The 220,366-nt window shown below is 64.8% G+C and carries 225 protein-coding genes, 2 tRNA genes and 3 pseudogenes (2 of these 230 cut by a window edge); 103 read left to right on the top strand and 127 right to left on the bottom strand.

The window, feature by feature from the left end; genetic code table 11:
- Together WDX12_RS07505 and WDX12_RS07510 are read left to right on the top strand one after the other, a co-directional pair.
- Positions 1 to 262: the end of a peroxidase-related enzyme gene (locus tag WDX12_RS07505; protein WP_434724435.1), read on the top strand. The gene continues 302 nt to the left of window position 1, outside the view; the window shows 262 of its 564 coding nt (coding positions 303-564); its start codon lies off the left edge, out of view; its stop codon occupies positions 260 to 262.
- A gap of 269 nt (positions 263 to 531) precedes the next feature.
- Positions 532 to 855, top strand: a complete 324-nt coding sequence (locus tag WDX12_RS07510; protein WP_434724436.1) for a hypothetical protein — start codon at positions 532 to 534, stop codon at positions 853 to 855.
- Between the two features lie 61 nt (positions 856 to 916).
- On the opposite strand, the gene WDX12_RS07515 is transcribed toward WDX12_RS07510, so the two are convergent.
- Entirely contained in the window at positions 917 to 1,528 is a 612-nt protein-coding gene (locus WDX12_RS07515) for a LysE family translocator (protein WP_434724437.1), read from the bottom strand.
- A 630-nt stretch (positions 1,529 to 2,158) separates the two neighbouring features.
- Here WDX12_RS07515 and WDX12_RS07520 point away from each other — a divergent pair.
- A complete protein-coding gene (locus WDX12_RS07520) occupies positions 2,159 to 2,782 on the top strand; it encodes a DUF1062 domain-containing protein (RefSeq protein WP_434724438.1) in 624 nt (207 codons plus the stop codon).
- 148 nt (positions 2,783 to 2,930) lie between these two features.
- Here the strand turns inward: WDX12_RS07520 and WDX12_RS07525 are convergent, their stop codons facing one another.
- Together WDX12_RS07525 and typA are read right to left on the bottom strand one after the other, a co-directional pair.
- On the bottom strand, positions 2,931 to 4,301 hold the full coding sequence (locus WDX12_RS07525) for an IS1182 family transposase (RefSeq protein WP_434721828.1): 1,371 nt from the start codon (positions 4,299 to 4,301) through the stop codon (positions 2,931 to 2,933).
- A 98-nt stretch (positions 4,302 to 4,399) separates the two neighbouring features.
- Positions 4,400 to 6,229 (bottom strand): translational GTPase TypA, encoded by a 1,830-nt coding sequence (typA, locus tag WDX12_RS07530; protein WP_434724439.1) that lies wholly within the window; start codon positions 6,227 to 6,229, stop codon positions 4,400 to 4,402.
- 215 nt (positions 6,230 to 6,444) lie between these two features.
- Here typA and WDX12_RS07535 point away from each other — a divergent pair, with 215 nt between their 5' ends.
- Positions 6,445 to 6,714 carry a hypothetical protein gene (locus tag WDX12_RS07535; protein ID WP_434724440.1) on the top strand — a complete coding sequence of 90 codons (270 nt, stop codon included), beginning with the start codon at positions 6,445 to 6,447 and terminating at the stop codon, positions 6,712 to 6,714.
- A 233-nt stretch (positions 6,715 to 6,947) separates the two neighbouring features.
- Here the strand turns inward: WDX12_RS07535 and WDX12_RS07540 are convergent, their stop codons facing one another.
- Together WDX12_RS07540 and WDX12_RS07545 are read right to left on the bottom strand one after the other, a co-directional pair.
- On the bottom strand, positions 6,948 to 8,522 hold the full coding sequence (locus tag WDX12_RS07540) for an alkaline phosphatase D family protein (RefSeq protein ID WP_320297544.1): 1,575 nt from the start codon (positions 8,520 to 8,522) through the stop codon (positions 6,948 to 6,950).
- Positions 8,523 to 8,831: 309 nt separating this feature from the next.
- Positions 8,832 to 10,115 (bottom strand): MFS transporter, encoded by a 1,284-nt coding sequence (locus WDX12_RS07545; RefSeq protein ID WP_434724441.1) that lies wholly within the window; start codon positions 10,113 to 10,115, stop codon positions 8,832 to 8,834.
- Between the two features lie 78 nt (positions 10,116 to 10,193).
- Here WDX12_RS07545 and WDX12_RS07550 point away from each other — a divergent pair, with 78 nt between their 5' ends.
- The 7 genes from WDX12_RS07550 to WDX12_RS07580 all read left to right on the top strand — a co-directional run bounded on the left by WDX12_RS07550 (position 10,194) and on the right by WDX12_RS07580 (position 18,713).
- On the top strand, positions 10,194 to 10,802 hold the full coding sequence (locus WDX12_RS07550) for a TetR/AcrR family transcriptional regulator (protein WP_434724442.1): 609 nt from the start codon (positions 10,194 to 10,196) through the stop codon (positions 10,800 to 10,802).
- 45 nt (positions 10,803 to 10,847) lie between these two features.
- The gene (locus WDX12_RS07555) at positions 10,848 to 11,438 is read left to right on the top strand and encodes a hypothetical protein (RefSeq protein WP_434724443.1); all 591 of its coding nucleotides are present in this window, start codon (positions 10,848 to 10,850) and stop codon (positions 11,436 to 11,438) included.
- Between the two features lie 103 nt (positions 11,439 to 11,541).
- Positions 11,542 to 13,602, top strand: a complete 2,061-nt coding sequence (locus WDX12_RS07560; protein WP_434724444.1) for a 3-hydroxyacyl-CoA dehydrogenase NAD-binding domain-containing protein — start codon at positions 11,542 to 11,544, stop codon at positions 13,600 to 13,602.
- 335 nt (positions 13,603 to 13,937) lie between these two features.
- Entirely contained in the window at positions 13,938 to 14,963 is a 1,026-nt protein-coding gene (locus WDX12_RS07565) for a BMP family protein (protein WP_320297539.1), read from the top strand.
- A gap of 233 nt (positions 14,964 to 15,196) precedes the next feature.
- On the top strand, positions 15,197 to 16,717 hold the full coding sequence (locus WDX12_RS07570; protein ID WP_434724445.1) for an ABC transporter ATP-binding protein: 1,521 nt from the start codon (positions 15,197 to 15,199) through the stop codon (positions 16,715 to 16,717).
- Positions 16,717 to 17,772 carry an ABC transporter permease gene (locus WDX12_RS07575; RefSeq protein ID WP_320297537.1) on the top strand — a complete coding sequence of 352 codons (1,056 nt, stop codon included), beginning with the start codon at positions 16,717 to 16,719 and terminating at the stop codon, positions 17,770 to 17,772. Before WDX12_RS07570 ends, WDX12_RS07575 begins: the two co-directional genes overlap by 1 nt.
- The gene (locus tag WDX12_RS07580; protein WP_434724446.1) at positions 17,769 to 18,713 is read left to right on the top strand and encodes an ABC transporter permease; all 945 of its coding nucleotides are present in this window, start codon (positions 17,769 to 17,771) and stop codon (positions 18,711 to 18,713) included. The genes WDX12_RS07575 and WDX12_RS07580 overlap by 4 nt, the downstream gene beginning before the upstream one ends.
- A 183-nt stretch (positions 18,714 to 18,896) precedes the next feature.
- On the opposite strand, the pseudogene WDX12_RS07585 reads toward WDX12_RS07580, so the two are convergent.
- A pseudogene (locus tag WDX12_RS07585) lies at positions 18,897 to 19,181 on the bottom strand (SDR family oxidoreductase); the annotation flags it as partial.
- 189 nt (positions 19,182 to 19,370) lie between these two features.
- Between WDX12_RS07585 and WDX12_RS07590 the strand changes: the two are divergent.
- Positions 19,371 to 19,526, top strand: coding sequence for a hypothetical protein (locus WDX12_RS07590; RefSeq protein ID WP_320297535.1), 156 nt, complete (start codon positions 19,371 to 19,373; stop codon positions 19,524 to 19,526).
- 169 nt (positions 19,527 to 19,695) lie between these two features.
- Positions 19,696 to 20,634, top strand: coding sequence for an LLM class flavin-dependent oxidoreductase (locus WDX12_RS07595; protein WP_434724447.1), 939 nt, complete (start codon positions 19,696 to 19,698; stop codon positions 20,632 to 20,634).
- An 80-nt stretch (positions 20,635 to 20,714) separates the two neighbouring features.
- Here the strand turns inward: WDX12_RS07595 and WDX12_RS07600 are convergent, their stop codons facing one another.
- The 3 genes from WDX12_RS07600 to WDX12_RS07610 form a co-directional block, all read right to left on the bottom strand.
- Positions 20,715 to 21,629 carry a sigma-70 family RNA polymerase sigma factor gene (locus WDX12_RS07600; protein ID WP_320297533.1) on the bottom strand — a complete coding sequence of 305 codons (915 nt, stop codon included), beginning with the start codon at positions 21,627 to 21,629 and terminating at the stop codon, positions 20,715 to 20,717.
- Entirely contained in the window at positions 21,626 to 21,952 is a 327-nt protein-coding gene (locus WDX12_RS07605) for an antibiotic biosynthesis monooxygenase family protein (protein ID WP_434724448.1), read from the bottom strand. The genes WDX12_RS07600 and WDX12_RS07605 overlap by 4 nt, the downstream gene beginning before the upstream one ends.
- A 129-nt stretch (positions 21,953 to 22,081) precedes the next feature.
- Positions 22,082 to 22,756, bottom strand: coding sequence for a cysteine hydrolase family protein (locus WDX12_RS07610; RefSeq protein ID WP_434724449.1), 675 nt, complete (start codon positions 22,754 to 22,756; stop codon positions 22,082 to 22,084).
- A gap of 258 nt (positions 22,757 to 23,014) precedes the next feature.
- Here WDX12_RS07610 and exbB point away from each other — a divergent pair, with 258 nt between their 5' ends.
- From exbB to WDX12_RS07645, 7 genes are all read left to right on the top strand, one after another.
- Positions 23,015 to 23,953, top strand: a complete 939-nt coding sequence (gene exbB, locus WDX12_RS07615; RefSeq protein ID WP_434724450.1) for a tonB-system energizer ExbB — start codon at positions 23,015 to 23,017, stop codon at positions 23,951 to 23,953.
- A gap of 5 nt (positions 23,954 to 23,958) precedes the next feature.
- Positions 23,959 to 24,462: a TonB system transport protein ExbD gene (exbD, locus tag WDX12_RS07620; protein ID WP_434724451.1), complete on the top strand. Its 504-nt coding sequence runs from the start codon at positions 23,959 to 23,961 to the stop codon at positions 24,460 to 24,462.
- Positions 24,459 to 25,445, top strand: a complete 987-nt coding sequence (locus WDX12_RS07625; protein ID WP_434724452.1) for a TonB family protein — start codon at positions 24,459 to 24,461, stop codon at positions 25,443 to 25,445. The genes exbD and WDX12_RS07625 overlap by 4 nt, the downstream gene beginning before the upstream one ends.
- Positions 25,446 to 25,522: 77 nt before the next feature.
- Complete coding sequence (locus WDX12_RS07630) at positions 25,523 to 26,917, top strand: multicopper oxidase family protein (protein ID WP_434724453.1); 1,395 nt, start codon at positions 25,523 to 25,525, stop codon at positions 26,915 to 26,917.
- Between the two features lie 109 nt (positions 26,918 to 27,026).
- On the top strand, positions 27,027 to 27,521 hold the full coding sequence (locus tag WDX12_RS07635) for a hypothetical protein (RefSeq protein WP_434724454.1): 495 nt from the start codon (positions 27,027 to 27,029) through the stop codon (positions 27,519 to 27,521).
- Positions 27,522 to 27,542: 21 nt separating this feature from the next.
- On the top strand, positions 27,543 to 30,713 hold the full coding sequence (locus WDX12_RS07640; RefSeq protein WP_434724455.1) for an AsmA family protein: 3,171 nt from the start codon (positions 27,543 to 27,545) through the stop codon (positions 30,711 to 30,713).
- Positions 30,714 to 31,199: 486 nt separating this feature from the next.
- Entirely contained in the window at positions 31,200 to 31,535 is a 336-nt protein-coding gene (locus tag WDX12_RS07645; protein ID WP_320297525.1) for a hypothetical protein, read from the top strand.
- Positions 31,536 to 31,658: 123 nt separating this feature from the next.
- On the opposite strand, the gene WDX12_RS07650 is transcribed toward WDX12_RS07645, so the two are convergent.
- Both WDX12_RS07650 and WDX12_RS07655 read right to left on the bottom strand, forming a co-directional pair.
- Entirely contained in the window at positions 31,659 to 32,102 is a 444-nt protein-coding gene (locus WDX12_RS07650; protein ID WP_320297524.1) for a hypothetical protein, read from the bottom strand.
- Positions 32,103 to 32,280: 178 nt separating this feature from the next.
- A tRNA-Ala gene (locus WDX12_RS07655) sits at positions 32,281 to 32,356 on the bottom strand.
- Between the two features lie 160 nt (positions 32,357 to 32,516).
- Here WDX12_RS07655 and WDX12_RS07660 point away from each other — a divergent pair.
- Positions 32,517 to 32,816, top strand: coding sequence for a YggT family protein (locus WDX12_RS07660; RefSeq protein ID WP_320297640.1), 300 nt, complete (start codon positions 32,517 to 32,519; stop codon positions 32,814 to 32,816).
- Positions 32,816 to 33,127, top strand: coding sequence for a DUF167 family protein (locus tag WDX12_RS07665; RefSeq protein WP_434724456.1), 312 nt, complete (start codon positions 32,816 to 32,818; stop codon positions 33,125 to 33,127). Before WDX12_RS07660 ends, WDX12_RS07665 begins: the two co-directional genes overlap by 1 nt.
- Before the next feature lie 99 nt (positions 33,128 to 33,226).
- On the opposite strand, the gene WDX12_RS07670 is transcribed toward WDX12_RS07665, so the two are convergent.
- From WDX12_RS07670 to WDX12_RS07680, 3 genes are read right to left on the bottom strand one after another with little or no spacing between them, the layout of a single operon-like run.
- Positions 33,227 to 34,108 (bottom strand): MurR/RpiR family transcriptional regulator, encoded by an 882-nt coding sequence (locus tag WDX12_RS07670; RefSeq protein ID WP_434724457.1) that lies wholly within the window; start codon positions 34,106 to 34,108, stop codon positions 33,227 to 33,229.
- Positions 34,109 to 34,117: 9 nt separating this feature from the next.
- The gene (locus tag WDX12_RS07675) at positions 34,118 to 35,185 is read right to left on the bottom strand and encodes an ABC transporter ATP-binding protein (protein ID WP_434724458.1); all 1,068 of its coding nucleotides are present in this window, start codon (positions 35,183 to 35,185) and stop codon (positions 34,118 to 34,120) included.
- A 2-nt stretch (positions 35,186 to 35,187) separates the two neighbouring features.
- Positions 35,188 to 35,958, bottom strand: coding sequence for an SDR family oxidoreductase (locus WDX12_RS07680; protein ID WP_434724459.1), 771 nt, complete (start codon positions 35,956 to 35,958; stop codon positions 35,188 to 35,190).
- Between the two features lie 172 nt (positions 35,959 to 36,130).
- Between WDX12_RS07680 and WDX12_RS07685 the strand changes: the two genes are divergently transcribed.
- The 4 genes from WDX12_RS07685 (at position 36,131) to WDX12_RS07700 (ending at position 40,803) form a co-directional block, all read left to right on the top strand.
- Positions 36,131 to 37,360, top strand: coding sequence for an ABC transporter substrate-binding protein (locus WDX12_RS07685; RefSeq protein ID WP_320297519.1), 1,230 nt, complete (start codon positions 36,131 to 36,133; stop codon positions 37,358 to 37,360).
- Positions 37,361 to 37,550: 190 nt separating this feature from the next.
- Positions 37,551 to 38,420, top strand: coding sequence for a carbohydrate ABC transporter permease (locus WDX12_RS07690; RefSeq protein WP_434725585.1), 870 nt, complete (start codon positions 37,551 to 37,553; stop codon positions 38,418 to 38,420).
- Between the two features lie 11 nt (positions 38,421 to 38,431).
- Positions 38,432 to 39,256 carry a carbohydrate ABC transporter permease gene (locus WDX12_RS07695; RefSeq protein WP_434725586.1) on the top strand — a complete coding sequence of 275 codons (825 nt, stop codon included), beginning with the start codon at positions 38,432 to 38,434 and terminating at the stop codon, positions 39,254 to 39,256.
- Positions 39,257 to 39,276: 20 nt separating this feature from the next.
- Entirely contained in the window at positions 39,277 to 40,803 is a 1,527-nt protein-coding gene (locus WDX12_RS07700) for a M81 family metallopeptidase (RefSeq protein WP_434724460.1), read from the top strand.
- Between the two features lie 109 nt (positions 40,804 to 40,912).
- Here the strand turns inward: WDX12_RS07700 and WDX12_RS07705 are convergent, their stop codons facing one another.
- The 6 genes from WDX12_RS07705 to WDX12_RS07730 form a co-directional block, all read right to left on the bottom strand.
- Positions 40,913 to 42,967 carry a M3 family metallopeptidase gene (locus WDX12_RS07705; protein WP_434725587.1) on the bottom strand — a complete coding sequence of 685 codons (2,055 nt, stop codon included), beginning with the start codon at positions 42,965 to 42,967 and terminating at the stop codon, positions 40,913 to 40,915.
- Positions 42,968 to 43,063: 96 nt separating this feature from the next.
- Positions 43,064 to 43,480, bottom strand: a complete 417-nt coding sequence (locus WDX12_RS07710) for a nuclear transport factor 2 family protein (protein ID WP_434724461.1) — start codon at positions 43,478 to 43,480, stop codon at positions 43,064 to 43,066.
- Positions 43,481 to 43,490: 10 nt separating this feature from the next.
- Entirely contained in the window at positions 43,491 to 44,132 is a 642-nt protein-coding gene (locus tag WDX12_RS07715) for a carbonic anhydrase (protein WP_320297514.1), read from the bottom strand.
- 248 nt (positions 44,133 to 44,380) lie between these two features.
- Complete coding sequence (locus WDX12_RS07720) at positions 44,381 to 45,157, bottom strand: DUF429 domain-containing protein (protein WP_434724462.1); 777 nt, start codon at positions 45,155 to 45,157, stop codon at positions 44,381 to 44,383.
- Positions 45,158 to 45,226: 69 nt separating this feature from the next.
- Entirely contained in the window at positions 45,227 to 46,111 is an 885-nt protein-coding gene (gene pdxY / locus WDX12_RS07725; protein ID WP_320297512.1) for a pyridoxal kinase PdxY, read from the bottom strand.
- Between the two features lie 12 nt (positions 46,112 to 46,123).
- Positions 46,124 to 46,375 carry a hypothetical protein gene (locus WDX12_RS07730; RefSeq protein ID WP_434724463.1) on the bottom strand — a complete coding sequence of 84 codons (252 nt, stop codon included), beginning with the start codon at positions 46,373 to 46,375 and terminating at the stop codon, positions 46,124 to 46,126.
- Between the two features lie 152 nt (positions 46,376 to 46,527).
- Between WDX12_RS07730 and WDX12_RS07735 the strand changes: the two genes are divergently transcribed.
- The 5 genes from WDX12_RS07735 (at position 46,528) to ppa (ending at position 50,424) form a co-directional block, all read left to right on the top strand.
- Positions 46,528 to 47,175 carry a LemA family protein gene (locus WDX12_RS07735; RefSeq protein ID WP_434724464.1) on the top strand — a complete coding sequence of 216 codons (648 nt, stop codon included), beginning with the start codon at positions 46,528 to 46,530 and terminating at the stop codon, positions 47,173 to 47,175.
- Positions 47,176 to 47,339: 164 nt separating this feature from the next.
- Positions 47,340 to 48,185, top strand: a complete 846-nt coding sequence (locus tag WDX12_RS07740; protein WP_434725588.1) for a TPM domain-containing protein — start codon at positions 47,340 to 47,342, stop codon at positions 48,183 to 48,185.
- Between the two features lie 6 nt (positions 48,186 to 48,191).
- Entirely contained in the window at positions 48,192 to 48,830 is a 639-nt protein-coding gene (locus WDX12_RS07745) for a TPM domain-containing protein (protein ID WP_434724465.1), read from the top strand.
- Between the two features lie 427 nt (positions 48,831 to 49,257).
- Positions 49,258 to 49,767, top strand: a complete 510-nt coding sequence (locus WDX12_RS07750) for a GNAT family N-acetyltransferase (RefSeq protein WP_040991512.1) — start codon at positions 49,258 to 49,260, stop codon at positions 49,765 to 49,767.
- A 123-nt stretch (positions 49,768 to 49,890) separates the two neighbouring features.
- Positions 49,891 to 50,424 (top strand): inorganic diphosphatase, encoded by a 534-nt coding sequence (ppa, locus tag WDX12_RS07755; RefSeq protein WP_320297507.1) that lies wholly within the window; start codon positions 49,891 to 49,893, stop codon positions 50,422 to 50,424.
- Between the two features lie 2 nt (positions 50,425 to 50,426).
- Here ppa and WDX12_RS07760 read toward each other — a convergent pair whose 3' ends face one another.
- From WDX12_RS07760 to WDX12_RS07775, 4 genes are read right to left on the bottom strand one after another with little or no spacing between them, the layout of a single operon-like run.
- The gene (locus tag WDX12_RS07760) at positions 50,427 to 51,374 is read right to left on the bottom strand and encodes an ABC transporter permease (protein ID WP_434724466.1); all 948 of its coding nucleotides are present in this window, start codon (positions 51,372 to 51,374) and stop codon (positions 50,427 to 50,429) included.
- Positions 51,375 to 51,377: 3 nt separating this feature from the next.
- The gene (locus WDX12_RS07765; protein WP_434724467.1) at positions 51,378 to 52,355 is read right to left on the bottom strand and encodes an ABC transporter permease; all 978 of its coding nucleotides are present in this window, start codon (positions 52,353 to 52,355) and stop codon (positions 51,378 to 51,380) included.
- A 1-nt stretch (position 52,356) separates the two neighbouring features.
- On the bottom strand, positions 52,357 to 53,820 hold the full coding sequence (locus tag WDX12_RS07770; protein ID WP_434724468.1) for a sugar ABC transporter ATP-binding protein: 1,464 nt from the start codon (positions 53,818 to 53,820) through the stop codon (positions 52,357 to 52,359).
- A gap of 45 nt (positions 53,821 to 53,865) precedes the next feature.
- The gene (locus WDX12_RS07775; RefSeq protein WP_320297503.1) at positions 53,866 to 54,882 is read right to left on the bottom strand and encodes an ABC transporter substrate-binding protein; all 1,017 of its coding nucleotides are present in this window, start codon (positions 54,880 to 54,882) and stop codon (positions 53,866 to 53,868) included.
- A 197-nt stretch (positions 54,883 to 55,079) separates the two neighbouring features.
- Between WDX12_RS07775 and WDX12_RS07780 the strand changes: the two genes are divergently transcribed.
- From WDX12_RS07780 to WDX12_RS07815, 8 genes are all read left to right on the top strand, one after another.
- Complete coding sequence (locus tag WDX12_RS07780) at positions 55,080 to 57,491, top strand: glucan 1,4-alpha-glucosidase (RefSeq protein WP_434724469.1); 2,412 nt, start codon at positions 55,080 to 55,082, stop codon at positions 57,489 to 57,491.
- A gap of 50 nt (positions 57,492 to 57,541) precedes the next feature.
- On the top strand, positions 57,542 to 58,552 hold the full coding sequence (gene gnd, locus WDX12_RS07785) for a phosphogluconate dehydrogenase (NAD(+)-dependent, decarboxylating) (RefSeq protein WP_434724470.1): 1,011 nt from the start codon (positions 57,542 to 57,544) through the stop codon (positions 58,550 to 58,552).
- A 13-nt stretch (positions 58,553 to 58,565) separates the two neighbouring features.
- The gene (gene zwf / locus WDX12_RS07790; protein ID WP_434724471.1) at positions 58,566 to 59,942 is read left to right on the top strand and encodes a glucose-6-phosphate dehydrogenase; all 1,377 of its coding nucleotides are present in this window, start codon (positions 58,566 to 58,568) and stop codon (positions 59,940 to 59,942) included.
- 15 nt (positions 59,943 to 59,957) lie between these two features.
- Entirely contained in the window at positions 59,958 to 60,662 is a 705-nt protein-coding gene (locus WDX12_RS07795; RefSeq protein ID WP_434724472.1) for an ROK family protein, read from the top strand.
- A gap of 207 nt (positions 60,663 to 60,869) precedes the next feature.
- Positions 60,870 to 61,331: a MucR family transcriptional regulator gene (locus tag WDX12_RS07800; RefSeq protein ID WP_434724473.1), complete on the top strand. Its 462-nt coding sequence runs from the start codon at positions 60,870 to 60,872 to the stop codon at positions 61,329 to 61,331.
- Positions 61,332 to 61,439: 108 nt separating this feature from the next.
- Positions 61,440 to 62,540, top strand: coding sequence for an aminotransferase class I/II-fold pyridoxal phosphate-dependent enzyme (locus WDX12_RS07805; RefSeq protein WP_434724474.1), 1,101 nt, complete (start codon positions 61,440 to 61,442; stop codon positions 62,538 to 62,540).
- Between the two features lie 155 nt (positions 62,541 to 62,695).
- Positions 62,696 to 63,934, top strand: a complete 1,239-nt coding sequence (locus tag WDX12_RS07810; RefSeq protein WP_434724475.1) for an MFS transporter — start codon at positions 62,696 to 62,698, stop codon at positions 63,932 to 63,934.
- Between the two features lie 187 nt (positions 63,935 to 64,121).
- The gene (locus WDX12_RS07815) at positions 64,122 to 66,464 is read left to right on the top strand and encodes an endonuclease/exonuclease/phosphatase family protein (protein ID WP_434724476.1); all 2,343 of its coding nucleotides are present in this window, start codon (positions 64,122 to 64,124) and stop codon (positions 66,462 to 66,464) included.
- Between the two features lie 23 nt (positions 66,465 to 66,487).
- Here WDX12_RS07815 and WDX12_RS07820 read toward each other — a convergent pair whose 3' ends face one another.
- Positions 66,488 to 66,751 carry a hypothetical protein gene (locus tag WDX12_RS07820; RefSeq protein ID WP_320297493.1) on the bottom strand — a complete coding sequence of 88 codons (264 nt, stop codon included), beginning with the start codon at positions 66,749 to 66,751 and terminating at the stop codon, positions 66,488 to 66,490.
- A 93-nt stretch (positions 66,752 to 66,844) separates the two neighbouring features.
- Between WDX12_RS07820 and WDX12_RS07825 the strand changes: the two genes are divergently transcribed.
- On the top strand, positions 66,845 to 67,111 hold the full coding sequence (locus WDX12_RS07825; RefSeq protein ID WP_434724477.1) for a hypothetical protein: 267 nt from the start codon (positions 66,845 to 66,847) through the stop codon (positions 67,109 to 67,111).
- Positions 67,112 to 67,161: 50 nt separating this feature from the next.
- On the opposite strand, the gene WDX12_RS07830 is transcribed toward WDX12_RS07825, so the two are convergent.
- From WDX12_RS07830 to WDX12_RS07850, 5 genes are read right to left on the bottom strand one after another with little or no spacing between them, the layout of a single operon-like run.
- Positions 67,162 to 68,268 (bottom strand): SAM-dependent methyltransferase, encoded by a 1,107-nt coding sequence (locus WDX12_RS07830; protein ID WP_434724478.1) that lies wholly within the window; start codon positions 68,266 to 68,268, stop codon positions 67,162 to 67,164.
- 18 nt (positions 68,269 to 68,286) lie between these two features.
- Positions 68,287 to 68,862: a DUF3726 domain-containing protein gene (locus WDX12_RS07835; protein ID WP_434724479.1), complete on the bottom strand. Its 576-nt coding sequence runs from the start codon at positions 68,860 to 68,862 to the stop codon at positions 68,287 to 68,289.
- Entirely contained in the window at positions 68,859 to 70,514 is a 1,656-nt protein-coding gene (locus WDX12_RS07840; protein WP_434724480.1) for a hypothetical protein, read from the bottom strand. Before WDX12_RS07840 ends, WDX12_RS07835 begins: the two co-directional genes overlap by 4 nt.
- Positions 70,511 to 71,515 (bottom strand): Ldh family oxidoreductase, encoded by a 1,005-nt coding sequence (locus WDX12_RS07845; protein ID WP_434724481.1) that lies wholly within the window; start codon positions 71,513 to 71,515, stop codon positions 70,511 to 70,513. Before WDX12_RS07845 ends, WDX12_RS07840 begins: the two co-directional genes overlap by 4 nt.
- 15 nt (positions 71,516 to 71,530) lie before the next feature.
- Positions 71,531 to 72,439: a LysR family transcriptional regulator gene (locus WDX12_RS07850; RefSeq protein WP_434724482.1), complete on the bottom strand. Its 909-nt coding sequence runs from the start codon at positions 72,437 to 72,439 to the stop codon at positions 71,531 to 71,533.
- Between the two features lie 101 nt (positions 72,440 to 72,540).
- Between WDX12_RS07850 and WDX12_RS07855 the strand changes: the two genes are divergently transcribed.
- Positions 72,541 to 73,989, top strand: a complete 1,449-nt coding sequence (locus WDX12_RS07855) for an aldehyde dehydrogenase family protein (RefSeq protein ID WP_434724483.1) — start codon at positions 72,541 to 72,543, stop codon at positions 73,987 to 73,989.
- Positions 73,986 to 74,984 (top strand): membrane dipeptidase, encoded by a 999-nt coding sequence (locus tag WDX12_RS07860; RefSeq protein WP_434724484.1) that lies wholly within the window; start codon positions 73,986 to 73,988, stop codon positions 74,982 to 74,984. Before WDX12_RS07855 ends, WDX12_RS07860 begins: the two co-directional genes overlap by 4 nt.
- A 62-nt stretch (positions 74,985 to 75,046) precedes the next feature.
- On the opposite strand, the gene WDX12_RS07865 is transcribed toward WDX12_RS07860, so the two are convergent.
- The 6 genes from WDX12_RS07865 to hemC form a co-directional block, all read right to left on the bottom strand.
- Positions 75,047 to 75,763 (bottom strand): glutamine amidotransferase, encoded by a 717-nt coding sequence (locus WDX12_RS07865; RefSeq protein WP_434724485.1) that lies wholly within the window; start codon positions 75,761 to 75,763, stop codon positions 75,047 to 75,049.
- Between the two features lie 18 nt (positions 75,764 to 75,781).
- Entirely contained in the window at positions 75,782 to 76,261 is a 480-nt protein-coding gene (locus WDX12_RS07870; protein ID WP_320297481.1) for a TerB family tellurite resistance protein, read from the bottom strand.
- Positions 76,262 to 76,307: 46 nt separating this feature from the next.
- A complete protein-coding gene (locus WDX12_RS07875) occupies positions 76,308 to 77,876 on the bottom strand; it encodes a heme biosynthesis protein HemY (protein WP_434724486.1) in 1,569 nt (522 codons plus the stop codon).
- Positions 77,877 to 77,886: 10 nt separating this feature from the next.
- Positions 77,887 to 79,350, bottom strand: coding sequence for a COG4223 family protein (locus tag WDX12_RS07880; RefSeq protein WP_434724487.1), 1,464 nt, complete (start codon positions 79,348 to 79,350; stop codon positions 77,887 to 77,889).
- Positions 79,351 to 79,449: 99 nt separating this feature from the next.
- Entirely contained in the window at positions 79,450 to 80,163 is a 714-nt protein-coding gene (locus WDX12_RS07885; RefSeq protein WP_434724488.1) for a uroporphyrinogen-III synthase, read from the bottom strand.
- Between the two features lies 1 nt (position 80,164).
- On the bottom strand, positions 80,165 to 81,088 hold the full coding sequence (gene hemC, locus WDX12_RS07890) for a hydroxymethylbilane synthase (protein WP_434724489.1): 924 nt from the start codon (positions 81,086 to 81,088) through the stop codon (positions 80,165 to 80,167).
- A gap of 211 nt (positions 81,089 to 81,299) precedes the next feature.
- Here hemC and tsaD point away from each other — a divergent pair, with 211 nt between their 5' ends.
- The 6 genes from tsaD to WDX12_RS07920 all read left to right on the top strand — a co-directional run bounded on the left by tsaD (position 81,300) and on the right by WDX12_RS07920 (position 85,342).
- Entirely contained in the window at positions 81,300 to 82,385 is a 1,086-nt protein-coding gene (tsaD, locus tag WDX12_RS07895) for a tRNA (adenosine(37)-N6)-threonylcarbamoyltransferase complex transferase subunit TsaD (RefSeq protein WP_434725589.1), read from the top strand.
- Positions 82,382 to 83,386: an NAD(P)H-dependent glycerol-3-phosphate dehydrogenase gene (locus tag WDX12_RS07900; RefSeq protein WP_434724490.1), complete on the top strand. Its 1,005-nt coding sequence runs from the start codon at positions 82,382 to 82,384 to the stop codon at positions 83,384 to 83,386. Before tsaD ends, WDX12_RS07900 begins: the two co-directional genes overlap by 4 nt.
- A 17-nt stretch (positions 83,387 to 83,403) precedes the next feature.
- Entirely contained in the window at positions 83,404 to 83,700 is a 297-nt protein-coding gene (locus WDX12_RS07905) for a YciI-like protein (RefSeq protein WP_434724491.1), read from the top strand.
- Positions 83,701 to 83,787: 87 nt separating this feature from the next.
- Positions 83,788 to 84,213, top strand: coding sequence for an EVE domain-containing protein (locus WDX12_RS07910; protein ID WP_040991460.1), 426 nt, complete (start codon positions 83,788 to 83,790; stop codon positions 84,211 to 84,213).
- Positions 84,210 to 84,866: a class I SAM-dependent methyltransferase gene (locus WDX12_RS07915; RefSeq protein ID WP_434724492.1), complete on the top strand. Its 657-nt coding sequence runs from the start codon at positions 84,210 to 84,212 to the stop codon at positions 84,864 to 84,866. Before WDX12_RS07910 ends, WDX12_RS07915 begins: the two co-directional genes overlap by 4 nt.
- A gap of 50 nt (positions 84,867 to 84,916) precedes the next feature.
- Positions 84,917 to 85,342 (top strand): DUF1761 domain-containing protein, encoded by a 426-nt coding sequence (locus WDX12_RS07920; RefSeq protein WP_434724493.1) that lies wholly within the window; start codon positions 84,917 to 84,919, stop codon positions 85,340 to 85,342.
- Between the two features lie 141 nt (positions 85,343 to 85,483).
- Here the strand turns inward: WDX12_RS07920 and gcvA are convergent, their stop codons facing one another.
- Positions 85,484 to 86,404, bottom strand: coding sequence for a transcriptional regulator GcvA (gcvA, locus tag WDX12_RS07925; RefSeq protein WP_434724494.1), 921 nt, complete (start codon positions 86,402 to 86,404; stop codon positions 85,484 to 85,486).
- Positions 86,405 to 86,535: 131 nt separating this feature from the next.
- Here gcvA and WDX12_RS07930 point away from each other — a divergent pair, with 131 nt between their 5' ends.
- Positions 86,536 to 86,784, top strand: a complete 249-nt coding sequence (locus WDX12_RS07930; protein WP_434724495.1) for a hypothetical protein — start codon at positions 86,536 to 86,538, stop codon at positions 86,782 to 86,784.
- A 121-nt stretch (positions 86,785 to 86,905) separates the two neighbouring features.
- On the opposite strand, the gene WDX12_RS07935 is transcribed toward WDX12_RS07930, so the two are convergent.
- Positions 86,906 to 87,502: a L,D-transpeptidase family protein gene (locus tag WDX12_RS07935; RefSeq protein ID WP_434725590.1), complete on the bottom strand. Its 597-nt coding sequence runs from the start codon at positions 87,500 to 87,502 to the stop codon at positions 86,906 to 86,908.
- Positions 87,503 to 87,586: 84 nt separating this feature from the next.
- Between WDX12_RS07935 and WDX12_RS07940 the strand changes: the two genes are divergently transcribed.
- Positions 87,587 to 88,270 carry a response regulator transcription factor gene (locus WDX12_RS07940; protein ID WP_320297469.1) on the top strand — a complete coding sequence of 228 codons (684 nt, stop codon included), beginning with the start codon at positions 87,587 to 87,589 and terminating at the stop codon, positions 88,268 to 88,270.
- Positions 88,271 to 88,526: 256 nt separating this feature from the next.
- Positions 88,527 to 88,982, top strand: coding sequence for a cyclic nucleotide-binding domain-containing protein (locus WDX12_RS07945; protein WP_320297468.1), 456 nt, complete (start codon positions 88,527 to 88,529; stop codon positions 88,980 to 88,982).
- A 222-nt stretch (positions 88,983 to 89,204) separates the two neighbouring features.
- Here WDX12_RS07945 and xth read toward each other — a convergent pair whose 3' ends face one another.
- The 7 genes from xth to tesB form a co-directional block, all read right to left on the bottom strand.
- Positions 89,205 to 90,011, bottom strand: a complete 807-nt coding sequence (gene xth, locus WDX12_RS07950; protein WP_434724496.1) for an exodeoxyribonuclease III — start codon at positions 90,009 to 90,011, stop codon at positions 89,205 to 89,207.
- Between the two features lie 353 nt (positions 90,012 to 90,364).
- On the bottom strand, positions 90,365 to 91,033 hold the full coding sequence (locus WDX12_RS07955) for an outer membrane lipoprotein carrier protein LolA (protein ID WP_320298873.1): 669 nt from the start codon (positions 91,031 to 91,033) through the stop codon (positions 90,365 to 90,367).
- Between the two features lie 249 nt (positions 91,034 to 91,282).
- Complete coding sequence (locus WDX12_RS07960) at positions 91,283 to 93,946, bottom strand: DNA translocase FtsK (RefSeq protein WP_434724497.1); 2,664 nt, start codon at positions 93,944 to 93,946, stop codon at positions 91,283 to 91,285.
- A gap of 208 nt (positions 93,947 to 94,154) precedes the next feature.
- Positions 94,155 to 94,430: a hypothetical protein gene (locus WDX12_RS07965; RefSeq protein WP_320298875.1), complete on the bottom strand. Its 276-nt coding sequence runs from the start codon at positions 94,428 to 94,430 to the stop codon at positions 94,155 to 94,157.
- A 266-nt stretch (positions 94,431 to 94,696) separates the two neighbouring features.
- Positions 94,697 to 96,031 carry an ammonium transporter gene (locus tag WDX12_RS07970; RefSeq protein WP_320298891.1) on the bottom strand — a complete coding sequence of 445 codons (1,335 nt, stop codon included), beginning with the start codon at positions 96,029 to 96,031 and terminating at the stop codon, positions 94,697 to 94,699.
- Between the two features lie 49 nt (positions 96,032 to 96,080).
- Entirely contained in the window at positions 96,081 to 96,419 is a 339-nt protein-coding gene (locus WDX12_RS07975) for a P-II family nitrogen regulator (protein ID WP_006327120.1), read from the bottom strand.
- A gap of 248 nt (positions 96,420 to 96,667) precedes the next feature.
- On the bottom strand, positions 96,668 to 97,531 hold the full coding sequence (gene tesB, locus WDX12_RS07980; RefSeq protein WP_320298876.1) for an acyl-CoA thioesterase II: 864 nt from the start codon (positions 97,529 to 97,531) through the stop codon (positions 96,668 to 96,670).
- Positions 97,532 to 97,634: 103 nt separating this feature from the next.
- Between tesB and WDX12_RS07985 the strand changes: the two genes are divergently transcribed.
- Positions 97,635 to 98,912 carry a ubiquinone biosynthesis hydroxylase gene (locus WDX12_RS07985; RefSeq protein WP_434724498.1) on the top strand — a complete coding sequence of 426 codons (1,278 nt, stop codon included), beginning with the start codon at positions 97,635 to 97,637 and terminating at the stop codon, positions 98,910 to 98,912.
- 243 nt (positions 98,913 to 99,155) lie between these two features.
- On the opposite strand, the gene WDX12_RS07990 is transcribed toward WDX12_RS07985, so the two are convergent.
- From WDX12_RS07990 to WDX12_RS08000, 3 genes are all read right to left on the bottom strand, one after another.
- Positions 99,156 to 99,686, bottom strand: coding sequence for a hypothetical protein (locus WDX12_RS07990; RefSeq protein ID WP_434724499.1), 531 nt, complete (start codon positions 99,684 to 99,686; stop codon positions 99,156 to 99,158).
- 219 nt (positions 99,687 to 99,905) lie between these two features.
- The gene (locus tag WDX12_RS07995; RefSeq protein WP_434724500.1) at positions 99,906 to 100,262 is read right to left on the bottom strand and encodes a YciI family protein; all 357 of its coding nucleotides are present in this window, start codon (positions 100,260 to 100,262) and stop codon (positions 99,906 to 99,908) included.
- Between the two features lie 13 nt (positions 100,263 to 100,275).
- Positions 100,276 to 100,482, bottom strand: a complete 207-nt coding sequence (locus WDX12_RS08000; RefSeq protein WP_434724501.1) for a hypothetical protein — start codon at positions 100,480 to 100,482, stop codon at positions 100,276 to 100,278.
- Positions 100,483 to 100,688: 206 nt separating this feature from the next.
- Between WDX12_RS08000 and WDX12_RS08005 the strand changes: the two genes are divergently transcribed.
- On the top strand, positions 100,689 to 101,114 hold the full coding sequence (locus WDX12_RS08005) for an OsmC family protein (RefSeq protein WP_434724502.1): 426 nt from the start codon (positions 100,689 to 100,691) through the stop codon (positions 101,112 to 101,114).
- 214 nt (positions 101,115 to 101,328) lie between these two features.
- Here the strand turns inward: WDX12_RS08005 and WDX12_RS08010 are convergent, their stop codons facing one another.
- The 7 genes from WDX12_RS08010 to WDX12_RS08040 all read right to left on the bottom strand — a co-directional run bounded on the left by WDX12_RS08010 (position 101,329) and on the right by WDX12_RS08040 (position 106,889).
- The gene (locus tag WDX12_RS08010; protein WP_434724503.1) at positions 101,329 to 101,961 is read right to left on the bottom strand and encodes a YceH family protein; all 633 of its coding nucleotides are present in this window, start codon (positions 101,959 to 101,961) and stop codon (positions 101,329 to 101,331) included.
- 240 nt (positions 101,962 to 102,201) lie between these two features.
- Entirely contained in the window at positions 102,202 to 102,981 is a 780-nt protein-coding gene (locus WDX12_RS08015) for a succinate dehydrogenase iron-sulfur subunit (RefSeq protein WP_320298883.1), read from the bottom strand.
- Positions 102,981 to 103,415, bottom strand: a complete 435-nt coding sequence (locus WDX12_RS08020) for a DUF3052 domain-containing protein (RefSeq protein WP_434724504.1) — start codon at positions 103,413 to 103,415, stop codon at positions 102,981 to 102,983. The genes WDX12_RS08015 and WDX12_RS08020 overlap by 1 nt, the downstream gene beginning before the upstream one ends.
- Before the next feature lie 2 nt (positions 103,416 to 103,417).
- A complete protein-coding gene (gene sdhA, locus WDX12_RS08025; RefSeq protein ID WP_320298885.1) occupies positions 103,418 to 105,250 on the bottom strand; it encodes a succinate dehydrogenase flavoprotein subunit in 1,833 nt (610 codons plus the stop codon).
- 5 nt (positions 105,251 to 105,255) lie between these two features.
- Positions 105,256 to 105,651, bottom strand: coding sequence for a succinate dehydrogenase, hydrophobic membrane anchor protein (sdhD, locus tag WDX12_RS08030; RefSeq protein WP_434724505.1), 396 nt, complete (start codon positions 105,649 to 105,651; stop codon positions 105,256 to 105,258).
- The gene (sdhC, locus tag WDX12_RS08035) at positions 105,651 to 106,073 is read right to left on the bottom strand and encodes a succinate dehydrogenase, cytochrome b556 subunit (RefSeq protein ID WP_320298887.1); all 423 of its coding nucleotides are present in this window, start codon (positions 106,071 to 106,073) and stop codon (positions 105,651 to 105,653) included. The genes sdhD and sdhC overlap by 1 nt, the downstream gene beginning before the upstream one ends.
- 285 nt (positions 106,074 to 106,358) lie before the next feature.
- Positions 106,359 to 106,889: a hypothetical protein gene (locus WDX12_RS08040; protein WP_434724506.1), complete on the bottom strand. Its 531-nt coding sequence runs from the start codon at positions 106,887 to 106,889 to the stop codon at positions 106,359 to 106,361.
- Between the two features lie 359 nt (positions 106,890 to 107,248).
- Here WDX12_RS08040 and WDX12_RS08045 point away from each other — a divergent pair, with 359 nt between their 5' ends.
- Positions 107,249 to 107,605 carry a hypothetical protein gene (locus WDX12_RS08045; protein ID WP_434724507.1) on the top strand — a complete coding sequence of 119 codons (357 nt, stop codon included), beginning with the start codon at positions 107,249 to 107,251 and terminating at the stop codon, positions 107,603 to 107,605.
- Here the strand turns inward: WDX12_RS08045 and WDX12_RS08050 are convergent.
- The gene (locus tag WDX12_RS08050; RefSeq protein WP_320298890.1) at positions 107,589 to 108,791 is read right to left on the bottom strand and encodes a GGDEF domain-containing protein; all 1,203 of its coding nucleotides are present in this window, start codon (positions 108,789 to 108,791) and stop codon (positions 107,589 to 107,591) included. The two genes, WDX12_RS08045 and WDX12_RS08050, sit on opposite strands and share 17 nt — an antisense overlap.
- 406 nt (positions 108,792 to 109,197) lie before the next feature.
- Positions 109,198 to 110,394, bottom strand: a complete 1,197-nt coding sequence (locus tag WDX12_RS08055; RefSeq protein ID WP_434724508.1) for a GGDEF domain-containing protein — start codon at positions 110,392 to 110,394, stop codon at positions 109,198 to 109,200.
- 162 nt (positions 110,395 to 110,556) lie between these two features.
- Between WDX12_RS08055 and WDX12_RS08060 the strand changes: the two genes are divergently transcribed.
- Positions 110,557 to 110,862: a hypothetical protein gene (locus WDX12_RS08060; protein ID WP_320298084.1), complete on the top strand. Its 306-nt coding sequence runs from the start codon at positions 110,557 to 110,559 to the stop codon at positions 110,860 to 110,862.
- 49 nt (positions 110,863 to 110,911) lie between these two features.
- Here the strand turns inward: WDX12_RS08060 and leuC are convergent, their stop codons facing one another.
- The 8 genes from leuC to rplS form a co-directional block, all read right to left on the bottom strand.
- Positions 110,912 to 112,321 (bottom strand): 3-isopropylmalate dehydratase large subunit, encoded by a 1,410-nt coding sequence (gene leuC, locus WDX12_RS08065; protein ID WP_434724509.1) that lies wholly within the window; start codon positions 112,319 to 112,321, stop codon positions 110,912 to 110,914.
- 65 nt (positions 112,322 to 112,386) lie between these two features.
- Positions 112,387 to 112,548: a hypothetical protein gene (locus WDX12_RS08070; RefSeq protein WP_434725781.1), complete on the bottom strand. Its 162-nt coding sequence runs from the start codon at positions 112,546 to 112,548 to the stop codon at positions 112,387 to 112,389.
- Between the two features lie 169 nt (positions 112,549 to 112,717).
- Complete coding sequence (locus WDX12_RS08075) at positions 112,718 to 113,368, bottom strand: class I SAM-dependent DNA methyltransferase (protein ID WP_434724510.1); 651 nt, start codon at positions 113,366 to 113,368, stop codon at positions 112,718 to 112,720.
- Positions 113,369 to 113,653: 285 nt separating this feature from the next.
- Positions 113,654 to 114,466, bottom strand: a complete 813-nt coding sequence (locus WDX12_RS08080) for an amino acid ABC transporter permease (RefSeq protein WP_434724511.1) — start codon at positions 114,464 to 114,466, stop codon at positions 113,654 to 113,656.
- A gap of 257 nt (positions 114,467 to 114,723) precedes the next feature.
- Positions 114,724 to 115,521: a basic amino acid ABC transporter substrate-binding protein gene (locus WDX12_RS08085; RefSeq protein WP_320298088.1), complete on the bottom strand. Its 798-nt coding sequence runs from the start codon at positions 115,519 to 115,521 to the stop codon at positions 114,724 to 114,726.
- A gap of 170 nt (positions 115,522 to 115,691) precedes the next feature.
- Positions 115,692 to 116,192, bottom strand: a complete 501-nt coding sequence (locus tag WDX12_RS08090; protein WP_320298089.1) for a MarR family winged helix-turn-helix transcriptional regulator — start codon at positions 116,190 to 116,192, stop codon at positions 115,692 to 115,694.
- The gene (locus tag WDX12_RS08095) at positions 116,189 to 116,623 is read right to left on the bottom strand and encodes an organic hydroperoxide resistance protein (protein ID WP_434724512.1); all 435 of its coding nucleotides are present in this window, start codon (positions 116,621 to 116,623) and stop codon (positions 116,189 to 116,191) included. The genes WDX12_RS08090 and WDX12_RS08095 overlap by 4 nt, the downstream gene beginning before the upstream one ends.
- 174 nt (positions 116,624 to 116,797) lie before the next feature.
- Positions 116,798 to 117,319: a 50S ribosomal protein L19 gene (gene rplS, locus WDX12_RS08100; RefSeq protein WP_140810401.1), complete on the bottom strand. Its 522-nt coding sequence runs from the start codon at positions 117,317 to 117,319 to the stop codon at positions 116,798 to 116,800.
- 344 nt (positions 117,320 to 117,663) lie between these two features.
- Here rplS and WDX12_RS08105 point away from each other — a divergent pair, with 344 nt between their 5' ends.
- The gene (locus tag WDX12_RS08105; protein WP_320298091.1) at positions 117,664 to 118,416 is read left to right on the top strand and encodes a sulfite exporter TauE/SafE family protein; all 753 of its coding nucleotides are present in this window, start codon (positions 117,664 to 117,666) and stop codon (positions 118,414 to 118,416) included.
- On the opposite strand, the gene trmD is transcribed toward WDX12_RS08105, so the two are convergent.
- A complete protein-coding gene (gene trmD / locus WDX12_RS08110; protein WP_434724513.1) occupies positions 118,398 to 119,099 on the bottom strand; it encodes a tRNA (guanosine(37)-N1)-methyltransferase TrmD in 702 nt (233 codons plus the stop codon). The two genes, WDX12_RS08105 and trmD, sit on opposite strands and share 19 nt — an antisense overlap.
- Positions 119,096 to 119,695: a ribosome maturation factor RimM gene (gene rimM, locus WDX12_RS08115; protein WP_434724514.1), complete on the bottom strand. Its 600-nt coding sequence runs from the start codon at positions 119,693 to 119,695 to the stop codon at positions 119,096 to 119,098. The genes trmD and rimM overlap by 4 nt, the downstream gene beginning before the upstream one ends.
- 98 nt (positions 119,696 to 119,793) lie before the next feature.
- Here rimM and WDX12_RS08120 point away from each other — a divergent pair, with 98 nt between their 5' ends.
- Both WDX12_RS08120 and WDX12_RS08125 read left to right on the top strand, forming a co-directional pair.
- Positions 119,794 to 120,732, top strand: a complete 939-nt coding sequence (locus tag WDX12_RS08120) for a tyrosine recombinase XerC (RefSeq protein ID WP_434724515.1) — start codon at positions 119,794 to 119,796, stop codon at positions 120,730 to 120,732.
- A 326-nt stretch (positions 120,733 to 121,058) separates the two neighbouring features.
- On the top strand, positions 121,059 to 122,123 hold the full coding sequence (locus WDX12_RS08125) for a TraB/GumN family protein (RefSeq protein WP_434724516.1): 1,065 nt from the start codon (positions 121,059 to 121,061) through the stop codon (positions 122,121 to 122,123).
- 844 nt (positions 122,124 to 122,967) lie between these two features.
- Here WDX12_RS08125 and lpdA read toward each other — a convergent pair.
- From lpdA to WDX12_RS08195, 14 genes are all read right to left on the bottom strand, one after another.
- Positions 122,968 to 124,374 (bottom strand): dihydrolipoyl dehydrogenase, encoded by a 1,407-nt coding sequence (lpdA, locus tag WDX12_RS08130; protein ID WP_434724517.1) that lies wholly within the window; start codon positions 124,372 to 124,374, stop codon positions 122,968 to 122,970.
- Between the two features lie 24 nt (positions 124,375 to 124,398).
- On the bottom strand, positions 124,399 to 125,154 hold the full coding sequence (locus WDX12_RS08135; protein ID WP_434724518.1) for an SDR family oxidoreductase: 756 nt from the start codon (positions 125,152 to 125,154) through the stop codon (positions 124,399 to 124,401).
- Positions 125,151 to 125,663 carry a hypothetical protein gene (locus WDX12_RS08140; protein WP_434724519.1) on the bottom strand — a complete coding sequence of 171 codons (513 nt, stop codon included), beginning with the start codon at positions 125,661 to 125,663 and terminating at the stop codon, positions 125,151 to 125,153. The genes WDX12_RS08135 and WDX12_RS08140 overlap by 4 nt, the downstream gene beginning before the upstream one ends.
- On the bottom strand, positions 125,663 to 126,397 hold the full coding sequence (locus WDX12_RS08145; protein WP_434725591.1) for a DUF4241 domain-containing protein: 735 nt from the start codon (positions 126,395 to 126,397) through the stop codon (positions 125,663 to 125,665). The genes WDX12_RS08140 and WDX12_RS08145 overlap by 1 nt, the downstream gene beginning before the upstream one ends.
- Positions 126,398 to 126,467: 70 nt before the next feature.
- Positions 126,468 to 127,742, bottom strand: coding sequence for a 2-oxoglutarate dehydrogenase complex dihydrolipoyllysine-residue succinyltransferase (gene odhB, locus WDX12_RS08150; protein WP_434724520.1), 1,275 nt, complete (start codon positions 127,740 to 127,742; stop codon positions 126,468 to 126,470).
- 45 nt (positions 127,743 to 127,787) lie between these two features.
- Complete coding sequence (locus WDX12_RS08155; protein ID WP_434724521.1) at positions 127,788 to 130,775, bottom strand: 2-oxoglutarate dehydrogenase E1 component; 2,988 nt, start codon at positions 130,773 to 130,775, stop codon at positions 127,788 to 127,790.
- A gap of 137 nt (positions 130,776 to 130,912) precedes the next feature.
- The gene (sucD, locus tag WDX12_RS08160; protein WP_320298102.1) at positions 130,913 to 131,815 is read right to left on the bottom strand and encodes a succinate--CoA ligase subunit alpha; all 903 of its coding nucleotides are present in this window, start codon (positions 131,813 to 131,815) and stop codon (positions 130,913 to 130,915) included.
- Between the two features lie 12 nt (positions 131,816 to 131,827).
- The gene (locus WDX12_RS08165) at positions 131,828 to 132,325 is read right to left on the bottom strand and encodes a DUF1579 family protein (protein WP_434724522.1); all 498 of its coding nucleotides are present in this window, start codon (positions 132,323 to 132,325) and stop codon (positions 131,828 to 131,830) included.
- 3 nt (positions 132,326 to 132,328) lie between these two features.
- Positions 132,329 to 132,748 carry a PIN domain-containing protein gene (locus WDX12_RS08170; protein ID WP_434724523.1) on the bottom strand — a complete coding sequence of 140 codons (420 nt, stop codon included), beginning with the start codon at positions 132,746 to 132,748 and terminating at the stop codon, positions 132,329 to 132,331.
- The gene (locus tag WDX12_RS08175; RefSeq protein WP_320298104.1) at positions 132,738 to 132,968 is read right to left on the bottom strand and encodes a hypothetical protein; all 231 of its coding nucleotides are present in this window, start codon (positions 132,966 to 132,968) and stop codon (positions 132,738 to 132,740) included. Before WDX12_RS08175 ends, WDX12_RS08170 begins: the two co-directional genes overlap by 11 nt.
- A 56-nt stretch (positions 132,969 to 133,024) precedes the next feature.
- Positions 133,025 to 133,396 (bottom strand): cupin domain-containing protein, encoded by a 372-nt coding sequence (locus WDX12_RS08180; protein WP_320298105.1) that lies wholly within the window; start codon positions 133,394 to 133,396, stop codon positions 133,025 to 133,027.
- Positions 133,397 to 133,400: 4 nt separating this feature from the next.
- The gene (gene sucC / locus WDX12_RS08185; RefSeq protein ID WP_434724524.1) at positions 133,401 to 134,594 is read right to left on the bottom strand and encodes an ADP-forming succinate--CoA ligase subunit beta; all 1,194 of its coding nucleotides are present in this window, start codon (positions 134,592 to 134,594) and stop codon (positions 133,401 to 133,403) included.
- Between the two features lie 40 nt (positions 134,595 to 134,634).
- On the bottom strand, positions 134,635 to 135,603 hold the full coding sequence (gene mdh / locus WDX12_RS08190) for a malate dehydrogenase (protein ID WP_112100953.1): 969 nt from the start codon (positions 135,601 to 135,603) through the stop codon (positions 134,635 to 134,637).
- Between the two features lie 434 nt (positions 135,604 to 136,037).
- The gene (locus WDX12_RS08195) at positions 136,038 to 136,325 is read right to left on the bottom strand and encodes a GIY-YIG nuclease family protein (protein ID WP_434724525.1); all 288 of its coding nucleotides are present in this window, start codon (positions 136,323 to 136,325) and stop codon (positions 136,038 to 136,040) included.
- A gap of 202 nt (positions 136,326 to 136,527) precedes the next feature.
- Between WDX12_RS08195 and WDX12_RS08200 the strand changes: the two genes are divergently transcribed.
- Positions 136,528 to 137,550 carry an IS110 family transposase gene (locus tag WDX12_RS08200; protein ID WP_434724526.1) on the top strand — a complete coding sequence of 341 codons (1,023 nt, stop codon included), beginning with the start codon at positions 136,528 to 136,530 and terminating at the stop codon, positions 137,548 to 137,550.
- Between the two features lie 358 nt (positions 137,551 to 137,908).
- On the opposite strand, the gene zapE is transcribed toward WDX12_RS08200, so the two are convergent.
- The 3 genes from zapE to WDX12_RS08215 form a co-directional block, all read right to left on the bottom strand.
- Positions 137,909 to 139,111, bottom strand: coding sequence for a cell division protein ZapE (zapE, locus tag WDX12_RS08205; RefSeq protein ID WP_434724527.1), 1,203 nt, complete (start codon positions 139,109 to 139,111; stop codon positions 137,909 to 137,911).
- 254 nt (positions 139,112 to 139,365) lie between these two features.
- On the bottom strand, positions 139,366 to 139,905 hold the full coding sequence (locus tag WDX12_RS08210; RefSeq protein WP_434724528.1) for an AprI/Inh family metalloprotease inhibitor: 540 nt from the start codon (positions 139,903 to 139,905) through the stop codon (positions 139,366 to 139,368).
- Positions 139,906 to 140,104: 199 nt separating this feature from the next.
- Entirely contained in the window at positions 140,105 to 140,542 is a 438-nt protein-coding gene (locus WDX12_RS08215; protein WP_434724529.1) for a VOC family protein, read from the bottom strand.
- 125 nt (positions 140,543 to 140,667) lie between these two features.
- On the opposite strand from WDX12_RS08215, the gene WDX12_RS08220 reads away from it, so the two are divergent.
- The 9 genes from WDX12_RS08220 (at position 140,668) to WDX12_RS08260 (ending at position 148,643) form a co-directional block, all read left to right on the top strand.
- On the top strand, positions 140,668 to 141,681 hold the full coding sequence (locus WDX12_RS08220; RefSeq protein ID WP_434724530.1) for an MBL fold metallo-hydrolase: 1,014 nt from the start codon (positions 140,668 to 140,670) through the stop codon (positions 141,679 to 141,681).
- A 68-nt stretch (positions 141,682 to 141,749) separates the two neighbouring features.
- Positions 141,750 to 142,319, top strand: coding sequence for a hypothetical protein (locus WDX12_RS08225; RefSeq protein ID WP_434724531.1), 570 nt, complete (start codon positions 141,750 to 141,752; stop codon positions 142,317 to 142,319).
- Between the two features lie 94 nt (positions 142,320 to 142,413).
- Entirely contained in the window at positions 142,414 to 142,575 is a 162-nt protein-coding gene (locus WDX12_RS08230; RefSeq protein ID WP_320298112.1) for a DUF1328 domain-containing protein, read from the top strand.
- Between the two features lie 187 nt (positions 142,576 to 142,762).
- The gene (gene dapF / locus WDX12_RS08235; RefSeq protein ID WP_434724532.1) at positions 142,763 to 143,647 is read left to right on the top strand and encodes a diaminopimelate epimerase; all 885 of its coding nucleotides are present in this window, start codon (positions 142,763 to 142,765) and stop codon (positions 143,645 to 143,647) included.
- Positions 143,647 to 144,972 carry a tRNA (N(6)-L-threonylcarbamoyladenosine(37)-C(2))-methylthiotransferase MtaB gene (gene mtaB, locus WDX12_RS08240; RefSeq protein ID WP_434724533.1) on the top strand — a complete coding sequence of 442 codons (1,326 nt, stop codon included), beginning with the start codon at positions 143,647 to 143,649 and terminating at the stop codon, positions 144,970 to 144,972. The genes dapF and mtaB overlap by 1 nt, the downstream gene beginning before the upstream one ends.
- 13 nt (positions 144,973 to 144,985) lie before the next feature.
- The gene (gene ftsY / locus WDX12_RS08245; RefSeq protein WP_434724534.1) at positions 144,986 to 146,695 is read left to right on the top strand and encodes a signal recognition particle-docking protein FtsY; all 1,710 of its coding nucleotides are present in this window, start codon (positions 144,986 to 144,988) and stop codon (positions 146,693 to 146,695) included.
- Between the two features lie 64 nt (positions 146,696 to 146,759).
- The gene (locus WDX12_RS08250) at positions 146,760 to 147,416 is read left to right on the top strand and encodes a septation protein A (protein WP_320298116.1); all 657 of its coding nucleotides are present in this window, start codon (positions 146,760 to 146,762) and stop codon (positions 147,414 to 147,416) included.
- Between the two features lie 34 nt (positions 147,417 to 147,450).
- Positions 147,451 to 148,071 (top strand): pyridoxamine 5'-phosphate oxidase family protein, encoded by a 621-nt coding sequence (locus tag WDX12_RS08255; protein WP_434724535.1) that lies wholly within the window; start codon positions 147,451 to 147,453, stop codon positions 148,069 to 148,071.
- Positions 148,072 to 148,109: 38 nt separating this feature from the next.
- Positions 148,110 to 148,643 carry an NADPH-dependent FMN reductase gene (locus WDX12_RS08260; RefSeq protein WP_434724536.1) on the top strand — a complete coding sequence of 178 codons (534 nt, stop codon included), beginning with the start codon at positions 148,110 to 148,112 and terminating at the stop codon, positions 148,641 to 148,643.
- A gap of 251 nt (positions 148,644 to 148,894) precedes the next feature.
- On the opposite strand, the gene WDX12_RS08265 is transcribed toward WDX12_RS08260, so the two are convergent.
- Together WDX12_RS08265 and WDX12_RS08270 are read right to left on the bottom strand one after the other, a co-directional pair.
- Positions 148,895 to 149,101 carry a tautomerase family protein gene (locus WDX12_RS08265; RefSeq protein WP_320298119.1) on the bottom strand — a complete coding sequence of 69 codons (207 nt, stop codon included), beginning with the start codon at positions 149,099 to 149,101 and terminating at the stop codon, positions 148,895 to 148,897.
- A gap of 159 nt (positions 149,102 to 149,260) precedes the next feature.
- Positions 149,261 to 150,181: an SMP-30/gluconolactonase/LRE family protein gene (locus WDX12_RS08270; RefSeq protein ID WP_320298120.1), complete on the bottom strand. Its 921-nt coding sequence runs from the start codon at positions 150,179 to 150,181 to the stop codon at positions 149,261 to 149,263.
- A 295-nt stretch (positions 150,182 to 150,476) separates the two neighbouring features.
- Here WDX12_RS08270 and WDX12_RS08275 point away from each other — a divergent pair, with 295 nt between their 5' ends.
- On the top strand, positions 150,477 to 150,641 hold the full coding sequence (locus WDX12_RS08275; protein WP_320298121.1) for a hypothetical protein: 165 nt from the start codon (positions 150,477 to 150,479) through the stop codon (positions 150,639 to 150,641).
- A gap of 220 nt (positions 150,642 to 150,861) precedes the next feature.
- Here WDX12_RS08275 and WDX12_RS08280 read toward each other — a convergent pair whose 3' ends face one another.
- From WDX12_RS08280 to ccmA, 4 genes are all read right to left on the bottom strand, one after another.
- Entirely contained in the window at positions 150,862 to 151,440 is a 579-nt protein-coding gene (locus WDX12_RS08280) for a DsbE family thiol:disulfide interchange protein (RefSeq protein ID WP_320298122.1), read from the bottom strand.
- Positions 151,437 to 151,610 carry a heme exporter protein CcmD gene (gene ccmD, locus WDX12_RS08285; RefSeq protein WP_320298123.1) on the bottom strand — a complete coding sequence of 58 codons (174 nt, stop codon included), beginning with the start codon at positions 151,608 to 151,610 and terminating at the stop codon, positions 151,437 to 151,439. Before ccmD ends, WDX12_RS08280 begins: the two co-directional genes overlap by 4 nt.
- Positions 151,611 to 151,830: 220 nt before the next feature.
- Positions 151,831 to 152,496 (bottom strand): heme exporter protein CcmB, encoded by a 666-nt coding sequence (ccmB, locus tag WDX12_RS08290; RefSeq protein WP_320298124.1) that lies wholly within the window; start codon positions 152,494 to 152,496, stop codon positions 151,831 to 151,833.
- 277 nt (positions 152,497 to 152,773) lie between these two features.
- Positions 152,774 to 153,382 carry a heme ABC exporter ATP-binding protein CcmA gene (ccmA, locus tag WDX12_RS08295; protein ID WP_434724537.1) on the bottom strand — a complete coding sequence of 203 codons (609 nt, stop codon included), beginning with the start codon at positions 153,380 to 153,382 and terminating at the stop codon, positions 152,774 to 152,776.
- Between the two features lie 285 nt (positions 153,383 to 153,667).
- Between ccmA and acnA the strand changes: the two genes are divergently transcribed.
- Positions 153,668 to 156,358 (top strand): aconitate hydratase AcnA, encoded by a 2,691-nt coding sequence (gene acnA / locus WDX12_RS08300; RefSeq protein WP_434724538.1) that lies wholly within the window; start codon positions 153,668 to 153,670, stop codon positions 156,356 to 156,358.
- Positions 156,359 to 156,463: 105 nt separating this feature from the next.
- On the opposite strand, the gene WDX12_RS08305 is transcribed toward acnA, so the two are convergent.
- A complete protein-coding gene (locus WDX12_RS08305) occupies positions 156,464 to 157,138 on the bottom strand; it encodes a ceramidase domain-containing protein (RefSeq protein ID WP_434724539.1) in 675 nt (224 codons plus the stop codon).
- Positions 157,139 to 157,323: 185 nt separating this feature from the next.
- Between WDX12_RS08305 and WDX12_RS08310 the strand changes: the two genes are divergently transcribed.
- Positions 157,324 to 158,112 (top strand): DUF1223 domain-containing protein, encoded by a 789-nt coding sequence (locus tag WDX12_RS08310; RefSeq protein WP_434724540.1) that lies wholly within the window; start codon positions 157,324 to 157,326, stop codon positions 158,110 to 158,112.
- 560 nt (positions 158,113 to 158,672) lie between these two features.
- Positions 158,673 to 159,059, top strand: a complete 387-nt coding sequence (locus WDX12_RS08315) for a DUF2794 domain-containing protein (protein ID WP_320298129.1) — start codon at positions 158,673 to 158,675, stop codon at positions 159,057 to 159,059.
- Between the two features lie 103 nt (positions 159,060 to 159,162).
- Here the strand turns inward: WDX12_RS08315 and WDX12_RS08320 are convergent, their stop codons facing one another.
- From WDX12_RS08320 to WDX12_RS08335, 4 genes are all read right to left on the bottom strand, one after another.
- Positions 159,163 to 159,735, bottom strand: a complete 573-nt coding sequence (locus WDX12_RS08320; RefSeq protein ID WP_434724541.1) for a GNAT family N-acetyltransferase — start codon at positions 159,733 to 159,735, stop codon at positions 159,163 to 159,165.
- 117 nt (positions 159,736 to 159,852) lie between these two features.
- Positions 159,853 to 160,593, bottom strand: a complete 741-nt coding sequence (locus tag WDX12_RS08325) for a Bax inhibitor-1/YccA family protein (RefSeq protein WP_320298131.1) — start codon at positions 160,591 to 160,593, stop codon at positions 159,853 to 159,855.
- 239 nt (positions 160,594 to 160,832) lie between these two features.
- The gene (locus WDX12_RS08330; RefSeq protein ID WP_434724542.1) at positions 160,833 to 163,373 is read right to left on the bottom strand and encodes an ABC transporter permease; all 2,541 of its coding nucleotides are present in this window, start codon (positions 163,371 to 163,373) and stop codon (positions 160,833 to 160,835) included.
- Positions 163,373 to 164,071, bottom strand: a complete 699-nt coding sequence (locus WDX12_RS08335; RefSeq protein ID WP_434724543.1) for an ABC transporter ATP-binding protein — start codon at positions 164,069 to 164,071, stop codon at positions 163,373 to 163,375. The genes WDX12_RS08330 and WDX12_RS08335 overlap by 1 nt, the downstream gene beginning before the upstream one ends.
- 82 nt (positions 164,072 to 164,153) lie before the next feature.
- On the opposite strand from WDX12_RS08335, the gene WDX12_RS08340 reads away from it, so the two are divergent.
- Together WDX12_RS08340 and thpR are read left to right on the top strand one after the other, a co-directional pair.
- Entirely contained in the window at positions 164,154 to 164,798 is a 645-nt protein-coding gene (locus WDX12_RS08340; protein ID WP_434724544.1) for an arylesterase, read from the top strand.
- A gap of 134 nt (positions 164,799 to 164,932) precedes the next feature.
- A complete protein-coding gene (gene thpR, locus WDX12_RS08345) occupies positions 164,933 to 165,526 on the top strand; it encodes an RNA 2',3'-cyclic phosphodiesterase (RefSeq protein WP_320298135.1) in 594 nt (197 codons plus the stop codon).
- Here thpR and WDX12_RS08350 read toward each other — a convergent pair.
- Positions 165,433 to 165,948, bottom strand: coding sequence for a low molecular weight protein-tyrosine-phosphatase (locus WDX12_RS08350; RefSeq protein WP_434725592.1), 516 nt, complete (start codon positions 165,946 to 165,948; stop codon positions 165,433 to 165,435). The genes thpR and WDX12_RS08350 overlap by 94 nt on opposite strands.
- A gap of 110 nt (positions 165,949 to 166,058) precedes the next feature.
- On the opposite strand from WDX12_RS08350, the gene WDX12_RS08355 reads away from it, so the two are divergent.
- The 3 genes from WDX12_RS08355 to WDX12_RS08365 all read left to right on the top strand — a co-directional run bounded on the left by WDX12_RS08355 (position 166,059) and on the right by WDX12_RS08365 (position 168,107).
- Complete coding sequence (locus tag WDX12_RS08355) at positions 166,059 to 166,352, top strand: 4a-hydroxytetrahydrobiopterin dehydratase (protein ID WP_320298137.1); 294 nt, start codon at positions 166,059 to 166,061, stop codon at positions 166,350 to 166,352.
- Positions 166,353 to 166,880: 528 nt separating this feature from the next.
- On the top strand, positions 166,881 to 167,243 hold the full coding sequence (locus tag WDX12_RS08360; protein ID WP_434724545.1) for a YkvA family protein: 363 nt from the start codon (positions 166,881 to 166,883) through the stop codon (positions 167,241 to 167,243).
- A gap of 357 nt (positions 167,244 to 167,600) precedes the next feature.
- Positions 167,601 to 168,107: an invasion associated locus B family protein gene (locus tag WDX12_RS08365; RefSeq protein WP_127229107.1), complete on the top strand. Its 507-nt coding sequence runs from the start codon at positions 167,601 to 167,603 to the stop codon at positions 168,105 to 168,107.
- A 69-nt stretch (positions 168,108 to 168,176) separates the two neighbouring features.
- Here WDX12_RS08365 and WDX12_RS08370 read toward each other — a convergent pair whose 3' ends face one another.
- Together WDX12_RS08370 and WDX12_RS08375 are read right to left on the bottom strand one after the other, a co-directional pair.
- The gene (locus WDX12_RS08370) at positions 168,177 to 169,526 is read right to left on the bottom strand and encodes a chloride channel protein (protein WP_434724546.1); all 1,350 of its coding nucleotides are present in this window, start codon (positions 169,524 to 169,526) and stop codon (positions 168,177 to 168,179) included.
- A 179-nt stretch (positions 169,527 to 169,705) separates the two neighbouring features.
- Complete coding sequence (locus tag WDX12_RS08375) at positions 169,706 to 170,005, bottom strand: hypothetical protein (protein ID WP_320298140.1); 300 nt, start codon at positions 170,003 to 170,005, stop codon at positions 169,706 to 169,708.
- A gap of 551 nt (positions 170,006 to 170,556) precedes the next feature.
- Here WDX12_RS08375 and rlmN point away from each other — a divergent pair.
- Complete coding sequence (gene rlmN / locus WDX12_RS08380) at positions 170,557 to 171,786, top strand: 23S rRNA (adenine(2503)-C(2))-methyltransferase RlmN (protein ID WP_434724547.1); 1,230 nt, start codon at positions 170,557 to 170,559, stop codon at positions 171,784 to 171,786.
- Positions 171,783 to 172,250: a hypothetical protein gene (locus tag WDX12_RS08385; protein WP_434724548.1), complete on the top strand. Its 468-nt coding sequence runs from the start codon at positions 171,783 to 171,785 to the stop codon at positions 172,248 to 172,250. Before rlmN ends, WDX12_RS08385 begins: the two co-directional genes overlap by 4 nt.
- A 3-nt stretch (positions 172,251 to 172,253) precedes the next feature.
- On the opposite strand, the gene WDX12_RS08390 is transcribed toward WDX12_RS08385, so the two are convergent.
- Entirely contained in the window at positions 172,254 to 172,895 is a 642-nt protein-coding gene (locus WDX12_RS08390) for a LysE family translocator (protein WP_320298143.1), read from the bottom strand.
- A 182-nt stretch (positions 172,896 to 173,077) separates the two neighbouring features.
- On the opposite strand from WDX12_RS08390, the gene WDX12_RS08395 reads away from it, so the two are divergent.
- A complete protein-coding gene (locus WDX12_RS08395) occupies positions 173,078 to 174,298 on the top strand; it encodes an argininosuccinate synthase (RefSeq protein ID WP_320298144.1) in 1,221 nt (406 codons plus the stop codon).
- A gap of 257 nt (positions 174,299 to 174,555) precedes the next feature.
- Here the strand turns inward: WDX12_RS08395 and WDX12_RS08400 are convergent, their stop codons facing one another.
- The gene (locus WDX12_RS08400) at positions 174,556 to 175,359 is read right to left on the bottom strand and encodes a lytic murein transglycosylase (protein ID WP_320298145.1); all 804 of its coding nucleotides are present in this window, start codon (positions 175,357 to 175,359) and stop codon (positions 174,556 to 174,558) included.
- Between the two features lie 258 nt (positions 175,360 to 175,617).
- Here WDX12_RS08400 and WDX12_RS08405 point away from each other — a divergent pair, with 258 nt between their 5' ends.
- Together WDX12_RS08405 and WDX12_RS08410 are read left to right on the top strand one after the other, a co-directional pair.
- A complete protein-coding gene (locus WDX12_RS08405; protein WP_434724549.1) occupies positions 175,618 to 175,920 on the top strand; it encodes a hypothetical protein in 303 nt (100 codons plus the stop codon).
- On the top strand, positions 175,917 to 176,522 hold the full coding sequence (locus WDX12_RS08410; RefSeq protein ID WP_434724550.1) for a DUF1236 domain-containing protein: 606 nt from the start codon (positions 175,917 to 175,919) through the stop codon (positions 176,520 to 176,522). The genes WDX12_RS08405 and WDX12_RS08410 overlap by 4 nt, the downstream gene beginning before the upstream one ends.
- A 70-nt stretch (positions 176,523 to 176,592) precedes the next feature.
- On the opposite strand, the gene WDX12_RS08415 is transcribed toward WDX12_RS08410, so the two are convergent.
- Both WDX12_RS08415 and WDX12_RS08420 read right to left on the bottom strand, forming a co-directional pair.
- Complete coding sequence (locus WDX12_RS08415) at positions 176,593 to 176,892, bottom strand: HigA family addiction module antitoxin (protein ID WP_434724551.1); 300 nt, start codon at positions 176,890 to 176,892, stop codon at positions 176,593 to 176,595.
- 32 nt (positions 176,893 to 176,924) lie between these two features.
- On the bottom strand, positions 176,925 to 177,206 hold the full coding sequence (locus WDX12_RS08420) for a type II toxin-antitoxin system RelE/ParE family toxin (RefSeq protein ID WP_434724552.1): 282 nt from the start codon (positions 177,204 to 177,206) through the stop codon (positions 176,925 to 176,927).
- Positions 177,207 to 177,381: 175 nt separating this feature from the next.
- Between WDX12_RS08420 and WDX12_RS08425 the strand changes: the two genes are divergently transcribed.
- The 4 genes from WDX12_RS08425 to rpsP all read left to right on the top strand — a co-directional run bounded on the left by WDX12_RS08425 (position 177,382) and on the right by rpsP (position 181,042).
- A complete protein-coding gene (locus WDX12_RS08425) occupies positions 177,382 to 178,332 on the top strand; it encodes a CPBP family glutamic-type intramembrane protease (RefSeq protein WP_434724553.1) in 951 nt (316 codons plus the stop codon).
- Positions 178,333 to 178,677: 345 nt separating this feature from the next.
- Positions 178,678 to 180,258 (top strand): signal recognition particle protein, encoded by a 1,581-nt coding sequence (ffh, locus tag WDX12_RS08430; RefSeq protein WP_320298149.1) that lies wholly within the window; start codon positions 178,678 to 178,680, stop codon positions 180,256 to 180,258.
- A gap of 7 nt (positions 180,259 to 180,265) precedes the next feature.
- Positions 180,266 to 180,592 (top strand): chorismate mutase, encoded by a 327-nt coding sequence (locus WDX12_RS08435; RefSeq protein WP_320298150.1) that lies wholly within the window; start codon positions 180,266 to 180,268, stop codon positions 180,590 to 180,592.
- 54 nt (positions 180,593 to 180,646) lie between these two features.
- Positions 180,647 to 181,042, top strand: coding sequence for a 30S ribosomal protein S16 (rpsP, locus tag WDX12_RS08440; RefSeq protein WP_434724554.1), 396 nt, complete (start codon positions 180,647 to 180,649; stop codon positions 181,040 to 181,042).
- Between the two features lie 169 nt (positions 181,043 to 181,211).
- On the opposite strand, the gene WDX12_RS08445 is transcribed toward rpsP, so the two are convergent.
- The 4 genes from WDX12_RS08445 to WDX12_RS08460 all read right to left on the bottom strand — a co-directional run bounded on the left by WDX12_RS08445 (position 181,212) and on the right by WDX12_RS08460 (position 183,619).
- A complete protein-coding gene (locus WDX12_RS08445; protein WP_320298152.1) occupies positions 181,212 to 181,475 on the bottom strand; it encodes a YMGG-like glycine zipper-containing protein in 264 nt (87 codons plus the stop codon).
- Between the two features lie 147 nt (positions 181,476 to 181,622).
- Positions 181,623 to 182,150, bottom strand: a complete 528-nt coding sequence (locus WDX12_RS08450) for an SRPBCC family protein (protein ID WP_434724555.1) — start codon at positions 182,148 to 182,150, stop codon at positions 181,623 to 181,625.
- A gap of 13 nt (positions 182,151 to 182,163) precedes the next feature.
- Entirely contained in the window at positions 182,164 to 182,574 is a 411-nt protein-coding gene (locus tag WDX12_RS08455) for a DoxX family protein (protein ID WP_320298154.1), read from the bottom strand.
- Positions 182,575 to 182,713: 139 nt separating this feature from the next.
- Positions 182,714 to 183,619: a bestrophin family protein gene (locus WDX12_RS08460; RefSeq protein WP_434724556.1), complete on the bottom strand. Its 906-nt coding sequence runs from the start codon at positions 183,617 to 183,619 to the stop codon at positions 182,714 to 182,716.
- 194 nt (positions 183,620 to 183,813) lie between these two features.
- On the opposite strand from WDX12_RS08460, the pseudogene WDX12_RS08465 reads away from it, so the two are divergent.
- Positions 183,814 to 184,212, top strand: a pseudogene (locus WDX12_RS08465) (ACT domain-containing protein); the annotation flags it as partial.
- Positions 184,213 to 184,714: 502 nt separating this feature from the next.
- On the opposite strand, the gene WDX12_RS08470 reads toward WDX12_RS08465, so the two are convergent.
- The 3 genes from WDX12_RS08470 to WDX12_RS08480 form a co-directional block, all read right to left on the bottom strand.
- On the bottom strand, positions 184,715 to 185,173 hold the full coding sequence (locus WDX12_RS08470; protein ID WP_434724557.1) for a GNAT family N-acetyltransferase: 459 nt from the start codon (positions 185,171 to 185,173) through the stop codon (positions 184,715 to 184,717).
- Between the two features lie 523 nt (positions 185,174 to 185,696).
- Positions 185,697 to 186,731, bottom strand: a complete 1,035-nt coding sequence (locus tag WDX12_RS08475) for an aspartate-semialdehyde dehydrogenase (protein WP_095770019.1) — start codon at positions 186,729 to 186,731, stop codon at positions 185,697 to 185,699.
- A gap of 111 nt (positions 186,732 to 186,842) precedes the next feature.
- Positions 186,843 to 186,992, bottom strand: a complete 150-nt coding sequence (locus tag WDX12_RS08480) for a hypothetical protein (protein WP_434724558.1) — start codon at positions 186,990 to 186,992, stop codon at positions 186,843 to 186,845.
- Between the two features lie 344 nt (positions 186,993 to 187,336).
- On the opposite strand from WDX12_RS08480, the gene WDX12_RS08485 reads away from it, so the two are divergent.
- The gene (locus WDX12_RS08485; protein ID WP_434724559.1) at positions 187,337 to 189,223 is read left to right on the top strand and encodes a DEAD/DEAH box helicase; all 1,887 of its coding nucleotides are present in this window, start codon (positions 187,337 to 187,339) and stop codon (positions 189,221 to 189,223) included.
- Between the two features lie 255 nt (positions 189,224 to 189,478).
- Here the strand turns inward: WDX12_RS08485 and leuB are convergent, their stop codons facing one another.
- The 5 genes and pseudogenes from leuB to leuD all read right to left on the bottom strand — a co-directional run bounded on the left by leuB (position 189,479) and on the right by leuD (position 193,546).
- Complete coding sequence (gene leuB / locus WDX12_RS08490; RefSeq protein ID WP_320298161.1) at positions 189,479 to 190,582, bottom strand: 3-isopropylmalate dehydrogenase; 1,104 nt, start codon at positions 190,580 to 190,582, stop codon at positions 189,479 to 189,481.
- 283 nt (positions 190,583 to 190,865) lie between these two features.
- Positions 190,866 to 191,216 carry a VOC family protein gene (locus WDX12_RS08495; protein ID WP_434724560.1) on the bottom strand — a complete coding sequence of 117 codons (351 nt, stop codon included), beginning with the start codon at positions 191,214 to 191,216 and terminating at the stop codon, positions 190,866 to 190,868.
- A gap of 13 nt (positions 191,217 to 191,229) precedes the next feature.
- Positions 191,230 to 191,594 (bottom strand): annotated as a pseudogene (locus WDX12_RS08500) (RidA family protein).
- Positions 191,595 to 191,934: 340 nt separating this feature from the next.
- Positions 191,935 to 192,870, bottom strand: a complete 936-nt coding sequence (locus WDX12_RS08505) for a hypothetical protein (RefSeq protein ID WP_434724561.1) — start codon at positions 192,868 to 192,870, stop codon at positions 191,935 to 191,937.
- A 70-nt stretch (positions 192,871 to 192,940) separates the two neighbouring features.
- Positions 192,941 to 193,546, bottom strand: a complete 606-nt coding sequence (leuD, locus tag WDX12_RS08510; RefSeq protein ID WP_434724562.1) for a 3-isopropylmalate dehydratase small subunit — start codon at positions 193,544 to 193,546, stop codon at positions 192,941 to 192,943.
- 186 nt (positions 193,547 to 193,732) lie between these two features.
- On the opposite strand from leuD, the gene WDX12_RS08515 reads away from it, so the two are divergent.
- The 4 genes from WDX12_RS08515 (at position 193,733) to WDX12_RS08530 (ending at position 195,858) form a co-directional block, all read left to right on the top strand.
- Positions 193,733 to 194,158 (top strand): GNAT family N-acetyltransferase, encoded by a 426-nt coding sequence (locus WDX12_RS08515; protein WP_434724563.1) that lies wholly within the window; start codon positions 193,733 to 193,735, stop codon positions 194,156 to 194,158.
- A 342-nt stretch (positions 194,159 to 194,500) separates the two neighbouring features.
- Positions 194,501 to 194,815, top strand: a complete 315-nt coding sequence (locus WDX12_RS08520; RefSeq protein WP_434725593.1) for an ArsR/SmtB family transcription factor — start codon at positions 194,501 to 194,503, stop codon at positions 194,813 to 194,815.
- Positions 194,812 to 195,261, top strand: coding sequence for an SRPBCC family protein (locus WDX12_RS08525; RefSeq protein WP_434724564.1), 450 nt, complete (start codon positions 194,812 to 194,814; stop codon positions 195,259 to 195,261). Before WDX12_RS08520 ends, WDX12_RS08525 begins: the two co-directional genes overlap by 4 nt.
- A 177-nt stretch (positions 195,262 to 195,438) precedes the next feature.
- A complete protein-coding gene (locus WDX12_RS08530; RefSeq protein ID WP_434724565.1) occupies positions 195,439 to 195,858 on the top strand; it encodes an SRPBCC family protein in 420 nt (139 codons plus the stop codon).
- A 226-nt stretch (positions 195,859 to 196,084) separates the two neighbouring features.
- Here the strand turns inward: WDX12_RS08530 and WDX12_RS08535 are convergent, their stop codons facing one another.
- Positions 196,085 to 197,053 carry a hypothetical protein gene (locus WDX12_RS08535; RefSeq protein WP_434724566.1) on the bottom strand — a complete coding sequence of 323 codons (969 nt, stop codon included), beginning with the start codon at positions 197,051 to 197,053 and terminating at the stop codon, positions 196,085 to 196,087.
- A gap of 108 nt (positions 197,054 to 197,161) precedes the next feature.
- Here WDX12_RS08535 and WDX12_RS08540 point away from each other — a divergent pair, with 108 nt between their 5' ends.
- Positions 197,162 to 197,920: a DUF72 domain-containing protein gene (locus tag WDX12_RS08540; RefSeq protein WP_434724567.1), complete on the top strand. Its 759-nt coding sequence runs from the start codon at positions 197,162 to 197,164 to the stop codon at positions 197,918 to 197,920.
- Here WDX12_RS08540 and WDX12_RS08545 read toward each other — a convergent pair.
- The 3 genes from WDX12_RS08545 to WDX12_RS08555 are packed head-to-tail and all read right to left on the bottom strand — an operon-like array spanning position 197,869 to position 201,321.
- Positions 197,869 to 199,035 carry an NAD(P)/FAD-dependent oxidoreductase gene (locus tag WDX12_RS08545; RefSeq protein WP_434724568.1) on the bottom strand — a complete coding sequence of 389 codons (1,167 nt, stop codon included), beginning with the start codon at positions 199,033 to 199,035 and terminating at the stop codon, positions 197,869 to 197,871. The two genes, WDX12_RS08540 and WDX12_RS08545, sit on opposite strands and share 52 nt — an antisense overlap.
- Before the next feature lie 28 nt (positions 199,036 to 199,063).
- Entirely contained in the window at positions 199,064 to 200,563 is a 1,500-nt protein-coding gene (locus tag WDX12_RS08550) for a HAMP domain-containing sensor histidine kinase (protein WP_434725594.1), read from the bottom strand.
- Between the two features lie 59 nt (positions 200,564 to 200,622).
- Complete coding sequence (locus WDX12_RS08555; protein WP_434724569.1) at positions 200,623 to 201,321, bottom strand: response regulator; 699 nt, start codon at positions 201,319 to 201,321, stop codon at positions 200,623 to 200,625.
- Positions 201,322 to 202,016: 695 nt separating this feature from the next.
- Between WDX12_RS08555 and WDX12_RS08560 the strand changes: the two genes are divergently transcribed.
- Both WDX12_RS08560 and WDX12_RS08565 read left to right on the top strand, forming a co-directional pair.
- On the top strand, positions 202,017 to 202,895 hold the full coding sequence (locus WDX12_RS08560; protein WP_434724570.1) for an HpcH/HpaI aldolase/citrate lyase family protein: 879 nt from the start codon (positions 202,017 to 202,019) through the stop codon (positions 202,893 to 202,895).
- Between the two features lie 76 nt (positions 202,896 to 202,971).
- Positions 202,972 to 203,178, top strand: coding sequence for a DUF1737 domain-containing protein (locus WDX12_RS08565; RefSeq protein ID WP_434724571.1), 207 nt, complete (start codon positions 202,972 to 202,974; stop codon positions 203,176 to 203,178).
- A gap of 253 nt (positions 203,179 to 203,431) precedes the next feature.
- Here the strand turns inward: WDX12_RS08565 and WDX12_RS08570 are convergent, their stop codons facing one another.
- Positions 203,432 to 203,869: a metallopeptidase family protein gene (locus WDX12_RS08570; protein WP_320298177.1), complete on the bottom strand. Its 438-nt coding sequence runs from the start codon at positions 203,867 to 203,869 to the stop codon at positions 203,432 to 203,434.
- A gap of 183 nt (positions 203,870 to 204,052) precedes the next feature.
- Here WDX12_RS08570 and WDX12_RS08575 point away from each other — a divergent pair, with 183 nt between their 5' ends.
- Genes WDX12_RS08575 through WDX12_RS08585 form a run of 3 tightly spaced genes read left to right on the top strand, consistent with a single transcriptional unit; the run spans position 204,053 to position 209,821 of the window.
- Positions 204,053 to 205,057: an ImuA family protein gene (locus tag WDX12_RS08575; protein ID WP_434724572.1), complete on the top strand. Its 1,005-nt coding sequence runs from the start codon at positions 204,053 to 204,055 to the stop codon at positions 205,055 to 205,057.
- Positions 204,999 to 206,486 (top strand): DUF6504 family protein, encoded by a 1,488-nt coding sequence (locus WDX12_RS08580; RefSeq protein ID WP_434724573.1) that lies wholly within the window; start codon positions 204,999 to 205,001, stop codon positions 206,484 to 206,486. Before WDX12_RS08575 ends, WDX12_RS08580 begins: the two co-directional genes overlap by 59 nt.
- Positions 206,483 to 209,821 carry an error-prone DNA polymerase gene (locus WDX12_RS08585; protein WP_434724574.1) on the top strand — a complete coding sequence of 1,113 codons (3,339 nt, stop codon included), beginning with the start codon at positions 206,483 to 206,485 and terminating at the stop codon, positions 209,819 to 209,821. The genes WDX12_RS08580 and WDX12_RS08585 overlap by 4 nt, the downstream gene beginning before the upstream one ends.
- A 284-nt stretch (positions 209,822 to 210,105) precedes the next feature.
- On the opposite strand, the gene WDX12_RS08590 is transcribed toward WDX12_RS08585, so the two are convergent.
- The 4 genes from WDX12_RS08590 to WDX12_RS08605 all read right to left on the bottom strand — a co-directional run bounded on the left by WDX12_RS08590 (position 210,106) and on the right by WDX12_RS08605 (position 213,105).
- On the bottom strand, positions 210,106 to 210,351 hold the full coding sequence (locus WDX12_RS08590; protein ID WP_320298181.1) for a Trm112 family protein: 246 nt from the start codon (positions 210,349 to 210,351) through the stop codon (positions 210,106 to 210,108).
- A 238-nt stretch (positions 210,352 to 210,589) separates the two neighbouring features.
- Positions 210,590 to 211,261, bottom strand: coding sequence for an LON peptidase substrate-binding domain-containing protein (locus tag WDX12_RS08595; RefSeq protein ID WP_320298182.1), 672 nt, complete (start codon positions 211,259 to 211,261; stop codon positions 210,590 to 210,592).
- Between the two features lie 253 nt (positions 211,262 to 211,514).
- The gene (gene trxA, locus WDX12_RS08600) at positions 211,515 to 212,507 is read right to left on the bottom strand and encodes a thioredoxin (protein ID WP_434724575.1); all 993 of its coding nucleotides are present in this window, start codon (positions 212,505 to 212,507) and stop codon (positions 211,515 to 211,517) included.
- Positions 212,508 to 212,610: 103 nt separating this feature from the next.
- On the bottom strand, positions 212,611 to 213,105 hold the full coding sequence (locus tag WDX12_RS08605; RefSeq protein WP_434724576.1) for a prolyl-tRNA synthetase associated domain-containing protein: 495 nt from the start codon (positions 213,103 to 213,105) through the stop codon (positions 212,611 to 212,613).
- 262 nt (positions 213,106 to 213,367) lie between these two features.
- On the opposite strand from WDX12_RS08605, the gene WDX12_RS08610 reads away from it, so the two are divergent.
- From WDX12_RS08610 to WDX12_RS08620, 3 genes are all read left to right on the top strand, one after another.
- A tRNA-Gly gene (locus tag WDX12_RS08610) sits at positions 213,368 to 213,442 on the top strand.
- Positions 213,443 to 214,256: 814 nt separating this feature from the next.
- On the top strand, positions 214,257 to 214,454 hold the full coding sequence (locus WDX12_RS08615; RefSeq protein WP_434724577.1) for a hypothetical protein: 198 nt from the start codon (positions 214,257 to 214,259) through the stop codon (positions 214,452 to 214,454).
- A 212-nt stretch (positions 214,455 to 214,666) separates the two neighbouring features.
- Positions 214,667 to 215,050 (top strand): hypothetical protein, encoded by a 384-nt coding sequence (locus WDX12_RS08620; protein WP_434724578.1) that lies wholly within the window; start codon positions 214,667 to 214,669, stop codon positions 215,048 to 215,050.
- A 303-nt stretch (positions 215,051 to 215,353) separates the two neighbouring features.
- On the opposite strand, the gene WDX12_RS08625 is transcribed toward WDX12_RS08620, so the two are convergent.
- On the bottom strand, positions 215,354 to 215,650 hold the full coding sequence (locus WDX12_RS08625) for an adenylate cyclase (RefSeq protein ID WP_434724579.1): 297 nt from the start codon (positions 215,648 to 215,650) through the stop codon (positions 215,354 to 215,356).
- A 169-nt stretch (positions 215,651 to 215,819) separates the two neighbouring features.
- Positions 215,820 to 216,260 (bottom strand): Lrp/AsnC family transcriptional regulator, encoded by a 441-nt coding sequence (locus tag WDX12_RS08630; RefSeq protein ID WP_434724580.1) that lies wholly within the window; start codon positions 216,258 to 216,260, stop codon positions 215,820 to 215,822.
- A gap of 128 nt (positions 216,261 to 216,388) precedes the next feature.
- Between WDX12_RS08630 and rocF the strand changes: the two genes are divergently transcribed.
- Positions 216,389 to 217,321, top strand: a complete 933-nt coding sequence (gene rocF / locus WDX12_RS08635) for an arginase (protein ID WP_320298189.1) — start codon at positions 216,389 to 216,391, stop codon at positions 217,319 to 217,321.
- Between the two features lie 2 nt (positions 217,322 to 217,323).
- Positions 217,324 to 218,382, top strand: coding sequence for an ornithine cyclodeaminase (locus tag WDX12_RS08640; RefSeq protein WP_320298190.1), 1,059 nt, complete (start codon positions 217,324 to 217,326; stop codon positions 218,380 to 218,382).
- A gap of 235 nt (positions 218,383 to 218,617) precedes the next feature.
- Here the strand turns inward: WDX12_RS08640 and WDX12_RS08645 are convergent, their stop codons facing one another.
- Both WDX12_RS08645 and WDX12_RS08650 read right to left on the bottom strand, forming a co-directional pair.
- Positions 218,618 to 219,619, bottom strand: coding sequence for a LacI family DNA-binding transcriptional regulator (locus tag WDX12_RS08645; RefSeq protein WP_320298191.1), 1,002 nt, complete (start codon positions 219,617 to 219,619; stop codon positions 218,618 to 218,620).
- Between the two features lie 107 nt (positions 219,620 to 219,726).
- Positions 219,727 to 220,366: the 3' portion of an ABC transporter permease gene (locus WDX12_RS08650; protein WP_320298192.1), read on the bottom strand. 377 nt of this gene lie beyond the right edge of the window; only the last 640 of its 1,017 coding nucleotides appear in the window; its start codon lies off the right edge, out of view; it ends in the stop codon at positions 219,727 to 219,729.

Consider the following 220,366-nt stretch of genomic DNA (forward strand, 5'->3'; position numbering starts at 1 on the left):
GCTCGGCGAGATGATGGTGATGAATTTCCGCGCCGCCGATCTCTCGGACCGCCAGCGCGCGATGCTCGAATTCGCCGTCAAGCTGACCGAGGAGCCGGCCAGGATCATCGAGGCCGACCGCGCCGCCTTGCGCCAGGCCGGCTTTTCAGACCGCGACATCTGGGACATCGCCTCGACCGCCGCCTTCTTCAACATGTCGAACCGGGTGGCAGCCGCGGTCGATATGCGGCCCAACCCCGAATACCACGCCATGGCAAGGTAGCCTCCGCGGGCCTTATATTAGCAATATAGAATTTTTCATTGCCCATCCCGCCATTTGGTCCGATGATCAGGATTGCGGCTTGGCCGCATATCCAGGATTGCGGCGTAGCTGCATATCCATGATTGCGGCGTAGCCGCATATCAACGATCGCAGCGCAGCCGCATATCAACGATCGCAGCGTAGCTGCATATCGGATTGCAGCATGGCTGCACATCACGACTGCGGCGTAGCCGCATGCCGGTTCGACGCCGCCGACAAGGGAGGAGAACATGGCGAAATTTCTCTATGTCTATCACGGCTCCGGCAAGATGCCGACCGACGAAGCCGAACGGAAAGCGGCTATGGACGCCTGGACCGGCTGGTACGGCAAGCTCGGTTCGGCCGTCGTCGATGGCGGCAATCCGGTCGGCATGTCGAAGACGGTGCTGCCGAGCGGCAAGATCGAGAACAATGGCGGCAGCAACCCGACCGCCGGCTACACCATCGTCGAAGCCAGTGACATCGACGACGCCGTCGCCAAGGCCAAGGACTGCCCGATCCTGATGGACCCTGCCTTCAGCGTCGAGATCGCGCCGATCATCGAGATGATGTGAGGCAAGAGGTCTCGGGCCGGGGCGCCCGCAGGCAGCCTCGCCTGAACATCAGCGCGTCTTTCTACCGGGCGGCGATTGCCGAGGCCGCACCCGCCATCGTGGTGGCGCTGACGCGGTTGGCGATCTTCATGGCGCGCTTGCTCTTCAAGAGCCGGCGCGCCTGCGAAGCGGCCAGCACCCAGGCGAGGTCGATGACGACCAGCACGATGGCCATGGTCAGCGTCAGCTCGACCCAGCCGACCATGCTGACCGAGGCAAGATCGATGATGGTGGGCAGCAGCGCCAGATAGAACATCATGATCTTCGGGTTGCCGAGCGTCACTGCCATGCCGGCGAAGAACAGTTTTAGGGCCGAGTCCTCGCGCGGCATCTCGCCTTCCTTCGCCTCGACCGGCGCCGTCCACATCTTGAACGCCAGATAGGCGAGGTAGGCGACGCCAACCCATTTCACGGCGACGAAGGCGTAGTGGAAGGTCTGCGCCACGACGGCCAGTCCGAACACCGCCAGCGACAGCCAGATCGCCTCACCGATCCACATCGCCAGCAGGAACGGGAAGACGTCGCGGAACCCCTTCGAGATCACGCGCGCCACCAGAGCGGCGATCGACGGGCCAGGTGAGCCGGCCGCGACGAAGAGCGCGGCGGCGAAGATCAGCAGCGAGGCGAGATGCATGACGGACCTCTTGGATTGGGATTGGCTGTCATACTAGCCAGCGGGAGCAACGTTGGCAAAGATGGGACAATCGCTGACGCCGGCGCCGCCCCTCATCTGGCTGCCGCCATCTTCTCCCCGTAAACGGGGCGAAGGGCGCTCTCGCCGATGATTTCGCCAATCACCCGCGTTGCCGCAGAAGTTTCCTTCCCCGTTCACGGGGAGAAGGTGCCCGAAGGACGGATGAGGGGCAGCACAGCGCTCGTGAACTGGCGTCGGGGCACCCTTGTCCCTTCGTCACCCTGCCGCTAAAAGACCCGAACATTTACCCATTTTCGAGCATTACTTTGCCTCAGTAACCGCCGGTCTCGCCAACTCCCCCGAATGCACCGCAGGCGCAGCTTTAGCGGCCCCTGCATCTGTTCACGTGTTCTTCAGGCGGCGGTTCGAGACCGGTTTGGCATTGCTGAGCCGCCGGGCGTATCCCGCGCCGACGCTAACCTTAAACACGCAGTCTTCGCCACGCCGTGCCCGCACAAGCATGATCCCGAAAAGTGGTACCCGGTTTTCGGAAAAGATCATGCTCAACAAAAAAGGGCATCTCGGACATTGCCGGCCTGACGGACTTCCCGACGGGAAGGGCCTACCGGCATGTCTACCTTGCGTGTCCACTGGACGATCGCACCCGCAATCGCGCCTCGACCTCTCATCAACTGCAACCGCTGCGGCGGCGCCAGGCCGTATCGATGCGGCGGAAAATTCCGCGTCAACGCCAACGGCAAGCGCATCGACGTCTGGCTGATCTATCGCTGTACCGCCTGCGACAACTCCTGGAATTTCGCCATCCTGGAGCGGCGAAACCGCCGCGACATCGAACCCGCGTTGCTTACGGCGCTCGAAAGCAACGATCCGGCGCTTGTCCGCCGCTACGCCTTCGATGGCGCGATGCTGCGCGACCGGGCTGGCCGGATCGAGGAATCTCCCGATGTCACGGTCCAAAAGGAGCTTCTGGACGGCGAGCCGGGACACGCGGCCGCGCTCGCGCTCGAACTTCGGCTCGAGGGCACGACGCCTTTGCGGCTGGACCGCCTGCTTGCCGGCGAGCTCGGCCTTTCGCGGTCAAGGTTGCAGAGCTGGGATGACGGGCGGTGGCTCTGTATTGAACCGGATGGTGCCAAAGCGTTGCGCAAGCCGGCGCGCAACGGCATGGCGGTTCGCATAGACCTGTCCGACGAGCCTGACCGCGACGCCATCCTCGCGGCTGCGTGCGGCTGAAACAAAAAAGGGAGGGAGCATTGCTCCCTCCCTCCAGACCGCTGACAAACCCCGTCGATTTCGGCGGGGTTTTGTTTTTGCGTATTGATTGAGCTGAGTAAGTTGGTGTCCGGAGCAACTGTCAGGAAGGCACGGCGGCGGATTGGCCTCATGCGAGGCTTGGTTTTGGCTTTGGCCAGAGGCTGATTGCGATCTTTTTCATGTTCTGGGCGGCGGCTGCGATCAGGCACTGGCAGGCGACGCGTGTGCGCCCTCGGAAGCGGGCATAACGATGGCCGAAGAGCTGCTTGGCATCGGCGAAGGATCGCTCGACGGTTTCCTTGCGGCGGCGATAGATGGCCTTGCCCCATGCCGTGAGCCGGTTGGCGTCGACCCGCTCGCGCGCGTCTTGCCAGACGTGGCGCGTGATGGTGCGCTCGGCCTTGGCGTTTGAGGTGCATGAGGCCAGCAGCGGACAATCGCGGCAGATGGACGGGTCGCTCCTGTATTGGCGGTAGCCGTCCCGATTGGTGGTGGCGTAGGGGAGCAACTGGCCCTGCGGGCAACGATAGCCGTCCAGATCCGGTTCATAAACGAAGTCGCTCTTTCTCATCTTGCCGGGCTTGGGTGGGGTCGGGTTGCGATAGCCGATGACGCCCCTGACCTTCCTGTCTTCCAGGCCCTTGGCGATGCCCGGCGTGGCGTAGCCGGCATCCAGCCCCGCCGCCGCCACGGTGAAGCCGAAGCGCTCAACCTGGCGGTCCAGCCGGCCGAGATAGACGATCGAGTCGTGCACATTGGCCGGCGTGGCGAAAGTGTCGGTGATGATGCCGCAGCGCCCGTCCACCGTGCGGTGATCGAGGTAGAAGAAGCCCTTCGGCTTGCCCTCGCGCACCATGTAGCCGGCCTCCGGGTCGGCGCGCGAGACCTTGGTCTGCTTCTGCGGCGGCTTGCGCTCCTTGCCCTTCAGCGGTTTCTGGCCATGCAGCGCCCGCTCGGCCTCGATGGCCCGGTCGAGATCGGCCCAGTAGTCGGCGCGCGACTTGGCGACCATGGCAAGGTCGTACTTGCCCTTGTTGGCGTTGGCCTTCAGGTGCGTGCTGTCGGTATAGAGCACCGTCCCATCCACCAGACCCGCCCCGATCGCCTGCTCGACAATCTTGTCGAAGATCGCTTGTGCAATGCTCTCGTCCTGATAACGCCGCCGACGGTTCTGCGACAGTGTCGAGGCGTCGAACACCTTGTCCGTCAGCTTCAGCCGCAGGAACCAGCGATAGGCGACATTGACCTCGATCTCGCGCACCAACTGACGTTCCGAGCGCACCCCGAACAGGTAGCCAACAAACAGCGCCTTGAACATCAAGGTCGGGTCCAGCGGCGGGCGCCCATTGTCGGCGCAGTACAACGGCGCCGTCAGATCGTGGATGAAGGAAAAGTCGATCGCGCGATCGATCTTGCGAAGCAGATGATCAGCCGGAACCAGCTGATCCAACGTTACCATCTCAAGCGCGGTCTGTTCGGGGGCGGGTCGCTTCAACATGACCCAGTGAATCAAAAACCCCCGGCAAAAGCCAGGGGTTTGTCAGCAGTCTGAAGGGAGGGAGCATTGCTCCCTCCCTCGGATGTTTGGGGCTGGGTTTACGCCGCGCCCATCACCTTGGCCGCCTTCTCGAAACGCTTGCGCTCGTTCGGGTCGAGATAGAGCTTGCGGAGCCGGATGGTCTTCGGCGTCACCTCGACCAGCTCGTCATCCTGGATCCAGGCCAGCGCCCGCTCCAGCGTCATGCGGATCGGCGGGGTCAGCTTCACCGCCTCGTCCTTGCCGGCGGCGCGGATGTTGGTGAGCTTCTTGCCCTTGAGCACGTTCACTTCGAGGTCGTTGTCGCGCGAATGGATGCCGATGATCATGCCCTGATAGACCTTGACGCCCGGATCGATGATCATCGGGCCGCGGTCTTCGAGGTTCCACATCGCATAGGCGACGGACTCGCCCTGCTCGTTGGAGATCAGCACGCCATTGGTGCGGCCGGGCAATTCGCCCTTATAGGGCTCGTAGGCGAAGAACAGCCGGTTCATCACCGCTGTGCCGCGCGTGTCGGTCAACAGTTCCGACTGGTAGCCGATCAGGCCGCGCGTCGGCGCGTGGAAGACGAGGCGCTGGCGATTGCCGCCGGAGGGACGCAGCTCGACCATCTCGGCCTTGCGCTCCGACATTTTCTGCACGACGACGCCGGCGTGCTCCTCGTCGACGTCGATGACGACTTCCTCGACCGGTTCGAGCAGTTGGCCGTCCTCGCCCTTCTGCATGACGACGCGCGGACGCGACACGGCGAGCTCGAAGCCCTCGCGGCGCATCGTCTCGATCAGCACCGCTAGCTGCAATTCGCCACGGCCGGAGACGAAGAAGGAGTCCTTCTCTGACGATTCCTCGATCTTGAGCGCGACGTTGCCCTCGGCCTCGCGCAGCAGCCGGTCGCGGATGACGCGGCTGGTCACCTTGTCGCCCTCGGTGCCGGCAAGCGGGCTGTCATTGACGAGGAAGGACATGGTCACGGTCGGCGGATCGATCGGCTGCGCATGCAACGGCTCGCTCACCGCCAGATCGCAGAAGGTGTCGGCGACGGTGCCCTTCGACAGGCCGGCGATGGCCACGATGTCGCCCGCCTGCGCTTCGTCGATCGGCTGGCGCTCGAGGCCGCGGAAGGCGAGGATCTTGGAGACGCGGCCGGTCTCGATCTGGGTGCCGTCATGGTGCAGCACCTTGACCGCCTGATTGGCCTTCAGCGTGCCGGACTCGATGCGGCCGGTGATGATGCGGCCGAGGAACGGGTTGGCTTCGAGGATGGTGCCGATCATGCGGAACGGGCCGGGATGGACCGTCGGCGCCGGCACATGCTTGACGACGAGGTCGAACAATGGCGCCAGTTGCTGATCCTTCGGGCCCTCGGGGTTTTCCGACACCCAGCCGTCGCGGCCCGAACCGTAGAGGATCGGGAAGTCGAGCTGCTCGTCGGTGGCGTCGAGCGCGGCGAACAGGTCGAACACCTCGTTGACCACTTCGATATGGCGGGCATCCGGACGGTCGATCTTGTTGATGACGACGATGGGGCGCAGGCCGACCTTGAGCGCCTTGCCGACGACGAACTTGGTCTGCGGCATCGGCCCTTCGGCGGCGTCGACGAGCACGATCGCCGAATCCACCATCGACAGGATGCGTTCGACCTCGCCGCCGAAATCGGCGTGTCCGGGCGTGTCGACGATGTTGATGCGGGTGCCGTGCCAGTCGACCGAGGTCGCTTTGGCGAGGATGGTGATGCCGCGCTCTTTTTCGAGGTCGTTGGAATCCATGGCGCGTTCGGCGACGCGCTGGTTGTCGCGGAAGGCTCCGGACTGTTTCAGAAGCTGGTCGACCAGCGTGGTTTTGCCATGGTCGACGTGCGCGATGATCGCGATATTGCGGAGGTTCATTTTGTCTGGTCTCGGGAACGTTGCAGGCGGCAGGCTTAACAAGCGCCGCCTTTTTCGGTTGCGCGGCTCATACAAGGTTTTTCGCAATTGCGAAAGGGGAGGCCCGACCCCAAATAAAAGGTCACTGATTCTTAAACGTCTTGGTGTGAAATGATTCTGTTAACCAAGGCGGAACCTTTGAGGGGCCGGACAGTTCGATGTTCATGAGCGATCATATGTCCAGATTGCGTCCGGTTTTTGCGTGGGCAGCGCTTGGCATGCTCGTCGCGGCCGGTGCCGCGCAGTCGGCGGCCACGCTCAGGGAAGCCGACCCGATCACGCCGCCCGACGCCAGGACCGCGCAGCAGATGTTCGCCGACGCCCCCGACGGCGTCGACCCGATCGTCACCGGCCCGGTCAGCGCCTCCTTCAAGCAGCGCCAGAAGGACGCCAACTGCGACACCGCCGTCTGGCCGAAAATCCCCACAACCTGCTATCCGGATTGACCTGCCGCTGCGCACAACGCGGCAAACGTAGCGATCCTTCGCGCCCCCCTCTGCCCTGCCGGGCATCTCCCCCTCTTGGGGGGAGATTGGCTGTGACGCTCGCTTTCGCCAATCGCCGACATTGCAGAAGGAGCTAGGCGCCGAAACTGCTAATCTCCCCCCAAGAGGGGGAGATGGCCGGCAGGCCAGAGGGGGGCGCTGTCCCGCCGGCGTTCCTAATTTCCTCAACGACCTTACGCAGACCGCACCGGATCGAGCGTGACCTTGTAAAGCTCGTTGTCGTCGCGATCCATCAGCCGCACGGTGAGCTGCTCGGTGGCGCCGGAGATATCGACCAGTCCGAAGAACTGCAGCCCGGCCGACGGCGGCAGGTTCTGGCCCTGCTCGGCGGTCGGCGCCTTGATGAATTTCAGCTCGGGCCCAAACGTCATGTCGAGGTCGTTGGGGCCGAAGGTGCCGGCATGGATCGGGCCGGAGACGAATTCCCAGAACGGATTGAAATCCTGGAACTGCGCCTTGTCGGGATTGTAGTAATGCGCCGCGGTGTAGTGGACGTCGGCGGTGAGCCACACCGTGTTGGTGATGCCGGCATTCTTGATGAAGCGCAGCACATCCGCGAATTCGAGCTCGCGACCCTTCGGCGCGCCATTGTCGTTATTGCTGACGGCCTCGAAGCCGACCTTCTTCGCCGCGTCGTCCCAGACCACGAGGCTGAGCGGCATGTCGGCGGCGATGATCTTCCAGGTCGCCTTGGAGTTGGCCAGCTCGCGCTTCAGCCACTTGGACTGCTCCTCGCCGATCATGCGCGACTTCGGCGTCAGCGTTTCATCCAGATTGGGGCCGTTGGGGCCGCGATAGGAGCGCATGTCGAGGAAGAACACGTCGAGCAGCGGCCCGTGCGAGATCTTGCGGTAGACGCGGCCCGGCTCCGACGGCTCGTAGCGGATGGTGGTCATTTCGTGGAAGGCGCGTGCCGCCCGGGCGGCCAGCACATGGATCGACTTTTCCTTGTAGCGGTCGTCGGCGGCGAGATTCTTCGAATCCGACCAGTTGTTGAGCACCTCGTGGTCGTCCCACTGGTAGAAGGTCGGGCAGATGGCGGAGAGGCCAAGCACATGCTTGTCCATCATGTTGTATTTCCACTGGTCGCGGTACTCGTCCAGCGTCTCGGCGACCTTGCGCTTGCCGTCGAGCATGACGACGTTCTTCCACTTACCGCCGCCGGGCAGGTCGACCTCATCCTTCATGGCGCCGTCGGCATAGATCGTGTCGCCGGAATGCAGGAAAAAGTCCGGCGTGTGCTTGGCGATGGTCGAATAGGTCTTCATGCCGGTCTCGTCGATGCCCCAGCCCTGACCGGCCGTGTCGCCGGACCAGGCGAAGCGCACGTCGCGCTTTGACGACGGCGCGGTGCGGAAGCGGCCGACGATCGGCTCGGAGACGGCGTTGATGTCGGAAAGATCGGCAGCAGTCATGCGGTAGAAGATGTCCTGGTCCGAAGCGAGGTCGGTGAGCAGCCGCTTGACCGTATAGTCGCTGGCCGGCGAGGTATCGAGGGCAGCCAGCCTGGTCGCGTTGGCGAAGCTTTCGGTCGTCGACACTTCATACATCACGCGCGCCGGGCGGTCGGTGCGGGTCCACACCATGCCGGACGTGGCGTCGACGTCGCCGGACTGGACGCCATGCGTGAAGGCCGGCCGCTGGCTGGCGCGGGAATAATAGGGCAGCGCGAGCCCGGAGGCGCCGACAAGGCCAAAGGCACTGGCCGAGGTGACGAAAGCGCGGCGGGTCAACGAGAGCTTGTTCATGGCTGTCTCCGGATGGCGTTGAACGGGACCGCCAAGCTCACGCCTCAATGTTTCAGGCACATTTCGGAACCATGAAGTTTTGATAACAGTCGACAGCTCTTCCCTTCTCCCCTTGTGGGAGAAGGTGGATCGGCGCGTTAGCGCCGAGACGGATGAGGGGTGTTCCAGCGGAGTGAGGCGTTGACGTTCCTATGGGTGAGGCGTCGCCGGCGTTCCAGCTGAGTGAGACGCTGGCTTTCCCTGGAGCACCCCTCATCCGACCGCTTCGCGGCCACCTTCTCCCACAAGGGGAGAAGGAAAAGTCGCGCCTTAAGCCGCCTGCGGCTCCGGCTCGAACGCCGGCTTGCTGGTATTGATCAGCAGCGAGATGCACGCCGCCGCAATACCGGTCATTCCGGCGATCAGGAAGGCCAGCTCGTAATTGCCCTGCAGCTCGCGCATCGTGCCGCCGAAGGCTGCGGCCGCCGCTGCGCCCACCTGGTGGCCGGCGACGATCCAGCCGAACACGATCGGCCCGCTGCGGTCGCCGAACGCCTCGTTGGCGAGCCTGAGCGTCGGCGGCACCGTGGCGATCCAGTCGAGGCCGTAGAGCACGGCGAAGATGACCAGGCTGGTCGCCGAGAAACCGGAATAAGGCAGGTAGATCAGCGACAGCCCGCGCACCGCGTAGTAGACGCCGAGCAGCTTGCGCGGATCGAAGCGGTCGGTGAGCCAGCCGGACAGCGTGGTGCCGATCAGGTCGAAGATGCCCATCATCGACAGCAGCCCGGCCGCCTGCACCTCGCCGATGCCCATGTCGCCGCAGAAGGCGATGAGATGCGTGCCGACGAGGCCGTTGGTGGTGAAGCCGCAGACGAAGAAGGTGGCGAACAGATACCAGAACACCCGCGTTCCGGCGGCGCGGCGCAACGTGTTCAGCGTATGCGCCAGGAAATTGCCCTGCGATGCCGGCGAGATGGGGGGCACGTCGTCGGCATCCGCGCCGTAGCGCACCTGGCCGATGGAAGCGGGACGCTCCGGCACCAGCAGCAAGACGAACGGGATCAGCGCCGCCGTCGCGATCGCGACCGCTATCGCCACCGGCTTCCAGCCGCCGCTCTGCGCCAGCGAAGCGATGAGCGGCAGGAACACAAGCATGCCGGTGGCGCTGGAGGCCGACATCAGACCCATCATCAGGCCGCGATTGGTCTTGAACCAGCGGTTGACGATGGTGGCGCCCAGCACGCTCGCTACCGCGCCCGAACCGATGCCGGAAAACACGCCCCAGGTGATGAAGAGGTGCCAGGGCTCGGTCATCAACAGGCTGAGCGCGGTCGATCCCGACATCACCAGCAGCGCGCCGAGCAGCGTGCGGCGCAGCCCGATGCGTTCCATCAGCGCGGCGGCGAACGGTCCGGTCAAGCCGTAAAGCAGGATGCCGACGCTGGCGGCCCAGGAGGTGACGTCGCGCCGCCAGCCGAAGCTTTCTTCCAGCGGAACCATCATCACCGACGGCGCCGAACGAAGCCCCGCCGCGATCAGCAAACAGAAGAAAATGACGGCAACGACGACGAAAGCGTAACGCTGGCCAAACGGGCGGGACTGGACTATCATGTTACTGACCGGTACGTTGCAATGGGATAGCGCCATACATACGTACCGGTCAGTAACATTGTCAAGCGAGTTGTTTGCATGCCATCGGACAATAAAATTGAAGCGTCGATCAGTGAGGCCCCCGCCCCAAGGGCGGCGGACAAGATCCTGGACGTGGCGCGCGACCTCTTTTATCGCGAGGGCATCAGGGCGATCGGCGTCGACGAGATCGTCAAGCGCGCCGGCGTCACCAAGCCGAGCCTCTACCGCAGCTTTCCGTCCAAGGACGAGCTCGCCGCCTCTTATCTGCGCAAATATGACCTGGAATTCTGGGAGCGGTTCGACGAGGCCGTCGACGCGCATCCGGGCAATCCGCGCGCCCAGATCATCGCATTCCTGACCCGGGTCGGCAAACGCACCCAGAAACCGGACTATCGCGGCTGCGGCATGACCAACGCTGCGGTGGAATATCCCGAGCCCGGACACCCCGCGCGAGTGGTGAGCGAGAACAACAAGGTGGAATTGCGCCGGCGCCTGCGCGCCATGGCTGCAGCAATGGGCGCCGCCGATTCCGACACGCTGGGCGACGGCCTGCTGCTCCTCATCGAGGGCGCCTATATCAGCGGCCAGCTTTTCGGCCTTGGCGGACCGGCGGCCGCCGTCGCCCGCAACGCCGACCTCTTGATCGAAGCCAGCTTGAAGAAATAGCAAACGACGTTACGCTTTCGGCAACTCGAAACGGAGTTGCCTGCCATGCGCGCTCTTCTGATCCCGCTCGCCCTCGCCGGTTTGTGCCAGGCGGCCCAGGCCGGCGAAATCTCCAGCGCCTATACTGATCTCGACTCGAAGAAGGACTGCGTGACCTACGCCCAGGCCGGGCAAGGCGACGGCGACTGGGCAAACCTCGTCTGCTCCGGCTATCGCGGCTACCCGGTCTTGATCGGCTACGATGACGCGCGCGAATCCGTCTATTATGGCTTCCCGTCGGACGACATGACCGCGGTCTGGGAGAGCTTCACCGCCTTTAACGGCTCCGGCCCCAAGGTAGAGTGGCGCATCGAGACAAATGGCGACGTCGCCATCCCTTTCGCTGCCATTCATCGCCGCTCGGTCAGCAACCCTGAGGACGATAAGAAATCGACCGACGTGCTGGTCGTCGCCAAGGTCGCGCAACCGGAAGAGCATCAGGGCTGCACCGTCGGTCTGGTTTTGGCCACCGGCAACCCGCAAGCCAACGACCAGGCCCGCAAACTCGCTGACGAAAAGGCGAAGACCTTCACCTGCGGCAAGGACAAGCGCGAAGTGATCGGCGACGTGCCGCCCTTCGGCCGAGTTGATAACTAGCCGCTCCGCGTCAACGATTGGGCCAGCGCCGCATCGGGTTCCCATCCGGGTCGCTGCCTAGTAAACCCTTGTTCCGATTGCAGCCGGTCTCGGGAGGTTCCGCTTGTCCAGTTCTGTCAGCGTCGCAAACGAGAACGGCATCGCGGTGGTCACCATCGACAACCCGCCGGTCAATGCGCTGAGCTTTCACGTCCGCAAACCGCTTTACGAGGCGCTTGCCGCGCTGCGCGACGATCCCGCCGCGAGCGCGATCGTCATCGCTTGCGCCGGGCGCACCTTTGTCGCCGGCGCCGACATCACCGAATTCGGCAAGCCGCTCCAGCACCCGGAACTGCGCGCCATCATCGCCTTGCTGGAAACGCTTCCCAAGCCGACGGTCGCTGCCATCCACGGCACGGCGCTGGGCGGCGGGCTGGAGCTTGCGCTCGGCTGCCATTTCCGCGTCGCCGACAGGAGCGCCAAGCTTGGCCTGCCGGAAGTGAAGCTCGGCCTTTTGCCCGGCGGCGGCGGCACGGTGCGCCTGCCGCGCCTTGTGGGTGCGGCGAAAGCGCTCGGCATGATCGTTTCCGGAGCGCCGGTTTCAGCCGACGACGCGAAGGCCGCCGGCTTTGTGGATGCGGTGTTCGACGGCGATCTGCTTGCCCAGGCCATTCGTTTCGCCAACGAAATGGTCGCGCAAGGCGGACCGTTCGTGCCGGTACGCGACCGCAATGACCGCCTTGCCGCGACCGATCTCGCCGCCTTCGACGCCCTAGCGGCGGAACTGGCCAGGAAGGCGCGCGGACTGGAAGCGCCGCTTGCCTGCGCCGAGGCCGTGCGCAATGCGATCACCTTGCCGTTCGACGAAGCGCTGGCGGCGGAGCGCCAGCTTTTCCTGAAACTCGTCTCCGGAGACCAGTCGCGCGCGCAGCGGCATTTGTTCTTCGCCGAGCGCGAGGCGGCGAAGCTGCCGGGCAAGGACCTGCAGAGGCGCCGGATCGAGCGCATCGGCGTCATCGGCGCCGGCACCATGGGCGGCGGCATCGCCATGGCTTTCGCCAATGGCGGCCTTCCGGTGACTTTGCTTGAGACCAGCGAAGAGGCGCTGCGGCGCGGGCTTGCGACGATCGACAAGAACTATGCCGTTTCGGTCAGCCGCGGCTCGTTGACGGACGAGGCGAAGCAGAAGCGGGTCGGACTGTTCAAGGGCAGCACCGACTATGCCGACCTCGCCGATTGCGATTTGATCATCGAGGCCGTGTTCGAGGACATGGCGGTGAAGAAAGAGGTGTTCGGCAAGCTCGACGCCATCGCTAGGCCCGGCGCCATCCTCGCCACCAACACCTCCTATCTCGACGTCGACGCGATCGCCGCCTCGACCTCTCGTCCAGGGGACGTGCTCGGCATGCATTTCTTTTCGCCGGCAAACGTCATGAAGCTCCTCGAGATCGTGCGCGCCGAAAAGACCGCGCCCGACGCGCTGGCGACGGTCGCCGATCTCGCCCGGCGCATCGGCAAGGTGGCCGTGGTCGTCGGCGTCTGCCGCGGTTTCGTCGGCAACCGCATGCTGTCCGCGCGCGGCGCGGAAAACGAATTTTTGTTGCTCGAAGGTGCAACGCCGCATGAGGTCGACAAGGCGTTCACCGATTTCGGCTGGCCGATGGGGCCGTTCCAGATGGGCGACCTCGCCGGCCTCGACATCGGCTGGCGCAACCGCAAGGCCCGCGGCCTCACCGCGCTGATCGCCGACACGCTGTGCGAGCAGGGCCATTTCGGCCAAAAGACCGGGCGCGGCTGGTACCGCTATGAGAGCGGCTCGCGCGAGCCGGTTGCCGATCCGGAGGTCGAAGCGCTTATTCGCGCCAAGGCGGAAGAGCTAGGAATCACCCAGCGCGACATTAGCGCCGATGAGGTCATCGAGCGTACCCTCTATCCCCTGGTCAACGAGGGCGCGAAGATTCTCGAGGAAGGCATCGCCGCGCGGGCGTCTGATATCGACGTCGTCTGGGTCAACGGCTACGGCTTCCCCATCGGCAAGGGTGGGCCGATGTTCTGGGCAGGACTTGAAGGCGGGGCGAAGATCGTCGAGCGGCTGGAGCATTGGCATGGGTGGACCGGCAGGGCGATCTTCGAACCGGCGCCGGCGCTGAGGCGGTTTGCCGAGACGGGGGCGTGGGAGAGTTAGCCATCCGGAACGAGCGCCGGAGTTCCTTCGCACCCCCCTCTGTCCTGCCGGACATCTCCCCCGCAAGGGGGGAGATTGGCAGCTCTGGCGTCTCGCTCCTCTTGCAACGTTGGAGATTAGCGAAGGCCGTCATGACAGCTGATCTCCCCCTTGCGGGAGATGGCCGGCAGGCCAGAGGGGGGTGCTGTCCCGCCGATCTTCCCGGCTTGTTCGCCGCAGCGCCACACACCAAATTTGACCATGTGGACAAATCTCAGGCGCCGTTCCATAGTCCCGGGCGTCTGACATTCTTGAACGGCCGGCTCGACACGGCTGTCGAACAGAGGGGCACTCCAATGGAACACGAACGTAGCAAAACGCAACGCGCCGGCCTGTCGCGGCGCAGCGTGCTGGAACTCGGCGCACTCGGCCTCGCGGCCACCGTGCTGCCCGGCGCGGCCTTCGCCAAGGACAAGAAGCTGAAGGTGGCGGCGATCTTCGCCACGCCGATCGAGGAGCCGTGGGACAACCAGATCCATGTCGCGCTGCAGAAGGCGGAGAAGGAACTGGGCATCGATTACAAATGGTCGGAAAAGGTGCAGACCGCCGACTTCAGCCGCGTGATGCGCGAATATGCGCAGGGCGGCTACCAGCTGGTGCTGGGCGACGCCTTCGCCGCCGAGCGTGAATCGCGCAAGACCGCCAAGCAGTTCCCGAAGACGGCCTGGCTGTTCGGCTCCGGCGCCGGCCCGGCCGAACCCAATTTCGGCGTCTTCGACAACTGGATCCATGAGCCCGCCTACCTCTCCGGCATGATCGCCGGGAAGATGTCGAAGTCGGGCACGGTGGGCGCCGTCGCGGCGATGGGCATTCCGGAGGTGAACCGGCTGGTCAACGCCTTCTTCGCCGGCGCCAAGGAGGTCAATCCGAACGTCAAGAAGAAGGTCGCCTTCATCGGCTCCTTCTTCGATCCGCCCAAGGCCAAGGAAGCGGCCGTGGCGCAGATCGACGCCGGCGTCGACGTGATCTATGCCGAGCGCTTCGGCGTCATCGAGGCGGCGGTCGAGAAGAAGATTTTCGCCATCTCCAACATGTCCGACCAGTCGAGCCTCGGCCCCGACACGGTCATCACCGGACCGGTCTGGGACATGTACCCGACGGTCGAACAGGCGATCAAGCTGGTCAAGGCCGGCGTCTTCACCGCGCAGGACTATGGCGATTTCTCGCGCATGGCCAAGGGCGGCTCCTATCTCGCTCCCTACCACAAGTTCGACAAGACGCTGCCCGCCGACGTCAAGGACCTGGTCGAGAAGAAGAAGGCCGAGATCCTCGAAGGCAATTTCCGCGTCGACGTCGACGAGAACACGCCGGTTTCGGATTGACGCCTTGTTGAGGGGCGGCGTGAGGCCCCCCTCTCTGTCCCGCCGGACATCTCTCCCTCAAGGGGGAGATTCGCAGTTCCGTCGACGGCGCTCGATCTTTTCAACGTTGAAAGGCGGCAAAAGCCGCGGTGACATCTGATCTCCCCCCTTGAGGGGGAGATGGCCGGCAGGCCAGAGAGGGGGGCCTCGCGCTGCCCTTCGCGGTTAGCCGGATCGCAAATCAGGGAGCACCCTTGTCCGCCCCACTCATCGAAATGCGCGGCATCGCCAAGAGCTTCGGCGCCGTCAAGGCGAACGAGGCCGTCGACCTCAGCGTGGCGCCGGGCGAAATCCTCGGCCTTTTGGGCGAGAACGGCGCCGGCAAGACGACGCTGATGAACGTGCTGTTCGGCGCCTATGCGCCGGACGCCGGCGAGATCCTGGTCGAGGGCAGGCCCGTCGCCATCCACAATTCGGCCGACGCCCTGGCCGCCGGCATCGGCATGGTGCACCAGCATTTCCACCTCGCGCCGCGCCTGACGGTGCTGGAGAACCTCCTGATCGGCATTCCCGGCAAGTCCGGCCGCATCGATCGCGCCGGCGGGTTGGCGCGACTGAAGGAGATCAGCCGCCAGCATGGGCTGAGCCTCGATCCGAACTTGCCGGTGTCGGCGCTGTCGGTCGGCGAGCAGCAGCGGCTGGAAATCATCAAGGCGCTGTTTCGCGGCGCGAAGCTCCTGATCCTCGACGAGCCGACGGCGGTGCTGGCGCCTTCGGAGGTCGAAGGGCTGTTCGCCGCCCTGCGCTCCATGGCGGCGCAAGGGCTCGGCATCATCTTCATCTCGCACAAGCTCAACGAGGTCCGAGCGCTCACCCATCGCTGCGTCGTCCTGCTCCTCGGCAAGGTCGCCGGCCGCGTCGATCATCCGGCGAGCACCACATCGGCGGAAATGGCGAAGCTGATGTGCGGCCACGAGATCGTGCCGCCGATCAGGGAAGCTTCCGCGCCCGGCGCTGCCGTCATGACGCTGGACGGCATTTCCACCGCCGGCCATGCCGGCACGCCGTTGCGTGACGTCTCGCTTTTCGTCCGCGCTGGCGAGATCCTCGGCATCGCCGGCGTTTCCGGCAACGGCCAGCGCGCGCTGGCCGACGTCATTTCCGGCATGCTGCTGCCCAGAGCCGGCACGATGACGATAGCCGGCAAAGCGGTCGCGCAATTCTCGGCGCGCGAGCTGCAGGCGCTCGGCCTCGGCCGCATACCCGAGGACCGCATGACGACCGGCCTCGTCACCAACCTGCCTTTAGCCGACTCCATGGTGTTGCCGCGTATCGGCACCGAGACCTTCAGCCGTAAGGGGCTGCTCAATCCGGCCGCGATCCGCGCCTTCGCCGAGCAACAGATCAAGGCCTATGACATACGCTGCCCCGGCCCGATGGTGCGCGCCGGCGCGCTGTCCGGCGGCAATCTGCAGAAGGCGCTGCTGGCCCGCGAGCTGGCCTTCGATCCGAAGGTGCTGATCGTCTCGCAGCCGACGCGCGGCCTCGACATCGGCGCCGCCCGCTTCATCCACGAAAAATTCCTGGCCTTGCGCGCCAAGGGCTGCGGCATCGTCGTCATCGGCGAGGACCTCGAGGAATTGCTGATGCTCTCGGATCGCATCGCGGTGATGTATGAGGGCCGCATCGCCGGCACGCTGGACAGCAAGGATGCCACCGTCGCAAGGCTCGGCCTGATGATGACCGGCGCCGGACACGCCGAGGCGGCGGCCTGATGTTTCGCCTCGAAGCCCGCACCTCGACACCGGCCTGGTTCAATCTCGCGCTGCCGCTGTTGGCCATCGCCGCAACGCTCATCCTGTGCAGCGGCCTGATCGCCATCGCCGGCGCCGGCGTGATCGAGGCCTATGGCGTGATGCTGTCCGCCTCGCTCGGCGACAGCTACGCCATCACCGAGACGCTGGTGCGCGCCGCCCCGATGATCTTCACCGGCCTGGCGGTGGCGATCGCCTTTCGCGCCAAATTCTGGAACATCGGCGCCGAGGGCCAGTTGCTCGCCGGCGCGGTGGCAAGCTGCTTCGTCGGCGCGATCCCGATGCCGGGTTACCTCGCCATGCTCTTGATGGCGCTGGCGGGCGCGGCCGCCGGCGCCCTCGTCGCGCTGGTGCCGGCAACATTGCGCGTCAAATTCAAGGTCGACGACGTCGTCAGCTCGCTGCTCCTCAACTCGGTCATCTATTACGCGCTGATGGCGCTGATCGAAGGGCCGTGGAAGGACACGTTCTCCGGCTACCCGATCTCGCCGCCGATCGAAGATGCGGCCAATTTCCCGGTGCTGATCGAAGGCACGCGGCTGCATCTCGGTGTCGTCGTCGCGCTGATCGCGGCGCCGCTGTGCTGGTTCCTGATCGCCCGCACCACGCTCGGCTTCCGCATCCGCGTCACCGGCGAGAACCCGGAAGCGGCGCGCTATGGCGGCATCAACGTGCAGCGCGTGCTGCTGTCGACGGCGCTGCTCTCCGGCGCGCTGGCCGGGCTCGCCGGCGTCGGCGAGGTCGGTGGCGTGCACTTCCAGGTGATGAGCGACATCTCGCCGGGCTATGGCTATTCCGGCATCGTCGTCGCGATGCTCGCCAGGCTCAACCCGCTCGGCGTGGTGCCGGCGGCGATCTTCCTGGCCGCGGTCATGACCGGCGCCGAGGCGATGTCGCGCGCGACCGGCGTGCCGGCCTTCCTCAGCGACGTCATCCAGGGCACGGCCCTGCTTGCCATGCTGGTGGCGCTGCTCTTCACCGCCTATCGCATCCGCCGCGTGGGAGCTTCATCATGAGCGCGGTGTTCGAGCAGATCTTCCAGGTCGGCTTCCTTGCCGCCATCATGCGCATCGCCACGCCGCTCGCTTTCGCCACGCTTGGCGAAATGTTTTCCGAGCGCGCCGGCGTGCTCAATCTCGGCATCGAAGGCATCATGCTGTTGGCGGCGATGGCCGGCTTCACCGCCGCCAGCCTCAGCGGCAGCCTCTGGCTGGGCGTGCTGGTGGCCGTGCTGACCGGTGCCCTGATGGGCGCGCTGCATGCGCTGTTCACCGTGGCGCTGGGGCTGAGCCAGCATGTCTGCGGCATCGGTGTGACGCTGTTCTCATCCGGCCTTGCCTATTTCCTCTACCGGCTGATCTTCGGCCAGCAATCGGTGCCGCCGAGCATCGACGGTTTCAAGCCGGTGCCGATCCCGCTTTTCTCCGACATACCGGTGCTTGGTCCGGCGGTATTCAACCAGTTCACGCTTGTCTATCTGGCGATCATCGCCGTCCCGCTCGCCGCCTTCGTGCTCTACCGGACGCCATGGGGGCTGTCGGTGCGCATGGTCGGGGAGAACCCGCGCGCGGCGGACTCGGCCGGCGTCAGCGTGATCGCCACGCGCTTCCAGGCGGTGATCCTCGGCGGCGCGCTGATGGGGCTTGCCGGCGCCTTCCTCACCATGGCGCAGTTCAACGCCTTCACCTTCGGCGTCGTCTCCGGGCGCGGCTGGGTGGCGATCGCACTGGTCGTGTTCGGCCGCTGGGATCCGTGGCGCTCGGCGGGAGCGGCATTGCTCTTCGCCTTCGTCGACGCGCTGCAGCTCAGGATGCAGGCCAGCGGCCTCGGCCACATCCCCTACGAAGCCTTCCTGATGCTGCCTTTCATCTTCACCATCGTCGCCATGGCGCTCATGTCGCGCAATGCGGTGGCGCCCTCGGCGCTGCTGAAGCCGTTTCGACGGGAGGAGCGGTAGCAAGGATTTCCTCGCCCCCGCAACGCGGGGGAGAGGTGGCCGCGAAGCGGCCGGAGAGGGGGCTGCGACGCTGATGATTTTCGCCGATCAACGCGAAGGCCGAGCCTTTCCCTTCTCCGTCTCGGCTTCGCCGAGCCACCTCTCCCCACTTTCGTGGGGCGAGGAACGCAGCCCGGAACGCCGTCAGATCGCCGTAAACGCGTTGTCCACAAACAGATGCGCGCCGTTGACGAAGCTGGATTCGTCGCTGGCCAGGAACAACGCGGCCTTGGCCACTTCCTTCGGCTCGCCGATGCGCCCCTGCTGCGCGGCCATCGCCGCATCCGAGACATCGACGCCGAGCTTGCCGAGGTCGGCCACCTCGCGCAGCCCGTGCGGCATGCGGATGAAGCCGGGGCAGACCGCGTTGCAGCGGATGTTGCGGTCGCGGAACTCTACCGCGATGGCGCGAACAAACATGTGGCAGGCCTGTAACGAAGGATTTTCAGCGCCTTGACCGGATCGCGCGGGTTCGGGCGCCAGCTGCGTCACGCGGATTTTGAGTATGAGAAACCCAGATCCGCCAAATTCTGAAAACGCATTTCCACAAATCGCCGAAAAATAGCAATCGACAAAGTCTACTAACTTTATAGATTAATGGCCGAAATGGAGGCCGATATGTCCTATATCCAGAACGCTCAGACCGTCCGCAAGGGACAAAGGCTGACTGCCGACCAGAACTGGAGGCCCGCCTATGGCGGCACCTTCGCTTATCTCGTCTTCGCGCTTGCGTTCGTGTTCACCGGCGCGGTGGTGCTGGGGCTGATCCCCTGACCGCAGATCCCTGACCTAATGGCGGCCGAGACCCGCCGTCAAAACAATCTGAGTTTGAGTAATCGGAGTGGAAAACTGGCCGGGCGCCAGGGTGCCGTCGTGCGCCTGCGTCTTGGATTGGTTCGAAGGCTTTGGAGCGGGGCAAGCCAACGTGATGGAGGAGATGGCAATGCCGATCGAGTTCACGCATGTTCCCGGGAAGCCTGCAAACAGCAGCTTCTTCTACGATTTCGCCGAAACCGCGACCAGATTGTCGCTGATCGAGGACGCCGGTTTCCGCAGGCTGGTGGTGGACGATCCGGCCGGACTGCTCACCAATATGGACATCGCCGCCCAGACGCTCGACCGCACCGGCTCGCTCGAAGTCGTGCTGACGCATTGGGCTGGCGTGATCGAGCCGACGGTGGCTGCAAGGCAGCTCGCTGCGCTCGATCGCAAAAGCGGCGGCCGCCTGTCGCTGCGCATGCTGAGCGAACCGCTGGAAGACAGCGACGCCGAGGCGCGGCCCGTCGGCCACGGCGTGGTGTGGCAGCGCATCGACGAATATCTGGTGTTGCTGAAGCGGCTGTGGTCGAACGATAGGCCCTTCGACCATGAAGGCGCCTTCTACAGCGTCCGCGGCGGCTTCGTGCCGCGCAAGGGCCCGCATGGCGCCGACCTCGCCATCCGCCTCGGCGGGCAGTCCGGCACGGCCTTGAAGGTCGCCGGAAAGCATGCCGATGTCTTCGAGCTGGCCGCCGGCTCGCCGGACGAGGTTGCGCAATTGATGCAGCGCGTGCGCGGCGCCGCGGCGGAGCATGGCCGCGCCGGCAGGTTGCGCTTCGCGCTGCCGGTCCACATCCACCCGGACGGCTGGACGGGCACACCGGATCACAAGGCGGTCGAGATAGCCGGGTCGCCGCCGCGGGTCGCCCTGGCGCTGCTGCCCTACGCGGCGCTTGGCATCGAGGAATTCATGATCGGCGGCATCGACCGCGCAAGCGAGATCGCCCGTATCGGGCGCGAGACGATCACATTGGTCGCGAATTCGCTGGCGCGGCGCGAGGCTGAGGTTCGGCAACCGGGCGCGTTCGCCTCGCGCTCCTTTGCGGAACACCGCGCGGGCTGACGCGATTCCAGGAAAAGTATGAAGCGACAGGCTCGGCGACTTCGCCGTAGCCCTCCGTGCGGAATTGCGCCACGGCAGGGTCATCCCGCATCGGAGTAATCCAGGCCGTCCATCACGTAATCCGCGAACAGGAAGTCGCGGATGCCGGCGATCCGGCCGTTTTCCCAATCGATGAGGATGAAGTAGCGCGGCGGCCCGTCCGGGCGCTCCGGACTGGTGACCAGGATGGCGGGCCGGCCTTCGACAAGTCCGGTCGTGAAATGCCAATGCGTTTCGTCGGCATAGCGGCCGAAATAATTGCCGACATAGTCCTTGCCGTCGGCGCGCAGGCGGTTGACCAGTTCCAGCTTGACGTCCTCGGCCAGCAGGCCGCGCAAGGCATCGAAGTCCCTGGCGTTGAAGGCGGCCACATAGTCGCCGAGGCGCCGCATGTCCTGCCGGTCGAGGGCCGGGCGGGGCGACGCCATACGCGGCGCGGCTGCCAGCTTGCGCAGGCTCTCGCGGCCCCGCTGCAGCGCGCCCTTGATCGCCGTGTCGGAAGTTTCGAGGATTTCGCCGATCTCCTCCAGGCTGTGTCCGAGCACATCCTTCAGCACGACCGTGCACCGTTGCGCCGGCGGCAGTTGCATCAGCTCGGCAAGGCTCGCCTCGGCGGCGATGCGCGCATCCAGCGCCGAATTCTCGTCGGCGATCGTGTCGAGCTCGACCTCGCTTTCGCGCCCTCGCAAGCGGGCGCGCTTGCGCAGGAAATCGAGGGCCGCGTTGTGCGCGATGCGAAACAGCCAGGGCTCGGTCTTGTCGGGCATGTCGCCATTCCTGATCGCCACGAAGCCTTTGGCCAAAACCTCCTGGACGATGTCTTCGCCATCGATGACCGATCCGACCATCCGCGAGCAGTAGCGGTGCAGCTTGGCTCTCAGGCCGGCGGCCTCGCGCTCGAAGGCGCGAAGCCTGGCTTCCGTGGCCGCAACGGGATGGTCATGCGAACCGGTCACGCAGCCTCCTGGTCCTCGATCCCGCCAGTGTGGGAATAGGCGGTGTGGCCCGTCACGCTTTCGGTGGTCGCAATCTCCATGATCGTTCTGATGTAGCCGGCGAAGCGGGGATCACTGCGGAAGGCGGCGATGTCCTCGGCCGAGCGCCACCGCGAGATGTTGACCACCTTGCTGCCGTCGTCGCCTACGACCACGGACGACGACAGCGACCCCGGCTGCTTGCTGAAGAAGCTCCTTGTGCCCTCGGCGAGCGCCTTTGCCAGATCCTGCTGCCTGCCGGGCTTGGCGGTGAAGACGTTGATCAAGGTCACTGCGGTCGACATGGCTTGGCTCCGTTTGTCCTGATGGCGCAGGCCCTCGCGGCTCTCGCACCCGTTACGCCCCTCAAGACGAAGCCGGAATCGAAAACGGAACGGTGGCGCGAAAAAATTTCGATGAGACCCAAAATAGCTTCAGCGCGCAGCGCCTGCGAACTGCCGCAGCGCCGCGATGACGGCGGCCGAATCCGCCAGCGCGCCGAAGACGCCATCCTCGACCGTCACCATATGCAGCGCCGCTTCGTGCGCATACTGGTCGCCGCTGGCGCAGGCATCCGAAATCGTCAGGCACTGGAAGTTGCGGTCGCAGGCCTCGCGCAAGGTGGTGTGCACGCAGACATCAGTCGTGCAGCCGATGAACATCAGATGCGTGATGCCGCGCGCCCGTAGCACCAGTTCGAGATCGGTATAGGTGAAGGCGCTGTTGCAGGTCTTGTCGATGATGATGTCCTCAGGCTTCACGTCGATGTCGGCGCAGATCTGGAAGCCCGGGCCGGAGCGCAGCAGCACATCGGTTCCGTCGAGCCCTGCCCGCTTGCGGCGCCATTTCTCGTAAGGCGTCATGTCGGCCATGTCGGCGCGGTAGCCCTGCCTTGTGTGGATGATGGTGAGACCGGCGGCGCGGGCCGCCGCGATCAGCCGGTTGACCGCCGGCAGAATGGCTCTCAGCGGCGACGGATCGTAGCCCTTGCGGGCGAAGTAGCCGGTCGGCGACAGGAAATCCTCCTGGAGGTCGATCGCCAGCAGCGCCGTATGTTGCGGCTCCAGCCTGCCGTCATAGGGAAAGTCGAATGGTATCGCCTTGATCATCCGCGGTCTCCTTCTTCGGCATCGAGCATAGCCTGCCGCGCATGCGGCGAAAGTCCTGCGGTGGCGGCCGGTACGCTCCCCGGAGCGATTGAACAGCGGCTTCGCCGGATTTGTTGGTCTGGATTTCGATCTTAATCTTGACTATCAAAGTCATGTTTTATACTCAGTCGGCAACCCTGGCGGAAAGCCGTGACCGAGGTGCGCACCAGCCAGCCGACAAACCTGCCGGTTCGTGCCATGACAAAGCGAGGACGAGACTTGTCCCGGAGCGTTCTGTTCGCGGCGCTGGCCGCATCCGTGATTTTTTCGACTGGGATAGCCCTGGCACAGCAGCAGCCGACAGCACCGGCGACTGGTCCGGCCGCGCCCGTCGCAGCCGCCACCAATCCATCGGTCACGGGCCGGACACCGGTTGGAACCGCACCGGCGGAACTAGGCATCCAGCCGGCTCCGAGCGGCGCCACCGGCGAAGAGCCTTCCATCTCGCTGACACTGCCGCATGACCTGTCGCCCTGGGGCATGTTCATGAATGCCGACATCGTCGTGAAGGCGGTTATGGTCGGGTTGGCCTTCGCTTCCCTCGTCACCTGGACGATCTGGTTCGCCAAGTCGCTGGAGGTGTTTGGCGGCAAGCTAAGGGCCCGTCGCGCCGCCGATGCGATCGGCAACGCCGCGACGCTGATGCAGGCCGGCCGGGAACTTGGCCACAGCGGCGGCCCGGGCGCGCTGCTGGTGCGGGCGGCGGAAGAAGAACGGGCGCTTTCGGCCGGCGCGCTCGACCATGCCCCCGGCGACGGCCTGAAGGAACGCGTCGCCTCCCGGCTTTCGCGCATCGAGGCGGCAGCGTCCCGCCGCATGTCGCGCGGCACCGGCCTGCTCGCAACCATCGGCTCGACGGCGCCCTTCGTCGGCCTGTTCGGCACCGTATGGGGTATCATGAACGCCTTTATCGGCATCTCGCAGGCGCAGACCACCAACCTCGCCGTCGTGGCGCCCGGCATCGCCGAGGCGCTGCTTGCGACCGCCATGGGCCTTGTCGCGGCCATTCCGGCGGTCGTCATCTATAACGTCTTCGCGCGCTCGATAGCCGGCTACAGGCAGATCCTCGCCGACGCCTCCGCCGGCGTCGAGCGGCTGGTCAGCCGCGACCTCGATTTCCGCACGGTGCCGCCGGCAACGGCCATGGCGGCGGAGTAACGGCGATGGCGGCGCGCATTCGCGAGACGGCCGGCGACGATCTCGAGGAAAACCGCGACATCAACGTCACGCCGTTCATCGATGTCATCCTGGTGCTTCTGATCATCTTCATGGTCGCGGCGCCGCTCGCCACCGTCGACGTCAATGTCGACCTGCCCGGATCGACGGCAACGCCGGCGCCACGGCCCGAGACGCCGCTGTTCCTGACCCTGAAAAGCGACCTCACGCTGGCGATCGGCAATGACGGCGTGCCGCGTCAGGCCTTTGCCCCTGTGCTCGACGGCCGTACCAAGGGGGACAAGCAGACGCGCATCTTCCTGCGCGCCGACAAGACAGTCGGCTATGGCGACCTGATGGAAGTCATGAACCTCTTGCGCAGGGCCGGCTATCTCAAGGTCGCGCTGGTCGGCCTCGAAACAGCTGGCGATGCCGGAGGGCAGGCCATGTCCGGAACGCCTGCGACCGGCGCGAACCCCTCCCCGGCGCCGGGCGCAAGCACGGCGCCATGACGGTCGCCGCCCTTTCCCGCATCTCCCAGCCGCGCTGCGGCCCGCGCGAAACCGGCCTGTGGACGAGCGCCGCCGCGATCGTTCTGGCCGCGCATGTGGCGGTTGCCTATGCGGTGCAGAACCTGAGTTTCGCCGAGACGCAGGATGGCGGCCCGCCGCCGGCGCTGGCGGTCGAGATGGCGCCGCTGGTGATCGCGCCCGCCGTGCTGGAAGAGGCGGCGATGCTGGACACGGCGACGCCCGAGCCGCCTGATGCGGCGGAGACGGAAAAGCCGGTCGAGGTAAAACCGGTGACAGATCCTGCGCCGGCGGTGGAACAGGCCGAGCCCGCCACTGAACGGCCAGCCGTTGTCGACGACATGCAAGAAGCCGAGCAGGCCGAGTCGACGGAACAGGCCGTTGCCACGCTGAGCGAGCAGCCGCTGGACGAGGTCGCGCCTGACCCTGTCGAGGCGATCGCGCCGGACGTCGTCATCCCGTTGCCGCGGCCGAAACCGGTGGAAGCGGAGGTGAAGGCGCAAAAGCCGGCCGGACCCAGGAAGAAAGCCGAGAAGAAACCGGTCGAAAGGCCGAAGGAACAGGTCAGCAAGGAAAAGGCGCCGCCGCCCAAGGCGACGACCACCGCCAGCATCGACGCCAAGGCGGCGGCGAAGGCGGCCGCGCCACTCTCGTCGAATGCGGCGGCGCGTTCGAGTGTCAGCCCGTCGCGCTGGAATTCCAGCCTGGCGGCGTGGATCAGGCGGCACACGCGCTATCCGAGCGCGGCGCGATCGAGACGGGCCGAGGGCACGCCGAGCGTGACCTTCACGGTCGACACCTCGGGCAGGGTGGTGTCGGCCCGGCTGGCGCGATCCTCGGGCGATGGCGATCTCGACCGCGCGGCCCTCGGCGCCTTGCAGGGCGCCTCGGTGCCGCCCCCGCCGGCCGAACTCGGCGCGCGCGTCACCCGCACCGCGCCCTTCGTCTTCAGCCTGAGGGACTAGGCCAACTGGACGGATGGTGATACGCGGCTGAACCATTCAACTTTGCCGCGGCACCGAGCCTGCCGAAATCCAATCAGATGACGATGCTAACCCGCCGCAGTCTCCTCAAAACCGCCGCTGTCGCCGGTCTCGCCGGAACCGGCGCGGCAGCCATTGGCAGATTGACCGGCTGGGCGGCGCCGAAGCCCGAGCCGCTGATCCTGAAGACCGCAAGCATTCAGGCGCAACTGATGGAAGGCGCGCCGACGAAGAATGTGCTGACCTGGGGCGAGGCCGGCATGCCGCCGGTGGTCAGGATGAGGAAGGGCGAGCCTTTCGCCGCCCGGCTGATCAACGGCATAGACGATCCGACGACCATCCACTGGCATGGCATCCGCGTCCCCAACAAGATGGACGGCGTGCCGTTCCTGGTGCAGCCCTATGTCTATCAGGGCGACCATTTCGACTACGCGTTTTCGCCGCCCGACGCCGGCACGTTCTGGTACCACCCGCACTGCAACACGCTGATCCAGATGGGTCATGGCCTGACCGGCGTGATCGTGGTCGAGAATCCGAACGATCCGGTCTTCGATGTCGAGATGATCGTCAACCTGCGCGACTGGCGGCTGGGCGACGACGGCCAGTTCATCGAGTCGTTCAGGCCGCGCGACGCGGCCAAGGCCGGTACCTTCGGCACGGTGCGCACCGCCAATTGGCTCGACCAGCCGCAATTCGATGCGCCCGCCGGCGGGCTGGTGCGGCTGCGCGCGGCCATCACCGACGTCACCCGCATCTATGCCTTCCGCGTCGACGGCGCCGAGGCGACGGTCATCGCGCTCGACGGCAACCCGGTGCCGCAACGGTTCACGCCGGATGCCTTGCAGCTGGGACCCGGCCAGCGGCTCGAGCTTGCCATCCGCATGCCCGACGAGGAAGGCGCGATCGTCAGCCTGCGCGACGTCCGTGGCACCAAGCCGAAGATCCTGGCGACGCTGCGCTCGGTCGGCAAATCGCTCAAGCACGATCTGCGCGATGTCGGCCGGCTCGAAGCCAATCCGGTGGCGGAGCTCGATGTCGCCGGCGCCAGGCGCATTCCGCTGGCACTGAGCGCCACGGCCGAGAACGTTGCGGCCGACAGCGTTTGCGGCTCGCTCGGCTACAGTTTCTGGGCGATCAACAAGGTGCCGTGGCCCGGCGACACGCCGGACCCGACCGCGCCGCTCGCCGAACTGAAGCTCGGCCAAAGCTACATCATCGACATGGAGAACCTCACGCCGCACGCGCACCCGATCCATTTGCACGGCATGAGCTTCAGGGTGCTGTCGTCATCGACCAGGGCCGTCCAGCCGCTGGTTTCCGACACCTATCTGATCCAGCCCAATGAGAAGGTCCAGCTCGGCTTCGTCGCCGACAATCCCGGCGACTGGCTGCTGCACTGCCACATCATCGAGCACCAGAAAACCGGTATGACGAGTTATCTTCGGGTGGTGTGAGCGTCTCATCACAACATTTTCGTGACCGGCTTGGCGGGTTGATCCCGCTGCTCGATTGCCTAAGTAGGCAACTGGGCAGGCCGGGCGACACGCAACCCTAATCGACGGCATGACATCTTCGCGCATTCGAAAACTTGCCCTTCTTGCGGCAGGCATCCCCATCCTGTCATCCTGCGTCATCCCCGACGATACGTCGCGGCTCGCGAAGGAGGACGTCACCACTTCCGCGGCCCGCAAGGAATTGGTCGGACTGAGCGAAGCCGACATTCGCATGTGCGCAGGCTTTCCGAGCGCAACGGCCGACGTGGGGTCATCCGGCCAGATCTGGACCTATCAGCGCACCGTGCAACGCGGCAATCTCAGTATTGCTGTGCCGACGATGGCAGTGGGTGCGATCCCCGCGGTCGGAGGGTCGGTCAACGTCGCTCCGGGCGGCTATTGCAACACGCAGATCCGCATGCTCAACGGCCACGTCGCCGAGGTGGCCTATGCCGGTGACAACAACCTGCCGAACAGCCGCGATGCGCTGTGCGTCAGCACGGTGGATGCCTGCGTGGCTTACGCGCGCCAACACCGCCACAGCGCGCCGGCAGTCTCAAGATAGGCGGAGCACCACGTCGGGCGGATGCTTGCGGCGAAGCGTCAGCTTGGCTCTCGCCCGGCGCGGCGTCAATCGACGGCAGGATTCAGTCAGGCGCCGGAAGCATGTATGCTCAACGATACTGATTCTTCCGATCGTTTTTGGCTGGTCGATGTGAGAAAAATCGTCGCTGCACTCACCGTAGCTGTTGTTCTTGTCGTCGGGCTGCTCTTCCTTCTGCCCGCTCTTGTTTCAACCGACTGGGTTCGTGCCGAATTGAGCCGGCAACTGTCATCCGCGACCGGAATGACCATTCGGTTGGACGGGCCAGTCCGATTGTCGCTGCTGCCCAAGCTGGCCGTGGTCGCTGACGATATCTCGCTCTCGACCGGCACGGGCGACATCGCGATATCCGCTCCACGGTTCTCGACGTCGATAACGCTGTCGTCGCTATGGTCGAAGAAGCTTGAGATACAGTCTGTCGCGCTGGCGGATCCGACAATCGCGCTCAAGGCTTCGGCGAACGCGGCGGCGCCTTCGGAACCGAAGGATGTTCAGGCTGATCCGTTCGCGGCGATAGTCGATACGCTCGAGCGGCTGGCGATCAACCAACTGACGATAACGAATGGCACCCTGACCTCAGGCGCGTCGACCGGCAACATCGCCACGGTGACGGCGATCGACGCCGATCTAAGGGTCCCGGATCTCGACCGGGAGACCTCGTTCTCATTGGCCGGCAACAGCAACGGCCGTCGCATTGAAATGAGCGGGAGCCTTTCCGCGCTGAGGCCGATCCTGAAACGGCTGCCGGCCGAGATCGCCATCGAGGCGCGGCTCGACCCGGCGCCGGTTTCCAAATTCTCTTCATTGCACGCGAGCGGCGAGATCCAGCTCAACAGCAATGGCAGCTATCAGATCAAGGGCGGAAAGTTCGATATTGGCGACCAGAGCTTTCAGATGGACGCGCTCTTCCAGCCTGGGGCGCGGCATCACTTCTTCGCCGACCTGGCGGCCAAGCGCGTCGATATCGACGCCTTGAGCGATATTGGCAAGGGTGGCTCCAGCGCTGGCAAACCGGCCGGTTCCGCAGAGCCCGACCTTGCCATGCTGTCCGCTTTCGACGCCGACATCGGCGTTGCCATCGATGAATTGGTCGGCGGCAAGATACGGGCTTCCGACGTCCAGCTCGGTGCAACATTGCGCGACGGGCATCTCGAGGCAAAGCTGGAGCACTTCGGCCTCGACGCGGGAAACCTCACCGCGAAAGCCTCCACGGATGTCGGCCAAACACCTCCGACCATACGCGGCAATATTGCGAGTTCAGGGCTGGATATCGGCTCGATAGCAAAGCTGGCCGGACAATCCGTGCCGTTGTCCGGCAAGCTCACGGCCGATATGGGGTTCGCGTTTCGCGGACTCACCCCCGACCGCATACGCAGCAGCGCAAATCTGCAGGGAACGATCGGGATTCGAGAGGGCAAGCTTCCGCTTGCAGCGCTTGCCGATGCGCAGGACCGAACGGCCAACGACATTACCGGGCTCAATCTTGACGCGAAGATTCGCGATATCGGCAAGCCTGTCGATCTGACGGGCAAGCTCGCCTGGCGGGGACAGGCCGTGGCGTTCAAATCCCAGATCGCGCCTGCATCCTTTCTCGCCGGTGCCTCTGTTTCCGGCGCACCCGGCCCGATCAGCCTTTCGGTTTCCTCCAAATACCTGGAAGGCAGCATAAGCGGCGTTGCCGGGGGTGGCGGCACGTTCAAGGGCCAGGTCTCGGCCACGTCGCCCTCGCTCGACAAGCTGATGCAATGGTTGGGACAAAGCGCGTCCCGCAGTCTGCAGGACTTTGCCTTCAAGGGCGATGTCGATGCCGGCCCGCAGCAATTCTCCTTCCAGAAGGCCACCGTCGCCTTGAACGGCGTCAAGGCGTCAGGGCAAGGCTCGGTGAAACTGGGGGCACCTGTCACCATCCGGACGTCGCTCAATTTCGCGAAACTTGACTTTGCAGCGCTCGCCGGCGGCGGCGGGGCCGCCGCCGCCGGCAAACAGAAACCGGGCGGGGCAACCGACGCGCCGATCGATCTCTCCTTCCTCAAGGGAATTGACGCCAGGATCGAGGTCGCGGCGGACAAGCTCGGCTATGGCAAGGTTTTTGCCGGGCCGGTTGCAACCGTGCTGACGGTGACCGACGGCAAGGCTCACCTGAGTGTGCCGCAAAGCCCCTTCTACGGCGGCACGATTGCCGCGGAAATGACCGCCGACGGCTCCGGCGACGCCGCTTCCCTGGACCTGAACACCGCAATCGCCGGCACGGCCGCGGCCACCTTGCTCCACGACGCGGCGGCTTTCGACCGCATCGAAGGAACGCTTGATGCGACGGTCGCGGTTTCAGGCTCGGGAAAGACCACGAAGTCGCTTGCCCGTTCCCTCGGCGGCAAGGCAGCGACGAAATTCAGCGACGGCGCCTTCCGCGGCATCGACATAGCGGAGGTCTACAACAACCTGGTCGGGCTGCTTGCCGGAGGCTTCAAGCAGGATCAGGCCAAGAAGACGACATTCACGGAACTCGGCGCCTCATTCGCCATCGAGAACGGCATCGCGCAGACGACCGACATCAGCCTGCTGGGCCCGCTGGTGCGGATGGACGGCTCGGGCAAGATCGACCTCGCCGACCAGACGCTCGACATGTATCTCAACCCGCGTGTCATCGCTTCGCTCGCCGGACAAGGAGGCGACGTCGCGGTGAAGGGCATCGGGGTGCCGATTGTGGTCCAGGGTCCGCTGTCCGCCCCCCGTGCCTATCCGGACCTGAGCGCGTTGGCCAAGGACCCGCAGGGCGCGCTGGATATGTTGAGCCGCCTCGGGCTGCCAACTGGAAAACTGAAACTCGACAAGCTGCTCCAGGACCAAACGGGCTCGAACGCAGACGGCTCCGGCAAGGGAGCGGCCGATCTGATCGACGATCTTCTGCACAACGCCGCACCCCGGCCCAAAACCCCGCCCGCCGCTCCGGAAGCAGTCGTGGCGCCGGACAACGGCAATACGGAAAACGCGGCGCCGCCGCCAACAAGTTCGGACGCCGGTGGCGGGACCGAAGCCGAGGCCGCCGCGCCGGCGGCGGAACCCGCCCCGGTCGACCCGCAAGCTACCCCTGCTTCGCCCGAAGCCCCAAAGAAAGGGGAAATAGACACGCTTCTCGATCAGCTGGCGAACTAGTTCCCTGACACAGAGGGGTGAAGCCGCCTCAACGTCGTCATTCTACGGCGGAGCAAGGAGCGATGCGACGCGGCGCAGACCATAGAATCCATGCCGTGACTTGGAAGCGCCGCCAGGGTGCAGAATTTTGCTCCGTTGCACGCCTCGGCGAAGGTAACGGCATGGATTCCAGGGGCTTCGCGACGGAGCTTCGCTCCTGCTCCTCCCTAGAATGACGATCGCGATGGACGTTTCGGCCAATCGCCAAGGCATGCCACCTGCCAACGCAAACGGAGCCGACCGGTCAAAATCCCTGTGCAGTGCCACCTCCGCTCGCGGGACGGTATGAAAGACAGCACAGGCTCTCGTGACCTCAGCCTGACGCCGGCGCAAGACATGATCTGACGCTTATATGTGCAGCCGAAAATCAAAGTGATCTCGGCTGCCGCAAATCGCCCTCAAACAGGACGTTCTTCCGGCTTTTACCTGGAGACCTTGGAGAGGCTGATGAAACTGTCTGTTCTTGCCCTTGCTGGGACCATGCTGGCGGTGATGCCAGCGGTCCAGGCGGCGCCGATGATTGGCGTGCCGGCTCGAAATAGCTTGGTGCAGGAGGCGCACGTCACATGCGCTTATTTGACCGACGACGGCTACTGCGTGCGACCGCATAAGAAGCACAAGCACTGGAAGCGGGAGCGTTACTACCGCCCCGCTTACCGCACCTATGAGCCGCAGCCGCCGGATGAGGATTACTGGCGCTATCAGCGTCCACGGCGGATTATCCGGGTCGTTCCAGACTACCCGCCGCAGGACGAAGACAATTGGGATGATTGGGACAATTGAGGCATCCCGAGGCCGGGAGCCCTTCGCGGGCCGAGGCCTGCTTGCACGCCTCTCGACTTACAGTGGCCGGCATTCGGCGCCCAGGCGGCGCCTTTGCCGGCCCTCCACGAAGAGCGTTGCGCCCTACCGCTTCAGCGCGATGCTGATGCCGCTGAGATCGGCGTTGACCTGCAGGCCGACCTGCCTGCCGGTAAGCTCGAGCTGGGCGCCCTTGTCATTGGTCATGACGATCACCTGGGCGCCCTTGCCGAGCGCGCCGCCGCCGCCCGCAGCCCCATAGACTCCCGTCACATCGCTGGCGCGGCGGATGTGGCGCACGGTGCCTTGGAAATAGGTTTTGGACGCCCCGAAGGCGAGGCCGCCCGAGACGCCGCCGACCGAGATCGGATAGCGCTTGCCGTGGAAGGTCAGCGTGCCCTCGCCGCCGGAGCCGCCGATGAAGAAGGCGGCCTTGTAGACGGAAAAGCGGATCGTGCCGCTGTCGGCATGCGCGGCGCCGGCAATGCTCACGCCCGCGGCGGCGATTGCCGCCACCGCGACTGAACGGAACCTGGACAAAATCTGCATGATGAAAACTCCTCGAGCATCGCCGCTTACCCAGCCGGCGGGGGCATATCAGCTTCAAAAGTATAGCTGAACCGTCTTGCCCCGCCATTGGTTCCAAGCACGCGGCCCGAAATCCGGCGGTCACAAAATGCTGAGCGAGGAAGATTGAAGCCGACGAGGAGCACAAGCGTGTGCTGGCTGGTGGAGCTGAGGGGGATCGAACCCCTGACCTCATCATTGCGAACGATGCGCTCTCCCAGCTGAGCTACAGCCCCGTTCCAGCGGATCGGCTTGTATCGGTCGCAGCCGTTTGATGTCAAGGCGAAACGATGGCCTGACGCCATGTGCCGAGGGCCTTGCCGGCTCGCCAAGGCCGGCGGCCCTTGCCCGCTCGCCACGCAATGGCTACATGTCGGCGACAATTTGGAGACCGGCATGATCGCCCTTATTCAGACCATCGTCATGGCGCTTGATATCTACTGGTGGATCATCATCGCCTCGGCGATCTTTTCCTGGCTCTATGCCTTCAATGTCGTCAACTCGCGCAACCAGTTCGTCGGCAGCGTCGGTAACATGCTCTACCGGCTGACCGAGCCGGCCTTGCGCCCGATCCGCCGCTTCATGCCCGATCTCGGCGGCATCGACATTTCGCCTATCATCCTCTTGCTGATCATTTTCTTCATCCGGCAGTTCCTGGTCACCACCGTCTGGTCCTGGGTCGTGACCGGCGGCTGATGAGCACGTCGTTTCGGCTGCGCGAGAACGGCATCGACCTTTACGTGCGGCTGACGCCGAAAGCCGCGCTCGACCGGATCGAAGGTGTCGAGACCGCCGCCGACGGCCGCAGCCATCTCAAGGCCCGCGTGCGCGCCGTGCCGGAGAACGGCGCCGCCAATCAAGCGCTGGAACGGATGATCGCCAAGGCGTTGGGTGTTTCGGTGTCGACCGTTTCGGTGGTCGCCGGCGGCACATCGCGGCTGAAGACGCTGCGAATCCTGGGAGATGCGGCTGAGCTGGCGAAAAGCGTCGAGGGTATGATCGAGTAATCCAGAGTTTGAGATGCAGGCGGGACAGCGCCCCCCCCTCTGGCCTGCCGGCCATCTCCCCCGCTTGGGGGGGGTTGGCAGCTTCAACGCCGGCTCTTCTCAATCCCCCAGCGGCAGCTTCGGATCGTCGACCTTCAGCGTGTTCACGCTCTGCTTGATGCGGCGCAGATTCTCCAGCACTTTCGGCCCGCGCGATTCCGCCACCGTGGTGGCGATCATGTCGACGATGGCCAAAAGCGCGTAGCGCGACGAGGTCGGCTTGTAGATGTTGCCGTCCTCGACGGACTGCAGCAGGATGACCGTGTCAGCGACCTTGGCCAGAGCCGAATCCGGCGCGGTGATGGCGACGGTGGCGGCGCCATATTGCTGCGCGACCTCGACCGCCTCAATCACCGAGCGCGCATAGCCGGACACCGAGAAGGCGACCAGCGTCGTCTCGGGCGTCGCCACCGCGGCATACATGCGCTGCAGCTGGCCGTCGATCTGGGCGAGCGCCGACAGCCCCAGCCGGAACAGCCGGTTCTGCATCTCGGTCGCCATCATCGAGGAAATGCCGCCGGAGCCGATGCACAGCACATTGCCGGAAGCGGCGATGCGCGCGGCGACATCCATCAGCGTCGTCATGTCGAGATTTTCGCTGGCGCGCTGGATGGCGGCGATCGCTGCCTCGGTAATCGCCGAGGCGATGCGCTGCTCGCGCGCGTCGCGGCTGAGCGGTTCCGGCGACAGATACTGGCCGCCGATGGCGATCGCCTGCGCCAGGTAGAACTTGAAATCGCGCAGGCCCTCGCAGCCGAGATTGCGGCAGAAGCGGGTGACGGTCGGCTCGCTGACGCCGACGCGCGCGGCAATCTCCGAAATGGCGGCCTTGGAGGCGAAATCGAGATCGGAAAGCACCAGCCCGGCCAGCCGGCGGTCCGACTTGGTGCCGTCCTGCGACATCAATTGCAGGCGGGTGATAATGTCGGCCGGGGTCTTCATCTCATCATCTCAGAGCGGCAGGCCCGTCGCCTTGTCGAACAGGTGAATGTTGCGCGGGTCGACGCTCACCGGCAGCCGGTCGCCCGGCTTCACCTGCAGCCGGTCGCGGAACACGGCGCGCACCGTGTCGTCGCCGACCGAGCCGTAGACATGCGTTTCCGAACCGGTCGGCTCGACGACATCGACCTTGATGGCGATGGCGTCGTCACCCGCGCCAACCACAAAATGCTCTGGCCGGATACCGGCCTCGACCGTGTCGCTGCCGGACGCCGCCTTGCCCGAGAGCGCCAGCCGGCCACCGCCCTTAGTCTCGAACCAAGCCTTGCTGTCGACGCTCTTCAGCGCACCGGAAACGAAACTCATCGACGGCGAGCCGATAAAGCCGGCGACGAATTTGTTGGCCGGCCGGTCATAGAGCTCCAGCGGCTGCCCGACCTGCTGGATGCGGCCGCGGTCCATCACCACGATGCGGTCGGCCATGGTCATCGCCTCGATCTGGTCGTGGGTGACATAGACGATGGTCGATTTCAGCCGCTGGTGCAGCGCCTTGATCTCGGTGCGCATCTGCACGCGCAGCTGCGCGTCGAGATTGGAGAGCGGCTCGTCGAACAGGAAGACGGAAGGCTCGCGCACGATGGCGCGGCCCATGGCGACGCGCTGGCGCTGGCCGCCCGACAATTGCCGCGGATAGCGGTCGAGATAGGAGAAGAGGTTGAGCACGCCGGAGGCCTTCTTGACCTTGTCATCGATCGTCGCGCGGTTCTCGCCGCGGATCTTCGGGCCGAAGCCGATATTTTCCGACGCCTTCAAATGCGGGAACAGCGCATAGGACTGGAACACCATGGCGATGTTGCGCTTCTGCGGCGGCAGCTCGTTGGCGCGCGTGCCGCCGATGACGAGGTCGCCGGAGGTGATCGTCTCCAGCCCGGCCAGCATGCGCAGCAGGGTCGACTTGCCGCAGCCGGACGGACCGACCAGCACGACGAACTCGCCGCTTTTGATATCGAGGTTGATGTCCTCGAGGATTTTGTGCTGGCCGAAGGATTTCGACAGGTTGCGGAACTGGACGTCGGTCATGGTCACGCTCCCAATATGTCGTCGATGAAAGGCAAGTAGCCGGCTGTCAGGCCGGCGTCCACGGGCAGCACGGCACCTGTTATGCCGGAAGCGCGCTCGGAAGCAAGGAAGGCTATCGCCTCGGCCACTTCCGAAGCGTTGACGATGCGGCCGAGCGGATAGAGCCGCTTGAGCCGGCCAAGGATCTCGGGGTCCTTGGCCAGGCGATGGTCCCAGGCGGCGGTCCGGATCGAGCCCGGGCAGACGACATTGGCGCGCAACCCGGCGCGGCCAAGCTCGACCGCGATCGATTTGGCATAGGCGTTGTTACCGGCCTTGGCGGCGGCATAGGCTGGGTTGCCGAAATGCGCGATGGCGTTGACCGAGGAGACGAAGACAACGCTGCCCGAACCGCGCTTGGCCATCGCCTTGATCAGCGGGTCGGCGAAAGTCATCACGCCGGTCAAATTGAGGTCGAGCTCCTGCTCGATCCTATCAGCCGTCAGCGCCTTCAACGTTTCGGCCCGCGTCCAGCCGGCATTGTTGATCAGGATGTCGGGAACGCCGTCTTTGTCGAGCAGCACGGGGATAGCCGCTTCGATCGAGGCCCGGTCGAGCAGGTTGAAGACATGGCGCGAGGCGATGTGCGGACTGGCCAGCGCTTCCATCGACTGGTCGCAGCCAACGATGCGCGCGCCGCGCTCGGCCATGAGCTCGACGATCGCCGAACCGAGGCCGCCGCCGGCTCCGGTGACGACGATTGTCTTGCCTTCGAACTCGGCTTTCGAACCCACGCTGCCCGCTCCTCCACCCCTCATTTTAGGACGACAGGCTAGTCAAGCAAATGTAATTTAGCAACATGATTATCCGCTTGCGTGGCGTGAAATGATGGATAATGTAGGAAAGTAACATAAATCCTGTGCTCACAAGAGCCAGGCGCCAACGTGCATCAATGGGAGAAATCAGATGAGCCTTGCGAAATGGACTGCCGGCCTGTTGGCCGGAATGAGCATGCTGGCTTTTGCCGCACCCGCCGATGCCGGCGAGGTGCGCGTCACCGTCGCCGAATACAGCGCCAAGACCGGCCCCTATTTCGAGGAAGTGAAGAAGGAGTTCGAAGCGGCCAATCCCGGCATCACCATCAAATATGAAGTGGTGCCGTGGGATGTGCTCTTGCAGAAACTCACCACCGACATCACCGCCGGCACCAATGCCGACCTTTCGATCATCGGCACGCGCTGGCTGATCGACTTCGTGCAGCAGGATGTCGCCGAGCCGCTCGACAGCTACATCAAGCCCGAGTTCAAGGACCGCTTCATCGACACCTTCCTGAAGCCCTCTATCATGGACGGCAAGACTTACGGCCTGCCGATAGCGGCTTCCGCGCGCGCCATGTACTACAACAAGGAATTGTTCGAGAAAGCCGGCATCGCCAAGCCGCCGGCGACCTGGACCGAACTGCAGGAAGACGCCCGCAAGATCAAGGCCCAAGGCGCCTTCGGCTACGGCCTGCAAGGCAAGGAGATCGAGACCGACGTCTATTACTACTATGCGATGTGGTCCTTCGGCACCGAGATCCTCAACAAGGACGGCACCTCCGGTCTGAGCACGCCCGGCGCGCTCGAAGCCGCCAAGCTATACAAGTCGATGATCGACGAGGGCCTGACCGAGCCAGGCGTCACCTCCAACAACCGCGAGGACGTGCAGAACCTGTTCAAGCAGGGCAAAGTCGGCATGATGATCACCGCGCCCTTCCTGTCCAACCAGATCAAGGACGAAGCGCCGAACCTGAAATACGGCGTCGCGGCCATCCCTGCCGGCCCGACCGGCGCGCGCGGCACCTACGGCGTCACCGATAGCATCATCATGTTCAAGAACTCCAAGAACAAGGATGAGGCCTGGAAGCTGCTCGACTTCCTGTTCACCAAGGAGCAGCGCGCCAAGTTCACGCAGGGCGAAGGCTTCCTGCCGGTGAACAAGGAAGAGGCGAAGATGGACTATTACGTCAACAACGCCGACCTCGCCGCCTTCACCGCGCTGCTGCCCGACGCCCGCTTCGCGCCGGTCATCCCGGGCTGGGAAGAGATCGCCCAGATCACCTCCGACGCCATGCAGAAGATCTATCTCGGCGGCGACCCCGAGGCCGGCTTGAAGGATGCGGCGGCCAAGGCCGACGCCGTGCTGAAGAAGAAATAAGGGCGTATCTCCCTGCGCCCGTGGCGCGCTCCACCCCGTCGGGGCGCGCCACATCTTTCCCGATACCCGCAATCCGGAACGCGCGTGGCTATTCCGCGCCGGGCAAGCCGCAGCCGGATTGAGCCAAGCCGGCAAATCGGCGAAATTCATCCGCAAGTCCTATCCATCGCAACACGGTGCCATCCAGCCGATGCAAAGCCGGATCCTGCCTTACCTGCTGACGCTGCCCAGCCTGTTTTTGGCGGCAGTGGTGATCTTCTGGCCGGTCTGGGATCTCGTGCAGATCTCGACGCATGACGTGAACCGCTTCGGCCAACTGCGCGACTTCAGCGGCCTGGTCAATTTCTGGGCGCTCGCCGTCGATCCCGATTTCGTCGCAGCACTTTGGCGCACCGGCCTATGGACCGTGCTGGTGGTCGGCGGCGCGTTGCTCTTGTCTGTTCCGGTAGCAATCATCCTCAACACCGACTTCTACGGCCGCGACGTTGCCCGCGTCATCATCATGCTGCCCTGGGCGGTGTCGCTCACCATGACCGCGGTGGTCTGGCGCTGGGCGCTCAGCGGCGAAAGCGGCATGTTGAATTCGGCGCTGATGAAGCTCGGCCTGATCAGCCAGAACATCCAGTGGCTGGCGAGCGCCGGGACCGCCTTCCCGATGCAGGTTCTGATCGGCATATTGGTGACGGTGCCCTTCACCACCACGATCTTCCTCGGCGGCCTTTCCTCGATCCCCGACGATCTCTATGAGGCGGCGGCGCTCGAGGGTGCGACGCCCTTGCAGCAGTTCCGCGAGATCACCTTTCCGCTGTTAAAGCCCTTCATCAACATCGCGATCGTGCTCAACACCATCTATGTCTTCAACTCCTTCCCGATCATCTGGGTGATGACTCAAGGGGGACCGGCGAACTCGACCGACATTCTGGTGACCCATCTCTACAAGCTCGCCTTCCGCATCGGCAAACTGGGCGAGGCGTCCGCGGTGTCGCTGGTGATGTTCGCCATCCTGCTCGTCTTCACCATGATATATGTGAGGCTGGCCATGCGGGAGCAGCGGGCATGACAAGTACGCTTATGACGGGCAAGCTCAAACGCACCATCATCGCCTGGCTGCTGCTGGCTCCATTGATCGTGGTAACGATCTTCCCCTTCGCCGTGATGTTCCTCACCGCCGTCAAGCCGCGCACCGAGGTGTTGACCCCCACCTGGTGGCCGAGCGAATTCCGCTGGTCGAATTTCGCCGACATGTGGGTGGCGACCGGCTTTGGCCAGGCGCTCGTCAACTCGCTCTATGTCTCTGCGCTGGCGACAATCGGCGCGATCCTGATCTCGGTGCCCGCGGCCTACGCCATGTCGCGCTTTCGTTTTGCCGGCTATGGCGCATTCCGCCAGTTCCTACTGATCTCGCAGATGATCTCGCCGATCGTGCTGGTGCTCGGCCTGTTCAGGCTGATGGCCGCCTGGGGGCTGGTCGAGAGCACCACCGCGCTCGGCTTCATCTACATGGCCTTCAACGTCGCCTTCACGGTGTGGATGCTGCAGAGCTATTTCGACACCATTCCGCGCGACCTCGAGGAAGCCGCCTGGATGGAAGGCGCCGGCCGCTGGCTGACGCTGCGCAAGGTGTTCCTGCCGCTTTGCCTGCCGGCGATTGCCGTCACGGCGATCTTCACCTTCATCAACGCCTGGAACGAATTCGTCGTCGCGCTCACCATGCTGCGCAGCCAGGAAAGCTACACGCTGCCGATCCAGGTTTTCTCGCTCGTCGCCGGCCGCTACACGATCGAATGGCATCATGTCATGGCGGCCACGCTGCTGGCCACCCTGCCGGTGGCGATCCTCTTCATCTGGCTGCAGCGCTACCTTGTCCGCGGACTGGCGCTTGGGGCCGTAAAATAAGCATCCACTACGGAGCGTTCATGCGCATCTTCACCGCCTCGCTGGCGACGGAAACCAACACCTTCTCGCCGGTGCCGACCGACCGGGCCTCGTTCGAGATGGCCTTCTATGCCGGCCCGGGAAAACATCCGGAGACGCCGACGCTTTGCTCCTCGCCGATCGTGGCTTTGCGCAAGCGTGCGGACAAGGAAGGGCTAACGGTTATCGAAGGCACCGCCACCTGGGCGGAGCCCGGCGGGCTGGTGCAGCGGCAGACCTATGAGGCGTTGCGCGATGAGATCCTCGATCAGCTCAAAGCCGCCTTGCCGGTCGATGCCGTCATCCTCGGCCTGCATGGCGCGATGGTCGCGCAAGGCTATGACGATTGCGAAGGCGACCTGCTGGAGCGTGTGCGCGCCATAGTCGGGCCGAAAGTGGTGATCGCCTCGGAGTTCGACCCGCACAGCCATCTGACGCCGAAGCGCGTCGCAGCTTGCGATGTCATGGCCTATTTCCTCGAATTTCCGCACACCGATTTCTACGAGCGCGGCGAGCATGTCGTCGAGCTCGGCCTTGCCGCGGCGCGGGGCGAGATCAAGCCGGTGATCTCGACCTTCGACTGCCGCATGATCCAGGTGCTGCCGACCAGCCGCGAGCCGATGCGTTCCTTCGTCGACAGGATCAAGGCGCTGCACGGCAAGGATGGCGTGCTGTCGGTCTCGGTCATCCATGGCTTCATGGCCGCCGACGTGCCCGAGATGGGCACGCGCATCCTCGTCGTCACCGACAACGACAAGGCGAAAGGCGACAAGCTCGCCGAAACGCTGGGGCGCGAGCTTTACGCCTTGCGCGAAAAGACCGCGATGACGATGCTGTCTGCCTCAGCCGGTATCGAACAGGCGCTTGCCGTGCGCGCCAAGCGCCAGGACAAGCCGGCGGTGATCGCCGACATCTGGGACAATCCCGGCGGCGGCGTGCCGGGCGACGGCACCATCGTGCTGCGCGAGCTGCTTTCGCGTGGCGTGCGCAATGTCGGCGTGGCCACGATCTGGGATCCGATCGCGGTGACCTTCTGCCATGCGGCCGGCGAAGGCGCCGTCATCGACCTGCGCTTCGGCGGCAAGGCCGGCCCTCAGGCCGGCGAGCCGATCGATGCCCGCGTCACGGTGCTGAAGGCGGTCGACGAAGGCTGGCAAAGTTTCGGCCCGAGCCGGGTGACGCTGGGGCCATCGGCGGTGGTGCGCATCGAAGGCACCGAAGTCGATGTCATCCTCAATACCAACCGCACCCAGACCTTCGAGCCGGACATCTTCTCCAACATCGGCATCGATCCGCTGTCGAAAGACATCCTCCTGATCAAATCGACCAACCATTTCTACGCCGGCTTCGAACCGATCGCCGCCGAGATCATCTATGTCGCGGCGCCGAGTTCCTATCCGAGCAATCCAGCGAAGACGGACTACAGGAAACTGAAGCGGGCGATATGGCCAAGAGTGGCGGATCCGTGGAAGGATAAGGCTCCCCCTTCTCCCCTTGTGGGAGAAGGTGTCGCCGAAGGCGACGGATGAGGGGTGCTCCAGCGGAATGAGGCGCTGGCGTTCCCTGGAACACCCCTCATCCGTCTCGGCGCTGCGCACCGATCCACCTTCTCCCGCAGGGGGAGAAGGGAAAGGCGCGCTACACCAGCCCCCGCTTCACCATCATCGCCTCGGGCGAGGGCATCTTGCCCCGGAACGCCGTGTACAATTCCTCCGGATCCTTGGACCCGCCCGCGGCGTAGATGTTCTTCCTCAGCCGCTCGGCCAGCTCGGGATTGAAGGCATCGCCCGTCTCCTCGAAGGCCGAGAAGGCATCGGCGTCGAGCACTTCCGACCACATGTAGGAATAATAGCCGGCTGAATAACCGTCGCCGGCGAAGACATGGCCGAAATGCGGGGTGCGGTGACGCATCGCGATCGTGTCGGGCATGTGCAGCTTTTCGAGCGTCTCGGCTTCGTAGCGCAGCGGCTCGGCCGGCGCGTCCGGTCGCGCGTGATAGGCCATGTCGATCAGCGCCGAGGCGGTGAACTCGACCGTGGCGAAGCCGGCGCCGAAGGTGCGGGCGGCGAGCATCTTGTCCAGCAGCGCCTTCGGCATCGGCTTGCCGGTCTTGACGTGCAGCGCGTGCTTTTCCAGCACCGCCGGCACCGTCAGCCAATGCTCGTAAAGCTGCGAGGGCAGTTCGACGAAGTCGCGGCTCACGGAAGTGCCCGACACCGATGGCCAGGTCACGTCGGTCAGCATGCCGTGCAGGGCGTGGCCGAACTCGTGGAACAGCGTCTTCGCCTCGTCGACCGACAGAAGCGCCGCCTCGCCGGCCGGCGGCTTGGCGAAATTCATGATGTTGTAGATGACCGGCGTGGCCCCGTTGCCCAATTTGTAGCCGGACCGCAGCGCGCTCATCCAGGCGCCGGAGCGCTTGGAAGGCCGCGCGAAATAATCGGCCAAGAACAGGCCGCGTTCGCTGCCGTCGGCGTTCTTCACCACGAACGCGCGGGCATCTGGATGCCAAACCGTGATGCCCTTCTTCTCCTCGAAGGTGATGCCGAACAATTTCGTGGCGACGTCGAAACAGGCGTCGATGACACGTTCGAGCTGCAGATAGGGCTTCAGCTCCGCCTCGTCGAAGGCGAATTTCTCGGCGCGCAGCTTCTCCTGGTAGAAGCGCCAGTCCCAGGCCGCGAACTTCTCGTTGCTGCCGGCTTCGGTCGCCAGCCGCTCCAGCTCCTTCTGGTCGGCGGCGGCCTTCTCCAGCGCCTTTTCCCAGACCGGATCGAGCAGGTCGTGCACGGCCTTGGGCGTCTTGGCCATGGTGTCGTCGAGCTTCAGCGCCGCGAAGGAGCCGTAGCCAAGCAGCTTCGCCTTCTCGGCGCGAAGCTTCAGCATGTCGCGCACCACATCGGTGTTGTCGGAGGCGCCGCCGTTCTGGCCGCGCATGATGAAGGCGCGGAAGGCCGTCTCGCGCAGGTCGCGACGCTCGGAGAAGGTCGAGAACGGCTCGTAGATCGAGCGTGACAACGTCACCGCGTAGCGGCCCTTCTGCCCCCGCATCTCGGCGGCTTCGGCCATGGCGCTCTTCAAAAAGTCCGGCAGGCCGGCGAGATCGGCCTCGTCGAGGAACAGCGCCCAGTCGCGCTCGTCGGCGAGCACATTCTGGCCGAATTTGGTGCCGAGCGAGGAGAGCTCCTCATTGATGGCCGCGAGCCGCTTCTTGCCTTCGGCATCCAGTTTCGCGCCCGAGCGGACAAAGCCCTTCCAGGTCTTTTCCAGCACGCGCAGCGTCTCGGGATCGAGCTTGAGGCTGTCGCGCCGCTGATAGAGGTCGTCAATGCGGGCAAACAGCTCCTCGTTCATCGAGATCGCCGAGAAATGCCGCGACATCTTTGGCGAGATGTCGCGCTCCATCGCCTGGATCGTGTCGTTGGTGTGGGCGCCGGCCCGGCACCAGAAGATCGAGGACACGTGGTCGAGCGCCTCGCCGGCGAGCTCCAGCGCCGCCAGCGTGTTCTCGATGGTCGGCGCCTCGCTGTTGCCGGCGATCGCGTCGATCTCGGCCCGGTGCGCCGCGAGCGCCGCGTCGAAGACCGGGCCGAACTCATCGTCGCCGATGCGAGAGAAATCCGGCAGGCCGAGCGGCCCTTGCCAGACGGTCAGCGGATGGGCGGCGAGGTCGACGGTTTTTGACATGGGCAGATCCAACTGGGGAGTTCGGTGAATTGAGAGGCGGGGCTGCCCCGGATGTAGGGCGATGCCGCGCATCGCGCAACTCGGGCCGCCCCCGAATATATTTCAGTAGCCGCTGCAGTCCTGCGCGACCGCCGTCTGGGTGCTGGCGGCGATGCGGCCGCCGGCGACGGTGAAGGTCTCGCGCATCAGCGTGTCGTTGCTGGGGAAGTCGTAGCAGGCGAGCACCGTGGTCTCACCGTTCTCGCTCTTTTCGATGCGATGGCGGATCACGGCGCCCGCGACCGCGCCCTGCCATTCGTCGATCGAGGCGATGAAATCCCGCTTGGTCTGGACGACGCCGATGTCGTCGAGGTTCAAGCGCACATTGTCGGCAAGCAGCTCGGAAAGTTCGGTGCGGTCGGCGACCAGCAGCGCCGAATACCAGCGGTCGATGATGGCGCCGTCATCGGCGCTGGCGCGGACGATCGTGGACGCCAGCAACGCCGCCGCGAGAAAGAACCGCCACCAGCTCCGGTGCATCGCCCCTCCGCTACAGCTCCGGCCTCTCGAAATCGCCGGTTTCCTTGTTCATCACCCAGAGCTCGCCGGACGAGATGTCGAACCAGGCGCCGTGCAGCGTGAGCCTGCCCTTGCCTTCAAGGATCGAAACGCAGGGAAAGGTCCGGAGATTGGCGATCGAGTAGCGGACGGAAATCCGCTCCAGCGCGGTCTGGCGCTCGGTTGCCGTCATCATCGTGCTGGCGGCCACGGTCTCGGCGGCCGGCGCGATCAGGCTCATCCATTTGCCGATGAAGTCGCCGGGCGACAGTGGCGCGGAGTTGGTGTCGAGCGCGGCGCGGATGCCGCCGCAGCGACCGTGGCCCATCACCACGATGTTTTTCACCTTGAGGCTCTGCACGGCGAATTCGAGCGCGGCCGAGGTCGAATGGAACTCGCCGTCCGGCTCATAGGGCGGCACCAGATTGCCGACATTGCGCAGCACGAAGAGCTCGCCCGGCCCGGCGTCGAAGATTGCTTCGGGGGCGGAACGGGAATCGCAGCAGGCGACGATCATCGTTTCCGGCGCCTGGCCTTCCCGCGCCAGCGAGCGGTAGCGTCCGCTTTCGGCGGGATAGCGGCCGTTCATGAAGTTCCGATAACCGTTCAGCAGATGTTCGGGAAGATGGGGCATGGGCGGCTAGAGCCTTTCCGGGGTTGGAGACGGCAGCTCGTTGCGATCGAAAAAGCCTCTAACGGCAAAAGCCGGTCGCGGGCAATGCCGAATTGCGGATCGCCCGGTCGCAATCGCGATGCGACGAGAGCATGGTGCCGAAAAGTGTGAAGCGGTTTCGGGCGACATCATGCTCTATCTCTTTGACGCAGAGCCGGATGATTTCGAGTCGATTCGACCTGAAATCATCCGGCTCCAGCGTGGCTTGACTACGCCCAGATAGCGACCGGAATGCCGAACCGGTCGGTCAGCGGCGGATCGGGCGAAGGCCGCGCCTCCCCGCTGGCGATACGCCCGGCAATCAGCATCATGGCCGCTGCGTCGAGGAAGTCGTCGCTCGCCGCGCCTCGTGGCGGCGCCTGGTCGAGAAAGCGCCTGTCATAGCCACGCCGGCAAAGCAGCGCCTTGCGCTCCTCCATGCCGGCCGGGTTGACCGCGCCCTTGATCTTTTTCGGCAGCGCCATCGCCGTGCCGCCATTCAGCCGGCAGAACGCCACTTCCGGATGCGATTCGAAGATGCGGCCGCGCAAATCCGGCTTTGCGATCAGCAACGCGTCGATCTCGCGTATCTTCGAAAAGATCCCGAAGGCCTGGATGGAAACGCCGCGCGGCGGGTCGGAGGTCTCCATCGCCACGGCGCTTGCCAGCCGATGCGCCGCGTACCAGGCCTCGATCGTGGTGAAGTCGCTGGTATCGGCATAGAGCGCCGCCCGCGAGGGAATGGCGAACACGCTCGATTGCCGCGCGCCGAGCAGCGGCCTCACCAGCGCCTCCGGTCCGCGCCCGCCTCTGCTCGAAAAATCCGGCAGGCCGATCGGCATGTCGACGGCAATCGTGGCATCGGGCAGCGCGTCGAGCAGCGCCTGGAAGCTCGGGAATGCCGAGACCGATGGCGGCTTGTCCAGTTTGCGATGGACGGCGATCCAGCCGGCCTTGCAGCCGTCGACGCCTGCGAGAGCGGGATGCAAATTAGTAGACGTTAGCATCCCGCTCTGTCTGTTTGCTTGGCCGCATTTCTGCGACGCCAAATTCCATTTGGCTGCAAAATGCTCGGTTCACGCCCGCTTGTCCCGCCCGGGATGCAGGAGATGGCGCAGTTGCACCATGGCCATCGGGTGCGACAGGCTCTGCGCATCCGTTTCGAGCTGCAGCTCGTCGCCGCCGCGCTTGGCGGTGCGGGCGAGGATTTCGTAGACGGCGGCGGTGGTCGATTGCAGCGCCTTGACCGGCGCCTGGCCGGAGAGAACGCGCGCCAGATAGACGGCGGCCGTCAGGTCGCCCAGCCCATTCGGCGGCTTCTCGATCACACGGTGCTCGGCAAGCAGCGCCTGGCTGCCGTCGAGCAGGAAGTTGCCGATGCCGCCCGCCATCATCGCGGGCGCCGAGGTCACCAGCATGGTCGAAGGGCCGGCATGCAGCGCCGCTGCCGTCACCGCCTTGATGTCGGGCAGCGGCGCGCCCGCCATCCATTCCAGCTCATAGCGGTTCGGCGTCGCGATATCGGCGATCGGCATCAATTTGTCGCGCATGGCGACTGCCGTCGGTTCCGGCACGTAGAGCCCGCCGGAATCGCCCATCACCGGGTCGCAGATGTAAAGCGCGTTCGGCGTCCTTTCCTTGACCGCGGCGACCAGCGAGGCGACCGCCTCCGCCTGACCGGCTTCGCCGAGATAGCCCGACAGCACGGCCCGGACCTCGCCCAGCCAAGGCGCTCGCTCGAGATCGGCCATCAGCGCCTTGAACTGGTCGAGCGGTGGCACGATGCGCGTGGCCCGGCTGTGGCCAGGATGCCAGGGTAGGATGACGGTGGGCACCGCCCAGACCGGGAAACCCAGCGTCTCCAGCGCGAAGACGGCGGCGCGGTTGCCGACCGAGCCGCGGGCGACATGGCTGGAGATGACGATGACCGCGCGCGGCGCGTCGGTTTTTTCTGCGCTCATGAAATTCGGTTCCTAACCGCCAAGCGTGGCGGCATACACCAGCCAGGCCAATAGCCCAATGGCAATGACGAAGCCGAGCGTTCGGCCAATGCGGGTTCCCCAGTATTCGATGGGATCGGCGCGGTCGGCGTCGGCGGCGGTGACACGGTCGCGCGCATCCTTCGCCGTGCGGACGATGAACGACGCGCCGCCCGGCGCCGTCTCGCGCGCCACACGTTCGAGGATGCGGCGCGATTCGGTCTCGTCGTCCCGGCGCTCGGCCATGGCAATTGCCCTTTCCTGCCCGGACCTTAGCCTGTTCGCGCTTCTATTCACAGTGGCTCGCGGCCGAGCCGGAGCAGCGTCATCAGCCGGGCATTTTCTTACGCGTGGATTGTGGTAATGCTTCGCCTGCAACTTCTATCGAGGGACCAATCATGATCACCGAGCGCCTCTCACTGCCCTCCCCCTTCCGCAGCCTGCCCGCCTTCCTGATGATGGCTTTCGTGCTGCCGCTGCTTGCCGGCTGCGGCTACAACACCATTCCGACCGCGGAAGAGAACGCCCATGCGGCCTGGAGCGAGGTGCTCAACCAGTATCAGCGCCGCTCCGACCTGATCCCCAACCTGGTCGAGACGGTGAAGGGCTACGCCTCGCATGAGAAGGATACGCTCGACGCGGTCGTGGAGGCGCGCGCCAAGGCAACGCAGATCACGGTGACGCCGGACACGCTGAAGGATCCCGAAGCGCTGAAGAAGTTCCAGGATGCCCAGGCCGGGCTGACCAGCGCGCTATCGCGGCTGATCGCGGTGTCGGAAGCCTATCCCGACCTCAAGGCCAACCAGAACTTCCTCGCGCTGCAGGCGCAGCTCGAAGGCACCGAGAACCGCATCGCCGTTGCGCGCCGCGACTACATCCAGGCGGTCAGGGACTACAATCTGACGCTCAAGACCTTCCCGTCGGTGCTGTGGGCGACCTTCTGGTTCCGCGGCAACGAGCCCTTCGCGAACTTCACGGTCGATGAGGACAAGATGCAGGTGCCGAAGGTCGATTTCGGCACGAGCACCACGAAGCAGGGCGGGTGAGAGCGACTTAGCTTATCGAGCCAGCCTTGAGTTCCGTCACCCCCCTCTCTGTCCTGCCGGACATCTCCCCCTCAAGGGGGGAGATTGGCTGTGCCGTCGACGGCGCTCCCCTTGCAGCGATGGAGATTGGCGAAGGCCAAGGTGCCGTCCAATCTCCCCCCTTGATGGGGAGATGTCCGGCAGGACAGAGAGGGGGGCCTCGCACCAACCTTTCCTTCGTCGGCGTTTTGCTCGCCCTTCTCCTCCTCCCCGTCTTCGCCCTCGCCGCCGACCTCCCCGCGCTGACCGGCCGCGTGGTCGACAATGCCGGCATCATCGATGCCGGCACGCGCGCGGCGCTGACTCAAAAGCTCGCGGACTTCGAAACCAAAGGCTCCGACCAGATCGTCGTCGCCACCATACCCAGCCTCGGCGGCGAGGAGATCGAGCCTTACGCCAACCGGCTGTTCCGCTTCTGGAAGCTCGGCCAGGCCAAGGAAAACAACGGCGTGCTGCTGCTCGTTGCGCCCAACGACCGCAAGATGCGCATCGAGGTCGGCTACGGGCTGGAAGGCACGCTGACCGACCTGCACACCAAGCTGATCATCGAGAACGACATGGTGCCGGCCTTCCGCGCCGGCGACTTCTCCGGCGGCATCACCAAGGCCGTCGACGACATGATCATGGTGCTGGAGGGCAACCCGGAGGAGTTGGAGGCGCGCGGCAAGCGCAACGAGCAGGCGCCGTTCAACTCCGACGATCTGTTCTTCGCCATCTTCATCACCATCTGGGCGCTGATCTTCTTCGGCGGCATCGCGATGACGGTGCTGCCGCCGATCTTCGGCCAGAAGATCGGACCCGGCCGCTACCGCTGGCTCGGCATGACCTTCGAACCCGGCCGGCGATCCTCCTCGTCGAGTGGCGGCGGCTGGTCGTCGGGCGGCGGAGGTTGGTCGTCAGGGGGTGGCGGTGGCGGGTTTTCCGGCGGCGGCGGCTCGTCCGGCGGCGGCGGCTCTTCGGGAAGCTGGTGAGGCACCATGGCAACGCGATCGATCAGCGCCGAGGACCATGACCGCATCGCCGAGGCGATCCGGACTGCCGAGCTGAAGACCGACGGCGAGATCTACTGCGTCGTCGCACGTTCGAGCGACGGCTACTTCTTTCCGGCAGCGTTCACGACGACCATCGGCCTGTTCATCGCCAGCCTCGCCGTCGCCTATGGGCTGGAGGGCTTGTGGCTGACCATCCGGCTCCCCCATTTCGCGCTGGCGCAGCTGCTGGCGCTGGCTTCGGTCTTCGCCTTGCTCTGGCTGTGGCCCACCTGGCGCATTCATTTCGTGCCGAGAAGGCTGCGCTATCAGGCAGCGCATGCCAATGCGATGAAGCAGTTCCTGGCCCGCAACGTCCACCGCACGCAGGCCCGCACCGGCGTGCTCATCTTCGTCTCGATAGCCGAGCGCTATGCCGAGGTCGTCGCGGATTCCGGCATCGATGCCAAGGTCGGCCAGCATGTCTGGGACGGCGTGGTGCGCGATCTTACGAAACATGCCGGCGACGACCGGCTGGCCGACGGCTTCGTCAAGGCCATCGGTACGGTCGGCGCGGTGCTCGCCGAGCATTTCCCGGTCACCGAAGGCGACACCAACGAGCTCGACGACCACCTCGTCGAAATCTGACTAGTTCCCGCATTGGGATCTCTTGACCGGTCGGCTCTGTTGCGTCGGCAGGCGGCATGCCTTGGGGATTGGCCGAAACGCCCTTCGCGATCGTCATTCTAGGGCGGAGCAGGAGCGAAGCTCCGTCGCGAAGACCCTAGAATCCATGCCGTTACCTTCGCCAGAGCGTGCAACGGAGCAGAATTCTGCACCCCAGCAGCGCTTCCAGGTCACGGCATGGATTCTATGGTCTGCGCCGCGTCGTTTCGCTCCTTGCTCCGCCATAGAATGATGAGATTGGGATGGCTTCAATCAATCTCCGGCGTTTGCGCTGATTTCACGGAAATCAACGCCTTGTCCGCCTACGCCTTTCGTCTGTGCGAAAGCCGTCGAAGGGCCGCGGCGGACTCTTTGCAATCGCCCGATGCGGGTTTATGGTTAACCAATCATGAACACGCTGACGATCGACATCCGGAAGGCAGAGCCGCGCGACGCGAGCGCCATCGCCGAGGTGCACCAGCAGGCCTGGCGCGGCGCTTATTCCGGCATCATCCCGCACCGCACGCTGACCTCGATGATCAACCGTCGCGGCGTCGACTGGTGGGCCAACGCGATTCGCCGCGCGGCCACCGTGCTGGTGGTCGAGATCGGCGGAACGGTCGCCGGCTATGCCACGATCGGCAAGAACCGCGCCCGCGAGCTCCGCCAGCAGGGCGAGATCTATGAGCTCTATCTGCGTCCCGAATATCAGGGCATCGGGCTCGGCAGCCGGCTGTTCAAGGCGGCCAAGGCCCGTCTGGCCGACCACGGCCTGCGCGGCCTTGTGGTGTGGGCGCTGGAAGACAATCACAACGCCCTGGCCTTCTATGCCGGCAATGGCGGCCGCGATATCGCCGAGGGCGTCGAGGTCTTCGAGCAGAAGGCGCTTAAGAAAGTGGCTTTCGTCTGGAACGACTAGCGTCGCCTAGGTTACAGGCCATCACAAACTGTGCTCTTCCATTGGCGTCCCGCACTATTCGACGCATTGCACCATGACGTTTCGCCCGCTATCGGTCTTTTCAATCGAGAGAGGGATTTAGCCATGCGTATCGAAGCGATTGCCACCGGGAAGAACCCGCCTGACGACGTCAACGTCATCATCGAGGTGCCGATCGGCGGCGAGCCGATCAAATACGAGATGGACAAGGAGGCGGGCACGCTCTTCGTCGACCGCTTCCTGCACACCTCCATGCGCTATCCCGGCAACTACGGCTTCGTGCCGCACACGCTGTCGGGCGACGGCGATCCGATCGACGTTCTGGTCTGCAACACGCGCGCGCTGGTGCCGGGTTGCGTCATCAATGTGCGGCCGATCGGCGTCTTGATCATGGAAGACAATGCTGGCCAGGACGAGAAGGTGATCGCCGTTCCCTCGCCCAAGCTGACGCTGCGCTACGAGAACGTCACCGAATACACCCACCTGCCCGACATCACGCGCCAGCAGGTGCAGCACTTCTTCGAGCACTACAAGGATCTCGAGCCCGGCAAATGGGTCAAGATCGAGGGCTGGCACGATTCCAAATACGCCAAGAAGATGATCGTCGACGCGATCGAGCGGGCCAAGGCCGCTAAATAGCGCTACCGAATAGCCTTCTCGCCGCCGGCCGCCGTGATCACGCCCACGATGATCAGCCCGGTCAGCACCAGCCGCACGCCGGCGCTGACGCCGAACGTGTTGAGCATGGTGAGCAAGAGCACCAGGAACAGGCCGGCGCCCCAGACGCCGGGCACGTTGGCCTTGCCGCCGGCGACCGAGGTGCCGCCGATGACCACGACCGCGATCGAAGCGAGCAGATATTCATTGCCGATATCGACATTGGCGCCGCGGAAATAGCCGGCAAGCAGCGCCCCGTCGATGCCGCCGAGCGCCCCGCACAGTGTGTAGGTGAGGAACCGGATGCGGCCGACATGGACGCCGGCAAGCCAGGCAGCGCGGATGTTCTGGCCGATCGCCAGCACCGAGCGGCCGTAGATCATGCGCTGCAGCGCAAGTGCGGCGCCGATGGTGAACACCACCGTCAGCATTGCCAGCACCGGAATGCCCAGCACCTGCCAGTTGGTGAAGTCGGCAAAGCCCGGCGGCGGCTTGATCTGCAGGCCGCGGCCATAGCTGATGTCGACCGACTGGATGATGAAGCTCGCCGACAGCGTCGCGATGATCGGCGGGATGCGCAGCGCCCAGATCAAAAGGTAGTTGATGGCGCCGATCGCCGCGCCGCAGGCGAGTGCTGCAAGCAGACCGACGACGATCATCGAATCGCTGCCGCCCATCACCTTCATGGCGACGGCACTGGCCAGCCCGATATTGGCCGGCAGCGACAGGTCGACATTGCCGGGCCCCAGCGTGATGACGAACATCTGGCCGACGCCGACGATGACGGTGAAGACGGCAAGCGAAAGCGCCGCCGTGACCATGCCGCCGGCGCCGTAGCCGCCGGTGAAGGCGATCGTCGCCAGCCAGACGACCAGCGCGCCGACGAAGGACCAGATCCAGGGTTTTTCAAGCAGCGTCCGCACGGAGGTCATCGCTTACCGCTCCCTGCGGCTGATCAGCACGCGCGCCGCCAGCACGATGATCAGGATCGCGCCGTTGGCGGCCACCTGCCAGTCGGGAGGAATGTGCATGAAGGTCAGGAGCGGCGAGGCGGCCAGCGCCAGCGTCAGCGCGCCAAGCACGGCACCGATCGGCGACACCCGACCGCCGACGAACTCGCCGCCGCCCAGGATGACGCCGGCGATCGACAGCAGCGTATAGCCATTGCCGATATTGGCGTCGGCCGAGGTGGTGATGCCGATCAGCGCCATGCCTGAAAGCACGCCAAACAGCCCGGTCAGCGCGAACAGCGCGATCTTGGTCCTGAGCAGCGACCAGCCGGCGCGCCTCAGCGCCGCGGCGTTGCCGCCGGAACCGCGCAGGATCACGCCATAGGAGGTGCGCATCAGGTCGAAATGCACGACCGCGGCGATGATCAGCGCGGCAAGGATCGGGAACGGGATATAGGGCGGCTTGAAGGACATGATCGAAAGCAGCCAGTCCGGCGCCTTGCCGCCGGGCTTGGGCAGGACCAGGATCGCAAGCCCCTGCCAGACGAAGCTCATGCCGAGCGTCACCACGATCGACGGCAAATTGCGCAGGTGGATCAGCGCGCCGAGCAGCGCATAAACGCCGATCGAACCGATGAGCACGACAATGCCGAGGAGCGGCGCATCCCTCAGCCATGTCGCGGTAACGCAGCCGACGAAGCCGACGAAGGTCCCTATCGACAGGTCGAGCTCGTTGCCGGCGATGACGAACATCTGCGCGATCGTCGCCAGTGCGATCGGGATCGCCAGGTTGAGCATCAGGTTGAAGCCGAAATAGCTGATGGCGCGCGGGTTAAGCCAGGCAATCGCGATCAGCACCAATGCCAGCGACAAGGCCGGCAAGAGGCCGCGCAGCATGCGCGCCCGGGCCGCGCTGCCGCGTGGCGAGGATTTCGGGAGCGTGCCGGGAGCGATCGCGGTCATCTCAGGCCGCATCGCCGAACGAGGACTGGATGATCTTTTCCTCCGTCAGCTCGTCGCGCCGCAGATTGGCGACGATGCGGCCGTTCTTGAAGACATAGACATGGTCGCAATTGTCGAGCTCTTCGGTCTCGGTGGTGTACCAGAGGAAGGTGCGGCCCTTGGCGGCCTCTTCCCGCACGAGGTCGTAGACTTCGAGTTTTGTGCCGATGTCGACGCCACGCATCGGGTCGTCCATCAGCACGATCTCGGCGTCGGAGCCGAGCGCGCGGGCAAACAGCGCCTTCTGCTGGTTGCCGCCCGACAGCGAAAAGATGTTGTTGTTCATGTCCGGCGTGCGGATGCCGATCTTCTGCTTCCAGAACTCGGCGAGCTCGGCCTCGCGCTGCGGCGAGATCAGCAGTCCGTTGCGCAGACGAGCCAGCGAGCGGATACCGATGTTCTGCGCGATCGACCATTGCGGGAAGATGCCGTCCGACTGGCGGTCGCCGGCAACCAGCGCCACCGGTGCGGTCACCTCGATGCCGGCCCTGGCGCGGGCGGCGGCCGCGAAGATCGCCAGGAGCAGGTCCGTCTGGCCATGGCCGGCAAGGCCCGCGAGGCCGATGATCTCGCCGGCGCGGGCGACCAGCTCCTTGTCGTCCTGCTGCCTGGCCGGGCGCGCGCGAACCCTCAGCGCGCCGCCCTCGGCCTTCCGGGTTTCGGCAACGGCCTTGTGATGTCCCTCGGCGCCGCCCATGGCGGCGACGAGCTTGTCGCGATCGAAGGCATTGGCGGCATCCGCCGCGACCACCTTGCCGTCGCGCATCACCACGATGCGGTCGGCGTTCTGCAGCACCTCGCCCAGCACATGCGAGATCAGGATGCAGCTGCCGCCGGCCGCCACGAAGCGGCGCACAAATGAAAGCAGCTGGCCCGCCGTGTGCGCATCGAGCGAGGAGGTCGGCTCGTCGAGGATGACCAGATGCAGCGGCTCGCGGGTCAGCGTGAAGGCGCGCGCCACCTCGACCATCTGCCGCCTTCCGATTGACAGGTCGCCGGCAATGTCGTCCGCCGAAATGCCGTGGTCCGGAAAGATCTCGTCGAGCTTGGCGCGGATGAGATCGGCGGCCTTGCGCCGCCAGCCGAAACCGGTGAGCGAGGGATGGTTGATGCGGGTGTTCTCGGCGATGCTGAGATTGGGGCAGAGCGACAGCTCCTGGAACACGCAGCGTATGCCGAGTTCGAGCGCGCGCGCCACCGAATAGCTTGCTTCCTGATTGCCGCGCACCGCGATCTGCCCGCCATCCGGCCGCAGCGTGCCGGCCACCATATGCATGAGCGTCGACTTGCCGGCGCCGTTGTGCCCGACCAGCCCGACGCATTCGCCGGCGCCGACATGGAAATCGACGCCGTTAAGCGCTCGAACGGCGCCGAAATGTTTTTCGGCGCCGTTCAGTCTGACGATGTCTGCAATAGCCTGGAGCATCCTCAACGATATCCGGTTGGCGATGCGGCTGGCAACGTCACGCCGCTACTGCTTGATGTTGGCCTTGATCGCCGCGATAGCCTCTTCCTGCGTGTATTCGTGGGTGGCGACGCCGCCTTCCTTGATTTTCGGCAGCGCTGCCTCGAAATCATCCTGGGTGAAGGCGAGATAGGGCACCAGGAGGTCGTGCGGGATGTCCTTGCGGCCGTCGAGCACCTGCTGCGCCACCCAGAAGGCCAGCGTCGACACGCCGGGCGCGATCGAGGCCGACCAGGTCTTGTAGCCGTCCTTCTCCTTCTGCTCCTTCCACCACTTCAGCTCGTCCTGCCGGTTGCCCATGATGATGGTCGGGCGCGGCTTGCCGGCGGCGGCGAAGGCCTGGGCCGCGCCATAGCCGTCACCGCCCTGGTCGACGATGCCGACGACGTCCGGCAGCGAAGGCAGGATGGTCGCCACCGCTTTCTGCGCGGTCGTCTGGTCCCAGTCGCCCGTCACCGAACCCACGATCTTGAACTCGGGATGGGCGGCGACGCCTTCGAGGATGCCGGCATGGATGGCATCGTCGATCGAGGTGCCTGCGAGACCGCGGATTTCCAGCAGGTTGCCGCCCTTGGGCTGGAACTTGGCCATCTGCTCGACTTCCTGCTTGCCCATGTCCTTGAAGTCGACGACGACGCGGTAGGCGCAAGGCTCGGTCACGATGCCGTCGAACGAGACCACAACGATACCGGCATCGCAGGCCTGCTTGATGGCGCCGTTCAGCGCATCCGGCGAAGCGGCGTTGATGACGATGGCGTCATAGCCCTGCAGGATCAGGTTCTGCACCTGGGCGGCCTGGGTCGGCACTTCCTTGTCGGCGGTGGTGAAGACGTCCGCCGCGGCGACGATCTTGTCCGCGACCGCTTTCTTGGTGACGATGCCGTAGCTGTCGAGCATCGCCTGGCGCCACGAATTGCCGGCATAATTGTTGGAGAAGGCGATCTTCTTGCCGCTGGTGTCGGCAAGCGCGGTGCCCGAGGCGAGCATCGCCGCGAATGCACTCAGTACGAGCAGTTTTTTCATGTCGGTTCCTCCCGAGGTTGCTGGTCTTGACGGATGGTCGTAACGCGAATTGCCTGTTTTTTATCTATTGTCAGACAAATTCAGAGGAACCGCAAGCTGTCAACTGCAAAGCATTGGCGCTGCCCGATCAACTTGCGGTGGGGCGATTGAAAAGACGGCGACTCCTGGTCTAGGAACGCGGCAGGAGAGAGAATTTGATGGCAGTGACGCCGACCGTTGCTAAAGGCGCGCCCGGGATTCCGGCGCGTTGGACGTCGAGCGCCAAAAGCGGCGCCGGCACCGCGCTTTCGGCAAAAAGCCCGCTCTGGTTCACCATCAGCCACGGCATTCTGAACGAGATCTATTATCCGCGTCTCGACAGCGCCTGCACGCGCGACCTAGGGCTGATCGTGACCGGTCCCGAGGGCTATTTTTCCGAGGAGAAGCGCGATGCGGCCCACACCGTCGAACCTTTCGAGGACGGGGTCCCCGGCTACCGGCTGACCAACACCGCTTCCGATGGCACTTACCGGATCGAGAAGCGCATCGTTACGGATTCGAAACGACCTGTCCTGCTGCAGGAAACCAGTTTCACGGTCCTCAAGGGCCAGGTTGCCGATTACCGCGTCTACGCGCTGCTGGCGCCGCATCTCGTCAATGCCGGCATGGGCAACACCGCGTGGATCGGCGAGCACAAGGGGCAGCGCATTCTTTTCGCCACCGGACGCGGCGTGTCGCTTGCGCTCGCCTCCTCCTTGCCCTGGGGCGCCAACTCGGCCGGCTATGTCGGCTTCTCCGACGGCTGGCAGCAACTCCATGACAATGGCGCGCTCGATCCCTCCAGCCAGGCGGCCGAGGACGGTAATGTCGCGCTGACCGGCGAGATCGGCTTTTCGGCCGGCAACACCACCGCCTTGCTGGCGATCGGATTCGGCGCTTCGCTGGAAGAAGCCGCCGACCTTGCGCTAGCAAGCCTGGAACAGGGTTTCGAACCGGCGACGAAAACCTATGTCGAGAACTGGCGGAAATTCCAGGCGGGGCTCGAAAAACTCGACCGTCACGCCGCCTCCGGCCTGAACACCTACCGCGCCAGCACGGCGGTGCTGGCAACGCATCTGTCGGTCGCAAGGCCCGGCGCCGCCGTCGCCAGCCTGTCGATCCCCTGGGGTTTCAACAAGGGCGACGACGATCTCGGCGGCTATCACCTCGTCTGGCCGCGCGACCTGGTCGAGACGGCGGGCGGTTTCCTCGCTGCCGGCGACGGCAGGCAGGCGCTGCAGATCCTCACCTATCTGCGCTCGATCCAGCAGCCGGACGGTCATTGGCCGCAGAATGTCTGGTCCGACGGCACCGCTTACTGGCCGGGCATCCAGATGGACGAATGCGCCTTTCCGCTGCTTTTGGCCGACGCCTTGCGCCGCGCCGGCCATCTGCCGAAGTCGAAGCTCGCCGACTTCCTGGCCATGATCGAGAAGGCGGCCGCCTATGTCGTGCGCAACGGTCCGGTCACCGGCGAGGATCGCTGGGAAGAGGATGCCGGTTACAGCCCCTTCACGCTCGCCGTGGAAATAGCCGCGTTGCTCGCCGCCGCCGACATGCTGGACGCCTGCGGCAAAAATGAGCCGGCAAACTATCTGCGCGAGACCGCCGATTGCTGGAACGACCAGATCGAGCGCTGGACCTATGTCACCGGCACCGAGGCAAGCGCCAAAGCGGGCATCGAAGGCTATTATGTCCGCATCGCACCGCCCGATGAAGGCGGCGCTGCATCGCCGAAGGACGGCTTCGTGCCGATCAAGAACCGGCCACCTGGCGATACCGACAAGCCGGCCGAGGCGATCATCAGCCCGGACGCCCTGGCGCTGGTGCGTTTCGGGCTGAGGGCCGCCGACGATCCGCGCATCCTGAACACCGTCAAGGCGATCGACGCCGAGCTGCGCCGCGACCTGCCGCAAGGGCCGCTCTGGTACCGCTATACCGGCGACGGCTATGGCGAGCATGAGGACGGCGCGCCCTTCGACGGCACCGGCCGGGGACGGCCGTGGCCGCTGCTAGCGGGCGAGCGCGCCCATTACGAGCTGGCCTCCGGCCGCAAGGACAAGGCGGCGCAACTGCTCGAGACTTTCGAACGCTCGGCCGGCGTGGGCGGCCTTCTGCCGGAGCAGGTCTGGGATCGCCCCGACATACCGGACCGCGAATTGCGGCTGGGCGCCCCTTCCGGCAGCGCCATGCCTCTGGTCTGGGCGCATGCCGAGCACATCAAGCTGTTGCGCTCGCTGCGCGACGGCGCCGTCTTCGACCTGCCGCCGCAAGGCATCGAACGCTACATAGAGGGCAAGACGGTCTCGCCGCTGCGGATCTGGCGCTTCAACAACAAGATCCGCTCCATCCCTGCCGGCAAGGCGCTGCGCGTCGAATTGTCGGTGCCCGGCGTCGTTCATTGGAGCAGCGACAAATGGCTGACCGTGCAGGACAGCAGGACGGCCGAAAATGCCTTCGGCGTCCATCTGGTGGATTTGCCCGTTAACCGGCTGCGGCCGGGATCCACCGTCGTTTTCACTTTTTTCTGGCCCGAGGCGATGCGTTGGGAGAATGTCGACTTCAGCGTCGGCATTGACGCCCAACCGTGATCCAGTAGGGCCATTATACTTCTCTTTCCTCAAGCAATCGGGATGAAACCATGCAGATCGGAATGATGGGACTGGGCAGGATGGGCGCCAACATGGTGCGGCGCCTGATGCGCGACGGCCATGAATGCGTCGTCTACGACATCAATTCGGCAAGCGTCGCCGGCATGGTCAAGGACGGCGCTGTCGGCGCGGCCTCGCTGGAGGAATTCGTCGGCAAGCTCGCCAAGCCGCGCTGCGCCTGGCTGATGCTGCCGGCCGCGATCACCGGCAAGATCGTCGACCAGGTCGCGGCGCTGATGGAGCCGGGCGACATCATCATCGACGGCGGCAATTCCTATTATCACGACGCCGTCGACCAGGCGGCGAAGCTGGCTGTGAAGGGCATCAACTTCGTCGATGTCGGCACCAGCGGCGGCGTCTGGGGCCTCGAACGCGGCTACTGCCTGATGATCGGCGGGCCCGACGAGGCGGTGAAGCATCTCGATTCGGTCTTCGCCACGCTGGCGCCGGGCGCCGATGCCGGCGCCAATCCGCCCAAGGATGCCGGCACCGCACCCTTCGGTTATCTGCATTGCGGGCCGAGCGGCGCCGGCCATTTCGTCAAGATGGTGCATAACGGCATCGAATACGGCGTCATGGCCGCCTACGCCGAAGGCATGAACATCCTGAAGTCGGCCAATGCCGGTAAAAGGCAGCGTACCGCCGATGCCGAGACCAGCCCGCTGGAAAACCCGCAATACTACCAGTTCGACGTCGACTTGCCCGCGGTCGCCGAGGTCTGGCGACATGGCAGCGTCATCGGCTCCTGGCTGCTCGACCTTACCGCCGGCGCGTTGAAAAGCGATCCGGCGCTGGCCCAGTTCGGCGGCCGCGTCTCCGATTCCGGCGAAGGCCGCTGGACGCTGAAGGCGGCGATCGACACCGGCGTTCCGGCGCCGGTGCTGTCGTCGGCGCTGTTCGACCGCTTCTCCTCGCAGGGCGAATCGCAATTCGCCGACAAGCTTCTGTCCGCCATGCGCTATGCCTTCGGCGGCCATCTCGAAAAGAAGACCGGCGCGTGAGGGGAGAGACGGCATGAGCCAGGAGAGGTCCGACACGCTGGTGCTTTTCGGAGCGACCGGCGACCTTGCGCATAAGAAGATTTTCCCGGCGCTCTACCAGATGGTCGCCAAGGGGACGCTGACCGAGCCGGTGATCGGTGTCGCCTTCGATCCTTGGGAACTCCCCAAACTGGTGGACCGCGCCCGCGACGGCATCGTCACGGCGCTGGGCAGCGTCGACGACAAGGTCTTTTCCAAGTTCGCCTCGCTGCTGCGTTATGTCAGCGGCGACTACCGCGACGGCGCGACCTTCGAGAAGTTGAAGACGGCGCTGGGTTCCGCGCAGCGGCCGCTGCATTACATGGCGGTGCCGCCGACCATGTTCGAGACGGTCGTGCAGGGCCTGGAGCAGTCAGGCACCGCGCGCGGCGCGCGGCTGATGGTGGAAAAGCCGTTCGGCCACGATTTGCAGTCGGCGCGCTGGCTGAACCGGGTGCTGCATCTGGTGTTCGAGGAACAGTCGATCTTCCGCATCGACCACTATCTCGGCAAGGAAGCGATCCAGAACCTGCTCTATTTCCGCTTCGCCAACTCCTTCCTCGAGCCGATCTGGAACCGCAACTTCGTCGAGAGCGTCCAGATCACCATGGCCGAGGATTTCGGCATCGAGGGCCGCGGCAAATTCTACGACGATGTCGGCTGCATCCGCGACGTGATCGAGAATCACCTGCTCAACATCCTGTTGCTGCTCGCCATGGAGCCGCCGGTCGGCCGCTCGGCGGACGATTTGATCGACGAGAAGGTGCAGGTGCTGCGCGCGATCCGCACGCTGACCAAGGACGATGTCGTGCGCGGCCAGTTCGATGGCTATCTGGCCGAACCGGGTGTGCGGCCGAACTCGCCGGTCGAGACCTTCGCCGCGGTGCGCTTCTTCGTCGACACCTGGCGCTGGCGCGACGTGCCTTTCTTCATCCGCGCCGGCAAGAACATGCCGGTACATTGCACCGAGGTGATCGTGCGGATGAAGCGGCCGCCGCTCGACGTCTTCGATCCGATCAAGCCGGACGACGCCAATTATGTGCGCTTCCGCATCGACCCGCAGGTGGCGATCTCGATCGGCGCCCAGCGCAAGGTCCCCGGCGACGACATGATCGGCGAGCAGGTTGAGCTGACCGCGCTCGACGACACCAAGGGCGACATGCCGCCCTATGAACGGCTGATCGGCGACGCCATGAACGGCAACGGCCAGCTCTTCACGCGCCAGGACGCGGCCGAGCTTGCCTGGCGCATCGTCGGCCCGGTGCTCGGCGACACCGCGGCGCCGGCAATCTATGCGCCCAAGACCTGGGGGCCGGCCGATGCCATGAACGGCTTCGGCCCGCCCGACGGCTGGATCAATCCGACGAAGTAGTTTCGGGAGGACAAGATGGCGAAAGCAGCAAAAACCGCCGCGGCGAGCAGCGATCCGATCGTGCTCGCCATCGATGTCGGCGGCTCGCATGTGAAGATCCTCACCAGCGCCGGCGGCGAGATGCGCCGCACCGCGTCGGGGCCGAGCCTGACCCCGGACCAGGTCGTCGCTTCGGTCAAGAAGCTGGCCGAGGGCCTGGACTACGACGTCATCTCGATGGGCTATCCCGGCCCCGTGCGCGACAACAAGCCCTCGCTCGACCCCTTCAATCTCGGCAAGGGCTGGAACGGCTACGATTTCAGCGCCGCCTTCGGCAAGCCGGTGAAGCTCGTCAACGACGCGCTGATGCAGGCGATCGGCAGCTATGATGGCGGCCGCATGCTCTTCCTCGGCCTCGGCACGGGCCTTGGCGCCGCCATGATCATCAAGAATGTCGGCCAGCCCATGGAGCTTGCCCACCTCCCTTACAAAAAGGGAGCGAGCTTCGAGGATTATGTCGGTGAGCGCGGGCTGGAGAAACGCGGGAAGAGGAAGTGGCGCAAATACGTTTTCGACGTGGTCAACAGGCTTCGCGCCGCCTTGCAGCCCGATTACATCGTGATCGGCGGCGGCAATGTCGACAAGCTCGATGAATTGCCTGAAAAATCCCGGCGCGGCGACAACACTCGCGCTTTCGAGGGTGGATTTCGTCTATGGCGCGACAAGGCGCTGATCGTCTGATATTGTTACATTTCAGTATAATTGTTCAAAACAGCGTGTATTGACACGACAAAACGTTGCGTCGCGCAGGTTTGCCGACTAGGAATTCGCCGGCCTGTGGCCCCCGCGGCTTTCCGAATTCGCAAACAATGCCCGCAGCGCCTTGACATTACACACCGCGAAAACCGGATCGTTTTCGCAGCCTTGCGGCAGAAATGGAGGGACTACGTGGACGAGGACACCAGCACAGCCAAGGAAATCGACCTGCTCGAGCTCACCGCTCACATCGTATCGGCCTATGTCGCGAAAAACCGCTTGCCCGCTGCGGACCTGGGCGGACTGATCGCCAGCGTCGCCTCCTCGATCGGCGGGATCAGCCAGCCGGCGGAGCCCGCGGCGCCCCCGCCGGTCCCGGCCGTCAATCCCAGGCGCTCGGTGACACCGGACTACATCATCTGCCTCGAGGACGGGAAGAAGTTCAAATCGCTGAAGCGTCATATCGGCGTGCATTTCGGCCTGACGCCGGAAGCCTATCGCACCAAATGGGGCCTCCCCGTGGACTACCCGATGGTCGCTCCCAACTATGCGGCGTCGCGCTCGCAGCTCGCCAAGTCGATCGGCCTCGGCCGCAAGGCGGAACCGGAGCCCGCGAAGCCCGCCAAGGGCAGGAAGGCCAAGGCGACAGCCTGAAATAACGCGCCTGTACCAATGATTTAACGAAGCCTGCCGAGGAATCCGCCTTGGCAGGCTTCCTGCTTTTATGGCTTGGTTACTACCGGAGATTGGGGGGGGCAGGCCATGAACTACGCCAGGATGCTGATCGAGAAGGAAGCGCCGGAGGAATACGGCTACGACCGCATCCGCTACAACCTCTCCGAAAGCTCCATCGCCGACCAGAAACTCTCCAACATCGGCCTGGCCTTGCCCGACCTCACCCTCTTCTATGGCGAGCATCGCGGCGACAAGGCGTTGCGCGCGTTGATCGCCGGGCAGGACAAGGGCGTTTCCCTCAACGATGTGCTGGTGACCGCCGGCGCGGCCGGCGCGCTGTTCATCATCGCCACGTCACTGCTCTCACCCAGCGACCATCTCGTGGTCGTTCGGCCGAACTACGCCACCAACATCGAGACGCCGAAGGCAATCGGCTGCGCCATCTCCTATGTCAACCTCGATTTCGACCAGGGCTTTGCCGTCGACATCGAACGCGTCACGGCAGAGATACGGCCGAACACCAAGCTCATCAGCGTCACCTGCCCGCACAATCCGACCGGCACGATGATGACACGCGCCGACCTCGACGCGCTGATTGCGCTTGCCGAAAACCGCAAATGCCGATTGCTGGTCGACGAGACCTACCGCGACCTCTCCTATGGCGAACGCCTGCCCGCGGCGGCCTCGCTCAGCCCAAGCGCGATCAGCGTCTGCTCGCTGTCCAAGGCGTTCGGCATTCCGGGCATCCGCATCGGCTGGCTGATAACCCGCGATCCCGAGCTGCAGGAAACATTCCTCGCCGCCAAGGAGCAGATCGGCATTTGCGGCAGCGTCATCGACGAAGCGATCGCCCGCACCGCGCTCGAACGCCGTGACGCCTTTCTCGGCTCGCTGCTGCCGGACATGGCCAGGCGCCGCGACATCGTGCAGGCCTGGATCGACGGCGAGCCTCTGGTCGACTGGGTGCGGCCACAAGGCGGCGTCGTCGGCTTCCCGCGGCTCAACGTCGATGCCGGCTTCGACCTAGACAAGTTCTACACCAGGCTGCTGGAGGAACACGGCGCCTATGTCGGTCCCGGCCACTGGTTCGAGATGCCGAAACGCTTCTTCCGTCTCGGCTTCGGCTGGCCGACGGAAGCGGAGCTGCGCGGCGGCCTGTCGGCCATCTCGGCTGCGTTGAGGGGCTGAATCGCCTTAGCGGAGCAGAAAATTTCGATTTTCTTCGATCCGGCGCGGATTTTTTGCGCGCGCTGGAGGGCGAACTGGGCTAAAGGGTTGCGGCCGGACCAGCGCCCACCGTGGAAGTGCCCCGCCGGCCATTGTCGCAACGGGGCCCTTGAATCATGACCGTCGAAGCAACGTCTCCAGACCAGCGTTACGCAGCGTTCCGGCACCGGCCTTACCTCAGCTACTGGACGGCGCGCTTCCTCACGACTTTCGCCACCCAGATCGTCTCTGTCGCGGTTGGCTGGCAGATCTATGACCTGACGCGCAATCCCTTCGACCTGGGCATTGTCGGCATCGTCCAGTTCCTGCCTTCGCTGCTCCTGGTACTTGTCACCGGCGTGGTCGCCGACCGCTTCGGCCGCCGCCTGATCATGACATTGTCGACGCTCGTCGAGGCCGGCTGCGCGCTCACGCTCCTGTTGCTGACGCTGCGCGGCCTTGGCGGCCCGCTGCCGATCTTCGTCGTGCTCGCCATGTTCGGTATCGCCCGCGCCTTCTACGGGCCGGCATCGTCGTCGCTGGTCGCCAATCTCGTGCCGCAAGAAGACTTCGCCAACGCGATTGCCTGGAATTCTTCCGCCTGGCAGACGGCGACCATCGTTGGCCCGGTCGCCGGCGGCCTGCTTTATGGCCTTTCGGCTGAAATCGCCTACGCTACCGCGGCGGTCCTGATGCTTGTCGCGGCGCTGCTTGTCTTCACCATCCCGAAGCCCGCGCAGCAGACCGCTACCGACAAGCCGACAATGCAGACACTGTTCGCCGGCTTCGGCTATATCTGGGGCGAGAAGATCGTGCTCGGCGCGATCTCGCTCGACCTCTTCGCCGTGCTCCTGTCCGGCGCCTCGGCGCTGCTGCCGGTCTATGCGCGCGACATATTGGAGCTTGGCCCCTGGGGCCTCGGCCTGTTGCGCTCGGCGCCTGGCATCGGCGCCATCTGCGTCGCCGTCTGGCTCGCCGGCCATCCGATCCGCGACCATGCCGGCAAGATCATGCTGGGCTTCGTCGCCTTGTTCGGCGCCTTCACCGTGCTGTTCGGCGTCTCGACCATCACCTGGCTGTCGATCGCAGCACTCGCCTTGCTCGGCGCGACCGACATGTTCAGCGTCTATATCCGCGAGACGCTGATCCAGCTCTGGACGCCCGACGAGGTGCGCGGCCGCGTCAACGCCGTCAACCAGGTCTTCGTCGGCGCCTCCAACGAGGTCGGCGAATTCCGCGCCGGCACCATGGCGGCGCTGATCGGCACGGTTCCCGCCGTCGTGATCGGCGGCATCGGCGCCATCGCCGTCGCCGGCCTCTGGGCCTATCTGTTCCCGGCGCTGCGCCAGGTGCGGCACCTCAACAGCCGCAACTGATCGAGTTCTTGATCTGGGCCGCTGGATTCGACGCAGTCGGCCCAGGCGGCTTACGCCGACATCCGTTGACGGATCCACGCCCGCCAAAGTTTCGCCCGTGGCAGCGTGAATGGCTTCACGGTTCGGGCTCTCCCGTTTGTTACTATTCGCCAGCCTGGCGATCAGGCGACGATTGGGGGCAATTGCCATGTTTCGTTCCGGACGCACGTTCTGGTCAGATCAGGTTTTGGCCAGGTTGATCATCCTGCTTGTCGCGCTGACTGCCTCGCCGATCGGCGGCGCCAGGGCGCAGGAAGTCGAGACGGTTCGCGTCGCGACGTTCAACGCCTATCTGCTCTCGCCGATCTTCAAATGCGCCAACCCGAACTTCGCTGACTGCCTCGTGCAGATTCAGGGCCAGACCGAAAAACAGGCCGAGCATCTGGCCGACACGATCCTGAAGGACACCGACCGCTTCGACATAATCGCGATCAACGAGGCATGGGACGAGGATGCCAAGCAAATCCTCATCGACAAGCTCAAGCCCGTCTACCCGAATTATGTCCGCAAGATCGACGCTGCGCTGCTGAAGGTGCGGCCGCAGGCCATTGTCGACGCAATCACCAGTCTCGATCCGGCGGCTGCCGTGGCGATCTATGGCGAGCCGGTCGAGAAGATCGACGGCGAGGACAGCGGCCTGATGCTGTTCGCCAAGAGCGATTTCAAGTTCATGCCGCTGCCCGACGACAGCTTCAAATGGGGCAAGCACGACGGCGAGACACTGGATGCGGCGACTGACGAGGTCGGCTTCACCCTCTACGACCATTGCGGCGGTGTCGACTGCCTGTCGGGCAAGGGCGCGGCGATCGTGCGGCTGCTGCATCTGCCTTCGCAAAGCAACTACACGGTCGTCTTCACCCACATGCAGGCCGACTATTTCGAGAAGAGCCCGGCCGAGCTGCATGCCGACGCGCGCGACGCGCAGTTCGACCAGATCGAGAAGCTGATCGAGACGACGCTGTCGCCATTGACGCCAGCGCAGCGCAAGCGCGAGCGCGTTCTGGTGATGGGCGACATGAACGTGCCGCTGTTCCACCCGCCGACAGGCGAATGGGCGCGCCGCTTCGCCACCCCCGGCACGTACTGGACGTCCCAGCACTATGACAGCTGGGCGGCGACCAACGGCGCCGATCCCGGAATCTCCAACTACATCGACGGCGAGCGCTACGACTACATTCTCGCCGCGCCGAAGCCTTATCTGAGCGGCGGCATCGAGGGACCGATCTGCGTTCAGCACGTGACCATCCCGGTCGATTTTGTCGACCTCGAAAGCGACCACAATCTTCTGACCGCCGACCTCAACCTCGGCAATAATTTCTGCAGCCCGTCGATCGCCTATCCGGTCAATCTGACGACAAGGAAGGGCCCGGACGGCAAGCCGCAGGCCGAAGAGCTGATCGACTTCAGGAACGGCCAGGACGTCACCCAGATCCGCTATCCGGGTTCCATGCAATGGTTCCATGTCGTGCGCCAGGACGCCGGCAGCTATTCGATCGGACCCGACAATCCGGACGTCAACATCGACATCTACCAGCCGTCCAACATGACGACGCCGATCTCCAGCTACTATGGCAGCACCAGGACCGTGCAGGACGGTGAGCACATTTTCACCGTCCATACCTATGCCTTGCCCAAGGAGTTCTTCATCCGCGTGACCGGCAAGGACCGCAGATGGCAGGGCAACTATGCGCTGCTGGTGCGCCGCCACACCTGCGCGACCAAGGAAGAGGCCTGTCCGCTGCAGCCGGGCGAGCCGCCGCAATTCGCCTCGCTGACCGAAGCCGGCAGCCTGCTGGGCAGCCAGGACGAAGCCTGGTTTCGCTTCGACGTCGTCGGCCAGGCCGACAGCGGCGCCGACCAGACCGTGACGCTGACAGCCGATGGCCTGCCCGATCCGAGCCGCTACAAGGCGACGCTGGAGGAGTTCGACAACCCGCATGGCGGCGAGCCGCCGATCGCGGTCTCCGGCACCAGCCGCATCGTCAGCGACGCCATGGGCGACGGCACGCATGGCTATCTCGTCATCCATCAGGCGGCCGCGGGAAGCCAGGCCGTGCGGGTGCGCGCCTCGATGCAGACCACGGTGCGCAATCTCGAGCTCAAGGCGCTGATCTGCGAGGACGAGACCAATCCCGAATTCGGCTCCGACGACATCTTCACGCAATTGTCGATCGACAGCCGCACCATTCGCTTCCCCCCTGGGGGCGAGGTCGAGTTCGACTGCGACGACTCCGCCGACCAGAAGGACTGGGCGCGCTTCGGTAGCACGAACCTGACCTTTGTCGACCACGCCGGGATGAAGGTATTCGAGCAAGACGACACCAGCCCCAACGACCCCAGTCATGCCAACGAGTTTCCCGACCTGCCGCCCGGCGCCAGTTCGCTCGACGGCGTGCGCAACCCGCTGATCTGGAATTTCGAAGGCGGCCGCTACCGGCTCAACTACGAGCTGACGATGAGAAGGAACGAACCGGTGGCGGCAGCGCCGTAGTGGGCGCTTCGCTTGCGGTTCGGCTAATCAGAAAAGCTGACGCTCACGCCGCGCTGCCGAAAATACGCCTGCATCAACTTGCGACCGGCGCGGTTGTTCTGCACCAACCTGGTCGGATCGAACACCGCCTGTTTCTTCCCCTCGCGTGCCAGCGCCGCCTTGAGTGTCGCGATATGCGCATCGATGTCGGCATTGTCCGCTCGGAGTGAGGCATAGATGCTTTCGGTCGCATCGGCCACGGTAAGTTCGCTCACAGCTGTCGTCCTTTGGTTGGTTGGGCGGCGCATAACACAGATGGTGGCTGCGCCGATACGATTTTTGTTCCTCGCGTTTTGAGGGGACGGTTCTATTTTGGACAGGCCTAACAGGAGGGTTACGCTGTGAAAATACGCACGACGACGCACAATCATCCCGGAGAACCAGGCGTCATTCTGCTGGATCAGCCATTGGCGAGCATGATCGTAGGGACCGACATTCGCGATGGCAAAACGACGCTGTTCGGAACGGTCGATCTGCAGGTGAACTATTCCGGCAAGTACGACATCAGGGTTGAATTGTCGCCGGACGAGCTCACGCGCGTCTACCAGCTGCTCGTCAAAAATCTCCTCGAGAAAATACAGAACCTGACCGCTGAACCGACTCCTTGAAGTTCTTTGACTCCGGGGGAGCAGCGCGGAGTTTGCCGTGGCGGTATCACCTACCCTTTGACGATCTCCGTCACGCAGTGGACATAGTCCATCCGATGGCCTTCGGGGGCGCGCGCGACGTCGGCTTCGTACGCGCCGTAAAGATCATCGACGATCGCGGCACGGTCGGCCGCGGGACGCGAAGGATCGAGCGCGTTCGCAAAGACGGTTTCCGACCAGGAGCGGAGCGTCGGCACATAGGCCCTGGCGAAGGTCTGCGCATTGCCATGGACCCGGAAGGCCTCGGCATAGGGGCACGGCGTCACCATGGTGAAGATGTTTTCCAGCCTCAGTCCGGCCTGCGACACCGGCGAAGCGGAATCGCGGAAGGGTGCCGCGAACTCGTCCGGCGTCTTGTAGAATTGCTGGAACGTCGCGTTGACATATTCCGTCTCGCTGATCCGCCCTGCCCGAGCCAGGTCGCGCCAATGGCGCGCGAAGCCGTCGAACATGTCGACCCCGGTCGTATGTCCGAGATAGCGCCCTTCCTCGTCGACGCAGAAATTGGCCAGCGCCAGCCTGCCGCCGGACCTCAGCTCGCGCGCCCTGGCGAGCAGGATCGTCTGCCAGTCGCGCAGCCCCTGGGCGCGAAACTCGCCGCGCTCGGCCTCGGTCGCGCCGACCGCCTGGACATGGTCGGCGATCATGCAGGGCCGCTTGCTGATCCAGTGCATCGCCGTGGCGGAAAAGCCGAACGAGAGCGAATTGTCCGGCACGATCTGGCGGTAGAAGCTGGTGCCGCTGCCGAAGATGTAGAGGGAAGGCGTCTCGGCCAGCGGAACCTCCGTCGAGGTGCCCAGCAGCCCCTGGCTCAACCTGAACAGGGTCGAGAAGTCATTGTGCGGCAGGTCGGTGTAGGTGATCGATATCGCCCGGTCCGGCTCCCTCTCACGAACGGCGCCGACCAGCCGCCGCATCATGTCCATCGAGGTGCCGCCGTCGGCCGCGCCGAAATCGGCGATGGCGAATGGCTGGCCGTCGGCCAGCCGGGGCATCCCGGCGACGGCCTTGACGACGAGATCGCCAACCTTGTCGATGACGTATTTGGCGCCGACGGTGTTGGCCGAGTAATAACCCGCCCCACGCATGGCGATCTTCTGGCCATCGGCTGCGCTCATTTCTTTCTCCCCTTGTTATTAATCGTCCACCCGGCCACCGCCGGCACCACGCACGCGCGATCGCTCGCTTTCCGGCACATAGGTTTTGCCGGCGAAGGAATTGAGCGCCGCGAGCGTCCGCTCGTCGATCGCGCCGCGCCGGCCCGTGGCTGACTGCTCGATCTCAGCGCGGTGTTCGACGACGACATCGGCGCGCGTCACCGGCCCCACGGGCCGCGCGACGCGCATCGCCGAACGGCGCAGCATGGCGTCGAACCAGACAGGCAGGCCGACATTGATGATCGTCAGCGGCAGCGCGCTCGCCGGAAGCGGATCGTCGAGCAGCAAAGCCGCGGTGCGGATCGGGCAGAGCGGTGTTTCGGCAGGCTTGTCGACCTCGCCTTTTCGCCAGCGCGCCGCGCGGGCAGGATCGGGCGCCGCGAAGGACTGCGCGTTTTCGGCAAGGCTCAGCAAGGCCTCGCCCCAATTGTCGTTCTCGACCGCGATCCGGCGCGCCGCGCGGCCGATATCCTCGGCCAGTCCCCATGAAAATCCGGCACCGCGCGCCGCCTTGGTGCTCAGCGTTTCCACCTCGTTGAGCGACAGGTCGATCACGCGGCCTCTCCTGCCGGCGCCATCGTGGCGACATCCTCGATCAGCGGCTCGCCGCTGAACAGCGCGATCCGCAGCCAGCGGTCGGAGCGCGGATCGAAACTGCGCGCGCCGAAGAACGCCAGCTTGGCGCGCAATATGTTGACGGGCCGCAAGTCGGCGCCGATCAGATTGTCGTGGATCTCGGCATAGGGAAATCTGGCGACGATCTGGGCGCGCCGCACCGCATGGCGCCATTCGGGCCGGCCCAGCAGGAAGTCGGCGACGCGGGTCGAAGCCGGCTCCCGCGCCAGCGCGGCCGCAAGGCCGAGCGCATCGCGCGCCGTGGCCAGGGGCTGTTCGAGCTCGGCGCCGTCCTCCTCGAAACGCTCGCCGAGCCGGGGCTCGAGCTTCTCCGCCGACACATACCAGAAGCGCGCATTGGCGGACGGTTCGGCGAAGTCGACTTTTCCCGCCCAGGAATAGCTATCGAGAAGCGCCTGGCGAAGCGACCCGCAGGTGACGCTGCCGTCAATCGCATGTCCAGGCGTCTCGTCGGCCTTCATCGCGTCGCCGAGCTCGTCGACCAGCGCGCCATGCGGCTCGAGGATCAGCGAGACGCAGGCTTCCTGCCCTTCGAGCGAGAAATGTTCTTCCGCGAAGCGATAGACCGCATCCCAGGGCCGTGCTTTCGCCAGAAGCCGGTCGAGGTTTTCGGCCAGCGCATCGAGATCGGCGGCCAGGGACCGGGTTGCCGCGGCCTGGCCGGCGTCGTCGCTGTGCCAGCGGGCCACGCGCTGCCGCAGATCAGCGAGCGCCTTCGAGAAAATGTCTCGTTCCAACTCGCCGGCATGCGGCTCTGCACGCACCCGCGCCAGCGCGGTTTCGCGGGCGAGGAACCAGCTATGCGTCAAGAGCGGATGGCGAACGAGGAACGGAGCCATGCCAAGCCCGGTCGCATTGCCCACCCCGAGCGCCCGGCGTAATTCCGGCGCCAGGCTCGCCGCGCCGGCCGGATTGCGGCGACAGGCGATGTGATCGACCAGGTCGAGTGTGAAGGACCGTATCAGCCAGACGGTGAGCATCTCGGCCTGGAAGGATCCGGCAAGCTCCGGCCGCGCGGCGATCTCGTCGCGGTCGGCGATGCCGAACTTGCCGTTGCCGTAGACGGCCGTGGTGCGCAGCAGATAGCCGACGCCGAGCAGTTGCTCCTCGTCCGGCTGCCGTCCCTGCGCCAGAGCCAAAGCCACTTCCTCGAACAGCCGCACGCTCTTGTTGGCGCGCGCCAGCACGAGTTCGCTTCTTGTATAGCGGCCTGCCTCCTGCAGCGGCGCATTTGCCTCCAGCCGCGCCACCTCGGTGGCGTCCGGCAATCCGTCGTAAAGCACGTAGCTCGTGTCCCAGGCCTGCGCGATCACCCGGTCGGACCGCTTCTCGTCGTCGAGCGGCGTCGAGAAGGCGACCAGGCTGTAGGTCCTTGCCGGCGTTTCGACCGCATAGACCGCGCGCCCGAACCCATTGTCGTCCAGGTCGAACCGGTCCTTGCGCACCCGCCATTTCTCCCGGGTGGCGCGGCGGATCAGCTGGCGCAGAAAACTGAGACGTGTCGGATGCGCGGCGCCCAGCCGCTTAAGGCGCATGACGACCTCCGGCGGGCGCAGCGCGATCGCCGTCATGCAGCGGTCCCTGCGAGCTTTTCGAGCGCGGCGAGCGTTTCCGCCGCCACCTCGATGCCGTCCTTGGTGTTCTGTTCGCGCGCGCCAAAGCGTCTTGTGCCCGGAAGCCTGGCATCGCCGATGAAGGCGCCGGCGACGGTCTCCAGATTGCCCGCGAATGCCCCGGCCGAGCTCGCATCGGGCGAGATTGCCAGGAAGAACTGGCCGGTTCCAGGCGGACCTCCGGCGGTGCCGGAGAAGGGGCTGGCGACAAGCCCGGGATTGGCTCCCGTCAGGCATGCGGCAAAGATCTCCACCAGCAATGCTGAGCCGACGCCCTTGTAGCCGCCCGCCGGCGCCATCGTGCCCTTCAACGCCTCGCCGGCATCGGTGGTCGTCTCGCCGCTCGCGTCGAAGGCCCAGCCGGGAGGGATCGGCTCGCCGGCGCGGGCGCGCTTGATGACCTCGCTCTTGGCGACGACGCTGGCGCTCTGGTCGATGACGAAGCGCGCGCCGCCCTGCCCGTCCGGGACCGCCAGCGACCAGGGATTGGTGCCGAGCGCCGCCTTGCGGCCGCCCCAGGGCGCGATCGAGGCCGGCGCGTTGGTGAACCCCAAGCCGACAAGGCCGGCCTGCGCGATGTTTTCGGTGTGACAGCCGAGCGCGCCGCAATTGTAGGAATTGCGGACGGCAAGCGCCGCGACACCTTGCGTGCGGGCTGCCTCGATCAGCGCCGGCAGGCCAAGGGCGATGGCCGCATGGGCGAAGCCGTTGCCCGCATCGACGGCAACGACCGCCGGAGCCGGCCGCGTCAGGCTGGGTTCGGCCGATCCGAGCACCTTGCCGCAAGTCAGGTGCTCGCAATAGGTCGGCAGATACATCAGGCCATGCGATTTCAGGCCGTCGCGTTCGGCGGCCGCGACGGCTGCGGCGAGCGCACGCGCCTGCACCTCGCTGGCGCCGTGCCGCACCAGCGCCCTACGAGCGAGCGTTTCGATGCTGGCTTGCGTCAGGCGCGTCATCCCCTCACCCACCAATCATGCCGCCGCATAGCCGAACTCTCTCTCGCCGGCCTGCGCCTGCTGGCGAATGCATTCGATGAAGCGCAGCGACGCCGGCTGCAGATTGCGGCCCTCCTTGGCGATCCAGCCGACGGTCCGGCTCGAGCGTGGATCGGCAAGCGGCACGAAGCGCACGTCGTGGCTGCTCTTCCAGCGGCAGAGCCGCGGCAGGATGGTGACGCCGAGCCCCGCCTCCACCATCGCCAGGTTGGAGCTCACATTGGTCGCGGTGAGTTTCGAGCCGGCGGCAAGCGCCTCGGTCTCGGCAAGCCCGAGTGCCGCGGCCGCGCCATTGCGGATGAAGCTCTCGCCGTCGAGCTGCGCCCATTTCAGCGGACGCTTCGATTTTGCCAGGGGATGATCGGCCGGGCAGACGAAATCGAGCGGCTCGTGGAACAGCGGCTCGAAACTGAGCTGCGGCCGCTTGCTGGCAAGCACGCACAGCCCGACCTCGACCATGCCGTTTTCGACCGCGTCGACGATGGCGCTGGAATCGCTGTCGCGGACGTGGATGTCGAACCGGCTGCCCTCGGCGCGAAGCTGGGCGATGGCGCGCGGCAGCAAGGTCACGGCGACCGAAGGCACGCTGGCCACGTCGCAGCGGCCCTGCCGGTCCGCCGCATAGCTGGTCATGGCCAGGCAGGCGCGGTCGTAATGCGCGATCATGGCGCGCGCCTCGTCGAGCACGATACGGCCGACTGGAGAAAGCGCGCCCTTGCGTTCGCTCTCGAACAGCGGCGCGCCGATGTCGTCTTCCAGCTGCTTCAGGGTCATCGACACCGCCGACGGGGTACGGCCGATCTGATCGGCCGCGGCGCGCACGCCGCCGGTCTCGCAGACCGCGACGAAGCTGCGCATGCCAGTCAGGCTGATCGTTTTCGTCACTGTTAAGCTTGCCTGAACATTTGTGCCAAAAATTGAGCTTGATTGAAGTTCACAGCATTGGTTAGGTCGTTGTCAATCGAATTTGATGCAGGTCGAACCCGATGCTGAACGGTCAGAACTTCGTTGCAGGCGAATGGCGCGACGGCGGCGACTGGGTCGAGGACGTCAATCCGTCGGATGTGACCGACATCGTCGGGCGTTTCGCGCAGGCGCGGCTGTCCGACATCCATGACGCCGTGGCGGCCGCGCAAAACGCGCAACGGGAGTGGGCGGCGGCCGGGCTCGAAGCGAGAGCCGCCGTTCTCGACGCCATCGGCCGCGAATTGATGGCGCGCTCGAAGGAGCTTGGCGAACTGCTGTCGCGCGAGGAGGGCAAGACGCTTCCCGAAGGTGTCGGCGAGGTCTATCGCGCCGGCCAGTTCTTCACCTATTTCGCCGCCGAGGCGCTGCGTAATCTGGGCGCCTCGGTCGATTCCGTCAGAGCCGGCGTGGATGTGCTGATCGAGCGCGAGCCGGTCGGCGTCGTTGCCGTCATATCGCCCTGGAATTTCCCCATCGCCACCGCGTCCTGGAAGATCGCGCCGGCGCTGGCTTTCGGCAATGCGGTGGTTTGGAAGCCGGCCAGCGTCACTCCGGCCAGCGCCTGGGCATTGACCGAGATCATCAGCCGGCAACCGATCCCGAAAGGTCTGTTCAACTTGGTCATGGGATCGGGATCGACGATCGGCCGCGAGCTTGCCGCCAATGCCGATATCCAGGGCCTGAGCTTCACCGGCTCCGGCGCCGTCGGTTCCGGCATCGCGGCGCTCGCCGCCGCGCGCTTCGTGAAGCTGCAGCTCGAAATGGGGTCGAAGAATCCGTTCGTCGTCATGGACGACGCCGACCTCGACCGTGCCGTCGACCTTGCCGTGAGCGGCGCCTTTGGCGGTACGGGCCAGAAATGCACGGCGGCGTCGCGGCTGATCGTCCACCGGCCGATCCATGACGCCTTCGTCGAGAGGCTGCTGGCGAAAACCGAAACCCTGAAGGTCGGCCATGCGCTTGAGGCCGGCGTCCAGATGGGACCGGTCGTCAGCGCCGAGCAGCTCTCGGCCAATCTCGATTATATGACGCTCGGCATCAGCGAAGGAGCAGAGCTTGCGACCGGCGGCGAAGCGCTCGATCTCGCGCATCGCGGCCATTACATGGCGCCCGCCGTGTTCCTCAACGGCCGCTCCCGCATGCGCATCAACCAGGAGGAGATGTTCGCGCCGATCACCTGCGTCATTCCAGCCGACGATCTCGACGAGGCGATCTTCCTTGCCAATGACACGCCCTACGGGCTGACGGCCGGCATCGCCACGCGCTCGCTGGCGCGTTCGACGAAATTCCGCCACGCCTCGCGCTCCGGCTGCGTCATGGTCAACCTCGCGACCGCCGGCACCGACTATCATGTGCCGTTCGGCGGCGTTCGCGCCTCGAGCTACGGCCCGCGCGAGCAGGGCCGCGCCGCGGTCGAGTTCTATACCCAGGTCAAGACGTCCTACATCCACGCGGGCGCGCCCGAATGACCAACGCTGCGCCGCAAGTGCTCATCGACGGGCTGCAATACTGCAACTGGTCGCGCGAAATTTTCGAGGAGATGCGCCGGGGCGGGCTGACCGCGGTCCACGCCACGGTCGGCTATCACGAAGGTTTTCGCGAGACGGTGCGTCACCTGGTCGACTGGCGCACTTGGCTTCGCGACAATGAGGACCTGATCCTCCTGGCGCGCGATGCCGGCGACATCGAGCGGGCGCGGGCCACCAACCGGACAGCGATCCTGCTTGGCCTGCAGAACCCGATGCCGATCGAGGACGACATCGGCCTGATCGAGATGCTCTTCGATCTCGGCATCCGCTTCATGCAGCTCACCTACAACAACCAGTCGCTGCTCGGCTGCGGCTGGATGGAGAAGGAGGATAGCGGCGTGACGCGGATGGGGCGCGAGGCGATCGCCGAGATGAACCGGCTCGGCATGATCATCGATCTGTCGCATGCCGGCGAGCGGACCGCGCTGGAAACGATCGCGCTGTCGGAGCGCCCGGTGGTCATCAGCCATGCCAATCCGCGCTGGCTGCGCGACAGCAACCGCAATGTTTCGAGGGCCGTCTTGCAAGCGCTGCGCGAAAAGCAGGGATTGCTCGGCCTGTCGCTCTACCCGCTGCACCTTCCGAACGGCTCGGACACGACGCTGGAGCAGTTCGGGCAAATGGCTGCCGAAGCGGCCGGTATCATGGGAGCGGATCATCTCGGCATCGGCTCGGATCTTTGCCAGGACCAGCCCGACAGTGTCGTGCGCTGGATGCGCGAAGGCCGCTGGACCCGCGAGCTCCAGGCGACCGCGAGCTTTCCGCCGCAGCCGTCCTGGTTCAGATCGAACCTCGATTTTCCGAAACTCTCGGCAGGCCTTCTTTCGGCCGGATTCGCCGAGGCCGAAACCACGCTGGTCCTCGGCGGCGCCTGGCACCGTTTTCTCCAGGCCAGCCTGCCTTCGGCCCGGGATTCGGAGGCAGCGAGCAGATAGGCTCGCGGTCAGGTAGGCGCAGGCCGGGTCAAGCCCGGCCGTTCAGGGGTATCGGACTTGCCCTACCCCACGGCCGGCTTGCCGAAGATCAGTCCCAGAAATTCGCTCAGCCAGCGCTTGAGGTGCATGTCCCAGATCAGCCGGCCGCCCAAGTGGTCGCGGCCTGGCTGCGCGCCGGGCAATTCGAAGCGATGCGCGCCGCGCACCACCCAGCGCTGCATCATCACCCGGGTCAGCTCGCCATGGAACTGGATGCCCCAGGCATTCTCACCGTAACGGAACGCCTGGTTGGGATAGGTCTCCGCCGTGGCCAGCAACGTCGCTTCCTTGGGCAGCGAAAAGCCCTCGCGGTGGAACTGGTAGACCATCTCCGGCCAGTGCAGCAGTTTCTTGCCGGCGTCAGTCGCCTTCAGCGGATACCAGCCGATCTCGACCAGGCCCTCGCCATGGCCCTCGACCCTGCCGCCGAGATGGTTGGCCAGCATCTGCGCGCCGAGGCAGATGCCGAGGAACGGCCGATTCTCCTTCAGCGGGATTTGCAGCCAATCGGTCTCGCGGCGGACGAACTCGTCCTCGTCATTGGCGCTCATCGGTCCGCCGAAGATAACCGCGCCGGCGTGATCATCCAGCGTGCAGGGCAATTCGTCGCCGAGCGGCGGCCGGCGGATGTCGAGATCGAAACCTTCTTCCAGCAGCATATGGCCGACGCGGCCGGGGCTCGAATTCTCCTGATGCAGCACGATCAGGATTTTGGGTCTCGGCCTCGGTCTGGGTGGCATGGAAGGCGAAGGGTCCTGTTATTCGTCGCTCGACTTGCCCCGCGCGCCGGGCACCTCGGCCGCCGCCTTGCGGCGCGCCTCGATGCGGTCGTGACGCTCGACGCCGATCAGTTCGGCGACCCGCCAGACGGTGTTATCCTCGAGCTCGTCAAGCTCGCCATCGGCATAGACGATTTCCCACATCAGGCCGATGAAGGCCTTGCGTGCCTCGGCATCGAGCTCGCGCTTGAGCACGCTGGTGAAGGCGTAGAGGTCGATTGCCTCATTGTCGGCGCGCTCGCCGGCCGCGGCCAGTGCGTCGAGTTCCTCGCCGCTCACCGAATAGGTCTCGGCCAGGATCTGCTTGAACCGCTCCCATTCCACGTCCTGGCGCACGCCGTCGGCGTTCATCACATGGTAGAGCAGCGCCGAGGCCGCGACGCGCGGATCGTCGGCGCTCGGCCTGGTCTCGCCGCCGGCCGGCAGATCCCTCAGGAAGGACAACACACGCTCGAACATCGACACCTTTTCCCTGCCCACCAAAACCCGGCCCCAGAACACAGCTTTAGAACAAACGAAAGCGGCGCGGCGATTTATCCGCTTCTTCTTCCGGCGCAACGCCTGGATCGTCCGGCAGAGGCGGCAGCTCCGAACCCTGGCCTATGGTTTCCGCCTCACCGACGGTTTCGGCCACCGCCTTATCCTTCTCGCCGCCATTCGCCGATACCGGCTCTTCGACGGGCGCGTCGGCAACGATGTCGATCGCCTTTTCAGCGGGTGCTGCCGGCGGCGCGGCGGTGATTGCCGGCACGGCAACATCCGTGTCGCTGTCGATCAGCTGGCCAAGCCGCTCCATCGGCGCGCGCCAGGTGAAGGCGTCGAGCTTGCCGGTAACCGGCGACACCGGCGCCCAGCGCTCGGAGATGACGCCGTCCGCCACCCAGGCCGGATCGCGCGGCGCGCGCACGGCTTTGGACAGCAGCTGCCGAACCTTGCCCTGGTCGCCGGTCTCGGCTTCCTCGATATCGGCGAGCAGAAGATAGGCGCCCTCGCGGCGATCCATGCGGATCGCGGCCTCCGCTTCGCGCCGCGCGGTGGCGAAATCCTGCGCGTCGAGCGCCGCGCGCGCCACGGCCATGGACGATTCGGCGTGGTTCTTCTTCAGTTCCTGTAGCTTCCTTGCCCGGTTGAGGCGATCGAGCACGGCGTCGCCCGGCCTGGCATGGGTGTAGAGCTCGGCGATGTCGGGATGCGGCTCGGCCTTCCACGCGGCTTCCAGAATCTTGGAGCCCTTGCGCACGTCGTTTTGCCGGATAACCAGATCGGCGGCGACGACCGCCGCCGGCGCGAAATCGGGCGCCAGCTTGTTGGCTTCGAGCGCCGCGGTGCGGGCCGCGTTCGGGTCGCTGTCGACCAGCGCCTGCGCCTTGGCGGTGAGCAGCACGGCGCGGCGGCGGTTGGCCGCGTCGCGCTCGATCTGCCGCGTCGATTTCTGCGCCTCGACCAGCTTCAGCGCGCCGTCCCAGTCGCCGCGTTCGGTCAGCTCTTCGAGCGTCGATTCCGCTGCCCAGGCGAGCTGCGGCGCGACCGCCGCCGCGCGGCCGGCATAGTGGCGCGCGGCATTGCGGTCGCCGAGGCGCTCGGCCTCGAGATAAAGCCCGCGCAGCCCGAGCAGCCGCATCTCCGGATCGTCGAGCATGCGCTCGAATTTCTCGCGCGCGCCCTTGTGATCGCCTTCGAGCAGCGAGGCCTGGGCGTCGAGCAGGTTGATCAGCGGCTCCTGATCGGAGCTGATCAGCTTCACCGCTTCCTTGGTCTTCTTGCGCGCCAGCGCGCCGTCACCGGCGCCGGCGGCGATCATGCCCGTCGACAGCGCCTGGTAGCCGCGATCGCGGCGGCGCACACGGAAATAGCGCGAGATCGTATAGGGGCTGTTCCACAGCGACTTGATCAGCCACCAGACGATCATCACCGCCGCGACCACGGCGACGATCGCCACCGCCGCCACCATCAGCGTGACCTGGTACTGGTAGCCGTTGAAGGTGACGAGCATGTCGCCCGGACGGTCGGCCAGCCAGGCAAAGCCCAGTCCCAGCGCGAAGACGACGGCGAGGAAGACGAGGAGGCGGATCATCTTTTCGTCCTCACGCCTTCGTCGCGCCGGCAATCAGCGCTTCGAGCTGCTTCTCGACCTCCAGCCGCGCCTTCAATTTGCCGGCAAAATCGGCGCCGGCCGCCTTTGCCGCGTCGGGCAGCGTGTCATACTCGCTGAGCGCCTTGGCGTAGTCGCCCTGATTGATCGCCACTTCCATGCGGGCCACGGTTTCCGGCGCGCCCCTGCCTTCGACGGCGCCGACCGGCCGCACCTTGACCAGCGATTCCGCGCTCGACACCAGGCTCTGGAAGAACCCGGCATTCTGGTCGACGGGCTTTGCCGCCTCGACCATGGCATTGGCAGCGGCATCGGCTTCCGAAGCGATGGTGGCGCGGGTCGGCACGCCCTTCTCGGCATAGGAGCGCAGCGCCGCGAGCTCAGGCGCATCCGGCGCGATCGCAGCGAAGGTGTCGAGTTCGGTCGCAAATGGCGCGCCGCGGTCGAGAGCCGATTTCAGCGCCGAGGCGGCAATCGCCAGTGCGATCTTGGGCTGCGCGGCCTGCGCCTCGACCTTGCCGGAAAGCTGCGACACGGATTGCTCCAGCGCCGTGACCCGGCCGTCCTCGGCCTTGGCCGCGTCACCGGTCGATTTCACCAATGCGTCGAGCCCGGCGATCTTCTCGTTGAGCGGACCGAGATCGACGGGCGCCGCGTTACCGTTCTTCTGCAGGTCGGCGAGGGTCGTCTCGATCTGGCCGACCTTGTCGCCGAGCGCCTTGAGGGCCGTGCCGTCGCCGCTCTGTCCTGCGGTGGATTTCAGCGCCGCGATATCGGCCTTGACCTGCTCGAGAGCCGAGGAAAGACCGTCGACCTTGGCGGACGCGCCGGTGTCGCCGCTTTCCTTCAGCGCCCCGATTTCGCTCTTCAGCGAAGCGAGCTCGCCATTTACGCCGTCGAGCGATCCGCCGCCCGACCCCGGCGCGCCGAGCAGGCCGACCGACTGCAGCAGGCCGGCGCCGGCAAGCGCGATCACGCCGCCAATGACGCCCGCGGCGATGGCGTTGACGCCGGTCTTGCGCGATGGCTGCGGCACGCGATCCTCGCTCCTCGTCTCGCTTGACCGCGATGTTGCGGCGCTGGCGCTGGCCGCGGACGCGTCCTCGAAATTGTACTCGAAGCCCTTGGCCTGGCTCTTCGGGGCATCGGAGCCGCCGGGATACGGCGCCTCCGGCTCGTCCTTGCCGGCCTCGGGCTTGTCGGCCGCTGCCTGCGTGGCGTCGCTATGCTCCCACGGCTCGATATCGGCCTGCTCGGCATGGATCGGCTCTTCCGGCGCCTCCGGCTGCGAAGCGGCGACGGCCTCCTCAGCCTTCGCCTCGTCGGTCTGCGCGGCATTGGCCTCGGCCTTGGCGGCATCCTCGTCGGTGATTCGCGAGACGGCGCCGGGCTCGAGTTCGATGGTCACCGGCTCGCGCCGGGTCTTCGAATGTCGCATCTTCGGCGTCTTGACCATGCTTGGGCTCCGCGAACTGGCTTGGGGATGGTTCAAAGGGTCCAGGGGATGCTCTAGCACATCACCAAGCGGTGAAAAGGGGCGGTGTGATGACGCGGCCTAGCGCGGTTGCGACAAAAGCGCGAGAAGCGCATCCTCATCCGGTTGCGGCGCGATCTGGATCCTGCGCCCAGCGACCCTGTCTAACGGCTCGGCGACGCGCGCGGAGAGCATCAAAAATTCCGTTTTTTCAAAAAGATGCTGCAAAGCCGGCCGGGCTATCAGCCTGACCAGTGCAGCGCTGGCCTTGGCCGAATAAAGCAGCGCGGCCTCGACCGGATGGTCCGAGAGGCGGCCGACCACGTCGGCATCGCCATAGTCGATCCTGACCGTGTCGTAAGTCTCGATCGCCTGGACATGCGCGCCGGCCGCCGCCAGCCGTTGCTCGAATCCCGGGAAGCGGATGCGGCCGCACAGATACACGATTGCCTTGCCGGCAAGGCCGTCGGCGATGGCGTCGGCCAGCGCCTCGGCATCGCCCGGACCATCCGTGACGGACACAAATCCCGCTGCGCGGCAGGCTTCGGCCGTCCTTTTTCCAACCGCGTGGCAGGGCAGGTTTGCAAGCGCCGCGATCAGCGCCGTCGGCGCATGCCGCACCGCATTGGCGCTGGTGACGGCGACCGCGACGGGATCGCCGCCGATGGTCACCTCGGCAGGCAATGCGCTCGTCTCCGTCAGCGGCAGCAGGACGGGCTGAAATCCCAAGGTTTCGAGGCGTCGTGCCGTGCGCGACGCGCCGGGCTCCGGCCTCGTCACCAGGACGCGGACCATGTCAGGCCCAGCCGTCGAAGAATTTAGCACCAGCCCTGGCGCGAACCGTCCGCGCGGCGTCGAGGCCGATCTCGGCAGCGTCCGCGGCCTCGCCTTCCAGCCGGACCTCGTGCGATTCCGTGCCGTCGGGTGAGATGATCAGCCCGGTGAAGGACAGTTTCTCGCCCGATACCGTCGCATGGCCGGCGATCGGCGTGCGGCACGAGCCGTCGAGCGCGGCGAGGAAGGCGCGCTCGCACGCCAATGCCTGGCCCGTCGGCACGTGATGGATCGCCGCCAGCATTCTCTCGACATCGCGGTCGCCGATGCGCGTTTCGATGCCGATCGCGCCTTGCCCCGGCGCCGGCGGAAAATCCTCCAATGACATCAGGTCGGTGACGACATGTTCGAGCCCGAGCCGCTTCAGCCCGGCATAGGCGAGGATGGTGCCCTCGGCGACGCCCTCGTCCAGCTTGCGCAGCCTGGTCTGCACATTGCCGCGGAACATCACCACCTCGAAATCCGGCCGCATGCGGCGAAGCAGCGCCTGGCGGCGAAGCGACGACGATCCGACGGTCGCGCCATGCGGCAGGTCGGCGATTCGCTTCACGGTCTTGCCGATGAAGGCGTCGCGGGCGTCCTCGCGCGGCAGGAAGGTGGCAAGCTCCAACCCGCCGGGCAGCACCGTCGGCATATCCTTCGACGAATGCACAGCGATGTCGATGCGGCCGTCGAGCAGCGCTTCCTCGATTTCCTTGGTGAACAGGCCCTTGCCGCCGGCCTCCGACAGCGGCCGGTCCTGGATGCGGTCGCCGCTGGTCGAGATCGGCATCACTTCGAATGCCTGCTCGGGCAGCCCATGCACCTGCATCAGCCGCGCCCGCGTCTCATGCGCCTGGGCGAGCGCCAGCGGGCTGCCGCGTGTTCCGATTTTCAAAGTTTGCATGGCGCGCGGTCCGTGATAACCCCCGTCGTTGACCGAGGTCTGTCGAAATTCAGGTCAGGCCGAGCCGAAGGTGGTGGCTTCCGAGAACCGGAGCGGAGCGTACTGAAGTACGTGAGCCCCGGAAGCGCAGAAAGCCACCACTTGCGGGCCGGCATCACCTGAATATCGACAGACCTCCGGTGACACAATCTTTATGGACAGCGACCAATTGATCCGCGTTCTGGGCATTGAGACGAGTTGCGACGAGACGGCGGCCAGCGTGGTGGCGCTGGACGGCACCGCTGCGCCCGAAATCCTGTCCAATATCGTGCTCAGCCAGATCGAGGAGCACGCGGCCTTCGGCGGCGTCGTGCCCGAGATCGCCGCGCGCGCCCATGTCGAGGCGCTGGACGGCATCGTCGAAGCGGCACTTGCCGACTCGTCCGTCTCTCTCGACGAGGTCGACGCGATCGCCGCGACGGCGGGGCCGGGCCTGGTCGGCGGGCTGATCGTCGGCCTGATGACCGCCAAGGCGATCGCCGCCGCCGCCGGCAAGCCCCTGATCGCCATCAATCACCTCGAAGGCCACGCGCTGACGGCGCGGCTGACCGACGGTCTCGACTTCCCCTATCTGCTGCTGCTCGTCTCCGGCGGCCACACCCAGATCGTCGCAGTGCGCGGCGTTGGCGACTACCAGCGCTGGGCGACCACCATCGACGATGCGTTGGGCGAAGCCTTCGACAAGACCGCCAAGATGCTCGGCCTGCCCTATCCCGGCGGACCGAATGTCGAGAAGGCCGCCGCCAGCGGCGATCCCCGTCGTTTCGCCTTTCCGCGTCCGATGAAGGGCTCGGCGCAACCGGATTTCTCCTTCTCGGGCCTGAAGACGGCGGTGCGCCAGGCGGCAACCGCCATCGCGCCGCTCAGCGACCAGGACGTCGCCGACATCTGCGCCTCTTTCCAGGCGGCGGTGGCCGACGCGCTGGGCGACCGTGTCGGCCGCGCCCTTGCCCGCTTCCGCCAGGAATTCCCCGGCCAGACAAAGCCGGCGCTGGTCGTCGCCGGCGGCGTTGCCGCCAACCGCACGATCAAGGCGACGCTTGAAACGCTTTGTTCTGAAGCCGGCTTCGCCTTCGTCGCGCCGCCGCAACAACTCTGCACCGACAACGCGGCGATGATCGCCTGGGCCGGCATCGAGCGGCTGCGCGCCGGCATCGCCGACGAGAACACCGCCGACTTCGTGCCGCGTTCGCGATGGCCGCTGGACGGCGTTTCGGCACCCTTGGTCGGCTCTGGCCGGCGCGGTGCCAAGGCATGACCGCGAAGAGATCCGCAGGCTGCTGGCGCGTGGCGGTGCTGGGCGGCGGCGCCTGGGGCACGGCGCTGGCGCTTGCCATGCTGCGCGCCGGCCATGATGTCCGGCTCTATGCGCGCGACACCGAAACCGTCGCCGCCGTCGCCCGCGGCGAGAACCCGCGCTATCTGCCCGGCATCAGGATCGCGCCCGGCATCGCGGCCACCAGCGATATCGCCACGGCGCTCGACGGCGCCGACTGCGTGCTTGCGGTCACGCCGGCGCAGTCGCTGCGCGCGGTGCTGGCTGCCGCCGCCGGCCACGTGCCGAAGGGCGTGCCGCTGGTGCTTTGCGCCAAGGGCATCGAGCGCGATACCGGCGCGCTGCTCTCGGCGATCGTCGCCGAAAACCTGCCCAACAATCCGGTCGCGGCGCTGTCCGGTCCGAGCTTCGCCAGCGACGTCGCGCGCGGCCTGCCGACGGCCGTGGTGGTCGCTGCCCGCGATGGCGATCTGGCGGCAGAGCTCGCCGCCCGCTTTTCGGCGGAAAACCTGCGCTGCTATTCCAGCGACGACCTGATCGGCGTCGAAATCGGTGGCGCGCTGAAGAACGTCTTTGCCATCGCCGCCGGTGCCGTCACCGGCGCCGGGCTTGGCGCCAGCGCCCAGGCTGCCATGGTGACGCGCGGCTTCGTCGAACTGCGCCGCATCGGCGCCGCCTTCGGCGCCAGGCCGGAGACGCTGATGGGGCTTTCAGGCCTCGGCGATCTCTTGCTCACCTGTTCGTCATCGCAGTCGCGCAATTTCGCCTATGGCCTGGCGCTCGGCCAGGGCAAGCCGCTTGCCGGCCTGCCTCTGGCCGAAGGCGTGCCGACCGCAGGCATTGCCGCCCGCATCGCCGCCGAGCGCGGCATCGAAGCGCCGATCATTTCCGCCGTCGCCGCCATCCTCGACGGCAAGGTCACCATCGGCCAGGCCGTGACCGCGCTGATGACACGCCCGCTCAAGACCGAAACCGACATCTGAACCCTCGGAGTGAAAAAATGCTGTTCGCGTTGATTTGCAAGGACAAGCCCGGCCACCTGCAGCTGCGCGTCGACACGCGGCCGGCGCATGCGGCGTTCCTGGAAGGTCTGATCGGCGAAGGCAGGCTTGCCTTTGCCGGTCCCTTCCTCGACGCCGACGGCAAGCCGGACGGCAGCCTGGTGATGATCGAGGCGCCCGACATGGCTGGCGCCCAAGCCCTGGCTGCCGCCGATCCTTATGCCAAGGCCGGCCTGTTCGAAAGCGTCCAGATCCGTCCGTGGAACTGGGTGTTCCAGAAGCCCGCCGGCGCATGATCGTTCGCTGCTCTCGCCGCGGCAAGGGCGAGAGGGTAAGCATAGATGGGAACGCCATGCGTGGCGGCAAGCGATGGGACAAGAGATATGAACTACTGGCTGTTCAAGTCCGAACCTTCGGTCTTTTCCTTCGAGGCGCTGAAGGCCAAGGGCAAGGCCGGCACGCAATGGGACGGCGTGCGCAACTATGCCGCCCGCAACAACATGAAAGCGATGCAGATCGGCGATCTCGGCTTCTTCTATCACTCCAATGAGGGGCTCGACATCGTCGGTATCGCCGAGGTCTGCGCGCTAGCGCACCCCGACACCACCACCGACGATCCGCGCTGGGAATGCGTCGACATCCGCGCCTTCAAGGACGTGCCGAAGCCGGTGACGCTTGAACAGGTCAAGGCCAATCCCAAGCTCGCCGAGATGGCGCTGGTCCGGCTTGGCCGGCTTTCCGTGCAGCCGGTGACGCCGGCCGAGTGGAAAGAGGTCTGCCGCATGGCCGAGCTCAACCCGGCACCGTGACGAAGCTCACGCCGAAGAGCGCGAAAAAGTTCATCCTCGACAACACGGCGCTAATGGCGCCGCCGCATGTGCCGGAAGTCATTTTGCATCTCGCCGACGAGGCGCATGAATTGTGGCTGCGCACCGAGGAGGAGCTGGCCGCAATTGGCTTGCCCCCGCCCTTCTGGGCTTTTGCCTGGGCCGGCGGCCAGGGTCTCGCCCGGTATGTGCTCGACCATCCCGAAACCGTGCGCGGCAGGCGCGTGCTCGATTTCGCCTCCGGTTCAGGCCTCGTCGCCATCGCCGCAATGAAAGCCGGCGCGAAGCAGGTGATCGCCGCCGACATCGACCCGTTCTGCGAGACGGCGATCGCGCTCAACCTCGAAGCCAATGCCGTCGAAGGGCAATTCCTCGGCGCGGATTGCGTCGGCTCCGACGACGGCTGGGACGTCGTGCTTGCCGGCGACGTCTTCTACGACAAGGCTTTCGCCGACAGCTTGCTGCCCTGGTTCGCCAGCCTGCGGGCGCGCGGCGCCGAGATCCTCGTCGGCGATCCGGGCCGAGCCTACCTTCCCAGGGCCGGGCTGGAATCGCTCGCTGTCTACCACGTTCCGGTGACGCGGGTGCTGGAGGATGCCGAGGTCAAGCGCACGACCGTCTGGCGCCTTGCTTGACGGGATGAGCGAACAAGCGTTCCATCGCATTTCGATCTGGAGGGGAAAGCATGGATTTTTCGGTCGTGAACTGGCTGGCGGTGGTCGCCGCCGCTGTCGTCGCATGGTTGTTCGGTGCCGCCTGGTACATGGGCTTGAGCAAGCCCTGGCTGAAGGCGGCCAAGCTCGACCCGGCCACCATGAAACGCTCGGCCGTTCCGTTCGTCGTCAGCTTCGTCGCCGAGCTGATCATGGCGCTTGTCCTGACACTGGTGGTGGGTGCGATAACCGGCGGCGAGCCGAACCCGATCGCGGGATTGCTGTTCGGCTTCGTGCTCTGGCTCGGCTTCATCGCCACCACGCTCACCGTCAACCATCGCTATGAAGGCTTCGGCTGGGCCCTGACGCTGATCGATTCCGGTCACTGGCTCGGCGTGATGCTGATCATCGGCGCCGTCATCGGCTGGTTTGGCGCGCCCGCCGCGCCCGCAGCTTGAGGCGGGTTGAGATTCAGGTCAGGCCGAGCCGAAAATGGCGGTTTCTGAGAACCGGAGCGGAGCGTACTTAAAGTACGTGAGCACCGGAAGCGCAGGAAACCGACTTTTGCAGGCCGGCCTCACCTGAATATCGACGCGCCTTCACGTCGGCGTCCTTGCCGCTTCCTCGGTAAGCCATTCGCGGAAAGCGACGACGCGCGCGTCGTCCTTCACGGCCTCGGGATAGACCAGGAAATAGGCAAAGTCGGGCGCCACCTTGATGCCGAGCTCGAAAGGCTGCACCAGCCGTCCTTGCGAGAGGTCGCTGGCGACCATGGCGAAATCGGCCAGCGCCACCGCGTTGCCGTCGAGCGCCGCCTGCGTGGCGTCGGTCGAGGACCTGAACACCAGCGTGCGGCTGTCGTCGAAATCGTCGACGCCGGCCGCCTGCATCCACATACGCCAGTTCGGCCATGTCACGCCCTGCCGCGACCATTCGATGTGAGCGAGCGTATGGTTGAAGAGATCGCGTGGCTCCTTCAGCGGCGGACCTGACGCCAGCAGCGCCGGGCTGCAGACCGGGATGATGATGTTTTCGAACAGCCGGTGCGCGGCGAGCCCCGGATATCTGCCGGTGCCGAAGCGGATGCCTACATCGACGTCGTCGAGGTCGAAATCCCGGACATCGTAGGTGATGTCGAAGCGCAGCTCGATGCCCGGCTTCTGCTGGCGGAAGTCGTCGACCCGCCGCATCAGCCATTTCGTCGCGAACTGCGCGTCGAGCGTCACCTTCAGCAGTGCCGTGCCGCGCGTTATCTTGCGGGCGCGGCTGACGGCGCGGTTGAGCAGGTCTAGCGCATCGACCGAAGCCTCCAGCAACACGTTGCCCGCTTCGGTCAGCCGGATGGTGCGGCTGGTGCGCGTGAACAGCACCAGATCGAGCTGGTCCTCGATTTCCTTGATCTGATGGCTGACCGCCGCCGGGGTCAGGCCGAGCTCGTCGGCGGCGCGGGTGAAGTTGAGATGCCTGGCGGCCGCTTCGAACGTCCGCAGCGCGCGCGTCCCGGGCAGCAGCTTGGCCATGCGATCCCCAAATAAAACTTGATGATCAGAAAAGAACTACTCGTTTCCCGTTTGTTTTTCAATCCGCCATGATGGCTTCATCGAAACACCATCAAACCGGATTTGACATCCGGAGAAACACGGATAGAGCCATGTCTGATATCGCCCTGAAGTCCTGCACCCCCCTGGAATCCCCCTCCGGCCTCACCCTTTGGCTGCGTTCGGCGCGCGATTGGCTGCGCCAGGCCCGGGTCGCCGCCCGGCTGCCCCATGAGTCGGTCGAAGACCTCTCCGACAGCCAGTTGCGCGACATTGGCGCCGAACACCGGGACATCTCAAAGACAATGGACCGGGAGCTTCGCGAGATCGGGCTGCTCGGCACGGGTTGGCAGCGCAGATAGGGAGTAGGGGAATAGGGCAGTAGGGGAGTAGGGAAGATTGGCGACTTTTTTAAGCCTGCCGAACTGACACCCCCTATTCCCCTATTCCCCTATTCCCCTATTCCCCTATTCCCCTATTCCCCTACCTCACCACCCTCACCACCGTCCTATTCGACAGCAACGGAAGCAACCTCGCCATGGTACGCGCCGTCACCGCCACACAGCCTTGGGTCGGGGTGAAGCCCGGCCGGGCCAGATGGAAGAAGATCGCGCTGCCGCGCCCGCGCCGGCGCGGCGCGATGTTCCAGTCGAGCACCAGGCAGACATCGTAGAGCCGGTCGTCGCGCTTCATCCGCTCATGGCTCGCGCCATAAGGGATCTTCACCGGCCGATTGTAGTTGCGGTCGTCCGGCACCTCGCACCAGCCGAGATCCGGACCGATCGGTGCCATCGGCAGCCTTGTCCTGCGCCCGCCCGGAAAATGATCGCCCCGAAAATAGCCTGACAGGATGCGCATCGACGCCAGCGGCGTCGCGCCATCCCCTTCATGCTTGTTGGCAGTGATGCCGCTGCGCCCCAGGGCGCAGGGAAACACCGTTTTGCCGGCTTGCAGGAAGCCCTGCGCGGGGTTGCCGGGCCGGGCGCGCACGACCAAAACCCTCAGGCCTTTCGGCAAAAATGCGCCCGCCTCATTGCGCGCGCGTTTTTTCTTGTATGATTGTGTCACGGAACAAATCACTGTGATCGGCTGTTGCGCCGGTGAGCTTCCGCATAAATGGGGGGAGGTCAACTGAATATTCTTTTTAAAACAACGGATTGATCCATGACATCACGCACCATCCTGATCGTCGATGACGACGACGACCTGCGCGCCACCCTGGTTGAGCAACTGGCGCTCTACGAAGAATTCGACGTCCAGCAGGAATCGACCGCCGCAAAAGGCGTTGCCACGGCGCGCGGCGGAGTCGTCGACCTGCTCATCATGGATGTCGGCCTGCCCGACATGGATGGCCGCGAGGCGGTGAAAATCCTGCGCAAGGGCGGCTACAAGGCGCCGATCATCATGCTGACCGGCCATGACACCGATTCCGACACGATTCTGGGTCTCGAGGCCGGCGCCAACGATTATGTGACCAAGCCTTTCCGCTTCGCCGTGCTGCTTGCGCGCATCCGCGCCCAGCTTCGCCAGCACGAGCAGAGCGAGGACGCCACCTTCTCCGTCGGCCCCTATACGTTCAAGCCCAGTCAGAAGCTGCTGATCGATCCGCGCGGCGCCAAGGTGCGGCTGACCGAGAAGGAAGCCTCGATCATCAAGTATCTCTACCGCGCCGACCAGAAGGTGGTGACGCGCGACGTGCTGTTGGAAGAGGTCTGGGGCTACAATTCCGGCGTCACCACGCACACGCTGGAGACCCACGTCTACCGGTTGCGCCAGAAGATCGAGCGTGATCCTTCCAATGCCGAAATTCTTGTGACAGAAAGCGGCGGCTACAAGCTGGTTCCTTAAACATTTCATGATCTAGAGCAATTCCAGGAAAAGTGTGAGGCGGTTTTCCGTCCGGAATTGCGTCAGAACCAACAGAATGAGCGGTCGGGGCGGGACCGCTTCGGGTACGATCCTGATACTGGAGGGTGATGGATCGGCTCGATGGATGCCTCGCACGGTGTGCAGGCTGTTAGTGTTGGAGCGTTTCTCGCGCGTCCTTTTAGAACGCGCCGCTCCAAAGGAGGGACTGGACTGACCGCTCGGGGACACAGCTAGGATGGCGCTGGATGACGACATCCAAATCCTGTCCAGCGTGAAGCTTTTCCAGGGCTTCACGCAGGAACAGCTGCGCCTGCTCGCCTTCGGCGCCGAGACCACGGTGCTCCAGGCCGACCATAAGCTCTACCGCGAGGACGACGTCGCTGACTCTGCCTACATTGTAGTCAGCGGCTTGATCGCACTCTATCGGGAGCTGGGCGGTGAACGCGTCCCGATCGGTACGGCAGGCCCGGGCACCATGCTTAGCGAACTGGCGCTGATCGCCGACACCAACCGGCTGACCAGCGCCTCCGCCGCGGTCGATTCGGAAGTGATCCGATTGAGCCGCAAGATGTTCCACCGAATCCTGGAAGAATATCCGGAGATCGCTGTGCTGCTGCATGAGCGCATCCTGGAGGAGTTCCAGCAGATGATCGCCCGCATTGAGAAACTGGCGCCGCGATTTACGGGTTAAAGCATGTCTCCCGAAAGTGGGCCCGGTTTCGGGACAAAGACATGCTTAAAATCAAAAACTTAAAGCAGGTCGCGTGAATTCTTTTTCACGCGACCTGCTTTAGGCCTGGCGAAACAGCGCAGGAGCGACTTCGTCATTCTAGCGCGGAGCAAGGAGCGAAGCGACGCGCGCAGACCCTAGAATGACGACCGCAAAGGCAGACGCCCATCCGCCACCACTCGCCTAATCCAAATCGAACCGCGCAATAACCGGCACATGGTCGGACGGCTTCTCCCAGCCGCGCGCCGCCTGCAGGATCTCGTAGCCGGCGAAATTCGGCACCAGGTTGGCGGACGACCAGACATGGTCGAGGCGGCGGCCGCGGTTGGATGCCTCCCAGTCCTTCGCGCGATAGCTCCACCAGGTGTAGAGTTTCTGTTCTGCAGGCACGTTGAGCCGCATCAGGTCGACCCAGCCGCCGGCCTCGCGCATCGCCTCGAAATTTGTCGTCTCGACCGGCGTATGGCTGACGACGTTGAGCAACTGCTTGTGCGACCAGACGTCATGCTCCTGCGGCGCGATGTTCAGGTCGCCGACCAGGATCGACGCGGATAGCTCGTTCTGGCTCGCCGGCATGCCGTTCATCTCATGGACGAAATCGAGCTTGTGCCGGAATTTGCGGTTGATCTCCGGATCCGGCTCGTCGCCGCCGGCCGGCACGTAGAAATTGTGCACCAGCACCGACTTGCCGCCCGCCTGGACCCTGACAGACAGATGCCGGCTGTCGTCGATCTCGCAGAACCGCCGCTTCTCCACCAGCTCGATCGGCCGGCGGGCGACGGTGGCGACGCCGTGATAACCCTTCTGGCCGTGGAACAGGATGTGCTCGTAGCCCGCCTTGCGGAAGGCTTTTTCCGGGAACAGCTCGTCGGGAACCTTGGTCTCCTGCAGGCACAGCACATCGGGCGCGTGCTCCTTCAGGAGCCGCTCGACGATCGGCATGCGCAGGCGCACGGAGTTGATGTTCCAGGTGGCGATGGTGAAGGGCATGCGGCGAGGTCCGGGACGGCTGAGCTCGCCGCACTAGTGCCAGTGAGCGCGGACGAAGACAAGCCGAAGCATGTCGCAAGCCTTCGAGATTGGCCAAAGCCTTCTCAACTTCGTCATTCCAGGGCGGAGCAAGGAGCGAAGCGACGCGCGCAGACCCTGGAATCCATGCCGTGACGTACGAGCGCTGCAACGCTGCAGGCCTCGGAAACTGAAGCTGGCACAGGATGATGTTCTTCTGCGCCGTATCGTTCTTCGGCAAGCGGAACGGCATGGATCCTAGGGTCTCCGCTCCGCTTCGCGTCGCTTCACCCTAGGATGACGAAAGCTACTGATCGGCCGGCCAAGTTGGCAATCTACCGCGTTCTGGTGTTGAGCTCGCGGTTCGCCGTATAGTCGATCGCGAAAGTGTCGGCGGGGAAGTTGCCGCCCTCCTTGACGTTGAAGATCATCACGGTCGTGTCTTTCCCTTGGGCGTCCGTGATCGTCCACTGGCGCAGTTCGTAGGTCTTCGGATCGAACATCATGGTGATCGTCGCATTACCGAACACCGACTTGTCGGAAAGCTTGATGGTGGTGAGGTCGTCCTCTTGCTTGACGGCCTTGACGCGCCCGCCGGAGAGGTCGATCCGGTCGTCGAGGAGCAGCTTCAGCGGCGTCTTCGATAGCGGGTAGAGGTCGGAGGTGTTGAGCTTCTTGTTGAGGATCACCACCGACTTGCCGTCGGAGATGACGCGGAAGTTCGAGGAGCCGTCATAGTTGAAGCGGATCTTGCCGGGGCGTTCGAGGAAGAACTTGCCGCCGGTCTGCTCGCCTTTCGGGCCGAACTGGACGAACTCGCCGCTCATCGACTTCACCGAGGAGAAATGGTCGGCGATCTTCTGCGCCGCCGGCGGCACGGCGGCCTGCGCCGCGGCCACGAGCTGGTAGCCCGGCACGAGGTTGAGAGCGGCGGCTCCGCCAAGCATCAAGCCGAAACCAAGCACCTGGCGACGGGTGAGGGCGAATTCTGTCGAGGTCTTCATGCCGGTCACTTCCTGTGATTCGTATGGTGGCAGTATCTGGGCTCCCAGTAGGGCTTAAGTTTGGCGGGCGCGCGACAGCTCCGTCGGACAAGTTCGGGCGATAGCCCATCGCAAAGGCGCGGGCGACAGCCCGTCGCTTGAACGCGCAAGATGATTTCCAGTTGCCTGCTGGCCCGGGCTGGCGTCTCCCCGGGCCAAGGGTCTGTCGAGATTCAGGTCAGGTCGGCCCCACCTGAATATCGATAAACCCTAGAACTTATCCTCTTCGGTTGGCACCAAAATCTCGCGCTTGCCGGCATGGTTGGCCGGGCCGACAATACCTTCCTTCTCCATCTTCTCGATGATCGAGGCGGCGCGGTTGTAGCCGATGCCGAGCCTGCGCTGGATGTAGCTGGTCGAGGCCTTGCCGTCGCGCAGCACCACCGCCACCGCCTGGTCGTAGGGATCGTCGGAATCCTCGAAGTTGCCGCCGCCACCGCCGCCCGAGCCCTTGCCCGACGGGCCGTCCTCGTCCTCTTCCTCGTCATCCTCGGTGATGGCGTCGAGATATTCCGGCACGCCCTGCAGCTTCAGATGGCCGACGACCTTCTCGACCTCGTCGTCCGAGACGAACGGGCCGTGCACGCGCTGGATGCGGCCGCCGCCGGCCATGTAGAGCATGTCGCCCATGCCGAGCAGCTGCTCGGCGCCCTGCTCGCCAAGGATGGTGCGGCTGTCGATCTTCGATGTCACCTGGAACGAGATGCGGGTCGGGAAATTGGCCTTGATGGTGCCGGTGATGACGTCGACCGACGGACGCTGCGTGGCCATGATGACATGGATGCCGGCCGCGCGTGCCATCTGCGCCAGGCGCTGCACCGCGCCTTCGATGTCCTTGCCGGCCACCATCATCAAGTCGGCCATCTCGTCGATGATGACCACGATATAGGGCATCGGCTCGAGATCGAGGTCCTCGGTCTCGTAGATCGCCTCGCCGGTCTGGCGGTCGAAGCCGGTCTGCACCGTGCGCGAGATCTTCTCGCCCTTTTTCTCCGCTTGGCTGACGCGCGCGTTGAAGCCGTCGATGTTGCGCACGCCGACCTTGGACATCTTGCGGTAGCGGTCCTCCATCTCGCGCACGGTCCATTTCAGCGCGACGACCGCCTTCTTCGGATCGGTGACGACCGGCGTCAGGAGATGCGGGATGCCGTCATAGACGGAAAGTTCCAGCATCTTCGGGTCGATCATGATCAGCCGGCATTCCTGCGGCGTCAGCCGGTAGAGCAACGACAGGATCATGGTGTTGATGGCGACCGACTTGCCCGAGCCGGTGGTGCCGGCGACGAGCACGTGCGGCATCTTGGCGATGTCGACGATGACGGCCTCGCCGTTGATGGTCTTGCCGAGCGCCAGCGCCAGCTTGGCCTTGGTCGTCTCGAAATCGCGGCTGGCCATGATCTCTCTGAGATAGACCGTCTCGCGCTTGGCGTTGGGCAGTTCTATGCCGATGGCGTTGCGGCCGGGCACGACGGCGACGCGGCAGGCGATCGCGCTCATCGAGCGGGCGATATCGTCGGAAAGGCCGATGACGCGCGAGGACTTGATGCCGGGCGCCGGCTCGAGCTCGTAGAGGGTGACGACGGGGCCGGGGCGGACATGGATGATCTCGCCCTTGACGCCGAAATCCTCCAGCACGCCTTCGAGCAGGCGCGCGTTCTGCTCCAGCGCGTCCTTCGACAGGCTTGGATCCTTGGCGACGTTCCTCGGCTCGGATAGGAAATGCAGCGATGGCATCTCGAACGTGTCGGAACCGATCAGCGATGTCTGCGCCTCGCGCTGGACGCGGGCGCCCGGCACGGGTCGCGCCGCCGGCGCCGCGACCCGGGTCGCGGCATCGGAGCGGAAATTCTGCACCTTGGCGCCCGGCGCGCGGCGCTGGGCAGGCGCCTCGTCATCGAAGTCGTCGAGGTCGACGTCCTCCTCGTCGAATATGTCCTGATCGGCCGGGTCGACCGAAGCGCTGCGGTCATTGACCATGGCGGCGAAGAATTCCGGCTCGACACGGGCGCGGCCGCCGGGGCTCATCCGGGCCTCGGCGAACTCGGCCGATTCGACCCGCTCGGCGGCGCGCCGCCAGGCGCTGGCCTTGGGCTCCATCGGCGGTTCGAACTCATCGCGCTCCCGCCTGCGGCGCTCGGCGCGGCGGTGCAGGAAGGCCCGGAACGACAGCCACCAATGGGTGACGGCGCCAAGCGCGAGGATGCCCTCGTCGCCCTCGTCCTCATCCTCGTCGAACAACATCTCGTCCTGCTCGCGCCGATCGGGCTGGGCGGCGCGCTCCATGACGGCAAAGCCGTTCTTGCGCGCGATCAGCGCCGAGCCATAGGCAAACAGCCACAACATCGGCGCGGCGAGGATGACCGCTATGATGGTGGCGAAAAGCCCTTTCGGATAACCGCCGACCGCGATGCCCGGGATTTTCAGCACCATGTCGCCGAACACGCCGCCGAGCCCGGTCGGCAGCGGCCAGGTGTTGGGCGGCGTCACGCAGCCGGCGATGGCCGCGGCCGTGAGCGCGAAGCCGAACCAAGCGAAGCCGCGCTTCGGCAATTTGTCGACGCCGCGCGCCGAGAACAGAAGGAAGCCCCAGATCACCGCCGGCACCAGCCCGGCGACGGCGGCGAGGCCGAAGAACTGCATGGCGAGGTCGGAGAACACTGCGCCGGCGTAGCCCATGGCGTTGGTGACGACGTTGCTGGTGGCGTGCGAGAAGCTCGGGTCGGCGACGTTCCATGTGGCCAGAGCCGCGATGCCGAAGGCGGTGAACAGGAACAGCCCGGCGCCGACCAGCCGCCCGACCTGACGCCGCGCGAATGCCTGGATGCCGTGCCCCGTATCGGTCAGCGCGAGCGGTGCTGAGGCGCCTGAACGCATGCTCTTCCCCGTGTTCGTTGCCTGGCCGGGCGCATGGCGCACCTCGGCAGATTCGAACGCCAGACTATCGGGGGGAAGGTTAAGGCCGCATTAACCATGGCCCTTTACCAGGCTTCGGCTCGCACAAAGGTGGCAGGCCGCGCGGCCCGCCACCTCTGTGCATCAAATGACGAAACGATCGGGCCTTCCAGACCCGACCTTCCGCAAATCACTTGTGGCCGGCATATGCCATCAGGTTGGCGCAGAATTCGGCGTGAGGCTTGCTCATTGCCGCGTCCTGGCACTCCTTCATCATCGTGTCCTGCTTGTCCTTCGCCGTCGAAGCCCAGGCGGCCTTGAACTCGGCCTCGGGCTTCATGGTCTTCATGCTGGAATCGGTGAAGAACGGAGCCATATTGTCCGGCTCATCGAGAGCACCGGCAAGTGCAACGCCGCTGATCATCGAAAGAGCCATTGCTCCCAGGAAGATGTTCTTGAGGTTCATCAGATGGTTCCTTCCCTCTTGTTTGGCGAGCGCCTTGATGACGCCCACAATCCCATTACGGAATCTGGAGGGCCGATGTTTCACTCAGGCTCGATCAAGTGAATGTGATCGAAACTTCTCCTGACCGGCGCCGAACAAAAAAGGAGGCCCGGAAGGTTGTTCCGGGCCTCAAGGCGTGAGCCCCTTTCGAGAGCGTCACGACGGGATCTTGGGAGGAATTCGGGCCGGCGGGAGGAGGATCCGCCGGCCCTTGGCAAAGGGTAGCCTTACGGCACCACTTCGCCGTGCTGGGTGACGTCGAGGCCTTCCACCTCTTCCTGGGTCGACGGACGCAGGCCGACCAGGGCCTTGACGATGTAGAGGATCACGAAGGTGGCGATCGCCGTCCACAGGATGGTGAAGGCGATGCCGTAGAGCTGCTTGCCGACCGAAGCGTCCTTGCCGAGCGCGTTGATGGCCGGATCGGCCAGCGCGCCGGTGAGCAGCGCGCCGACGATACCGCCGATGCCATGCACGCCGAAGGCGTCGAGCGAGTCGTCATAGCCGAGCGCATGCTTGAGCTTGACCGCCGACAGGTAGCAGATGACGCCGGCAAGGATGCCGACGATGAAGGCGCCGGTCGGGTTGACGAAGCCGGAAGCCGGCGTCACCGCGACGAGGCCGGCGACGGCGCCCGAGATGATGCCAAGCACGGAAGGCTTCTTGGCGACGATCCATTCGGCGAACATCCAGGCCAGCGCCGCGGCGGCGGTGGCGACCTGCGTGTTCATCATCGCGGCACCGGCGAGGCCGTCGGCCGCCAGTTCCGAACCGGCGTTGAAGCCGAACCAGCCGACCCACAGCAGCGAGGCGCCGATCACCGAATAGACGAGGTTGTGCGGCGCCATGTTGGTGGTGCCGTAGCCCTCGCGCTTGCCGAGCACCAGCGCGCAGACCAGGCCCGCGACGCCGGCGTTGATGTGGACGACCGTGCCGCCGGCGAAGTCGAGCACGCCAGCCGTGCCGAGGAAGCCGCCGCCCCACACCCAGTGCGCGATCGGGGCGTAGACGAAGACCAGCCACAGGCCCATGAAGAGCAGCAGCGCCGAGAATTTCATGCGCTCGGCGAAAGCGCCGGCGATCAGCGCGGGCGTGATGATGGCGAAGGTCATCTGGAACATCGAGAAGACGAATTCTGGAATGTTCGAGACCCCCGGCAGCCACAGCGTCGAGACGGTGATGCCGTGGTGGAAGAACCGCGAGAAGCCGCCGATATAGGCGTTCATGGTGGCGGAGTCATTGGTGGTGAAGGCCAGCGAATAGCCGAACATGAACCACAGCACCGTCACCAGGCAGGTGACGGCGAAGCTCTGCATGATGGTGGCGAGCACGTTCTTCTTGCGCACCATGCCGCCGTAGAACAGCGCCAGGCCGGGGATGGTCATCATCAGCACCAGCGCCGTCGAGGTGAGCATCCAGGCGGTATTGCCGGTGTCGAGCGCGGGTGCCGGCGCGGCGGGCGCCGCGGCGGTGGCTGCCGGGGCGGCGGCCTGCGCGAAGGCGGCGACGGTGCTCAGCGCCACGAGCGCGAGCGAAGCGGCCCCGCGTCCCGTCGTCTTCAAGGTGGAAGGAATATTCATTGAACTCTCCGTTGGAATGGGTGTTCGCCGCTTAGAGCGCGTCGGTGTCTGTTTCGCCGGTACGGATACGCACCGCCTGGTCTATGCCGAAGACGAAGATCTTGCCGTCGCCGATCTGGCCGGTCTTGGCAGCCGCGGTGATGGCTTCGACGGCCTTGTCGACCATGTCGGCGCCGACGGCGACCTCGATCTTGATTTTCGGCAGGAAGCTGACCGCGTATTCCGCGCCGCGATAGATTTCCGTATGTCCCTTCTGACGCCCGTAGCCTTTGACTTCGGTGACGGTCAGGCCCTGGATGCCGACGGCGGTGAGCGCTTCGCGCACCTCGTCGAGCTTGAACGGCTTGATGATTGCCATCACGATTTTCATAAGGTTTCACCCTTTGCTGTTGCGGTCCCCCGCGTTTGCACACCTTCACCGATCCCGAGGAGAGCCGGAGAGTGCCCGACAGGATTCAAGCTCCGTGCCAATTGCCGAAGCAGGGTGTTAACCTATTGTAAACAAAGGGAACCGGTGACCCGCGCACAGTATTTGTGCGCGCGCGCATCGGGCCGCCAGATCAAAAAATAGGCAAAATCCGGAAAATGCCTATTTAGTAGGCTTGAATAGAAACCGGCTCAGCGTTTGAGTCGGATCAGGCCTTCCTGGGCGACCGAAGCGATAAGCGTCCCATCGCGCGCGAACAGCGAGCCGCGGGTGAAGCCGCGCGACCCTTGCGTCGACGGACTGTCCTGATTGTAGAGGATCCAGTCGTCCAGCGAATGGCTGCGGTGGAACCACATGGCGTGGTCGAGGCTGGCGGCCTGGATGTCGCGGTCGAAGATGGCGCGGCCATGCGCGAAGGTCGAGGTGTCGAGCAGCGTCATGTCGGAGAGGTAGGCGAGCACGGCCGCCTGCGTCGCGCGGTTTTCCGGCACCGGGCCAGTGGTGCGGATCCAGATGTTCTGCTGCGGATCGAGCTTTTCGCGGCTCGTGTAGTGCTTCAGCATCACCGGCTTCATCTCGATCGGCCGGTCGCGCTCCCAGTAGCGCCTGATGCCTTCCGGCACCGCCTCGCCGAATTTGCCGAGCAGTTCGGGCTGGGTGAGCAGCGTGTCCGGCTCCGGCACGTCGCGCGGCATCGGCATCTGGTGCTCCAGCCCGACCTCGTCCTGCTGGAACGAGGCCTCCAGCGAGAAGATCGCCTGGCCATGCTGGATCGCCACGACCCGGCGCGTGGTGAAGGAGCCGCCGTCGCGGATGCGGTCGACCTCGTAGACGATCGGCAGCTTGGTGTCGCCGGGCCGCATGAAATAGCCGTGCAGCGAATGCACGTGGCGCTCGGGCTCCACGGTGCGCTGCGCGGCGACCAGCGCCTGGGCGATGGTCTGACCGCCGAAGACGCGCTGCCAGTCGACCTTGGGGCTGCGACCACGATACAGATTGTGTTCGAGTTGCTCGAGGTCGAGAATGTCGAGAAGCTCGTCCATGGCCGCTGTCATGTTTGAAATCCTTCGAGGATGTGCCATGGCCGGTTTCGGACAGGACGTGCGGGCAGTCAAGGCCGCAAGCGGCGGCCGGCCGAAGCCGTGAAAGGATGATGCCATGGTCGACCGCAAGCCGGACGCAACAGGCGCCGATGGAAAGCGCGAGGCGCCGCTCGACGTGCTCATCGCCGGCGCCGGCTATGTCGGCCTCACCGCGGCCGTGTCGCTGAAGCAGGCACGGCCGGGCCTCGCCGTCGCCGTCGTTGACGCGGCGCCAGCCGGTGTCTGGCAGCGTGACGGCCGCGCCTCGGCCATCGCGGCCGCCGCCAGCCGGATGCTGGAACAACTCGGCGTCTGGGAGGACATCGCGCCGGAAGCGCAGGCGATCACCGAGATGATCATCACCGACTCGCGCGCCGCCGATCCGGTGCGTCCGGTGTTTCTGACCTTCGACGGCGAGGTGGCGCCCGGCGAGGCTTTCGCCCACATGGTCGCCAACCGCGACTTGAACGGCGCGCTGCGCCGCCGCGCCGAAAAGCTCGGCATCGATCTCATCGAAGGCATGGCGGTCAGCGCCTTCGATGTGAATGGCGCCGGCATCACCGTGCACCTGGCCGACGGCGCGACGCTGAAGGCGCGGCTGCTGATCGCCGCCGACGGCGTCAACTCGAAACTGCGCGACATGGCCGGCATCAAGACGGTCAAATGGGAATACGGCCAGTCCGGCATCGTCTGCACGGTGGCGCATGAGCGTCCGCACAATGGCCGCGCCGAAGAGCATTTCCTCCCCGCGGGGCCTTTCGCGACGCTGCCGCTGAAGCCGGACAAGGATGGAACCAACCGCTCGTCGATCGTCTGGGTGGAGCGCACGGAAGATGCCAAGGCGCTGGTCGAGGGCGACGAGTTCGTTTTCGAGCACGATCTGGAGCAGCGCTTCGGCCTGAAGCTCGGCGAAATAAGCGTCGCCGACAAGCCGCGCGCCTGGCCGCTCGGCCTGACGCTGGCCCGCGCCTTCGTCGCGCCGCGCTTTGCGCTCGCCGGCGACGCCGCGCACGGCATCCATCCGATCGCCGGCCAGGGCCTCAATCTTGGTTTCAAGGATGTCGCCGCGCTCGCCGAAGTCGTGGTCGAGGCCGACCGGCTCGGCCAGGACATCGGCGCGCTCGACGTGCTCGAACGCTACCAGCAATGGCGCCGCTTCGACACGCTGCAGATGGGCGTCACCACCGACGTCTTGAACCGGCTGTTCTCCAACGACATCGGCCCGCTGCGTGCCGTGCGCGACCTTGGCCTCGGCCTCGTCGAGCGCATGCCGAGGCTGAAAGATTTCTTCATCCGCCAGGCCTCGGGCCTGTCCGGCGACACGCCAAGGCTGCTGAAGGGCGAGGCGATCTAGCGCCCGATTGGCCGCAGCGCCTGTCCAGTCGTCATTCTATGGCGGAGCAAGGAGCGAAGCGACGCGGCGCAGACCATAGAATCCATTCCGTTACCTATAAGCGCTGCGACGATGCAGAATTTCTGCTCCGCCGCACCCCACGTTCGAAGTCACGGCATGGATTCTCGGGTCAAGCCCGAGAATGACGAGGCGATAGGCCGTTTCGGTCAACCACCAAGGCATATGATCCGCTAACGAGCGCCCTTAATTAACCTCGAACCCCAGCTTCTGCCGCAACCTCAGCATCCGCTGGTCGGCGATCTTCAAGCTCTGCCCGCCGCCTTGCGCGACCCGGTTCAGCATCCTGAGCAGGTCGTCGCGCTCATGCGGATCGAGGCGTTCGCGCAGGAACGGCGCCAGCTTGTCGATAACGATCGTCATGTCGTCGACCTGCGCGGCCGCCCATTTGGCGTAAACGACAGCCTCATCGGTCTTCTTTGGGCCTTCCGCGATCTGCGCGATCACCTCGCGGATGACGGCCTCGCGCTGCGGCAGGATCGGACCGTGCTCCGCGACGATCGCAGTGATCAGCGTCGCCGCCGCCACCACCGGATCGTCGATCGCGGTCAGCGGCGAGAGCGCGGCCTGGTTGCGCAATTTCTTGCGGCGGATGTTGCCCTGGACGCGACCGACGACATCGGCGACCTCGCGCGCGGCGTCGCTCATATATTTCAGCCGGTACCACCAGATGGCGGCCGCTCCGAGCAGGCCGAGAATGGCGATCAGGAAAGGCATGCCGAATTCCCCCGAAATCGCGGCGACGATAAGAGAAGCGCGGCCCCGCTTCAACACGCAACGGTTGCGACTGATGAAGAAAAGCTGAACATCCCGCCGCAACCGCCTAAGGCATGTCGCGCAAAAGTGACCTCGGTTTTGCGATGACGACATGCATCAAACAAACACCTAAAGCGCGTTGTGTGAATCCGTTTTCACGCGACGCGCTTTAGGCCGGCATCACGAACCCGGTATGTCGTAGATAGCCCGCACCTCGACCGTCCCGAGCTCGGCCAGCGGGATGCCCTCGGCGAGCTTCAGCGCTTCGGCAAGGTCCGCCGCCTCGACCATGACGAAGCCGAGCAGTTGCTCCTTGGTCTCGGCGAACGGTCCGTCGGTCAGCAGCACCTTGCCCTTGCGCCGTCTGAGCGATTTCGATGTCTTCACCGACTGCAGCGCCTGCGCGATGACCAGCTTGCCTTGCCGGTCGAGTTCCCTGTCATAGCCGAGCGAGTCGGCATCGAGCTTGGCCGCGCGCTCAGGGGTCAGCGCATAAAGGTTCTTCTCCTCGCCATAGACCAGCAAGACATATTTCATTTCGAGCTTCCTTTCATTGATGCGTCATAGGGGCGAAGGCGACGGTGTCGGTTTTGCCGGCCGTTGCCGCATGATCGAGCAGGCATGCCGCGACGCCGATGATGGCGATGGCCGCCGCCAGCCGGCCGAAGCCGAGTGCCGGCGGATCCAGCCAGAACTCTTCAAGTCGCATGGCTTTTCGCCCCGGCCTTCCCCAGATCGCAAGAAACAGATTGTCCATCCTTAATCTCCATCGGCCGCAAGTGGCCGCCCGCAGGACGGTCGGACCGACGGGAAGTCGACATTTTTGCACGCGCATTTTTCTCGCGAGTTTTCTGAAACACAATCATACCAGGCCGTGGATGGTCTTCCGCCGCGCCCGCGCTATAGTTCCCGGGAACGTCGGCGCCCGCCGGCGAGAACCCCGACAGACCAGGAGGAAATTCCATGGACCGCACCGCAAACGCCGTCTGGAAAGGCAATCTGAAAGAGGGCAAAGGCACGCTCGACACCCAGAGCGGCACCTTGAAGGGCACGCCCTATTCGTTCAAGGCGCGTTTCGAGGACGAGAGCGGCAAATCCGGCACCAACCCGGAAGAGCTGATCGCCGCAGCCCATGCCGGCTGCTACGCCATGCAGCTGTCGCACTTCCTGGCCGAGAACGGCACGCCGGCCGCCGAGCTCGACGCCAGGGCCGTGGTGACGCTGGTGCCCGGCACCGGCATCACCGGCAGCGCCATCACTTTGGTCGGCAAGGTGCCCGGCATCGACGCGGCGAAATTCAAGGAACTGGCCGAGAAGGCCAAGGCCGAATGCCCGGTCTCGAAAGCGCTCGGCGCCATCAAGGTATCGTTGGACGCGAAGTTGGGGTGACTTGCGTTTCATTTTGAGGGGCAGAGTTCCTTCGCCCCCCTCTCTGCCCTGCCGGGCATCTCCCCCTCAAGGGGGGAGATCAGATGTCACGCCGGCTTTCGCCAATCGCCAACGTTGCAGAAAGAGCGGGGCGCCGAGCTGCCAATCTCCCCCCTTGAGGGGGAGATGTCCGGCAGGACAGAGAGGGGGGCCTCGCGCCAGCGTCTCCGGGGGCTTACAGCCCCAGCGCCTCGATCTTCGCCCGCAGCGCCGCGACTTCTTCCTCCAGCACCCTGACCCTCGCCTCAAGATCGCTATCCGAAGACGTCGCCGCCGACTGCCACGGTGCGACTGCCACCGCCGCCGCCTCGACCGGCCCGCTCAGCAAATGCACGTAGCGCTCCTCGCGCTGACCCGGCGCGCGTTCGAGCAGCTGGATCAGCGGCGGGCGGCGACCGATCATCAGGTCGAGATTGTCGCGAAGCTCCTCGATGGAGGCAAAGCGCGCCATGCGCTCCGAGCGGGCAAGCAATTCATGCGCGGTCTGCGCGCCGCGCAGCAGCAAGAGGCCGATCACCGCGATCTGCGGCGTGGTCAGCGAAAAACGCTGTGCCATCTGGTGCTCGTAGCGCTCGACCCGCGAGGCGAAGGCCTGGCGCACCAGGCCCTTCTGCTCGAGCGTGCTCAGCGCCCGCCTGATCTCGGTCAATTCCAGCGCCATCACCGGCTCGCGCGCGGTCTTCTGGTTGGCGGCCTGGTGCGCGCCGTTGAGCGTCAGCGGATAGACATCCGGCGTCAGCTCCTTCTTCTCGATCAGCGAGCCGAGGACACGGGCTTCGACAGGAGAGAGGATGGGGAGATCGGTCATGAGAGTTGCCTATCCTTTTGAAGTCGGCGGGACAGCGCCCCCCTCTGTCCTGCCGGACATCTCCCCCTCTTGGGGGGAGATCAGCAGCTTCGCCGACGGCACCTCATCCTTCAAGCCTGCAGATTGGCGAAAGCCGCGATGACAGCCAATCTCCCCCCAAGCGGGGGAGATGGCCGGCAGGCCAGAGGGGGCGCGAAGGATAGCTGCGTTCAAGGTTATCGCGAGCGAACAGCCTTCGCCTCAGACCCTTCTCTCCACCATCATCTTCTTGATCTCGGCGATCGCCTTGGCGGGATTGAGGCCCTTGGGACAAGTCTGCGCGCAGTTCATGATGGTGTGGCAGCGATAGAGCCGGAACGGATCTTCGAGGTTGTCGAGCCGCTCGCCGGTCGCCTCGTCGCGGCTGTCGATCAGCCAGCGATAGGCCTGCAGCAGGGTGGCCGGGCCGAGATAACGATCGCCGTTCCACCAGTAGCTCGGGCAGGATGTCGAGCAGCAGGCGCACAGGATGCACTCGTAGAGCCCGTCGAGCTTCTCGCGGTCCTCATGGCTCTGCAGCCATTCCTTGGCCGGCGTCGGCGAGACCGTCTTCAGCCAGGGTTCGATCGAGGCATGCTGGGCGTAGAAATTGGTGAGGTCCGGTACGAGATCCTTGATCACCGGCATATGCGGCAGCGGATAGACCTTCACCGCGCCGGAAATGTCCTCCACGCCCTTGGTGCAGGCCAGCGTGTTCGAGCCGTCGATATTCATGGCGCAGGAGCCGCAGATGCCTTCGCGACAGGAGCGGCGCAGCGTCAGCGTCGGATCGATCTTGTTCTTGATCCATAAGAGCGCGTCGAGAACCATCGGCCCGCAATCGTCCATGTCGACGAAATAGGTGTCCATGCGCGGGTTTTCGTCATCGTCCGGCGACCAGCGGTAGATGCGGTATTCGCGCAGGTTCGTCGCGCCCTCCGGCTTCGGCCAGGTCTTGCCCTGCTCGACCTTCGAATTCCTGGGAAGTGTCAGTTCGACCATTACCTGCGGTCCTTTCGGATGACGAGCTTCAGCCCGGACCAGATTTCGTTCACGGCGGCGACCTTGACGTCGACCAGGTCGCGCTTCAGCGCCTCTGACCGGATCACGTCCTCGGTGACGTCGGTCGGCACTTTCGAGGCCTTCTTCGGCCAGGAGACCCAGACCATGCCGTCGCGCTTGATCGCCGTCTCGATGCCGGCAAGGCCGTCCTCGATCTCGGCGCGCTGCCGGGTGAAGGCGTGCACGGCATCGTATTTCTGGCGACCCGAGATCGCCGCCCATTTGGACAGCCGATCTACGCCGGCAAAGGATACGGCTTCCGCCAGTCCATCGAGCTCCGGCGGCAGCGCGATGAAGGCGGCCACCATGCCGTCCTTCAGGCCGAGCTTGGCCGGAAGGGGCGTGCCGGAATATCCGGTGGCCGCGAGCGCCATGATCAGTACACCCTGGCCTTCGGCGCGATCTTGGCCGGGTTGATGCCGCCGTCCTTTTCCGCCAGCAGCAGTTCTGTGTGCACCGGCCGGTAGGTGAGCGTCACCTTGCCGTCTTCGCTCAGATGGGCCAGCGTATGCTTGCGCCAATTGGCGTCGTCGCGGGCGGAGAAATCCTCGCGCGCATGCGCCCCGCGGCTCTCCTTGCGCGCCTCGGCGCCGTAGACCGTGGTAATGGCGTTGGCCATCAGGTTTTCCAGCTCCAGCGTCTCGACCAGGTCGGAATTCCAGATCATCGAGCGGTCGGTGACCTTGATGTCCTTCAGCTCGCCCCAGATCTGCGAAACGCGCTTGCAGCCGTTCTCCAGCGATTCCTGCGTGCGGAACACCGCGGCGTCTTCCTGCATCGCCTTCTGCATCTTCTCCCGCAGCACGGCTGTCGGCGTCGGACCGTTGGCGTGCCGCAGCCGGTCGAAGCGATCCATGATCTTCTCGACCGAAGCTTCGTTGGGCGCGGGGATCGCCGACTTGCGGTCGATGACCTGGCCGGCGCGGATCGCCGCCGCGCGGCCGAACACGACGAGGTCGATCAGCGAGTTGGAGCCCAGCCGATTGGCGCCATGCACCGAGGCGCAGGCGGCCTCGCCGACCGCCATCAGGCCGGGTGACACGCGATCGGGATTTTCGGCCGTCGGGTTGAGCACCTCGCCCCAGTAGTTGGTCGGCACGCCGCCCATATTGTAGTGCACCGTCGGCAGCACCGGGATCGGCTCCTTGGTGAGGTCGACGCCGGCGAAGATCTTGGCCGATTCCGAAATGCCCGGCAGCCGCTCATGCAGCACGGCCGGATCGAGATGGTCGAGGTGGAGGAAGATATGGTCCTTCTTCGGACCGACGCCGCGCCCCTCGCGGATCTCCATGGTCATGCAGCGCGAGACCACGTCGCGCGAGGCAAGGTCCTTGGCGGACGGCGCGTAGCGCTCCATGAAGCGCTCGCCCTCGGAGTTGACGAGATAGCCGCCTTCGCCGCGCGCACCCTCGGTGATCAGGCAGCCGGCGCCGTAGATGCCGGTCGGATGGAACTGCACGAACTCCATGTCCTGCAGCGGCAGGCCGGCGCGTGCGGCCATGCCGCCGCCGTCGCCGGTGCAGGTATGCGCCGAGGTGGCGGAGAAATAGGCGCGGCCATAGCCGCCGGTTGCCAGCACCACCATCTTTGCCGAAAAACGATGGATGGTGCCGTCGTCGAGGTTCCAGGCGACGACGCCGGTGCAGGTGCCGTCCGGTTCCATGATCAGATCGAGCGCGAAATATTCGATGAAGAACTGCGCATTGTTCTTCAGCGACTGGCCGTAGAGCGTGTGCAGCATGGCATGACCGGTGCGGTCGGCGGCCGCGCATGTGCGCTGCACCGGCGGGCCTTCGCCGAAATTCATCATCATGCCGCCGAAGGGCCGCTGGTAGATCTTGCCCTCTTCCGTGCGCGAGAACGGCACGCCGTAATGCTCGAGCTCGTAGACGGCGGCAGGCGCCTCCCGCACCATGTATTCCTGCGCGTCGATATCGCCCAGCCAGTCCGAGCCCTTGACGGTGTCGAAGAGGTGCCACTGCCAGTTGTCGGGACCCATATTGGCGAGCGAGGCCGCGATCCCGCCTTGCGCCGCGACCGTGTGCGAGCGCGTCGGGAACACCTTGGTGATGCAGGCGGTGCGCAATCCCTGCTCGGCCATGCCGAGCGTGGCGCGCAGGCCGGCGCCGCCGGCGCCGACGATCACGACGTCGAATTTGTGGTCGACAAAAGTGTAGGCGGAAGCCGTCTTGCTTGTATCCTTGGCCAAGGCCTTCAGCCTCCGAATGCGAGTTTGAGCAGGGCAAACAGCGAAGCGACGCCGACTGCAACGCAGAAAAAGGTGTTGAGGGCGATCAGCGCCAGCTTCATGCCTTCGCCATGCACATAGTCCTCGATGATGACCTGCATGCCGAGTCGCATGTGGTAGAGGCCGGAAATCAGCACCAGCGCCAGCACCAGCGCCACGAAGGGATTGGCGAGCGACGCCCGCACTTCAGTGTAGCCATGGCCGTTGACCGCGATCAGGAAGCCGACGAAGAACAACAGCAGCGGGATGTTGGCGATCGCCGTCAGCCGCTGGCGCCAGAAATGCTGCGTGCCTTCGCGTGCCGAGCCCAGGCCGCGCACCTTGCCGAGCGGCGTGCGCATATCGTTGTTGTTCGCGCTCATCAGAAAGCTCCCCGCGCCATGTAGCCGGCGATCCAGATCAGCAGCGTCAGCACGATCGAGCCGGCGAGCGTCGCCCAGGCGATCTTCGAGGCCGTGTGTTTTTCCAATCCCGCGCCGGTGTCCCAGACGAGGTGGCGCAGCCCGCCCAGCATGTGGTGCATCAGCGCCCAGGTGTAACCGAACAGAACCAGCCGGCCGAGCCAGGAACCGAAGGCCCAGTTGACCTCGTCGAAGGCGGCCTGCGAGCTCGAAGCGGCGATCAGCCACGCCGCCACCAGCAGCGTCCCGAAATAGAGCGCGCCGCCGGTGATGCGATGGATGATCGACATCGTCATCGTGATCGGCGGCCGGTAGATCGTCAGATGCGGTGAAAGCGGTCGTTCACGTCTGGCAATTGCGCGGGTGGCTGGTGATTTGCTCATGGCTCCCCCAGTTCGGCATCCTGGAGCCGCGATGCGGCGTTTGCCGCCCTCACATATGGCTTCGGACAGCCGGTTTCTAATGCTCTTTTTGCACCGCGTCAAAGCCGGAAAATCGTTTTGGAAACATCATTTAGTCTGACAAACTGGCCGTCGCGCGCTTCAATCGATTAGCGGCTGTTTCGAAGCCGGCGCAACGTTCGCTGCAGTGCAGCAATCAGATGACCACGAGATGCCCGAGTGCATCGAGATTCGGGTCAGGCCGGCCTCACCGAACTTCGTCGCAGCTCAGCGTTTGCAGGTCTGCGGCGTCGACCCTCTTTTCATCACCAGCGCCTCGCGCCCGTCGATCACGATTGCGTCATGCGTCGCGGCTTCCTGGTAGCGGCTGCTCTGGTTGGCGGGCGAAGCGGCGAACTCCTCGGTCGAGCCATCGGGCCGCATGACGCGTAATGCGCTGCCCACATTCTGGATGGTGATCATGCCGCCATTGCCGCATCTGTAGGTGGCCGTGCCGATGCCGGACCGCGGCGCGGTAAGGTCGGTGACGATCTTGGTTGGCGGTGCGGCAGGCGGCGCGGGCGTCTTGGCCGTAGCAGATCCTGGGGCCGTAGCAGATCCTGGGGCCGCCGCGGAGGTCGGGGGCGCTGTGGGTACCGCCGCGGCGGGCGTGGCGGACTGCTGGATCGGCGCAGGCGAAGCCGCAGGCGGCGGCGCGGCATTCGCCGCCTTCGGCGCACCGTCCTGCGGCACGCAGGCCGCGGCCGCGAGAAGCAGCGGGATGGCGATCGATACCCCAACCGTGTGGCCAAAGTTCATAAGCTGCCCTTTCGTGCGCGGCACGCTACAGCAATTCCAGGAAAAGTGTGAACGGTTGGGCTCGGCGCCTTCGCCGTAGCCTCCGTCCGGAATCGCGTCGAAACAAAGAGATAGGCGGTTGCCGTTTCCGTGAAGTGGTGGACCGCTGTAGCCACGCGGCGCCGCGAGATCAAGTTGACCCGGAGTCAGCGCAGCTCCCGACCGGCCCGTTTCCTGGGAAGCCGGTCCGCTCAAAATTAACCATGTTCCTTAAGAACCGGCGCCGAAAGCCGCCCGCCTCTTAACAAAGGTTAAGAAAGGGTTAATTTCCGATTCGAACCATATTCCAGGCGCGATCGCGCCGACGAAGGGAGAGCGACATGCGTTCGAATTCCGTGCGGGCAAGCCTTGCCGCCATTGCGCTGGCGGGGCTGGTGACGGCGATCGCCGCGCCGGCCGAAGCCGGCCTGCGCCATCACGACCGCGTCTATGCCGATTCCTTCGGCAATCTCGTCATCGACAGCGCCGCCGGCTACAAGCGCATCATCGTCGGCGAGGGCAGGCTTGCGAAAAAGCTTTCCGAATTCACCAGCGCCGGCCAGCCGGATGTCGTCTATGACGATGCGGACGAGCCCGGCTCGCCCGGCTGCTACCAGCCGCCGGTGCTGGTGAAGGGCCGCTCCTATATGTACGGGCTTTCCGACGGCGAGATGCCCAATCTCAGCCCTTGCCGTTGAAGATCGTCGGCGCCTGGCGCCGCCGCAGCGCGCCTGACACGCGAACGCAGTCGCGCCCGGCATTCTTGGCGTCGTAGAGCGCTGCGTCGGCGCGCCGCAAAAGATCGGCGAAACCCTCATCGGCGGCAAGCTCGGCCACGCCGAAGCTCGCGCTGCAGCGGTGCTCGGCGGGCAGGCCATCGATCGGCAGGGCGCCGAACGCGTTGCGCGCGCCTTCGGCAAACAGCCGCGCCGCGGCGAGATTGGTGCCCGGCAGGATGATGGCGAACTCCTCGCCGCCGATGCGGCCTGCGACATGGTGTTCAGCCGCGGCTTCGCGCAGGAAACCGGCGAAGCTCTCGATCACGCGGTCGCCGCAGGCATGGCCGTAGCTGTCGTTGATGCTCTTGAAATAATCGAGATCAGCGATCACCAGCGCCACCGGCACGCCGCGCCGGACGGCATCCCGCATGGCAAGGTCAGCATGGCGTTCGAAGCCGCCGCGGTTGTAGAGCCGCGACAAGGTGTCGGTTTCCGATTTCGAGGTCGCCTCGTTGAGCGCGTCGCGCACCAGCACGGCCAAGGCAAGCAGCGCCAGCGCCAACCCGAACACGGTGCCGAGCGATTGCGAGACCAGCGCGTAGCTGGTCTGCACATAGGCCTGCGGGTTGGCGCCCCAGCCGCCCAGTGCGCCGGCGATGAGCGGCTTGGAAGCGAACTGCACTGCGCTGGCGCCAAGCACCAGCGCAAGCAGATGGTCGAGCCGCGCGAGCCTTTGCCTCGAGGACAACACGATGCCGAGCGCGGTGAACTGCATGACGGCGTAGGGAAGCTGGTAGGCCATCATGCGCGTCAGCGAGTGGCGCGGCAGGTCCTGCACCAGATAGACGGCGACGGAGGCGACGACGAGGAAGCACAGCATCGGCGACCAGGGCGGCCTCACACCATATTTGTGGGCGATCCCGCCGTTGAAGGCGACGGTTGCGCCGAGGAACACGGCAAAGGCGGCAACGACCGGCAGCCGCGCGTCCGCGAAGGCGGGGATACTGAATTCGATGGCGAAATAGGCCATGCCGAGCAGGTAGCTGAAGGCAAGCCAGCGCGCCGACACGCGCCCGGTGCCATAGACGGCAACCGCCATGAATGCCGCCGCCAGCAGCCCGGCGACGACGAGGTTGATCATCAGTATGAAGTCGGCGCTGCCCATATGTTCCTTCGTCGGATGGTCCGGACAGAAAAGCATCGACGGGCGAAAAACACGTTAACGCTAACTGTGGCAGAGACCGCAGACCTCCGTGATTAGCCGGAAACGCCCGTTGTTTCGTCACTCTAGGGCGGAGCAAGGAGCGAAGCGACGCGCGCAGACCCTGGAATCCATGCCGTGACATCCGTGACGCGCAAAGCAGGTCAGAATTGGGCAGAGTTCACAGCGGACCAAGACGCTTGTTTCAGGGCCGCCGCATCCTTCGATTGAGGTCACGGCATGGATCCTCGGGTCTGCGCGCGTCGCTTCGCTCCTTGCTTCGCCCAAGGATGACGAAGCTGCATTCGCTCCGGCCAATCGCGAACGTTGCGTTCGCCTACTGGGTTTGGGCGTGGGAGGTCAACCCGCCTCAGCCGACGGCGAGCGGTTCGGTGACGAACGTCGTTTCAGGCCGCTCGTAGGACAGACGAACGCTGTCGCGGCCGGTCTTCTTGGCCTTGTAGAGCGCCTCGTCGGCGCGCCGCATCAATGGCATCAGTCCTTCCCTGCCGGAGCGGGCGGCAACGCCGAAGCTCGCGGTGACCCTGATGCCGGGCGGCAGGCCGTCGATCGCGCCGGCCGAATAGAAGGAACGGATCGCTTCGGCGAAGAGCCTTGCCGCCCCCAGGTCGCTGAGCGGCAACAGCACGGCGAACTCTTCGCCGCCGATGCGCCCGGCGGCCCCGCGCGCGCCGGTGGCGGAGCGCAGCTTGGATGCGAAGTCGGCGATCACCCGGTCGCCGGCCTCATGTCCGTGCCGATCGTTCAGCGCCTTGAAGTGATCGAGGTCGGCCAGCACCAGGGCGACGGGAAAGCCGGCCTTGCCGCACTGGTCGAGCAGCAGCGTCGCCCGCTCCTCGAAACCGCGGCGGTTGAGGATCCCGGAGAGCGGGTCGGTATGGGTCTCGGCCTTCAGCGCCCTCATCACGTCGAGCGCGGCGGCCGTGAACAGGCAAAGCGCGATCAGCAGCGACAACAGCGCATGCGAAAGCAGCGCCGTCGTCCAGTAGGAGGAACCGTAGAAGCCGTCATAGCTGGGGAACGGCCCATGCGCGATCACGACGACCAGCGTGCGGACGATGAAGTTCAGCCCGGAAAGCAGCGACAGCGCGAACAGGATCTTCTCGGTCGGGCCGTTGTTGCGTACCGTTCTCAGTTCGGCGGCGACCAGCAGGCTGAGCGCGCCGAAGCCGAAATTCATCCCAAGCACGCGCCAGGTGAGGTCCGGCTGGACAAACATGAACCAGATGAAGGCGCAGAGCCCGCCTCCGGTCACGATACCGATGCCGACATAGGGCACGCGCCGCCCGTAGCGCGCGACGATCGCGCTGGACAGGCAGCAGGCAGCGATCGTGAAGCAGATGTTGGAGGTGAGCTTGGTCAGCGCCACGCCGACCGGAAGCGTAAAATATTGCAGCAGGAATCCCGGCGCCGACAGGCAATAGCTCGCGCCGAGCGCCGCCAGATACGGGCGATGGCGCTGATAGGAAAAAAGCACGAGGAACGCGGCGCCAAGCGCCAGCGCTATCGTCGGATTGAGCAGCGCTATGAGCAGACCGGTGTCCAAAGGACTGCGACTTTCCCCAACTTACCCAACGGGAGATACTAGGACTTAAGCCCAAACAAGCGGTTAAGCCCTCCGATAAATACGTCGCGGAGCCATACGGAACCGGCCTGCCGAAGCGGCGTTGTCGGGCCAGGCAGGAGCGCCAGACAGGAGACGATCGAGATGGCCGAGACGATCACTTTGACCGATCACGATGAAATCCGCTCCTGGGCGGCAGCGCGCGCCGGTTTCCCGGCCATCGTCGATGTCTCGCCCGAGGCCGGAACGCAAGCCATGCTGCGCCTGGTTTTCGACCAGCAAGCCTATGAGGACCAGGACCGGCCGGAGCGACCGCCCAATGCCGGTGGCTACGAGCTGGTCGAATGGGATGAGTGGTTCAAAATCTTCGACGAGCGGCAGCTCGCATTGGTCGTCGCCGCCGACGAGCCCGGCCGGCGCGAGGAGTTTCACGAGATCGTTCGCAGATAGAAAGCAAAGGGCCGGGCGACGTGTCCGGGCCCTTTGTTGAGCGCTGCGGTTACTTCCAGTCGCGGATGTCGACAAAGTGGCCGGCGATCGCCGCCGCCGCCGCCATGGCCGGCGACACCAGGTGCGTGCGGCCCTTGAAACCCTGCCGGCCCTCAAAATTGCGGTTCGAGGTCGAGGCGCAGCGCTCATGCGGCTTCAGCCGGTCGTCGTTCATGGCCAGGCACATCGAGCAGCCCGGTTCGCGCCAGTCGAAACCGGCGGCGACGAAGATCTTGTCGAGGCCTTCGGCCTCCGCCTGTTCCTTGACCAGGCCGGAACCCGGCACGATCATGGCGTTGACGCGCGGGTTGACCTTCTTGCCCTCGACCACCTTGGCGGCGGCGCGCAAATCCTCGATGCGGCCATTGGTGCAGGAGCCGATGAAGACGCGGTCGAGCGCGATGTCGGTGATCTTGGTTCCCGGCGTCAGCCCCATATAGTCGAGCGCGCGGATCTTCGACGTACGCTTGTTCTCGTCCGCGATCTCTTCGGGATTGGGCACGATGCCCTGCACCGAGACGACGTCCTCGGGCGAGGACCCCCAGGAGACGATCGGCGGCAGCTTGGCCGCGTCGAGCACGACCACCTTGTCGAAATGCGCGCCTTCGTCCGAATTGAGCGTCTTCCAATAGGCGAGCGCGGCGTCCCAGGCGGCGCCCTTCGGCGCGCGCGGCTTGTCCTTCACATAGGCGAAGGTCGTCTCGTCCGGCGCGATCAGGCCGGCCCGCGCGCCGCCCTCGATCGACATGTTGCAGATCGTCATGCGGCCTTCCATCGACAGCGAGCGGATCGCCTCGCCGGCATATTCGATGACGTAGCCGGTGCCGCCGGCGGTGCCGATCTCGCCGATGATGGCCAGGATGATGTCCTTGGCGGTGACGCCTTCCGGCAACTGGCCGTCGACGCGCACCAGCATGTTCTTGGCCTTGCGCTGGATCAGCGTTTGCGTCGCCAGCACATGCTCGACCTCGGACGTGCCGATGCCATGCGCCAGCGCGCCGAAAGCGCCATGCGTGGAGGTGTGGCTGTCGCCGCAGACGATGGTCATGCCCGGCAGCGTAAAACCCTGTTCCGGCCCGATGATGTGGACGATGCCCTGGCGGATATCGTTCTCGGAATAATATTCGATGCCGAAATCCTTGGCGTTCTTGGCCAGCGCCTCGACCTGGATGCGGCTTTCCTCGTTCTTGATGCCGAACTTGCGCTCGGGCGAGGTCGGCACGTTGTGGTCGACCACGGCCAGCGTCTTTTCCGGATGCCGGACCTTGCGGTTGGTCATGCGCAGGCCCTCGAAGGCCTGCGGGCTGGTGACTTCGTGCACGAGGTGGCGGTCGATGTAGAGCAGGCAGGTGCCGTCGTCCTGGCGGTCGACCGTGTGGTCGTGGAAGATCTTGTCGTAGAGGGTGCGCGGTGCGCTCATGTGCGTAAATCCGTCGATATGAGAAATCGGAAAGCTGACGGCCTTCGGCCGGCAAGCGACTTCGATCAGTCGGCCTGGCTAAGTCGGCTGGTGAGCGCGCCGCAGACCCGCGCGGAAAATCGCGACGGCAGGCGCTTCCTGTCCTGCAGCACGAAACCCTTGTAGGCCGGATCGCTGAAAAGCTTTTCCATGGCGGCGTAGATAGCAATGTTTTGGCTTTTCGGCAATTAGCGCGACGCTCCCCTTCTCCCCTTGCGGGAGAAGGTGTCGCCGAAGGCGACGGATGAGGGGTGCTCCAGATGCCACCAACGTCTCACTCCGCTGGAACACCCCTCATCCGTCTCGACGCTACGCGCCGATCCACCTTCTCCCACAAGGGGAGAAGGCAAGTAGCGCTCACATCACCTCAAACACAAACGTCTTCACCAGCGCTTCCGGATCGCCGATGGCGTAGCAGCGGAACCATGGGCTTTGCTCCACCAGGCGCCATTTCTTCGCCCGCTCCAGCTCGTCGAACACCGCCTGAAAACCGCCGCTCTCGAAAACCTGGTCGCGCACGGTGAAGATGGCGTGGCCGCCGCTTTTGGTGATGCGCGCCAGCTCGTGCAGCCCGGAGGCCGGCGCATGGCCAATGGTGAAGACGCCGGTCGAGAAGAAGGCGCGGAAATGCCGGTCGGCCCAGGGCAGCGGTCCGCCGAGCATCGCCTTCTTCAGCTCGCTATAGGCCGGCTTGCCATCGGCCTGGCGGCTGCCGGCGATCTTCAGCATGTCGTCGGAGAGGTCGAGCCCGGCGATGTCGCCATAGCCCAAGGCCTTCAACGACGGCCCCGACAGGCCGGTGCCGCAGCCGGCGTCGAGCAGCGGACCTTCGCCCGCCGGCACGTGCCGCGCCACCCAGGCGGTGATCAGGAAAGGCAGGAGGTAGCCGAGCGAGGCGGTCTCGCTGTCATAGGTCGCCGCCCAGTCGGCATAGGCCTTGGCAAGCCCTTCCGGCGTGTCGGCCGTGTAGACGGAGTCCAGCGCCGCGTTGGCCTTGTCGAAATTCATGAAACGATCCTCTTGGCCTTAGGGTGTGTTGAGATTCAGGTCAGGCCGAGTCGGAGTCGAAGACGGGCGCGAAGCGACCAAACAAGGTGGCTTTCGAGAACCGGCCTACGCCGGCCGTAGCCTTCATAGAGCAGAGACACTTATGAGGGCTTCGGCCGGCGAAGGCCGGAGCGGAGCGGACATTCGGGTCCGTGAGCACCGGAAGCGCAGAAAACCATCATTTGCAGGCCGGCATCACCTGAATATCAACACACCCTGGATCGTAGCGCGGACTTTTGCCGCCGGCTATTCCTGATGCTGGCGGCGCAGCCGCTGTTCCAGCGCCCGCAGCGCCAGCGACAGGCCGACGGTCAGGATGAGGTAGATATAGGCGACGATCGAATAGGTCTCGAAGAAGCGGAACGAGCCGGCGGCATAGACCTTGCCGATCTGGGTGATGTCGGCGACGCCGAGCACGGAGACCAGCGAGGAATCCTTGACCATGGCGACGAAGTCGTTGCCGAGCGGCGGCAGGATCATGCGGATCGCCTGCGGGAAGACGATCAGCCGGAAGCGCTGCGCTCGGCTGAGCCCAAGCGCCTTGGCGGCTTCGATCTGGCCCTTCTCGACCGACTGGATGCCGGCCCGGAACACTTCCGAGATGAAGGCCGAGTAGCCGATGGTCAGCGCCATGATGGCGCGCCACAGCAGCGACACATCGCGCACCAGCAGTTCGCCCATCAGGCCGGCTCCCTGCAGCGGCGCGGTCAGCGCGTTCCAGGCCGCGACGAAGGCCGGCGCCCCGGCGAAGGCGATCCAGAACAACAGCACCAGGATCGGCACGCCGCGGATGATCTCGACATAGAAGCGCGCGACCTGGCGCAGCCACTGCGATCCCGACAGCGCCATCAGCGCGATGCCGAGCCCAAGCGCGGAGGCCAAGGCGAAAGCGACCGCGGTGACGAAGATGGTGATGCCGATGCCCTTGGCGACGGTGGCGAAGACCTGCGCATAGAGGTCGCTGGAGGCAATGGCGAGGGCGGCGGCCAAAGCAAGGACGAGGGCGGCCGCCAGCCACCAGGGGAATTCGGGTTTGGCAGCGGAGGGCGGCGTTGCCATCAGGTGGTTTCGCCGGACGGGAAGCCCGGAGAGGGCAGTGCCCAGGCCCCCCTCTCTGGCCTGCCGGCCATCTCCCCCTCAAGGGGGGAGATTGAACTTCGCATTGGCCTTCGCCAATCACCAGCGTTGAATGAAGAGCACCGTCGGCGGAGCTGCCAATCTCCCCCCTCGAGGGGGAGATGCCCGGCAGGGCAGAGAGGGGGGCCTGGGCGCAATGTCAGCGCGATTTCCTGCACAGGCACTGCCGTCAACAGGGCCTACTGCCCCATCTTGTAATCGAGGAACCACTTCTTGTTGAGCTTGTCGAACGTGCCGTCGGCCTTGAGCGCGGCGATCGCGGCGTTGACCGGCTTCACCAGGTCGGAGCCCTTCGGGAAGATGAAGCCGAAATCCTCGGTGCCGAGCGGCCCGCCGATCAGCTTCAGCTTGCCTTCGGAGGCGTCGACATAGCCCTGACCGGCGGTGCCGTCGGTGAGCACGACATCGACGTCGCCCGTCTTCAGCGCCTGCACCGTCGCGCCGAACGTCTCGAACAGCTTTATGCGCGGGTTCTGCTCGTTGCCGTCGAGCACGCTGTAGACGGCGGTGTAGAACGGCGTGGTGCCGGGCTGCGCGCCGATCAGCCCGTCCTTGAAGGCGCCGAAGCTCTTGGCGTCGGTGAAGCGGCTTTCATCGCCGCGCACCAGCATGAACTGCTCCGAGCGCATATAGGGGTCGGAGAAGTCGACCTTCTCCTTGCGGTCGTCCTTGATGGTGATGCCGGTCATGCCGATGTTGTACTGGTTGTCGGAAACCGCCTGGATCATCGCGTCCCAGGAGGTGTTCTGGTACTCGACCTTGAAGTTCAGCCGCTTGGCGATCTCGTCCATCGCGTCATATTCCCAGCCGATCTGCTTGCCTGTCTTCTTGTCGATGAACTGCAGCGGCGGATAGGCGTTTTCCGTCACCACCACGACCTTTTTGCCACCGAGATCGGGCAAATTGTCGGCGAGTGCGGCGACAGGCGCGAGAAGGCAGGCCACCATGGCGGCCAGCAGCAGTTTCGACTTGGTCATGACAAATCCCCGAATGTGCGACCGCGCAGCAATTTTCGCGGCCAGGAAAAATCCTGGCACCGACTTTAGCTTGCCGCAAGCGCCTTGCAAGCCGGTCTGCCGCGACCTGGCGCGCCAATACGCAATCCGATGCTCTTCAAGGATGGTTTCGAGGATGACCGTTGCCGTGATCAGTCCTGGTCCGCCGTGGACTCGCGCAGTCCGGCGACCAGCCGTGTCAGCGTGCCGTGCAGGGCTTTGAGCTCGGCCCGCTCCAGCGGCATGCCGCAGCTGAGCCCTTCCTGCACGTCCTTCATCTTCGCCCGCAGCGCCTCGCCCTTGGCTGTCGGCTCGACCAGCACCCGGCGTTCGTCGGCGCTGTCGCGCCGGCGCGTCACCAGGCCGCCCGCTTCCATGCGCTTGATCAAGGGCGTCAGCGTCGCCGAATCGAGACCCAGCGCTTCACCAAGCTCGCCGACCGTGCTCGGCGAACGCTGCCACAGCGCCAGCATCGCCAGATATTGCGGATAGGTGAGGCCGAGCGGATCGAGCAACGGTCGATAGAGCTTCGTCATCAGCCCGCTTGCCGAATAAAGCGCGAAGCAGAGCTGCTGGTCGAGACGCGGCACGGGAAACGCCCCGGCGCTATCCGCCGGGACGTCGCTGGGCCGAATTTCGGTTTCAGTCGTCATGCTGCCTTTGCCGGACGCGCCACCGTCGAGAGCGCCACATCGATATTGCCCCGGATGGCGTTGGAATAGGGGCAAATCTTGTGCGCTTCCGATACAAGCGCCTCTGCGCCCGCCTGATCAAGCCCCTTGATCTCGGCCGCCAGCGAAACGCCAAGACGGAAGCCGCCCTGGTCGTTCGGATAGAGGCTCACCGTGGACGTGACCGAAGCGTCCTGCAGCGGCAGCTTCTGCTGGCGGGCGACGAAACGCACCGCGCTTTCGAAGCAGGCCGCGTAGCCGACCGCGAAAAGCTGCTCGGGATTGGTGGCGCCACCCTTGCCGCCGAGTTCCTTCGGCATCGCCAGATCGACCTTGAGCAGGCCGTCGCTGGTCTCGCCATGACCGTTGCGGCCGCCGCTGACGTGAGCCTGGGTGCTGTAAAGTGCCGACATTTTTATCTCCATTTGATTTGTACACGATCATTTAGTGTGCAAGATAATTAGCTGTCAACGACGACGAAGCGGTTTTCTTGCCGCAAGCGATCACGGCTTGGTGAGATGAAGGCGGTGGCAGAAATGAAAAAGGCGGCCGAAGCCGCCTTTCCAAAATTTGTTTCGCAAAAAACCTTATTCGGCCGAAGCAGCCTCGGCGGCGGCCTTCTTCTCAGCGGCTTCCTTGGCGGCCGTCTCGGCGGCCAGCGCCTGGGCGGCGGCGACCTTCTCGGCCTCGATGCGGGCGCGCTCGGCGGCCAAAGCATCACGCTCTTCGTCGTTCAGCTTGCGGGCGCGCACGCCGGTGTTTTCCGAAATGCGGGCCGACTTGCCGCGACGGTCGCGCAGGTAATAGAGCTTGGCGCGGCGCACCTTGCCGCGGCGCACGATCTCGACGCCCTCGACCATCGGCGAGTAAACCGGGAAAACGCGCTCGACGCCTTCGCCGTAGGAAATCTTGCGCACGGTGAAATTCTCCTGGAAGCCGGAGCCGGCGCGGGCGATGACGACGCCCTCATAGGCCTGGACGCGGGTGCGGGTGCCTTCGGTGACGCGCACCTGGACGCGCACGGTGTCGCCCGGCTGGAATTCGGGCAGCTTGCGCTTGGCTTCGATCTTGGCGGCCTGTTCGGCCTCGAGCTGACGGATGAGATCCATCTCAAATATCCACTTCTTGTTCTTCCGACAGTCAGAGCGTCCTGCGCTCGCCTTGCAGTTCCAATGACCGCTCGGCTATGCCCTTTGTCGAAACATCGGGCAGGGACGACTACACCGCACTTGTTGACGGGTCCGAAAGATCGTTCTTCCGGTTCGGGCGGCGACATACAGCCATTTTGCCGCTTTGTCACGCCCCTAATGCATGTCGCCCGGAAGTGTGCGCGGTTCTGGGACGACGACATGCATCAAAACAAGGACTTTGAGGCATATTTTGCGTCCATGGCCCACGTTTATTGCGGCCGTGCCGGGTTGCGCGGGCCTCGCAAGCTTTCTAAGCGGGGAAGATGACTTTTTTCGATGCCGTCTTGCTCTTTCTGTCGGGTTTTGTCTCCGGCGCGGTCAATGCCGTCGCCGGCGGGGGCACCTTCGTCACCTTCGGCGCCATGACGCTGGTCGGCGTACCGCCGATCGTCGCCAACGCCACCTCCTCGGTGACGCAGTTTCCCGGCTACATCACCTCGACGCTGGCCTATCGCGACGACATAAAACATTTCTGGCGCCAGGCGCTGCTGCTTTGCATGATTTCCGCCTTCGGCGCGCTGGCCGGCTCGCTCATCCTGCTCGCGCTCTCCAATCCATCCTTTCGAGCGCTCGTCCCCTGGCTGCTGATCGCCGCGACCGCGCTGTTCGCCGCCGGGCCGTGGCTTAAACCGACAGCCGGACCGGAGCACCAGGCCTCGGTCGGCACGCTTGCCGGCTCGCTGGCGCAATTCCTGACGTCGGTCTATGGCGGTTTCTTCGGCGCCGGCATGGGCGTGATGATGCTGGCCACGCTCGGCCTGACCCAGGCCGGCGACTATCACAAGCTCAATGCGCTGAAGAACATGCTGGCTGTGGTCATCGCTGCCATCGCCATCCTCGTCTTCGTTTCCGGCGGCGTCGTCGCCTGGCCGCAAGCGATCGTCATGATCCCGGGCGGCGCGCTTGGCGGCTACGCCGGCGTCTGGATCGCCAAGCGCGTGCCGCAGGGCGTCGTGCGCGGCTTCGTCGTCGCCGTCGGCCTGTTCCTCGCCTTTTACTACTTCACCAAGGGCTGATCCGCCGCCAAAAGATCCGGCCGCCGTTCCCGCGTCAGCTTCTCGGCCTCGGCGCGCCGCCAGTCGGCAATCTTCTTGTGGTTGCCGGAGATGAGCACGTCCGGGATCGGCCTGCCCTCGAATTCCTGCGGCCGCGTGTAATGCGGATGCTCGAGCAGGCCGTTCTCGAAACTCTCTTCCTCGCCCGAGACGGCATTGCCCATGACCCCGGGCAACAGCCGCACAACGGCGTCGAGCAACACCAGCGCCGCGGGCTCCCCGCCCGACAGGATGAAATCGCCGATCGAGACCTCCTCCAGCCCCCGCGCCTCGATCAGCCGCTGGTCGACGCCTTCGAAACGGCCGCACAGGATGACGGCGCCCGGCCCGGCGGCCAGCTCGCGCACGCGCGCCTGCGTCAGCGGTTTGCCGCGTGGGCTCATCAGCAGCCTCGGACGTTCATCGCCCGGCGGCGAGGCGTGGTCGAGCGCTCTTGCCAGCACGTCGGCGCGCATCACCATGCCGGCGCCGCCGCCGGCCGGCGTGTCGTCGACGGTGCGATGCTTGTCGGTGGCGAAATCGCGGATCTGGATCGCCTCAAGCGACCATGTCCCGGCCTCCAGCGCGCGGCCGGCCAGCGATAGGCCGAGCGCGCCCGGGAACATCTCCGGATAGAGCGTCAGCACCGAAGCGGCAAAGCTCAACGGTTGCCCCCGGCGTCCTTCGGTCCGCGCGGCCTGCCCTTCGGGTCGAAGCCGGCATCCTTGGGCACTTCGCCGTCTTCTTCGTCTTCAACCAGCCCCGCCGCTTGAGGGTTGACCTCCACGAATCCGTCGGCGATCGAAACATGCGGCACCGCGGCCTGCGTGAACGGGATCAGCACGCCCTTGCGGCCGGCAAGGGTGACGTCGAGTATGTCGCCGCCGCCGAAATTATGCACGGCGACGACCTTGCCGATGACGCCCGTATCGTCCCTGACGTCGAGGCCGATGAGGTCGGCGTGATAGAACTCGTCTTCCTCGCCATCGTCGGGCAGCACCGAGCGGTCGACGAAAAGCTCGGTGCCGGCCAACGCCTCGGCGGCGTTGCGGTCAGCGACGCCCTTGAAGCGCACGACCACGACGGTGCCAGCCGACCTGATGTCCAGGATCAGGAAGGCACGGCCATCCTTGGCAAAGAGCGGTCCGTAATCGGCCAGCGCCAGCGGATCGCCGGTGAAGGTTTTCACCCGCAATTCGCCCTTGATGCCGTGCGCGGCACCGATCACGGCCATCTGTACGGGATTTTCGAGCTTCGACATCGGCGGCGCTTCCTTTGCTCTGCTCTAACCCCGTCAAGCCGTCATTTCAATGATCGCCTCTTCACCGCTTCCTAACCCGCTTGTCCGAAACTGCCGACATGCAGGAATTCCTCATCCCGGCAAAACCCGACCTTCAGGCGGCGCGCGAGACCTGGCTGAAGACGCTGGCGCATGAGCGCCGGCTGTCGCCGGAAACCGTCGAGGCCTATGAGCGCGACACCCGCCAGTTCCTGCATTTCCTGACCGGACATTGCGGCGGCTCACCGGGTATTTCGGACATCGCCGACCTGCGCCCGGCCGACCTGCGCGGCTTCCTCGCCAAGCGCCGCAATGACGGCGCCGGCGCCCGCACGCTGGGGCGCGGCCTTGCCGGCATCCGCTCGCTGCTGCACTTTCTCGAACGGCGCGGCATGGTCAATGCTGCGGGTGCTGCGGCGCTGCGCGCGCCGCGCCAGCCGAAATCGCTGCCCAAGCCGCTGACGGCAAGCGACGCCAAACAGGTCGTGGCGGTGGAAGGCCAGCTCGCCGACGAACCTTGGATCGCCGCCCGCAACGCCGCGGTGCTGACGCTGCTCTACGGCTCCGGCCTGCGCATTTCGGAAGCGCTTGGACTGACCGGCGGCGACCTCACCTCGGAGGCCGACACCGTGCTGCGCGTCACCGGCAAGGGCGGCAAGACGCGGCTGGTGCCGGTGCTGCCGGTGGCCCGCAAGGCGGTCATCGAATACCGCCAGCTCTGTCCCTTCCACATCGATGCCAAGGAACTGCTGTTCCGCGGCGCGCGTGGCGGCCCGCTCAACCCGGCCATCGTCCAGCGCGAGATGGCCAAGCTGCGCTCGGCGCTCAACCTGCCCGACACCGCGACGCCGCATGCCTTGCGGCATTCCTTCGCCACCCATCTGCTCGGCCGCGGCGGCGACCTGCGCACCATCCAGGAACTGCTCGGCCACGCCAGCCTGTCGACCACGCAGATCTATACCGGCGTCGACACCGCAAGGCTGCTCGACATTTACGAGAAGGCGCATCCAAGGGCGTGAAATCTTGGGGTCATCCTGAGCCCTCCGACGTCGTCGTTCTAGGGGCGGACAAGGAGCGAAGCGACGCGCGCAGACCCTGGAATCCATGCCGTGACCCTGATCGTAGGGCGCAACGGAGCAGAATTCTGCACCCTTGCAACACGTTGAAGTCACGGAATGGATCCTCGGGTCTGCGCGCGTCGCTGCGCTCCTTGCTCCGCCCGTGGATGACGACCCGATGGGCGTTTCCGCTAACCACGAAGGGCATTCCATCCGACTCCGCACCTCAAACAATTTCACCCCGCCGGTTAACCGTTTTGCCGCTTTTCGGGGCTAAGACGCTTCTCATGAAACGCGTCATCGCCATCGCCGACCACGCGGCCCTTGTCTCGTTGAAGCTGCTCGCGGCGCTCAACCTGCTGTTCTTCCTGTCTTTCCTTGTCGTTCTGCTGCTTGCCGGCCGGGCGCATGCGCAAGCCCCCAGCTGCGCCGGCGCCGATCTTTTGACCGCGCTGGAAAAGAGCGATCCCGCCGCCTTCAAGAAGGTCGAGACCGAGGCCGCGGCCGTCCCCAACGGCAAGGGACTGCTGTGGAAGCTGGAGAAACCGGGCGAAAAGCCGTCCTATCTGTTCGGCACCATGCACATGACCGATACGCGCGTCACCACGCTGCCGGTCGCCGCGCAGAAAGCCTATGACGGCGCCGGCACGATCGTCATCGAGACCACCGACGCACTCGACAAGGCCAAGATGATGGCCGCCATGGTCAGCGAACCCGGCCTGATGATGTTCACCGACAACACCACACTGTCGTCGCTGCTGTCGCCGGACGATGCGGCGGCGCTAAACAAGGGGCTCGACGCGCGCGGCATTCCGCCGGCGACGGTTGCCAAGATGAAGCCGTGGATCCTGTCGGCGATGATGGCGTTGCCGGCCTGCGAGGTGGCGCGCCAGAGCGCCGGCGAACCCGTGCTGGACGTCAAGCTCGCTTCGGACGCCAAGGCCTCGGGAAAGGACGTCGAAGGGCTCGAGACCGCCGTCGATCAGTTGCGCGCCATGGCCTCGCTGCCGCTCGAATTCCATATGAAGAGCCTGGTCGAGACGATGAAGCTCAGCGACAAGGTGAACGACGTCAACGAGACCATGATCGTGCTCTACCAGCGTGGCGAGGTCGGCATGTTCTGGCCGCTCTTCCGGGCCGTCTTGCCGGAAACGGCGGACGACAAGGCCGGCTATGCCGCCTTCGAACAGACCATGATCACCAGCCGCAACAAGGTGATGGCGGCGCATGCCGAGCCGATATTGGCCAAGGGCAACGTTTTCATGGCCGTCGGCGCCATGCATCTGCCCGGTCCCGAAGGACTGGTCGAGGATTTTCGCAAGGCAGGGTATATTGTTACCGCCGTCAACTGAGTCGTCTGGCGGCTGGCGGACCTGAAAACGCCGGTTTTTCAGCGCTTTCCGTCCGTTCGCGTGAAACCCGATGCGGGATCAGCGCGTTGATGGCTGTTATTTTGATGACTTTCATCCAAGGAGGACACGTTTCATGGCGAACCCTAACGACCCCTTCACCCCTTCGAGCACGCCTCCCACCTCGAGTGGCGGTGGTGGCGGCAGCGGGTGGCTGATCGCCCTTGTTGTCATTATCCTGGCTATTGTTGCGTATTATGTCTTTGGCAGAAGCGGCGGCGAGCACGCCCCGGCCCCGGCTGAGCCGCCGGCCGCCAGCACGCCGGCCCCTGCGCCTGCAACGCCTGCCCCAGCCCCTGAGCCGGCACCCGCTCCGGCGCCTGCCCCGGCTCCCGCGCCGGCTCCGGCCCCGGCCCCGGCCCCGGCCCCGGCTCCTGCACCCGCGCCGGCCCCTGCTCCGGCACCTGCCCCGGCGCAGTGATCGGGCTACAGCTTGACGACGAACGGCCCGCCTTTTGGCGGGCCGTTTTGTTGGGGGCTATCATGCCTTCGTCATACTCGGGCTTGACCCGAGTATCCATGCCGTGACCGTTGCCATGGAGCGCAACGGTGCAGAATTCTGTAACCGCTGCAACGCCTTAGCGTCACGGCATGGATCCTAGGGTCTGCGCGCGTCGCTCCGCTCCTTGCTTCGCCCTAAAGCAGGTCGCGTGAAAAAGGATTCACGCAACCTGCTTTAAGTCTTTGATCTTAAGCATGTCTTTGTCCCGAAACCGGGACCACTTCCGGGAGACATGCTTTAGGATGACGAAGCGATGGGCTTTCGATGTCGGCGCGTGGCGCGTCCTTAAATATGAATAGGCTTGAAGAATGTCGCCAGCGCGGCTTCCTTCACCGCTTCCGACATCGTCGGATGGGCGTGGCAGGTCCGCGCCAGGTCTTCCGACGAGCCGCCGAATTCCATCAGCACCGCCGCCTCGTGGATCATCTCGCCGGCGCCGAAGCCGACGATGTGGACACCCAGCACGCGGTCGCTCGCCTTGTCGGCCAGGATCTTCACGAAGCCGTCGGTGTGCAGCATGGCGCGCGCGCGGCCGTTGGCGCTGAATGGGAATTTTCCGGCCTTGTAGTCGATGCCCGCCTTCTTCAGCTCCTCCTCGGTCTTGCCGACCGAGGCGATCTCCGGGCTGGTGTAGACGACGCTCGGGATGACGTCGTAGTTCACATGGCCGGCCTGGCCGGCGATCGTCTCGGCGACCGCGACACCCTCGTCCTCGGCCTTGTGCGCCAGCATCGGCCCGGCGACGACGTCGCCAATGGCATAGATGCCGGGCACGTTGGTCCTCAGATGCCCGTCGGTCCTGACGCGGCCGCGCTCGTCGACCTCGACGCCCGCTTCCTTCAGGCCGAGGCTGTCGGCATAGGGACGCCGTCCGGTGGCGACCAGCACGACATCCGCCTCGATGGTTTCGGCAGCACCGCCCTTGACCGGTTCGAAGGTGACGGTGGCGCCCTTCTTGGCCTTGGCGACGCCGGTGACCTTGGCGCCGAGCTTGAACTCGAAGCCCTGCTTGGACAGGAGCCGCTGGAACTGCTTCGACACCTCGCCGTCCATGCCGCCGAGGATAGTGTCGAGAAACTCGACGACCGTGACCTTGGCGCCGAGCCTGGCCCAGACCGAGCCGAGCTCCAGCCCGATGACGCCGCCGCCGACCACCACGAGGGTGGCGGGCACCTTGGCCAGCGACAGCGCGCCTGTGGAGGAGACGATCACCTTCTCGTCGAAATCGACCTTGACGCCCGGAATGCCCGCGACATCAGAGCCGGTAGCAATGACGATGTTCTTCGTCTCGATCTCCTCGACCTTGCCGTCCTCGCCGGTCACCGAGACCCTGCCGGCCCCGACCACCTTGCCGGTGCCGCGAAAGGCATCGATCTTGTTCTTCTTGAACAGGAAGGCGACGCCGTTGACGTTGGAGGCGACCGTCGTGTCCTTATGCGCCATCATCTTCTTCAGATTGAGTTTTGGCGCCGGTATCTCGACGCCGAGCGTATCGAAGGCGTGGCCGGCCTCGGCGAACATCTCGGAAGCGTGGAGCAGCGCCTTCGAGGGAATGCAGCCGATGTTGAGGCAGGTGCCGCCGAAGGTGGCGTTCTTCTCGACCACCGCCGTCTTCAGCCCGAGCTGTGCCGCCTTGATGGCGCAGACATAGCCGCCCGGTCCCGATCCGATGATTACGACGTCATAAGCCATATGGTCTTGTCCTTTTATCTGGCCTCAGCGGCCGCCGCTCACATTCAGGATCGAGCCCGTTATATAGGAGGCCGCGTCCGACAGAAGATAGAGAACCGCGCTGGCGACTTCATCCGGCGTGCCTGCGCGTTTCATCGGCAGCAAATCCTGCATCCGCGCCACGCGGTCGGGCTGCCCGCCCGAGGCGTGGATTTCTGTGTCGGTGATGCCGGGGCTGACCGCGTTGACGCGGATACCTTCGAGAGCCACCTCCCGCGCGAGCCCGATGGTCATGGTGTCGATCGCGCCCTTGGCGGCGGCGTAGTCGACATATTCGCCGGGCGAGCCGAGCCTTGCTGCCGCCGAGGACAGGTTGACGATGGCGCCGCCCTTGCCGCCGTGACGGGTCGACATGCGCTTCACCGCCTCGCGCGCGCAAAGGAAGGAGCCGACGACGTTGATGCGCATCATGCGCTCCAGCCGCGCCACGCTCATCTCGTCGACCCGCGCCTTGACGTCGACGATGCCGGCATTGTTGACGAAGGCGTCGAGCCCGCCGAAGGTTTTGTCGACCATCTCGAACATCGCGAGGACATCGGCCTCGTTGCCGACATCGCCCTTGACCGCGAAGGCATCGCCGCCAGCGGCTTTCAGCTCGGCGACCAGCCCGTCTGCCGCCGCCTGGTTGGAGGCGTAGTTGATGGCCACGCGGTAGCCGGCCTGGTTCGCCTGCCGACAGATGGCGGCGCCGATGCCGCGGCTGCCGCCGGTGACCAGCAGCGTCTTCATGTGCGCGCTCATTCCTGGCAGCCTTTCAGCACGAAGATGTCCCATGGCACCTTGGAGAAGCCGGCGGGGCCATAGGCCGCCGACATTTCGAGCGACGGCCCGAGATCGGGAAAGATCAGGGTTTTCGGCGCGTCGGCGCCTTCGGCCGGCAGCAGGCCGACGCTGCCCTTCTCGTCGGCGCTGTAGATGACGCCCTCCCAGACCGTGCAGGCGGCAAGCTCCTCGCCGGTGACGTCGCCGGTCGGGCATTTGTACATCAGCGAGCCATGCGGCCGCGCGGCGCTGCCCTCGGTCCACATGGCGATGCCGTCGAGCACGACATTGTTGTCGAGGCTCATGCGGAAGGAATTGGTGATGGTCGCCGAGGTGCCGGCCGGCGTGAAGTCGATCTCGGCGCCGCTCTGGGCCTCGCCATAGACGGCGAGCTGGATCGGGCAGGCAGCCCGCGCGCCGGAAGTCGCGGCCGTGAGAGCCAGCGACCCGGCCATCAATCCGATCATGGGCGAGGCGGCATTCGTCATCACTTTGCCTGGTTGTTTTCGCGGCCATCGGCATTTTCGAGCACGCCGAAATCGGTCATCAGGACCACTGGCTCGCCCACCGCGTCCAGCCCCCAGAAGGATGGGTAGAAACCATCGCCCCAGCCGCTCCAGAACATCGCGATGTTGACCGGATTGGCGGCGTCCGGATGATGCATGACGAACCGGTCCTGGTTGGGCGCGAACTCGGCCGCCAGCACATCGTCATAATAGTTCTGATCGGGCTTGAGCTTGTCCTGCGCGGCCGTCATCAGGGCCATCGCCGCCTTGTCCATGAACGCGCCGAGGCCGGCATCGACGGGGTAGCCGAAGATCTCGTCGCCGTTCAGCGTCGAGACGTCCTGTCCGGGCAGGACGGCGAGCTCCCAGCGCACCGGCACCCCGGAACGGAAGCGCAGGAAAGCGGCGGCGACGCGGCCCTGCGCCTCGAACAACGTGACCGGATAGCGCCCGGGTTTCACCTTGCGGGCCAGCGCCGGCCAGTCGTCGGTCGTGATCAGGGGGTCGCAGGCGATGATCTCGCCAGTCGGCAGTTCGAGCTCGCCGATCGGCGTGACGGCGATCTTGCGCTCCGCCAATTGCACGTCGCTGAGCGCGAAGACGCCGAAATTGCTGCTGGCCGTCGCCGCATCCCAGTCGGTGGCCACTGCCGGAGATGGCAAGGCGGCGGAGAGGCCAAGCACCACGATGCTTCGCCCGAAAATCCGCCGCCGCAAGCCGCGCGCCGCCCGACCCAGCCCGAACCCTAAATCCTCCAGCCAGCCGCTCACGGCACGACCGATCCGATCACAGATCGAGAACCAGCCGCTCGGGGTCCTCCAGGCTTTCCTTGACGCGCACCAGGAAGGTCACCGCTTCCTTGCCGTCGACGATGCGGTGGTCGTAGCTGAGCGCCAGATACATCATCGGGCGGATGACGATCTGGCCGCCGACCACCACCGGCCGGTCCTGGATCTTGTGCATGCCGAGGATGCCGGACTGCGGCGCATTGAGGATCGGCGTCGACATCAGCGAGCCATAGACGCCACCATTGGAGATGGTGAAGGTGCCACCCTGCATGTCGGCGACCGACAGCTTGCCGTCGCGGGCGGCGAGGCCCAGCCGGCCGATCTCCTTCTCGATCTCGGCGATGGACATCTGGTCGGCATCGCGCACCACCGGCACCACCAGGCCCTTCTCCGTGCCGACGGCGACGCCGACATGGGCGAAATTCTTGTAGATGATGTCGGTGCCGTCGATCTCGGCATTGACCGCCGGGATCTCCTTCAGCGCATGCGTCACCGCCTTGGTGAAGAAGCCCATGAAGCCGAGCTTCACGCCATGCTTCTTTTCGAACACGTCCTTGTACTTGGACCTGAGCGCCATCACCGCGCTCATGTCGACCTCGTTGAAGGTGGTGAGCATGGCGGCGGTCGACTGCGCTTCCTTCAGACGGCGCGCGATGGTCTGGCGCAGCTTGGTCATGCGCACGCGTTCCTCGCGCGGCGCATCCTCGGTCGAGGACGGCGCCCGCGCCACGACCGGCGCCGGAGCAGCCTTCGGCGTTTCGGCCGGCTGCGAGGGCGCGCCCCTGGCGATGGCGTCGAGCACATCGCCCTTCAGCACCTGGCCGCGCTTGCCCGAACCGGAGAGCTGGTCGACCGCAAGATTAGCCTCCGCGATCAACTTGGCGGCGGCAGGCGCCGGCGGCATGGTGCGTGGCTCGATCTGACCGGCATCGCCAGCGATTCTGGCGGTTTCGGCCGCGGCCTGCTTGCCAGTGGATGCAGCATCCGGGCTGGAGGCTTGCGCCACCGCCTGCGGCTTGGTCGCCGGGGCTCCGCCGCCCGCCGAAATCGAGCCGAGCAGCGCCCCGACATTGACCGTCTCGCCTTCCTTGACGGTGATCTCGGCCAGCGTTCCGGCGCCCGCCGCGGGCACTTCCACCGTCACCTTGTCGGTTTCGAGCTCGACCAGCGGCTCGTCGGCGGCGATCGCGTCGCCGACCTTCTTGAACCACTTGCCGACAGTCGCCTCGGTGACGGATTCGCCGAGAGTGGGGACGCGGATTTCGGTAGCCATTGTGCCTGTCCGTTGTCTTCTTGAGGTCTGTTTCGTCCGGTCTGCTTATTCACCAAGCGCGTCGTCGAGCAACGCCGCCAGCTGGCTGAGATGCTTCGACATCAACCCTGTCGCCGGCGAGGCCGAGGCCGGCCGCCCGGTGTAGCGCACCCGCTGATGCTTGGCGTCGATATGCGCCAGGACCCATTCGAGATAAGGATCGATGAACGACCAGGCGCCCATGTTCTTGGGCTCCTCCTGGCACCACACCATCTCGGCATTGCGGAAACGCGACAGTTCGGTGATCAGCGCCTTGGCCGGGAACGGATAGAGCTGTTCGACGCGCAAAAGGTAAATGTCGTTGATGCCGCGCTTCTCGCGCTCCTCGTAGAGATCATAGTAGACCTTGCCCGAGCACAGCACGACGCGGCGGATCTTGGAGTCCTTCACCAGCTTGATCGACTGGTTGGGGAGCAGCTGCGCATCGTCCCACAACAGGCGGTGGAACGAGCTTTCGCCCGACATCTCAGGCAGCGTCGACACCGCCCGCTTGTGGCGCAGCAGCGACTTCGGCGTCATCAGGATCAGCGGCTTGCGGAAATCGCGCTTCAGTTGCCGGCGCAGGATATGGAAGTAGTTGGCCGGCGTGGTGACGTTGGCGACCTGCATGTTGTCTTCCGCGCAGAGCTGCAGGAAGCGCTCCAGGCGCGCCGACGAATGCTCCGGCCCCTGGCCTTCATAGCCATGCGGCAGGAGGCAGACGAGGCCGGACATGCGCAGCCACTTGCGCTCGCCGGAGGAGATGAACTGGTCGAACACGACCTGGGCGCCATTGGCGAAGTCACCGAACTGCGCCTCCCAGAGCGTCAGCGCCTTGGGCTCGGCCAGGCTGTAGCCATATTCGAAGCCGAGCACGGCCTCTTCCGACAGCATGGAGTTGATGACTTCGTAGCCCGCCTGCGCCGCCGACAGATTGTTGAGCGGGATATAGCGGTTCTCGTCGCGCTGGTCGTAAAGCACCGAATGGCGTTGCGAGAAGGTGCCGCGTTCCGAATCCTGGCCGGAAAGCCGGATCGGATTGCCGTCGAGCAGGATGGCGCCGAAGGCCAGCGCCTCGGCCGTCGACCAGTCGATGCCTTCGCCCGACTCGATCGCCTGGCGGCGGTTTTCGAGGAAGCGCAGGATGGTCTTGTGCGCCTCGAAATCCTTCGGCACCTCGGTCAGCTTCTTGCCGATCTCCTTCAGCGTGCGCACCGGCACGGCGGTCTTGCCGCGCCGCTGTTCGTCCTGGTTGTCGGCGGTGCGCAGGCCCGACCACGCGCCATCCAGCCAGTCGGCCTTGTTCGGCTTGTAAGCCTGGCCAACTTCCCATTCGGCTTCCAGATGCGCGCGCCAGTCGGCCCGCATCTTGTCGACCTCGGCCTGGGTGACGTGGCCTTCGGCGATCAGCCGATCGGCATAGACCTGCACCACGGTCTTATGGGTGCGGATGTTGCGGTACATGATCGGCTGGGTGAAGGCCGGCTCGTCGCCCTCATTGTGGCCGAAGCGGCGGTAGCAGAACATGTCCACCACCACCGGCTTGTGGAACTTCATGCGGAACTCGGTCGCGACCTTGGCGGCATGCACCACCGCTTCCGGGTCGTCGCCGTTGACGTGGAAGATCGGCGCCTCGATCATCTTGGCCACATCCGACGGATAGGGCGACGAGCGCGAGAAGCGCGGATTGGTGGTGAAGCCGATCTGGTTGTTGATGATGAAATGCAGCGTGCCGGCGACGCGATGGCCGCGCAGGCCCGACAGGCCGAGAATCTCGGCGATCACGCCCTGGCCGGCAAAGGCGGCGTCGCCATGCAAAAGCAGCGGCATCACCTTGGCGCGTTCCGACAGCGGCACGACCTCGCCGCGCTCGCGGCCGGCGAGCTGGTCCTGCTTGGCGCGCGCCTTGCCCATCACGACAGGGTCGACGATTTCCAGATGCGAGGGATTGGCCGTCAGCGACAGATGCACCTTGTTGCCGTCGAACTCGCGGTCCGACGAGGCGCCGAGGTGATACTTCACGTCGCCCGAGCCTTCGACTTCGTCGGGAGCGGCCGAACCGCCCTTGAATTCGTGGAAGATGGCGCGGTGCGGCTTGGCCATCACCTGGGAGAGCACGTTGAGGCGGCCGCGATGCGCCATGCCGAGCACGATTTCCTTCAGGCCGAGCTGGCCGCCGCGCTTGACGATCTGCTCCAGCGCGGGGATCAGCGACTCGCTGCCGTCGAGGCCGAAACGCTTGGTGCCCTTGTACTTGACGTCGATATACTGCTCGAAGCCCTCGGCCTCGACCAGCTTCGACAGGATCGCCTTCTTGCCGGTGGCGGTGAAGGTGATCTCCTTGTCGGCGCCTTCGATGCGCGCCTGGATCCAGGCCTTCTCTTCCGGGTCGGAGATGTGCATGAACTCGACGCCGAGCGTCGAGCAATAGGTGCGGGTCAGGATGTCCAGCATCTGCCGGATGGTGCCGAATTCGAGCCCCAGCACATTGTCGAGGAAGATCGGCCGGTCGTAATCGGCTTCGGCGAAGCCGTAATTCTCCGGCGACAGCTCGTTATAGTCCTCGAGCGGCTTGGCGATGCCGAGCGGATCGAGATTGGCGTGCAGATGGCCGCGCATGCGGTAGGCGCGGATCATCATGATGGCGCGCACGGAATCGCGCGTCGCCTGGTGCACGTCGGCGTCGGAAAGCACGGCGCCGTTGACGACCGCCTTTTCCTTGACCTTCTTTTCGATCGCCTTTTCGACCAGGCCCCAATTGCCGTCGAGCGCCGAGACCAGCTCGCCATTGGCCGTGAGCGGCCAGGAAGGCTTCGCCCAGGAGGCGCCCTTGGCGTTCTTGCGGACATCGCCCGCGTCGTCCTTCAGCGCGGCGAAGAAATCCTGCCACTCCGGATCGACCGAGCCCGGATTGTCCTCATAGGCCGCGTAGAGCGCGTCGATGTAGTCGGCATTGCCGCCATAGAGGAATGAGGTGAGCGAGAATTGGTCGTTGGCCTGATCTTGCCTTGCCATGTCGTTTCAGCGGAGCCTGGCTCCGTCTCCTTCTTGGAGCGAATAGTGAGTAGCGAATAGCGAATAGGGATCTCCCAAGCCGCGCGCCGCTACTCTTTTCCCTATTCGCTATTCGCTACTCACTATTCGCTACTCACTTAACCCTTGATCGCCTCGACCAGCGTCGTGCCGAGCCGAGCCGGCGACGGCGAAACCTTGATGCCGGCCGATTCCATAGCCGCGATCTTGTCTTCCGCGCCGCCTTTACCGCCCGAGATCACCGCGCCCGCATGGCCCATGGTGCGGCCGGCCGGCGCCGTGCGCCCGGCGATGAAGCCCGCCATGGGTTTCTTGCGGCCGCGCTTGGCTTCGTCCTTGAGGAACTGCGCGGCGTCTTCCTCGGCCGAGCCGCCGATCTCGCCTATCATGATGATCGACTTGGTCTCGTCGTCGGCGAGGAACATCTCCAGCACATCGATGAACTCGGTGCCCTTGACCGGGTCGCCGCCGATACCCACGGCCGTGGTCTGGCCGAGGCCGACATTGCTGGTCTGGAAGACTGCCTCATAGGTAAGTGTTCCCGAGCGGGAAACAACGCCGACCGAGCCCTTGCGGAAGATGTTGCCGGGCATGATGCCGATCTTGCATTCGTCGGGCGTCAGCACGCCCGGGCAGTTCGGGCCGATCAGCCGCGAGGTCGAGCGGTCGAGCCGCGCCTTGACCTTGACCATGTCCATCACCGGAATGCCTTCGGTGATGCAGACGATCAGCGGGATCTCGGCCTCGATCGCCTCGATGATGGCCTCGCCCGCGCCCGCCGGCGGCACATAGATGACGGAGGCGTTGGCGCCGGTCCTTGCCTTGCCCTCGGCCACGGTGGCGAAGATCGGCAGGCTCTCGCCCTTGGCGCCGGTCCAGGTCTCACCGCCCTTCTTGGGATGGATGCCGCCCACCATCTTGGTGCCGTGATAGGCCAGCGCCTGCTCGGTGTGGAACGTGCCGGTCTTGCCGGTCAGACCCTGGACCAGCACCTTGGTATTCTTGTCGACGAGAATGGACATCGCGGCCCTTTTCTAAAAACCGTTGATCGTGGAAGGCGAGACGCGCCGGTAGACGCCGCTCACCATGTCTTGCCAGGCATCGCTGCCGGCGGGCTTGAACTGAAGTTTCATGCGATAGGTATCAGTGCGGTCAAAATTGTAGGTCACGCGAGCCGCGCCGCGCGGCGACGACCGTTCCATCACCAGTTCGTTGCCACTCCATGTGCCGGTGGCCGGCGACATCGGCACGAACCCCATCGAGTCGAACTGATGCATGGTGACGAGGCTGTTCTGCTGGTCGAAGCCGAACACATTGTGCGCGCCGAACGAGACCGTGCCGTCGCGGCGCTGGCGATAGCGCTGCACCACGAACAGGCCGCCGAACTGCGCCTCGGCCTGCACTTCCGATGTCGCCGCGCCGGCGTCGGTCCATTGCGTCGCCGCAACCTCTTCCTCGCCGCGCCACGCGCCGACCAGCGCCTGCAGGCGCTGGTGACCGTCCGAGAGGGAAGAGAAGGGCGACGCGTTCATGGCTCAGTGCGTGCGGAAAGGGTTGATGGCGACCAGGGAACCGTAGGTCTGCCCATGGCTGAGATCTTCAGTGTACAGTTTCTTGACGCCAAGGCGCTCGGCAGCGGCGATGATTGCGCCGTCCCAATAGGAAATCCGATACCGCTGCGCGTTCTCGATGCCGCGCATGACCACCGCGCTGTCCAAATCCTGGCAAGGCTTCATGGAGATAGCGGCAACCCATTCGGCCGCTTTGGCCGGCGCCAGCACGACGTCGGCTCGTTTGGTCACGTTCACATAAAACTCCTGCAGCACCTGCGCGGAGGTCGAGTAGTCTTCCTTGGCAATCAACTCCACGGCGCGTTCATATTTGGCGCGCTCGGATTTGTGCCCGATGGCCGCATAAACCAAGACGTTTGTGTCGAGGAAGCACTCAGCGATCATAGAGAGCTTCCCGGTCCCAGGTCTTGCTGCCCATATCTCCCGCCGCCTCGCGCGCAAGCCTCAGCAGCGCCTGCCGCGCCTCGTCCTTCGCCTGGCGTTTCGCCGCCACCTCGGCAAAAAACTCCCGCACCATACCGTTGACCGTCGTCCGCTGTTCGGCGGCCGTCAGCTTGACCTGCTCCAGGATGACTTCCTCGACCGCCAGGGTGATATTCTTCATGTCACTTTCTCCTGCAATTCCACACAGTATATGTGTGACTGTGTGGTCATCGCAAGTTACAGCCGCTTCAAATCGGTAACGGTGAGGTCACTCTTGGCGTTGCCGGTGTTCAAGGTCGTCGCCGGCTCGAACATCAACACCACGGGCTCCGGCGTCAGCGAGCGCGGCCGGTGCTCGACGCCACGTGGCACGACGATGAAATCGCCCTCGCCGAGCTCGACCGGCCCGTCGCGGAAGTCGATGGCGATCCTGCCGCGCAGCACCAGGAAAGCCTCGTCCTCATTGTCGTGCGCATGCCAGTCGAAGGCCTCGCCAAATTTTGCGACCTTGGCCTGGCTGTCATTGACGTCGCCGGCGATGTGCGGATCGAACACCTTGGTGATCGTCCGATCCGCCGCCTCGACCAGGTTTATCTTGCGCGGAGGCATCGCTTTAGCCCTTCACCGCCTTGACGATCTTCTTGGCCGCGTCGTCGAGGTCGTCGGCCGAGACGACGTTGAGGCCGCTGTCGTTGATGATTTTCTTGCCGAGCTCGGCATTGGTGCCTTCCAGACGCACGACCAGCGGCACCTTCAGACCCACTTCCTTGACCGCGGCGATCACGCCCTCGGCGATGACATCGCACTTCATGATGCCGCCGAAGATGTTGATCAGGATGCCCTCGACCGCTGGATCCTTGGTGATGATCTTGAACGCCGCCGTGACCTTTTCCTTGGAGGCGCCACCGCCGACGTCGAGGAAGTTAGCCGGCTCAGCACCGTAGAGCTTGATGATGTCCATCGTCGCCATGGCAAGGCCGGCGCCGTTGACCATGCAGCCGATATTGCCGTCGAGCGCGACATAGGCGAGGTCGTATTTCGACGCCTCGATCTCCTTCTCGTCCTCTTCGGTGGTATCGCGCAGCTCCATCACGTCCGGGTGGCGGAACAGCGCGTTGTTGTCGAACGACACCTTCGCGTCGAGCACGCGCAGATGGCCGTCCTTCATGACGATCAGCGGATTGACCTCGAGCAGGCTCATGTCCTTCTCGACAAAGGCCTTGTAGAGGATCGGGAATAGCGTGCCGCCGTCCTTGGCGGCATCGCCGTCGAGCTTCAACGCAGCATTGAGCTTCTTAACGTCGTCGGCACTCACGCCCTTTTCCGGGTCGATGGCGACGGTGACGATCTTTTCCGGCGCGTCATGCGCAACCGTCTCGATGTCCATGCCGCCCTCGGTCGAGACGACGAAGGCGATGCGGCCGACCGAGCGATCGACCAGGATCGACAGATAGAGCTCGCGGGCGATGTCGGCGCCGTCTTCGATATAGAGGCGGTTGACCTGCTTGCCGGCGGGGCCCGTCTGCTTGGTGACCAGCGTGTGGCCGAGCATCTCGTTGGTGTTGGCGACCACTTCGGCCGCCGACTTCGCCAGCCGCACGCCGCCCTTGGCGTCGGGGCCGAGCTCCTTGAACTTGCCCTTGCCGCGGCCGCCGGCATGGATCTGGCTCTTCACGACATAGAGCGGGCCGGGCAACGCCTTGGCGGCCGCTTCCGCCTCGCTTGCCTTGAACACCGGAACGCCGCTTGCGACCGGCGCGCCGAATGTCTTCAGCAGCGCCTTGGCCTGATACTCATGGATGTTCATGCGCTTGGTCTCCGAGGAGGTCGATTACTTGCCGGCCAGATTATTTGCCGGCGAGGTGCGGGGCGATCTTGGTGCAGGCCTCGGTCAGGCCCTGGACGGCCGCGACCGAGGAATCGAACATCTTCTGCTCGGCCTTGGACAGGTCGATCTCGATGACGCGCTCGACGCCGCCGGCGCCGATCACCACTGGGACACCGACATAGGTGCCCTTGACGCCATATTGGCCCGACAGATGCGCGGCGCAGGGCAGCACGCGCTTCTTGTCCTTGAGATAGGCTTCGGCCATCGAAATCGCCGACGCTGCCGGGGCGTAATAGGCCGAACCGGTCTTCAGCAGACCGACGATCTCGGCGCCGCCGTCGCGGGTGCGCTGCACAATCTGGTCGAGCTTTTCCTTCGAGGTCCAACCCATCTTGACGAGGTCGGGCAGCGGAATGCCGGCCACCGTCGAATAGCGGATCATCGGCACCATGGAATCGCCGTGGCCGCCGAGCACGAAAGCGGTGACGTCCTCGACCGAAACCTTGAACTCCTCGGCCAGGAAGTAGCGGAAACGCGAGGAGTCGAGCACGCCGGCCATGCCGACGACATGGCTGGTCGGCAGGCCGGAGAACTTCTGCAGCGCCCAGACCATCGCGTCGAGCGGGTTGGTGATGCAGATGACGAAAGCCTTGGGCGCATACTTCTTCAGGCCGGCGCCGACCTGTTCCATCACCTTGAGGTTGATGCCGAGAAGGTCGTCGCGGCTCATGCCGGGCTTGCGCGGCACGCCGGCGGTCACGATGCACACATCCGCGCCCTCGATGCCGGCATAGTCGTTGACGCCGGTCAGCCTGGAGTCGAACCCGTCGACGGGAGAAGACTGCGCGATGTCGAGGCCCTTGCCCTGCGGAATGCCCTCGGCGATATCGAACAGCACCACGTCGCCGAGGTCCTTGAGGCCGATCATATGGGCGAGCGTGCCGCCGATCATGCCCGAGCCGATGAGCGCTATCTTGTTGCGTGCCATGTGAGGATGTTTTCCTTTGTCTGTGACGAGGTCGTGACGGGGCCGGGAGGCCGAAAGGATGCGAGAAACCGCGAGATTTAGCCGCACCGAATAACTCCGGCGCAAGTGAAATTCAAACGATTATTTTGAGTCCAACATTTTCAATCGGTTAGATGCATCGGGAGTTACGTAAACGTCAAAACTTGGAAGCCGACTGAGGGGAATTTACACAATGAACGTCGAAATCAGAAGGCTTCATCCCGGCGATGACGCCCTTGTGATGCGATTGGCCAATCTCCCCGAGGACCCGAAAGGGGAGATGCTCGGCAGGCCAGAGTGGCGCTGTCCCGCCAACCTCTCCTTCGTCATTCTAGGGCGGAGCAAGGAGCGAAGCGACGCGCGCAGACCCTAGAATCCATGCCATGACGCCCGAGCGCCGCCACGGTGAAGAACGTTCACCAGCCAATCCCACGAAACAGTTCGAACCATTCCGGATTGGTCTTCTCGATCAAATCAATCTTCCATTGCCGCGGCCAGCGCTTCAATGACGTCTCACGCTGGATGGCGTCGGTGATGTCGAAATACTCCTCGTACCAGACGAGACGCTGAACGCCGTAACGGCTGGTGAAGCTGGAGCCTTGGCCGGCCTTGTGCTCGGGCATCCGACGAGCAAAGTCGTTGGTGACGCCGATATAGATCGTGCCGCCTTTCTGGCTTGCAGTCATGTAGACGTAGCCTGTCATGTGGCGATCTTAGTTGGCACCATTGCCAACGGCTATTCCCAACCGTTGCATTCTACGGCCTGCGTCACGGCATGGATTCTAGGGTCTTCGCGCGTCGCTTCGCTCCTTGCTTCGCCCTAGAATGATGGGTGGACGGCCCCTTGCGGCATCGAATGTGCCAAACTGGGCTGTGATTAACTCCAGCGGAAGGAGACCGTCCGTCATGCAAGCTATCAGATTTGGTATCGATTTGGCCAAGAATGTGTTTCAGGTGCACGGCGTGGATGCGACCGGGCGCGTGGTGGTGCAGCGCCAGCTGCGCCGCGCGCAGGTGGAGAAGTTCTTCGCCGCGCAGCCGCCGGCGCTGATCGGCATGGAGGCCTGCGGCTCGGCTCATCATTGGGCCCGCACGCTCAGCGCGCTCGGCCATGACGTCAAGCTGATGCCGCCGGCCTATGTGAAGCCCTATGTTCCGCGCAACAAGAACGATGCCCGCGACGCGCACGGCTGTTGCGAGGCGGTGAGCCGGCCCGACATGCGCTTCGTGCCGATCAAGACGGTCGAACAGCAATGGGCCAGGGGCCTGCACCGCACGCGTGACCTTCTGGTGCGCCAGCGCACGCAGTTGGCCAACGCCATGCGTGGCCTGCTCTATGAGATGGGCCAGACAAGCGCCCAGGGGGCTGCGGGCCTGGAAGCGCTGCTGCAGCGCATCGAGACCTCGGATGAGGCCATCCCCGCGGCGCTGCTGATCTGCCTGGCGCCGCTGGCCGGACAATGGCGGGCGCTGGATGGCGAGATCGGCAAGCTGGACAAGCAGATCCTGGCTCAGGTCAGGCAGCAGCAAGCGGCCTTGCGGCTGACGACGATCCCGAGCGTCGGCCCGATCATCGCACATGCAACCATCGCGGCCATTGGCGACGGCCGCCAGTTCGCCTCGGGCAGGGACTTCGCGGCGTGGCTCGGCCTGACCCGCAAGAGTCATGACACCGGCGGCAAGCACAAGCTGACGGGCCATATCAGTCGCGCCGGCGACAGAGACCTGCGAAGGCTGCTCATTCTCGGCGCCAGTTCCTGGCTGCGCCAGGTCAGGGCCAAGCCCGACAGAGGCTCGCCCTGGATACGCGGCCTGCTGGCCAGGCGCCCGGTCAAGGTCGCGGTCGTGGCGCAGGCAGCCAAGACCGCGCGCATCATCTGGGCAATGCTGAGCTCGGGACAACAATACAGGGCGCCGGCTGCGGCATAACCCGCAAAGCGAGGCCCTTAACAGCGTAAGGAGCAAATAGCAGCACGGCAAAATGGTCAGGACCTGGGTCGAGACACTCCGCCTTCGTCATCGCGATTAAAAAGCGCGCTAGAATGATTGGAACTCGATCCGCGTAACCCCTGAGGGCCAGCGGTCATCAAATCGACCGCATCAAAGGCCGAATACATGACCGCTCCAGACTTAAGCCGTCGCCGCTATTTTGCCTCTTGCCCAAGAGGGGCCGTCCATACATGACGAAGAATAGGGCGCCGCTTCACGCTGTCGCGCTGGATTTCGCCAACCTCCCACGATGCAAAGGGAGTGGCGACACAATATCCTACCCTACCCTACCCTACCCCTATCTCTGCGCCTGCCTCGCCTCCGCGGCCGGCGCATTCGGCTCCCGCCGCTCCGCCCAGTCGTCCAGCCAGTCGCGGCTTTGCATCTCGACCAGACGCGAGGCGGTGCGCTCGAATTCGAACACTTCCGTACCGCGCTTGGCGGTATAGAGCCCTTCGGGCGGCGCCGCGGCGCTCATCACCAGCCGCATGTGGTGGTCGTAGAGCGTGTCGATCAAAAGGATGAAGCGCTTGGCCTCGTTGCGCTTGCCTTCGCCCAGCACCGGCACATGGTCGATGAAGACGGTCGAGAAACGGCCGGCGATCGCGAGGTAGTCGCGTGCGCCGAGCGGCTTTTCGCAGAGATCGGCAAAGGAAAAGCGCGCGGCGTCGCCGGCCGCGCGCGGCACGACGAGATGGCGGCCTTTCAGAGTCAGCGTTACCTCGCTGGTCGGCTGGCCGTGGGTCATCGCCTCCCAGGCATCGTCCAGCGCGCGGTCGGCCGCGGCATCGTCGGGCGTGACATAGACCGGCTGGCGGTTGAGCTTTTCCTGCCGGTAGTCCTTGTCGGCATCGAGCGTCATCACATGGGCATTGCGCTCGAGCAGCGAGATGAACGGCAGGAAAAGCTGGCGGTTCAGCCCGTCGCGATAGAGGTCCTCCGGCGCCACGTTGGAGGTGGCGACCAGCACCACGCCGCTGGCGAACAGCGCCGAGAACAGGCGCGACAGGATCATCGCGTCGGCGATGTCGGTGACGGAGAACTCGTCGAAGCACAGCACCCAGGCTTCATCGGCCAGCGCCCGGGCCACCGGCGGGATCGGATCGTCTTCCTTGACGTCGCCATTCTTGCGCGCCTGCCGGTGCTTCTGGATGCGGTCCTGCACATCGGCCATGAAGTCGTTGAAATGCACGCGGCGCTTGCGACGGACCGGCAGCAGCTCGAAGAACACGTCCATCAGCATGGTCTTGCCGCGACCGACGCCGCCATGAATGTAGAGGCCCTTGACCGGCTCGCGCGGCTGCCGTTTGGCCGCGAACAGCCAGCCCAGCGCGCTCGATTTCTGCGCCAGTCTTTTTGCCGAGATCTCGTCGGTCAGCCGGTCGAGCGCGGCGACGATGCGCTCCTGCGCCGGGTCACGCGCGACCGCGCCGCTCTGGACGAGATGATCGTAGCGCTGCCTGACGGTCGCATGGGTCTGGATACCGTCGCGCAGATGCATGGATCACGTCATTTATATCGAGCAGAATGCTCTAAGAGGCACCAAGGGTATGCTGAGATTCAGGTCAGGCCGAGCCGAGAATGGTGGCTTACGAAAACCGGAGCGGAGCGTACTTGAAGTACGTGAGCACCGGCCTATGCCGGCCATAGCCTCAATTTGACTTCCGCGCCAGTCATAAGTGCTTCGGTCGGCGAAGGCCGGAAGCGCAGGAAGCCGCCGTTCGCAGACCGGCATCACCTGAATATCTGCATACCCTACCTTGTAAGCGAGATCGGCTGCCCGCTGGAAGTCTGGCCGTCGAACTTTTCGCCGCCCGACGAATAGAGCCTGGCCAGCGTGCCGCCGTTTTCGTCGTAAAGCGTCAGCTGCTTGCCGGCGACATTCCACGACTTGATGCCGTCGATCGGAGCCGGGCAGTGCAGCGGACCGGCGCGGTAGCCGGCGCCGAATTTGGTCTGCGGTGTCGCCACCTTGCAGCTCTGTCCGGAGACATTGACATTCCACACGCCAGCGACGCTGGCCGCGGTGAGGTCGGTGGCGCCGGCGGGCGGCGCGCCGCCCGGCGGCAGCGAGGCGACCTGGGTGTTCTTCGGCGCGCTCGGGAACTGCGACGGGTCCGTGGTGCCGGGAGCTGCCGGCGGCGGCAGCTGATTCTGCGTCACCGTGCCGGAGGGCGCCGGCGTCAGCGGCGCCGGCTGCTGATCGTCCATCGACGAGAAGCGCGAGGTCGAGCAGCCGCTCGCTACCAGCGCGGCCAGCGATACGGCCAAAAGGCCAGTCCTTGAAAAATGCATCTTCAACCTCCGTCGGATCTGGCCGGGGGGAGCCATCCGCGTAATCTCCGCTCCACCAAGATGGCGAAGGTGGCAGAATTTCAACCCGATATGGTTAAAATAGGGTTTTCGAAGCGGCTGTTGCAAATTTATCGCAGCAAGGCGGCGGGCACCCGCGAAGATGCCAGAGACAACCTCTTAAGTTATTGAAATAACCATATTAAATCCGGGCACTCGGCACGAACACATAACCGTCCGGACCGACGATGTAGCATTCGCGCAGGCCATGCGGCTTGTCGATCGAGCCGGCCAGCACGATATGGCCGAGCGCCACCGCCTTTTTCTCGATCGTATCGGGATCGGCGCCGTAAAGGCGCAATTCGATCCCGGCTCCGCGCGTCTCGGCGCCCGCGGTAACGCCCGTCATCGGATTGTCGAGATAGGAATGGTCGGCATGCAGCATGAAGATCGAGCCCAGAAGCTCGATCGCAGCAAAGTCCTCGTCGGCATAGATGATCCGCGCGCCAAGCGCGTCACGACAGAAAGCCTCCATCGCCGCCATGTCGGTGACCAGAAGGTTGACGCCGACCCCGTGCGGCAGCGAGCGGCCGAAATCCTCGGCCTTCATCCAGGGTGTCTTGGTTCGCTTCATCGCCATGGTGGTCGTCCCCCTCCCGCGATCCTAAATGAAGCGGGCTTAGGCCATTGGCATTCGCGAGCAAAATGCTTGCACCAGGCAGGCGCGTCCTTATCTCAGGAAGGACCGAGCCGGCGGGAGACAGAATGGCCGCGAGAAGAAGAACCGCCAACCGCTATTACAGCGGCCCGCCCAGCGATCATTTCGACGGCGCCTTGTTCTTCAATCCCGGCGGCAAGCCGCCTGGGCGTTTCACCGATCTCCTCAAATGGCAGTTCGGCGGCGGGCGGGCGAAATGGCCGGCGGCCTTTCCGAGTCCCCATCCGCCGGCAAGACCGCACGTCCGGGTGGAAGGCGGCGCGCTCAGGCTCACCATGGTCGGCCATGCCTCGCTGCTCATCCAGACGGCGGGCCTGAACATCCTGACCGATCCGGTCTGGTCGGAGCGCGCCTCGCCTTTCGCCTTTGCCGGCCCAAGAAGGATCAATGCGCCGGGGATTGCCTTTGCCGACCTGCCGCCGATCGATCTCGTGCTCGTCAGCCACAATCACTACGACCATCTCGACCTCGCCACGCTGAAGCGGCTGAAGGAGAGCCATGACCCGCTGGTGATCGCACCGCTCGGCAACGACGCCATCATCAACCGCGCGGCGCCCGGCATGCGGCTCGGCGTCCATGATTGGGGCGACAGGTTCAGCGTCGGCGCGGTCGCCATCCATGTCGAGCCGGCGCATCATTGGTCGGCGCGCGGCGGGCGCGACCGTCGCATGGCGTTGTGGGCGGGCTTCGTCATCGAGACGGACGGCGGCAACATCTATTTCGCCGGCGACACCGGCTTCCATGACGGCATCAATTACCGGCTGATGGCGCAAAAGCATGGCGGCTTCCGCATCGCCATCCTGCCGATCGGCGCCTACGAGCCACGCTGGTTCATGGCGCCGCAGCACCAGAACCCGGAGGAAGCCGTTCAGGGCATGAAGCTGTGCAACGCCGCCTTCGCCGCCGGCTGCCATTGGGGGACGTTCCACCTCACCGACGAGCCGGTCGAGGAGCCGGCGCAGAAACTGGCCAAGGCGCTGCAGGCGCAAGACCTGCCGCCGGAGCGTTTTCGCGCGCTGAGGCCTGGAGAGGTATGGGACGTGCCCGACATCATCGTGTAGCAATAGGCTGTCGGGCCTGCGGGCGGACTTTCGACCACGATACCGAAGCAATATCCGGGAGAAGCACGATGAAGCCTTTTGCGATAGCCTTGGCTGCGCTCGCCTTGACGACGGCTACGGCCGCATCCGCAGGCGAAATCGGCGACAAGGCCGCCGACGCGGAGAAAGCCCTCCAGTCCAACGATGCAGTAGGCGCGCTCAGCAAATTCCGCGATGCGGAGGAAGCGCTGTGGAAAGCAATGCCGCTTGCCGTGCTGAACGTGAAGCAGATCAGTTCGGCCAACGGCTTCGGTGTCTACACGGAGCGCCCGGACCATATCTACAAACCGGGCGAGGAGATCGTGCTCTACATGGAACCGGTCGGTTATGGCTACGGCTCCGACGGGTTGGGCAACAACCAGATCGCGCTTTATGTCGACCTCACGGTGCTGACCCAGTCTGGCGAGAAGCTGGGCAGCTTCGAGAAGCTCGGCCGCGTCCAGCTCGCCTCGCGCTCGCACAACCGAGAAATGTTCTTCAAGCTGAACGTCTCCGTGGACGGGTTGCCAGCCGGCAAATACCGCGCGGATTTCCTCATGCATGACGAGAACTCGCAAAAGACAGCGCCTTTCACGACCGACTTCGAGATCGCTCAATAGGATGTTTCGGCATCAGCCTCGCGACGACGGAACCAGAGTGCTGCGGACGCGTTCCTAAGTCGCTGCAAACACTGTCGATTTGCGAGGTTTTTCCATGATCAAGTGGATCATCATCCTTTTGATTGTCGCCGCTGCCGCGAGCTTGCTTGGCATGCCGGCGCTGGCCGGCGCCGCTGCCACCGGTGCGCGCGTCCTCATCGGCATCGTGCTGATCATCTTCCTGCTGATCGTGCTTGGGGTATTCGCCGTTACATAAGCGCGGCGTCTTCGCCGTCGCGGCGCGACCGCTAGGGTCGCCGCAGGAGCGACCACGTGGTCGTCGCGGCGCGACCACTTGGTCGTCGCAGGCGCGACCACTTGGTCGTCGCCAGAACCACGCCGGACTGGTAATTCCTGCCCGTTTCCGCCATATAGCGGCCAAACGGATTGGAATGACCGCTTAGATGCCAGGCACGGCCCCCTTCGCCAAGATGAACGGCATCGGCAACGAGATCATCGTTGCCGATATGCGCGGCCGTGCCGACAAGGTGACGCCGGCCGCGGCGATCGCCCTCAACGGCGACGTGGCGACCAAGTTCGACCAGATCATGGCGATCCATGATGCCCGCACACCGGGCACCGCCTATTATATCGACATCCTGAATTCCGATGGCACCAGCGCGCAGGCCTGCGGCAACGGCACGCGCTGCGTCGTCCAGGCCTTGGCCGCCGAGACCGGCCAGAAGAGCTTCACCTTCGAGACCCGCGCCGGCATCCTGAATGCCGAGGAGCATGCCGACGGCCTGATCTCGGTCGACATGGGCAAGCCGCGCTTCGGCTGGCAGGAGATCCCGCTGGCGGAAGAGTTCCGCGACACTCGTATGATCGAATTGCAGATCGGCCCGATCGACGCGCCGGTTCTCCATTCGCCCTCGGCGGTATCGATGGGCAACCCGCATGCGATCTTCTGGGTCGACAACGACGTCTGGTCCTACGAGCTCGACCGCTTCGGCCCGCTGCTCGAGAACCATCCGATCTTCCCCGAGCGCGCCAACATCACCATTGCCCAGGTCACATCGCCCGAAACCATGATCATCCGCACCTGGGAGCGCGGCGCCGGCCTTACCAAGGCCTGCGGCTCGGCCGCCTGCGCCGCCGTGGTCGCGGCCGCTCGCACCAGGCGCACCGGCCGCCGCGTCTCGCTGCTGACGCCTGGCGGCGGCGAGCTCAATGTCGAATGGCGCGATGACGATCACGTCATCCTGACGGGTGCTGCCGAATGGGAATTTTCCGGCAGCTTCGATCCCTCGACCGGCGCCTGGGCCCGCGACACCGAAAGCGCCGCCTGATGTCCGCCCTTGAAAAAGGCGCGGCCCAAGCCCTCACCGGCAAGGGTATCGACGTCGTCACCTTCGGCTGCCGCCTCAACACCTATGAATCGGAAGTGATGCGCCGCGAGGCGGAGAGCGCCGGCCTGGGCGCGCTGCAAGGCGGCGCCGTCATCTTCAACACCTGCGCCGTCACGGCCGAAGCCGTGCGCCAGGCCAAGCAGGCGATCCGCAAGGCGCGCCGTGAGAACCCTTCAGCCCGCATCATCGTCACCGGCTGCGCGGCACAGACCGAGCCGCAGAATTTCGCCGCCATGGACGAGGTCGACCTCGTGCTCGGCAATGAGGAGAAGCTCAAGGCCAACTCCTACCGCGCGCTGCCCGATTTCGGCGTGAACGACACCGAGAAGGCGCGCGTCAACGACATTTTCTCGGTGCGCGAGACAGCCGGCCACATGGTCGACGCCATCGAGGGCCGGGCGCGCGCCTTCGTGCAGGTGCAGAACGGCTGCGACCATCGCTGCACCTTCTGCATCATTCCTTACGGCCGCGGCAACTCGCGCTCCGTGCCGATGGGCGCGGTGGTCGAGCAGGTCAAGCGTCTGGCCGGCAACGGCTATGCCGAGATCGTTTTGACCGGCGTCGACATGACCAGCTTCGGCGCCGACCTGCCGGGCAGCCCCAAGCTTGGAAAGCTGGTGAAGACCATCCTGCGCCAGGCGCCGGACGTGAAGCGGCTGCGGCTGTCGTCGATCGATTCCATCGAGGCCGACGACGACCTGCTCGACGCCATCGCCACCGAGCAGAGGCTGATGCCGCATCTGCATCTGTCGCTGCAATCGGGCGACGACATGATCCTGAAGCGCATGAAGCGGAGGCATCTTCGCGACCAGTCGATCCGCTTCTGCGAGGACGTGCGCAAGCTGCGCCCCGGCATCGTCTTCGGCGCCGACATCATCGCCGGCTTCCCGACCGAGACCGAGGCGATGTTCGAGAATTCGGAAAGAATAGTCGAGGAATGCGGGCTGACGCATCTCCATGTCTTTCCGTTCAGCCCGCGCGAAGGCACGCCCGCCGCGCGCATGCCGCAGGTTCGCCGCGATGTGGTGAAGGCGCGCGCCGCGAGGCTGCGCGCCGCCGGCGAGGCCGCCTATCGCCGTCATTTGTCGTCGCTGCCCGGCACGCGGCAGTCGATCCTGATCGAGCGCGACGGGCTCGGCCGCACCGAGGGTTTCACACTGGCCGCGATCGACGCCGGCGCGCCCGGCGAGATCGTCGAGGCCGTGATCGCCGGCCATGACGGTGCCCGACTGATTGCGGCTCCGCTTGCCGCGCAAGCCGCCTGAGACTGCGAGACGCATGGCTGGTTTTTTCAAGAAGATATTTTCGTTCGGCAAGAAAGAGGTCGTCGAGGAGCGCGTCGACGAGACCGCCCCGCTGCCGCCGATCAAATGGGATCAGCTGGACGCGCTGAAGCCGGAGGCCGATCAGGCCGCGCCGGAAGTTTTGGCGCGCGACGAACAGCAATCTGTGGCGGAGGCCGCGCCGGCGAGAGAACCGGCTCTTGAGCTTGCCCCCGCTCCGCTGCCCGAAGAGCCTACGCCCGCGCCGGAGCCGACGGTCCCGCCGGAGCCCGAGCCGATCGTTCCCACCGAGCCGGAACCGCTGCCGCAGCCCGAAGAAGAACCGCAACCGGCGCCTGAGCCTGTGCCGCCGGCACCGGAGGAAGTGCCGCCGGCGCAACCTGGGCCTTCACCCGCGCCGGAACCAGCGCCTGAGCCTGTCCCGCAGGAGGTGCCCGCGCCCGCGCCGGCTGAGCCGGAGATCGCGCCTTCCCGCCCTGAACCGCAGCCCGAGCCGGCACCGGCCGAAGTGCCGACACCGCCGAGTGAGGTTCCAGCCGAGACACCTGTACCAATCGAGGTGCCGCCGGCGGAGACGCCTTCTGTAGAACCATCCGCCGAAGCGGAAATCGCGCCCCCTATTCGACAGCCCGCGCCTGTCGAGCCGCAGCCCATCCTTGCCGAGATCGCACCCGAACCGGACGCCCTGCCGTCGCCGCCAAATCCGGCCCCCGCCGCCGGCAAGGTCACGGTCTCGAAAAAGGTCGAGCAGAAGGCCGAGCCGGTGAAAGCGCCGGAGCCGGCGCCGCGGCGTTCCTGGTTCCAGCGCATGCGCGAAGGGCTCGCCCGCTCCTCGCGCGAGCTCACCGGCAACATTGCCGGCGTCTTCACCAAGCGCAAGCTGGACGAGGAGACGCTGCAAGACCTGGAGGACGTGCTGATCCGCGCCGATCTTGGCGTCGAGACGGCGCTTCGCGTCACCGATTCGCTCGCCTCCAGCCGCTATGGCCGCGACGTCTCCGACGCGGAAGTCCGCGCCGTGATGGCGGCGGAGGTGGAGAAGGTGCTGGCGCCGGTCGCCAGGCCGCTCGAGCTCGACCTTAGCCACAAGCCGCATGTCGTCCTGGTCGTCGGCGTCAACGGTACCGGCAAGACCACCACCATCGGCAAACTCGCCGCCAAGCTCACCGATGGCGGCCTGAAAGTGATGCTGGCGGCTGGCGACACGTTCCGCGCCGCCGCGATCGAGCAGCTCAAGATCTGGGGCGAGCGCACGAAATCGCCGGTCATCGCCACCAAGCTCGGCGCCGATGCGGCGGGCCTCGCCTATGACGCCTTCGAGAAGGCGAAGGAGGCCGGCTCCGACGTTTTGATCATCGACACGGCCGGGCGCCTGCAGAACAAGACCGAGCTGATGGCGGAACTGGAAAAGATCGTGCGCGTGCTGGGCAAGCTCGATCCGGAAGCGCCGCACACCGTGCTGCAGACGGTCGACGCCACCACCGGGCAGAACGCGCTGAACCAGGTCGAGATCTTCCGCAATGTCGCCGGCGTTAACGGCCTTGTGATGACCAAGCTGGACGGCACGGCGCGCGGCGGTATTCTGGTGGCGATCGCCGCCAAGCACCGGCTGCCGGTCTATTTCATCGGCGTCGGCGAGCAGGTCGACGACCTCGAACCGTTTTCCGCCAGCGAATTCGCGAGGGCGATCGCCGGCGTGGCTTGAACAAAGGCATGATCTTGGAAGGGCCGCCTGCTTTTTGGCCAGATCATGCGCAAGAAGGACTTTTATGAACATCATCGAACGCGACCCGTCCGATCCACGCCGCAAGCCGATGAATCCCGGCTTGAAGTTTCTGCTCGAGCTTGGCCCTGGCCTGGTGTTCTTCTTCACCACCATCCGCGGCGAGTGGCTGGCCGAGAAATTCCCGGTGCTCACCCATCTCGGCGAGCCGATCCTGATCGCCACCGCCTTCTTCATGGTCGCGACCGCGCTTTCGCTGAGCGCTTCCTGGCTGCTGACGCGCAGCCTGCCGCTGATGCCGCTGGTCTCGGCGATCGTCGTCTTCGTCTTCGGCGCGTTGGCGCTTTACCTGCAGGACAAGACCTTTGCCTTCATGAAGCCGACCATCATCAACTCGCTGTTCGGCGTCACGCTTCTCGGCGGACTGCTGTTCGGCCGCTCGCTGCTCGGCTACGTCTTCGATTCCGCGTTCCAGCTCGATGCCGAAGGCTGGCGCAAGCTGACCTTCCGCTGGGGCCTGTTCTTCCTGTTCCTGGCCGTGCTCAACGAAGTCATGTGGCGCAACTTCTCGGAAGCGACCTGGCTATATTTCAAGGTCTGGGGCACGATCCCGATCACCTTGCTGTTCACCTTCAGCCAGATGCCGCTGATCATGCGCCACTCGCTGGAGGAAAAGCCCAAGGAAGAGAAGGCCGGCAACTAAGGGCAAAGATTTAGACGAGATTTTGGGGGACGGCATGGAATTCCTCGCCACGCATGACGAGCTGAGGACGATCTACAAGACGCCCCGGCCGACCGACGGCTCGATTCGCAAGGAACTCAAAGCCCTCGACGGCCATTGCCGCTCCTTCATCGGCAAGAGCCCCTTCGTGCTGATCGGCTCCTCCGACGGCGCCGGCAACGCCGACGTGACGCCCAAGGGCGACAAGCCCGGCTTCACCGCCATCCTCGACAACTCCACCATCGCCATTCCCGACCGCCCCGGCAACAACCGGCTGGACACGCTGGAAAACATCATCCGCAACCCGTCGGTCGGGCTGCTCTTCCTTATTCCCGGCATGAACGAGACGCTACGCGTCAATGGCGATGCGCGCATCACCCTCGACCCTACCTTGCGCGAACGCCTGGCTGTCGACGGCAAGGAGCCGCTGAGCGTGATCGTGGTGACGGTCAAGGCCGCCTACATGCACTGCGCCAAGGCCTTCATGCGCTCGGATCTGTGGAAGCCGGAGACCTGGTACGACCGCGCGACCCTGCCGACGCTCGGCCAGATCATCCGCGACCAGCTGGCGCTGAGCGAAAGCGCCGGCGAAATCGACCGCGAGCTGGACGACGATTACCGGCAGACCATGTGGTAGGCTTGCCGGGCGACTCACCCTTCGTCCGGCTCTCTCCCTTGATCGAGATCATCGCCATATCGGGCAGCCTGCGCGCCGCCTCGACCAACGCGGCCCTGCTTGCCGCTTTGGCCGCCAACGCCCCCGCGGACTGCCGCATCCAGGTCTATGACGGCCTTGGCCGGCTGCCGATCTTCAACCCCGACGACGAGGGCGAGCGCACGCCGGCGGAAGCGGCGCGGCTGATCGAGGCGGTGACCCGCGCCGACGGTGTCATCATCTCTTGCCCTGAATATGCGCATGGCGTGCCCGGCGGCATGAAGAACGCGCTGGACTGGCTGGTCTCCCGCGACGCCGCGGTGGGCAAGCCGGCGATGCTGGTGCATGCCTCGCCCCGCTCGCTCTATGCGCGGGCGGCGTTGGCCGAAATCATGCGCACGATGTCGTTCGCGCTGTATGAGGAGAGGGCGCTGGAGATTGCGCTGCTGGGCAAGAAGCCGGCGGAGATGGAAGCGATCCTGGCGGAGGATGCGAACCGCCAGGCGATGCGTGAGGCGGTGCGGGGTTTCACGGATTTTATTCGCGGACAATGAGCGGTCTTCCCTTCTCCCCTTGTGGGGTGAGAAGCGGTCCGCGTCAGCGGACGAAAAGCCAATTGCTTGGCTTTTCGAGCTTCGAACGCCCTGAGCCTGCGAAGGGCCGGGTGGTGGCCGATCCACCCCCGGCCGGGTCCCCGCTGCTCCGCAGCGTCCCGGCGTTCGCCGGCCTTTCATCGTGCCACTGGCACGATGAATTCACCTTCGGTGAACCGGCTGCTCACCCCACAAGGGGAGAAGGGAAAGAGCTACCCCTTCCTTAGCGTCTCGACGTCGGTCTTGCCGACATACCAGTCGCGCGCGTTGACCTCCTCGAACACCACCCAGACATCGTTATTGGTAAGCCCCGTGGCCTCCATGATGGCCGAGGTCACTTTCTTGGCGATGTCAGCCTTCTTGCCGGCCGGATCGGCGGCGATCACTTCCTTGACGATGCGTATGTTGACGAATGGCATGATGTCCTCCCCTTGAGTTCTGCCGGTCGGCTTCAGGCGACGGTTTCGCAAGTCGCTCCGGCAAAGCGGATAGCGGCGGTTGCGGGAACCGCAGCGCGGCGGGCGCTGCGGGGATGCGCAGAAAGGCTAGCAAGGGCCAGAAAAGCGCCTGCAGCAGCTTCAAAATGTTTTCGCCCCGTTCACCATGAGCCGCACCATGTAGAGCGAGGTGGTGCCGGCGATGTAGAGGCAGTTGAGCTTGTTGCCGCCGAAGACGCAGTTGGCGGTCACTTCCGGCACCTTGACCTTGCCGATCAGCGTGCCGTCGGGGTCGTAGCAATGGATGCCGTCGGCAGCACTTGTCCAGATGCGTCCGTCGGAATCGAGCCGGAAACCATCGAACAGGCCGGCGGTGCAGTCGGCGAACACCTTGCCGCCGGAAACCTTCTTGCCGTGCTTGCCGATAGTGAAGACGCGCATATGCGCCGGGTTCTTCTCGCCATGCGTGCGGCCGGTGTCTACGACATAGAGCAGGCTTTCGTCGAGCGAGAAGGCGAGACCGTTCGGCCGCACCATATCGGTGATGACGGCCTCGACATCGCCTGTCTCCGGATCGACGCGATAGACGTTGCAGGCGCCGATCTCGCTTTCGGCCTTGTCGCCCTCATAGTCGGTGTCGATGCCGTAGCTCGGATCGGTGAACCAGATCGAACCGTCGGAGCGTACGACCACATCGTTGGGCGAGTTCAGCCGCTTGCCCTTCCACTTCTCTGCGATGGTGGTGATAGAGCCGTCGAATTCGGTGCGGCTGACGCGGCGGCCGGAATGCTCGCAGGTCACCAGCCGGCCCTGCCGGTCGACCGTGTTGCCGTTGGAGTTGCCGGACGGCTGCCGGAACACGCTGACGCTTCCGTCGGTCTCGTCATAGCGCAGCATCCGATTGTTCGGGATGTCCGACCAGACGACATAGCGGCCGGCGGCGAACCAGGCCGGCCCTTCCGCCCAGCGGCAGCCGGTGAACAGCTTTTCCACCTGCGCGCTGCCGTTGAAAAGGCGCGCGAAGCGCGGATCGAGAACTTCGTAATAGTCTGCGGCCGCCATGCATTCTCCTCCCGGCATTCACGTGACGGGCAAATCAAGCCAGCCCGAAGGCGATCTGGCAAGACGGCAGGCCAGGATTTGTATGACAAAACGGATGAGAACTGCGTGAAGCGGGCCGGTCATGGGATGCCGCGCCGGACGCATAGCCTGTTAGCCCGCGATTAACCGGCTATGCGCTGGTTGCAATGGTGCATTGCAACATCTTTCTTTTGCAACGCACCATTCCTATGTCATCATTGCAATCGTCAGGGAGGAAACACCGGCCGCGTGTACGCGGCATAGAAGGAACCCTGTCATGTTCGACAATTTTGTCTCCCGCGCCCGCGCCAGCATGGCCAAGCGCCGCCACTACAACCGCCTCGTCGCCGAAATCGAGAACCTGTCCAGCCGCGATCTCGCCGATCTGCGCGCCGATCGTTCCGAGATGCTCTACCAGGTCCACAAGCAGATCTACGGTTGAGCGGCAGGCCGATCGCCCGGCCACTTCGTCATTCTCGGGCTTGACCCGAGAATCCATTCCGTGACTTTCGAGCGTCGCAGCGATGCGGAACGCGCGCTGCACAAGCGCCAATTCTAGACCGCCGTGCTCCACGATCAGCGTCACGGAATGGATTCTAGGGTCTGCGCCGCGTCGCTTCGCTCCTTGCTTCGCCCTAGAACGACGAAGGAGGGGAGGCGCCTCAACCCGGCGCCGCCAGCGCTTTCTCGATCTGCGGCAGCAGCAGGTCCCGCGCCGATTCCGGCGTCAGCGGCCCGACATGCTTGTAGGCGATCTTGCCGTCCTTGCCGATGACAAAGGTCTCCGGCACGCCATAGACGCCCCAGTCGATCGCCGCGCGCCCGGCCGGGTCGACGCCGATCGCCTGATAGGGATTGCCGAGATCGCCAAGGAAGCGGCGGGCGTTTTCCGGCTGGTCCTTGTAGTTCAGCGCGGCAAGCGTGAAGCGCTTGTCCTGCGACAGGCCGAGCAGCACCGGATGCTCTTCCCGGCACGGCGCGCACCAGGACGCGAACACGTTGACCAGCGTCACCTTGCCGGCAAAGTCTTTTGACTCGAGCCCCGGCAGGCTCATCCCTTCGAGCGGCGGCAGGCTGGTCTGCGGCGCCGGCAGCCCGATCAGCGCCGAGGGGATTTCCGAGGTGTCGCGGCCCGAAAGCAACTGCGACAGGAACAGCCCCGCCAGTCCCAGGAACACCAGCAGCGGCAAAAGCACGAACAAGCGGCGGCGCGGCGCCGAAGCTTCGGTCTCGCTGTTCACGGTTTTGCCGCCCCGGATTTGTCGGAGCGCCGCCGCACGCCGGCCGCCTCCAGCGCCGCGAGCTCACGTTTGCGCCCCCGCTGGTCGAGCAGGATCCAGCCGATCAGCCCGGCGAGCACGACGGCCGTGATGGCATAGGCGGCGGTGACGAACAGGGCGTGAGCGCTCATGTCGGCCGCACCCCACTATCCGTCATGCCAATCGTTGCGATCATGTCTTCCCCTGGAGCGTTTCACCGTCTCCACTGAGACAGCGATCCGCCGTATTTCCTTGTCTTTGCGCAATTGCGCGCGGGAAATCGCCCGCACTTTCATGGAATTGCTCTACCCCCAGCGCGGCCGCCCCGCAATTTGTCGCGGTGCCGCAGTGAAAAACAACGTCTTCGTCGTCTCAATCCGTCCCGTGCCGCAACGCCAATGCCGCCGCCAAGGGGCCAATCACGGCAAGAAACAGCGTCAGCGCGGCGAGAATGAGGAAAGGCTGCAGGAACGGCGCCGGATCGGCGACGGCGCCATAGCTTGCCGAAACACCGAAGATCAGCACCGGGATGGTCAAGGGCAGCACCAGCACCGAAATCAGCAATCCGCCGCGCGGCAGCGCCACCGCCACGGCAGCCCCCGCCGCGCCGATGAAAGTGATGGCCGGCGTGCCGATGAGAAGGGTGAGCGCCGTGGCGCCGATGCCCAGCGGCTCCATGTTCATGAACAGGCCGAGCAAGGGAGCCGCGACCACCAACGGCAGCACGCTGCCCGCCCAGTGCGCCAGGCATTTCGTCAGCACCGTCAGCGCCAGCATATGGCGGTCGCCGTTCAACACCAGCAGGTCGAGCGAGCCGTCCTCGCGGTCGGCCTGGAAGAGGCGATCGAGCCCGAGCAGGCAGGCGAGTAGCGCGGCGATCCACAGGATCGCTGGGCCGATGCGCGCCAGGAGATTGAGATCGGGGCCGACGCCGAACGGGATGGTGACGATGACCGCGAGGAAGAAGATGACGCCAATCAGCGCCCCGCCGCCGGCGCGGATGGAGAGGCGGATGTCGCGCAGGAAGAGTGCTAGCATGATGTGAGATGCCTGCGCCCAGGCCCCCCTCTCTGGCCTGCCGGCCTCGGCCCTTCGCTGTCGCTCCGGGCGTTCGTCGTTCGAAAAGCCAAGCAATTGGCTTTTCGTCCGCTATGCGGACCTCTCCTCACCCCCCTCAAGGGGGGAGATTGGATGTCACTTCGGCCTTCGCCAATCTCCAGCGTGGCAAGGCTAGCGAGGCGCCCGAACCGCCAATCTCCCCCCCTGAGGGGGAGATGCCCGGCAGGGCAGAGGGGGGGGCCGTAGAGCGCCGACATCAAAGAACCTCCCCCATCCCCAGCACCTTCGCCCCTTCCAACCCCAACGGCAGATGCGTGGCTGCGACCAGAATCCCACCTTCGCCGAGATGCCCCCGCATCAGCCCCGCGAACCGCTCCTCCGAGGCCTTGTCCAGCCCCGCCGTCGGCTCGTCGAGCAGCCAGACCGGCCGCCGGCTGACCAGAAGCTTGGCGATCGAAGCCCGTCGTCTCTGCCCGGTCGACAGATAGCCGAAGGGCAGATGGCCGAGCCCGCCGAGCGCCACCGTCTCCAGCGCCTCCTCGACCCCCAGTCCGGGCTCGCCCTGAAACGCGCGCCAGAAGCCGAGATTCTCCTCGACGCTGAGCGCCGTCTTCATCGCGTTGAGATGGCCAAGGTAATGCGAGGCCGAGGCGATGGTCGGGAAAGCCTCGCCGCCACCTTCGACAAGCACTTTGCCCGCGGCGGCTGGCAGCAAGCCGGCGACTACCCTCAGCAGCGTCGATTTGCCCGACCCGTTCGGACCGGTGACGATAAGCGCCTCGCCCTTGTCGAGCGCGAAGCCGATGTTGGAAAAAACCGTCTCGCCGCCGCGCTCGCCGCCCAGATTTTCGGCGATCAGCCGCATTCTTTGCCCGTCCCGAAAGCACCGTTTCGCGGCCGCCGCCGCATCGCACAAATTTGCCTTTCGACTGTCTAGAACTATTCAAGGAAATTCTCTATATGCGGTTCATCCGTGCCAGCGGTCGGCGCGGGAACAGAATTTGCGCCGAACCAGCGCACGCGCCGCCTTGAACGGCTCGGGTTGCTTGGGAGCGGACAGCGGAAATGGCCGTACCCGCACCTTTGCGCGTGATTGCATGCCATCGGCGTCCGTTCCCTTTCAGGCTGAACAGACAAGGACGGATCGCACGTGTCAAAATCCCTCGACAGCTTCAATTGCCGCCGCACCCTGACCGTGGGTGGCGCGGACTATGTTTACTTCAACCTCGTCGAGGCCGAGAAGAACGGCCTCACCGGCATCGCCCAGCTGCCTTATTCGATGAAGGTGCTGCTGGAGAACCTGCTGCGCAACGAGGACGGCCGCTCGGTCACCAAGGAATCGATCCAGGCCGTGGCCGGCTGGCTGACCGACAAGGGCACCGCCGGCGTCGAGATCGCCTATCGCCCGGCCCGGGTGCTGATGCAGGATTTCACCGGCGTTCCGGCGGTGGTCGACCTGGCGGCGATGCGCGACGGCATCAAGGCGCTCGGCGGCGACCCGGAGAAGATCAACCCGCTGGTGCCGGTCGACCTTGTCATCGACCACTCCGTCATCGTCGACGAGTTCGGCACGCCGATGGCCTTCGCCCGCAATGTCGAGCTCGAATATGAGCGCAACGAGGAACGCTACAAGTTCCTGAAATGGGGCCAGCAGGCCTTCCGCAACTTCCGCGTCGTGCCGCCCGGCACCGGCATCTGCCACCAGGTCAACCTCGAATATCTCGGCCAGGTGGTGTGGACCAATAGCGAGGACGGCGAGACCACCGCTTATCCGGACACCTGCGTAGGCACCGATTCGCACACCACCATGATCAACGGTCTCGGAGTGCTCGGCTGGGGCGTCGGCGGCATCGAGGCCGAGGCCGCGATGCTCGGCCAGCCGGTCTCCATGCTTTTGCCCGAAGTCATCGGCTTCCGCCTCACCGGCAAGCTCAAGGAAGGCGTCACCGCCACCGACCTCGTGCTCACCGTCACCCAGATGCTGCGCAAGAAGGGCGTCGTCGGCAAGTTCGTCGAGTTCTTCGGCCCCGGCCTGTCCAACATGACGCTGGCCGACCGCGCCACCATCGGCAACATGGCGCCGGAATATGGCGCGACCTGCGGCTTCTTCCCGGTCGACTCGGAAACCATCCGCTACCTGACCATGTCCGGCCGCGAGGAGAACCGCATCGCGCTGGTCGAGGCCTATTCGAAGGCGCAAGGCATGTGGCGCGACACGGGCTCCGCCGATCCGGTCTTCACCGACCTGCTCGAGCTCGACCTCGGCGACGTCGTGCCGTCCATGGCCGGCCCGAAGCGCCCCGAGGGCCGCGTTCCTCTGGAAGGCATCCCCGCCGGCTTCGCCAAGGCGATGGAGACCGAATACAAGAAGGCCGCCGAGATCTCGAAACGCTACGCTGTCGAAGGCACCGACCACGATCTCGGCCATGGCGACGTCGTCATCGCCGCCATCACGTCGTGCACCAACACCTCGAACCCCAGCGTGCTGATCGGCGCAGGGCTGCTCGCCCGCAACGCCAACCGCCGTGGCCTGAAGCAGAAGCCGTGGGTGAAAACCTCGCTCGCCCCCGGCAGCCAGGTCGTGGCCGAATATCTCGAGAAGTCCGGCCTGCAGAAGGAGCTCGACCAGATCGGTTTCAACCTGGTCGGCTTCGGCTGCACCACCTGCATCGGCAATTCCGGCCCGCTGCCGGCGCCGATCTCGAAGACCATCAACGACAAGGGCCTGATCGCCGCCGCGGTCTTGTCCGGCAACCGCAACTTCGAAGGCCGCGTCTCTCCGGACGTGCAGGCGAACTACCTCGCCTCGCCGCCGCTGGTGGTGGCGCATGCTTTGGCCGGCACGGTGACCAGGGACCTGACGACCGAACCGCTTGGCGAAGGCAGTGACGGCAAGCCGGTCTATCTCAAGGACATCTGGCCGACCTCGGCCGAGATCCAGGAATTCATCGAAAAGAACGTCACCCGCGAGCTGTTCGCCCGCAAATATGCCGACGTCTTCAAGGGCGACGCCTACTGGCAGAAGGTCAAGGCGCCGGAAGGCCAGACCTATGCCTGGGACGACCACTCGACCTATGTACAGAACCCGCCCTATTTCGCCGGCATGGGCCGCTCCTTCGGCAAGGTCGGCGACATCAAGGGCGCGCGAGTTCTGGGTCTCTTCGGCGACAAGATCACCACCGACCACATCTCGCCGGCGGGTTCGATCAAGGCTGCATCGCCCGCCGGCAAGTATCTCACCGAGCATGGCGTCGGCGTCGCCGACTTCAACCAGTATGGCACGCGGCGCGGCAATCACGAGGTGATGATGCGCGGCACCTTCGCCAACATCCGCATCCGCAACCACATGCTGGGCGAGAACGGTCGCGAGGGCGGCTACACGATCCACTATCCCTCGAAGGAGGAGATGTCGATCTACGACGCCGCGATGGAATACAAGCGGGAAGGCGTGCCGCTGGTGATCTTCGCCGGCGTCGAATACGGCAACGGCTCGTCGCGCGACTGGGCGGCCAAGGGCACCAACCTGCTCGGCGTGCGCGCGGTCATCGCCCAGTCCTTCGAGCGCATCCACCGCTCGAACCTGGTCGGCATGGGCGTCATCCCGTTCGTCTTCGAGGACGGCACCTCATGGGCCTCGCTCAACCTGAAGGGCGACGAGCTGGTCGAGATCGACGGCCTGGACGCCATCAAGCCGCGCCAGAAGATGGTCGCCAAGGTCACCTATGGCGACGGCGCGGTGAAGAACGTGCCGATCGTCTGCCGCATCGATACGCTGGATGAGCTCGACTACTTCAAGAACGGCGGCATCCTGCAATACGTGCTGCGCGATTTGGCTGCTTAGCAGCAATAAGGGAGTAGGGGAGTAAGGGAATAGGGCAGTAGGGAAAAGTCACCCTGCCGCAGTCTTCTTCCCCCTACTCCCCTACTCCCCTACTCCCTTACTCCCTTACTCCCCTACTCCCTTAGCTTTCCCGAACCGCGCCGTCGCCGCCAGCAGCACGGCCAGCATCAGCCCGTTGAAGATGTGCCAGAGGAAGTGCGTGCCAAGCGGGAAGCTGGGGCAGACCAGCGGATCGATCATGCGGCAGATCACCGAGACGACGAAGATCGCCGATCCGGTCAGATTGTACCAGCCGGCCCGGTTGCCGGTGGCCGCCACCCACGCCCCGAAGAAGGCGAGCGCCAGGAAGGGCGGCAGGTAGCCCGTGGTGCCGTTCGAGGCCTGGCGCAGCCAGTCCGGCACGGCATAGGCGATCAGGCCAGCCACGACATAGAAGGCGACGAAGACGGGGATCGCCTTGCCCCATTCCATGCCGAGGAAACGCCTCAGGTTGAACAGCGTGTAGGCGAGCGTGAAGCCGGCGATCGGCAGGATGTCGGCCCAGATCGTGCCTTTGCTGGCGAAGGTGTGGAACAAGGTCGAGCCGATGCCGATCGCCACCACCCACCAGGCCAGCACTTCGGCGAAGGTGCCGGCCTTGTGTCGCCGCACCTGCTGGGCACCCCATAGTCCCGCGGCAATGAAAGCCAGGTTGGTCCAAGCATTAGCCGGCTCGGCCCAAAGTCCAGGACCCGTCCGTTCGCAATAGAGATCGACGGGGGTCAGGAGAGTTTGCCACATGGTGAGGGTTGCTGCTCCCGAATCGAACCGCGCCTTGAAATGCAATGGCCTCTCCTATTGCGGCCTTACCTGCGGTTGCAACAGCAAAATTTCACTGCAACGTGACTTCCCGTTGACTGGCGCTTCTGCCACATATTTTAGCAATCAGAACAAGGCCGGCGTCACCGGCGGGAATTGGAAAAGTCATGGCATTTCAAGGACGATTGCGGCTTGCGGCAGTAGCGCTGGCCCTTACGGCGTTGGGCGGCGTGGCCCTGGCAGCCGAGCCCGAGAAGGCCGCGACCGGCAAGCCTCAAGCCGACAAGCCCTTGGGCGTGGTCGAATTGTTCACCAGCCAGGGCTGCAGTTCCTGTCCGCCGGCCGACGAGTTCTTCGCTGAGCTCGCCGGCAAGGACGACATCGTCGCGCTCGCCTACCACGTCAATTACTGGGACTATCTCGGTTGGCAGGACACGCTGAGCACCAAGGAGAACACCGAGCGCCAGTATGACTATATGCGCGCCTTCGGCAACCGCTCGGTCTACACGCCGCAAGCCGTCATCAATGGCCGCAGCCACGTCAACGGCGCCAGCCGCAAGGATGTCGACGGCGCCCTGGCGCGCATGGACAGGATCGGCGAGGGCATGCGTGTCGCCGTCAAGGTGAGCCGCACCAGCGATCGTGTCATGATCGACGCGGGCGATGCCGGCAACGGCCCGGCCGACGCGCATGTGGTGATCGTCTATTTCAATCCGCCGCAGATGGTGAAGATCGGCCAGGGCGAGAACAGCGGCCGCAGCCTGACCTACTGGAACGCCGTTTCCGACATCCAGACCGCCGGCATGTGGCACGGCAAGGCGCAGCGCTACGAATTGCCGATGACCGAGATCGCCAAGAAGGGCGGCTGCGCGGTGCTGCTGCAGTCGGTCGGCAAGGACGGCATGCCCGGGCCGATCCTCGGCGCCGCCTTCATCCGCAAGCCGGATCGGCTTTAGCGCCTTCTTCCTTCTTCCCCTGTGGGAGAAGGTGTCGCCGAAGGCGACGGATGAGGGGTGTTCCAGTGAACACCCACGTCTCACTCCGCTGGAACACCCTCATCCGTCTCGGCGCTACGCGCCGATCCACCTTCTCCCGCAGGGGGAGAAGGGAAAATCCACGCAATAAAAAACCGGCGTCAGCTTGCTTCTGACGCCGGTCATTCAGGTTTTGGGATCGTCGCACCTGATTTTTCCAAGGAAAAACCGAGGTTGGTTCGATCCGACGCTGACCCGTGGGCGGGGGGCTTGGGGTTTACGAGCCGGTGCCGGACCGAACCGTCTCAGGCAACGCCGGTAAATTCGTCGGACATTGGGGCATGAGCGCGGATTATTTGTGGCGAGATTGTGGCGAAGCATCACCAATTCCAACATGTGTTTCGCAAACGTGACTGGACGTTTGGGAAACCGCGTGACCGCGCGCGTGCTTGCCCGGCCCTTGCAATTCGACCGCGCCCTTGCAATTCCATCGTGAAAGCGCGAACCTTGGCCGGCGCATGATTCAATCGAAGGATCGAGGCATGACCGATCACAGCAGCGGGACGGAGGATGGGGAAGCATCCGGAATATTGATCCCGTTGCACGAGGCGCGCAACGCCCGCCTCGACCAGCCGGTGCGGTTTGACCGGCGCGAGCTCGACCAGATCCTGAGGCTTTACGGACGCATGGTGGCGGCCAATGAATGGCGCGACTACGCGATCGACCATCTCACTGATCGCGCTGTCTTTTCCGTCTTCCGCCGGGCCAGCGAAGTGCCGCTGTTCCAGATCGTCAAGGACCCCAGGCTGGCGCGTCGCCAAGGCGCTTTCGCCGTCATCGCCGCCGGTGGCCGCATCCTGAAGCGTGGCCAGGAACTCGGCCGCGTGCTCGGGGTTTTCGATGCGAAGCTGAAGGTTGTCGAAGCGTAGTCCGGAAAGAGGAATTGAAGAACTGAAGAATTGAGGAACTGGAGAAAAAAGGAAGGAGGCGATCCAGTCGGCTCTGAATGCTTTTCTTCAGTTCCCCAATTCCTCAGTTCCGTTCCCCGCGAAACTTCCGTTCGGGCAGCGAATTGCGGTCCGGCGGCAGCGACGCGCCGCCATTCAGCGAAAGCTGCATGAACACCGTGTCCAGCCAGCGCCCGTGCTTGTAGCCCGACCCTTCCAGGCGACCGGAATGGCGGAAGCCGAGCTTTTCGTGCAGCCGCACCGAAGCGCTGTCCGCGTGGCCGTCGCCGATCACCGCGATGATCTGGCGGAAGCCCGCCGCGCGCGCCGTCTCGATCAAGGCCTGCATCAGCAGCGAGCCCACGCCTTGCCCCTTCGCCTCGGGCGCGACATAGACCGAATCCTCGATGACGAATCGGTAGGCGGGGCGCGGCCGGAACGGCCCGGCATAGGCATAGCCGAGCACGGCGCCGTCCTTCTCCGCCACCAGATAGGGGAAGCCGCCCGATGCCAGGCTGTCGAACCGGTTGCCCATTTCGGCACGGCTGGGCGGCTCCAGCTCGTAGCTCGCCGTGCCATGCGCGACCGCATCGGCATAGATTTCCGTGATTCGGTCGAGGTCGGCCGGGACGGCGGCCCTGATCGCAATAGTGCTCATAATTTGTGCAACTCTCTTTCCTGCCTCGATAACAGCAAAGGACTGCGCAAAAAGAAAGGGCGGCCGTTGGGCCGCCCTTCGCAAAGTCTATGGTCCACTGAGACCGGGCAGCTGCCCTTAGCGGCGGTCGCCCATGAACTGCAGCAGGAACATGAACAGGTTGATGAAGTCGAGATAGAGGCGCAGCGCGCCCATGATCGCCTTGCGGCCGGCCACGTCGGCGACGTCGCCCTCGAAATACATCTCCTTGATCTTCTGCGTGTCATAGGCGGTGAGGCCGGCGAACACCAGCACGCCGATCGCCGAGATCGCGAAGCCAAGCGCCGACGACTGCAGGAAGATGTTGATCAGCATCGCGATCAGCAGGCCGATCACGCCCATGATCAGGAACGAGCCGAACGCCGACAGGTCGCGCCTGGTGGTGTAGCCGTAGAGCGACAGGCCGCCGAAGGCCGCGGCCGTGGCGAAGAAGGTCTGGGTGATGCTCGTGCCGGTGTAGACGAGGAAGACCGTCGACAGCGACAGGCCGACAAGGCCCGCATAGACCCAGAACGTGGTCTGCGCCGCCCCTACGCTCATCGACTGGATGCGGAACGACAGGAACATCACGGCCGCGAGCGGCGCCAGGATCACGACCCAGCGGAACGCGCTTGCATAGATGAGCTGGCCGAAAGCGGTCAGCTGGCCATCGCCGGTGACGGCGAGGTGGAAGGCGCCCCAGGCGGCAAGGCCGGTAATGAGCAGGCCAAGCCCCATGAGGTTGTAGACTTTGATCATATAGGCGCGCAGGCCCTGATCGATATCGACGCGCGCGCCGGGGGCGGCGGACGTCTGGTAGTTGCGAATGGGATCAGCCATTGGAAATCCTCTGTTGCTTCTGCCCCGTCCGGTGACAGGCCCTCTCGGAGAGACCCCAGGGGCCAGGCGCCGCTGGCGGAGCTCCAGCATGCCTAGCGCGAAATATGATGGTTCTTGACGTCAAGAACAAGACGGTAACGGGGCGTAACGCTTTGTGAGAAGGCAAAAGGCCTCTTTTCGGGCGCTCCAGCCGGCATTCTTACAAAGATTTAACCGGGCGGGGCGCCGGAAGCCCGCCGTCAGAGGTTGCGCAGCACCGGCGCCGCCTTGTGGCCGAGCACCCGCCAGGTGCCGGCGAGGCCGATGCCGACGGTGACCGTCAGCGAGACCAGGATCGTCGCCACCGCGACCTCCGGCATGAAATGCGACGGCAGCGTCATGATATGCGCGACCACGAACCAGGCGGCGATGCCGCCGGCGGCAAGCGCGAACAGCGCGGTCGCAAGCCCGATCAGCACATATTCCAGCGAGAAGGCAGCGATCAGCGTCCTGCGCGTCGCGCCGAGCGTCTTCAGCACCACCGCGTCGTGGATGCGCGCCCGGTTGCCGGCGGCCAAGGCGCCGGAGAGCACCAGCACCGAAGCGATCAGCGCCACGCCCGCGGCGGCGCGGATCGCTGTGCCCAATTGCGCGACCAGCCGGTTGACGATGTCGAGCGCGTCCTTGACGCGCACCGTCGTCACCGCCGGAAACGCGCGGGTGACGGCGTTAAGCAGCCTTGCGTCGTCGGCCGCGGTGGCCTGCTTGTCGGTCAGTGTCGCCAGCCAGCCATGCGGCGCCCCGGCAAAGGTGTTGGGCGAGAAATCCATGACGAAGTTGATGCCCATCGTCTCCCATTGCACCTGACGGAAATTGGCAATCTTCGCCGTCACGTTGCGGCCGAGCACATTGACGGTCACGGTGTCGCCGAGCTTCAGCCCGATCGCCTTGCCCTCCTCGGCCGAGAACGAGACCAGCGGCTCGCCGGAATAATCCTGCGGCCACCACGTGCCTTCGGTCAGCGTCGCATTTTCCGGCTGTTTCGCGTCATAAGTCAGGCCGCGGTCGCCGCGCAGCACCCAGGCGCCGTCGGCCGGGATCTTCACCTTGTCGACGTCGACGCCATTGAGCGCCATGATGCGCCCGCGCAGCATCGGCACCTTGACCAGCGTTCCTTGCGGCGCCTCCTTGCCGACGAGACCGGCGAAGGCATCGACGTCGCTGCTCTGGATGTCGACGAAGAAGAAGTTCGGCGCCCGTTCCGGCAGGCTGCCGGAGATTTGTCGCCTGAGATTCCCGTCGATCAGCGCAAGCGTCACCAGAAGCGTCAGCCCAAGTCCGAGCGACAGCACCACCGAAGGCGTCAGCGCGCCGGGACGGTGGATGTTGCCGAGCGCCAGCCGCAGCGACACGAAACGCACGCGCGGGCTCTTTTTCGCCGCCCACTGCACCAGCACCGCCACCAGCCGCAGCACCAGGAAGGCAAAGACTGTGGCGCCGACGAAGATCGAGGCGATGCGGGTGTCGTTGGCCGAAAGGATCGCCAGCGCCGCCAGCGCGACGACGATTGCAAGTGCTGCGCCCGTATAGGGCAGGCGCGGCAGGCCTCGGCTCTCGAATCCCATTTCGCGGAACAGCGCGGTTGCCGGCACGTCGCGAGCGCGGCCGAGCGGCAAGAGCGCGAAGGCCAGCGTCACCAGGAGGCCGAAGAGCGCGGCCATGGCAAGCGGGCCGGGATAGAGGCCGCCTTGCGCCGGCACCGGGATCACCGACTGCAGGAGCGCGCTCGCCACGAAGGGCATCGCCGCGCCCAGGATCAGCCCGAGCACGATGCCAAGGCCCGAGATCAACAGGATCTGCACGAGATAGACGGTGAAGACGAAGCCGCCCGAGGCGCCGAGGCTCTTGAAGGTGGCGATGACGCCGCGCTTGCCGTCGAGATAAGCGCGCACGGCGTTCGCCACGCCGACGCCGCCGACCACCAGCGCCGTCAGCCCGACCAGGGTCAGGAACTGCGAGAAGCGCTCGATATTGGCTGAGAGCGCGGGGGCCGCATTGCCGCGCGTGCGGATCGACCAGCCGGCCTGCGGGAAATCCTTCGCGGCTTCGGCCTGGACGTCCTTGATCCGCGCCTCGGACGTGCCGTCGGGCAGCCTCACCTTATAGGCGTTCTCGACCAGGCTGCCCGACTGCACCAGGCCGGATGCCTCCAAGGCCACGCGCGAGATCATCAGCCGCGGCGCGAAGCCAAAACCGTCCGACACCGCATCCGGCTCGCTGACCAGCCTGGCCCGCAGCTCGAAAACGGCGCTGCCGAGCTTCAGCCTGTCGCCGATATGAAGGTTGAGCCGGTCGAACAACAGGTCGGGCGCGGCGGCGCCGAACACGCCGGACCTTTCACCGAACAATTGCTCTCTCGGCAGCGCCGGATCGGTTTCCAGCGCGCCGTAGAGCGGATAGGCGTCGTCGACGGCCTTTGCCTCGACCAGCGCCTGGTCGGAGCCGTCCTCCAGCCGCGCCATCGAGCGCATGCCGGAAGTCTGCGAGACGGTGCCGAGACTCCTGATGAAACCGAGCTCGGCGTCCGAAGCGCTGCGCTGGTTGACCTGGAAGCGCAGATCGCCGCCAAGCAGCGTCTGGCCCTGATCGGCGACGCCGGCGCTGATCGCCTGCGCCACCGAATTGACGCCGCCGATCGCCGCGACGCCGAGCGCGATGCAGGCAAGGAAGATCATGAAGCCGGACAGGCCGCCGCGCATCTCGCGCAGCGAGAAGCGGATGGCGAGCTTCAATGTCCGCATCAGGCCGGCACCTTCACTGGCTTCGGCGTATCCTCGATCCGCCCTGAACGCATCGAGACCTGGCGCGCGCAACGCGCGGCAAGCACTGGATCATGTGTGACCAGCACCAGCGTCATGCCGCGCTCCGCCGCCTTGGCGAACAGAAGGTCAGCGATCTGCTTTCCCGTGGCCTGGTCGAGATTGCCCGTCGGCTCGTCGGCGATGAGGATGCGCGGCGACGGCGCCAGCGCCCGGGCGATCGCCACGCGCTGCTGCTCGCCGCCGGAGAGCTCGCCCGGATAGTGCGTCACACGGTCGCTCAGGCCGACGGCGGCGAGCTCGCGCGCCGCAACGCCGAACGGGTCAGCATGGCCGGCAAGCTCGAGCGGCACCGCGACGTTCTCAAGCGCCGTCATGTTGGGAATGAGATGGAAGGACTGGAAGACGATGCCAATGTTTCGCCCACGAAACGATGCGACCTCATCCTCGCTTTTGTCGTTGATGAGCTCGCCGGCAATTCGTACCGTTCCCGAATCGACCCTTTCCAGGCCGGCAAGTACCATGAGCAAAGTGGACTTGCCGGAGCCCGACGGCCCGACGATGCCGGTGGCTTCGCCGGCCGCCACATCGAGGCTCACGCCCTTCAGCACATGGACCAAGGACGCGCGCTCGCCGAGCGTCAGCGATACGTCCCTCAGCGCGATGACGGCTTCTGTCACAATGAAAGCGCCCTATATGTGGAAAAAGGAGACGGCCCGTGTCTCCTTCCTTGGTTTGTTCCGGTCATATGGGGCTCGCCGCATGGCTTTCAAACACCGTTTTGCCGCAGCCCTCATCCTTTTCCTCGGTCTTTGCGGCGCCATCTCGGCGGCGCGCGCCGCCACCTTCACCATCGTCGGCTTCGGCGACAGCCTGATGGCGGGCTACAGCCTCGGCCCGGGCCAGGGTTTTACCGACAGGCTGCAGGCTGCCTTGAAGGCAAAAGGCCTCGACGTTACCGTGGCCAATGCCGGCGTGTCGGGCGACACCTCGAGCGGCGGGCTGGCGCGGCTCGACTGGTCGGTGCCGGACGGCACAAGGCTGGTGATCCTCGAGCTCGGCGCCAACGACATGCTGCGCGGCGTTTCGCCCGAGATCGCCGATAAGAACCTCGACGCCATGCTCGGCAAGCTGAAGCAACGCAAGATTCCCGCGCTTCTGGCTGGCATGCGCGCCGCGCCCAATCTCGGCGCCGACTATCAGAGGGCCTTCGACGCCATCTATCCGCGGCTCGCCGAAAAATACGGCGTTCCGCTCTATCCGTTCTTCCTCGACGGCGTCGCCGGTCACCCGGATCTGCAGCTGGAGGACGGCCTGCACCCCAATCCCAAGGGGGTCGACGCCATGGTCGAGCGCATCCTTCCCGTGGTCGAGAAGGCGATCGCCGACAATGGTGGGCCGTCATAAAGGGGGGAGCGTCGTGAGGCCGGAATGCCACGCTTTCCGCTGGGGAAACATTGTGGACAACAAACCGCTTGCCCCGCGCTTATATCGATGATTCGCTAGGGGCGAGAGTTCGATTCGAGGACAGGAGGCTTCACATGCCACGTCTTTTCACCGCCCTCGAAATCCCGCGTGATGCTGCTCTCTCCTTATCCCTGCTCCGGGGCGGGCTGCCCGGAGCGCGCTGGATCGACGTCGAAAACTATCATCTGACGCTGCGTTTCATCGGCGATGTCGAGGGGCATGTCGCCGACGAGATCGCCAACGCCCTCGATCGGGTCGATCGTCCCTCTTTCCAGATGGCGCTCTCCGGCGTCGGCGCCTTTGGCGGCAAGAAGCCGCATGCGGTGTGGGCCGGCGTGTCGGCCACGCCCGACCTGACGGCGCTACAGGGCGAGATCGACCGCATCTGCCAGCGGCTCGGGCTTCCCGCTGATCCACGCAAATTCACGCCGCATGTGACGCTGGCGCGGCTGCGCAATGCGAGCCCGCTCGACGTCGCGCAATATCTGTCGGCGCGGGGCAATTTTTCGACGCTGCCATTCCGCGTCGGCCGCTTCGTGTTGATGTCGTCGCGCGATTCGGTCGGCGGCGGGCCTTACATCGTCGAGGAAGCCTGGCCGCTGGTCGGCGAAGCGCTGGCCTCGAGCCGCTTCGCCAGCGCCTCCGATGCTTCGCGAATTATGCGGTAGACCGAAGCGAAGGCCTCCGCGCCGTCATAATAGGGATCCGGCACATCGCGTGCCTTCCCCGTCGCAAAGTCCAGATAGAGATGGATGCGGTCGCTCACGGCCGGCGGCGCCAGCGCCTTGAGGTCGCGCACATTCGCCTTGTCCATGCCGAGGATCAGGTCAAAACGCGAAAAATCCTCCGGCAGCACCTTGCGCGCCCTCTGCCCGGAAATGTCGACGCCGTGCTTCGCGGCCACCGCGATCGAGCGCCGGTCCGGTTTTTCGCCGGCATGCCAGCCGCCGGTCCCGGCCGAATCGAGCGCGATATCGTGACCCATTCCGCGATCGGTAAGGACAGCGCCAAGCACACCCTCGGCCAAGGGTGACCGGCAGATGTTGCCGAGGCAGACGAACAGAATGGATTTTATGGGCTTTGCGCTCATCGATGCGGCGGTTGTTTTCATGCCTGTCGTCATCCCAAAACCGCTGCGCACTTTTGGGCGACATGCACTATGGTGCGGGTCATTTTTCCCGAATAGCACAGGAAACCGACATGACCAGAGAGAAACTCAGCAAGGACGCGATCGCCACGGCTCTGGCCGAGCTCGGCGGCTGGTCGCTCGCCGCCGACGGCGCGTCCATCAAGCGCAGCTTCGTCTTCAAGAATTTCTCCGAGGCCTTCGCCTTCATGACGCGCGTGGCGCTGGCCGCCGAAAAGATGGATCATCACCCGGACTGGTCGAATGTCTACAAGACCGTCGACGTGACGCTGAACACGCATGACGCGGGCGGCGTTACGGCGCTGGATATCGAGCTTGCGAAGAAGATGAACCGGTATTTCGGGTAGCACAGCCTCGCCTTTAAGGGCGGTCGTTTGAGTTCGTCATTCCAGGGCGGAGCAAGAAGCGAAGCGACGCGCGCAGACCCTGGAATCCATGCCGTGACCTACGGGCGTCGCGTCGGTGCAGCCGTTGCGAACGTTCGCGGTTGGCCGAAGCTTGCGAACTTCGTCATCCACGGGCGGAGCGACGCGAAGCGGCGCGCAGACCCGAGGATCCATTCCGTGACCTTGGCCGAGGAATGCAGCGGAGCAGAATTCTGCGCGGTTGCAGCTCTCGAAAGTAATGGCATGGATTCTATGGTCTGCGCGCGTCGCTTCGCTCCTTGCTCCGCCATAGAATGACGATGGGAAGCACATTCCGGCCAATCTCCGACGTAAGCGGTTGCCAACTCAGCTTCCCCGCTGCCAGCATCGCCGTTTTCCGATTTTCCAGGCGATTGACCGCCGAACTCTTGCAGCAGCCCACCGCTTTCACCACATTTTCCCGCGGCGGGCCGGCGCGCAATGATGCGCGCGACTGCCAGGAGCGAATTGATGGCGCAACAACCCGGTTTCGATTTCTTCGGCTTCGGCGACAAGCTTGCCGGCGAGGGCGAAGTCCGCGAGAAATTCTGGCGCACCGCCAAGAAGGCGGCGCGGCAAATTCCGTTCATGGACGAGGTTGTCGCCGCCTATTATTGCGCGATGGACAAGGACACGCCGCTGCGCGCCAAGGCCACCCTGTTTGGCGCGCTCGGCTATTTCGTCCTGCCGTTCGATTTCATCCCCGATTTCGTCGTCGGCCTCGGCTACACCGACGACCTTGCCGTGCTGACCGCCGCGATCGCCGCCGTCAGCGCGCATATCACGCCTGCCCACAGGCAGGCCGCCAGGGACGCGCTGGCCGACAAAATGTGACAGCGGTTCGTTTCAGGCCCGCAAATCAGCGCGTGCGAAAAGACAAACTCTTGCCGTTTTCGTGGCCTCCAACTCCGCGCCGGGACGTCGCGGCCGCCTCAATCGACAGGGACGGCGCGACTGCATGTCGCCCAAAAAGTGCGTAGCGGTTTTGGGATGACGACATGCACAAAAAAAGAAACCAAAGCACGTCGCTCGAACCCTTCGGCGTGATGTGCTTTGGGCGGGCGGTTTCCTGGGGTGAGTTCCTTTTCTTGAGGACAATTCACCGTTTGGTAACCCTGATTAAATCAAAATGAAGCGACGGCAGGACGCCATGCGGCCCGCCTCCGCACCATTTGGAATACGGGAAGAACGATGCGCGGATTGATTGCTACAGTTTCCAGCCTGGTCCTGGTGGCCGCCTTCGCCGCGCCGGCGCTGGCGCAGCAGGCGACGAAGATCGGCCAGCACAATGCGTGGGGCACCTACAGCTATCAGTCGAAGGCCGGCAAGGTCTGCTATGTGCTGACCGTGCCCACCGACAAGCAGCCCCCGTCGCTCGATCATGGCGACATGTTCTTCTTCGTCAGCCAGCGTCCGGGGCAGCAGGTCTCCTACGAGCCGCAGTTCATCGCCGGCTACAACTTCCAGGAAGGCTCGAAGGCCACCGTCACCATCGACAAGAAGTCCTTCTCGATGTTCACCCGCGGCAAGTCGGCCTGGGTCGAGAACGCCGCCGAAGAGCCGGTGCTGATCGCCGCCATGAAGACCGGCACCGACATGAAGGTGCAGGCCAAGTCCGGCCGCGGCAACCCCACGTCCTACGTCTTCTCGCTGAAGGGCATCTCGGCCGCGCTGTCCTCCATCGCCAAGTGTAAATAAGCCAAACGGCATCTGAGTCCTGCGCAAGGCCGGGCATCAAGTCCGGCCTTTTGTTTTGGACGGCGCGTTTCAGCCCCGCGCGGGCTCCGTCTCCGCGCGCCGCCGCCGGATCGCCTCGGCGATGAAGACGCGCGACAGCGCGTGGTAGAGCGGCTCGTTTGAGACGAGCCTCGCCGTACCGTAGCCCAGCACCGCCGCGCACATCAGCGCGATCACATTGTCGTGGTTGCCGGTCATTTCGAGGATGATGACGAAGGCGGTCATCGGCGCCTGCACCACGCCGGCGAAATAGCCGGCCATGCCAAGCAGCGCCGCGGTTCCCGTGGCCGCGCCGAAGACCAGGCCGAGCGTACTGCCCAGCCCCGCGCCCACCGCCAGCGACGGCGCGAAGATGCCGCCCGGAATGCCCGACACCATCGACAACAGGCCGGCGGCGAATTTCTCGACGAAGAACAAGGCCGGCAGCGGCGCGCCTTCGATCGCGCCGCGCGCCTGGGTGTAGCCGGTGCCGAAGGTCAAACCGCCCGAAGCGATGCCGATCGCGGCCACGGCCAGCCCGCAGACAGCCGCCACGACCAGCGTGCGCGGCAGCGGCTGCAGCGCGTTCCAGCGCCGGATGCGGCGCATGACCTTCAGCGCCGAGAGCGAGAACAGCGCGCCGACACCGCCGCCTATGATGCCGCAGGCCAGCACCAGCGGCCAGTCGGCGGCGAAGGCGACCGTATCCCTGGCGACGCCGAAATAGGTGTAATTGCCGAGCAGCCCGAGCGAGGCGAGGCCGGCCAGGATCACCGCCGTCAGCACCAGCCCGTTGGTGCGCGCCTCATAGGCGCGGCCCATTTCCTCGATGGCGAAGACGATGCCGGCAAGCGGCGTGTTGAAGGCGGCGGCGATTCCGGCGGCGGAGCCCGCCAGGATCAGCCCGCGCGCCTGCGCCATGCCGCCCCAGCGCGCCGCCTGCAGCATCAGCGAAGCGCCGACCTGCACCGTCGGGCCTTCGCGGCCGATCGAAGCGCCGCAGGCGAGGCCGACGATGGTGAGCGCGATCTTGCCCACCACCAGCCTGAGCGACAGGATGTGGCTGCGGTCGTCCTCGTCGCGCAGATGCCGCGCCGCGATCGCCTGCGGAATGCCGCTGCCTTGCGATCCCGGGAAGAAGGAATGCGCAAGCCAGGCGCAAAGGACGAAACCGAGCGGCGTCACGACCAGGGGCAGATAGAAGCGCCAGCCGCCGTCATTGCCCGTCACGGCATGAAACAGGGCCTGCGCGCGGTCGGCGAGCAGTGCGAACAAAACGCTGATCAGGCCGATCGAGATGGCGCCGGCCCAGAAGACGAGGCGCGGCTGCCAGACGCGCCGCGATACCCACATGGCGTGTGAACGCCGCAGCATGCGGTATTTTCGCGATATGCCGGCCATGACCGTCCCTTGATGGTCATCCGCCCTAGCAACACTTCCGGGGCCGATCAACCCGCGATGGCTGGCCCGGCGCTATGCCGGCAACGTCGAGGATCGGTGCTCAAGGGAATGTTGCCTGCCGGCGAATAGCCCGCCGGCATACCAGCCGGCGGGGAGGTCGGCATGCAGGATCGGCGAGGTCACATCGCCATTTTTTCACATTCGGCCTGGGCCTTCTTGGTCGAGGTGTCGATCATGTAGGCTTTGCCCTTGGCGTCGGTGATCATCATCATGCAGTGCTTGATCGGCTTGGCCATCTTCATCATGTCGGCGCTCATCTTGGCATCCGGCATCATGGTGCCCATGTGGCCGTCCGGCATGATCGCGGTGACCTGCCCGCCCTTCATCATGGTCATGGCGCCCATCGTGTCCTCGGCAAGGGCCTGCGAGGCGGAAAGACCGACGAGGCCGGCGATAAGAACGAACTTGATCGAGTGCATCGGAACAACTCCCATTGTTGAGGGGCATGGTCGCCCCTTTCAGGTTCGCGGATGCGTTTCGATTGGTTACACCAACACGAACATGTGATCGATTTTCGACCGACGATAGCGGTAGCCGATCGCGTTCCGCCCCTGGCACAGGCGGACGGGGCTCAAGATTTGTTGACCTCAGTGCCAGCCGAAATCGCTATCGCTTCGCATCGATCGGGACATAAAGCAGTCCGGTGCGGGTGGGGGGCCAAGCCGGCTGGGCCGCGCGACATCGACGGCGGACGGATACTGATGAGTAAGGGCCGGCGCTATCTTCCCCTTCCCCTTGTGGGAGAAGGTGGATCGGCGCGCAGCGCCGAGACGGATGAGGGGTGTTCCAGGGAACACCAGCGTCTCACTCCGCTGGAACACCCCTCATCCGTCGCCTTCGGCGACACCTTCTCCCGCAAGGGGAGAAGGAGAACCCGCCGCATGACTCCGCCGCCGAGCTGTGCTATGCGCCGCGCTTCCTGTTCGGCCGATGCTGAAATCGGCCGCAAATCGCTTATATTGGCGCCACCATGACCGTTTCGCTTGATCTTACCGCCGAAGGCGCCCGTGACGCCTTGCGCGCCCGCTCCACCGAGATGCCGTCGCTGATCGGCTTGACCCGCGTCGAGCTCGGCGAAGCGCTGGTCGGCGCCGGCATCGTGCCGGAGCGCCAGGCGAAAATGCGCGCCCAGCAGCTCTGGCACTGGATGTATGTGCGCGGCGTCTCCGACTTCGCGCATATGTTCAACATCTCCAAGGATCTGCGCGCCGAGCTCGACAAGCATTTCACCGTCGCCCGGCCGGAGATCGTCGAGGAGCAGATCTCCGCCGACGGCACACGCAAATGGCTGTTCCGCTTCCCGCCGCGCGGCGCCGGCCGCCCCGTCGAGATCGAGACCGTCTACATCCCCGAGGAAGGTCGTGGCACGCTCTGCATTTCCTCGCAGGTCGGCTGCACGCTGACCTGCTCCTTCTGCCACACCGGCACGCAGAAGCTGGTGCGCAACCTCACCGCCGAGGAGATCCTGGCGCAGTTGCTCACCGCGCGCGACCGGCTCGGCGACTTCCCCGACCGCGACACGCCGGACGGCGCCATCGTACCGGCCGAGGGCAGAAAAGTTTCCAACATCGTCATGATGGGCATGGGCGAGCCGCTCTATAATTTCGAGGCGGTGAAGAAGGCGTTGCTGATCGCTTCGGACGGCGACGGCCTGTCGCTGTCGAAGCGACGCATTACGCTGTCGACTTCCGGCGTGGTGCCGGAGATCGCCCGCACCGGCGAGGAGATCGGCGTCATGCTGGCGATCTCGCTGCACGCCACCAATGACGATCTGCGCGACCTGCTCGTGCCGATCAACAAGAAGTTCCCGCTGAAAGAGCTTATCGCCGCCTGCAAGGCCTATCCGGGCCTCTCCAATGCCAAGCGGATCACCTTCGAATATGTGATGCTGAAGGACGTCAACGATTCCCTCGACGACGCCAAGGCGCTGGTCAAGCTGCTCAAGGGCATTCCGGCAAAGATCAATTTGATCCCGTTCAACCCCTGGCCCGGCACCAACTACCAGTGCTCGGACTGGGAGACGATCGAGAAATTCGCCGACTACATAAACAATGCCGGCTACGCCTCGCCGATCCGCACACCGCGCGGCCGCGACATCCTGGCCGCCTGCGGCCAGCTCAAGTCGGAGTCCGAGCGCATGCGCAAGGTCGACCGCCTGGCGCTGGAAGCCATGATGATCGCGGGACACGGCGAGGCATGAGGCGCATCATCGCCTACCTCATCCGCTTTGCCGCCATCCTGGTCGGCTATATCGTCGCCTCGCTGGCGGCGAGCGCCTTCCTCAACATCCTGGTCCTGGCGCATCTGGGCTACACGCCGGCCAACCCCGAGCCGACGGCCACCGCCTCGCTCTATGTCTCGGTGCCTTTCGTGGCGCTGTTCGTCGCCTATTTCGCCTTCATGCCGACGGCAGTCGTCATTTTGATCGCTGAGCTGCTCGGCCGCCGCGACTGGCTGTTCTACGCGCTCGGCGGCGCTGTCATAGCCGTCGTCTTTCTCGGCTTCGTGCATAATGTCGGCGATGCCAATTTCGACGTCACCGAAACCAATGCCAGGCTGGCCGTGATCGGCGCCGGCATGGTCGGCGGCATCTTCTACTGGCTCTCCGCCGGCCGCTGGGCCGGAAGCTGGCGCCGCGCGCCGCTGCTCGATGCGGAGCCCTGAGCGCTACTTCGCCTGCGCCGTCAGGATCTTGAGCGCGAAGGCCGAAAACACGCCGGCGAACAGATAATCGACCACGCGCGTGACGCGCGGACTTGCCTTCATCGCCGCAGAAAACTTCTCCGCAGCCAGCACCATCGGCACCGTCACCGGTATCGACAGCACGATGAACATCATGCCGAGGAAGAACAGTTTTCCGGACGCGTTCGGATCGTGCGCGGAAACGAACTGCGGCAGGAAAGTCATGAAGAACAGGATGATCTTGGGGTTGAGCAGGTTGACGCCAAGCCCCGCCATCCAGCTGCGGAACAGGGAGACTTGCGGTCCGGTCCTCTTCTCCGGCGAGAAGGCCGAGCCCTTCGTCACGGCCTGAAAGGCGAGGAACACCAGATAGCCGGCGCCGAATATCTTCAGGACGAAGAAGGCCATCGGCGAAGCCACGATCAGCGCCGAGATGCCGACCACCACCAGCGTGGTGTGGATCAGCGTGCCGGTAAGCGCGCCAGCCATCGAAGCAAAGCCGGTGGCGCGACCCTGGCTCAGCGTGCGCGAGACGAACAGCGTCATGTCCGGCCCAGGCGTGATCGCCAGGATCACCGTGGCGATGGCGAACTGGATGAGCGTCGTAGTATCGGGAATGAAGGACATGCGCGCGGCCCTGGCGGAGATAGCGCAGCCTATAACGCGACCATTTTTGCTTCGCCAGCGTCTGCCTGGGCAAACATGTGGCCCAGCCTGTGCCGCCGTCAGGCATCCGTTCGTCTCTTGCGCCGCCCGGAAAGGCCGTGATACCTCGCCCGCGAAGCTATTTTCCCGCGGAACCGCCAAAAATGTCCAAGATCAAGAACGTCAAGAAAGTTGTGCTCGCCTATTCCGGCGGCCTCGACACCTCCATCATCCTGAAATGGCTGCAGACCGAGCTCGGCGCCGAAGTCGTCACCTTCACCGCCGATCTCGGCCAGGGCGGCGAGCTGGAGCCGGCCCGTAAGAAGGCCGAGATGATGGGCATCAAGGACATCCGCATCGTCGACGTGCGCGAGGAATTCGTCGCCGACTTCGTCTTCCCGATGTTCCGCGCCAATGCCGTCTATGAAGGCACGTATCTGCTCGGCACGTCGATCGCCCGGCCACTGATCTCCAAGCATCTGGTCGAGATCGCCAAGGAAACCGGCGCCGACGCCATCGCGCATGGCGCCACCGGCAAGGGCAACGACCAGGTCCGCTTCGAGCTCTCGGCCTATGCTCTCAACCCCGATATCAAGGTCATCGCGCCATGGCGCGACTGGTCGTTCAAGTCGCGCACCGATCTGATCAACTTCGCCGAGCAGCACCAGATCCCGGTGGCGAAGGACAAGCGCGGCGAAGCGCCCTTCTCGGTCGACGCCAACCTTTTGCACTCCTCTTCCGAGGGCAAGGTGCTGGAGGATCCGTGGAGCGAGCCGCCGGAATTCGTGCATCAGCGCACCGTCTCGCCGATGGACGCGCCCGACGCCGTCACCGAGATCGAGATCGAGTTCCTGAAAGGCGATCCGATCGCCCTCAACGGCAAGAAATTGTCGCCGGCCACCATGCTGGCGACGCTGAACGACCTCGGCCGCGACAACGGCATCGGCCGCCTCGACCTGGTCGAGAACCGCTTCGTCGGCATGAAGTCGCGCGGCGTCTACGAGACCCCCGGCGGCACCATCCTGATCGCCGCCCACCGCGCGATCGAATCGATCACGCTCGACCGGGGCGCCGCGCACCTCAAGGACGAGTTCATGCCGCGCTACGCCGAGCTCATCTACAACGGCTTCTGGTTCTCGCCCGAGCGCGTCATGCTGCAGGCGATGATCGACAAGAGCCAGGAAGACGTCGAAGGCACGGTGCGGCTGAAGCTCTACAAGGGCAATGTCATCGTCACCGGCCGCAAGTCTAAGAAGACGCTTTATTCCGATGCGCTGGTCACCTTCGAGGACGATCGCGGCGCCTACGACCAGAAGGACGCCGAGGGCTTTATCCGCCTCAACGGATTGCGGCTCAGGACGCTCGCGGCAAGGAACCGCCGCTGAAGCTGCCAATCTCCCCCTTGAGGGGGAGATGTCCGGCAGGACAGAGAGGGGGGCCTCGCGCCAGCGTATCCTTCGTCATTCTAGGGCGGAGCAAGGAGCGAAGCGACGCGCGCAGACCCTAGAATGACGAAGGAAGGGCGACATCTCTCAATCAAGGGGGAGATCCCTACTTTCCCGGCCTTCGCCAATCCCCAAGCCCCCAACAAAAAAGCCCGGCGCATGGCCGGGCTTCTCGTTGGAACCAAGTCTTAATCCGATCAGTCCGCGTCGATCGCCTCGGCGATTTGGGCAATGGCCTGCTGATAGACGCTGGCCGAATTCCAGCCGGCGATCGCGCCCATATTGGCCTCGTAGCTCGCGCCCGCGTGCCAGCCATGGCCCTTGAGGAAGTTGGCGGTCGAGGCGAGCGCCGTGTTGCGGTCGCGCAGGTTTCTGCTGCCGACGCCGTATTTCATGACATTTCCGGGCAGGAACTGGGTGTGGCCGATCTCGCCATGCATGGCGCCGACCGACGAGGCGCTCAGCGCGCCGCTATCGACCAGCTTGAGCGCCGCGATGGCATGCGGGGTGAAATAGTCCGGACGGCGGCAGTCATAGGCGAGCGTCAGGATGGCCGACACCGTGTTCTGGTTGCCCATCGAGGCGCCGAAGCCGGTTTCCATCCCCCAGATGGCGAGCAGTACGCCCGGCGGCACGCCATAGGTGCGCTCGATATTGTCGAACATCGCCGCGTTCGCTTTCTTCAGCGCGCGGCCCCGGGAGATGATTGCCGAGGCGCCGCGGCGCTTCATGAACGCTTCTACCGAGCCGCTGAAGGCCTTATGGATCGCCCGGTCGGCGGCGATCGTCCTGGTCGCGTAGGTGGCACCCGCCAGCGCCGACAGCCCCTTCTGCCCAACCCCGTTGGCCTTGGCCTCGGCAGCGAAATCCTGCTTCCAGGCGTCGAAGCCGGCGCCATTCTTACCGCAGCTGGCCGCGGCCTCGGCCCCTGTCGCCAGCCCAAGCACCGCCACCACCGCCGCGGCGGCTACGAAAATCCGTCCTTTGGCAAAAAATGCCATATCCTTCTCCTGGTTGCCTTGAATCACGTCCCGGTTGCGAATTTGCCAGCGAAACGCCTGGTTGTCACCGCCCCCGCGGGGGACGTGGCACCCGACACCGGCGAAAGAAGGGCAATTTGCCTACGATCCGCCGTCATGTGTGGCGGGCTTGCCTCATGAAAGACGTTGATGTCGTGATCAACGGCGCCGGTCCGGCGGGCCTTGCCGCGGCCAAAACGGCTTCGAACGGCCGGGCTCTCCTTTGTTCTTCTGGAGGCGATGGACCGCATCGGCGGCCGCGCCTGGACCAGCGACCGCCATTTTGGCGTGCCCTTCGACATTGGCTGCGCCTTCGCGCCTCTGTGCCGGTCGAACCGTCAACGCCAACTCGCGGCGAGATGGCCCGAAATGCCCACAGAACACGGGCGCGGCTGGCATCCGCTCACGGCCTTTTTGAGCGATCCGGCGAAAAACCCTGGAACAATTCGTGAGCGCGCGACGGGCACTTTAGCCGGAACGCATAAGCTACTCTTTCGTTTCCGACCCCGAGGGAGCGTTGAAAAACGGAGAGAAAAATCATGAAACGCGTGTTGTTTCCGGTGCTTGCCGGTGCCCTGCTCACCATCTCGGGCGCGGCTTTCGCCGATACGCCTGTCCAGGCGGTGGCCGACTTGAACGTCCGCGCCGGCCCCGGTCCGCAATATCCGGTCATCGGTGTGATCGCGGCCGGCCAGTCGGCCACGCTTCGCGGCTGCATCGAAGGCAGCAAGTGGTGCACGATTGCCGAAGCCGGCGGCAAGGGCTGGGTCTATTCCGATTATGTGACGGGCGATTTCGGCGGCAGCCGCGTCGTCGTGACCCGCCGCCCGGCCGATGCCGGCATCGCGCTTGTGGCGCCGCCGACCGATGACGTCTACACCAACGACACCTACACCGGCGCCATCGTCTCCAACGGCGACGCCATCGAGTCGATCGGCAGGCCGCCGGCCGAGGTCGGCACCTATGTCACCACGCACCGGGTCGATCCGGTCTATCTCGACGGCGAGGTGGTGACCGGCGCCACGCTGCCCGACACGGTCGAGCTGCGCGAGATCCCCGACTACCAGTATCGTTACGTCTATGTGAACAACCAGCCCGCGCTGGTCGACCCCGGCACGCGGCGCATCGTCTATGTGATGCGCTGATCGGCTTCATCGCCGTGAGAAGAGCGGCCGCCGGCGATGGCGGCCGTTTTGCTTGCGTGCTGACCGAAACTCAGGCGGCTTGCATCTGCTCGATCGACGCGATTTCGGCCTTCTTTGCCTCGCCTTCCACCGCGAGATCGTAGCTGGCCTGCATGTTCATCCAGAACCGGGGCGTCGTGCCGAAGAACTTCGCAAGGCGAAGCGCCGTATCTGGCGTTACGGGCGTGGTTTCGCTCACCAGGCGCTCGATGCGCGTGCGGGGAACATGCAGCTTCTTGGCCAGCGTATATGGTTTCAGCCCAAGCGGGACCAGATACTCCTCGCGGAGAATTTCGCCCGGATGGATCGGCGGGAAGATGCTGGTAGCCATCTTCATTTCCTTTCTGGTTGCGGGCACATGCCCTAATGATAGTCGGTGATCTCTACATCCTCGGCCGCACCTTCCACCCATCTGAAGCAGATTCTGAATTGGTCGTTGATGCGAATAGAGTGCTGTCCGGCACGATCGCCCTTCAGCGCCTCCAACCGGTTGCCCGGCGGCGTTCTCAGGTCGATGAGTTCATCAGCGTTGTCCAACATGAACAGCTTGCGTTGAGCCACGCGAACGAGATCGGCGGGAAAGCCCTTAGGAGATCGCCCTTGCGCAACCGACTCCGTTGTCTTGTTCTTGAACGATCGTATCAACAGTGCCTCCGCGTATCGTATCATAACGTGATACGGCACAATTGTCGATAGAGACGTATCTCTCTATGATACGATTTCTTAAGCCGATTCCCTAGCGACCCTAGGCAAGACGATTGCGCGCAAAACACCGATCCCATAGATCATGCGACCCGAAAGCTTTCGGCAGGGGAGCCGCGTGACGATCGAAAATGCCGCCTTCGAGCGCTATCGCCGCTCGCCGAACGAAAAGACCACCTTGCTCCGCCTGCTCTTCGGGACGGCGATCGTCATCGCCTTCTGGATGGCAATGACGGCTCTGGTGCTGTTTGCCGGCACCTATGCCTACATCGTCTGGCGTCTGCCCGGCCCCTCGACCGGCCGCTACATGCAGGATTTCCTGGCATCGCCCACCGGCATCCTGAGCGCGCTGACCTCGTTTGCCGGCATCTGGATCGGGCTCTGGGTGGCGATGCGCTTCGTGTATGGCGAGCCGCTGGCGGCCCTTTTCGGCGTCACGCGCCGGGTTGCGGGCGGGGATTTCCTCAAGGGCCTGGTCGCTGTGCTGATCACCTCGCTCTTTTCCGAGGTGCTGCTCTATTGGCTGCAGCCGGAGATCGCACGCGGACCGATCGCCTTGTCGTCCTGGCTGCTCTTCCTGGCGCCGATCGTGCTGCTCGCCTTCCTGCAGACCTCGTCGGAGGAAATGCTGTTTCGCGGCTATCTGTTGCGCGGCCTCGCCTGCCGCTTCAGGAGCCCGCTCGTCTGGGCACTGCTGCCGGGGCTGCTGTTCACGTCGCTGCACTGGAATTCGGCCTCGACTTTGGCCATCAATGCCTGCGTGCTGGTCTCGATCGGCACCTTTGCCCTGCTGCTCACGCTGCTCGTCTATGTCACCGGCAATCTCGGCGCCGGTTTCGGCGCCCATCTCGGCAACAATCTCACCGGCTTCCTGCTGATCTCGCACCAGGAAGGCTATAATGGCTTTGCCCTGCTCAACGCCAAGCCGCTCGAAGGCCCCGGTTGGACCAATCTGGACGCTGTATTGATCGCCGCGATCGGCGTCGTCAGCACGCTTTTGACGATGCTGCTGCTTTTGCATCGGCGTTCGCCGCTGCGGGTCGGGACGAGCAGTCAAAGCCCGCTGTGAGGTGTTCTCGAATCACAGCGTTTTGGCCCGGATTCCACCATTGTTTTTTGATGCATGTCGTTGCCGCAAAACCGCTGCGCACTTTTGCGCGACATGCATCAGCCTTGACTCCGCGGCGGATTTCCTGTCTAGAGCCGCTGAATTCCGCGACGAGTTTCTTTCGCGAAAGCCGACCAGGACGCCGAAGCCTCTTTGAGGCGGGTGCTGTAAAAGAGATCCTGGAGGCCAACACCCGGCAGCGCAATGCGCCCCCGGGTGCTTTTTGGCTTTGCGCTTTTGCTTGGCGACTTGCTGCGCACGCACTACCTCTCGGGCATCCGCAGGTGCCAGGGAAAAGGAAGAAGAATGTTTGAATCACTCCAGGAACGCCTTGGTTCGATCCTGAACGGCCTGACCGGCCGCGGCGCGTTGTCCGAGGCGGATGTCTCGGCGGCGCTGCGCGAGGTGCGCCGTGCGTTGCTCGAGGCCGACGTCGCGCTCGAAGTGGTTCGCTCCTTCACCGACAAGGTCCGCGAGAAAGCGGTCGGCGCCGCGGTGCTGAAGTCGATCAAGCCCGGGCAGATGGTCGTCAAGATCGTCCATGACGAGCTGGTCGACATGCTCGGCGCCGAAGGCGTCGCCATCGACCTCAACGCGCCGGCGCCCGTCGTCGTCATGATGGTCGGCCTGCAGGGCTCCGGCAAGACGACCACCTCGGCCAAGATCGCCAAGCGGCTGACTGAGCGTCAGAACAAGAAGGTCCTGATGGCCTCGCTCGACACGCGGCGTCCCGCCGCGCAGGAGCAGCTGCGCCAGCTCGGCGAGCAGACCAAGGTCGCGACGTTGCCGATCATCGCCGGCCAGAGCCCGGTCGACATCGCCAAACGCGCCGTGCAGGCGGCGAAACTCGGCGGCCACGACGTCGTCATCCTCGATACTGCAGGCCGCACCCATATCGACGAGCCGCTGATGGTCGAGATGGCCGACATCAAGAAGGTGTCGAGCCCGCACGAGATCCTGCTGGTCGCCGACTCGCTGACCGGCCAGGACGCCGTCAATCTGGCGAAAAGCTTCGACGAACGCGTCGGCATCACCGGCCTTGTGCTCACCCGCATGGACGGCGACGGCCGTGGCGGCGCCGCACTTTCGATGCGCGCCGTCACCGGCAAGCCGATCAAGCTCATCGGCACCGGCGAAAAGATGGACGGGTTGGAGGAATTCCACCCCAAGCGCATCGCCGACCGCATCCTCGGCATGGGCGACATCGTCTCGCTCGTCGAGAAGGCCGCCGAGACCATCGACGCCGAGCAGGCGGCGGCGATGGCCAGGAAGATGCAGTCGGGCAAGTTCGACCTGAACGACCTCGCCCAGCAGCTTCAGCAGATGTCGAAGATGGGTGGCATGGGCGGCATCATGGGCATGATGCCCGGCATGGGCAAGATGAAGGACCAGCTGGCCGCCGCCGGCCTCGACGACAAGATGTTCGGCCGCCAGCTCGCCATCATCTCCTCGATGACCAAGGCCGAGCGCGCCAACCCGGACCTTCTCAAGCATTCGCGCAAGAAGCGCATCGCCGCCGGCTCCGGTACCGACGCGGCCGAGATCAACAAGCTCTTGAAGATGCATCGCGGCATGGCCGACATGATGAAGGCGATGGGCGGCAAGGGCAAAGGCGGCGGCCTCATGCGCGGCATGATGGGCGGCCTCGCCTCGAAAATGGGCCTTGGCGGCATGATGCCCGGCGGCGGCATGCCCGATCTTTCCAAGATGGATCCCAAGCAGCTCGAGGCCTTGCAGAAGCAGGCGCAGGCCGCCGGTCTCGGCAAGGGCTTGCCCGGCGGGCTTCCTGGTGGCGGCGGACTGCCGGGCCTGCCCGGCGGCATGAAGCTTCCGGGTCTTCCGGGTCTCGGCGGCGGTGGACTGCCCGGCCTTGGGAAAAAGAAATGAGGGGGCGATGAACGAGGAGAAAGACATGGCCGACGCACGCGCCATCCTGGCTGGCTACCGCGCTTCGATCGACAACATCGACGCCGCCCTCATCCATATGCTCGCCGAGCGCTTCCGCTGCACCAAGGCGGTCGGCGTCCTGAAGGCAGAGCATGGCCTGCCGCCGGCCGACCCGGCGCGCGAGCAGCAGCAGATCGCCCGTCTTCGCCAGCTGGCGCATGACGCGCATCTCGACCCCGATTTCGCGGAGAAATTCCTCAACTTCGTCGTCCGCGAAGTGATCCGGCACCACGAACAGATCGCCGCTGCGAACGGCGTGACGAAAACAGGCTGAGACATCTCAGTTGAAATCCAATCAAACCAAATCAGAGCTTTTAGGAGAAAAGAAATGGCACTGAAGATCAGACTGGCCCGTGCGGGCTCGAAGAAGCGTCCCTACTACCACGTCGTCGTCGCCGACGCCCGTTCGCCGCGCGACGGCCGTTTCATCGAGTCGCTGGGCTCGTGGAACCCGCTGCTGCCGAAGGACGGCGAACGCGTCAAGGTCGACGCCGAGCGCGTCAAGCATTGGCTGTCGCATGGCGCCCAGCCGACGGACCGCGTGCTGCGCTTCCTCGACGAGGCCGGTCTCGCCAAGCGCGAAGCCCGCTCGAACCCGAACAAGGCCCTGCCCGGCAAGAAGGCGCAGGAACGCGCCGCCCTGCTGAAGAAGGCCCAGGAAGATGCAGCCGCTGCCGCGGCGACCGCCGCGCCGGCCGAGGCTGATGCCGCGACCGCCGAGTAATCACGGCCTTTCGCTTACAAAACAGCGGACCTAAAAGCATGTCTCCCGAAAGTGGGCCCGGTTTCGGGACAAAGACATGCTTAGAATCAAAACTTAAAGCAGGTCGCGTGAATCCCTTTTCACGCGACCTGCTTTAACCCCGCCGTTTTCGTTTGGTCCGCCTGATGTCTCAATAGCCGGACGGGCAGCGCGCCACATAGACGCGCCCGTAGCGGTCGCGATAGCGGCACTGGCCGCTTTCGCTGGCATGACCGATCAGCGCACCGGCGACTGCGCCGACCGCGCCGCCGACCACCGCACCCTGCACCGGATCATTTGCCACCGCGGCACCGACCGCCGCGCCGCCCAGACCACCGATCGCAGCGCCCTTTTCCGTTTGCGAACAGGCGCCCAAGGCCATGGTCAGCACCAGAATGGTAATTGCTTTCTTCATTGCTGTTCCTCTCTCAAGCGCCGTCCTCGCCGCCATGGCCTAAACTCACGAACAGCTGAATTGATCCCGGCGAGGATGAAAATTGGCCGGCTACGTGCCGGCCGGATTTATGGTTCTGGACGCCAACCCATTGAAACCTAGCGGTTTTCACCGCTCGGCGAGACGCCTCAAATTGCTGAGTCCGGCCTCGAAATCCTTGCCGATCAGCGTGTCGAAATTCATGAACAGGCCCATCAGCTTGGCGACAAAGGGCCTCGCGCCGCGCATCGCCCAGATGACGGTCGTGCCCTCGCCGGACGGCGAAAGCGAGAAGTCGACGGTGTTGTTGGCCCTGAACGGCTTCTCGAAGTCGAGCTTCAGCGCGACCAGCGACGACGGCACCGAATTTGTGATCTCCATGCGGCCCTTGCCGGCCTTGGAATTGCCTTCCCAGGCATAGGCCGCGCCCTTGCCGCTTTCAGCGCCGGACAGCGTGCGCTTCATGCCGGGGTCGAGTTTTTCGAAGGGCGACCATTCCGGCCAACGCCGGAAATCGTCGATCAGCGGGAAGATCGTCTCGGCCGGCGCCTTGATGCTGATCGAGCGCGTAACGACGAAATCGTTCGGCCGGGTCGCGGCGTAGATCAGCATGGCGGCGATGATGACGACGAGGAGGATGAGGATGATGGCAAACATGTCTTGTCCTCCCTTACCGCGAGAACGGGATCAGCGCGCGCACCCTTGCGTCGCGCAGATAAAGCCCGCCCCACAGGATAATGCCGAGATAGACGCCGAACAGCGTGTGCGAGAACAGCGGGTTGCCGATCCGCACATGGGTCGAAATCGCGCCGCCCATATAGGCGGTGAGCAGGATGGCGCCGAGCACCGAGCTGCGCGGCAGCGCATAGAGTGCCGTCGAGATCAGCCCGATGACGCCGAGCAGCCGCGCGACATTGGCGTCGGCCGGCCAGCCTAGCTCCGTCATCGTCTGGGTGACGATATCCAGCGGCGGCAGCTTGATGACGCCGTCGAAGATCATGAACAGGACGACGACGGCGCTGAGCGCGCGCCCGGCCCACAAAGCGCCTCTTGAAGCAGGCGCGGCTTCGGAAATGCTCATGGATGTTCCCTCCAAGGTTTCGAATGCCGGCCATTTGCCGGTTTCGATCCAAGGACGGGCCATGGCGCTGCCATCCTACACCGGGCCGAGCCTTTTGAGCGCCGGCCCAACCACGCCTTCGTGATACGAAGGCGTTCGTCTACGAAAAATAGAACTTGTCGGCCGCGATCATCTTCGGCGGCGTCTCGTCCAGCGCCTCGAACACGGAGATCTCGCAGACGCGGCAGAGGCCGTCGAGCGCCAAGTCGTTGGCCTCGACGCCGAACGGATCCTCGAGCTCTTCCGACAGCGTGTCGAGGCCGAAGAACGTGTAGGCGATCAGCGCCGTGAACAGCGGCGTCGCCCAGCCCGTGGTCGAGATCAGGCCGATCGGCAGGAGCAGGCAGACGACATAGGCGGTGCGATGCACCAGGAGCGTATAGGCGAACGGCAAAGGCGTGCCGGCGATCCGCTCGCAGCCGGCCTGGATGGCGGCGATCGCGGCCAGCCTTTCATCGAGGATGCGGAAGCCGATCGGGTCGAGCGCGCCCGCCTCGCGCCGCGCATTGGCGCGCCGGCCCATGCGGCGGACCATGTCGTCGGCCGGGTTGGTGCGGACGGCGGCCTTGTCGACCTCGTCGCCGATGAAGGCGCGGGCGTCCTGCTTGCTGTCGATCCGGCGCAATTGCCCGCGCAGCAGGTGGCAGAAGGCAAGCGCCTCCATCAGCAGCGCCCGCTGCTCGGCGCGGTCGCCGATCAGGCTGGTGGTGGCGCGCGCCAGGTTGCGGATCTCGAAAACCAGCGCGCCCCAGAGCTTGCGCGCCTCCCACCAGCGGTCATAGGCGGCGTTGTTGCGGAACGACAGATAGATCGACAGCGTCACCCCGACGAGCCCGAAAGGCGTGATGTTGAAGGCGCTGAGGTCGAGATGGAATTGCCGCGCCAGAAGCAGGACGACCGCCGAATAGATGGCGAAGCCGAAAATCTGCGGCAGGATGCGTGGCACGACTGACCCGCGCATGATGAAGAACAGCTGCAGGAATGTCGGGCGCGGGCGGACGATCATTGAAGGCCTCTCACGGACCGGCGTCGGCCCTCAGCTCCTGTATTGTGCGATGCGACGGATCCGCAAGCTCAGCCGGTAGCGACATCGCCATGTCGTGCGGCCATGTCGTGCGCGATGAGCGGACTATCGGCCCGTGCTGGTTGCGGATATGAGGAGCCCGCGGGCCACGGCCCGTCCCTGTTCAGGCGAGAAAAATGACCGGCGAGACCGATCTGAAGACCCTGTTGGCGTCGATGACGCCGGAACTGCTTGACGGCACCTATGTCTTTGCCACGCTGGCGCCGGGCGTTCCGTTGCCCGAAGGCCTGGAACCGCTGATGGTGTTCCGTGAACGGGAGGGCACGACGCTGATCGTGACTGAGGAAGCCGCCCAGGCCACGGGACTGGCAGCTTCATTCCGCTGTCGGATGATCACGCTGAACATCCACTCGTCCCTGGAGGCGGTCGGCTTCCTCGCCGCCATCACGACGCGGCTGGCGGCGGCCGGCATGGGCGTCAATCCGGTCTCGGCCTTCTATCACGACCATCTGTTCGTGCCGGCCGAGCGGGCGGAGGAGGCGTTGGCGATATTGCTAGAATTGGCCGGGCAATCATTCGCGACCAAAGATTTGATGAACGAAGAAATTGCGGTCATCGCGAAGGGCCGCATGTCACCAGAACACGATCATCTCGATGCCCTGCTGATTCCCAAGCAGCCCGACACTCCCGAAGATTGAACTAGTTCCTTAACACAGAAGTTTTGACCGGTTGGCTATGTGTGCGTTGGCATGCCTTGGCGATTGGCCGAGACGCCTATCGCGATCGTCATCCACGGGCGGAGCAAGGAGCGTAGCGACGCGCGCAGACCCGAGGATCCATGCCGTGACTTGGAAGCGCCGCGGCGGTCCAGAAATTCTGCACCGTTGCACAATTCGGTCCAGGTAACGGAATGGATTCCAGGGTCTGCGCGCGTCGCTACGCTCCTTGCTCCGCCCTGGAATGACGAGGTTCAGGAGCCTTCAGCTCACCACCAGCGTTTGCGCTGACTATCCCAGCGGACGTTGATAGCCTTGCCCAACAAGTCTGCAATCTTTCAAAATCACTGTTTAGAGGAACTCAGCGCCTGAGCACATAAAGGATATCCGGCAGGCCTTCCTCGTTGGCCGAGCCGTCGCCGAAGGCTTCGGCGCGAAAACCGTGGCGTTCGTAGAAGCGCCGCGCGCCGGTATTGGCCTGGAAGCAATGGAGCTTGACTATAGGCGTGCCGGCGGTGGCTTGGGCAAGCAGCCGGCTGCCGATGCCTTGCCCTGTCCAGGCCGGATCGAGATAGAGCTGCTCGACCCATCCGCCGCTGACGGCGATGAAACCGACGATCCGGCCGCTGGTTTCGGCGACTGTCACCTGCTGACTGGGCATCAGGATGTCGCGGATGAAGAACAGATCCTCCTCCGGCGTATGCAGCACCGGCATCCAGTCGAAGGCATTGAGCGACGCGCGCATCATCTTGGCGATGGCGGCGGCGTCGGAAGCCGTGGCTGGGCGCAGGACGACATCAGCAGGCTGAACGCCAATCATGAAATACACTCTACCTGAAACGGTAGGCTCCAGCGTCTCACTCCGCTGGAGCACCCCTCATCCGTCTCGGCGCTGCGCGCCGATCCACCTTCTCCCACAAGGGGAGAAGGAAGAAGCGCCCCCGGCCGAAGGCCGAGCCTGCGACTGCAGGCCGCCGGCTTTCCGGCGCCTCCGCGAAGGGCCAGCCGCGACAGCGGCGATACGGCCCGTGAGCGAGAACAAACAACCGAAGGCCGAGCCTGCGACTGCAGGCCGCCGGTCGTCCGGCGCCCCCGCGGAGGGCCCGCCGCGGCAGCGGCGATACGGCCCGTGAGCGAAAACAAAACGGCCCGAAGGCCGAGCCCGCGACTGCAGGCCGCCGGTCGTCCGGCGCCTCCGCGAAGGGCCCGCCGCGACAGCGGCGATACGGCCCGTGAGCGAGAACAAACAACCGAAGGCCGAGCCTGCGACCGCAGGCCGCCGTTCGTCCGGCGCCCCCGCGGAGGGCCCGCCGCGGCAGCGGCGATACGGCCCGCGAGCGAGATTAAGCCGCCTTCTTCTTCGGCTGGATTAGGCCGCGCTCGACCAGGAGCTCGGCGATCTGCACGGCGTTCAGCGCCGCGCCCTTGCGCAGATTGTCGGAAACGACCCACATCGACAAGCCGTTGTCGACGGTCGAATCCTCGCGGATGCGCGAGATGAACGTGGCGTCCTCGCCGGCCGATTCCAGCGGCGTGATGTAGCCGCCGTTCTCGCGCTTATCGAGCACCTGGCAGCCCGGCGCCTCGCGCAGGATCTCGCGCGCCTCATCAGCCGTGATCGGCTTTTCGAACTCGATGTTGACGGCTTCCGAATGGCCGATGAACACCGGCACCCGCACGCAGGTCGCCGTCAGCTTGATCTTGGGGTCGAGCATCTTCTTGGTCTCGGCGACCATCTTCCACTCTTCCTTGGTGAAGCCGTCGTCGAGGAAGACGTCGATATGCGGGATGACGTTGAAGGCGATGCGCTTGGTGAACTTCTTGACGTCGACCTGGTCGGCGACGAAGACCGCGCGGGTCTGCGTGAAGAGCTCGTCCATGCCTTCCTTGCCGGCGCCCGACACCGACTGGTAGGTGGCGACGACGACGCGCTTGATGGTGGCGACATCGTGCAGCGGCTTCAGCGCCACGACCAGCTGCGCGGTCGAGCAGTTCGGATTGGCGATGATGTTCTTGCGGGTAAACAGCGAGATCGCGTCCGGGTTCACTTCCGGCACGATCAGCGGCACGTCCTGGTCGTAGCGGAAGGCCGACGAATTATCGATGACGACGCAGCCCTGCTTGCCGATCTTCGGCGACCATTCCTTCGACACATTGCCGCCCGCCGACATGACGCAGATGTCGGTGTCGGAAAAATCATACTGGTCGAGCGCCTTGACCTTCAGCGTGCGGTCGCCGAAGGACACTTCCGTGCCCTGGCTGCGCCGCGACGCCAGCGCCACCACTTCGCTCACCGGAAAGCCGCGCTCGTCTAGAATGTTGAGCATTTCGCGGCCCACATTGCCCGTGGCGCCGACTACCGCAACCTTGAAACTCATCTGATATCTCCTGTCCCTCTCCGCTTGGCTGTTGTTGGAGAAAACCCGCTGGCCTGGTGCGGGTTTCGTCCCCCGGGCCGGACCCGGGAGAGGGTGGTTAGGCCAAGGGAATCACACCGTTTTGGTGGTGGTTTTGCCGGTTTTCTTGGCCAAGAATGGGGTTTTGCTGGAACGGACGGACGCGCCGACGCGCCCGGCCCAATGGTTTGCATTGAGGCTGGGGGCATCGAATGCAAGAAGAGCCATCAAAAGGCCGCGCATCGAAAGAGGATCCCGTTCGAGGCGGCTTTTACGCGGTTTGGTAAAAGAGTCAATCGGCGGGACCTTCCCTTCTCCCCCTGTGGGAGAAGGTGGATCGGCGCGTCAGCGCCGAGACGGATGAGGGGTGTTCCAGCGGAGTGAGACGCTGGCTTTCCCTGGAGCACCCCTCATCCGGCCGCTTCGCGGCCACCTTCTCCCACAAGGGGAGAAGGAAAGGCGGTGCCGCCTGCTCTGTACAATGGCGGCTGCAAGAAGTACGAACGCCCAAATTTCGTTTGGCCGGCGCAGTGCCTGCCCCCTTGCGCTCGACCACGAGCCCAGAACCCGAATTCCGAAAGAAGAAAATGTCCAGTTTCGAAACGATCGTTCCCGCGCTGGGAGAGGCGCTGGAAAAGCGCGGTTATGTGGCGCTGACGCCGGTCCAGAAGGCGGTGCTCGGGCCGGAGCTCGGCGAGGCCGATGCGCTGGTGTCGGCGCAGACCGGTTCCGGCAAGACCGTCGCCTTCGGCCTTGCCGTGGCGCCGACCCTGCTTGGCGGCGCCGAGCGTTTCGCCGCTGCCGGCGCGCCGCTGGGACTGGTCGTGGCGCCGACGCGCGAGCTGGCGCTGCAGGTGCGGCGCGAGCTGGAATGGCTCTATGAGCTGACCGGCGCGCATATTGCTTCCTGCGTCGGCGGCATGGACATGCGCACCGAGCGGCGCGCGCTGGAGCGCGGCGCCCACATCGTCGTCGGCACGCCCGGCCGGCTGCGCGACCACATCACGCGCGGCGCGCTCGACATGTCGGCGCTGAAGGCGGTGGTGCTGGACGAGGCCGACGAGATGCTCGACCTCGGTTTCCGCGAGGACCTCGAATTCATCCTCGATGCCGCGCCCGCCGAACGTCGCACGCTGATGTTTTCCGCCACGGTGCCGCGCTCCATCGCCACGCTGGCGCAGGGCTATCAGCGCGACGCCGTGCGCATTACGGCCGGCGGCGAGGAGAAGCAGCATCTCGACATCGAGTATCGGGCGCTTTCGGTCGCGCCTGCCGATCGCGAGAACGCCATCATCAACGTGCTGCGCTATTACGAGGCGGCGAATGCGATGGTGTTCTGCAACACGCGCGCCGCCGTCAACCATCTCACCGCGCGCTTCAACAACCGCAATTTTTCCGTCGTGGCGCTGTCCGGCGAGCTCAGCCAGAACGAGCGCAGCCACGCGCTGCAGGCGATGCGCGACGGCCGCGCCAAGGTCTGCATCGCGACCGACGTCGCCGCGCGCGGCATCGACCTGCCCAATCTCGAGCTGGTCATCCACGCCGACCTGCCGAGCAACCCGGAGACGCTGCTGCACCGCAGCGGCCGCACCGGGCGCGCCGGGCGAAAAGGGGTCAGCGCGCTGATCGTGCCGGGCAATGCCCGTCGGCGCACCGAGCGGCTGCTCGCCAATGCAGGCCTGACCGCGACCTGGGCGAGCCCGCCGTCGGCCGACGAGGTGCTGAGGCGGGATGACGAGCGCATCCTGGCCGATCCGTCCTTCAGCGAGGCGGTGAAGGACGAGGAGCGCGACTTTACCACGGCGCTTCTCGAACGGCATGGCGCCGAGCTGGTGGCGGCCGCCTTCGTGCGGCTTTGCCGGGGCAGCCGGTCGGCGCCCGAGGACCTGATCGATGTCGGCCCGTTCGCGCCGTCAAAGGAGAAGTTCGCGCGCCGGGAGGAAACACCCGACCGCCGCGACGAATTCGGCGACAGCGTCTGGTTCTCGCTGTCGGTCGGCCGCCGGCAGAATGCCGAGCCGCGCTGGCTGATCCCGATGCTGTGCCGCACCGCCGGCATGTCCAAGCGCGAGATCGGCGCCATCAAGATGCAGCCGGAAGAAACCTTCGTGCAGATCGCCGCCGACTGGGCCGACCGGTTCGTCGCCGCGATCGGCCCCGACCGCAAGCTGCAGGGCAACATCGCCGTCAGGCGCATCGACGGAACGCCGGACCTGTCGCGGGCCGGCTACCAGCCGTCGAAGCCGGACAAGAAGCCGCATCGCGGCAAGCGGTCTTTCGAACAGAACGCGGCCGGATTCGAGAAGCGGGCGCCGGGCGAGCGGCAGCCTGCCGGAACGCCGGACTCAAAACCCTGGGCGAAGAAGCCGGCAAAGGCGAAGTTCGACAAGCCGAAATTCGATGGGCCGAAATTCGATGGGCCGAAATTCGATGGGCCTGCAAAGCGCAAGAAGCAGAAGAAGCGGCCAGCGTAGGATCGCGACGGAAGCTGGAAGCCGACCCGCGGCGAGCGCCGGGCAAATCGCCAACCTCGGAGATTGACCGAAGCGTCGCTCCCTTCGTCATCCACGGGCGGAGCACAGAGCGAAGCGACGCAGCGCAGACCATAGAATGACGAAGGCGTGGGATGCGCGATGGCCCCCGATGGGATGGTCGCCCCCCGCCAAATCGCAGACGCGGCAAGTGTGAGCACCTGGGTGCAGCCAGTGCCCGCCACCATCCGTGACAGATCAGCCAAGGAACTTGGCGATGATGGCGTCGCCCATTTCGGTGGTGCCGACCTCGGTCATGCCCGGGGAAGAAATATCCTTGGTGCGCAGGCCGTCGTCGAGCACGGCCGCGATCGCCGCTTCCAGCCGGTCGGCCTCGGCGACCATGCCGAAGGAATAGCGCAGGCACATGGCGAAGGACGCGATCATGGCGATCGGGTTGGCGATGCCCTTGCCGGCGATGTCGGGCGCCGAGCCGTGCACCGGCTCGTAGAGCGCCTTGCGCTTCTTGGACTTGGGATCCGGCGCGCCGAGCGAGGCCGACGGCAGCATGCCGATCGAGCCGGTCAGCATGGCGGCAATGTCGGAGAGCATGTCGCCGAACAGATTGTCGGTGACGATGACGTCGAACTGCTTCGGCCAGCGCACCAGCTGCATGCCACCGGCATCGGCCAGCATGTGGTCGAGCTTGACGTCAGAATAGCGCGCCTTGTGCGTCTGGCTGACCACCTCGTTCCAAAGCACGCCCGACTTCATGACGTTGCGCTTTTCCATCGAGGTGACGTGGTTCTTGCGCGTGCGCGCCAGTTCGAAGGCGACGCCCGAAATGCGCTCGATCTCGAACGTGTCGTAGACCTGGGTGTCGATGCCGCGCTTCTGGCCGTTGCCGAGGTCGATGATCTGCTTGGGCTCGCCGAAATAGACGCCGCCGGTGAGCTCGCGCACGATCAATATGTCGAGGCCTTCGACCACCTCCTGCTTGAGCGAGGAAGAGGCGGCCAGCGCCGGGTAGCAGATCGCGGGCCTGAGGTTGGCGAACAGTTCCATGTCCTTGCGCAGCCTGAGCAGGCCGGCCTCGGGGCGCACCTCATAAGGCACGGCATCCCATTTCGGGCCGCCGACGGCGCCGAACAGCACGGCGTCCGCCGCCATCGCCTTTGCCATGTCGGCATCGGAGATCGCCGCGCCATGCGCGTCGTAGGCGCAGCCGCCGACCAGCCCCTCGTCGGTGGCAAAGCTGCTGCCGAGCTTGTCGTTCATGGCCGCAATCAGCTTCTTCACCTCGGCCATGGCCTCTGGGCCGATGCCGTCGCCGGCGAGCAGGAAGAGATTTTTCGAAGCCATGGAGAACCGTCCCGGGAGAGAAATTGAACCGGCGCCTTGCTAAACGGCGAACGCCTGGCGCGCAAGGGGATGACGGGGCATTGCGAGGCTCGTCTGGCGTGGCACGGGTTCCTCGCCCCGGCCGGAGGCGGGGGAGAGGTGTCCGCGGAGCGGACGGAGAGGGGCCTTCGTAGGGCGCTCCCCCTCTCCGTCTCGGCTTCGCCGAGCCACCTCTCCCCCACTTGGTGGGGGCGAGGAACCCAAGCTGGAACAGCGCCGCGCTTCCTCAAAGCGCAACAAGCCCTCATCGATGCGACAGAATATTCACCAGCCTGCCGAACGGGTCGCGCACATAGAAGCGCCGCACGCCCCAGGGCTCGTCGGCCGGACCGTATTCGACAGCGAAGCCAGCCTTCCTCATACTCGCGAGCGTCGCGTCGACATCGTCGACCTCGATCGAAATATCCGGCACCGGCGTGCCCGAGCCGCCCTCGGCCATGAAGCTCACCTGGACCTGCATCCGTTCCTCGGAGCCATAGGTGGCGATCCAGCCTTGATCCATGAGGATGTCGAGGCCAAGCACGTCCTGATAGAAGCGCTTCGCCGCCGCGATGTCCTTGGTGGCGATGTTGGCCACGATGCGCCGGACCGTCATCGCCCCACGCCCCCTATGCCGTGCGCCTGAGTGCGGTGACCTCGATCTCGATCTTCATCTCCGGCTTGTCGTCGCGGCAGGACGAATGTCGCCGAACGCTTCGCCCAGGATCGGGAAGACCACGTCAACATAGGTCTGGTCGGTGATGTAGTAGTGCGCCCGCACCACGTCGGCCATGTCGAAGCCGCCCTCGGCCAGCGCCTTGGCGATGGTGGCCAGGCAGTTGCGCGTCTGCGCCTCGACCGTGTCGGGCATGGTCATGGTGGCATAGTCGTAGCCGGTCGTGCCGGAGACGAAGCACCAGTCGCCCTGCACCACCGCGCGCGAATAGCCGGCGGTTTTCTCGAAGGGGGAGCCTGTGGAGATGAGCTTGCGCATGGGGAGCCTCGCTTTGGGTTTGTCGGCCTGCATCTAGCAAAAGAGGCGCGTCTGGTCGTGGGCCAAGCAACGCGGAGCATTGTCACGAAGGCAAGCACCAGCCTTGGAGATTGGCGGCGACCGTCCCTCCCTTCGTCATTCCAGGGCGGAGCAAGGAGCGAAGCGACGCGCGCAGACCCTGGAATCCATGCCGTTACGCCGAAGCGCCGCCAGCGGTGCAGAATTTTGCACCGCCCCACTCTATGGCAACAGTCACGGAATGGATCCTCGGGTCTGCGCTCCGCTGCGCGTCGCTCCGCCCGTGGATGACGAACCGCGATGGCAGCGTCAGAGCCGAACCTTAATGCCCCGACCCCTGCGCGTCGTCATAGGCCTTCTTGATGTCGGCCGGCCAGTCCTTCAGCGGCGGCCAGGCCTGCGGCTGGTCATTGTCGCCGCGGCGGGCAAAATAGACTTTCTGCTTGGCCGGGTCGATGGCCATGAAGCCGTCATTGCCGCCGCAATCATGCGGCACGCAGCCGGTGGCATAGAAGGCGCCCGACGCTGTCTTTTCGGTGCCGCCGCCGACGAGCAGGCTGGTTGCCATGTCGGGCATGTCGTTGCCGAGCAGCGCCTGGCCGGCCTTGTAGACAGCCTCGTTGTGGAAGGCGTCGATGATGTTGTCCAATTTCGACGGATCGACGTCCTTCCAGTCGGTGCCCGGTTCCGGCGTATAGGTCAGATTGCCGGAGGTCGTCAGCCCTTCCGTGGGCGACCACTGCAGCGCCGGCCTCGTCTCTCCCGGCAACAGATAGGGCACGAAATAGATGGCGCTGTCGGAGACAGCGGCCGGCGGCGCGCCGCATTCGTCCTGTTCGACCGTGGTGGTCTGGATCGCACCGTCCTTCGGCTTCCAGACGATGACCTTGGCCGGGCCGCATTGATTGCCGCCGTCGCCGACATCGACCAGCGCCACGTTGACGTCGCCGATCTTGACGATCTTGTCGAAGAAGACGTCGTAATTGCTGGCCAGCTGCTTGCCGTCATAGGCAAGCACCTTCTCGCCATCCTGATCCGGCTGCGTGATGGTGAGCTGGCCGCCTTCGAAGGGGATGGGCGCCTGCTTGTCCTCATCCGACGCGGCCTGGTCGGTCGCGCCTTGATCGGCCGCCGGCTGGTCGGCCGTGGCGGGCGCCGGCTGCGTGGCCGGCGTGGTGGTCTGCGCATTGGCGCAGACCGTGGCAAGAAGGATTATTGCCGCCGAAGCGCTGGCGGCGGCCAGAAGCGAGCGTGTCATGACTGTCCCTCCATTCAGCCGCCACGAACCCGCCTGCGACGGCCGGGCCTATCAGGTATGGCTTAGGCGCTCAGGCCCAGGGGCGCTGCTCGGCGTTCTTCTTCTCGAAGGACGCGATAGCGCCGGCCTTTTCCATGGTCAGGCCGATATCGTCGAGGCCGTTCAAGAGGCAATGGCGCTTGAAGTCGTCGAGGTCGAAATTGACCACGCCGCCATCCGGCCCACGGATTTCCTTGGCTTCGAGGTCGATCGACAGCGTCGCGTTGGAGCCGCGCGAGGCGTCGTCCATCAGCTTGTCGAGGTCTTCCGGGCTGACCGTGATCGGCAGGATGCCGTTCTTGAAGCAGTTGTTGTAGAAGATGTCGGCGAACGAGGTCGAGATCACGCAGCGGATGCCGAAATCGAGCAGCGCCCAGGGCGCATGCTCGCGGCTCGAGCCGCAGCCGAAATTGTCGCCGGCGACCAGGATCTGCGCCTTGCGGTAGGCCGGCTTGTTGAGCACGAAATCCGGGTTCTCCGAACCGTCCTCGTTGTAGCGCATCTCGGCGAACAGGCCGGTGCCGAGCCCGGTGCGCTTGATCGTCTTGAGATAATCCTTCGGGATGATCATGTCGGTGTCGACATTGACGATCGGCATGGGCGCGGCGACGCCGGTGAGCTTGGTGAATTTATCCATGATCCTTGGCCGTCTTCTTCTGGCTGCGGGGAGTTTTGCGGGACGGTTTACACAAAGCCGGAGGCAAATGAAAGGCAACTGTTCGTGCGCTGCCCCTGGGCCAATGGCGGGCTTGGCATGCGAACCTGAGCTGGAGCGCTCCAAAAACGGCTTCGAAATCCTGCCCGACTGGTGCAGTCTGCGTCCATGGCCGATGCTTCCAAAGTCCTTTACGCGAGCGAGCCCGCGCTCGATGTCGCCGAATTCCGCCGCGTGCTGGTCGAATCCGGTCTCGGCAAGGTAAGGCCCGTCGACGACGAGGCCCGGCTGCGAACCATGCTGGACAACGCCAATCTGGTGCTGACCGCCCGGCTCGACCGCCCGGACAGGCAACTGGTCGGCGTCGCGCGCGGCATGACCGACTTTTCCTGGGTCTGCTACGTTTCCGACCTCGCCGTCTCGAAAGCGGCGCAAGGGCTCGGCGTCGGCAAGGGCCTGATGGACGAGGTGCAGCGCGTGCTTGGACCCTCGGTCGCCGTCAGCCTGATCTCGATGCCCGACGCCGTCGGCTTCTACGAACGCATCGGCATGACGCGCATGACCGACGCTTTCTGGTTCTCCCGTAAAAGCTGACCTGAACCGCACCGATATCGGAGCCGACTCCTGCCCGGGACCGGCGAGCCAGGTCGACCCCCACTCCGTCGAGCTTCGCTCGACACCTCTCCCCCGGTCGACGGGGGAGAGGAAAGGTGCGAGGCGATTCCAGCTGGCTCCCTTCCTCTCCCTCCGGAAGGGGGAGAGGTGGCGCTGCGAAGCAGCGACAGAGTGGGGGAAGGCGCTGCTCAAAAGCGAAGCCGCCTCCAGACAGGCACAATCCGGCAAGCAAGAAAACTCAGGCAAGCAGTAATCAGGCGGCAGCATATTTTCGCCATCGCTTGACATGCAACCAAATGGTTGCATATTAGGGCCATGAGCATGGACGCCGTCTTTCGCGCCTTGGCCGACCCGACCCGCCGGCAATTGCTGGACAGTCTCCATGCCCGGAACGGGCAGACGCTGAACGCGCTCTGCGAGCACATGGACATGACGCGCCAGGCGGTGACCAAGCATTTGGCGATCCTGGAAGAAGCGAACCTCGTCACCACCATGCGCCGCGGCCGCGAGAAGGAGCACTACCTCAACCCCGTTCCGATCAACGAGATCGCCGAGCGCTGGATCGGCAAGTTCGAGCGGGGGCGGCTTGCTGCCCTCAGCAACCTGAAGCAACGCCTTGAAAGGGAAGAGCCGTGAGCGACAACAGCTTTGTTTACGTCACCTATATCCGCACGACGCCTGAAAAACTTTGGCAGGCGCTGACCGATCCGGACTTCAACCGGCAGTTCTTTCTCTGCTCCCATCAGGAGAGCGACTGGAAGGTCGGATCGAGCTGGAAGCTGGTCTTCCCGGACGGGCGGGTCGCCGACTCGGGCGAGATCCTCGAGATCGACCCGCCAAAACGCCTGGTCATCAAATGGCGCAACGAATGGATGCCCGAGGTGAAGGAGGACGGCTATACGCGCTGCACCTTCACCATCGAGCCCGACGGCGAATTGATGAAGCTCGCCGTCATCCACGAGGCCGACGGCCCGCACAGGTTGATCTCGAACGTCTCCAAGGGCTGGCCGCTGGTGCTGGCGAGCCTGAAGAGCCTGCTTGAAACCGGCAAGGGTTTCGAGCGCCCGCCCTCAAAGGGGTAGAGAGCAAATTCCAGGAAAAGGGCGTAGCGGTTTGGGTTTCGGCGACTTCGCCGTAACCGCCGTCCGGAATTGCGTAAGATCAAGAGCTTCGTTTCGGGCACGAGACTATCCTTGGTGGAGGAAGATTGGATGCTTCACTTGTCCTTACCGCAAGCCATGGCGAACGCGGACACGGTCATGGCTTCGGCCGACCTCCCCGCGCCGCCAGACGAGGTCATCGCCGCACTGGTCACGACTAAGGTCGAGCGCTGGTGGGGTTCGCCCGAAACTTACCGAATGACCAACTGGTCCGCCGATTTTCGCACCGGTGGCGGCTGGAACGTCAGCGTGGAAACGGCCGATCAACGTCTGCCCGCCAGCGGAAAATTCCTCGAAATCGAGATGCCGCGCCGCATCGTGCAGACGCGGCGCTACGACTGGAACCATCCAGCGCTCGGCCGCAAGGAAACGACCGTGGCCTATCTGCTTGAGCCGGTCGGCGACGGCACGCGGCTCACCATCTGCCATGGCGGGTTTGCCGGTTTTCCGGACGCTGCGGCGGAACATGCCGACGAGTGGGCACGGGTGCTTGGGTGGCTGCAGCGGTATTTAGGCTAGTTCCTTGACACAGAAGTTTTGACCGGTTGGCTGGTGTACGTCGGCAGATACCATGCCTTGGCGATTGGCCGAGAGCCTATCGCGGTCGTCATCCACGGGCGGAGCAAGGAGCCTTCAGCTCATCGCCAGCGTTTGCTCTGACTACCCCAACGGACGTTGATGGCCTCGCCCGACAAGCCTGCAATCTTTCAAAATCACTGTGTTGAGGAACTAGCCCGACCGAGGCTCAGATGGAAATCAGGCGATCCTGGATCCCGCCGAGATAGGTTTTCCAGATGTGGTCCGACAGCAGGCGTCGATAGCCTGGACTTATCGCGCCCGAGCGGTAGGACGCGCCGCCAACATGAAAAAGGGCTTCGTCATATAACTGGTAGTCGGCGATCGTCCCTTCGACGCCCACCGCGACGCGATTTACTTGGGCCATTTCGAATTCCCCGATGGGATGCTTCGAATACAGCACCGGCCAGTTGCCGCCTCCGGTATCCATTCCAATGTCGAGCCGATTTCTGAAATCGAGCTTCGTTCGCTCGACGGTTGCGAAATTGTAGAAGCAGAGGCCGGCCCAGTAATACCAGCCGGGCTCGTTCTCGGCTGCCTTGTACAGGTAGCTGGATCTGGCATGCAGCGGCGCGCCATAACCGATCTTGTCCCCGATGCGCCGCGCGAAATCGATCGGCCCGACCGGAAAGCAATCGTGATCGATGAACCCGAACATGTCGGGTTTGAGATGCTTGACGATGTTGTGAAAGACCCAGGTCTGGGAAACGCCATGCGATCTGGAAGGGTTCGTTTCGAAATTCCTGGGCAGTCCGAAATACGCGACCCCGCGCCGCGCGCAGATTGCCTCGATCGAAGCGCGCGCTTCTTGGTTCGGCGAATTGTCGATCACCACGAGCCTTGTCCCGGTCGGGAAGACCTGCCAGGCCTTGGTGAGCACATCTATGACCCAGGGCGTGTTGAACGCTATGGTGAAGCAGTAATTCCGCTCTGGCTTTTCGCTCAGGCTCCTGGCGAATGCATGGCCCTTGGACGCGGCGCTTCCCAGGAACTGGCGGTACAGGATCTCGTGGCGGAGGCCCAAAAGCAATTGGACTCCCCTTGTGCGCCGAAAATTCTCGACAGCCTTTTTAAGCAATGTTTTCCCCGAGCGCCCGACAGGGGCCGAGGATACCATGACGCGGCCGGCAGGAAGCAACGGCTTTCGCCGGTTGGGCTGGATAACTGCGGCCGACTGGCCCGAGTTCTCCCTTGACCGGCAATCACGCCTGTCCAGATTCTGGGCATGGATAACAGATGCTGCGCCGTGGGAACCGCCGGATGGAGCATAGCGGCAGCGCATAGAGCTTCTTTTCCGGCGGCCGGTTCGCAGCTCGAACGCTATGCGGCGCGACTTTCGATCGCCGAGATCAATTCCTCGTTCTACAAGTCGCATCGGCGGGAAACCTATGAGCGTTGGGCGCGCTCGGTTCCGGATCATTTTCGCTTTTCCGCGAAGATCCCCAAGGCCATGACGCATGAGCGCCGCCTGGAAGATTGCGATGATCTTCTGGACACATTTCTGGGTCAGGTCGGGGGGCTCGGTTCCAAGCTTTCCGTGCTCCTGGTTCAATTGCCGCCCAGCCTGCAATTCGAACCCCAGACCGTCGAAAAATTCTTCGCCGCCCTGCATGCAAAGACCGACCGGCGCCTGGTCTGCGAACCGCGTCATCCCAGTTGGTTCGCACCCGAAGCCAAAAGCTTGCTGAGCCGCTTTCAGGTTGGGCGCGTTGCGGCCGACCCCGCTCCCGTGCCTGCTGCCGCCATGCCAGGCGGCTGGCGCGAGCTCGCCTATTTCCGCTTCCATGGCGCGCCGCACGTCTACTATTCCGACTACGAGGCCGGTCGGTTGCTGGATATCAGCGGGCGGCTCGCCGAAGCCAGGGCATCTGCCGGCGAGGTCTGGTGCATATTCGACAACACCGCACGGGGCCATGCCCTCGGCAATGCGCTTTCGGTCGACGCGGCCGTGCGTCAGATCACATTCAGTTCCCGGAACGCCCTTCCCTCGGCCACTCTTTCATAGCCGAACGCCGTACAGTCGATCGTGCGATACCCGCCATGCATGACAAGCTCTGCGATCGATTTGCCCACCGCCGGTGCCTGCTGCAGGCCGTGGCCGGAAAAACCGTTGGCGAAAAGGAAGTTTCCAACCTCCGGATGCGGCCCGATCACCCCGTTCTGGTCGAGCGTGTTGTAGTCGTAATGCCCGACCCAGGCGCGCGTCGGCTTGATCGCCTCGAAGGCCGGGATGCGGGTGGCCAAGGTCGGCCAGATCACCTCTTCGAACAGCGGCCACTCGACCTCGAAATCCTTCGGATCGGGCGCATGATCGCCTTCCTCCGGCTCGGCGCCGCCGGTAAGGTAGACCGAGCCTTCCGGCCGAACATAGATTCCGCTTGGATCGACCAGCAGCGGCATGTCGGCATATTTCTCGCGCGCCTCGAAGACGAATACGTTGCGCTTGCGCGGCTCGACCGGCAGCGCCAACCCGGCAAAACCCGCGACCTTGCCGGCGTTCGGCCCGGCAGCGTTGACGACGATGCCGGCTTCCAGCGTCTCGCCATTGTCGAGGCTGACGCCGGTGACGCGATTGCCGTCGCGCGAAATGCCGGTGGCGAAAGCCGTGATGAAATCGATCTTCTTGTCGCGCAGCGCTTTGCGGAACAGCGTCAGCAGCGCATGCGAGTCGAACCAGCCCTCGCCGCTGCGGCCATAGGCGCCGGCGGAAATGCCTTCGACCGATAGCCACGGGAAGCGGTGCGCCAACTGCCCGGGATCCTCGAACGCGATGTCGGCGCCCTCGGCGACCTGCGTCTCGTGATTGGCCTTCAGGATCGGCAGGCCGGCCTCGCCGGCGAGGATGAGGTAGCCGCCCTCGCGAAAGCCGATATCGGCATCGGCGCCGAAGGTCTCCTTCAGCCGCCGGAACAGTTTCAGCGTGAATTGCGACAGGCGGATGTTTTCGGGAATAGAGAATTGCTGGCGGATCGAGGCGAGCGACAGGGTCGTCGCCGCGTGGGAGAATTGCGGATCGCGCTCGATCAGCGCGATCGAGCCGGTAAAACCTTCCTCGCGCAGGTAATAGGCGACCGAGGATCCGACGATGGCCCCGCCGATGATGACGATGTCGTAGCGCATTTTTTCTCCGATCCGGCGGGCTGCGTCTTCACGCAACCGGCAAGTCGATCTCGAAGCGCGTGCCGCGCTCGGAGTCAACCAGCCTGATCGTGCCATCATGCGCTTTCAGGAGGGCCAGCACGATGCCGAGCCCCATGCCGGTGCCGCCGGACTCGCGTCGCGTGGTGAAGAACGGCTCGAAAATCCTGGTGCGGTTGGCGGCCGAGATGCCGTCGCCGTCGTCGCCGATCTGGACCGACGCGCGCTGGCCATCGGCTAAGGCAAGGATCGCCACCTGTCGGGCGCCGTGCCTCGCGGAATTGTCGATGAGGTTGGCGAGCACGATGCCGAGATTCTCGGCCGAGATGCCGAGCCTGATATCGCCGCCGCCTTCAAGCCGCGTTTCCAGCCTGGTGTCGATCGGCAACGATGCCAATGCCGCATGCAGCGTCGTGCTGTCGCCGCTCGGTTCCAGGTTTTCGGCGCGCGCCAGGTCGAGCAGCCGGCGCACCAGCAGGTTGAGCCGCCCGGCGTCGGTGACGATGTTGTTGGAGAAGCGCCGCCGCTCGGCCTCGTCCATCGCGCCGCCGGAATCGCGCAGCAGCTCCGCCGCGCCCTGGATCGCCGTCAGCGGCGATTTCAGCTCATGCGAGACATGGGTGGCGAAGGTCTGGATGCCGTCGGAGCGCGCCTGCAATTTGGTCGCCATGTCGAGGAAGGCCGTCGACAGCGCCGCCATCTCGCGCGTGCCGTGATGGTCGAGCGGCCTGATCGCCTCGCGGTCGCCGGCGGCGATGCGTTTCGTGCGGTCGATCAGCGCATAGATCGGCCGGCTGACCGTGCGGATGAACACCAGCGCGATCAAAAGCGTGCCGCCGAGGATGGCGATGGCCGCCAAGGTCACCTTGCCGCGCTCGCCATAGAGATGCTTGACGATGTTGTTCGGCGTTCGCGAGAGGTAGACCACGCCAGCGACCCGGCCGTCGAGCTCGACCGGCAGGGCGACGAAGACGCGCACCCTGGTGCCGCGGCTGACCGAGTAGAGCGGCGGCGGCGGCTGGTCGGGGATGCGCAGCCTGAGCGCGCTGGCATAGGCGCCTGAAAGCGCGGTCCGCACCTCCTCGATCTCGCCGAGCGACTGGCCGACCTCGTCGCCGCCGGCAATCACCACGCCGCGCGGATCGAGCAGCCGGAAGCCGGCAAGCGTCGTCTTCTGCGTCTCGTCGAGGATGCCGTCGAGCCGGGCGCCTATTGCCGCGAAGGCGGTATCGGGCGTGGCGGGAAGTGCTGCCGGGCGCGTCGGCATGACATCGTCGGAGGCAAGATCGAGGCGCGGCTCGACCGGGTCATAGGGGTAGTTGTTGTCCCTCGACGGATCGGCCGAGACCGGCGCCCCGAGTTTTTCCTGGGGAATGCCGGCAGCGCGCACCTGCTCTGCATAGACGGCGGCGACCACCGCCCCTTGCGCGATGAGCTCGCCCTCGGTCTGGCGGATCAGCTGGTTCTCATAGAGCCGGAAGAAGAACAGCCCGACCAGCGGCAGGGCCATGACCACGATCAGGATGGCGATGACGACGGTGGCGAGCCGCGGCCGCCACCTTTCCTTGCTCAACCACCGCATCGGCCGAGCCGGAAACCGACGCCATGCACCGTCGCGATCGCATCCGCGCAGCCGACCGCCGCCAGCTTGGCCCGCACATTGCGGATATGGCTGTCGACGGTGCGTTCCGAGACATGGATGTTGGAGGCATAGGCATTGGCCATCACCGCGTCGCGGCCAAGCACATGCTGCGGCCGGGCGAGGAAGCCTTTGAGGATGGCAAACTCGATCGCCGTCAAGGTGAGCGGCTTGCCGTCGAAGCTCGCTGCATGGCTTGCCGGGACGAGCATGAGCTTGCCATGCGCGAATTCCCGCTCGTCCGCTTCTTCCTCGACCGGCGCCGGGCGCGCGCGCCGCAGGATGACGTTGACGCGGGCGACCAGCTCGCGCGGGCTGAACGGCTTGGTCACATAGTCGTCGCCGCCCATTTCCAGCCCGAGGATGCGGTCGATCTCCTCGTCGCGCGCCGACAGGAACAGCACCGGCACGTCGGATTTTTGCCTGAGCCTGCGGCAGACCTCGAGCCCATCCATCTCCGGCATGCCGATGTCGAGCACGATGAGGTCGGGCGCGCGGCGCTCGACCGCCTGGAGGGCTGCGGCGCCGTCGGCGACCGCGGCCGTCTTCATGCCGGCCTTTTCCAGCGCGAAGCAGATGATCTCGCGGATATGCGGGTCGTCGTCGGCGACAAGGATATTGTGCGGCATCGATCAGAGGTCCGGCGGGTAAGCTTGGGGTGACGGCAGGATTAGAGCAATTCCAAGGAAAAGTGCGAAATTGTTTTCGGTCCGGAGCTGCATCGGGACAAGGAGACGTATCGACAAAGGCCTCGTGCATTTGCGCATGCCTGGGCGGAGCCCATGGCAAGGTTGGCAAAGAGCCTCATCGCCGGACCGTCCTCGGCGTATCCGCCGCGTGCCGCAGCCTCGGACGGAAAAGCAGGATGTCCGCCGCGACGCGCCGCCTTTGCGGCTCGACGAGCCACCAGCCTTCATTGCGGAGCCGGCGCGGCAGCGACCAGCGGGATGTTCGAGGCGTTCGCATGGCGGCTTTGTCGCCGGCCGGTGCGGAAAGCGCGCGGCGGATTGGAGGAGGTTTTCCGCAAGGATTTGCAGATTTGGTGCAGGGAGCCCGACGTCCTCTCCCACATATGGCGGCGCCAGCACTCTGGAGATGCCGCCAAGGCGACAGAGGGTTCTCGTGCGTGAAGCGGCGATGTCCTTCGTCATTCTAGGGCGGAGCAAGGAGCGAAGCGACGCGCGCAGACCCTAGAATGACGAAGGATAGGCTGGCCGGACAGAACCGCCTCTGCCCTTGCCGGGCACTTCCCTCTTTGCGGGCCCTCAAGGACGATTTGCTTCCGCGCCTTGCCTCCCCCGCCATCACCCGGCATAGATCGGCCATGGCTCAAGAACCCTACCGCCCGCGCCGCTCGGTGCTTTACATTCCCGCCTCCAACGACAAGGCGCTCGCCAAGCTCGCCTCGCTTGCCTGCGACGCCGTCATCATCGATCTCGAGGACGCCGTCCTGCCCGCTGACAAGAAAGCGGCGCGCGACAAGGTCGCCGGCATCCTCGCCGGGCGCGAAAGGCGTTGCGAGATGGTGGTGCGCATCAATCCTTTGGCCAGCGAATGGGGCACCGACGACATCCTGGCCGTGGCCAAGGCGGAGCCCGACGGCATTCTCCTGCCCAAGATCGGCACGCCGCGCGACATCCTCGAGGCCGGCGACCTGCTGGACGACAATTTCGCGCCGGACAGCGTGAAACTGTGGGCGATGGTCGAGACGCCCAAGGCGCTGCTCAACATCGGCGTGTTCGCCGAGCTCGGCCGCGATCCGGCGTCGCGCCTGGCTTGTTTCGTTGCCGGAACGAATGACCTGGTGAAGGCGGCCGGCATTCTGGCGACGCCCGACCGGCGCTATCTGATGCCCTGGCTGATGCAGCTCGTGCTCGCTGCCCGGGCCGGCGGCATCGACGTGATCGACGGCGTCGCCAATGATTTTCGCGATCTCGACGCCCTTGCCCGGGAATGCGCCGAGGCAGCCGCCATGGGTTTCGACGGCAAGTCGCTGATCCATCCCGCCCAGATCGAGCCGGCGAACCGCGCCTTTTCGCCATCGCCCGAGAGGCTGGCCGCGGCCCGCGCGATCAGGGATGCGTTCGCGCGGCCCGAAAATGCCGGCAAGGGCGTGATCGGGTTGGATGGCAAGATGGTCGAGCGGCTGCATCTGGCCGAAGCCGAGAAACTTCTGGCGAAGGCCGCAATCATCGGCGCATGATGCGGCGCGAGAAACGATTTTTTCAGACCCGGCTTTCCGCCCAGTCACGACAGGTTAGGCACGACAGGATAGATCCATGAAACTCTACCGCTTCCTCACCGGCCCGGACGACGCCACCTTCTGCCACAAGGTGACGGCCGCCCTGAACAAGGGCTGGCACCTGTTCGGCTCGCCGACCTATGCCTATGACAAGAAAACCAAGTCGATGCGCTGCGGCCAGGCAGTGGTGAAGGATATCGAAGGCCAGGAATACAGAGCCGACACCAAGCTGAGCGACTGGTAAGGAAAGCGCTCAGAGACTGTTTCGAAATTCGCTCTGGCGAGTCATATGGTGGTGATTTCGAGAACCGGAGCGGAGCGGACATTTGGTCCGTGAGCCTGCGCATGACCCCGAAAATCGAAATCGATTTTCGGAAAGGATCATGCGCCACCTAAAATTGCTGCAGCGTCCTTTGCGCGTCCAAGAGGACGCGGCGCTGCAGTAGCGCAGAAAGCGCCGCCAGATGGCCGCCGGAGTAGAATTTCCAAACAGTCTCTCAGCCCGGCGCCACCTGCTCGGCCGCTTCCTCGATCCGCTCCATGTCGTCGTCCGACAGGCCGAAATGGTGGCCGATCTCGTGAATCAGCACATGGGTGACGATGTCGCCCATCGTCTCCTCGTTCTCGGCCCAGTAGTCGAGTATGGCGCGGCGGTAGAGCGTGATGCGGTTCGGTCCCTCGCCGGTCTGCGGGTTCCAGCGTTCGGCGATGCCGCGCCCCTCGAACAGGCCGAGCAGGTCGAAGGGCGTCTCCAGCGACAGGTCGTCCATGATCTCGTCGGTCGGGAAATCGGCGATCTGGATGATGATCTCGCCGGTGAGCTGGCGGAACTCGTCCGGCAGATGGGCATAGCTCTCCAGCGCCAGAAGCTCCATCTCGTCGATCGACGGCGAGAGCTGGTCGTGCCAGGTGCGTGTCTTGTAGATGCGGGCCATGTAACGTCCTTTGATCCCGGCATATAGGCTTTCGCGCCGATAGAGGCAAATGAGCCGGCTGGACGTCCGCTTTCAAGGTAAAAGCCGAAGGAATAAATTCCTTGTGACTCTGCTTGACTCTTCCCGGGCCCTCTGGAATCTATAGGAACATAACAGGAACAATTGCTGCCGGAAGTGAACGTCATGGCGATGAGCGCCGTGGCGCGGGACACTGTTTTTGCCCTGCGCCGCCAGATCGCGAAGATCGAGGGAACGCTGCCCGAGCGCCTGCAGGCGCCGGCGCTTGGCGTGCCTGCCAATGCCAGGTCGGACATGACGCTCGTCCGGCGCGGCCTCGCCGTGGCTTCGGCGGACGCTTTCCTGCACACCGGCATCGATCGCCTCGACACCGCCCTTGGCGGCGGGGTGCCCAGGGCGGCGCTCAGCGAAATCCATGGCCTGGAGACCCGCGATGCCGGCGCCGTTGCCGGCTTCGCACTCTCGCTCGTAAGCCTGATCCTCAAGCAGAAGCCGGGCCTGCCGATCCTCTGGGTCGGCACGGCGGAAATCTTTCACGAGGCCGGCCTTCCCTATGCCAGGGGGCTGAGCGCCCTGTTCGGCATCGAGCCGGAGCAATTGCTGTTTTCCGAGGCGCCGAAGCTGCTCGACGCGCTGTGGATCGCCGAGGAGGCCGCCCGCATGACGGCCTTCGCCGCGGTCATCCTCGAGATCCGCGGCAGTCCCCAGCGGCTCGACCTCACCGCCACGCGCCGGCTGCACGCCCGCGCCCAGAATGCCGGCCGCCCGGTGCTGTTGCTGCGCCAGGCCGGCGAGGCCGATCCAACCGCCGCGCCGGTGCGCCTCATCGTTTCGGCGGCGCCTTCGGCAAGCCGCGAGACAGTCGCCGGGCCGCTCGCCGGCTCGATCGGCCGCCCCGCCTTTAAAGTCGATATCGGCAAGAGCCGCACGGCCCTGCCCGGACAATTCACACTGGAGTGGAACCCAAATGAGCACGCTTTTGCAGAAAGAACAGAGAATTCTGTCGCTGTGGTTCCCGCATCTGCCCGCGGAGCGGATCCTGCGCCAGCGTCTGGGGCGGTCCTGGCGTTCCCGGCCGTCGCAGCACCTGCCGCCATCTCACCCACCGCTTGTGGTCAGCCATCGCGACAACAACACCCAGCGCATCGCGGCCCTCGACGAGCGGGCTGAGGCGCTGAAATTGAAGCGCGGCATGGGCATCGCCGATGCGCGCGCCATGCACCCCACGATCGACGTGGTGGAGGCCGACCCGGAGGCCGACCGACGCCTGCTCGAAGGCCTTGCCGACTGGTGCGATCGCTACACGCCGCTGGTAGCGATCGACGCCGAGGATGGGCTGTTCCTCGATGTCACCGGCTGCACGCATCTGTTCGGCGGCGAGCGCGCCATGCAGGACGAGATCCTCACCCGCTTCTTCCAGCAGGGTTTCGATGTCCGCGCCGGGCTCGCCTCGACGCCGGGCGCCGCCTGGGCGGCGGCGCGCTTCCATGGCGACCGGATCGTGGCCGGCGGCGAGGAGGAGGCGCTGCTTGCGCCATTGCCATTGTCGGCGCTGCGCATCGCGCCGGAGACCCGCGCCGGCCTGGAGAGCGTCGGCCTGCGCACCGCCGGCGCGGTGATGGCCGCACCCCGCGCGCCGCTCGCCCGCCGCTTCGGCGCCACCTTGCTTCTACGCCTCGACCAGGCGCTCGGCCGCCTCGACGAGGCCGTGTCGCCGCGCCTTCCCGTCGCGCCGCTTTCGGTCGAGCGCCACCTTGCCGAGCCGGTCGTACTCACCGACGATATCGAGCGGCTGGTGAGCCGCCTTGCCGTCGCCTTGAAGAGCGACCTCGAACGGCGCGGCGAGGGCGCGCGCACGCTGGGGCTGCTTCTCTTCCGCGTCGACGGCGCCGTCAGCCGCATCGCCGTCGGCACCTCGCGCCCGATGCGCGAGCCGCGGCTTATCCAAAGGCTGTTCCATGAGCGGTTGACCGCGCTGGAGCGGAGCATCGACGCTGGCTTCGGCTTCGACCTCGTGCGGCTGTCCGTGCTGTCGGTCGCGGCCTTCGACTTGGCTCAGGGCGACCTCACCGGCGAGACGAACGACGATGACGCCGACATCGCTTTATTCGCCGACCGCGTCCGCGCCCGTCTCGGCGAGGCCGCCATGCTGAAGCCGGTGGCCGTCGAAAGCCATCTGCCGGAACGCGCCGTCAAGACCGTGCCTTTCGCCGAAGCGCCGCAACGGCGCGCGCCGGCGGCCGGCCGGGCGGCACCCCGAACCGCGCCGCCGATGACCGTCTATCCGCCGGAGCGGCCGGTGCGCCTGTTCCGCTCGCCCGAGCCGATCGAGGTGCCGGCGACCGAGATCCCGGAAGGCCCGCCGATGAATTTCCGCTGGCGGCGCGCGCTCTACCGCGTCGCCCGCGCCGAAGGGCCGGAACGCATCGCCGCCGAATGGTGGCGGCAATTGCCCGGCGAGGAAGAGGCGCCGACCCGCGACTATTACCGCATCGAGGACAGCGAGGGGCGCCGCTACTGGCTCTATCGCCAGGGCCTCTACGGCACCGACCCGCAAGCCGCGCCGCCGCGTTGGTTCATGCATGGGGTGTTCGCATGAACGCGCTGACCGTCATTCCCTATGCCGAGTTCGGCATCCGGTCGAATTTCTCCTTCCTGCGCGGCGCCTCCAAGCCGGAGGAGCTGGTGGTCACGGCGAAATTCTACGGTTTTGCCTCGATCGGGCTTGCCGACAGGAACACGGTCGCCGGCGTCGTGCGCGCCTGGCAGCAGGCCAGGGTGGAGAAGATGGCCTATCACCCCGGCTGCCGGCTGGTATTCGGCGACGGCACGCCGGACATCCTCGCCTATCCCCGCGACCGCCAGGGCTGGGGCCATCTCTGCCGCATGCTGACCCAGGCCAATCTGCGCGACGAGAACGAGAAGGGCGCGACGTTGCTCCAACTGGCCGACCTGCTCGAATGGGGCGATCGGATGTCGCTGGCGATCCTGCCCGATCTGTCCGCAGGCACGGAAGACAATCTGCTCTTAATTAGCCGGCTTATTGATCGGTTTGGCGCGGCGCTCCGACTGGCCGTGGCGCCGGATTATGCCGGCAATGACCGCTTCCGCATCGAGCAGGCGGCAGCGATGGCCGAACACGCCCGCGTCCCGCTGATGGCGACTAACGACGTGCTCTATCATACCGCCGATCGCCGGCCGCTGCAGGACGTGCTCACCGCGATCCGCCTCAACACGCCGGTCTCCGATGTCGGGCTGGAGCTGACCGCCAATGCCGAGCGCCATCTGAAACCGCCGCTGGAGATGGCGCGGCTTTTCCGCCGCCATCCGCAAGCGTTGGCCGAGACGCTGCGCTTCGCCAACGAGCTCACCTTCTCGCTCAGCGATCTCGAATACAATTATCCGGACGAGCCGACCGAATCCGGCCTGGGACCGCAGGCCGAGCTCGAACGGCTGGCGCGCGAAGGCGCGGCGATGCGCTATCCGGCCGGCGTTCCCGATTATGTGCTGAAGCGCATCGCCAGCGAGCTCGCTTTGATCGAGCGCCTGAACTATGCCCGCTATTTCCTCACCGTCCACGACATCGTCAAATTCGCGCGCAGCCAGGGCATCCTTTGCCAGGGCCGCGGCTCGGCCGCCAATTCGATCATCTGTTTCTGCATCGGCATCACCGAGGTCGGCCCCGAGCGCATCGACACCTTGTTCGAGCGCTTCATCTCCGAGGAACGCAACGAGCCGCCCGACATCGATGTCGATTTCGAGCATGAAAGACGTGACGAAGTCATCGCTTACATTTACCAAAAATACAGCGCCAAGCGCACCGCCCTGGCCGCTGCCGTCATCAGCTATCGCGGCCGCTCCGCCTTGCGCGAGGTGGCCAAGGCCATGGGCCTGTCGGAGGATGTCCGCAGCGCGCTGTCCAGCACCATCTGGGGCTGGTCGACCTCCGAGCTCGGCGAAAGGGAAGCCAATGCCGGCGGCCTCGACCGCACCGATCCGCTGTCGCGGCAGGTGCTGGAGCGCGCCAACGAGATCATGGGCTTTCCCCGCCACCTGTCCCAGCATGTCGGCGGCTTCGTCATCACCCGCGACCGGCTCGACGAGGTCGTGCCCATCGTCAAGACGGCGATGGAGGAACGCAAGATGGTCGAATGGGACAAGGACGACCTCGACGCGGTGAAGATCCTCAAGGTCGACGTGCTGGCGCTCGGCATGCTGACCTGCCTGAAGCGCGCCTTCGCCTTGCTCACCCATCATTACCCGCGGGCGCGGGACGATTATGGCCGCCCGCTGACGCTGGCGACGCTCCGTGAAGCCGATATGCGCGTCTACGACATGATCTGCCGGGCGGATACGCTCGGCGTCTTCCAGATCGAATCCCGCGCCCAGATGTCGATGCTGCCGCGGCTTAAGCCCCGCGAATTCTACGATCTCGTCATCGAGGTGGCGATCGTGCGACCAGGCCCGATCCAGGGCGACATGGTGCACCCCTATCTGCGCCGGCGGCAGGGCAAGGAGGCGGTCCATTACCCCAGTCCTGATCTGGAGAAGATTCTCGGCAAGACGCTGGGCGTGCCGCTGTTCCAGGAACAGGCGATGAAGATCGCCATCGTCGCCGGCGGCTTCCGGCCGGGCGAGGCCGACGAATTGCGCCGCGCCATGGCGACCTTCAAGCGCACCGGCACGATCGGCAATTACCGCCAGCGCATGATCGACGGCATGGTCGGCAATGGCTACGACAAGGACTTCGCCGAGCGCTGCTTCAAGCAGATCGAAGGGTTCGGCGAATATGGCTTTCCCGAAAGCCATGCCGCGTCCTTCGCGCTGCTCGTCTATGCCTCCTGCTGGTTCAAGACCTTCTTTCCCGATGTCTTCTGCGCCGCGATCCTCAACGCGCAGCCGATGGGCTTCTACCAGCCGGCCCAGCTCGTGCGCGATGCGCGCGACCATGGCGTCGAGGTGCGCGAGGTCGACATCAACCATTCCGTCTGGGACTGTACGCTGGAGGAAGCCGCCTTCGATCCGTCCCGCATCCTCGAGCGCCATGCCTCGATGCGCGGCGTCATCGAGACGGCGCATGCCGTCAGGCTCGGTTTCCGCCAGATCAAGGGCCTGTCGGAGGAGCGTATGGGTGCGGTCGTCGCGCAGCGCGGCGACGGCTATCGGTCGGTCCGCGATGTCTGGCTGCGTTCAGGCCTCGATGTCGGCGAGATCGAAAGACTGGCGCAGGCCGACGCCTTCCGCTCGATCGGCCTCGACCGCCGCGCGGCGCTCTGGGAGGTGCGGGCGCTCTGTGGCAAGAGCGCCGCCGAGAAACTGCCGCTGTTCGACCAGCCGTCGCTCAACCTGCGCGAGCTGGAGCCGGAAACGAAACTGCCGAAAATGCCGCTCGGCGAGCATGTCGTCCACGACTACCGTTCGCTCGGCCTGTCGCTGAAGGAGCACCCCGTCGCCTTCCTGCGTGAAAGGCTGGATCGCGCCGGCGTTACCCCCAATGCCCGCCTGCCGTCGGTGCGCGACGGCCGCCGCGTCTCCGTCGCCGGCCTGGTGCTGGTGCGCCAGCGCCCGGGCAAGGGCAATGCCATCTTCCTCACGCTGGAAGACGAAAAGTCGATCGCCAACGTCATCATCTGGCCGCGCGTCTTCGACCGCTTCCGTTCCATCGTCATGGGCGCGCGCTTCATCCGCGTCAGCGGCAAGCTGCAGCACGAATCGGACGTCATCCATATCGTGGCGGACAGGATCGAGGATTTGACTCCATGGCTGAGCGTCCTGTTGGAGTCCGCCAACCGCCCGGTCATCGAGCATAATCCCGCCGAACGGCCGATTGAATCAAAGTCCGCCGCAAACCGTGGCCTGCCGGTCCGCCAGGACGTCGCCACGCTGTCGGGCGCCGCGCGGCAGGTCATGCCCAAGGGACGCAATTTTCAGTAGCAGCGATATCCAGCACAATAGGGAACGCAGCAGGGGCGAAAAAGCGCCTTCGTCATCCACGGGCGAAGCAAGGAGCGAAGCGACGCGCGCAGCCCCGAGGATCCATGCCGTGACCTCGGAGCGCCACCTCGGTGCAGAATTCTGCTCCGCCGCGCCCTTCGATCAAGGTCACGGCATGGATTCCAGGGTCTCCGCGACGGAGCTCCGCTCCTGCTTCGCCCTGGAATGACGACGTAAGGAACATCCCGCCAACCTCGAAGGCGGCATGACAGCGCAAGCCCGCTTCACGAAGGCCCGCTGAGGCGCGGCGTCGGCGGGGTCAGCATGTCCTCGGCCGAGATCGTGCGCGCCTCCGAAGGAAGCATGATCGGGATGCCGTCGCGCACCGGATAGGCGAGCTTCGCCACGCGCGAAACCAGCTCGCTGCGCTCGGGATCCCAGGTCAGCGGCCCCTTGGTCAGCGGGCAGGCCAGCAGCTCCAGCAGCTTCGGGTCGACCTCGGCTTTTCGTCCGTCCCGTCCGTCCGCCATCGCGCTTATCCCTTGTCCACTGCACGGCTTAAGTGTGTTGAGATTCAGGTCAGGCCGAGTCGAGAACTGTGGCTTCCGAGAACCGGAGCGGAGCGTACTTAACGTACGTGAGCACCGGCCTACGCCGACCGTAGCCTTAATTTAGCTGCCACGCCACGCATGAGTGCTTCGGCCGGCGAAGGCCGGAAGCGCAGGAAGCCGCCGTTCGCAGGCCGGCCTCACCTGAATATCAATACACTTATTGCAGGCTTGACCCAAACTCATCGTCCTCGCGCGCCAGCGTCATTTCCGTGATGGCGATCAGCGTCTCGGCGCGCGTTTTCAGGTCCGGCGCTTCCAGCAGCGCCTGTTTCTCGGCCGGTCCGTAAGGCGCCATCATCGACAGCGCGTTGACCAGCATGCCGTTTTCGGCGCGGCTGACGCTTTCCCAATCGGCCTCGAGGTCGTTGGCCTGCAGATAGGCGCGAAACGCCTTGAGCAGCGCCGGCCGGTCGACCTCCCCGGCGGCCGGGTCCTCCTCGAGGTCGGCCAAAAACGGCGCGATCTTACACTGCCGGAAAGGCGCCTTTGCCGCGAGCTCCTGCACGATGCGAAACCGGCACACGCCCTGCAGCGAAATCAGGTATCGGCCGTCGCCGGTCTCGGCGAGCGAGATGATGCGCCCGGCGCAGCCGACGCTGCACAGCTCCGGTTCGCCATCATCGCGCAATGCGCCGTCGAGGCTTGGCTGGATCATGCCGATCAGCCGCGAGCCGGCCATCGCCTGGTCGATCATCTGCAGATAGCGCGGCTCGAAGATGTTGAGCGGCATGCGACCGCCGGGCAGGAGCAGCGCTCCGGCGAGCGGGAACACCGGGATTGCCGGCGGCAAATCCTTGGCAAGCCGGTAGAGTGCGTTACCGACGCGCACCGCAACCCTCCCAGTCAAACGCGGGCAAGCGCATCACCCTGCAATCTCCTCTCGCACCGCGTCTTCGATTGGCGGCGAACCGCCAGCCTGCCCTTATCTGGCGCTGTCACTCCGCCGCTCAAGCCTGCCGGCCGCGACAGCCGGCAAAAAACTTCAGGCAATCCCGGAACAGGCGCGTAGCGGTTTCCGTCCGGAACTGCGTCAGAACAAATGCGTAGAGCGCTTCGGCGATTCTGTGAAACGCCGAACCGCTCTACGAGAACAGCAGCGACGAGAGCTTGCGGCGTGCCGCGAGCGTCGCCTCGTCGGTCATTCCCCAGGCCTCGAACAGCTTCAGCAGATGCGACCTGGCGCCGTCGTCGTTCCAGGTCCGGTCGGCCTTGACGATCGCCAGCAAATTGTCGGCGGCCGCGTTGCGCTCGCCGCGCGCGTTTTGGATCATCGCCAGGTCGAAGCGCGCCTGATGGTCGGCCGGGTTGGCGGCGAGCCGGCGCTCGAGCTCGGCCGGATTGCCGAGCGCGGCCGCTTCCGCCGCCAGCGTCATCTTGGCGCGCAGCGCGGCCAGCGCCGGCGCATCCTTCTTGTCCTCGGGCGCCCGGGCCAGAACGGTCTCGGCGCCTTCCGCGTCGCCGGCGTCGAACAGGATCTCGCCCAGGCCGGCGATCGCCTCGATCGTCTCCGGCGCCTGCTCGAGGATCGCGTCGTAGATGTCGGCGGCGGTCTGGACGTCGCCGGCCCCACGCGCCTCGACCGCCGCGGCAAGCGCGTCCGCGATCTGCGGCGCGCCGCCGCCCTTGCCGCCGACCTTCTGGATGAACTGGGCGATCTGGCTTTCGGGAACAGCGCCCATGAAGCCGTCGACCGGCTGGCCGTCCTTGAAGGCGATGACCGCTGGGATAGACTGGATGCCGAGCTGGCCGGCGATCGAGGGATGATCGTCGATGTTCATCTTGACCAGCTTGACCTTGCCGCCGGCGGCCTGCACCGCTTTCTCGAGCTGCGGCGTCAGTTGCTTGCACGGCCCACACCACGGCGCCCAGAAGTCGACCAGCACCGGCTGGCGGCGCGATTCCTGGATGACGTCGGCGGCGAAGGTGGCGGTTGTCGTGTCCTTGATCAGGTCGGCCGCCGCCGGCGCGTCGCCGAGCGAAACCTTGGCGCGGTCGCCGCCGCCATACTGCACCGTCTGGGCGTACTGGCCGCCATTGCCGCCAAACGCGCCGCTATACGGATTGTTGTCGCTCATCGTGTCGCCCTTTCGGTCGCGCTCTGAGGCGTCGGCGCCCGGCGCGTCATTGTCGGATTTCGGAACCGCCTTCCATGTGGCGATCGGTCCCTGACTTTCAAGATTATGAGACTTCCAAGATAACAGGATCGTGGCCGGTTGCCTCGATGAATCTGATCAGGTCGGCGGCGGCGATCGAGGTCGTCGCCTCATTGGTCAGCGGATGGCCGTTGATGAGGTCATGGCTCATCAACGCCTGGTCGAGCACGACCTTGATCTTGCCTTGCGTGTCGTTGATCAGGCCGAAAACCGTGACCGCGCCGGGAATGACGCCTAGCAGCTCCATCAACATCTCCGGCTTGCCGAACGACACCCGGCTGGCGGCGCCGATCAAATGGTGGATCTGCTTCAGGTCGACCACGGCGTCCTCGCCGACGGTGACGAGGAAATAATTGTCCTTCTTGTCCTTGAGGAACAGGTTCTTGGTGTGGCCGCCGGGAATCTCGCCGCGCAGGCCTTGCGAATCGGCGACCGTGAACAGCGGCGGGTGCCGTACCGTCGTGACGGAAATGCCGAGATCGGCAAGAAAGGCGTTGAGCTCGGCTTCGGTCTTCGGCATCGGTCCTCGCGCGGTCGAACAGGGCTCATGCCGTTTACGGCCAACGGTGCCATCGGGGCAAGGCCGCCGGCGCAATTCCGGCAAGAGCGGGTGGCGGCTTCGCGCGAGGATTCGCGACCGGTCCGGTTTCGCGCCGCTTCTATGCTTTCGAAGCCAACCGCGCCGCGCGAAAAATTCGCGCCAAAAAGACCGTCATTTCCCTGTTGCAATCGCCGCGCTCTTCGGCCATATAGGCGCGGCTTGCGGCCCAACGGCCGCGCGAGCGGGTGTAGCTCAGGGGTAGAGCACAACCTTGCCAAGGTTGGGGTCGGGCGTTCGAATCGCCTCACCCGCTCCAGTTTCCTCACCGAGGATCAAGCAAACGAAAAGCCGCGGACCTCCGCGGCTTTTTCGCGTTTAAGGCTTGCAGGCGGGCCACCGCACAGAGCCCCGGAGCCGCGCCTGGACGGTCGGCGAGAGCCGTATGCACCGCCACGGATCTCGCGCGAAGGGATCAAGCATACAGGTCACGCGATCTTTTCCCACGGCATGTAGCATCCGCCGTCGGGAAAGTGTCGGCCGCCCATCAGACTTGGGTCGCATGCCGAAGGGACTGTAGAGCCCCTGTTGCCGACCGCCCGACAACTATATGTTGAGTGAAAGTGCTGGAAATAATCCGGCCGGGCAGTCTCGCGGGCACCGTTCCCGCAAGTCGTTACGTTGGGGCATAGCTAGAGCAATTCCAGGAAAAGTGTGAGCGGTTTTCCGTTCGGAATTGCGTCAAAGCAGAGAATAAACGCCATGAGGTTCACAGCCTTACAGGATCCGTGCGGGCAATGGATGGTCTACGATCTGCGGTCCGGTTGCCCGGCGCAGATACCGGACATGGTGCTCATTGGCCTCAGGCGAGCGCAAGCGGAAGAGCTCGCCAGCCAGGCGAATGAACTCGTCTCGACATCGCGGCCGGCGGTGCTTTCTCGATATTTCAGCCTTTTATCGATATTTTACTGGCCTGCGCCGGAACAATCGGACTCTATTTCGACTTCTCTGCGTGTCGTGGAAGCGCGCTGCGGTACCGGGGGAAACATATGGGCCAAAACAAAGACTTAGGGCGGCTCGGCAATTCCGTGAACACTGAGCTCGCTTCAGCTGCGCTGAAACAAGGAGCGTCAATGAGGTTCGCAGCGATGCAGGATCCGTGCGACGACTGGCTTGTGTGTGATCTGGTTTTCGACATCCCGGCGGAGATGGACGGCCGGCCGTTGATCGGGCTGACGCGCGGCGAAGCCGAGCAGCTTGCCGACCTGGCCAATTCCTGGCTTGGCGGGCACGGTGGCAATTCGCCGATCCCGTTCGCCAGCGTCGCCTGAAGACTTCGGCCCGCGCATCCGCGATTCAATGCCCGTTCACATCGGATAACGTTTGCGTTCCACCTCCGTTTCGACGTCGGGGCGGCTTCTATATGTCCATTTGGGCCGAGAAACGCCGGCGGTGAAAGGCCTGCACCGCGACACGACGCGACCGGACGGCCCGTTTCGGAAAAAGCGGTTTTGCCGCTTCCTCCATCTCGAGGAATGTCATCATGCGTTCTTTCATCCCAAAACTCATCGCGGCCGCCTCGATCTTCGCGGCCATACCGCTTTCGAGCGCCTATGCCGTGCACCGACACCACAGGGCCGCGGTCGACACGACCACCACGGCATCGGTGCCGATGGCTCCGCAAGCGAGAGCGGCCACGGAGCAACTGCTTGGCGTCAAGCAAGGTATCCGCAACGCCAGGGAGCTCGGCAAGATCTCCGAGGGCCGGGCCCGCGAGTTGATGCAGCAGGCCGACAGCATCCAGCGCGCCGGAGGCCGCTCGGCGATCGCGCAGATCAACGAACTGGACCAGCGGCTTCAGCAAGCCACCGGTCAGGGGACCTATATGGGCGACGGCTCGGATGGCGGCTACTATCCGAACGGCTGACGAACAGGCGTTCTTCCTGGAGCAATTCCAGGAAAAGCGGTTGGGCTCGGTGACTTCGCCGTAGCTTCCGCCCGGAATTGCGGAAAACTAAGGAGATACAGCGGCTGCCGGTGTGATCGAGCCTTCCTCGGCTTCACACCGGCGCTGCGGCGTGCCCACAATGCCGCCCCACAATGCCGCTCAGTCGGCTGATGCCGCCACCTAATGCATGTCGCGCAAAAGTGACCTCGGTTTTGCGGCAACCACATGCATCAAGCAAGGCGCTAAAGCGCGTCGCGTGAATCCGTTTCGACGCGACGCGCTTTAGTGATTGTGGGACTGCTGGAACCCGGCCACGTCATATTGCGATACGCTCTTCGGATTCTTCGAGTTCTGCGGCTGCTCGCCTGCGTAATGTGTTCCCGCGTTACCATCCGGATTGAAGGCTGAACCCGGGGCAGAGGCGGAGTTGCCCGGCGTGGCGCTTCCGGTTTCAGGGGTGCCGATCGTCTGGTTGGGTTGACCTGCCGTCCCCGTTACCGTGTGGACGTTGCCGGCCAGGGCCATGCCGGTGGAGGCTATGAACAAGCCGGTCACTATAGGCGTGAGGAGATGTTTCATCGTGTTCTCCCAAAAGCATTGGATTTCAGGAGGGCGCTCGGGTCTTTGGAGCACCCGGCGAGTTGGACATCCAATGTCACTAACGCTTTCGGACGGCCGATCATCCCGATCCTCACAAAGCTGTGATGCCACGCGCGGCTGTTCTGCCGGGCTCGGCTGATTGGGGCAACTACGCCAATCTCGCCCTGGTGGTCCGCGGCGTCGCCAGGAGCAAACTCGTCTCGCTTCCCGTTATGCCGGGGATCAGCCGGATGCGGCGCAGCACCGCGTCGAAATCCGTCAGCGTTGCGGTGCCGAGTTCCACCACCAGGTCCCAGCGGCCGTTGGTGGTGTGGATGGTGGAGACCTCGGCGAGGCCGCCGAGCGCCTTGACGACCCGATCGGCGGCATGACCCTCGATCTCGATCGTCATCACGCCGCGGATCCGCTGATCGACCGCGTCGGCGCGCAGCACCACCGTATAGCCGATGATCTCGCCGGATTTTTCCAGCCGCTCCATGCGCGCCCTGACCGTCGCGCGCGACACGCCGAGATCGACGGCGAGGTCTGAGACGCTGCGCCGCGCATCGTGCCTGAGCAACGTGACCAGTCTTTCGTCGAGCGCATCCATGGTTGCTCACTTTGCTCAGATCGGGTTTTCAAAATGGTAAACTAATCTTCTCGAAATGCCAATTTTCGCTGTTCAAACCGCCAGCAGGCAGTGGTTCACTGCTTCGATCAATCGCAAGGTGAGAAAAAATGCGCTGCAGGATCGTCGGCGCGCCGGTGCAGGACGGCGCGGGCAGGATGGGATGCGAAATGGGGCCGAGCGCGCTGCGCACGGCAGGGCTGGTCTCGGTGCTGGCCGAGCTCGGCCATGAGGTCGAGGACTGGGGCGCGGTAGAGAAAGCCATGGCGCGCCCGGTGGTCCACGGCAACCTGGCGCTGAAGGCGCTGCCGGAGATCTCCGCCTGGACGGCTTCGATCGCCGAGACCGCCTACGCGGCGTCCAGGGACGCCATGCCGATCTTCCTCGGGGGCGACCATTCGATCTCCGCCGGCACGGTGTCCGGCGTGGCGCGCCGCGCGGCCGAGCGCGGCCGGCCGCTCTTTGTGCTGTGGCTCGACGCGCATCCGGATTTTCATACGCTCGACACCACCACCAGCGGCAATCTGCATGGCGTGCCGCTCGCCTATGCCAGCGGCCAGGCCGGTTTTCAGGGCTATTTCCCGGATCTGCCGCAAGCGGTCGACCCGGCCCGCATCTGCGCCATCGGCCTGCGCAGCGTCGACCCGGCCGAGCGCCGCGCGCTGACTGAAGCCGGCGTCACCGTGCATGACATGCGCGCCATCGACGAGCACGGCATCGCGCCCCTGCTGCGTGCCTTCCTGGCGCGCGTCGAGAAGGAGAACGGCTTGCTGCATGTCAGCCTCGACGTCGATTTCCTCGACCCCTCGATCGCGCCGGCCGTCGGCACCACCGTGCCCGGCGGCGCCACCTTCCGCGAAGCGCATCTGGTGATGGAGATGCTGTCCGACAGCGGCCTGGTTTCGAGCCTCGACCTGGTCGAATTGAACCCGTTCCTCGACGAACGCGGCCGCACCGCGACCCTGATGGTCGACCTCACCGCCAGCCTGATGGGCCGCCGCATCATGGACCGCCCGACCCGCAGCCACTCCGGAAGCCTCTGATCATGACCCAGCCTTCGCGCCTTGCCATCGTTCCCTTCGTCAGCGTCGACCGCATGATGAAGCTGGTGCTCGCCATCGGCGTCGAGCGCTTCCTGACCGAGCTCGCCGCCTATATCGAGGAGGATTTCCGCCGCTGGGAATTGTTCGACAAGACGCCGCGCATCGCCTCGCACAGCCATGACGGCGTCATCGAGCTGATGCCGACCAGCGACGGCAAGATGTACGGCTTCAAATATGTCAACGGCCACCCGAAGAACATGCGCGAGGGCCGCCAGACGGTCACCGCCTTCGGCGTGCTCGCCGATGTCGGCTCCGGCTATCCGATGCTGCTCACCGAGATGACCATCCTGACGGCGCTGCGCACCGCCGCCACCTCCGCCGTCGCGGCCAAATATCTGGCGCCCAGGGGTGCGCGCGCCATGGCCATCATCGGCAACGGCGCCCAGTCGGAATTCCAGGCCATCGCCTTCAAGGCGCTGCTCGGCATCGACCGGCTGCGGCTTTACGACATCGACCGCTCGGCCTCCGAAAAATGCGCCCGCAACCTCGCCGGCAAAGGCTTCGACATCACCATCTGCTCGACCGGGCAGGACGCGGTGGAAGGCGTCGACATCATCACCACGGTGACGGCCGACAAGCAGTACGCCACCATCCTCACCGACAACATGGTGGGCTCCGGTGTCCACATCAACGCGGTCGGCGGCGACTGCCCCGGCAAGACCGAGCTGCATCGCGACATCCTGCTGCGCTCCGATATCTTCGTCGAGTTCCCGCCGCAGACGCGCATCGAGGGCGAGATCCAGCAGCTCGACGCCGACCATCCGGTGACCGAGCTGTGGCAGGTGATGACCGGCCAGGCGGAGGGCCGCAAGACAGCCAAGCAGATCACCTTGTTCGATTCCGTCGGCTTCGCGACGGAAGATTTTTCCGCGCTGCGCTATGTCCGCGACCAGCTCCAGGCCACCGGCCTCTATGAGGAGCTCGACCTGCTCGCCGACCCCGACGAGCCGCGCGACCTCTTCGGCATGCTGGAGAGGGCGGCCATTCAGCCGGCGGCTTGATGCCGGTCAGCAAGGCGATTTCATACGGCGAGATAATCGCATAGGGCGCTCCCCCTCTCCGTCTCGGCTTCGCCGATCCACCTCTCCCCCGCCTTTGGCGGGGGCGAGGAACCCAAACTTGCGAAGGCCTCGCCCCCGGCGATTGGCGTTTCCTCGCCCCCGCAAAGCGGGGGAGAGATCGGCGCCCAGCGCCGAGACGGAGCGGGGGCAGCGCCAGCGTTGATGATGCTGGCACCTACTCGCGCAAACGCGCACAGCTTTCCCGCTCGACCAGCACCGGCGCCAGCACCTCGCGCCGTGAGGGCGCTTCCGGCTCGCCCAGCCTCTCGAGCAGCAGGCTCACCGCCAGCGTGCCGATCTTTTCCACCGGCTGCGCGATCGTCGTCAGCGGCGGCCAGGTGGTGACGGCATAGGGGATGTCGTCGAAGCCGACCATCGAGATGTCGTCGGGAACCCGCAATCCGCGCGAACGCAGCGCGGTGACCGCGCCCATGGCCATCAGGTCGTTGCAGGCAAACACTGCCGTGATGTCCGGTGCCTGTGCCATGAGCTGTTCCATCGCCATCCGCCCACCGGCGAAATGATAGTCGGAATCGACGATAGACGATGCCGGCAGCTCGATACCTGCCTCTTTGAGCGCGCGGACAAAACCGCGCAGGCGGGCCGGGCTGGAGCTCGAATCGCGCGGGCCGCCGATGACGCCGATCTCCTTGTGACCGAGCCCAGCCAGGTATTGGCCGGCGAGATAGCCGCCATGGTCATGGTCGACCAGCACGGAATCGACATTGACCGACTGGATCTCGCGGTCGAGCAGCACCGCCGGCACGCTGGGCAGGAGGCGGGCGAACACCCGCGCATGGTCGGACGAGCCGGCGAAGATCAGCCCGTCGATCTGCTTGGCCATCAGCACCGAGAGATAACGCTCCTCCTTCTCGGCATTGCCGTCGGAATTGCACAGGATCACCGTGTAGCCGGACACGAAGCCCGCATCCTCGATCTGCCGCGCGACGCTGGCGAAGAACGGGTTGGAATTGTCCGGCAGCAGGAGCCCGATGGTCTTGGTCTCGCCGCGCCTGAGACTGCGCGCCACCGAGTTCGGGCTGTAGCGCAACGCGGTGATCGCGGCGCGCACGCGTTCGGCCGTTTCCGGCTCGACATGGCGCGTATGGTTCATCACATGCGAGACGGTAGCGACGGATACCCCCGCATGGCGCGCGACATCGGCAATCGTCGTCATGGTCCCTTTGACCCCTTAAAGCAATTCCAGCAAAAGTGTGTAACGGTTTTCCGCCTGGAATTGCGTAAAAACAAAGAGATAGAGCGGTCCGGCGTTTCCTGGCCGCTCTAGCGGATTTTCCGCAACAGCCTCTCCCGGTACGCGTCTAGGATGACCGCGAGCACGATGACAAGGCCAATCACGATGGGTTTGAAATTGTCGCCGACGCCGAGCAGCTGCAATCCGGTGGAGAGCACCTGCAGGATGCAGGCGCCGACCAGCGTGCCGATGATCGAGCCCTTGCCGCCGCTGAGGCTGGTGCCGCCGATGATGACGGCGGCAATCGCATTGAGCTCGTAGCCGACGCCGGCGATCGGGCTGCCGATGTTGAGGCGCAACAGATAGACCATGGCCGCGATGCCGGCGGTGAGCCCGCTGATGGTGAAGGCCGCAACCTTGTAGAAATCCGGATTGTGGCCCGACAGCCGCACCGCCTCGTCATTGGTGCCGACGGCGAAGATCATGCGGCCGAACACCGTGAAGCGCAGCACGAACCAGCCGGCCGCGATCACCAGCACCGCCACCAGGAAGATCGAGGGCAGGAAGCCGCCGATGATGAGGTTGCCGAAATCGACGAAGCTTTGCGGCAGGCCGGTGATGGTGGAATTGTCGCTGACGACGCGGGCGGCGCCCGCGGCCATATTGAGCATGCCGAGCGTAACGATGAAGGACGGGATCTTCCAGCGCGTCGAGATCCAGCCGTTGAGG

The organism is Mesorhizobium sp. RIZ17 (genome assembly GCF_051127865.1).
In the GTDB taxonomy this organism is placed as follows: Bacteria; Pseudomonadota; Alphaproteobacteria; order Rhizobiales; family Rhizobiaceae; genus Mesorhizobium; species Mesorhizobium humile.

Excerpts from the sequence above, each read along its gene's own strand:
- WDX12_RS07510 (WP_434724436.1), top strand. The coding sequence starts at position 532 with ATGGCGAAATTTCTCTATGTCTATCACGGCTCCGGCAAGATGCCGACC.
- WDX12_RS07515 (WP_434724437.1), bottom strand. The coding sequence starts at position 1,528 with ATGCATCTCGCCTCGCTGCTGATCTTCGCCGCCGCGCTCTTCGTCGCG.
- WDX12_RS07520 (WP_434724438.1), top strand. The coding sequence starts at position 2,159 with ATGTCTACCTTGCGTGTCCACTGGACGATCGCACCCGCAATCGCGCCT.
- WDX12_RS07525 (WP_434721828.1), bottom strand. The coding sequence starts at position 4,301 with ATGTTGAAGCGACCCGCCCCCGAACAGACCGCGCTTGAGATGGTAACG.
- typA (WP_434724439.1), bottom strand. The coding sequence starts at position 6,229 with ATGAACCTCCGCAATATCGCGATCATCGCGCACGTCGACCATGGCAAA.
- WDX12_RS07535 (WP_434724440.1), top strand. The coding sequence starts at position 6,445 with ATGTCCAGATTGCGTCCGGTTTTTGCGTGGGCAGCGCTTGGCATGCTC.
- WDX12_RS07540 (WP_320297544.1), bottom strand. The coding sequence starts at position 8,522 with ATGAACAAGCTCTCGTTGACCCGCCGCGCTTTCGTCACCTCGGCCAGT.
- WDX12_RS07545 (WP_434724441.1), bottom strand. The coding sequence starts at position 10,115 with ATGATAGTCCAGTCCCGCCCGTTTGGCCAGCGTTACGCTTTCGTCGTC.
- WDX12_RS07550 (WP_434724442.1), top strand. The coding sequence starts at position 10,194 with ATGCCATCGGACAATAAAATTGAAGCGTCGATCAGTGAGGCCCCCGCC.
- WDX12_RS07555 (WP_434724443.1), top strand. The coding sequence starts at position 10,848 with ATGCGCGCTCTTCTGATCCCGCTCGCCCTCGCCGGTTTGTGCCAGGCG.
- WDX12_RS07565 (WP_320297539.1), top strand. The coding sequence starts at position 13,938 with ATGGAACACGAACGTAGCAAAACGCAACGCGCCGGCCTGTCGCGGCGC.
- WDX12_RS07575 (WP_320297537.1), top strand. The coding sequence starts at position 16,717 with ATGTTTCGCCTCGAAGCCCGCACCTCGACACCGGCCTGGTTCAATCTC.
- WDX12_RS07580 (WP_434724446.1), top strand. The coding sequence starts at position 17,769 with ATGAGCGCGGTGTTCGAGCAGATCTTCCAGGTCGGCTTCCTTGCCGCC.
- WDX12_RS07590 (WP_320297535.1), top strand. The coding sequence starts at position 19,371 with ATGTCCTATATCCAGAACGCTCAGACCGTCCGCAAGGGACAAAGGCTG.
- WDX12_RS07595 (WP_434724447.1), top strand. The coding sequence starts at position 19,696 with ATGCCGATCGAGTTCACGCATGTTCCCGGGAAGCCTGCAAACAGCAGC.
- WDX12_RS07605 (WP_434724448.1), bottom strand. The coding sequence starts at position 21,952 with ATGTCGACCGCAGTGACCTTGATCAACGTCTTCACCGCCAAGCCCGGC.
- WDX12_RS07610 (WP_434724449.1), bottom strand. The coding sequence starts at position 22,756 with ATGATCAAGGCGATACCATTCGACTTTCCCTATGACGGCAGGCTGGAG.
- exbD (WP_434724451.1), top strand. The coding sequence starts at position 23,959 with ATGGCGGCGCGCATTCGCGAGACGGCCGGCGACGATCTCGAGGAAAAC.
- WDX12_RS07625 (WP_434724452.1), top strand. The coding sequence starts at position 24,459 with ATGACGGTCGCCGCCCTTTCCCGCATCTCCCAGCCGCGCTGCGGCCCG.
- WDX12_RS07630 (WP_434724453.1), top strand. The coding sequence starts at position 25,523 with ATGACGATGCTAACCCGCCGCAGTCTCCTCAAAACCGCCGCTGTCGCC.
- WDX12_RS07635 (WP_434724454.1), top strand. The coding sequence starts at position 27,027 with ATGACATCTTCGCGCATTCGAAAACTTGCCCTTCTTGCGGCAGGCATC.
- WDX12_RS07640 (WP_434724455.1), top strand. The coding sequence starts at position 27,543 with ATGCTTGCGGCGAAGCGTCAGCTTGGCTCTCGCCCGGCGCGGCGTCAA.
- WDX12_RS07645 (WP_320297525.1), top strand. The coding sequence starts at position 31,200 with ATGAAACTGTCTGTTCTTGCCCTTGCTGGGACCATGCTGGCGGTGATG.
- WDX12_RS07650 (WP_320297524.1), bottom strand. The coding sequence starts at position 32,102 with ATGCAGATTTTGTCCAGGTTCCGTTCAGTCGCGGTGGCGGCAATCGCC.
- WDX12_RS07660 (WP_320297640.1), top strand. The coding sequence starts at position 32,517 with ATGATCGCCCTTATTCAGACCATCGTCATGGCGCTTGATATCTACTGG.
- WDX12_RS07665 (WP_434724456.1), top strand. The coding sequence starts at position 32,816 with ATGAGCACGTCGTTTCGGCTGCGCGAGAACGGCATCGACCTTTACGTG.
- WDX12_RS07670 (WP_434724457.1), bottom strand. The coding sequence starts at position 34,108 with ATGAAGACCCCGGCCGACATTATCACCCGCCTGCAATTGATGTCGCAG.
- WDX12_RS07675 (WP_434724458.1), bottom strand. The coding sequence starts at position 35,185 with ATGACCGACGTCCAGTTCCGCAACCTGTCGAAATCCTTCGGCCAGCAC.
- WDX12_RS07685 (WP_320297519.1), top strand. The coding sequence starts at position 36,131 with ATGAGCCTTGCGAAATGGACTGCCGGCCTGTTGGCCGGAATGAGCATG.
- WDX12_RS07690 (WP_434725585.1), top strand. The coding sequence starts at position 37,551 with ATGCAAAGCCGGATCCTGCCTTACCTGCTGACGCTGCCCAGCCTGTTT.
- WDX12_RS07695 (WP_434725586.1), top strand. The coding sequence starts at position 38,432 with ATGACGGGCAAGCTCAAACGCACCATCATCGCCTGGCTGCTGCTGGCT.
- WDX12_RS07700 (WP_434724460.1), top strand. The coding sequence starts at position 39,277 with ATGCGCATCTTCACCGCCTCGCTGGCGACGGAAACCAACACCTTCTCG.
- WDX12_RS07710 (WP_434724461.1), bottom strand. The coding sequence starts at position 43,480 with ATGCACCGGAGCTGGTGGCGGTTCTTTCTCGCGGCGGCGTTGCTGGCG.
- WDX12_RS07715 (WP_320297514.1), bottom strand. The coding sequence starts at position 44,132 with ATGCCCCATCTTCCCGAACATCTGCTGAACGGTTATCGGAACTTCATG.
- WDX12_RS07720 (WP_434724462.1), bottom strand. The coding sequence starts at position 45,157 with ATGCTAACGTCTACTAATTTGCATCCCGCTCTCGCAGGCGTCGACGGC.
- pdxY (WP_320297512.1), bottom strand. The coding sequence starts at position 46,111 with ATGAGCGCAGAAAAAACCGACGCGCCGCGCGCGGTCATCGTCATCTCC.
- WDX12_RS07730 (WP_434724463.1), bottom strand. The coding sequence starts at position 46,375 with ATGGCCGAGCGCCGGGACGACGAGACCGAATCGCGCCGCATCCTCGAA.
- WDX12_RS07735 (WP_434724464.1), top strand. The coding sequence starts at position 46,528 with ATGATCACCGAGCGCCTCTCACTGCCCTCCCCCTTCCGCAGCCTGCCC.
- WDX12_RS07740 (WP_434725588.1), top strand. The coding sequence starts at position 47,340 with ATGGGGAGATGTCCGGCAGGACAGAGAGGGGGGCCTCGCACCAACCTT.
- WDX12_RS07745 (WP_434724465.1), top strand. The coding sequence starts at position 48,192 with ATGGCAACGCGATCGATCAGCGCCGAGGACCATGACCGCATCGCCGAG.
- WDX12_RS07750 (WP_040991512.1), top strand. The coding sequence starts at position 49,258 with ATGAACACGCTGACGATCGACATCCGGAAGGCAGAGCCGCGCGACGCG.
- ppa (WP_320297507.1), top strand. The coding sequence starts at position 49,891 with ATGCGTATCGAAGCGATTGCCACCGGGAAGAACCCGCCTGACGACGTC.
- WDX12_RS07760 (WP_434724466.1), bottom strand. The coding sequence starts at position 51,374 with ATGACCTCCGTGCGGACGCTGCTTGAAAAACCCTGGATCTGGTCCTTC.
- WDX12_RS07765 (WP_434724467.1), bottom strand. The coding sequence starts at position 52,355 with ATGACCGCGATCGCTCCCGGCACGCTCCCGAAATCCTCGCCACGCGGC.
- WDX12_RS07770 (WP_434724468.1), bottom strand. The coding sequence starts at position 53,820 with ATGCTCCAGGCTATTGCAGACATCGTCAGACTGAACGGCGCCGAAAAA.
- WDX12_RS07775 (WP_320297503.1), bottom strand. The coding sequence starts at position 54,882 with ATGAAAAAACTGCTCGTACTGAGTGCATTCGCGGCGATGCTCGCCTCG.
- WDX12_RS07780 (WP_434724469.1), top strand. The coding sequence starts at position 55,080 with ATGGCAGTGACGCCGACCGTTGCTAAAGGCGCGCCCGGGATTCCGGCG.
- gnd (WP_434724470.1), top strand. The coding sequence starts at position 57,542 with ATGCAGATCGGAATGATGGGACTGGGCAGGATGGGCGCCAACATGGTG.
- zwf (WP_434724471.1), top strand. The coding sequence starts at position 58,566 with ATGAGCCAGGAGAGGTCCGACACGCTGGTGCTTTTCGGAGCGACCGGC.
- WDX12_RS07795 (WP_434724472.1), top strand. The coding sequence starts at position 59,958 with ATGGCGAAAGCAGCAAAAACCGCCGCGGCGAGCAGCGATCCGATCGTG.
- WDX12_RS07805 (WP_434724474.1), top strand. The coding sequence starts at position 61,440 with ATGAACTACGCCAGGATGCTGATCGAGAAGGAAGCGCCGGAGGAATAC.
- WDX12_RS07810 (WP_434724475.1), top strand. The coding sequence starts at position 62,696 with ATGACCGTCGAAGCAACGTCTCCAGACCAGCGTTACGCAGCGTTCCGG.
- WDX12_RS07815 (WP_434724476.1), top strand. The coding sequence starts at position 64,122 with ATGTTTCGTTCCGGACGCACGTTCTGGTCAGATCAGGTTTTGGCCAGG.
- WDX12_RS07820 (WP_320297493.1), bottom strand. The coding sequence starts at position 66,751 with ATGCGCCGCCCAACCAACCAAAGGACGACAGCTGTGAGCGAACTTACC.
- WDX12_RS07830 (WP_434724478.1), bottom strand. The coding sequence starts at position 68,268 with ATGAGCGCAGCCGATGGCCAGAAGATCGCCATGCGTGGGGCGGGTTAT.
- WDX12_RS07840 (WP_434724480.1), bottom strand. The coding sequence starts at position 70,514 with ATGACGGCGATCGCGCTGCGCCCGCCGGAGGTCGTCATGCGCCTTAAG.
- WDX12_RS07845 (WP_434724481.1), bottom strand. The coding sequence starts at position 71,515 with ATGACGCGCCTGACGCAAGCCAGCATCGAAACGCTCGCTCGTAGGGCG.
- WDX12_RS07855 (WP_434724483.1), top strand. The coding sequence starts at position 72,541 with ATGCTGAACGGTCAGAACTTCGTTGCAGGCGAATGGCGCGACGGCGGC.
- WDX12_RS07860 (WP_434724484.1), top strand. The coding sequence starts at position 73,986 with ATGACCAACGCTGCGCCGCAAGTGCTCATCGACGGGCTGCAATACTGC.
- WDX12_RS07865 (WP_434724485.1), bottom strand. The coding sequence starts at position 75,763 with ATGCCACCCAGACCGAGGCCGAGACCCAAAATCCTGATCGTGCTGCAT.
- WDX12_RS07870 (WP_320297481.1), bottom strand. The coding sequence starts at position 76,261 with ATGTTCGAGCGTGTGTTGTCCTTCCTGAGGGATCTGCCGGCCGGCGGC.
- WDX12_RS07875 (WP_434724486.1), bottom strand. The coding sequence starts at position 77,876 with ATGATCCGCCTCCTCGTCTTCCTCGCCGTCGTCTTCGCGCTGGGACTG.
- WDX12_RS07880 (WP_434724487.1), bottom strand. The coding sequence starts at position 79,350 with ATGGTCAAGACGCCGAAGATGCGACATTCGAAGACCCGGCGCGAGCCG.
- WDX12_RS07885 (WP_434724488.1), bottom strand. The coding sequence starts at position 80,163 with ATGGTCCGCGTCCTGGTGACGAGGCCGGAGCCCGGCGCGTCGCGCACG.
- hemC (WP_434724489.1), bottom strand. The coding sequence starts at position 81,088 with ATGCAAACTTTGAAAATCGGAACACGCGGCAGCCCGCTGGCGCTCGCC.
- WDX12_RS07900 (WP_434724490.1), top strand. The coding sequence starts at position 82,382 with ATGACCGCGAAGAGATCCGCAGGCTGCTGGCGCGTGGCGGTGCTGGGC.
- WDX12_RS07905 (WP_434724491.1), top strand. The coding sequence starts at position 83,404 with ATGCTGTTCGCGTTGATTTGCAAGGACAAGCCCGGCCACCTGCAGCTG.
- WDX12_RS07910 (WP_040991460.1), top strand. The coding sequence starts at position 83,788 with ATGAACTACTGGCTGTTCAAGTCCGAACCTTCGGTCTTTTCCTTCGAG.
- WDX12_RS07920 (WP_434724493.1), top strand. The coding sequence starts at position 84,917 with ATGGATTTTTCGGTCGTGAACTGGCTGGCGGTGGTCGCCGCCGCTGTC.
- gcvA (WP_434724494.1), bottom strand. The coding sequence starts at position 86,404 with ATGGCCAAGCTGCTGCCCGGGACGCGCGCGCTGCGGACGTTCGAAGCG.
- WDX12_RS07930 (WP_434724495.1), top strand. The coding sequence starts at position 86,536 with ATGTCTGATATCGCCCTGAAGTCCTGCACCCCCCTGGAATCCCCCTCC.
- WDX12_RS07940 (WP_320297469.1), top strand. The coding sequence starts at position 87,587 with ATGACATCACGCACCATCCTGATCGTCGATGACGACGACGACCTGCGC.
- WDX12_RS07945 (WP_320297468.1), top strand. The coding sequence starts at position 88,527 with ATGGCGCTGGATGACGACATCCAAATCCTGTCCAGCGTGAAGCTTTTC.
- xth (WP_434724496.1), bottom strand. The coding sequence starts at position 90,011 with ATGCCCTTCACCATCGCCACCTGGAACATCAACTCCGTGCGCCTGCGC.
- WDX12_RS07955 (WP_320298873.1), bottom strand. The coding sequence starts at position 91,033 with ATGAAGACCTCGACAGAATTCGCCCTCACCCGTCGCCAGGTGCTTGGT.
- WDX12_RS07960 (WP_434724497.1), bottom strand. The coding sequence starts at position 93,946 with ATGCGTTCAGGCGCCTCAGCACCGCTCGCGCTGACCGATACGGGGCAC.
- WDX12_RS07965 (WP_320298875.1), bottom strand. The coding sequence starts at position 94,430 with ATGAACCTCAAGAACATCTTCCTGGGAGCAATGGCTCTTTCGATGATC.
- WDX12_RS07975 (WP_006327120.1), bottom strand. The coding sequence starts at position 96,419 with ATGAAAATCGTGATGGCAATCATCAAGCCGTTCAAGCTCGACGAGGTG.
- tesB (WP_320298876.1), bottom strand. The coding sequence starts at position 97,531 with ATGACAGCGGCCATGGACGAGCTTCTCGACATTCTCGACCTCGAGCAA.
- WDX12_RS07985 (WP_434724498.1), top strand. The coding sequence starts at position 97,635 with ATGGTCGACCGCAAGCCGGACGCAACAGGCGCCGATGGAAAGCGCGAG.
- WDX12_RS07990 (WP_434724499.1), bottom strand. The coding sequence starts at position 99,686 with ATGCCTTTCCTGATCGCCATTCTCGGCCTGCTCGGAGCGGCCGCCATC.
- WDX12_RS07995 (WP_434724500.1), bottom strand. The coding sequence starts at position 100,262 with ATGAAATATGTCTTGCTGGTCTATGGCGAGGAGAAGAACCTTTATGCG.
- WDX12_RS08000 (WP_434724501.1), bottom strand. The coding sequence starts at position 100,482 with ATGGACAATCTGTTTCTTGCGATCTGGGGAAGGCCGGGGCGAAAAGCC.
- WDX12_RS08005 (WP_434724502.1), top strand. The coding sequence starts at position 100,689 with ATGGACCGCACCGCAAACGCCGTCTGGAAAGGCAATCTGAAAGAGGGC.
- WDX12_RS08010 (WP_434724503.1), bottom strand. The coding sequence starts at position 101,961 with ATGACCGATCTCCCCATCCTCTCTCCTGTCGAAGCCCGTGTCCTCGGC.
- WDX12_RS08015 (WP_320298883.1), bottom strand. The coding sequence starts at position 102,981 with ATGGTCGAACTGACACTTCCCAGGAATTCGAAGGTCGAGCAGGGCAAG.
- WDX12_RS08020 (WP_434724504.1), bottom strand. The coding sequence starts at position 103,415 with ATGGCGCTCGCGGCCACCGGATATTCCGGCACGCCCCTTCCGGCCAAG.
- sdhD (WP_434724505.1), bottom strand. The coding sequence starts at position 105,651 with ATGAGCGCGAACAACAACGATATGCGCACGCCGCTCGGCAAGGTGCGC.
- sdhC (WP_320298887.1), bottom strand. The coding sequence starts at position 106,073 with ATGAGCAAATCACCAGCCACCCGCGCAATTGCCAGACGTGAACGACCG.
- WDX12_RS08040 (WP_434724506.1), bottom strand. The coding sequence starts at position 106,889 with ATGAACTTTGGCCACACGGTTGGGGTATCGATCGCCATCCCGCTGCTT.
- WDX12_RS08045 (WP_434724507.1), top strand. The coding sequence starts at position 107,249 with ATGCGTTCGAATTCCGTGCGGGCAAGCCTTGCCGCCATTGCGCTGGCG.
- WDX12_RS08050 (WP_320298890.1), bottom strand. The coding sequence starts at position 108,791 with ATGGGCAGCGCCGACTTCATACTGATGATCAACCTCGTCGTCGCCGGG.
- WDX12_RS08060 (WP_320298084.1), top strand. The coding sequence starts at position 110,557 with ATGGCCGAGACGATCACTTTGACCGATCACGATGAAATCCGCTCCTGG.
- leuC (WP_434724509.1), bottom strand. The coding sequence starts at position 112,321 with ATGAGCGCACCGCGCACCCTCTACGACAAGATCTTCCACGACCACACG.
- WDX12_RS08075 (WP_434724510.1), bottom strand. The coding sequence starts at position 113,368 with ATGAATTTCGACAAGGCCAACGCGGCGCTGGACTCCGTCTACACGGCC.
- WDX12_RS08080 (WP_434724511.1), bottom strand. The coding sequence starts at position 114,466 with ATGGCAACGCCGCCCTCCGCTGCCAAACCCGAATTCCCCTGGTGGCTG.
- WDX12_RS08085 (WP_320298088.1), bottom strand. The coding sequence starts at position 115,521 with ATGACCAAGTCGAAACTGCTGCTGGCCGCCATGGTGGCCTGCCTTCTC.
- WDX12_RS08090 (WP_320298089.1), bottom strand. The coding sequence starts at position 116,192 with ATGACGACTGAAACCGAAATTCGGCCCAGCGACGTCCCGGCGGATAGC.
- WDX12_RS08095 (WP_434724512.1), bottom strand. The coding sequence starts at position 116,623 with ATGTCGGCACTTTACAGCACCCAGGCTCACGTCAGCGGCGGCCGCAAC.
- rplS (WP_140810401.1), bottom strand. The coding sequence starts at position 117,319 with ATGGATCTCATCCGTCAGCTCGAGGCCGAACAGGCCGCCAAGATCGAA.
- WDX12_RS08105 (WP_320298091.1), top strand. The coding sequence starts at position 117,664 with ATGACTTTTTTCGATGCCGTCTTGCTCTTTCTGTCGGGTTTTGTCTCC.
- rimM (WP_434724514.1), bottom strand. The coding sequence starts at position 119,695 with ATGTCGAAGCTCGAAAATCCCGTACAGATGGCCGTGATCGGTGCCGCG.
- WDX12_RS08120 (WP_434724515.1), top strand. The coding sequence starts at position 119,794 with ATGCAGGAATTCCTCATCCCGGCAAAACCCGACCTTCAGGCGGCGCGC.
- WDX12_RS08125 (WP_434724516.1), top strand. The coding sequence starts at position 121,059 with ATGAAACGCGTCATCGCCATCGCCGACCACGCGGCCCTTGTCTCGTTG.
- lpdA (WP_434724517.1), bottom strand. The coding sequence starts at position 124,374 with ATGGCTTATGACGTCGTAATCATCGGATCGGGACCGGGCGGCTATGTC.
- WDX12_RS08135 (WP_434724518.1), bottom strand. The coding sequence starts at position 125,154 with ATGAGCGCGCACATGAAGACGCTGCTGGTCACCGGCGGCAGCCGCGGC.
- WDX12_RS08140 (WP_434724519.1), bottom strand. The coding sequence starts at position 125,663 with ATGACGAATGCCGCCTCGCCCATGATCGGATTGATGGCCGGGTCGCTG.
- odhB (WP_434724520.1), bottom strand. The coding sequence starts at position 127,742 with ATGGCTACCGAAATCCGCGTCCCCACTCTCGGCGAATCCGTCACCGAG.
- WDX12_RS08155 (WP_434724521.1), bottom strand. The coding sequence starts at position 130,775 with ATGGCAAGGCAAGATCAGGCCAACGACCAATTCTCGCTCACCTCATTC.
- sucD (WP_320298102.1), bottom strand. The coding sequence starts at position 131,815 with ATGTCCATTCTCGTCGACAAGAATACCAAGGTGCTGGTCCAGGGTCTG.
- WDX12_RS08165 (WP_434724522.1), bottom strand. The coding sequence starts at position 132,325 with ATGAACGCGTCGCCCTTCTCTTCCCTCTCGGACGGTCACCAGCGCCTG.
- WDX12_RS08170 (WP_434724523.1), bottom strand. The coding sequence starts at position 132,748 with ATGATCGCTGAGTGCTTCCTCGACACAAACGTCTTGGTTTATGCGGCC.
- WDX12_RS08175 (WP_320298104.1), bottom strand. The coding sequence starts at position 132,968 with ATGAAGAATATCACCCTGGCGGTCGAGGAAGTCATCCTGGAGCAGGTC.
- WDX12_RS08180 (WP_320298105.1), bottom strand. The coding sequence starts at position 133,396 with ATGCCTCCGCGCAAGATAAACCTGGTCGAGGCGGCGGATCGGACGATC.
- sucC (WP_434724524.1), bottom strand. The coding sequence starts at position 134,594 with ATGAACATCCATGAGTATCAGGCCAAGGCGCTGCTGAAGACATTCGGC.
- mdh (WP_112100953.1), bottom strand. The coding sequence starts at position 135,603 with ATGGCACGCAACAAGATAGCGCTCATCGGCTCGGGCATGATCGGCGGC.
- WDX12_RS08195 (WP_434724525.1), bottom strand. The coding sequence starts at position 136,325 with ATGACAGGCTACGTCTACATGACTGCAAGCCAGAAAGGCGGCACGATC.
- WDX12_RS08200 (WP_434724526.1), top strand. The coding sequence starts at position 136,528 with ATGCAAGCTATCAGATTTGGTATCGATTTGGCCAAGAATGTGTTTCAG.
- zapE (WP_434724527.1), bottom strand. The coding sequence starts at position 139,111 with ATGCATCTGCGCGACGGTATCCAGACCCATGCGACCGTCAGGCAGCGC.
- WDX12_RS08210 (WP_434724528.1), bottom strand. The coding sequence starts at position 139,905 with ATGCATTTTTCAAGGACTGGCCTTTTGGCCGTATCGCTGGCCGCGCTG.
- WDX12_RS08215 (WP_434724529.1), bottom strand. The coding sequence starts at position 140,542 with ATGGCGATGAAGCGAACCAAGACACCCTGGATGAAGGCCGAGGATTTC.
- WDX12_RS08220 (WP_434724530.1), top strand. The coding sequence starts at position 140,668 with ATGGCCGCGAGAAGAAGAACCGCCAACCGCTATTACAGCGGCCCGCCC.
- WDX12_RS08225 (WP_434724531.1), top strand. The coding sequence starts at position 141,750 with ATGAAGCCTTTTGCGATAGCCTTGGCTGCGCTCGCCTTGACGACGGCT.
- WDX12_RS08230 (WP_320298112.1), top strand. The coding sequence starts at position 142,414 with ATGATCAAGTGGATCATCATCCTTTTGATTGTCGCCGCTGCCGCGAGC.
- dapF (WP_434724532.1), top strand. The coding sequence starts at position 142,763 with ATGCCAGGCACGGCCCCCTTCGCCAAGATGAACGGCATCGGCAACGAG.
- mtaB (WP_434724533.1), top strand. The coding sequence starts at position 143,647 with ATGTCCGCCCTTGAAAAAGGCGCGGCCCAAGCCCTCACCGGCAAGGGT.
- ftsY (WP_434724534.1), top strand. The coding sequence starts at position 144,986 with ATGGCTGGTTTTTTCAAGAAGATATTTTCGTTCGGCAAGAAAGAGGTC.
- WDX12_RS08250 (WP_320298116.1), top strand. The coding sequence starts at position 146,760 with ATGAACATCATCGAACGCGACCCGTCCGATCCACGCCGCAAGCCGATG.
- WDX12_RS08255 (WP_434724535.1), top strand. The coding sequence starts at position 147,451 with ATGGAATTCCTCGCCACGCATGACGAGCTGAGGACGATCTACAAGACG.
- WDX12_RS08265 (WP_320298119.1), bottom strand. The coding sequence starts at position 149,101 with ATGCCATTCGTCAACATACGCATCGTCAAGGAAGTGATCGCCGCCGAT.
- WDX12_RS08270 (WP_320298120.1), bottom strand. The coding sequence starts at position 150,181 with ATGGCGGCCGCAGACTATTACGAAGTTCTCGATCCGCGCTTCGCGCGC.
- WDX12_RS08275 (WP_320298121.1), top strand. The coding sequence starts at position 150,477 with ATGTTCGACAATTTTGTCTCCCGCGCCCGCGCCAGCATGGCCAAGCGC.
- ccmD (WP_320298123.1), bottom strand. The coding sequence starts at position 151,610 with ATGAGCGCTCACGCCCTGTTCGTCACCGCCGCCTATGCCATCACGGCC.
- ccmB (WP_320298124.1), bottom strand. The coding sequence starts at position 152,496 with ATGCTAGCACTCTTCCTGCGCGACATCCGCCTCTCCATCCGCGCCGGC.
- ccmA (WP_434724537.1), bottom strand. The coding sequence starts at position 153,382 with ATGCGGCTGATCGCCGAAAATCTGGGCGGCGAGCGCGGCGGCGAGACG.
- WDX12_RS08305 (WP_434724539.1), bottom strand. The coding sequence starts at position 157,138 with ATGTGGCAAACTCTCCTGACCCCCGTCGATCTCTATTGCGAACGGACG.
- WDX12_RS08310 (WP_434724540.1), top strand. The coding sequence starts at position 157,324 with ATGGCATTTCAAGGACGATTGCGGCTTGCGGCAGTAGCGCTGGCCCTT.
- WDX12_RS08315 (WP_320298129.1), top strand. The coding sequence starts at position 158,673 with ATGACCGATCACAGCAGCGGGACGGAGGATGGGGAAGCATCCGGAATA.
- WDX12_RS08320 (WP_434724541.1), bottom strand. The coding sequence starts at position 159,735 with ATGAGCACTATTGCGATCAGGGCCGCCGTCCCGGCCGACCTCGACCGA.
- WDX12_RS08325 (WP_320298131.1), bottom strand. The coding sequence starts at position 160,593 with ATGGCTGATCCCATTCGCAACTACCAGACGTCCGCCGCCCCCGGCGCG.
- WDX12_RS08330 (WP_434724542.1), bottom strand. The coding sequence starts at position 163,373 with ATGCGGACATTGAAGCTCGCCATCCGCTTCTCGCTGCGCGAGATGCGC.
- WDX12_RS08340 (WP_434724544.1), top strand. The coding sequence starts at position 164,154 with ATGGCTTTCAAACACCGTTTTGCCGCAGCCCTCATCCTTTTCCTCGGT.
- thpR (WP_320298135.1), top strand. The coding sequence starts at position 164,933 with ATGCCACGTCTTTTCACCGCCCTCGAAATCCCGCGTGATGCTGCTCTC.
- WDX12_RS08350 (WP_434725592.1), bottom strand. The coding sequence starts at position 165,948 with ATGAGCGCAAAGCCCATAAAATCCATTCTGTTCGTCTGCCTCGGCAAC.
- WDX12_RS08355 (WP_320298137.1), top strand. The coding sequence starts at position 166,059 with ATGACCAGAGAGAAACTCAGCAAGGACGCGATCGCCACGGCTCTGGCC.
- WDX12_RS08360 (WP_434724545.1), top strand. The coding sequence starts at position 166,881 with ATGGCGCAACAACCCGGTTTCGATTTCTTCGGCTTCGGCGACAAGCTT.
- WDX12_RS08365 (WP_127229107.1), top strand. The coding sequence starts at position 167,601 with ATGCGCGGATTGATTGCTACAGTTTCCAGCCTGGTCCTGGTGGCCGCC.
- WDX12_RS08370 (WP_434724546.1), bottom strand. The coding sequence starts at position 169,526 with ATGGCCGGCATATCGCGAAAATACCGCATGCTGCGGCGTTCACACGCC.
- WDX12_RS08375 (WP_320298140.1), bottom strand. The coding sequence starts at position 170,005 with ATGCACTCGATCAAGTTCGTTCTTATCGCCGGCCTCGTCGGTCTTTCC.
- rlmN (WP_434724547.1), top strand. The coding sequence starts at position 170,557 with ATGACCGTTTCGCTTGATCTTACCGCCGAAGGCGCCCGTGACGCCTTG.
- WDX12_RS08385 (WP_434724548.1), top strand. The coding sequence starts at position 171,783 with ATGAGGCGCATCATCGCCTACCTCATCCGCTTTGCCGCCATCCTGGTC.
- WDX12_RS08390 (WP_320298143.1), bottom strand. The coding sequence starts at position 172,895 with ATGTCCTTCATTCCCGATACTACGACGCTCATCCAGTTCGCCATCGCC.
- WDX12_RS08395 (WP_320298144.1), top strand. The coding sequence starts at position 173,078 with ATGTCCAAGATCAAGAACGTCAAGAAAGTTGTGCTCGCCTATTCCGGC.
- WDX12_RS08400 (WP_320298145.1), bottom strand. The coding sequence starts at position 175,359 with ATGGCATTTTTTGCCAAAGGACGGATTTTCGTAGCCGCCGCGGCGGTG.
- WDX12_RS08405 (WP_434724549.1), top strand. The coding sequence starts at position 175,618 with ATGGACCGCATCGGCGGCCGCGCCTGGACCAGCGACCGCCATTTTGGC.
- WDX12_RS08410 (WP_434724550.1), top strand. The coding sequence starts at position 175,917 with ATGAAACGCGTGTTGTTTCCGGTGCTTGCCGGTGCCCTGCTCACCATC.
- WDX12_RS08415 (WP_434724551.1), bottom strand. The coding sequence starts at position 176,892 with ATGGCTACCAGCATCTTCCCGCCGATCCATCCGGGCGAAATTCTCCGC.
- ffh (WP_320298149.1), top strand. The coding sequence starts at position 178,678 with ATGTTTGAATCACTCCAGGAACGCCTTGGTTCGATCCTGAACGGCCTG.
- WDX12_RS08435 (WP_320298150.1), top strand. The coding sequence starts at position 180,266 with ATGAACGAGGAGAAAGACATGGCCGACGCACGCGCCATCCTGGCTGGC.
- rpsP (WP_434724554.1), top strand. The coding sequence starts at position 180,647 with ATGGCACTGAAGATCAGACTGGCCCGTGCGGGCTCGAAGAAGCGTCCC.
- WDX12_RS08445 (WP_320298152.1), bottom strand. The coding sequence starts at position 181,475 with ATGAAGAAAGCAATTACCATTCTGGTGCTGACCATGGCCTTGGGCGCC.
- WDX12_RS08450 (WP_434724555.1), bottom strand. The coding sequence starts at position 182,150 with ATGTTTGCCATCATCCTCATCCTCCTCGTCGTCATCATCGCCGCCATG.
- WDX12_RS08455 (WP_320298154.1), bottom strand. The coding sequence starts at position 182,574 with ATGAGCATTTCCGAAGCCGCGCCTGCTTCAAGAGGCGCTTTGTGGGCC.
- WDX12_RS08460 (WP_434724556.1), bottom strand. The coding sequence starts at position 183,619 with ATGATCGTCCGCCCGCGCCCGACATTCCTGCAGCTGTTCTTCATCATG.
- WDX12_RS08470 (WP_434724557.1), bottom strand. The coding sequence starts at position 185,173 with ATGATTGGCGTTCAGCCTGCTGATGTCGTCCTGCGCCCAGCCACGGCT.
- WDX12_RS08475 (WP_095770019.1), bottom strand. The coding sequence starts at position 186,731 with ATGAGTTTCAAGGTTGCGGTAGTCGGCGCCACGGGCAATGTGGGCCGC.
- WDX12_RS08480 (WP_434724558.1), bottom strand. The coding sequence starts at position 186,992 with ATGCGCGGCCTTTTGATGGCTCTTCTTGCATTCGATGCCCCCAGCCTC.
- WDX12_RS08485 (WP_434724559.1), top strand. The coding sequence starts at position 187,337 with ATGTCCAGTTTCGAAACGATCGTTCCCGCGCTGGGAGAGGCGCTGGAA.
- leuB (WP_320298161.1), bottom strand. The coding sequence starts at position 190,582 with ATGGCTTCGAAAAATCTCTTCCTGCTCGCCGGCGACGGCATCGGCCCA.
- WDX12_RS08495 (WP_434724560.1), bottom strand. The coding sequence starts at position 191,216 with ATGACGGTCCGGCGCATCGTGGCCAACATCGCCACCAAGGACATCGCG.
- WDX12_RS08505 (WP_434724561.1), bottom strand. The coding sequence starts at position 192,870 with ATGACACGCTCGCTTCTGGCCGCCGCCAGCGCTTCGGCGGCAATAATC.
- leuD (WP_434724562.1), bottom strand. The coding sequence starts at position 193,546 with ATGGATAAATTCACCAAGCTCACCGGCGTCGCCGCGCCCATGCCGATC.
- WDX12_RS08515 (WP_434724563.1), top strand. The coding sequence starts at position 193,733 with ATGGCCGATGCTTCCAAAGTCCTTTACGCGAGCGAGCCCGCGCTCGAT.
- WDX12_RS08520 (WP_434725593.1), top strand. The coding sequence starts at position 194,501 with ATGGACGCCGTCTTTCGCGCCTTGGCCGACCCGACCCGCCGGCAATTG.
- WDX12_RS08530 (WP_434724565.1), top strand. The coding sequence starts at position 195,439 with ATGGCTTCGGCCGACCTCCCCGCGCCGCCAGACGAGGTCATCGCCGCA.
- WDX12_RS08545 (WP_434724568.1), bottom strand. The coding sequence starts at position 199,035 with ATGCGCTACGACATCGTCATCATCGGCGGGGCCATCGTCGGATCCTCG.
- WDX12_RS08550 (WP_434725594.1), bottom strand. The coding sequence starts at position 200,563 with ATGGCCCTGCCGCTGGTCGGGCTGTTCTTCTTCCGGCTCTATGAGAAC.
- WDX12_RS08555 (WP_434724569.1), bottom strand. The coding sequence starts at position 201,321 with ATGCCGCACAATATCCTTGTCGCCGACGACGACCCGCATATCCGCGAG.
- WDX12_RS08560 (WP_434724570.1), top strand. The coding sequence starts at position 202,017 with ATGGCTCAAGAACCCTACCGCCCGCGCCGCTCGGTGCTTTACATTCCC.
- WDX12_RS08565 (WP_434724571.1), top strand. The coding sequence starts at position 202,972 with ATGAAACTCTACCGCTTCCTCACCGGCCCGGACGACGCCACCTTCTGC.
- WDX12_RS08570 (WP_320298177.1), bottom strand. The coding sequence starts at position 203,869 with ATGGCCCGCATCTACAAGACACGCACCTGGCACGACCAGCTCTCGCCG.
- WDX12_RS08575 (WP_434724572.1), top strand. The coding sequence starts at position 204,053 with ATGGCGATGAGCGCCGTGGCGCGGGACACTGTTTTTGCCCTGCGCCGC.
- WDX12_RS08585 (WP_434724574.1), top strand. The coding sequence starts at position 206,483 with ATGAACGCGCTGACCGTCATTCCCTATGCCGAGTTCGGCATCCGGTCG.
- WDX12_RS08590 (WP_320298181.1), bottom strand. The coding sequence starts at position 210,351 with ATGGCGGACGGACGGGACGGACGAAAAGCCGAGGTCGACCCGAAGCTG.
- trxA (WP_434724575.1), bottom strand. The coding sequence starts at position 212,507 with ATGAGCGACAACAATCCGTATAGCGGCGCGTTTGGCGGCAATGGCGGC.
- WDX12_RS08605 (WP_434724576.1), bottom strand. The coding sequence starts at position 213,105 with ATGCCGAAGACCGAAGCCGAGCTCAACGCCTTTCTTGCCGATCTCGGC.
- WDX12_RS08615 (WP_434724577.1), top strand. The coding sequence starts at position 214,257 with ATGAGGTTCGCAGCGATGCAGGATCCGTGCGACGACTGGCTTGTGTGT.
- WDX12_RS08620 (WP_434724578.1), top strand. The coding sequence starts at position 214,667 with ATGCGTTCTTTCATCCCAAAACTCATCGCGGCCGCCTCGATCTTCGCG.
- WDX12_RS08625 (WP_434724579.1), bottom strand. The coding sequence starts at position 215,650 with ATGAAACATCTCCTCACGCCTATAGTGACCGGCTTGTTCATAGCCTCC.
- WDX12_RS08630 (WP_434724580.1), bottom strand. The coding sequence starts at position 216,260 with ATGGATGCGCTCGACGAAAGACTGGTCACGTTGCTCAGGCACGATGCG.
- rocF (WP_320298189.1), top strand. The coding sequence starts at position 216,389 with ATGCGCTGCAGGATCGTCGGCGCGCCGGTGCAGGACGGCGCGGGCAGG.
- WDX12_RS08640 (WP_320298190.1), top strand. The coding sequence starts at position 217,324 with ATGACCCAGCCTTCGCGCCTTGCCATCGTTCCCTTCGTCAGCGTCGAC.
- WDX12_RS08645 (WP_320298191.1), bottom strand. The coding sequence starts at position 219,619 with ATGACGACGATTGCCGATGTCGCGCGCCATGCGGGGGTATCCGTCGCT.